Below are 223,162 nucleotides of genomic sequence, written 5' to 3' on the forward strand. Positions count from 1 at the left end.
CACCCTCGACGGCGGCGACGTGCTGAAGCACGACGGAACCGTCTGGGTCGGGCTCGGCGGACGCACGAACGCCTCCGGGCTGGAGCAGCTCGCCGCCCTGCTGGGACCGCTCGGCGGGCGCGTCGTCGGCGTACCCGTGGCGAAGGTGCTGCACCTGAAGTCGGCCGTCACGGCGCTGCCCGACGGCACGGTGATCGGCTACGAGCCGCTCGTCGACGAGCCGGCCACCTGGGACGCGTTCCTGCCGGTGCCCGAGGAGCCGGGCGCGCACGTCGTCCTGCTCGACGACCGGTCCGTGCTGATGTCCGCGAACGCGCCCCGCACCGCCCGGCTCTTCGAGGAGCGCGGCCTGCGGGTGGTCACCGTCGACATCTCCGAGTTCGAGAAGCTCGAGGGCTGCGTGACCTGTCTGTCGGTGCGGTTGCGGGGGTAGCCCTCGGCTGCTCGCGTCCACTGCCGGTGTGTCAGTCGACCGCGGCGGCCGCCCGAGCGACGACACTCGCGTACTCCTGACGATCGAACGTGAAGGGTCCGAACCCCTCGTAGTCCCAGCTCGGACGACGGTCCTGGCTGAAGTGGGACCAGGTGACGTCCGATCCGGCGACGGTGACGCGGGTGGTGAGCGGCCAGCAGCCGACCTCGCCGCAGTCGCAGCCGAGCACCCACGCGTGCCCGGGCCGGGGCCACTGGCGCTGCTCGCGGGCTTCGTAGTAGCGGCCCAGGTCCCCGAACCGGAAGTGCGCCGGGACGATCCCGCCGTAGCCACCCGACGGTTCGTAGCCGCGGCGAGCCTCGTAGGCGGCGATCAGGTCGACGAGTGATCGGCCGTCGATCACCGGCACGAGTGCCGTCGCCCCGTCCTCGACCGTCACCTCGAAGTCCAGCGCGTTGGCCATGCGCGGATCGTGTCACGCGGGAGGAGCTCCCCTGGTGGCGATCCAGCGGCCCGAGGGGATGGCCGCCGAGGAGGCGGGCCTCAGTCCCGCCACCAGGCGATGGCCGACCGCCCGGCCGGGGAGGCGAGGAACACCGCGAACGCCGCCACGGCCAGGAGCACGACCAGGTGCAGGCGCCGCGTCGTGTCGCCCAGGTCATCGCGGCGCCACAGCACGACCGCGCTCGCGAGTCCGGCCAGGCCGGCGGCGACCGGGGCCAGGACGAGAGTGAGCGACCCGCCGAGGCTCCACAGGGCGTCGGTGCCCGCGGGCGCGGTGAAGTCGGTGACGGCGGACGGGAGCACGACGAGGACCGCGAAGCCCACCAGGGCCACCGCGACGACGCCCACGGCCAGGCGCACGTCCGACCTGGCCGCGTGGTCGATGTCGTCGTGCTGCGGTCGCGCCGTCGTCATGGACGAATGATGACGCCCACCGACCGGTCCCACAACGGCCGCCGTCCGGCACGCACGGCGTCCGACCCCGGGATCACGAGTCGAAGTACTCCTGGAGCGACAACTGGGGGGCCCGACCGTGCCGGGCCGTGTAGGCCTCCACGATCTCGCTCTCCACGTCCTCGCCGGCCTGCAACCGGACCAGGTACGGCAGGAGCCAGGACAGGTCGCCCGCGGCGAACTCCTCCTCGAACGACGGGTTGAGGCCGGTGCCGTCGAGGACCCGGGAGAGCGGGATCTGTCCACCGACGTTCGCCGCGTGCGGGCCGATCGAGAAGGACATCCGGGACTTCGGACCGGCGGGGTGGACGGCCACCTCGACCGGATGCGGGTAGTCGCCCGGCCCGGTGCGCGCCACCACGAGGAACGTCAGCAACTCGCCATCACCGCTCAGCATGCTCATGCGCCCCTCTCAGCACGTCCCCGGCACCTAGCTCCGCAGCCCGTTCGCCCGGGTCGCCGCCGGCGCGTGCGGCGCGCGCAGCCAGGCCCGGAAGAACCGGCCGAGGTGCTCGCCGCTGACCTGCTCGGCCAGGTCGACGAACTCGCGGGTGCTGCCGGTGGTCCCCCGGTGCGTGCGCACCCAGCGCCGCAGCAGCCGGTCGAAGTCGCGCTGGCCGATGCGGGTGCGCAGGGCCTGGAGGGCCATCGCGCCTCGCTGGTAGACGGGCGTGTCGAAGATGTGCTCCGCGCCCGGGTCGTCGACCCGGATCTGCCAGAAGTACTCGTTGGCGCGCAGGTCGCGGTAGTTCTGCGCCAGCCACTCCCGGCCGCTGGGCCCGCCGTGCTTCTCGGTCCACAGCACCTCGAAGAAGGTGGCGGGGCCCTCGTTGAGCCAGATGTCGCGCCATCCGCGCACCGTGACCGAGTCGCCGAACCACTGGTGGGCGAGCTCGTGGACCACGGTGAGGGTCGCGTCGCTCGTCATCACCGGGTACGTCGGCCGGGTCTGGTTCTCGAGCGCGAACCCGACGGGCAGCGCGGTGGTCAGTCCCCCGGTGCTGGAGAACGGGTAGCGGCCCAGCCGCCGGCTCAGCCACGCCGTGATGGCGGGCGTACGACGCATCAGCCGCATCGAGCTCGCCTGCTGCGCGGGCGACAACCGCTCCGAGACCGCGACGTACCAGGGCAGGCCGCGGTAGGTGCCGGACGCGGTCCGGAACCGGCCCGCCGCGAAGAACGCGAGGTACGGCGCCATCTCCTCCGCGCTGCGCCAGTGGGTGGTGGCCAGCGCCCCGTCGACCGTGCGCCCGGCCAGGGTGCCGTTGCCGATGACGTCGAGGTCCCGCGGGACCGTCACCCGTACGTCGAGCCGCGCGCGGTCGCGCGGGTGGTCGTTGGCCGGGAACCACCACGGCGCCATGTGCGGCTGGTTCATCGCGACCACCTCGTGCCGGTCGGCGAGCCAGTTCTGCTCCCCGGCGTACTCGATCGGCTCGGGGAAGCCGTCGTACGCCACGTCGACGGCGACGGTCCGACCCCGCGGCACGGGCTGGGCAGGAGTGATCCGGAGCTCGTGCGGGTCCGGCTTGTCGAAGGAGGCTGGGACGCCGTCGACCCGCACCGACTGCACGGGCAGCAGCAGGTCGAGGTTGAACCGGGACAGGTCCTGGGTGGCGCGCAGGGTGACCCGGGTCTGGCCGCGCAGCCGCCCGGTGGCCAGGTCGTAGGCGACGCGGACGTCGTAGTGGCCGACGTCGATCCCGCCGTTGCCGTCGAGCGGGAAGTAGGGGTCCCCGATCCCGGCCGCTCCGGCGACGGGATCCGCCTGGACGGACACCGCGGGGGCGATCGGAGCGACGAGCGCGGCGGTGCACGCGAGGGCGACGAACGGCCCGAGGACCCGGAAGGAGCGCATCCGAGAAATCTAGACCACCGGGGGCCGTCGGGCTCGCGTTCCCGAGAGCCCAGGTGCTATAACTCTACTGAGTTTATAGACTTTAGATCGGTGGAGGTCCCGGATGCCCGTTCGGATGCACGTGGTCACCCTGGAGGTCCCCGAGCTCGGGAACCGCTGTCACCTGGTCCACGACGGCAGTCGTGCGCTCGTCGTGGACCCACCCCGCGACCTGGGGATCGTCGAGCGCGCGGCCGAGCAGGCGGGGGTCGAGATCACGACCGTGGCCGACACCCACATCCACAACGACTACGTCTCGGGCGCCCTCGGGCTGGCGCGCCGACACGGAGCCGACTACCTGCTCTCGTCCGACGAGCGGGTCGACTTCGAGCGGGTGGGCGTGCGGCACGGCGACGTCGTCCCCGTCGGGGGCCTCGACGTCCGCGTGCTCGCGACGCCGGGCCACACCCGGCACCACCAGTCGTTCCTGGCCTGCGCCCCCGGTCAGCCCGGCGCCCTGTTCAGCGGTGGCAGCCTGCTGCACGGCAGCGTCGGCCGGACCGACCTGATCGACCCGCGCCTGGCGCTCGACCTGGCCCGGGCCCAGTGGGCCAGCGCCCGACTCCTCGGCGACCTCGACCCCGCGACCGAACTGCACCCCACCCACGGCTTCGGCAGCTTCTGCGCCGGCAGCACCCTCACCGCCGGCACCGGCGAGGACGGAGACATCGTGACCATCGGCGACGAGAAGGACCGCAACCCGGCCTTCGGCAGCGACCGCGACGACTACGCCCGCGAGCTGGTCGCGGGCTACGGACCGATCCCGGCGCACTACCCGCACATGGACCCGCTGAACCGGGCCGGCGCCGGCCGCGCCGCTCCGCGACCGGCCCGACCGGCCACCGCCGAGGAGGTCTCCGACGCGATCCTGCGCGGGTCCTGGGTGGTCGACCTGCGCGGCCGCGACGAGTTCGCGGAGGGCCACCTCGCCGGCTCCGTGAGCGTCGAGTACTCCACGCAGTTCGCGACGTACGTCGGCTGGCTGGTGCCGTGGCAGGACGACATCGTGCTGCTCACCGACTCGCCGCGACTGCTGGCGCCCGCCCTGCGCGACCTGGCCCGGATCGGCATCGACGGCGTCGGCACCCACGTCCTGCCGCAGGAGGCGCCGCTCGAGGCGACCTACCGCCGCGCGACCTGGGCCGACTTCCGCACGCCGCCCACCGATCCTCGGGTCGTGGTCGACGTCCGCCAGCGCGACGAGTACGAGCAGGGTCACCTGCCGGGGGCCGTGCACGCGCCGGTCCAGGACGTCGAGCTGGTCGCCGCGACGCTGCCCGCCGGCGAGCTGTGGGTGCACTGCAAGTCCGGCTACCGCGCCGGCATCGCCGCCAGCCTGCTGCACCGCCTGGGCCGCTCGGTGGTCCACGTCGACGACGCCTGGGAGCACGTCGCCGAGCAGGGCATCCCCACGACCACCGGCGACCTGGCCGCCTGAGCGCGGCCGGCCCTCCGGACCTATCCGAACGAGGAGTGATACCTGTTCCACTTTTAGTCTAGTTTCTAGATGTTACTTATTGACTCTGCGCCTGCTGTTCGGCCTCACCAACCCGAGGCCGACCGACTCCGTCTGCTGATCGCCGAGTCGGCAGAAGTTGCGGGCCGAGTCAGCACCAGTGGTGCTGACTCGGCCCGCACTTTCTGCTGACTCGGCGCCTAATCCGGTTGCGCTGTGGAGAACCGGGGCCGGATGCTGGGGGTCTGCGTCGGCGTCCTGCCGGTGCCCGTCGAGAGGAGCGTGACATGTCCATGACTGTCGTTGGCCTGTCCGCAGACCACCCCCTCCTCTCCCGATGGAGCACCACCACCGATGACGCACGACTTCTCGCACGACCCGCAGCACCCTGAGCTCGACCCCCGTTTCGTCTTCGACTTCCAGACGTACGACGACGTCGCCGACGGCCAGCGCTGGACCACCTGGTACGACGTCGAGCCGCTCTCCCGCGGCCCCGAGCCGCGCCCCGACTGGGTCGTCACGTCCCGCGGGGCGATCGACACCGAGCTCGGCATCCTGAAGACCGGCAAGGAGGCCGATGTCTTCCTCGTCGAGCGGGCCGACCCGCACGAGCCCGACCGCGGGGTGGTGATGGCGGCCAAGCGCTACCGCGGCACCGACCACCGCACCTTCCACCGCGCCGCGTCGTACACGGAGGGGCGCAGCATGAAGCGCTCCCGCGACGAGCGGGCGATCAAGCGCAAGAGCACCTTCGGCAAGCTGGTCGCGGCCGGCGAGTGGGCGGTCTCGGAGTGGGACGCCCTGAGGCGCTGCTGGGAGCTGGGCCTGCCGGTGCCCTACCCGGTGCAGATCGACGGCACCGAGATCCAGATGGAGTGGATCACCGTCGAGACCGAGGACGGGGTGGACACGGCTCCGCGGCTGGCCCAGACCCGGCCGGAGCCGGCGCTGCTGCGGTCCTACTTCGACCAGCTCCGCGACACCCTGGCCACCCTCGTCCAGCACGGGATCGTGCACGGCGACCTGTCGCCGTACAACATCCTGGCCGCCGGCGAGCGGCTGGTGGTCATCGACCTCCCGCAGATCGTCGACCTGGTCGGCAATCTCAACGGGATGGACTTCCTGATGCGCGACTGCACCAACGTCTGCACCTGGTTCCGGGCGCGCGGGCTCGACGTGGACGAGAACGACCTCTTCGCGGAGCTGCTCGCGCACGCCTTCTAACCTTCAGGGCGTGAAGCGCACCCGCGGCCGCATCGTCCACGTCGAGTCGCTCGCAGACCTCGACCACCGGCTGGCCGCGGGGGCGCGGCGGCTCAGCGGCTGGCGGGTGCGGTCGGTCGACCTGACCGATCGCACCGCCGAGCTGCAGGCCTGCCGGGTGGCCGGCGCGTCGTTCCTTGGCTGCCGGTTCGCCCCCGGCGTCGCCGACGAGATGACGGCGGCCGGCGCGCTGGTGCTCCCGGCGATCCCGGACGTGCCGGTCGACGTGCACCGCGGCGGCCTCTACTCCCCCGCCGACCTCTACGACACCCCGTCCTACGACCGCTCCCTCGACGCCCGTGCCTATGCCTGGGCACAGAGGCCCGGCGACGCGGAGGCCGAGCTCGCCAAGACCCTGCACGACCACGCGATCGACCAGGCGCTGCAGGCCTGGACCGACGGCCGGCACCTGGTGGGCGTGATGGGTGGCCACGCGGCGCTCCGCGGCGAGCAAGGGTACGACGCCGCCGCGCGGCTCGGGCACCTGCTCGGCGCGACCCACGTGGTCGCCACCGGCGGCGGGCCCGGCGCCATGGAGGCCGCCAACCTGGGCGCGCGGCTGGCCGACCGTCCCGCCGCCTACCTCGACGACGCGCTGGCCGAGCTGGCCGCGACCCCGTCGTACCGACCCTCGGTGACGGCGTGGGCCGACTCCGCCCGGGCGGTGGCCGGGCGGTTCCCGACCGACCGCGAGACCCTCGGCATCCCCACCTGGCACTACGGCCACGAGCCGCCGAACCTGTTCGCGACGGCGATCGCGAAGTACTTCCGCAACGCGGTCCGCGAGTCGGTCCTCCTCGAAGTCTGTGACGCGGGCATCGTCTTCCTGCCCGGGGCCGCCGGGACCGTGCAGGAGGTGTTCCAGGACGCCTGCGAGAACTACTACGCCGACGAGGCGTCGGTGGCGCCGATGGTGCTGGTCGGGGTGGAGCACTGGACCCGCACGCTGCCGGCCTGGCCGCTGCTGCAGGCGCTGGCCCGCGGGCGGGCCATGGAGCCGCACGTCCACCTGGTCGACACCGTCGAGGAGGCGGCCGCGCTGGTCAGGGGCGGGTGACCCATCTCAGGGCGTCGCCGAGGGTGCGGCTCCAGGCGATCCACCCGTGGTCGCCGGCGGTCTCGCGGTAGGCGTGCTCGTAGCCCCGGTCGGCCAGCGCGTCGCGCAGCCGCCGGTTGGCCTCGACCATCATCGCGCCCTCCAGCAGGCCGACCTCGACGTGGAAGGTCACCGGCACCCGCGGGCTGCTGCGCACGAGCGCGGTGAGCCACTCCTCGCCGCTCGGCTCGCGCCAGTGCCAGTAGGACCCGGACTGGCTCACCACATGGCCGAAGACGTCCGGGTGCCGCAGCCCGAGGTACGCCGCGTTCAGCCCGCCGTAGCTCTGCCCAGCGACGACCGTGCGCGCCGGGTCGGCCGGCAGGCCCCAGGTCTCGCGCGCCCACGGCACGAGCTCGGTGGCCATCGCGTCCGCGAACCGCTCGTCGCCGACCAGCTCGACCCCGCGCCGGCCCTCCGGACACTCATGCATGATCACCACCGTCGACGGGAGCTCCTCGCGGGCCACCAGGTCGTCGAGGATCGTGGCGACTGGCGACGACGCTCGCCACTGCCAGCCGTCGTGCAGCAGGACCAGCCAGGCCGGCTGCCCCTCGTCGTACCCGGCGGGGGTGTAGGACCAGAGCCGGCGGGTGTCGCCGAGCAGCTCACTGGCGAAGGAGTGCTCGCGCACGGTGCCGGTCGCGGCGGGCGCCGGCGCCGGCCCGGCCTCGGGGCGCAGGTCCGTGACGGAGAAGGTGGGCGTCCACTCGCCGGGCAGCGGCGGTACGTCGAGCCGCGCGTCCGGCCCGGGGTGCTGCCGGCGGGCGTGCGGGTCGGGCCGCGGCGCCTCGTTCAGCGGCTGCCGGTCGGGACCCAGCTCGACGTACCCGTAGCCGTGCACGGTCCGCGCCGGCGCCCGGAACCTCGCCGTCCAGGTGTCGGTGTCGCCGACGCGGGTCAGCGGGTGGCGGGCGAAGGTCTCGTTGAGGACGGGGCTCGGGGTCCCGACCATCTCGACCCCGGTCACCGACGGGTCGCTGGCGCGCCAGGGATAGGTGAGCTCGACCTCGTCGGTCGTGTCCGGGACCGGGTCGACCAGGGGCGTGCCCCGGCGGGCCACCTCGGCCCAGAGCGCGTCGACGTCGTCCACGCCGCCTGATCCTAGGGAGGTCAGGCAGCGAGCCGGGTCACCCGCTCGGAGGCCACGGCCCGGTAGTGCTCCACCAGCCGGTCGTTGACCGAGCGCCACGACCGGCCGTTGACGCTGCGCCGCGCGGCCAGCCCCATCCGGCGCCGGTAGAGCTGGTCGTCGGCGAGCCGCCCGACGTACGACGCCAGCTCGGCCGCGTCACCGGGCGTGTAGAGGTGGCCGGCCACCCCGTCCCGGACGACGTCGACCGGCCCGCCGGCCCGTGGCGCGACGACCGGGACCCCGGAGGCCAGGGCCTCCTGGGCCGACTGGCAGTAGGTCTCGTGGCGGCCGGTGTGCACGAACACGTCGAGGCTCGCGTACGCCGCCCCCAGCGCGTCGCCGTGCAGCACGCCGAGGAAGGCGGCGCCGGGGAGCAGGGTGCGTAACCGCTGCTCCTCCGGGCCGCCTCCGACGAGGACCAGGCGGTAGCGCGGGTCCTCGGCCAGGTGGCTCAGCAGGTCGAGCTCCTTCTCGGGCGCCAGGCGGCCGACGTACCCGACGAGCAGCCGGCCGTCGGGCGCGAGCTCCTGGCGCAGCGCGGTGGAGCGTCGTACCGGGTGGAAGGCCTGCAGGTCGACGCCGCGCGGCCACAGCACCGTGCGCGGCACGCCCAGCTCGTCGAGCTGGCGCAGGCTCGCGCTGGACGGCGCGAGGGTGAGGTCGACGCGGTGGTGGATCCGGCGGGTCAGGCCGGCCATCGCCCGGCAGCCGCCGGCGATGCCGTAGCGCTCGGCGAAGCCGACCAGGTCGGTCTGGTAGATCGCCACGGTCGGGATGCCGAGCTCGGCCGCCGCCCGCGTGGCCTGGTAGCCCAGCGTCGCCGGCGACGCCACGTGCACGACGTCGGGGCGGAAGCGGAGCATCACCGCGCGCAGCCGGCGGCGGGTCTCGAGCCCGATCCGGAAGTCGCGGTAGAAGGGCAGGCTGGCGCCCCGCGCGTGGGTCACCGGGAACCCCGCGTACGACGGCGGACCGGTCGGCGCGACCAGCTCGGCCTCGTGGCCGGTGGCGGCGAGGTGCTCGAGGACCCGGCGCACGGAGTTCGTGACGCCGTTGACCTGCGGCAGGAAGGACTCGGAGACGATCAGGACCCGGAGGTTCTCCATGGCCCGGACGCTAGGAAGCGCACCTCAACAACGGCCGAGAGTGACGTGGACGACACGTGAACCTCAGCGTGCCAGCGGGTACGCCGCACGCCGCGCGAGCGTCGCACCCACCACGGCCAGGCACACCGCGGCCGCGACCAGGTCGCTGAGCAGCTCGCTCCCCGCGGAGACCTCGACGTCGTACGGCTCGTTGAGGAACGGGGCCACCGCCCCCACCAGGAAGGCGCCGATCGCCAGGGTGGTGGTGTGGCGGGAGGTCCACCGTGTGCTCCGCGACCAGGACCCGACGAGGAGCACGACCAGGGCGATAGCGACCGCGGCGACCACCAGGGCGCCCGCGCCCTCGCCCGGCAGGTAGAGCAGGTAGGCCACGAACCCGACGACAGCCAGCGCCCAGGGCGGGGGCACCCGGGACGGGCGTGCCGGTCGGGCGGGCCACCACCACGCGACTAGCGCGAGGACGAGCACCGCCCCGAGGGCCACCGCGGTCTGCAGGGGCGCCGCCTGGAAGCCGTCCCCCTCGTCCTCCTTCACGCCGACGTGGTTGACGACGGAGGCCAGGGCGTAGACCACCGCGACCACCCCCAGCGCCCGACGCGAGAGCCACGGCTCCGTGGGCCGCTGCGACCAGGCCTCGGCGACGACGATCGGTACGGCGATGCTGGCCACGACGTGGCCGGCGAGGAAGGCGACCAGGTAGTAGAGGCTGACGTCGATCCCGGGCACGTGCACGGGGTGCTGGAAGTCGTAGCGGCCGTACGCCGGGTTGAACAGCGACTGATCGACCACGCCGGCCTGCAGCACGCCGAAGGCGGCCGCGAGCAGGAGGATCGTCGGCCACCCGCGCCCGGTACGCCGGGCCAGCTCGCGGATCAGCAGAGCCGCGCCGCCGTACAACGGGGCCAGGAAGAGCAGGATCGGCACGATCAGGGTGACCGGGAAGCCGCCCCAGGCCATCTCGGCCGACCACGGAGCGAGCAGCACGAGCACCAGCACCGGGCCCCACCGCGTCCACCTCACCCCCGCGACGCTAGGGCCGGCGATGTCGCCGGGCATCGGTCGAAGGTCGCCCCTGTCGGTGTCCGAAGTCGCGCACCCGCGGTCCGTTCTGCGCAGGGGTGCACTCCCCTGGCCGTGACTGGATAGTCGGCCCCGTGCGTGCGTTCCGCCGCGCGGGACGAACTGATCAGTCAGATGGGCGAGTGGCGACGCCGGTGCCGCACGATCCGGGGACGCCCTCGGCTCGATAGTCTGCGCACATGCTGGCCGACGGAGAGAGCGGCTCGAAGCCGCTACTCCTGCTAGATGTGGACGGGCCACTGAACCCCTGGAAGGCGAAGCGCACACCCGCCGGGTACGAAGAGCATGTCATCGAGAACTTCGGAGTTCGCCTCAACCCAGCCCATGGCCCGATGCTCCTGAGCGTTGCGGAGATCTTCGAGATCACGTGGTGCACGACTTGGAACCAAGGCGCCAACGTCGACATCGGTCCGCGGATAGGCCTGCCCAGGCTGCCAGTACTCGAATTGGATCTGGAGGATCACGAGGCTGCGCAGTTCAAATGCCCCTCTCGTCGCCAGTTCTGGAAGGTCAGCCAGGTGATAGGAGCGGTCGGCACGCGGCCGTTCGCATGGCTAGACGACGAAGTCTCGCGCTACGACCGAGCCGCGGTCCGACACCGGAAGGCCTGCCTGAGATTCGTAGACCCCGGCAAGGGTCTACGACAGAAGGACATCGACTTCATCGTCCGCTGGGCCTTGACCATCGAGTAACTCCGCTTAGCTGCCTTGCGCCACGATGCGTCACTCCGCCTGGTACGCCGCGAGCCGAGGTTCGCAGACGATCCGATCCGCCGTCAGCTCCCGCGACGAGACGGGCGTCGCCTTCCGCATCGTGGTCGCCTCAGCGGCCCGACCACGCACTGCCGGTTCCTCTAGGCTTCGGGCATGGACGAAGACCCGAAGCCGGACGTGCTGACGCTCGTCCAGGCCGCGGGTGGCGCCCTCCTCGGAGTCTGGTGGATCTCCGATGGCGTGGTGGGGCTCGGCGTCGCCTGGTTGGGGTTCGCGATCTTGTCGCTCGCCTCGTGGTTCGTACGGCGTCGGCCAGGCCGGACTCCGTGGTGGGCGCGGACCGTCTCCTGGGCCGGTGTCCGCTCGCGGCTACGTCGTGCCTGATCCGACGGCGCGAGCGCGCGTCAGCGTGAGATCTCGCGTCCTCGGGTGGTGGCGGCGCAACCCGCTCTTCGTCGTCCTGTGGGCCGGCTTCGCCGTCACCTGGGCGCTGAGGATGCCCGCGTCGTACGGATCCCGGTGGGACTCGTTCCTCGCCGATGCCGCCTGGCTCCTGCTGATCGGCTGCGGCGTCGTCGGCCTCGTGGGTCGCCGGAGCAGCAACCGAACCCGGTGACCGGTCCACCCCTGGTCAGAGCGTGAGCCGGTAGTCCCGCTCCTGCCCGTACGACGTGAAGCCGGCCCGCCGCAGGATCGGCCCGGAGGTCTCGACCCGGCCCTTGACCAGGGCCATCGACGCGTCGTGCGCGACGGCGTACTGCAGGCGGGCGGTCAGCACCGAGCGGTAGACGCCCCGGCCGCGGGCGGGCGACACGACGCCGGCGCCCCAGAGCCGGGCCACGCCGTCGACGACCGTCAGCCCTCCGGAGCCGACCGCGGAGCCGTCGACGTACGCGACGGCCGTCGAGCCCCGACCCTCGCGGTGCGCCTCGGCGGTCTCCTCGGCCAGCTCGCGCAGCCGCTCCTCGTCGGGCAGGCCCCCCTCCTCGAACGCCGCGATGCTCACCTCCAGGTGGTCGCGCGTCGTCGGCCCGTCGAGCGCCCAGCGGATCTCGACGTCCTCGGGCGCCGAGACGTCGGGCACCCCGCCGTCGAGGTCGAGCGCGAACACGTCCACGGTCTCCACGACCTCGGCGTCGAGGTCCTCCAGCGTCTCCACCAGCGCGGCCGGGGCGTCGACCCCCACCCGGACCACCAGCTCGGCGAAGCCCCAGGCCTGGACCCGGCCGGCCGCCTCGGCCAGCAGCCGGTCGACGTCGTCCTCGACGTCGGAGCCGGTCGCGGCCAGGTGCATCAGCGTCGGGGGTACGGCGAAGTAGTCCGGCCACCGGACGAGCAGCAGCTCCTCGGTGGAGTACGACGTCGCGTCGTCCGGGAACCACAGCCAGGCGGCCGACGCGGCGGCGACGTCCTCGGGCGTCACCGGAGCTACTCGGTCGCGGCCAGCTGCCCGCAGGCGCCGTCGATCTCGCTGCCGCGGGTGTCGCGGACGGTCGTGGGGATGCCCTTGGCCTCCAGCCGGCGCACGAACTCGCGCTCGTCGGCGGGGTCGGAGGCGGTCCACTTCGAGCCGGGGGTGGGGTTGAGCGGGATCAGGTTGACGTGCACCCAGCCCCAGTCGCCGTACGACTGCAGGACGTCGCCGAGCAGGTCGGCGCGCCAGGCCTGGTCGTTGATGCCGCGCATCATGGCGTACTCGATCGAGACCCGGCGCTTGGTGAACCGGGCGTAGTCCCAGGCCGCCTCGACGGTTTCGGCGACGGAGAATCGGGTGTTGATCGGGACCAGCTCGTTGCGCAGCTCGTCGTCGGGGGCGTGCAGGCTCAGCGCGAGGGTGACCGGGATGCCCTCCTCGGTCAGCTGCCTGATCCGCGGGACCAGGCCGACCGTGGACACGGTGATGCCGCGCGCGGACATCCCGAGCCCGTCGGGCGAGGAGTCGGTCATCCGTCGTACGGCGCCGATGACGGCCTTGTAGTTGGCCAGCGGCTCGCCCATGCCCATGAACACCACGTTCGAGACCCGGCCCGGCCCGCCCGGGACCTCGCCGCGGGCCATGGTGCGGTGGGCGGCGACGACCTGCTCGACGATCTCGGCGGTCGACATGTTGCGCTGCAGGCCGCCCTGGCCGGTGGCGCAGAACGGGCAGGCCATCCCACAGCCGGCCTGGCTGGAGACGCAGACCGTGGCCCGGTCGGGGTAGCGCATCAGCACCGACTCGACGAGCGCGCCGTCGAAGAGCTTCCACAGCGTCTTGCGGGTGGTGCCCTTGTCGGCCTCGAGGGTGCGCAGCGGCGTCATCAGCGTCGGCAGCAGCGCCTCGACCAGCTCGGCTCGCTGGGTGGCGGGCAGGTCGGTCATCTCGGCCGGGTCGTCGACCAGCCGGGAGAAGTAGTGGGTGGAGAGCTGCTTGGCCCGGAAGCCCGGCAGCCCGTGCTCCTCGAGCAGCGCCTTGCGGCCGGCCGCGTCGAGGTCGGCGAGGTGCCGCGGGGGCTTCTTGCGCCCGCGGGGCTCGTCGAAGACCAGCGGCAGCGTCGTGGCGCCGGCGGGCTGGTCGGGGGTGGTGTCAGCCATAACGCCTCCAGTGTCCCACCCACGACCAGCCCCCGACGAAACCCCGACGCAACCCCGACGCGACCCGGCCCACCCGCTGGTTGAGGTGCGAGCGAAGCGAGCCCCGAAACCCGGTGAGCCGACTTGCGGCCTCGATCGAGGCCGCAGGTCGGCAAGACGGGTTTCGACACGGTTGCTGCGCAACCTGCTCAACCACCGGCGGTGGCACCTCAGCTCAGCGGTACGACGTCCGCCGCGCCCAGCCGGGCCGCGTCGGCGGTGGCGTCGTCCGGCATCTGCTGGCTCTCCAGCTCGGCCGCGACCCGCTTGCGGTAGTGCTCGACCTCCAGCCGCGTCTGGTCCTCGCTCCAGCCGAGCACCTCGGCCACCAGCGCCGCGACCTCGTCCACGACGCCCACCCCGCGGTCGAAGGTCTCGATCGAGATCCGGGTCCGGCGGGTCAGCACGTCGTCGAGGTGCCGGGCGCCCTCGTGGCTGGCGGCGTAGACGACCTCGGCCCGCAGGTAGTCCGGCGCCCCGGCCAGCGCGCCGCCCAGGTCGGGCCGCTCGTCGACCAGCGCCAGCACCTCGTGGACCAGCGAGCCGTAGCGCTTCAGCAGGTGCTCGATCCACACCTCGTGCAGGCCGTGGCGGCGGGCCAGCACGTGCCGGCCGTTCCACAGTGCCTGGTAGCCCTCGGCCCCGAGGAGCGGGACGTCCTCGGTCGCCGACTCCGGGATCCGGCGGTCGAAGTGGGCCGCGAGCCCGAAGACCGCCTCGTCGACGGCGTCCTTGGCCATCACCCGGTAGGTCGTGTACTTGCCGCCCGCGACCACCACCAGGCCGGGCGCCGGGTGGCCGACCGCGTGCTCGCGGGAGAGCTTCGAGGTGGCCTCGGACTCCCCCTCCAGCAGCGGGCGGAGGCCGGCGTACACGCCCTCGACGTCGGCGCGCGTCAGCGGCGTCTCGAGCACCTCGTTGACGTGGTGGAGCAGGTAGTCGATGTCGGCCTCGCTGGCGGCGGGGTGCGACTTGTCGAGGGTCCAGTCGGTGTCGGTGGTGCCGATGATCCAGTGCCGGCCCCACGGGATCACGAACAGCACCGACTTCTCGGTCCGCAGGATCAGCCCCGACTCCGAGCGGATCCGGTCCTTGGGCACCACCAGGTGGATGCCCTTCGACGCGCGCACGTGGAACTGCCCGCGCTGCCCGCCGAGCTCCTGCGTCTCGTCGGTCCAGACGCCGGTGGCGTTGAGGACCTGCCGGGCGCGGATGGTCAGCTCCTCCCCCGACTCCAGGTCTCGTACGACGGCGCCGGTCACCCGCTCGCCCTCGCGGACCAGCGCGGTGACCCGGGTCCGCGAGGCCACGTCGGCGCCGTACGCCGCGGCGGTGCGCGCCAGGAACATCGTGTGCCGGGCGTCGTCGACCTGGGCGTCGTAGTACTGCAGCGCGCCGACCAGGGCGTCCTTGCGCAGCGACGGCACCAGCTTGCGGGCACCGCGGCGGGTCAGGTGCCGGTGCAGCGGTACGCCGGTCGGGCCGGCCGCGCGCGCCATGGCGTCGTACAGGGCGACTCCGGAGCCGGCGTAGAGCCGCTCCCAGCCGCGGTGCTTCAGCGGGTAGATGAACGGCACCGGGTGGACCAGGTGCGGCGCGAGCTTCAGCAGCATCAGGCCCCGCTCCTTGAGCGCCTCGGCGACCAGCCGGAAGTCGAGCATCTCCAGGTAGCGCAGCCCGCCGTGCATCAGCTTGCTGGAGCGGCTGGAGGTGCCCGAGGCGAAGTCGCGGGCCTCGACCAGGCCGACCCGCAGGCCGCGGGTGGCGGCGTCGAGAGCGGAGCCGGCGCCGACCACGCCGCCGCCGATGACCAGGACGTCGAGCTCCTCCTCGCTCATCCGGCGCAGCGACTCCTGGCGGAACTCCGGGGACAGGGCGATGGATCGCATCAGTCGACGTCCACCCAGTCGAGGGTGCGCTCGACGGCCTTCTGCCAGCCGGCGTACCCCTCCGCACGCTGGTCGTCGTCCCATTGCGGGGACCAGCGCTTGCCCTCGTTCCAGTTCTTGCGCAGCTCGTCGGTGTCCTTCCAGAAGCCGACGGCGAGCCCGGCAGCGTACGCCGCGCCCAGGCAGGTGGTCTCGGCCAGCACCGGACGGCTGACCTCGACCCCGAGCACGTCGGCCTGGATCTGCATGCACAGCTCGTTGGCGGTCACGCCGCCGTCGACCTTCAGCACCTCCAGCTTCACGCCCGAGTCCTTCTCCATCGCGTCCGCGACGTCCTTGGACTGGTAGCAGATCGCCTCCAGGGTGGCGCGGGCGACGTGGGCGTTGGTGTTGTAGCGGGAGAGCCCGACGATCGCGCCCCGGGCGTCGGAGCGCCAGTACGGCGCGAACAGCCCCGAGAAGGCCGGCACGAAGTAGACGCCGCCGTTGTCCTCGACCTGCCGGGCCAGCGACTCGCTCTGCGAGGCGCCCGAGATGATGCCGAGCTGGTCACGCAGCCACTGCACGGCCGAGCCGGTGACGGCGATCGAGCCCTCGAGCGCGTAGACCGGCTTGTCGTCGCCGAAGCGGTAGCAGACCGTCGTCAGCAGACCGGCCTTCGAGCGGACCAGCTCGGTGCCGGTGTTGAGCAGCATGAAGTTGCCGGTGCCGTAGGTGTTCTTGGCCTCGCCGGGCTCGAAGCAGACCTGGCCGACGGTCGCAGCCTGCTGGTCGCCGAGGATGCCGGTCAGCGGCACCTCGCCGCGGAACGGCCCGTGCGCGTCGGTCTTCCCGTAGCCCTCCGGGTCGCTGGAGGAGCGGATCTCCGGCAGCATCGCCCGCGGGATGTCGAAGAGCGCGAGCAGCTCGTCGTCCCACTCGCAGGTCTCGAGGTCCATCAGCATGGTGCGGCTGGCGTTGGTCACGTCGGTGACGTGCGACCCGCCGTCGGTGCCGCCGGTGAGGTTCCAGATCAGCCAGGAGTCCGTCGTACCGAAGAGGGCGTCGCCCTTCTCGGCCGCCGCCCGCACCCCGTCGACGTTCTCCAGGATCCACTGGATCTTGCCGCCGGCGAAGTACGTCGCCGGCGGCAGCCCGGCCCGCTCGCGGATCAGGTCGCCGTGACCGTCGCGCTCCAGCTTGGAGGCGATCTTGTCGGTACGGGTGTCCTGCCACACGATCGCGTTGTAGTACGGCCGGCCGGTGTTCTTGTCCCACACCACGGTCGTCTCGCGCTGGTTGGTGATGCCGACCGCGGCCAGGTCCGCCGCGGTCAGCCCGGCCTTGCCGAGCGCGGTCTGGATGACCGAGCGGGTGCGCTCCCAGATCTCCACCGGGTTGTGCTCGACCCAGCCGGCCTTCGGGAGGATCTGCTCGTGCTCGAGCTGGTGGCGCGCCACCTCCTCCCCCGCGTGGTCGAAGATCATGAAGCGGGTGCTGGTGGTGCCCTGGTCGACGGCGCCTACGTAGGTCGTCACGGTTCCTCCTGTGCTGGTGGTGGGTCGCGGTGGACGGTGCTGCTCAGCTGCGGGCGGGGACGGGCTCGCTGACGGCCTCGTCCTCGTCCTCGTCGAGCGCGGGGTCGGTGAGGTGGTTCTCGATGAGGACCTTGAACAGGAACCCGCCGATCAGGCCGCCGATGATCGGGGCGACGATTGGCAACCAGAAGTAGAGATCCCCGTTCTGGTCGTTCATCGCGCCGCCGTACCCGGTGATCAGGGAGGCCAGGCGCGGGCCGAAGTCGCGCGCCGGGTTGATCGCGTAGCCGGCGTTGGCGCCCCAGGCCATGCCGATCGCCACGACCAGCAGGCCGACGACGACGGGGCCGAGGTTGGCCATGGGCGGGTTGTTCCACGCGGTGGTGACGGCGAAGATCACGAACACCAGGATCGCGGTGCCGATGACCTGGTCGAGGAACGCCGTCGAGATGCTCACGTCGGCGCCGCCGTTGCCGGGCAGCGTCGAGAAGATGCCCTGGGTGGCGATGGTGTGGTCGGGGTCGACCGCGCCGATGAGGTCGGCGTACGACGCCCGCACCAGGAGGGCGGCCACGAAGGCGCCCAGCGTCTGGGCGAGGACGTACGGCGCCACCTTGCGCCACTCGAAGCCCTTGAAGGCGGCGAGCGCGATGGTGACGGCCGGGTTGAGGTGGGCGCCGGAGATGCGGGCGGCGACGTAGACACCGAGCGTCACGCCGAGCCCCCAGGCCCAGGCGATCGAGTCGTGGTCGCCGAGGCTGCCGTCGCTGCTGGTGGTCACCTGGGCGACCACGCCGCAGCCGAAGAGGATCAGGATCATCGTCCCGGCGAACTCCGCGCACAGCTCCCCGAGGAGCGGCCGTTGCTTGGTCACGGTGTGGGTCCTTTCCCGAGGGGCGTCCGAGTGACGCCCACCACACAGTGCCCGCTGGCTGCGTCGATCACCACACGCGTCATTCGACATCGCCGAACGACTGATCGACGATGTCGAACGGTCTCGTAGGCTGGTGCCATGGCCGGCACCATCCAGTCGATCGAGCGCGCCGCCGCCGTCCTGCACCTCCTGGGCGCGGTCGGCGAGCCGGTGCCGCTCGGCGAGCTGGCCCGCACCCTCGACCTGCCCAAGCCCACCGTCCACGGGATCACCCGCACGCTGGTCGAGGTCGGCTTCGTCGTCCAGGACCCCGAGACCGGGCACTACGCGCTGGGCCGCGGCCTGCGCGACCTGGGGGCGCGTCTGGATCCCCACCTGCTCCGGGCGCGGGCGGTCAACTGGGCCGACGGCCTGGCGGCCCGCACCGGTCTGGAGGTGCAGCTCGGCATCCTCAGCGGCACCACGGTCGAGATCGTCCACCACGTCTTCCGCCCCGACGGCTCACCCCAGCGGCTGCGCACCGGCGAGATCCAGCCGCTGCACGCCAGCGCGCTCGGGCAGGTGCTGCTCGCCTTCTCCCCCACCAGCTCCCGGCTGCGCAACCTGGAGCTGCCCGTGCACACCCCCGCGACGCTGACCAGCCGGCTGGAGCTCACCCGCGTCGTGCAGTCCGTACGACGCCAGGGCTGGGCCCACGTGGACGGGGCGCTCCGACCGGGGGTGGCCGCCGTCGCCGCGCCGGTGCGCCACCACCTCGGCATCGGGGTGGGCGCCCTCGGCGTCGTCGGCCCCCGCGAGTGGGTCATCGGCCCGGACGGCGCCCCGCGGGCCGGCCTCGCCGAGCAGGTCACCGCCAGCGCCGAGGCCATCGCCGCCACCCTCCAGGAGCGCCTGTGACCGGTTCCCGCTCGTACGTCGCCGCCCTCGACCAGGGCACCACCTCGACCCGCTGCCTGGTCTTCGACCACGCCGGCCGGATGGTGGCGGCGGCCCAGCACGAGCACCGCCAGCACTACCCGCAGCCGGGCTGGGCGGAGCACGACGCCGCCGAGATCTGGCAGAACTGCCTGCGGGTGCTGCCCGAGGCCCTGGCCTCGGCCGGCCTGGTCCCCGGCGACCTGGCCGCTCTCGGCATCGCCAACCAGCGTGAGACCACGGTCGTGTGGGACCGCACCACCGGCCGTCCGGTGGCACCGGCCATCACCTGGCAGGACACCCGGGGCGCCGAGATCGCCGCCCAGCTCGCCGACGGGCCGACCGGAGACCTGTTCGAGGAGGTGTGCGGGATGCGCCCGGCCGGCTACTTCTCCGCGCCCCGGCTGCGCTGGCTCCTCGACCACGTTCCGGGCCTGCAGCGCCGCGCCCGCACCGGCGAGATCGCCTTCGGGACCATGGAGAGCTGGCTGATCTGGAACCTCACCGGTGGCCCCGACGGCGGCGTCCACGTCACCGACGTGACCAACGCCAGCCGCACCCTGCTGGCCGACGTGCGCACCCTGCAGTGGGACCAGCGGCTGCTCGACGTGCTCGACGTCCCCGTCGAGCTGCTCCCCGAGATCCGCCCCAACGCCCAGGTGTACGGCGAGTGCCGGGTCGGCCTGCCCGGCGTCCCGATCGGCGGCGCGTTCGGCGACCAGCAGGCGGCCCTGTTCGGCCAGACCTGCTTCGCCACCGGCGAGGCCAAGTGCACCTACGGCACCGGCGCGTTCCTGCTGATGAACACCGGCGACCAGATCACCCGGTCCGACCACGGGCTGCTCTCGACCGTCGCCTACCAGCTGGAGGGCCAGCCGACGGCGTACGCGACCGAGGGCTCGATCGCGGTCGCCGGCTCCCTGGTCCAGTGGTTCCGCGACTCGCTCGAGATGATCGGGTCCGCCCCCGAGATCGAGACCCTGGCCCGGCGGGTCGAGGACAACGGCGGCTGCTACATCGTCCCGGCCTTCGCGGGGCTGTTCGCACCGCGCTGGGACCCCGACGCCCGCGGAGTGGTGGTCGGGCTGACGTCGTACGTGACCAAGGCGCACCTGGCCCGGGCCGTCCTCGAGGCCACCGGCTGGCAGACGGCCGAGGTCGTCGAGGCGATGGCGGCCGACACCGGGATCGCCTTCACCCGGCTGCGCGTCGACGGCGGCATGACCTCGAACCACCTGCTCATGCAGTTCGTCTCCGACGTGCTCGGCGTCCCCGTGGAGCGCCCGCTGGTCTCGGAGTCGGTCTCCCTGGGGGCGGCGTACGCCGCCGGGCTGGCCGTCGGCTACTGGCCCGACCTCGAGGTCCTGCGCGGCAACTGGCACCGCGCCGCGACCTGGGAGCCCGCGATGAGCCCGGCCGTGCGCGAGCGGGAGCGGGCGGCCTGGGGCCGGGCGGTGGAGCGGACGCTCGGGTGGGAGCGTGGCGACGCCTAGGCGTCGGTGCTGTAGAGGATCCAGAGGACCAGGCCGGCGGAGGCGAGCACGACCACCGCGGTCGTGACGATGCCGACCAGCATGAACCGGCCGAACCGGCGGGTCCGTGGCGCGACCACCAGTCCGATCGGGATGCCCAGGGTGACCAGCACCAGCGGGAACAGCTCCTCGGCCGTGTCGGTGTCGACCAGCACGCTGAGCAGGGCGGCGTACACGCCGGGCACCAGGATGACGAAGAGCAGGCCGGTGAAGAAGCCCGACAGCGACGCGAAGGTCGGGTGGTCGCGGTGCCGCCAGCTGGGCTCGCGCTCCGCCGACGCGCCGGCCGACTCGTCCACGGTGCTCACCCGGCCGACCCTAGGGCATCCGGAAGCTCGATCACGCCCGGCGTGCCGAGCGGCTCGGCGACGGCTCCCGCGAGCGCGACCCAGGCGCTCCGGTGGCCGACGAGCACCAGGTCGCGGCCCGGGTTCTCGCGCTGTAGACCGGCCACGGTGCCGGCGACCCGCTCGCGCAGCGCGACCGCGGGCTCGTCGGGTCCGCTGTCCCGCAGGCCCGGCAGGATCCCGGCGTCGGCCTCGGTCAGCAGCTGGCAGGTCGCCACCGTGGCCGGCTCCGGCGCGCAGAACCAGGCCGCGCCCTGCGGGAGGCGGTCCCGCAGCGCCCAGACGTCGTCGAAGCCGGCCGGGTCGAGCTCGTCGCCGAGCAGCCGGCCGTGGCGGACCAGGAAGACGGTCACCGGTCCGGCTCAGAAGACCAGGTAGTGCAGCAGCAGCCAGATCGGGGCGACCGTCGCGAGCAGCGAGTCGAGCCGGTCCATCAGGCCGCCGTGGCCGGGGACCACCTGGCTCATGTCCTTGATGCCGAGGTCGCGCTTGATGACGGACTCGCACAGGTCGCCGAGGGTCGCCATCACGACCGTGATCAGGCCGAGCGCCAGCCCGACCCACCAGTCGCCGTCGAGCAGGTAGACCACCAGCGCCCACCCGGCGATCAGGCAGAAGACGACCGAGCCGCCGAAGCCCTCCCAGGACTTCTTGGGCGAGATGACCGGGGCCATCGGGTGCTTGCCGAACAGCACGCCGGCGACGTACCCGCCGGTGTCGGAGGCGACGGTGATCGCGATGAAGGTGATGATCCCCTGCACGCCCGGGTCGTCGAGCCCGCTGGCGTTGACGCCCCCGCCCTCGGAGAGGAGCAGCGCCACGAACGAGCCGAGGAACGGGACGTAGATCAGGGTGAAGACCGACGCGGTGGCGTTCTGGACGTAGCCGTCGATGCCGCGCTGGAGCAGCCACAGCATGGTCATCAGCGCGGCGACGGCCGTCGCCGTCACCAGGGCCGGCGCGCCCCAGAAGTAGGCGACCACGACCATCACGACGCCGCCGACCATCAGGGGCTGCTCGGGCAGGTCGATGCCCTTCGCGCCGAACCCGCGGTGCAGCTCCCAGATGGCGACGACCACGGCGATCGCCACGATCACCATGAACGCCGTCTTCCAGAACAGCAGCGACAGCAGGATCGCGCCGACGAGGACGAAGGCGGAGGTGAAGGCGGCGCGCAGGTCGCGCCCGGCGCGGCCGTGGTCCTTCGGCGGCGCGGGGGTGGGAACGGTCATCGGGTGAGCCGTGCGAGCGGGAGGTCGTCAGACCTCCAGCAGCTCGGCCTCCTTGTTCTTCAGCAGCTCGTCAATCACGTCGGTGTGCTTCTTGGTCACGCCGTCGAGCCGCTTCTCGGCACCGGTGACGTCGTCCTTGCCGACCTCGCCGTCCTTCTCGAGCTTCTCCAGGTTCTGCTTGGCGGTACGGCGCAGGTTGCGCACCGCGACCCGGCCGTCCTCGGCCTTGGCCCGCGCGACCTTGATGTACTCCTTGCGCCGCTCCTCGGTGAGCTCCGGGAAGTTGCAGCGCAGCATCTTGCCGTCGTTGGACGGGTTGACGCCGAGGTCGGAGTCACGGATCGCGCGCTCGATGTTGCCGATCGCCCCGATGTCGTAGGGCTGGATCAGGATGATTCGGGCCTCGGGCGCGGTGAAGGAGGCCAGCTGCTGCAGCGGCGTCGGCGAGCCGTAGTAGTCGACGACGATCTTGCTGAACATGCTCGGGTGGGCGCGGCCGGCGCGGATCGCCGCGAACTCCTCGCGGGTCGCCTCGACCGACTTGGACATCTTGCCGTCGGCCTCGTTGAGGATGTCGTTGATCACGGCTGCTCCTGTTGCTCGGTTCGTGCGCTCGTCGTGGTGGGGGCGGTGCGGGACGTCAGCCCGCGCTCACCAGCGTGCCGATCTTCTCACCCTGGACGACCCGGAGGATGTTTCCCTCGGGCTCCATGCCGAAGACGACCATGGGCAGCTTGTTCTCGCCGCACAGCGCGAACGCGGTCTGGTCCATGATCCGCAGGCCGCGGGTGATCGCCTCGGCGTAGGTGAGGTCGTCGAACTTGGTGGCCGTCGGGTCGAGCTTCGGGTCGGCCGTGTAGACGCCGTCGACGCCGCTCTTGGCGACCAGGACGACGTCGCACTTCGACTCCAGCGCCCGCTGGACGGCGACGGTGTCGGTGGAGAAGAAGGGCATGCCCATGCCGGCGCCGAAGATGACGACCCGGCCCTTCTCCATGTGCCGGATGGCCCGGCGCGGGATGTAGGGCTCCGCGACCTGGCCCATCGTGATGGCCGTCTGGACCCGGGTCTCGACGCCCATCTTCTCCAGGAAGTCCTGGAGGGCCAGGCAGTTCATGACGATGCCGAGCATGCCCATGTAGTCGGCCCGCACGCGATCCATGCCGCGCTGCTGGAGCTCGGCACCGCGGAAGAAGTTGCCGCCGCCCGTGACGACGGCGATCTGCACCCCGGCCCGGGCCACCTCCGCGATCTCCGCGGCGATCTTCTGCACGACGTCGGGGTCGACGCCGACGTTGCCGCCGCCGAACACCTCGCCCGAGAGCTTCAGGAGCACGCGCTTGTACCCGGTCACCGAGGACCTCCCTGGTCGACGTCGAAGGTCGGACCGGGCGCGCACGCGCGGCCCGGCCACCGGGAGCAACCTATCGGATGACCGGGCTACGGGCTGGAGGAGGTGCTGCCGGAGGTCGTCAGGACGATGGCGACGATCACACCAATCACCACCAGGGCGGCGAGCACGGCCGCGACGATCTTCGGCACGCTCCAGGGACGATCCCCGACGACCTCGCCGGTGTTGGCGTTGACCATCACCTGCCAGGTCTTGCCGCCGTAGAGGTAGGTGGCGATCCACAGGGGCATCAGCACCAGCTTGAACATGGCCTGCGAGTAGGTCACGTCCATGTCGGACACCCGCTGCTCGTCGCCGCCGATGTCGTGCTCGCAGTCGTCCTCGATGACCCGCTGCATCTGCTGGCGGGCGTTGTTCGAGCCCGCCTGCGGGTCGACGTCGTACCGGAGAGCGGAGTAGCCGGTGAGGTACTCCTGCTGGAAGGGCCGGGCGTCCTCCAGGCGCCAGGGGCCCATCTTGTCGAGCTTCTTGCGGTCGAGCCGCTCGGTGCCGGCCACCAGCACGTCGTCGAACGAGCGGGCGACGTGGCCGGACGCGTGGCTCCAGCGGGTACGCCGCTCCTGCCGCGTCTCGGTGCGGGTGCCGCCCTTGCCGTCGGAGACCTGGTGGCTGACCGTGACGTAGTAGTAGTCGCCGCGCTGGCCCTCGTAGTCGGTCTCGGTGTGGGCGTCGTAGGTCCAGTGCGGGACGTAGGTGCCCTGCAGCCCCTCGGTCGACCCGACCTTCTTCAGCGCGTTGGGCGCGAAGCGGCGCGAGCCGACCCACTTCTTGAACTCCTCGCGGGCAGCGCGCTGGTCGACGTGGAACGGCACGACCGCCTCGGGCGCCACCAGCCCCTCGGGGCGGTCCACCGCGATCAGCGCGCCCCCGCAGAACTGGCAGGTCCCGGCCAGGTCGGCGGTCTCGGTGCTGGCCCCGCAGCCCTGGCAGCGCAGCACGTGGGCGCCGAGCTGGGCGACCTGCACGTCGCCGTGCTTGCCCACCCACTCGTCGAACGAGTGCTCGCGGATGGTCGCCGTGGACGCGGCGATCTCCAGCTGGGTGCCGCACGAGCCGCACCTCAGCGTCGTCGTACCGGGCGCGTACGACGTCTGCGCGCCACAGCTCGGGCAGGTCGAGCTGAGCGGCGCGAGCGCCGCGGGGGTCTCCTCGGACATGGTGCTCTGGGTGCTCTCTGGGTCGGAGGGGTCAGGCCTGCGGCGGCAGCGGCGGCGGCGTGGCGGCGAACAGGCCCTGGAGCTCGGGCAGCTCGGACGCGGCGGTCCAGGCACCCATGCCCTGCTGCCAGACCAGGGTGGTCGGGGTGAGCTCGCCGGTGGCGACCTTCGCGGGCAGGTCGCCCACGGCCAGCGGACCGACCTGCGCTCCCCCGACGGCCAGGAACCACGGCTGCGCGGCACCGGGGACCGGCGGCGGCCCGGCGGCTGCCGGAGCGGCCGCCGCGGGCTGCTGGGGCGCCAGGGAGTCGGCCATCTGGCGGCCCAGCGCCATGCCGACGCCGAGGCCCAGGCCCTCGCCCGCACCACCCGGGTTGTTGGCCGCGTCGCCGATGGCCTCCGCCGCCTGGAACTTGGCGTACTGGTCGAGGTTGCCGAGCACGCCCATCTGGGTGCGCTTGTCGAGCGCCTCCTCCACCTCGGGCGGCAGGGAGATGTTCTCGATGATGAAGCGCGGGATGGCGATGCCGAAGTCGGCGAGGTTCGTGGTCAGCGTGCCGGCCAGGGTGGCGGCGATGGTCTGCTGGTTGGCAGCGAGGTCGAGCATCGGCAGGTTGGAGTTGGCGAGCGCCGTACCGACCTGGCTGACGATGTTCTGGCGGAGGAACTCGGAGACCTCGTCGGTGCGGAACTGCGGGTCGGTGCCGACCAGCTGGCGCAGCAGCTTGGCGGCGTCGGTGACCTGCAGCGAGTAGGTGCCGAAGGCCCGCAGGCGGACCATGCCGAACTCGGCGTCGCGGATGGTGACGGGGTTCTGGGTGCCCCACTTCATGTCGGTGTACTGGCGCATCCCGACGAAGTAGACCTCGGCCTTGAACGGGCTGTTGAAGCCGTACTTCCACCCCTTGAGGGTGGACAGGATCGGGAGGTTCTTCGTCTCCAGCGTGTAGGTGCCGGGCGTGAACACGTCGGCGATCTGACCCTCGTTCTCGAAGACCGCCACCTGCCCCTCGCGGACCACGAGCTGGGCGTTCATCTTGATCTCGTTGCCCTGGCGCGGGAAGCGCCACACGAGGGTGTCGCGACTGTCGTCGAGGAACTCGACGATGTCGATGAACTGGCCGCGCACCTTGTCGAACAGACCCATGGGTTCCCCTAGCGACGCCGATCTCCGCGACCCCGACGGCCGCACCGGGACACTACTCGACCGCGGCGCCCCCGAGATGACGAATGCACAGCTCGCCTCCTGGGGAGGTCCGGTCCAGCAACGCCGCGAGGCCGGGCCGGAGCTCTCGCTCCGGCCCGGCCTCGGGGGTGCTGCTGGGTGCTACGGGTGGTGCCTCGGATCAGGCGCCGACCTCGAAGCGGGCGAACCGCTTCAGGGTGGTGCCGGCCTCGTCGAGGACCGCCTTGACCGACTTCTTGTTCTCGGTCACCGACGGCTGCTCCAGGAGCACGACGTCCTTGAAGAAGCCGTTGAGCCGACCCTCGGTGATCTTGGCGATCGCCTGCTCGGGCTTGCCCTCCTCGCGCGAGGTGGCCTCGGCGATCTCGCGCTCCTTGGCGACGATGTCGGCGGGGACCTCGTCACGGGTGAGGTACTGCGGGCGCATCGCGGCGACCTGCATCGCGGCGGCGCGAGCAGCGTCGGCGTCGCCGTCGTACTCGACCAGGACGCCGACGGCGGGCGGCAGGTCGGCGGCACGCTTGTGCAGGTAGGCGACGACCGGGCCGTCGAAGTGGACGTACTGGCCCAGCTCGATCTTCTCGCCGATCGAGACCGCGAGGGCGTCGACGATGTTGCCGACGGTCTGGCCGTCGATCTCGATCGCCTTGAGGGCCTCGACGTCGGCGGCCTTGGACTCGGACGCGGCGTCGGCGATCTTCTGCGCGGTCGCGACGAAGTCGTCACCCTTGGCGACGAAGTCGGTCTCGCACTTCAGCTCGACCAGGACGCCGGCGGAGTGGGCGACCAGACCGGCCGACGCCTCACGCTCGGCGGCGCGCTCGGCCATCTTCTTGCCACCCTTGATCCGCAGGATCTCGACGGCCTTGTCGAAGTCGCCGTCGGCCTCGGTGAGGGCCTTCTTGCAGTCCATCATGCCGGCGCCGGTGAGCTCACGGAGCTTCTTGACGTCGGCGGCGGAGATGTTCGCCATGTGTCTCTTCCTCTGGGTCGTGTAGGAACTGCGTCGTGCACCAGCGCGGCGGGCCGACGTACGTCGTACGCCGGCCCGCCGCGATCAGGTGAACGTCAGGCCTTGGCCTCGTCGGCGGCCGGCTCCTCGGCAGCGGGCTCCTCGGTCGCGGCGGCCTCGGCGGCCGGCTCCTCGGTGGCCGCAGCCTCGGCGGCGGGCTCCTCGGTCGCGGTCTCGGCGACCTCGGCCGCCTCGGCGCCCTCGGTCGACGCGCCGGTGGCCTCGGAGGCGGCAGCCTCGTCGGCGGGCGCGCCGGTGGCGGCCTCGGCGGCCTGCTCGGCGTCACCGGTCAGGAGCTCGCGCTCCCACTCGGCCAGCGGCTCCTCGGCGCCCGGCGCCTTCTCGCCCTCGCCCGACTTGGCGCCGGAGCGGGCGATCAGGCCCTCGGCGACGGCGTCGGCGATGACGCGGGTGAGCAGGCCGACGGCGCGGATCGCGTCGTCGTTGCCCGGGATCGGGAAGTCGACCTCGTCGGGGTCGCAGTTGGTGTCCAGGATGCCGATGATCGGGATCCGGAGCTTGCGAGCCTCCTCGACGGCGAGGTGCTCCTTCTTGGTGTCGACGATCCAGACGGCGGACGGGGTGCGGCCCATCTCGCGGATGCCGCCGAGGGTCTTCTCCAGCTTGTCGCGCTCGCGACGCATCTGGAGGAGCTCCTTCTTGGTGCGGCCGGACGCGGCGACGTTGTCGAAGTCGAGCTCGTCGAGCTCCTTCAGACGGTTGATCCGCTGGTGCACGGTCTGGAAGTTGGTCAGCATGCCGCCGAGCCAGCGCTGGTTGACGTAGGGCATGCCCACGCGGGTCGCCTGCTCGGCGATCGCCTCCTGCGCCTGCTTCTTGGTGCCGACGAACATGATCGTCCCGCCCTTGGCGACCGTCTCCTTGATGAAGGCGTAGGACCGGTCGATGTAGGCCAGCGACTGCTGCAGGTCGATGATGTAGATGCCGTTGCGCTCGGTCATGATGAAGCGCTTCATCTTGGGGTTCCAGCGACGGGTCTGGTGCCCGAAGTGGACGCCGCTCTCAAGGAGCTGGCGCATGGTCACGACTGCCATGTGGGTTCTCTTCTCCTGGTGGTCCGGCACCCGTCTGCGAGCCCTTGAAGCAGGGCACGCCGGGAGGCCGGTCCGTTGTGTTTTCAGTTCCGTGCGACCGACGGGTGCCGGTCGCCCTGACGCCTGCGCGCGGCCCCACCCGCATCTCTGCGGGACCGAGGACCGTCGCCCGCGGGTGATCGGCCCCCCTCGTTGTCAGAGCGAGGGACCGTCGCGGTCTGCCGGCGTGCGAAGTCGATCTGGGTGCAGGCACCCGGATCGCGTCCGCCAGACTACGGGACCGCAGCGCTCAGGGGCCAATCGCGACCGGCGGGCCGCCGACCGTCCACAGCCACCCTCCACGCCCCGGTTGTCCACCGCTGCTCCGCCCACCCTCGCTGGCCGCCCCGAGGCGACCGAGGCTGGCCCCATGACCCGCCTCCTCGTCGTCCTGCTGGCCCTGCCGATCATGCTGCTCGCACCCGCTCGCGCGAGCGCCGGGACCGACCCCGTGGGGGTCTGGCCGCTCGCGCCCGAGCCCGAGGTGGTCGCGAGGTTCGACCCGCCCGAGGAGGAATGGGGCGCCGGCCACCGCGGCGTCGACCTCCTGGGTGCGCCCGGCCAGCAGGTCGTGGCGGCGCTCGCCGGCGAGGTCTCGTTCGCCGGGTCGCTCGCCGGGCGCGGCGTGGTCGTCGTCGACCACGGCCCGACCCGCACGACCTACGAGCCCGTCGCCGCCTCGGTCGCGGTCGGCGACGTGGTCGCGGCCGGCGCCCGCCTCGGCGCGCTGCAACCCGGCGGCTCTCACTGCCTGCCCCGGGCCTGCCTGCACTGGGGCTGGATCGAGGGCGCCGAGACCTACCTCGACCCGCTGAGGCTGGTCGGTGGCGGCCCGGTCCGGCTGCTCCCGCTGTGGCGGGACGAGCCGGTCGGAGCGGCTCCGCTCGCCCCGCGCTCGCCGTACGACGGCTGGCGGCCGCTGGTCGCGCTGGCCGATCTGTTCGCGTGACCAGCAGGGGCTCTCGACACGCGGGTCGCGACTTCGTCCCCGTCGATACGACGCTCGTCCCTCACGTCACTCAGGACATCGCCTCGGTCGCGCCGCTCGCTCGACCACCATCGGCGAGTCCGCTGACGCGTCCTCGTCATGCCCGGGGATGGGCCTGCTGGTAGGCGCGGCGGAGGCGGTCAGTGGTGACGTGGGTGTAGCGCTGCGTGGTGGCCAGCGAGGCGTGGCCGAGCAGCTCCTGGACCGAGCGCAGGTCGGCGCCACCCTCGAGGAGGTGGGTGGCGGCGGTGTGGCGCAGACCGTGCGGACCGATGTCCGGCGCACCGGGCACGTCGGCGATCCGGCGGTGCACCAGCGTCCGCACGGCCCGCTGGTCGATCCGGCCGCCACGCGCGCCCAGGAAGAGCGCCGCTGCCGAGCCCTCCCGCGCGAGGAGCGGGCGGCCCTGGCGCAGCCAGAACTGCAGAGCCCGGGCGGCCGGCCGGCCGTAGGGCACGGTGCGCTCCTTGCGCCCCTTGCCGAACACGCGGACGACGTTGCGGTCCGCGTCCAGGTCGTCGATGTCGAGCCCGGCCAGCTCGCCGACCCGGATCCCGGTGGCGTAGAGCAGCTCGAGCATCGCCACGTCGCGCAGGCCGACCGGGCTGCCGTCATCGGCGAGCTCCGTCGCCGCGGCGATCAGGTCCTCGGCCTGGTCGGCGCGCAGCACCGACGGGAGGGTCGAGTGCGCCTTCGGCGAGCCCAGGCTGGCGCCCGCGTCGGAGGGGCTCCGGCCAGTGCGGGCCAGCCAGGCGGTGAAGACCCGGGCGGCGGTGGCTCGGCGGGCCAGGGTGGTGCGGGAGCGGCCCATGGTCTGCTGCTTGGCCAACCAGCTGCGCAGAGTGCGGAGGTCGAGCTCGGTCACGTCCGTGTGGCCGAGCCGATGGGCGTGCTCGAGCAGTCCGGCCAGGTCGGTGAGGTAGGCCCGCACGGTGTGCGGCGCCAGGTCGCGCTCGGAGACCAGGTGCCGCTCGTACTCCCCCAGCACCCGCGCCATCGGCTCCGGGAGCCCGGCGTCCGGCTCCTCGCTCGGCTCCTCGCTCACCCGGCTGAGTCTAGGGAGGGACCGACGTCCTACTCGTGCGCCAGCGCGGCGAGCCGCCAGCCGTCCTCGACCCGCTCGACGAAGCCGCCGGCCCGCAGCCGGTCGAGGGCCGAGGCCACGGTCAGCATCGCCAGGCCCGCGGTGCGCGCGATCGAGTCGGTGCCGACCGATCGTTGGACGGGGACCGCGTCGAGGACCTGCTGGTCCTTGGTCGAGAGGCGGTCGCGCGACCGCTCGCGGCCACGCGGCTCCTCGACGACGTGCTCCCCCATCGGCGCGACGACCTCCAGGACCTCCGCCCCCGACGTCACCAGCGTCGCCGCGCCCGCGCGCAGCAGCTGGTGGACGCCCTGGGACGGAGCGCTGGTGATCGGGCCCGGAACGCCCATCAGCGGGCGCTGGAGGCGCGAGGCCCAGTTCGCGGTGTTGAGCGCGCCACTGCGCACGGCTGCCTCGACGAGCACCGTGCCGGAGGTCAGGGCGGCGATGATCCGGTTGCGACTCAGGAAGCGGATCCGCATCGGGGCGCCCCCAGGAGCGGTCTCCGACACGACCGCGCCCTCGCGGGCCAGGTGCTCCAGGAGGTCGCGGTGGGCCTGGGGATAGATGCGGTCGGCCCCGCAGGCCAGCACCGCCACGGTCTGACCACCGCCACCCAACGCCCCACGATGAGCGGCCTGGTCGATGCCGAAGGCGGCACCGGACACGACCGGGCACCCGGCTCGGGCCACCACGGCTGCGAGCTCGGCGGCCGCGTCGGCGCCGTAGGTGGTGGCCGACCGGGACCCGACCACCGCGACCGACCGGGCGAGGGCGTCGAGGCGGAGGGGGCCCTTGACCCACAGACCCAGCGGCGGGCCGCCGCGCTGCTGGAGCACCGGCACGTGGGCGAGGTCGTCGAGCTGGTCGGGCCACTCCGTGTCCCCCGGTACGACGAAGCGCAGCCCGGCCCGTGCCGCGTCGGCGAGCTCGCCGGCCGGGTCCTTGCCGCCGGTGCGGCTGGCCGCGTCGTCCCGGATCTCCCGGCTCGGCCGGTCGGCCCGCTGCTGCAGGACGTTGGCGTAGAGCGCCTGGGCGCCGACCTCACCCACGACGGCGGCGACGCGCGGGTCGCCGGGCTCGGTCAGCAGCGACAGTCCGACCCGGGCCAACCGCTCCGCCTCCGGAGCGCTCACGACGCCTGCCGCTGCAGCAGAGCCAGCGGCAGCGGGTCGCCCCGACGCAGGGCGAGCGCCACCTCGACCTCGGCCACTCCGGGCAGCCGCTCCGGGGCGTGCCGACCCCGCAGGTCGAGCACCGTCCAGGCCAGCCGGTGGACCCGGACGGCGCCCCGGGAGGTGATCTTGGCGTCGTAGACGTCGCCGTCGAGCCGGTCCCGGCCCGCGGGATCGAGCGGCCATCGGTCGCGCAGCGCCGCGCCGGGCACGTGGGCGTTGAGCCGCCACCCGACCTCGGCGTAGCGGTCGCGCTGGCGCTGCCGGGCCCGCTCCACCCGGGTCCGGACCGACGCGGAGTCCTCCGGGACCGTGAGCCGGTCGCGGCTCTCGTGGGGGCGCAGGGGCTCGACGTGACGCAGGATGTCGACCCGGTCGGCGACCGGGCCGGTGATCTTGTGCCGGTACTCCCGCCGCTTGACCTCCTTGCAGCCGCACCGGTTCGTCGCGGCGGCGGGCGTGTAGTCGCCGCACGGGCACGGGTTGCAGGCCAGCACGACCATCCCGCGAGCGGGCAGCCGCACCTGCTCGTCGGTCCGGGCGACCACCACGTCGCCGTTCTCGAGCGGCTGGCGCAACGCCTCGATCGCGTCGCTGCGGAACAGGGGGAACTCGTCCAGGAAGAGGACACCGGCGTGCGCGAGGCTCACGGCGCCCGGACGCACCTGCCCCGACCCGCCGCCGACCAGGCTGGCCTTGCTGGCGTCGTGGTGGGGAGCGAGGAAGGGCGGCCGGCGGATCATCCCGCTCTCGGCGTCGAGCACACCCGCCAACGAGTGCAAGGCGGTCAGTTCCAACGACTCCTCAGGTGTGAGGTCGGGCAGGACGGTCGGGATCCGCTCAGCGATGCTCGTCTTGCCGGCTCCCTTGGGCCCGGACAGCATCAGGTGGTGGCCGCCCGCGGCCGCCACCTCGATGGCGTAGCGAGCATCGGACATGCCGATCAGGTCGGCGAGGTCGACCTCCTCCATCCGCTCCTCGCCGCGCCACGAGAGCAGCCGGCTGCCCGAGGCGGCCGCCACCGGGGGCGCCTCGGGCACCTCGTCGCCGCGGAGCAGGGCGACCACCTGGGCCAGCGACCGAACCCCGAGGACGGACATGTCGGGCACCATCGCGGCCTCCTCGGCCTGAGGCTCGGGCACGAAGACCGCCCGAATCCCCCGGTCGGCGGCCGCCAGCACCATCGGCAGCACCCCCTCGACGGGCCGCAGGCCGCCGTCGAGCGTCAGCTCCCCGATCAGGGCCACCTGCTCCAGCGCCGAACGCGGGAGCCGTCCGTCGGCGGCCAGGACCGAGATCGCGATGGCCAAGTCGAAGTGGGTGCCACGCTTCGGCAGGTCGGCGGGCGAGAGCAGGATCGTGATCCGCTTGGTCGCCGGCCAGGTCAGTCCGGAGTTGATGATCGCCATCCGGCACCGGTCGCGGGCCTCGTTGAGGGAGGCGTCGGGGCGGCCGACCATGGTGGTGCCGACCTGCCCCGGAGAGACGTCGGACTGCACGTCGATGAGGTGGCCGAGCGCGCCCTGCAGGGAGACGGTCCGGGCCGTCGCGAATGGCATCAGCCGATCCCGGGCACGTGGTCGATCTGGGACGGTCCGCGCCGCGGTCGGATCACCGCGACCAGGTCGATGCGGATCTCGACGGGCCCGAGGCCGTGCGCCTCCCGCCAACGCACCGCGAGGCGGCGCAGCCGGGCGAGCTTCATCTCGGTGATCGCCTCGTGCGGCGTGCCGCACCGGTCGCTGCTGCGGGTCTTGACCTCGCAGACCACCAGCACGTCGCGCTCGCGCAGCACCAGGTCGATCTCGCCCGCGTCGCACCGCCAGTTGCGGTCCAGCAGGATCATCCCCTGGGCCGTCAGGTGGCGTGCGGCGAGTGACTCGCCGTAGGCCCCGAGGGCCTGCTTGGTCGTGGTTCCCGTCATCGCTGACCTCCTGCGGACAGCCTGTCCGCGGGCGGGGACGAGCAGCACGACGAGAGGGACGCCTGTGGAGAAGCCATGCCGGAGACCCGCCTGTGGACGACAGGTGGTCCGGGGCGGGCTAGTGGCGCAGCCGCGGGCCTCCGCAGACCGGCTCCCGCAGCGCCCAGACGTCGGCACCGGCGAGCTGCAGCCCGAGCAACCGGGCCAGCGGGGCCACCACCCCGGACTGCAGGGTGCTGAGCAGCGGGTTGACGACCGACGACAGGACCCGAGTCAGGATCGGGTTCAGCACGTCGCTCAGCACCGTCGCGAGCAGCGGCCCTGTCGTGTAGGTCGAGGTCGCGGGCGGGCCGAGGAGGCGGGGCACGGACAGACGTACCTCGGTTCCTCCGGCAACCTGGCCGGTCAGCCCGGTCAGGACCACCCCCGAGGCGCTCCCCACCGGCGTGGAGTACGACGCGGGCAGCGGCAGCACCACGTTGCGGTCGTACGGCACCGCCGAGGAGCCAGCCCCGAACGAGAGCGAGGCGGTCACCGAGAGCGTGGGCGGGCCGGCAGGGAGCACCGCTAGGCCCAGCACCTGCAGCACGGCGGTCAGCAGGTCCGACACCAGCGGCACGCCCACGCTGACCGCAACCCCGGTCGTCCCGGTGAGCGCCACCCGCCCGACCACCGACGAGGACAACGCCAGCTCCAGCGACTGCGCGCCCGTCGTCCCGCAACGGACGTCGCGCAGCTCGGCGACGGCCTGGCCCAGGTCGACCTCCGCCGTCAGCGACGTCGCGCCGAGGCTCACCGAGGTCGGGGCTCCCAGGATGTTCACGGTGAGGGTCCGGGCCGGAAGGGTGACCGGAACGCGGAGCCGGACCTGCGCGGTCCGGGCCTGCGTACCCGGTCCCCCGCACCCCACCTGGGGCGCCTCCGTGACCACCAGCGAGGCCCCGACCAGGCCCGGGACCCCGAGGTCCTGCACGACCAGGGTGTGCCCGGCCCAGGCGGCGTGCGCGGCTCCGGTCACCAGATCGAGCACGTCGAGCCCGACCGCCAGCGCGGCCTGGTCGGTCGCCGCGGCGGTGACCAGATCGGCGATCGCGATCGTCGGGGTGCCGGCGGCGACCTGGATCGACTGCAGCAGCCCGGCGGCAGCGAGCTCGCCCCGGTCGCTCAGGACCCGCGCCACGGCGAGGTAGAAGTCGGAGACCGAGAGCTGGTCGAGCTCCAGCAGCTCGTGCACGCTGCCCACCCCGAGCCCGCCGACCTCGACCAGCTCGAGGAGGGTCACGTCGGACGCGGCGAGTCCCTGGTAGTCGACGAGGCTGAGGGCGACGTCGGATCCCAGCAGCGTCCCGAGCAGGACGTCGAGCAGCGGCCCGGTCGTGCTGTCCAGCCGCGCGGTGTACGAGCCGACCCGGAAGCAGGCCCCCAGGTCGGCGACCCCGACCGCGGAGCGGACGGCCGGGCCCCGGTCGATCCCGGTCACGCCCGCGAAGGCGAAGTCGACGGCGGTCCGCGCGGTCACCCGGACCGCCGTCGGGACGCCGACGCCCGCCACCGGCACGAAGTCGCCCCGGTCGTCCAGCTCCCCCAGGTCGACGTCGAGGGCGGGGTCGTCCCCGACCGCGTCGGGGTTCCGGTCACGGCTCGCCGTGGCGAGGGCCGGCATGAGCGGCCCGAGGGTCGCCGCGTCGCGGCCGTCGAGCTCGCGGGCCAGGTCGAGCGCGACGGCGTCGGCGACGGCCTGCATGTCACCGCGGGCCACCCGCTGCAGGCCCAGGTCGACCGCCATCGCGGCACTCAGCAGCAGCACGACGACGACCACGGCGACGAACGGCAGGACGGTGCCCTCCTCGTCCCGCCGTCGGGCGGCGAGCATCAGCTCACCCTGACCGTGGCCGCGTAGGTCAGCTCGTCGGGCATCGCGGCCCCCACCCCGGGCAGCGAGGGGACGGCGGGGTTCGCGGCGTACCGGTAGGTGAGGGTGACCGTCACGCAGTTGTGGGCGGGCGCGCCTGCGCAGGCGGTGGCGGTCCCGACCGCGCAGGTCCCCGCGGCGGTCGCGTCGCGGAAGAGCACCCCGCTCGTGCACGTCACGCCGACCCCGGCCAGCGCGTCGGTGACGGCCGCGGTCGCGTCGGTCGTCCGCGCCGACGGGTCCAGCTGCACCGCGGCGGCCCGCGCGCCCTCGGTCGCCGCCTGGCTCAGCGACTGCCGGAAGCCGAGCATGAAGCCGAAGGAGATGATCCCGAAGACGAGCAGGAGCAGGAAGGGCACCACGAGCGCGAACTCCAGCGCCGCGGCACCCCGCTCCTCGCGCGCACGGCGCCGCCCGGGTCCCTCCACGCCCCGCACCGTAGGTCGCGCGGCGGAGTCCCGCCTACGGCTCCGGGCCGATATGGCCCGTTCGGGCTACGGCTTGGGCGGATCGATGTCCGAAGGGTTGAGCTCCTCGACGTTCACGTCCTTGAAGGTCAGCACCTTCACGTTCTTCGCGAACCGAGCCGGGCGGTACATGTCCCAGACCCAGGCGTCGCTCATCGAGACCTCGAAGAACACCTCGCCGGCCTCGGTCCGCGCCTTCACATCGACCTGGTTGCAGAGGTAGAACCGGCGGTCCGTCTCGACGACGTACTTGAAGATGCCGACGACGTCGCGGTACTCGCGGTAGAGCGTCAGCTCCATCTCGGTCTCGTACTTCTCGAGGTCCTCGGCGCTCACGCGCCGACTCTATCCCTGCGGTCGCGGACCGCTCCTGTCCGCGTCCCGCGTGCCCGCGAACACCCGGCTGTCATGGTGGAGAGGTGGACGAGGTCGACGTGGTCGTCGTGGGTGCGGGACTGGCCGGGCTGCAGTGCGCGCAGAGCCTGCGCGACCGGGGCCTGACGACGGTCGTCCTGGAAGCGGGCGACGCCCCAGGCGGCCGGGTCCGGACCGACGTCGTCGACGGGTTCCGCTGCGACCGCGGGTTCCAGCTCCTCAACCCCGCCTACCCGGCCCTGCGCCGGCACGTCGACCTCGGCGCACTGGACCTCGGGATCTTCGGCCGCGGCGTGGTGGTCGCGCAGGACGACGGCTCCTCGATCGTCGCCGACCCACTGCGTCACCCCTGGCTGCTCGGCCGGACGCTGCGCAGCGGCTACGTCCGACCGCTCGAGCTCGGTCGGCTCCTCGCCTGGCTCGCTCCGGCACTCGGTTCCGTGCCCCGACTGCTGGCAGGCCCCGATCGCAGCCGGGCGGAGTCGCTGGCCGCTGCCGGGGTCAGCGGGCGGCTCGGGCTCGAGGTGCTGGAGCCGTTCCTCACCGGCGTCCTCGCCGAGGACGACGGCTCGTCGTCGGCCACCTTCGTGCGCCTGCTGCTGCGCAGCTTCGTCCGCGCCACCCCCGGCGTGCCCGGGCTCGGGATGCAGGCGCTGCCCGACCAGCTCGCCCGGGGCCTCGACCTGCGCCTGCGGACGCGCGTCACCGAGATCCGCGGGCCGGGCGAGGTGCGCTCGGAGGTCGGCTCCCACCGGGCCGGCGCCGTCGTGGTCGCGACGGACCCGGTCTCCGCAGCCGAGCTGGCACCGATCGCCGCGACCCCGATGAAGGGCTTGCGGACCTGGTGGTTCACGACCGGCCAGGGCCTGACCGATCCGACCTTCCTGCGGGTCGACGGCCACCGCGCCGGACCGGTCGTGAACTCCGCGGTCCTCTCGGCCGTGGCACCGTCGTACGCGCCCGTCGGACGGCACCTGGTGCAGGCCACGACGCTGCTGCCGAGCGACAGCACCGAGGCCGACGTACGACGGCACCTGGAGCGGCTCTGGTCGGTCGCCACCGGCGACTGGGACCTGGTGACGGTCCACGACGTCGCCCACGCGCTGCCCCGCCAACCCGCGCCGGCCGAGGTACGACGGCCGGTGAACCTCGGCGGAGGGCTGTTCGTCGCCGGGGACCACCGGGACACCGGGTCCATCCAGGGGGCGCTGGTGTCCGGGGCCCGGGCGGCGCGGGCGGTCGCCGCCTCCCTCGGGAGCCGACGGTGAACCCGCAGGGTCCCCCGCTGCCCACCCGGCAGGTGATGAGCCAGTGGTGGCGTGACATCTCGTTCCTGCACTGGCGCGTCGACCCCGACCTGGTCGCCCCGCTGCTGCCCGCCGGCACGCGACCCGACGTGCACGACGGCAGCAGCTGGGTCGGGCTGATCCCGTTCCGGATGGTCGACGCCGCGCTGGGCCACGGCCGCCCGGTCCCCTGCCTGGGCACGTTCCTGGAGACGAACGTCCGGCTCTACTCCGTCGACGACGCCGGACGGCGCGGCGTCGTCTTCCGGTCCCTGGAGGCCGACCGACTCCCGGTCGTGGCGGCCGCCCGGCTCGGCTTCGGGGTGCCGTACCAATGGGCACGGCTCCAGGTGGATCCCGTCGGGCTGGGACCCGACCCCCAGGGCCGAACCATCGCGTACCGCTCCCGGCGGCGGGGCCGCGCGGGAGCAGGCGGCCGCATCGACGTCGAGGTCGGTGGACCCGTTGCCGAGCCGAGCCCGCTGGACCTGTTCCTCACCGCGCGCTTCGGGCTGCACACGAGGGTGGCCGGTCGGACCCTCTGGGTGCCGAACAGCCACGGCCCGTGGCCGCTGCGGTCCGCTCGCGCCGTCGTCGTCGAGGACACGCTCGTGGCCGCGGCCGGACTCCCCGGCCTGACCGACTCACCGCCCGACTCGGTCCTGTTCTCCAGCGGGGTGCGCACGGTCTTCGGGCTCCCGCAGCGGGTCTGACGGGTCCGACAGCGGCGGTTCGAGCCCGGCTGCGCGGCGCACGTTCACGAAGCGCATCCGGTGCACCGGCGAGGGGCCGTGCTCGCGCAGCGCGGCGGTGTGGACGTCGGTGATGTAGCCCTTGTGGGTCTTGAAGTCGTACGCCGGCCACTCGCGGTCGAGGTCGGTCATGATCCGGTCGCGGGTGACCTTGGCCAGCACCGACGCGGCGCTGATGCAGGCGGCCACCCGGTCGCCCTTCCAGACCGCCAGGCCCGGCACGCCGAGCCCGTCGACGGGGAACCCGTCGGTCAGCACGTACGCCGGCGGCAGGTCGAGCAGTGCCACCGCCCGGCGCAGCGCCTCGACGTTGGCGACGTGCATGCCCAGCCGGTCGCACTCCTCGTGCCCGACGACCACGACCGACCAGGCCACGGCCCGTCGTACGACCTGGTCGTAGCAGCGCTCGCGTGCGGCCGCCGTCAACAGCTTGGAGTCGGCCAGCCCGGGCACGATGCCGGCCTTGCCCTCGGGCAGGATCGCCGCGCCGGCGACCAGCGGTCCCGCGCAGGCTCCGCGCCCGGCCTCGTCGACACCGGCGATCGGCGCGATGCCGTGGCGGCGCAGGGCGCGCTCGTAGCCGTACAGTCCGGCGTCACGCCGGACCGTCGCACCGCGGGGCAGGACGCTCACGCCGGCGGGCTCAGGAGGGGTCGGGCACGTCGTCGAAGGCGTCGACGCCGCTGGTGAGGTCGAAACGCTTGGCCGGCCAGACCCGGGCCAGCAGGCGGCCCACGACGCTGTCGACGTCGACGTACGGCGCATCGCAGCCGGCGTCGTCCGGCTCGCACTGGTCCAGCTTGGCCGAGGAGTCGCCCGAGTGACGGCGGTTGTCGCCCATGACGAAGAGCTTGCCCTCCGGGATCGGGCCGACCTTCCAGTCCTCGCCGCACTGCGACGGCATCGGTCCGTAGCAGGCCGCGCCGTCGAGGACCGCATAGTCCGACTCGTCGACGGCGACCCCGTTGATCATCAGCCGGCCCTGCTCGTCGCAGCACTCGATGGTGTCCCCGGCGACGCCGACCACCCGCTTCACGAGGTGCCCGCCGGTCGGGTAGAGCCCGACCGCGGCGAGGGCCTTCGGGATCGTCCCGGTGGGACCGGCCGACGAGATCGGGTCCAGCCAGCCGCCCGGGTCCTCGAACACGATGACGTCGCCGCGCTGCGGCTCGCCGCCGAACCAGTACGACGGCTTCTGCACCAGGATCCGGTCGTTGATGACCAGGCCCGGCTCCATCGACTCCGACGGGATGTAGAAGGACTGGACGAAGAACGACTTGACCACCACGGCCAGGGCCACCGCCACGACCAGCAGCAGGATCGTCTCCTGCCACCCGGACAGCTTGCGCTTCGGCGTGGGCTGGTCGGCCGGAACGGACGAGGACCGCGGGTCCCCGGCGCCGTCGTCGTCGACGGGCGGGGTCCCACGGTCCTCGGAAGTCACGCGCAGATCCTAGGTGGCCCCCTGAAGGGCCGGGCCTCAGGCCTCGCGGCGCTCCTTGATCTTGGCGGCCTTGCCACGCAGGTTGCGCAGGTAGTAGAGCTTCGCGCGGCGCACGTCACCGCGGGTGACGATCTCGATCTGCTCGAAGATCGGGGAGTTGAGCGGGAAGGTCCGCTCGACACCGACGCCGAAGGAGACCTTGCGGACGGTGAAGGTGCGGCCGATGCCGGAGCCCTGCACGCGGATCACGACGCCCTGGAAGATCTGGACACGGGAGCGGCTGCCCTCGATGACCTTCACGTGGACCTTGATGGTGTCGCCCGCGCGGAAGGCGGGGACGTCGTCGCGCTTCGAGGCGGCGCCGAGCTCGGTGACGATGTTGCTCATGGTGTTCTCCTCGCGAGTGCCACAGGTCAGCCGCGGTGTCGGATGGTGGTGCGTGTTCAGGTGTCGGACCAGGCGAGGTGGCCGGCGGCGCGGGGCTCCCCCTGTGGCAGGGGCCCGACGCAGACCCTCCGTGTGTTCCTCGGAGCGGTCCTTCGGCCCGGCTGGACCAAGGGGTGAGTCTGCCACAGGCGACTCAGCGCCCGGTAATCCGCTTCGTCAGCACGACCGCCCCCGGAGGCGGCTCGACGTCGGGGCGCAGCCGGAAGCCGGCCTTCTTGTACATCCGCAGGTTGTCGGTGCTGCCCGCCCCCGTGAACAGCACGTACGACGCCGCCGCCGGCGGGGCGACCCGCTGGACGTGCTCGAGCAGCGCCCGGCCCAGGCCACGTCCCTGCTGGTCGGGCGCCACCATGACCCGGCCGATGTCCCAGGCGTCGCCCTCGAGGCGGCCGCGCACCGCCCCCACGAGCCGGCCGGCGGCGCGGACGACGTACCAGTCCCAGGTCTCGAAGGACTCCAGCAGCTGCTCGAGGGACTCGTGCAGCGCAGGGATGTCCAGCGACTCGTTGGCGATCGCCTCCTGCACCCAGCAGGCGCGCTGCAGCACCAGGAGCTCGGGCCCGTCGGCGCGGGTGGCCGGGACGATCTCCCACTCCCCCGCGGGCCCGGCCGCCGCGCTCGCGTGCAGCAGGTCGGGACGCCGCTCCGCCGTGCGGGCGAGCTGCTGCGCGTGCCGCCAGGCGGCGATCGCGCCGTGGTTGCCGCCGAGGAGCACCTCGGGCACGTCGTGGCCGCGCCACGAGGCGGGCTTGGTGTAGACGGGGTACTCCAGCAGTCCGTCCTCGTGCGACTCCTCGACCAGCGAGGCGGCGTTGCCCATGAACCCGGGCAGCAGCCGGACGACGGCCTCGGTCACCGCGAGCGCGGCCACCTCGCCACCGTTGAGGACGTAGTCGCCGATCGACACCTCGCGCACCTCGGCGCGGGTCGCGGCGTGGTCGAGCACCCGCTGGTCGATGCCCTCGTAGCGCCCGCAGGCGAAGACCAGCCGCTCCCGGGTGGCCAGCTCACGGGCCAGCGCCTGGGTGAGCGGCTCCCCCGACGGGCTCGGCACGATCACGGTCGCGCCGTCCACCTGCAGCTCGTCGAACGCCTCGCCCCACGGCTCCGGCTTGAGCACCATCCCGGCGCCCCCGCCGTACGGCGTGTCGTCGACGGTGCGGTGCCGGTCGCGCGTCCAGCCGCGCAGGTCGTGCACGTGCACCTCGATCAGCCCGGAGGCCACCGCCTTGCCCGGCAGCGACAGCTGCAGCGGCGCGAGGTAGTCCGGGAAGATCGTGAGGTAGTCGAGCCGCACGCCGATCAGTCGTCCTCGAGCGGGGTGACCAGGCCCGGCCGGTCGGCGACCACGAGGCGCCCGCCCCGCACGTCGACCTCCGGCACCAGCGCCTTGACGAACGGCACCAGGGTGTCGCGCCCCTCCGGGGTGCGGATCGTCAGCAGGTCCTGCGCGCCGTGCTGCAGCGAGGTCACCTCGCCGAGCAGCCGGCCGTCGACGTCGTACGCCGCCAGGCCGATCAGCTGGTGGTCGTAGTACTCGTCGGGGTCCTCCGGCGACTCGTCGGCCGGGACCTCGGCGTGGAGCAGCAGCCCGCGCACCGACTCGGCGGCGGTCCGGTCGGGGACCTCCTCGAAGACCACCAGCAGCCGCGAGGAGTGCCAGCGGGCGCGCTCGACGGTCAGGGTGCGCAGCGTGCTCGTCGAGCCACGCGGCGCCTCCACCCGGAGCACCGAGCCGGGCGCGAAGCGCCGGTCGGGCTCGTCGGTGCGGACGTCGACCGTGACGTCGCCGCGGATGCCGTGGGCCTTGCCGATCCGGCCGACCAGGACCTCGATGGTCTCCAACCCTGCGCTCCTCCAGATATGCCGACTGGGTGCCGCCCCGGAGGGCGACACCCAGTCGAGCGGTTCGTGCGTGACGCTGCTCAGCGGCGCCGGTCGACGTCCACGAAGTCGATCCGCGCGCCGCCCTTGCCGGCGAGCGCGGAGATGACGGTGCGGAACGCCGAGGCGGTCCGACCGCCCCGGCCGATCACCTTGCCGAGGTCGTCGGGGTGGACCCGGACCTCGAGGACGGAGCCGCGACGGAGCTGCTTGTCGCGGACCGAGACGTCGTCGGGGTTGTCGACGACACCCCGGACCAGGTGCTCGAGAGCGTCGGCGAGCATGGCGCTCAGGCCTCGCTCTTGGTCTCGGCCGCCTCGGCCTCGACAGTGGCGTCCTCAGGCGTCTGACCGGCGGCGACCTCGGGGGTCTCCTCGGTCTTCGGCTCCTCGGTCTTCTCCGCCTTGTCGGCCTTGTCGGCCTTCTTGGTGGTGGCCTTCTTGGTCACGGCGTCGGACGAGCCGGAGCCGTGGGCCTCGGCGAGGGCCTCGTTGAAGATGTCGAGCTTGGAGCGCTTGGGCTCCTTGACCTTCAGGGTGCCCTCGGTGCCCGGGAGACCCTTGTAGGTCTGCCAGTCGCCGGTGACCTTCAGGATCGCCTCGACGGCCTCGGTCGGCTGCGCGCCGACGCCCAGCCAGTACTGCGCCCGCTCGGAGACGACGTCGATGTACGACGGGTCCTCCTTGGGGTGGTACTTGCCGATCTCCTCGATGACCTTGCCGTCGCGCTTCTTGCGCGAGTCGACGACGACGATGCGGTACTGCGGCACCCGGACCTTGCCCAGGCGCTTCAAACGGATCTTGACGGCCACGGTTGTGGTGTCTCCTCAGGAATATGGTGTGGGTGGCGGCCCCGCAACCAGGTGGGGAACACCGGGGTGGGACCTCCGAAGGGCTCTGCCCGACCGGGTGAGAGGGACCGGACGCGCAGGACTCAGCGCACGATTCTGCCAGACGCGGGTGGGGCCCGGGAAATCGGGCACGATGCCCGCCATGACCGCTTCCCCGCCGCCCCCGATCACGCCGAAGGTGCGCCCCTCGTGGTGGTGGTTCGTGCTCGGTGGCGGCCTCCTCGTCGCGGCGGTGATCAGCGGCATCGGGCTGTTCGTCTGGACCCTGAGCGGCTTCATGTCCACCGACGTCACGCTCGACGCGGACGGCACGTCCCACGCCGTCGAGGTCGGAACCGACGGCGACCGGATGCTGTGGTTCGACGAGCGGTACGACGACCCGACCTGCCGGATCGTGGACACCGCCACCGGCGACCCGGTCGCGGGCCTGCGCAGCCCCACCGGCGACTTCCGGCGCTCGACCGGGGGCGAGGAGTGGGTCGGCGCGGCCCTGTTCGAGCCTGGCTCGGGCCGGCTCGACGTCACCTGCACCGGCTCCGGGACGGTCCCGGTGCAGGTGGAGATCGGGCCCGCGCCCAGCCTGGGCAGCTTCGGTCTGGGCCTGGTGCTGACCATCGCCGTACCCCTGGTGCTCGGCGGGCTCGGGCTGGTCGTGCTGCTCGTCACCGGCATCCTCTGGTCGACCCGCGCGACGACGCGCCGCTAACTCCTCACGATCCGGCGCGACCTGCCGAAGGTGCACGCATGTCCATCGCGCCCGCTCCGTCCACCGCCCCCGTGGCGCTGGTCATCGAGGACGACGAGGACACCACCGACCTGCTCGACCTGGTCCTGTCACAGGCCGGCTTCTCCGTCATCACCGCGGTCAACGGCGCCGAGGGCACCGAGCTGGCCCGGGTGCACCAGCCGGCCCTGACCACCATCGACGTGTCCATGCCCGGCATGGACGGCCTCGAGACGACCCGGCGGATCCGCGAGTTCAGCGGCACCTACATCGTCATCATCAGCACCCGCTCCGCGGAGCACGACATCCTGGCTGGCTTCGACGCCGGCGCCGACGACTACGTCCCGAAGCCGATCCGGCCCCGCGAGCTGCAGGCGCGGCTCGCCGCGGTGGCCCGCCGACCCGTCACGACCTTCGCAGCGCAACCGGTCGCCGCGATGTGGGCCGCGGCCGACGAGGACGCGGAGCGCTCGGCGTACCACCGCCAGGTCGTCGCCGGGGTGCGGCCGGCCGTCGTACCGCTCGAGGTGCTGCCGGCCCAGCCGGAGCCCGAGGAGCGCGACGCCGACGACGTGGGCGAGGACGGGCGCGACGGCATGCTGCAGCTCGGCATGCGGTTCGTCGGCAGCTGGATCGAGTTCTACGGCCTGCGGATCAACCCGGCCCGCAGCCTGGTCGTCGTCGACGACCGACTGGTCGACCTCAACCCGCGGCAGTTCGACCTGCTGCAGCTGATGCTCTACTCGGGCACCCGGACCCGCTCGGCGCGCTACCTGGCGCTGCGGCTGCGCGGCGAGACCGAGGAGACCACCCACACGCAGGCCTACCAGGACCGCGACTGGGTCGAGTCGCTGATGGAGAACCTGCTCAACCGGCTCGGCGAGCGGCACCTGACGCCGCGCTGGATCGAGGCCCGCCCGGGGTCGAAGTTCCGGCTGGTCCGCCCCGAGTAGCCACAACTTCCGGGACCACCGTCGCGTCCCAGCGGCATGACCGCGCTCTCCCGCCGCCACCCGTGGCTCCGGCCACTGGCCGTCGCGGTCCACCGTGCCCGCCGCCGGCTGGCGTGGTGCCGACCCGGGACCGACTGGGCGCGGGAGCGTCGTACCCGGGCGCTGGCGGTGCGCGCCTTCCGCCACCGCTCGCTGCTGCTGCGCGAGCTCCCGGGGGTCGCCCCGGCCCTCCAGCACGGCAAGGTGGTCAACCTCCGCCTCGCCGCGGCCCGCTTGGACGGCGTGGTCCTGCAGCCGGGCCAGACCCTCTCCTTCAACCGGACGATCGGCAACGCCACCCGTCGCAAGGGGTACGTCGACGGCCTGCGCCTCGCCGACGGCCGTCCCGCGGCCGGGGTCGGCGGCGGCCTCTGCCAGCTGGCCAACCTGGTGCACTGGCTGGTCCTGCACTCACCCCTGACCGTCGTGGAGCGCTCCGAGCACAGCGTCGACCCGTTCCCCGACCACGAGCGCGTCGTCCCCTGGGGCGTGGGCTGCACGATCGCCTACAACTACGTCGACCTGGTGGTCCGCAACGACACGACCACCACCTTCCAGCTGCGGGCCTGGGTCGGGCGGCGGCACCTCCACGGTGAGCTGCGCACCGACCGCCTGCTCCCTCACACCTACGTGGTCGAGGCGCGCGGCGAGGAGTTCGTCCGTCTCGACGGCGTGGTGCACCGGCGCAACGAGATCTGGCGGACGGTGCGCTCCCGAACGACCAACGGGCGGGTTCGCGACGAGCTGGTCCGTCGTACGTCGGCGCGGGTGCTCTACGACCCCGACCCCGCGCTGGTCCGCGAGGCCTAGGCCACGACCCGGCCGCGCAGCACGACCCGCGAGGGCGCGTAGAGCACGGAGGGGTCGGTGACGGGGTCACGGTCGAGGACCAGGAAGTCGGCCGGGGCGCCCTCGGCCAGGGTCGCGTCGAAGCCCAGCCACTCGCGGGCGCGCCAGGAGGCCGCGGCCACGACGTCGGCGGCGGGCAGACCGAGCTCGACCATGGCCAGCACCTCGCCGGCCAGGTGGCCGTGGCGGGCGGGACCGCCGCCGTCGCTGCCGACGTACAGCGCGACGCCGGCCTCCCAGGCGCTCATCAAGACCTCGCGCCGCTGCGCGTAGAGGTCCTCCATCGTCGAGGCGTACGCCGGGAACCGCTCACGCCCGGCCTCGGCGAAGCCCGGGAACTTCTGCGTCTGCATGACGGTCGGCACCAGCGCGACGCCGGCCGCGGCCATCTGCTCGACCTGGTCGAGGCCGAGGCCGGTGCCGTGCTCGATGCAGTCGATCCCCGCCTCCAGGAGCCCCGGCAGGACGTCGCGGCCGAAGCAGTGCGCGGTCACCCGGGCGCCCTCGGCGTGCGCGGCCGCGATCGCGGCCGCGAAGGTCTCGGCGGGGAACGACGGGGCCAGGTCGCCCTCGTCGCGGGAGATCCAGTCGCCGACCAGCTTGACCCAGCCGTCGCCCGCCCGTGCCTGCTCGGCGGCGTACGACGGCAGGTCGGCGGGCTCGACCTCGTGGCCGAAGCTCCGGATGTAGCGCTTGGTGCGCGCGAGGTGGCGCCCGGCCCGGACCAGCCGCGGCAGGTCGTCGCGCTCCTGCACCCAGCGGGTGTCGGCCGGCGACCCGCAGTCGCGCAGCAGCAGCGCCCCGGCGTCGCGGTCGGCAAGGGCCTGACGCTCGACCTCCGCGTCGTCGACCGCTCCCCCGTCGTCGAGACCGAGGTGGTTGTGCGCGTCGACCAGCCCCGGGAGCACCCAGCCCTGCGCCACCAGCTCGGCGCCGGGCGGCCGCTCGTAGGTGATGCGACCGTCGACGACGTACAGGTCCCGCACCTCCCCGTCGGGCAGGACCGGGCCGTGGACGCGCAGCGCGGGATCCGTCATGGATCGGACGCTACAGCTGGTCGAGGAGCCAGCCGGGGCCGAGGGCGAGCGCACCGAGACCCTGCACCTGGGCCTGGAGCATCCGGTCGGCGGTGACGACCGTGACCCGGTCGCCGCGCTCGGCGGCGGCGCGGGTCTCGGCGACGATGGTGGCGTCGCCGTCCTTCGGAGCGTGCACGGTGCGCGCGTGACCGTCCCGCCCCGCCCTCACGCCGCCCTTGGCCGCCCCCTCGAGGACCAGCACCACCACGTCGTACGGCGTGTCCGCGACCAGCAGCCCCTCGTGCAGCCGCCGCGCCGCCCCGGCCCGGTCCTTCCACCACCCGTCCGGGCGGCTGCCGACCACGTTGGCCCCGTCGACCACCAGCACCGTGCTCATCGGGGGCCGATCCGGGGGCCGGAGAGTTTCATCGGCTGGCCGACAAACCTCAAGCCTGGACGATGAACCTTCGTCGTCCCGGCGGGAGCTTCATCGGCCAGCCGATGAAACTCTCCCCGGCTCACTTCAGGAACTTCGAGAAGTCCTTCGGCAGGTTCAGCTCGGACGCGGCCTTCTCGTAGTCGATCGGCGCGGCCGGGTTGCCGAACGGGTTGCCGGCGGAGGCGGCCTTCTCCTTCTCGGCGGCGGCCTGCTGGGCGGCCTTGGCGGGGTTGCCGGAGCGCTTGGCGCCCTTGCCCTTCTTCGGCTGCGGCTTGGTCTTGCCGCGGCCACCACCGAGGCCGGGCATCCCCGGCATCCCAGGCATGCCGGGCATCCCGCCGCCCTTGGCCATCTGCATCATCATCTTGCGCGCCTCGAAGAAGCGGTCGACGAGCTGGTTGACGTCGGAGACCTGGCGGCCGGAGCCGCGGGCGATGCGGGCCCGGCGGGAGCCGTCGATCATCTTGGGGTTGTCACGCTCGGCCGGCGTCATCGAGCGGATGATCGCCTCGATCCGGTCGATCTCGCGCTCGTCGAAGTTCTCGAGCTGCTCGCGGAACTGCCCCATCCCGGGCAGCATCCCCATGATCTTCGACATCGAGCCGAGCTTGCGCACCTGCTGCATCTGCTGCAGGAAGTCGTCGAGGGTGAACTCGCCGCCCTGGCCGCTGAGCTTCTGGGCGGCCTTGAGCGCCTGCTCCTGGTCGAAGGTCTTCTCGGCCTGCTCGATCAGGGTGAGCATGTCGCCCATGTCGAGGATGCGCGAGGCCATCCGGTCGGGGTGGAAGAGGTCGAAGTCGGTCGCCTTCTCACCCGCCGAGGCGAACATGACCGGCTTGCCGGTGATCGAGGCGATCGACAGCGCGGCACCACCGCGGGCGTCGCCGTCGAGCTTGGTGAGGACGACCCCGTCGTACCCGACGCCGTCGAGGAAGGCCTGGGCCGTCGAGACGGCGTCCTGACCGATCATCGCGTCGACGACGAAGAGCACCTCGTCGGGCTGGACGGCGTCGCGGATGTCCGCGGCCTGCTTCATCAGCTCGGCGTCGACGCCGAGGCGACCGGCGGTGTCGATGATGACGACGTCATGGAGCTTGCGCTTGGCCTCCTCGATCGACGCGCGCGAGACGGCGACCGGGTCGCCGACGCCGTTGCCGGGCTCGGGCGCGAAGACGGGTACGCCGACCCGCTCGCCGTTGACCTGCAACTGGGTCACCGCGTTGGGGCGCTGCAGGTCGCAGGCGACCAGCATCGGGGTCTTGCCCTGCTCCTTGAGCCAGAGCGCGAGCTTGCCGGCCAGCGTCGTCTTGCCGGCGCCCTGGAGGCCGGCCAGCATGATGACGGTCGGGCCGGTCTTGGCGTAGCGCAGCCGGCGGGTCTCGCCGCCGAGGATCGCCACGAGCTCCTCGTGGACGATCTTCACGACCTGCTGGGCGGGGTTCAGCGCGCCGCTGACCTCCTCGCCGCGGGCCCGCTCCTTGACCGACGCCACGAACTCCTTGACGACGGGCAGGGCGACGTCGGCCTCGAGCAGCGCGATCCGGATCTCGCGCGCGGTGGCGTCGATGTCGGCCTCGGAGAGCCGACCCTTCCCCCGCAGGTTCTTGAAGGTGTCGGCGAGCCGGTCGGAGAGAGTGGCGAACAAGAGAGTCCTCGGCGATCGAGAGGGTCGTGGCGAACCCCCAGCCTAACCGTGGAGACCTATCCTGGCCGCATGGTGTGGGTCCTGCTGGCGGTGACGGGTGGCGTGCTCGCCCTCGGTCTCGTCGTGTGGGCCAGCCACCGGATGCTGATGGCCGGCGGGGACGGCTCCACGGGCGGCGACCCGTTCGGGGTGTTCGTCGAGGTCTTCGAGCCCGCCCGCGACCGGGCGAACCGCGACCTGGACTCCCGTGAGCACCAGGCGGAGGCCGTTCTCTCGCCCGGCGCGGACGACCGCCCGGTCCGGGTCGACCTGACCACCGGCCGGGCGACGGTCAGGCGCCCTCGCTCGTGAGCGCCGCGCGTACGGCGTGCGCGGCCTCGGCCGCGCGCTGGTCGCTGAGCGCCCCCGCCGACGCCTCCTGCAGGTAGAACACGTCCACGGCCTGCGGGCCGAGCGTGTCGACGTGCGCCGACCGCACCGCCACGTCCATCCGGGCCAGGGCCGCGCAGACGAGGTAGACGACGCCGGGCCGGTCCTCGGCGCGCACCTCCAGCACGGTGGCCTGGTCCGAGGCCTCGGGCCGGACGACGACCGTCGGGGCCAGGGAGCGCTCCGCGGTGGGGCGCAGCCGGATGGCCGGGTCGGTCCGGCCGTCGCGGACCGCCTCGTACGTCTGCCGGAGGACCGCCGGCTCGACCCGGCCCTCGCCGACCTCCCAGACCGACACGCCGTACTGGTCCTGCGCCCAGGCACGGGCGGCGCGCACCGGCACCCGGTGGAGCGCGAAGAGCGCGGCCAGGTCGGCGAGCAGCCCGACCCGGTCCTGGGCGATCGCGGTCACCCGGGCGCCGTCCTCGAGCGGCTCGACGCTCAGCGACAGCGCTCCCCCAGCGACCTCGCGCGGGATCGACACCTCGTCGGTCACGATCGTGGGGAGCGTCGAGCCCGCGTCGAGCGCCGCCCGGGTACGACGGGCCAGGTCCAGGATCAGCCCGGAGCGCCAGGTCGACCAGGCCTTCGGCGACGTGGCCCGCGCGTCGGCCTCGGTGAGCGCGGTGAGCAGCGTCATCGTCTCCGGGTCGCCGATCCGCGAGGCGACCAGGTCGACGGTGGCCGGGTCGTCGGGGTCGCGCGTGGTCGCGGTCTCGGCCAGCAGCAGGTGCCAGCGCACCAGGGTCGCGATCCGGTCGACCGCGGCGGCGTCGAAGCCGAGACGGGCAGCGATGCTCCGCGCGATCGGCTCGCCGGCGACGCTGTGCTCGGTGAGGCTGCCCTTGCCGATGTCGTGGAGCAGCGCGGCGACCATCAGCACGTCGGGCCGGCCGACCGTGCGGATCAGGGCCGAGGCCTCGATGCAGGTCTCGACGACGTGCCGGTCGACGGTGAACCGGTGGATGACCGAGGCGTGCGGCAGGAGCCGGATCCGCTCCCACTCGGGCAACACCTGCGCGAGGGCGCCGGTCTCCTCGAGGGTCTCCCACACGGCGAGGAGGCCGCGTCCGGACGCGAGCAGCCGCACCAGCAGCTGACGGGCCTCCGCGGGCCACGGGTCGGGAAGCGCCGCGCACTCGCGCGCCAGCCGGGCCGCGGTCGCGGGCGCGAGCAAGGCGTCGTTCTCGGCCGCCGCCGCTGCGGCACGCAGCAGCAGGGCGGGATCCTCGGCGGGCCGGGCGCGCCGGTCCAGCACGACCTCGCCGCCGGCCAGTGCGACCCCGGCCGCGAGCGGAGTGAGCGAGGGCTTGCGCGCACCGACGGCCGCGGGTCGCTTGAGCCGGTCGTCGACCCGGCGCCAGGTGAGCCGGGAGAGATGGGTGATCCGACGGCCGAGCTCGCGCACGTGCACCTGGGCGGCCCGGGCGTCGGCGACCCCGAGATCGTCGGCCAGCACGTCCCACGTCTCGGGCGCGATCCGGTCGGTCGCCCGGCCGGCGATGGCGTGCACCAGGTCGCGCACGTCGAGGAGCGCCTGCCGGCTCTGCTCGAGCTCGACGTGCGGGACGTCGACCAGCCAGGTCGCGACCAGCGCCTTGAGCACGGTCGCGTCACGCAGGCCGCCCTCGGACTCCTTCAGGTCCGGCACCGAGAGGTGCGCGAGCTCGCCCATCAGCCGGTGGCGGCCCCGGACCAGCTCCTGCAGCGCGGGCAGCCGCTCCAGGGCCTGCCGGCGCCACTGCGCGAGCATCGTGGTGCGCAGCCGCAGCGTGAGGTGCGGGTCCCCGGCGAGGTGCCGGATGTCGAGCAGCCCCAGCACGACCCGCAGGTCCCCGTCGGCCGCGGCGACCATCTCGGGGAAGGTGCGGACCGAGTGGTCGATGGTGGCGCCGGAGTCCCACAGCGGGTACCAGATCTTGGCGGCCAGCTCGCCGAGGTCGACGCCCTGGTCACTGACCAGGACCACGTCGAGGTCGGAGTGCGGGGCCAGCTCGCCGCGTCCGTAGCCGCCGACGGCGACCAGGGCGACACCACTGTCGGGTCCCCCGCAGTCGTCGTACGCCGTGGCGCAGAGCGCGTCGGCCTCAGAGGTACGACGGGCGCGATCAGCAGAGGTCACGCGGCTCGGGTCATGTCTCAGAGTGCCGCGTCGTCGCGGTCGCCGGTGCGCACGCGCAGCACCGAGTCGACGGGCGAGACCCACACCTTGCCGTCGCCGATCTTGCCGGTCTCGGCGCTCGTGCGGACCGCCTCGACGACGGCCTCGACGTCACCGTCGCTGACGACGATCTCGAGGCGGATCTTGGGGACCAGGGCGATGTCGTACTCGGCACCGCGGTAGACCTCGGTGTGGCCCTTCTGACGGCCGTAGCCGCTGACCTCGCTGACGGTCATGCCCGTCACGCCGACCGACTCCAGGGCGACGCGGACGTCCTCCCACTTGTGCGGCTTGATGACCGCGGTCACGAGCTTCATGTGTACCCCTTGTGCACAGGTGTGGGACGACGAGACGAATCATGCCCGAGTCCGGGCCGGAGAAGACGGCGGCCCGGCTCCCTGGACAGGGAGCCGGGCCGCCGGTGGATCACAGCGCCGCTTCGTCCCGGTCGCCGGTGCGGACGCGGACGACGGTCTCGATGGGGCTGACCCACACCTTCCCATCACCGATCCGGCCGGTCTGCGCCGTCTTGACGATGATCCCGACCACGTCGTCGGCGTCGTCGTTGTCGACGACGATCTCGATGCGGATCTTCGGGACCAGGGCGATGTCGTACTCGGCACCGCGGTAGACCTCGGTGTGGCCCTTCTGGCGGCCGTAGCCGCTGACCTCGCTGACGGTCATGCCCGTCACGCCGAAGGTCTCGAGGGCCTCGCGGACGTCCTCCCACTTGTGCGGCTTGATGACCGCGGTCACGAGCTTCATACGTGCGTCCCTTCCGACTTCGTGGCGGCGGCGATGACGCCGGTGCCGCTGCTGGAGAGGCTGGTGTGCAGGTCGTACGCCGTCTCGCCGTGCTGGTCGAAGTCGATGCCCTCGACCTCGGCCTCGTCGGTGATCCGCAGGCCCAGCGTGTACTTGATGGCCAGACCGATGATGGTGGTGATCACGGTGACGTAGACGATGGCCACCAGGACACCGAGGATCTGGTCGACCAGCGAGTCGATGCCGCCGCCGTAGAGGAGGCCGTCGACGCCGCCCGCACCGTCGGACGTCGAGAAGACGCCGATCAGGACGGTGCCGATGATGCCGCCGACCAGGTGGACGCCCACGACGTCGAGCGAGTCGTCGTACCCGAGCTTGAACTTCAGGCCGACGGCCCAGGCGCAGACCGCGCCGGCGATGGCACCGATGGCGACCGCACCGCTGAGGTTGACCGCACCGGCGGCCGGGGTGATGGCGACCAGGCCCGCGACGATGCCGGACGCGGCGCCGAGCGAGGTGGCCTTGCCGTGCAGGAACCGCTCGACCAGCAGCCAGCCCAGGATCGCGGCCATGGCGGCCAGGGTGGTGTTGCCGAAGGTGCGACCGGTCTCGGCGAAGAACTGGTCCATGTCGGCCTCGGGGCTCTCGCCACCGAAGACGATGGAGCCAACGTTGAAGCCGTACCAGCCGAACCAGAGCAGGCCGGCACCGAGCATGGTGAGGGTCAGGTTGTGCGGACGCATCGGCTCCTTGCCGAAGCCGATCCGCTTGCCGAGCAGGAGCACCAGCACGAGCGCGGCGATACCGGCGTTGATGTGGACGGCCGTGCCACCCGCGTAGTCCTGCGCGCCGATCTTGCCGCAGATGAGCGAGTCGTCGGTGCAGCTGAAGACCATGTGGGCCATCGGGAAGTAGCAGAGCAGCGCCCAGATCGGGGTGAAGACCACCCAGGCGGAGAACTTCATGCGGTCGGCGACCGCGCCGCTGATCAGCGCGACGGTGATGATCGCGAAGGTCATCTGGAACATCACGCCGATGTAGGCGTCGGTGGTGACACCGTCGAGCCAGAACAGCTCGAACGGGTTGGCGAAGAAGATGCCGTCACCGCCGAAGCCGATCGACCAGCCGACCGCGACGTACAGGATGCCGACGATCGCCGCGGCGACGTACGACATCATCATCATGTTCAGCACGGACTTCGACCGCGACATGCCGCCGTAGAAGAGGGCCAGGGCCGGCACCGTCATCATCAGGACCAGCGCTGTCGCGATCAGCATGAAGGCGTAATAGCCGTCCACAGAACCTCCAGGGAAACAAAACGGGAAGGCGGCGGGGACGACAACGCTGTCGACCCTGGCTCGCCCTGTTCGACCCACACCTTCTTGGCCCGAGGTTTCGCCACCACCCGGTTCATGTTTCGTCGTCGTAACAGACCTCGGGTCGGTGTTACTTCGACATTTCGGCACCACGTCGGTACGACGGATGCCGAAGCAGAGCTCGGGAGCCACGGTCGGCGGCACGTGACGGATCCGGCCGACGGGGGCGGCAGCGGCGAACGGCGTTGTGCGACCGAGCGCGCCGCTCGGGTACCCTCCAGCGCGTCAGAGGGATGAGGCGATAGGGCCTTGATGGACGGCTCGGAGGCGTGGGAGACGGTGGCAGCAGGCGTATCCAGGACCCGCGACCGGCGGAGCCGTCTGGTGGCGCTCGCCCGTCGCGACGTCCCCACCGAGGCGATCCGTTCGGTCGAGGAGCTCCAGGCCCTCGTCCGCGACCTGCCGGCGCACACCCCCGAGGTCCGCGTCGAGGTCGACTCGCTCGACCTCGTCCGCGTCCTGACCGTGGCGGGCCCGGAGCTCACCGTCGACCGACTCGTGGTCCGCGTGCGCGACTGGGAGCGTCCGACCGCCCGCTGGAACGGACAGCTCGGCCGCGTCGACCACCTGCTGTCCGCCACGACGTCGTACCCCGAGGAGGAGCCCGGCACCGCCGAGGTCGACGTGCGCCTCTCCGAGCCCACGCCGCTGGCCTCGGTCGCCCGGGCCGTCTACCCCGTGCTCGGCGTCGACCGCTCCCACCACGGCTACGGGTACGCCGAGCTCGCGACCGCCGACGTCGCGCCGGCGGCCCTCGCGCTGCTGCCGACGCGGACCGCGCCCGGCATCCCCGAGCTGCCCAGCCGCTACCTCGAGGGGGTCGGCCTCAGCCGGGCCGACCTCGGACTGGTCGGCAGCCCGCGCGTGCTGGAGGAGCTGCGTTCCACGGCCGACGACCCGCACCTGACCCTCGTGCAGCACCCCCTGCTCGTCGACGCGACCGGTCATCTCTCCCTCACCGAGCGACTCGACCGTCCGATCATCGACCTGAGCCTCCACCACCCGGTCGGCCGTCTGCACACCTTCGACCTCCCGCCCGGGTCCTTCGCGCTCACGGTCCGCGACGGCGACCTGACCTTCACCCCCCGCGACCTCGACCCCGATCCGGAGGTCGAGGACCTCGTCGGGTGGTCCCGACCCGTGACCGCGGCCCTGGGCGGCGCCGAGGTTCGGCGGCTACGTCCGGTCGAGTCGATCGATCTCTCCGGGTTGCGGCCCGGCAGCGCGACCGACGAGACCGTGCTCTGCCGCCGGCTGGCGGAGCTGGCCGCGACCGGCGTCGTCCTGCACTCGCTGCCGCTGAGCTTCGGCCGTGCCGACGACCTCCTCGGTGCGCGTCTCGCCGAGCTGCTGCGGTCGCCGTACCGTCCGACGAAGGGGTTGGTGCGCGAGCTGCGCTCGGTCCCGCAGCGTCGTGAGGCGATGCAGCGCTTCGGCGGCTTCTTCGAGCTCGCCGGGCACGCCGCCACCCTCGGCCACCGGCTGCTGCCGACCGTCAGCGCCATCCTCTCGAGCATGCGTCCCAGCCGGGTCTCCGAGGTCCTGCGCGCACTCGCCGCCCAGCACTACCCGCACCTGGAGATCGCCGTCGCCCTGCACGGCGTCAAGGGTCCGCTCGACCCCGAGTTTGAGGAGGCGGCCCGACTCTCCGGGGCCCAGGTGCTGCGCTACGACGCGTCGACGCCCTTCGGCTCGGTGCTGGCCGACACGGCCCGGCGGACCAGTGGCGACCTCGTCGTGAAGATCGACGACGACGACTTCTACGGGCCGCACGTCATCGGCGACCTGGTCCTGGCCTACCTCTACTCCGGCGCCGACGTGGTCGGGAAGACCACGGAGTACCTCTACTTCGAGGAGATCGACCACACCGCGCACCGGATGTTCCAGACCGAGCGCTACCACTACCAGGTCGCGGGCGGGGCCATGCTGCTCTCGCGCGCCGCGCTCAACGACATCGGCGGGTGGCGCCCGACGCCGCACTCGACCGACCGCTCCGTGCTGATCCGCGTCGGCAACGCCGGCGGGATCGGCTACCGCACCCAGAGCCTCGGCTACGTCTACGTCCGCCACTCCGACGGCCACACGTGGAAGCAGGCTGACTCCCTGTTGATGCGCAACGCCCCCGAGCAGTGGCCTCGGTTCATGCCCGAGATCGTCTCGTCCTGACGCCCAGCCTGACGCCACAGAGAGGCACCCGCTGACATGTCACCCAAGCCGCTGACGCAGAACCCCGCGCTGCGCGACGTCGTCTACAAGAACCAGTGGCGCGACGTCTTCGACGGCACCCTTCCCGACGGGTGGGAGCCCACGCTCAAGGTGTCGGTCGTGACCGCGGCCTTCAACAGCGCGACCCTGCCGCTGACGTTGGCCTCCCTCGCCGCCCAGGACTACCCCGAGGACCTGCTCGAGGTCGTCGTCATCGACGACGGCAGCGAGGTCCCGGTCGAGATCGGCGAGTTCGCCCCCAAGAACACCAAGCTGATCCGGGTCCCCGGCGACCAGGGGTGGGGCCGCTCCCACGCGCTGAAGGTCGGCATCGACGCCTCCGACGGCGACATCATCTACTGGGTCGACTCCGACATGATCCTGTTCTCGGACAACGTCCGCGAGCACGCGAAGTGGGCGCACTTCATCCCCGAGGCCGCGACCATCGGCCACAAGGGCTTCGTGGAGGAGTGGGACTTCACCCCCGAGCAGGTGTACGACGAGGTGCGGTCCGGCGAGATCCGTCGCCACCACGACCTGGACACGCTGCACCGGCACTGGTCGCTCGAGGTCTTCGAGAAGACCGACGAGCTCAACACCAGCTCGGGTCGCAACTACGCCACCCACATGGGCGCCTGCGCGACGGTGACGCGCGCCGTCTACGACCGGACGAATGGCCAGGACCCCGACCTCAAGCTCGGCGACGACACCGAGATCGCCTACCAGATGTGGCAGCGCGGGTCGGTCTTCATCCCGGTGCACTCCGCCCAGACCTACCACCTCGGTCGCGCGACGATCCAGGACAAGGCTGCCGAGGTCTCGCACTTCAACAACATCCACTTCGCCCAGCGGATGCCGATGCCGCGCTACCGCCGCCGTGCGGACAACCGGCAGTGGGAGGTCCCCTACATCACCGCCGTCGTGCGCACCGACGTCGAGACGGCGGCCCTGGCCCGCGAGTGCGTGGACCGGCTGCTCAACCAGTCCGAGTCGGACCTCCGCGTGCTGCTGGTCGGTCCGTGGTCGAGCCTGCAGGGCGGTCGGCGGCGAGTCCTCGCCGATCCGCTGCTGGAGCTCTACCTCACCGCCGAGTGGTACCGCGGCGAGGGGAGGGTGCAGTTGGTCGACGAGGACCCGGGCGACGTGTTCCCGAGCCCCTACCGGCTCGACCTGCCGGTCACCGTCGGCCTGGGCTCGCGGGCCGTCCAGAAGATGATGCGGGTCGCCTTCGGCGAGGACCTGGGCGTCGCCAACTTCTTCCCGCCGGCCGGGGCGGACGTCTCGGACTCGGTCTCCGTCACGTTCACTGCGGCGGCGAGCCGGGCAGCGACGTACGTCTCCGACGACGTCAGCCTGGTCGAGGCGCTCGATGCCGTGTGGGGGGTCGAGTGGAAGCCCAACCTCGACCTCGGCTTCGTCGATCTCCGTACCGCCGACCTCGACGAGAAGATCAAGCGGGCCGACCCCGAGCAGGTCGAGAACCTCAAGGCTCGGCTGGCCCGGCACAAGGAGCGCCTGCAGGAGACCCGGGAGGAGCTCGAGGAGCTCCGCGAGCGCACCGTCGTCTCGACGGTGCGGCGCGGCGTCGGACGGGCCGCCCGGTCCGCCCAGCGCCGGCTCCGCGCCTGAGCGACCGGGTCCGGGGTCAGGCGAGCAGCCTGACCCCGAGGTTCATGTGCCCGATGCTGATCCCCTCGTAGGAGAAGCCCGTGCGCTCGAGGAGCTCCAGGAACGCCTTGTGCTCGTGGTTCTGCCAGCCGTAGTAGCCGAAGTACTCGTCGAAGACGATCACGGTCCCCGGGACGAACCAGTCCAGGAGCGTGTCCATCACCGTCTTGGTCGAGCTGTAGAGGTCGGCGTCGAGGTGGACGAAGGCGAAGGGACCCTGATGGGCCGTGGCGAACTCCGGCACCGTCTTGTCGAAGAACCCGACGTGGAACTCGACGTTGGAGACGGGCAGCTCCGGCGGGACCCCACCCACGTCGAAGGCACCCTCGCCCTTCTCCGTGCCGCTCCAGGACTCCGGCAGCCCGACGAAGCTGTCGAAGCCGTGCACGGTCCGGTCGTCGAAGAACTGGGCGATCTGGGTGAGGGACGTGCCCTGGAAGACGCCGAACTCGGCGACCATCCCGTCGATCGTGACCGCCCTCAGGGCGGCGGCGATCGCGGCTGGCTTGGTGGCCGAGATCTGCGCGGTGTCGAGCCGGCGCTCGGCCTCGATGTAGTCGACGGACTGGGCAACGCCCCGCTCGCGCAGCTGCACCGGCACCGACGGCGGCGGGGTGCGCCGGCCGGCGACCAGCTCCCTGCGGATCGCGCGCAGCAGATTAACGACTTGCTTGTCCGGCTCGGGCACGTGCACTCCTCGGTCGGTGGTTCGGTCCGCCGACCCTACAAGCACCCGGCCCCCGGGGCACCCGACGTCACCCCCCTCCTGCCCTCCCCTATGATCGGGCCCAAACCGGCCACGAGGAGGCAGTTGTGAGTGTTCGAACGCGGCTCGGTCGCGGCCTGGAGGCGACGCTGGGGAAGGAGCGCACGGACAAGGTCCGCCGGGCGGAGCTCCACTACCGCCGGCAGCTGGCCGACCGGCTCGCGCCGCCCCCGCCTCCCAAGCCCGCGAAGCGCCGTCGTCCGGCCGCGAAGGCCTCGCCGGCCCCGTCGGCTCCGGTGGCCAAGCCCCGCCCGCTCGGCGAGCCCAACGACCGCCAGGGCGGCTGGATCGCCTCGGACCCGTTCGTGCCTCACCCCACCCCGGTGCTCTCGCGCCACGACCTCCTCCGTGGCCTGCACGAGCACCTGCAGCCGCGCACGTACTTCGAGATCGGCGTCAACGAGGGCTCGAGCCTGACGCTGTCACGCACCCGGTCGGTGGCCGTCGACCCCGAGTTCGTCGTCAGCAAGCCGCTGCACTGCGACCTCGACCTGGTCCAGGCCAAGAGCGACGAGTTCTTCACCCGGCCCGACGCGCTGGCGCACTTCGAGGGCACCCCGATCGACCTGGCGTTCATCGACGGCATGCACCTGTCCGAGTTCGCGCTGCGCGACTTCATGAACGTCGAGCGCCACCTCTCGCCGACCGGTGTGACCGTGCTCGACGACGTGCTGCCCCGCAACGGTCTGGAGGCTGCCCGCCGCCGGGTCACGGGCGCATGGGCGGGCGACGTCTACAAGGCGGTCGAGATCATCGCCCGCCACCGACCCGACCTGCTCGTCATCCTGGTCAACACCGGTCCGACCGGCACGGCCGTCGTCATCGGCGCGGACCCGGCCTCCGAGGTGCTCCCCTCGGCCTACGACTCCGAGGTCCCCTACCTGGAGGCCGATGACCCGCAGACGCCGCCGCAGGCCTACATGGCGCGCACCATCGCCGTGGACCCCGCGGACCTGCTGGCGTCGGAGGCGTGGCCGCTCATCGTCCAGGCTCGGGAGACCGGCGACGCCGCCGCCTTCGAGAAGGCGCGGGAGATCCTGCGCGCGATCCCGACGTTGGGCTGAGCGCGACGCCGTGAGCTCACTCGGCACGCGCCACGTCACGAACGGCGTCGTCTATCCCACGATCCGGGTGGCGTCCCACCCCGGCAAGCTCCTGATGGGGGTGTACGACGGGACCGGGGCCTACGTCGAGGACACCGTCCTCGACCGCCGTTCGGGTGAGCAGGGCTTCCCCGTTCCGCCGGGTCTGTTCCCGGACATCGCGGACGGCGAGGCCTCGGAGGCGATCTACGCGGGGCCGCTCTACTACCACTTCGGTCACTTCCTGCTGGAGAGCCTGGCTCGCGCCTGGTACGCCCGCGGGCGCCCCGACCTCCCGCTGGTGTGGGCCGGGGCCCACAGCTGGGAGGACCCGAAGCTGCGGCCCTGGCAGCACGAGATCCTCGAGCTGCTCGGCCTGGAGAACCCGACCCGGGTCCTGAACGGGCCCACCCGCTACGAGCGCCTGCACGTCCCCGACATCGGCTACCGCTACGACGACCGCTTCCACCCGGAGCACGCCGCCTTCATGGCCGGCTACGACGGTCCCCCGCAGGACCCGGGTCAGCGACTGTGGCTGTCGCGCAGCAAGCTCGCGAGCGACGCCCGCGACCTGTTCGCCGGTCCGACCGAGCAGCGTCTCGCCGCCGCCGGCTGGACGATCGTGCACCCCGAGTCGCTCGGCGTCCGCGACCAGCTCGACCACCTCGCCCGAGCCTCCGTCGTCGCCGGCGAGGAGGGCTCGGCCTTCCACACCCTGATGCTGCTCAAGGACGTGACCGGCAAACGGTTCCACATCCTGCGGCGTCACGGTGAGGAGCACCGGAACATGCACACCGTCGGTGACGCCCGGGGCGTCGACCAGACCTTCCACACCCTCGAGCACGAGCGCGTCCTGCGGGCCGAGGGACGGGTCGTCTCCAAGCTGAACCCGAGCTCCTCGGAGATCCTCGATCTCCTGCAGGTGTCGGTCCCGCCGGCACGGGCGACCAGACCGAGCCGGGCCGACGAGGCGGCCCTCCAGGCCCTCGAGCGGCTCGGGCCGAACAGCCTGCTCGACACCGGCTCCGCGTCCCCGACCGTCGTGCTCGGGTCGTCGGCCGCGGTGCGGGTCACCGTCAACCCGCACTTCGACGACGACCCCCGGGCCCACGTGGCCTCCGGCGTGGCGTTCTTCGAGCTCGACCTGGCCACCTACGTCGAGCACTTCCACGACCGCCCGCAGCGCTTCGACGTGGTCCGGCTGAGCGGCTCCTCGTTCGAGGACCTGATGAGGGCCTTCCGCGCCACCAAACGGCTCGGCCACCCCGAGACCACCTGGATGCTCGGCATCGGAGAGGTGGCCGCCCGCGCAGCCCTCGCGATCCAGTCCGGCCACCCCCATCACGTCGCCCGGCGGGTCCTCGTCGGTCGGACCCCGCTCTACATCGCCCGACGCAGGCCGGGCAAGCTCTGGCGCGAGGCCTCGGTCGCGGAGCTCTCGGGCAGTGAGGTCGCGCGGCAGACCCGCTGGCTGCCGCTGGGCCGGCTCCGGCGACTGCACCGCCAGGACCCGTCCTGAACGACGTGCCCGCGGTGGAGCCCGGTCCGCTCGAGGTGCAGTCGCTCCCCGGGGCGACGGCGTACCCCCGGCACCCCGCGCCCGAGCCCCGCACGGTCCGGGCCGGTGTCCTGCGGGCGGACGGGAGCGTGCTGGAGTCGACCCTCGACGACCGCCGCCACGGCGACCGCACCTACGTGGCGCCGGAGCCGGCTCAGCTCGGCGAGCCCGAGCACGTAGCGCGCGAGGCGATCTACGCCGGCGTCTTCCACGACGTGTACGGCCACTTCCTGCTGGAGGGTCTCCAACGCCTCTGGTGGGCTGCCGAGCACCCCGACCTGCCGATCGTGTGGGTGGCCGACGCCGGCCTTCCGGCCCCCACCCTGTCCGCCTGGCAGCGGGACATGCTGGAGGTCGTCGGCATCCGCAACGAGGTCCTCGTGCTGACCCGACCGACGACCTTCTCCGTCCTGCACGTTCCGGACGCCGGCTACAAGTACGCCGACTGGAGCCACCCGGACCACATCGACTTCCTGGCGTCGTACGACGGCCCTCCGCAGGAGGACGGCAGGCGTCTGTGGCTCTCCCGGGACGGCCGGACCGGCGTGGGGGTGATCAACCGCGAGATCATCGAGCGCCGACTCGAGGCCCAGGGGTGGACCATCGTCACCCCTGAGCTGATGCCGCTGCGCGACCAGCTCGACGCGCTGGCCCGGGCCGAGGTGGTGGCCGGCGAGGAAGGCTCGACGTTCCACACCCTGCTGCTGCTCCGCGACATCGAGCGCAAGCGCTTCCATGTCTTCCGCCGTCACGGCCCCGAGCACCTGTCGTTCACCACCATCGGGGACGCGCGCCGGGTCGACCAGCAGATCCACTCGTGCAGCCACGATGCCGTGCTGTCGGTCGAGGGGCGTGCGGTGGTGCGTCTCGCGCCGAACGCCGCGCAGTACCTCAGCCACCTCCGGATCCGGATCCCGCGCCCCCGGGCGCTGCCCGAGGGCTGGAAGCCGAGCGCGACCATCCGCCGGGTCAACGCCCTCGCCGAGGTCCTCGGGGCGCGGACCCTGCTGCAGGTCGGGTGGCGCGGGCAGGCGATCTTCACCCAGCTCGTCGTCCCCCACCGCGACGTCGTCGACGAGCACTTCCGCTTCGACGTGCGCAGCTACCGGGACCAGGGTGCGCACTTCTACGAGCTGAGCCTCGACCGGTTCCTGGACCGGTTCGCCGAAGGACGCCGCTACGACCTGGTCCTGGTCGACGATCCGCACGACTGGCGCACGGCGCTGGAGCAGATCCGCACGGTCTTCGCCACCGCCGCCCACGACGGCACGGTCCTGGTCCTCGACAACGTGCTCCCCGTCGACGCGGCCTCCACCGCCCCCGACCGCGAGACGGCCATGCGGCTGCGCCAGGAGGCGGGCAGTGAGCGCAAGGCCTGGCACGGTGACGTCTTCAAGACCGTGTTCGCCCTCCACGACCTGCACCCCGAGCTGAGCTACCGCACCATCACGACGGGCGGCAATCCGCAGACGGTCGTCTGGCGCGAGCCGCGCCGGGTGCGACCCCGGTTCAGCGGGGAGGCGGAGATCGGTCGGCTCTCGTACGCCGATGTCGACCGACACCGCGACCTCTACGCCGCGGGACCCGAGGCCGACGTCATCGCGGGCGCGGCTCGCGCCGTACAAGGCCGGACCCCACGGGACTGACCTCCCGGCCCGGCGACCGGGTCCGGCTCAGCCGAGCAGGGCGTCGACGAAGGCCTCGGGGCTGAACGGCGCCAGGTCGTCGGCGCCCTCGCCGAGCCCTACGAGCTTCACCGGGACGCCCAGCTCGCGCTGGACGGCGACGACGATGCCGCCCTTGGCCGAGCCGTCGAGCTTCGTCAGCACGATGCCCGTGACGTCGACGACCTCGCTGAACACCCGGGCCTGGATCATGCCGTTCTGACCGGTCGTGGCGTCGAGCACCAGCAGCACCTCGGTGACCGGGGCCTGCTTCTCGATCACCCGCTTGACCTTGCCGAGCTCGTCCATCAGGCCGGCCTTGTTCTGGAGCCGGCCCGCAGTGTCGACGATGACGGTGTCGACGCCGCGGTCGACGCCGTCCTTGACCGCCTCGAAGGCGACGCTCGCCGGGTCGGTGCCCTCGGCGCCCCGGACGACCTCGACCCCGACCCGCTCGCCCCAGGTGGCCAGCTGGTCGACGGCAGCGGCGCGGAAGGTGTCGGCCGCGCCGAGGACGACGCTGCGGTCCTCGGCGACCAGGATCCGCGCGATCTTGCCGACCGTCGTGGTCTTGCCGGCGCCGTTCACCCCGACCACGAGGACGACGCCCGGGCGCCCGTCCTCACCGCTGACCTGCAAGCGTCGGTCCATGGTCGGGTCGACCAGGGCGACGAGCTCCTCGCGCAGCACGGTCCGGGCGTCGACCGCGCCCCCCTCGACGCGCAGCCGGGTCCGCAGCCGGTCGACCAGCTCCTGCGTGGGCGCGACGCCGACATCGGCGGTGAGCAGCGTGTCCTCGATCGACTCCCAGGTGTCCTCGTCGAGCCGGTCGCGGCTGAGCAGCGCCAGCAGGCCGCGCCCGAGCCCGCCCTGCGAGCCGGCCAGCCGCTGCCGCAGACGGACCAGCCGGGACGCCGTACCCTCCGGGCGCTCCAGCGCGGGCGCCTCGGGCACCGGCTCCGGGGCGACCTCGGGCTCGATCGTCGCGGGCGGGCTGCTCAGCTCGACCGGCGCCTCCGGGTCCGCCGGCGGGACCCCGAGGACGTCGGTGTGCGTGTTCGGGAGCGGACCGGGCTTGCGCCGGCGGGTCACGACCAGGCCGGCGACCGTCGCCACGAGGGCGACGCCGACCAGGGCGACGAGCAGGATCAGGAGAGCGACGGCGTCCATGGGGACATCCAATCAGGAGGGCGCCGCGGTCCGGCTATCGGTGGAAGTCCATCGACCGCTCCTCGGTCTCCTCGGGCGCCACGGTCGGCAGGGCGTCGACGGTCCGCGTCATCGCGTCGCCGAGCCACGGGGCGGCCGGGATCTTCTCGCCGCGGTGCGGGTAGGCGGCGTAGAGGACCACGACTCCGGCGACGACGAGGATCACGGCCATGGTGATGACGAGGTAGAGCAAGGGACGTCCTCCCGAGACGAGGTGGTGGTGGGTCGCACGGTGCGATACCCCGACCTCCACCGTCGCACACGACCGGTGGGGGACAGCTCAGCCGCGCAGGAGCGGCTCGACTGCGGCCCGGATCACGTCGGGCAGCGGTGCGACAGGGCGGGCCGGGTCGGTGTTGTCGACGTACACGTGCACGAAGCGGCCCTCGGCGGCCGCCTCCTCGCCGTCGCCCTGGAACAGCCCGATCCGGTAGATGACGCTGGAGCGACCGACCCTGTCGACCACCAGGCCGGTCTCGATCGGTTCGGGGAACCCGATCTCGCGGAAGTAGCGGCACGAGGTCTCGGCGACCACCCCGATCTGCGGCAGGTGACGCACGTTGGTGCCGGTCGCCTCGAAGAGGAACGCGTTGACCGCCGTGTCGAAGAGCTCGTAGTAGGTCGCGTTGTTGAGGTGTCCGTAGGCGTCGTCGTCGCGCCAGCGGGTCGTGACGGTGCGCCAGGCGACGTAGTCGGCCCGGGTGGGGCGCTCCCCCGCCATCAGGCCGGCTCGACTTCGCGGAGCCGCTGGCTGATGACCGCGGAGACGCCGTCGCCGCGCATGGTCACGCCGTAGAGCGCGTCGCCGACCTCCATGGTCCGCTTCTGGTGGGTGATGACGAGCAGCTGGGAGTTCTCGCGCAGCTCCTCGTAGATCTCCAGCAGCCGACCCAGGTTGGTGTCGTCGAGTGCCGCCTCGACCTCGTCGAGGATGTAGAACGGCGAGGGCCGGGCCTTGAACAGCGCGACCAGGAAGCAGACAGCGACCAGGGACCGCTCACCACCCGACAGCAGCGAGAGGCGCTTGACCTTCTTGCCCGCGGGTCGGGCCTCGACCTCGATGCCGGTCGTGAGCATGTTGGCGGGGTCGGTCAGGACCAGGCGGCCCTCCCCGCCGGGGAAGAGCCGCGCGAAGGTCGCGTCGAACGCGCGCTCCACATCGGCGTACGCCTCGGTGAAGACCTGCTCGACCCGGCTGTCGACCTCCCGCACGATGTCGAGGAGGTCCTTGCGGGTGCGGCGGAGGTCCTCGAGCTGCTCGGTGAGGAACTTGTGGCGCTCCTCCATCGCGGAGAACTCCTCGAGCGCGAGCGGGTTGACCTTGCCGAGCATCGACAGCGCGCGCTCCGCGGACCGCAGGCGCTTTTGCTGCTCCTCGCGGACGTACGGCGTCGGCTGCGGCGGGTCCTCCCCCGCCTCGGCCTGCTCCGCCGTCTGCTCGGTGGCCGGCACCGGCTGGTCGGGCCCGTAGTCGGCCACCAGCCCGTCGGGGTCCATCCCGAGCTCGTCGAGCGCGCGCTCCTCGAGCTGCTCGATGCGCATCCGCTGCTGGGCCCGGGCCATCTCGTCGCGGTGCACCGAGCTGACCAGCTCGTCGTGCTCCTTGCCGAGCTCGCGGAGCCGGGTGCGGACGGCCAGCAGCTCCTGCTCACGACCCTGACGGGCCCGCTCGACCTCGGCCCGGGCGTCGGCCGCCCGGTCGACCGAGCCCTCCAACCGGTCCAGCACCACGGCGACGGCGGTCGCGACGGCCTCGGCCGCCCTGCCCTCGCGCAGCAGTCGCTCGCGGCGCTCACGGGCCCGAGCCCGGGACTCACGCTCGGCCTGGGCCGCCCGCCGCAGCGAGTCGGCCCGCCCGTGCAGGGCCCGCGCCCGCTCCTCCGCCGTGCGCAGGGCGAGCCGGGAGTCCATCTCGGTCTGCCGGGCGGTCCGGGCGGCCTCGACCAGGCGCTCCCGCTCGGCGGTGTCGGGCTCCTCCTCGGGAGCGTCCTCGGCGCTGGCGAGCCGGGCCTCCAGCTCGGCCAGACCGGCGACGGCCTGCTCGCGGGCCGCCTCGGCCTTCGCGATCGCCTGGGTGAGCCGGTCGGCCTCGCCCCGGGCGGCCCGAGCCTGCGAGCCGTACTGTCCGAGCTCCTCGGCGACCGCGGCCAGCGTGGCGTCCGACTCGTGCAGCTTGGCGAGCGCCACGTCGACGCGCTTCTGCGCCTCCAGCCGCTCCGCCTCCAACCGGCTGATCTCGAAGCCCAGGCGCTCCCCGGTGGCGACCGCCTCGGCGAGCGACGCGGACGCCTCGTCGACGGCAGCCTGGATCTCGATGAGGCTGGGCTGGTCGGAGGAGCCGCCGGACGCGAAGTGGGCGCCGATCACGTCGCCCTCGCGGGTCACGGCGATCAGGTCCGACGACTCGCGGACCAGGGCCTGGGCCGCGGTCAGGTCGTCGACGACGGCCACCTTGAAGAGCAGCCGAGCCAGCGCCGGCCGGAGCGCGTCGGGACAGTCCACCGCGTCGACGGCGTACGACGCGGTCGCGGGCAGGCCGGGCCAGTCCCGGTCGTCCAGCAGGCCGTCGGCCGGCCCCCCGCCCAGCAGCATCCCGGCGCGGCCGAGGGCGTCGCCCTTGAGGTGCTCGATGGCGACGAGTGCGGCGTCGGTGCCGGTGACCGCCACCGCGTCGGCCGCGGAGCCGAGCGCGGCCGCGACCGCGGTCTCGTAGCCGGTGCGCACGCTGAGCAGGGCGGCGACGGAGCCGAGCAGCCCCGAGACCTCGTCGGTGGCCGCCAGCAGCGCGCCGGCGCCGTCCTTGCGAGCCAGGCCCATCTCCAGCGCGTCCTTGCGGGCGGCGAGCGTCGAACGGTCCCGGTCGGCCTGACGGGCCTCGTCGTGGGCCTGGGCCAGGCGCTCCTCGAGGTCGTCGAGGGCCCCCACGGCGGCCTCGTGCTCGGCGTCGAGCCCCTCCTCGCCGGCGTCGAGGCCGGCCACCTTGGTCTCCAGCGAGGTGAAGTCGCGCTGGGCCCGGTCGGCGCGTGCGATGGCCTCCTCGCGGGCCAGGCCGAGTCGGCCGACCTCCTCGTCCGCCGCGGTGGCGCGCGAGCGGAGCGCGTTGACCTGGCCGTGCAGCCGGGCCAGGCCCTCGCGCCGGTCGGCGGCGGCGCGCTGCAGGCCGGCCACCCGGCGCTCTTCCTCGGCGGCGGCGTCCTCGGCGCCCTTGCGGGCCGTCACGGCCTGTTCGAGAGCGACCCGCTGGGCGTCGACCTCGGCCCCGATCCGCTGCTCCTGGGCCTGGACCTGCTCGGCCTGGGCATCGAGCTCGTCGGGGTCGCGGCCCGAGGTCACCTCGGTGTCGGTCGTGCCCGCGGCGTTGCGGACCCGCTCGGCGGCCAGCGACTGGGTGCCCCGGAGCCGCTCGCGCAGCCCGGACAGCGTGAACCAGGTGTCCTGCGCCTTCGACAGGGCCGGCAGGTCTTCACGCAGGGCCGCCTCGAGTGCGCTCTCACGCTCCCGGGCCTGGCCGGTCTCGTGCTCGACCTGCTCGCGCCGCTCGAGCAGCACCGACTCGTCGGCCATCTCCTGCTGCAGCGAGGTGCGCGCCGTGACCAGGTCGTCGGCGAGCAACCGGGCCCGGGCATCGCGGACGTCGGCCTGGACGGTCGCCGCGCGCCGGGCGACCTCGGCCTGCCGGCCGAGGGGCTTGAGCTGGCGCCGGATCTCCGTCAGCAGGTCGTTGAGCCGGGTCAGGTTGCCCTCGGTGGAGTCGAGCTTGCGGAGCGCCTTCTCCTTGCGCTTGCGGTGCTTCAGGACGCCTGCGGCCTCCTCGATGAAGCCGCGCCGGTCCTCGGGGGTGGCGTGCAGGATCGTGTCGAGCTGGCCCTGGCCGACGATGACGTGCATCTCGCGACCGATGCCGGAGTCGGAGAGCAGCTCCTGGACGTCGAGCAGCCGGCAGCCGTTGCCGTTGATGGCGTACTCGGACCCGCCGCTGCGGAACATCGTCCGCGTGATCGTGACCTCGGCGTACTCGATCGGCAGCGCGCCGTCGGAGTTGTCGATGGTCAGCACCACCTCCGCCCGACCCAGCGGGGGGCGGCCCGACGTACCGGCGAAGATGACGTCCTCCATCTTGCCGCCGCGCAGCGACTTGGCGCCCTGCTCGCCCATGACCCAGGCGAGGGCGTCGACGACGTTGGACTTGCCGGAGCCGTTGGGACCGACGATGCAGGTGATGCCCGGCTCGAGCTGGAGCGTCGTGGAGGAGGCGAAGGACTTGAACCCCTTCAGGGTCAGGCTCTTCAGGTACATCGTCGGGCTCCCTCACCGTGGGCGGTCGAGCGGACACGGAGGCTGCATCGTCGCAGCGCTGCGCGGGGGAAGCTCAGCGGGGCCACCCTATCCCGCGCTCTCCTCCACGACGGGCTGCGTCACGTCCTCGTGCGCGACGTGGCTCAGCTGCCGCCAGATCAGCACCACGAAGACCGCCGAGCCGGCGAAGGCGAACCAGAACGGGGCGGTCACGCCCCCGTGCTGGGCGAGCAGGCCGCCGAGGCCCGCACCGACCACCAGACCGCCGTACACCCCGACCAGGTTGACGCTGCCCACCCGACCCTGGAGTGCCGTGGGGACGGCGCGCTGGCGGATCGTGACCGAGGTGGTGCCCCAGACGAACGCGTGCGCGCCGAAGACGAAGAACACCGGCAGCGCGACGTACGGCGAGGTGGTCAGCGCCAGGGCGAGGTGGGTGAGCGTCTCGATCACCAGACCGATCCGCATCAGGTCACCGAGGCTGACGTGCCGGGTGAGCCAGCCGTAGACCGTGGTCCCGAGCAGCCCCCCGAGCGCGCCGACCGTCGTGACCAGGCCGAAGCCGACCTCGCCGAGCCCGAGTCGCTCGGGTGGCGTAGAGGACCAGCACCGACCAGGCCGCACCGAACGTGACGTTGAAGATCAGGATGGTCAGGACCAGGGTGCGCACGGCCGCGTGGTGCCGCACCCACCGGAACCCCTCGGCGATGTCGTGCCGGAGCCGGGTGTCGGGTGCGCCGTCCGACCGCGGGTGCGACACCGCCACCCGGGCCACCAGCACCGCGCCGAGGCCGACCAGGACCCCCTGGGCGACGAAGGGCGAGGCGCTTCCGGCTGCGAACAGGAACGCACCGAGCGGCGGACCGGCCAGCTGGTTGAGGGTGATGGTGCCGGTCGTGAGGCGCGCGTTGGCGATCGCCAGGTCGTCGCGGTCGACGAGCATCGGCAGCAGCGTCGAGGACGCGCTGTCGGCGAACACCTCGGCCGTCCCGAGCAGGAACAGCGCTCCGAGAACGACGGCGATCGACACCGCTCCCGTCGCGACCGCGAGGGCCAGGACGGCGAGCACCGCGCAGCGGGCCAGGTCGACCGCGACCACCAGCAGCCGGCGGTCGAGCCGGTCCGCGAGCGCCCCGGCGTACAGGCCGAGGAGCAGCGGGGGCAGCCACACCATGAGGGCCGCGAGCGCGACCAGTCCGGCCTCGTCGGTCTGCGACGCCACCAGGAGCGGACCGGCCGCGAGGCCGATCCCGTCGCCGAGGTTCGAGGTCCACGACGACGCCATCAGCCACCGGAAACCGGAGCCGAGGCGTTGCGGGGCGACCGTCTCGAGGATCCTGCTCACGAAGGCGGCACACTACGGCGCGGCCGAGAGCCGCGCACCGGGTTTACGCGGGCTGCATCTCCGGCAGCGCCGACGCGGTGTCGATCTCCAGCAGCTCGGCGGCGCGGGCCGCGACGAGCTTGTCGTTCTCCTCCGAGAGCTTGAGGACGAGTGCCTCGAGCTCACCCACACGCGCCCTCAGCCGGGCGTTGTCGGCAACCAGCCGGGTGGGGGTTCGCAGGTCGCTGTTCAGGTAGCCGATCAGCGCCTTGGCCATGGACAAGCCTTCCGATTCTTGGGGGGCGGCCCGCTCTGGCGGACCGTCTTCAAGAGTCCCACCACGAGCCGCTGGGGTCAATCTCGGAGCGCGGGGCCGGAGCCTGCGACGGCGCCGATCAGCGTCGAGGTCCTCAGTCCGCGACCGATGCCACCGCAGAGGTCGTCCGGCGACGCCGCGGGACCGGCTGGCAGACCGGGCAGAAGTACGACGACCGGTTCATGAACGCCACGCGGCGGATCGGCGCGCCGCACCGGTCGCAGGGCTCCTGCTCGCGGCCGTAGGCGTGCAGCGAGCGGTCGAAGTAGCCGGACTCGCCGTTGACGTTGACGTAGAGCGCGTCGAAGGAGGTGCCGCCCTGGCCGAGCGCGTCGGCCATCACCTCACGTGCGTGCCCGAGCAGCTCACGCACCTGGGCGGCGCTCAGCCGGTCACCCGACCGCTCGCCGTGGATCCGCGCGCGCCACAGGGCCTCGTCGGCGTAGATGTTTCCGACCCCGGAGATCAGGTTCTGGTCGAGCAGCTGGCGCTTCACGCCGGACCGGCGGCGGCGGACCCGGGCCACGAACTCGTCGTCGTCGAACTCGGGGTCCAGCGGGTCCCGCGCGATGTGCGCGATCTCCGGCGGCAGCTCCGCCCCGCCGGACGACACCGACAGGCCCCCGAACATCCGCTGGTCGACGAAGCGCAGCTCCCGACCCTCGGCGGCGCCGGCCAGGGCCAGCCGGACCCGAAGGTGCCGCTCGGCGGCCGCCTCGGGCGGCTGCACCAGCAGCTGTCCGCTCATGCCGAGGTGACCGAGGAGCGCGTCGCCGTTGTCGAGCGGGAGCCAGAGGTACTTCCCACGGCGCCGGGCGGCCTCGATACGCCGGCCTGCGAGCGCGGACGCGAAACCGGCCGGCCCCCGCGGATCGCGGCGGACCGGCCGTTGGTGAAGCACGTCGACGCGGGTGATCGTGGAGCCGAGGACGTGGCGCTCGAGGCCGGCCCGGACGACCTCGACCTCGGGGAGCTCGGGCACTACTCGTGCGGAGGGGACGCGGGCGCGGAGGCCGCGGCGTCCTCGGCCGCGCCCAGTGCCGGGTCGGTCACGCCCAGGGACGCGGCGATCTCGCCGTACGCCGTCTCGGCAGCGGCCTGCTCGGCCTCTTTCTTCGACCGACCCACGCCGTTGCCGTAGAGCCGGTCGGCGACCCGCACCTGAGCGGTGAAGGTCTTCATGTGGTCGGGGCCCTCGTCCTCGATGACGTACTCGGGCACCCCGAGGGAGTGCTCCGCCGCCAGCTCCTGGAGCGAGGTTTTCCAGTCGAGGCCCGCGCCCATGGCCGAGGCCGCGGTGATCAGCGGGTCGAAGAGCCGGTGCACCACGACCGCGGAGACCTCGAAGCCTCCACTCAGGTGGACCGCACCGATGACCGCCTCGACGGTGTCGGAGAGGATCGACGCCTTCATCCGGCCGCCGGTCGCCTCCTCGCCCCGCCCGAGCTTGACGTGCTCACCCAGCCCGATGGCCCGGCCGACGCCCGCCAGCGCGCGAGCGTTGACGACCGCCGCCCGCAGCTTCGCGAGCCGGCCCTCGGACAGGTCGGGGTGGGTGAGGTAGAGCGTCTCGGTGACGACGACCCCGAGGACCGAATCGCCCAGGAACTCCAGGCGCTCGTTCGTCGGCAGCCCGCCGTTCTCGTAGGCGTACGAGCGGTGGGTGAGGGCGCGCTCCAGCAGCTCGGGATCCAGAACGGGATCACCGAGCGCGCTGCGGAGCTCTGCGTAGGTGGTCAGCGGACCGGGCCGGACGCTCTGATGATGCTCAGAGGACCTGACGACGGTCGGCGCGAGCGCCGTACTGGCCGCAGGTGCCGCACGCGCGGTGCGGCAGGTGCTTGGCACCGCAGGCGGGGTTCGCGCAGGTCACCAGCGTCGGGGCGACGGCCTTCCAGGCCGAACGACGGTGACGCGTGTTGCTGCGCGACATCTTCCGCTTCGGGACAGCCACTGTTCTCTCCTCATCCGGGGCCGGAGGTCCGGCCCATTGGCACTACTCGTCGTCGTTCTTCAGCGCGGTCAGGCCCGCCCAACGCGGGTCGATCGGCGCCTCGTGCGTGTGATCGGGGTCGTCCGCGAGCCGGGCACCACACTCGGTGCACAGTCCGGGACAGTCCTCCTCGCACAGCGGCTGGAAGGGCAGTGCAAGCACCACCGCGTCCCGCAGCTGCGGCTCCAGGTCGACCAGGTCGTCCTGTAGCCGGCTCACATCGTCGTCCTCGTCGTGCGGGGTCTGGTGCTCGGGGTAGACGTACAGCTCCTGGAACGTGACCTCGACGTCGTCGGTGATCGGCTCCAGGCACCGTGCGCACTCGCCCTCGAGCCCGGCTCGCGCCGTGCCCGTGACCAGGACCCCCTCCATGACCGCCTCGAGGCGCAGGTCAAGCTCGACCGGCGCACCCTCAGGGACAAGGAGGACTTCGATGCCCAGATCTGCGGGTGCCGGAACCGTCAGCGTCACCTCACGCTGGGACCCCGGGCGGCGGCCGAGCTCGCGGGTGTCGAGCACGAGCGGCGCTCTCGGGTCCAGGCTGGTCAGGGGATCACTTCCGGGTCCGGGCACATACAGATCGTCGGGAATGCTATCCGCCCGACGGACCACCGACCAAACCAGCGCCTCGGGAGCCGAGGGGTCACGAGCCCTGGCGCTCGGCCAGCCGGGTCGTGAGCCGGGTGTGGACGAACCCGGGCACCAGCGACGAGACGTCGCCCCCGAAGGAGGCGACCTCCTTGACGAGGCTGGAGGCCAGGAAGGAGTACTCGGGACTGGTCGGCACGAACACCGTCTCGACGTCGGTCAGCGAGGCGTTCATCTGGGCCATCTGCAGCTCGTAGTCGAAGTCGGACACGGCGCGCAGACCCTTGACGATCGCGTGGATGCCCCGCTCCTCGCAGAAGGCCGTGAGCAGTCCGGTGAATCCCGCCACCGTGACGTTGGCGAAGCCCGCGCAGGCCTGCGACAGCATGTCCATCCGCTCGTCCGGGCTGAACAGCCGGTTCTTGGAGGCGTTGACCCCCACGGCGACCACGACCTCGTCGAAGAGCGTCGCGGCCCGCTCGATGATGTCGATGTGCCCGTTGGTGACCGGGTCGAAGGACCCGGGGCAGACGGCTCGGCGCACGTTGCTCACTCCTCTGCGGGCTCGTCGGGATCGGCGGCGTGACCGTACCAAAGCACGGTCTCGCCGTAGGGCCGCCGTCGGTCGAGCTCGATCCCCTCGGGCCAGTCCGGCTCAGGGCTGCGGACCGAGCGCTCCACGACGACCAGCGCGCCGGGCACCAGCCAGGCCTGGTCGACCAGGGCCCGCAGGTCGGCGGCGACGCTGGCGTCGTCGAGGGGGTACGGCGGGTCGAGGAACACCACGTCGTACGGCGCCGTCGGGGTCCGGCCCAGCGTGGCGGCGACCGTGGCGGCCACCACCTCGGCCCGGGCGAACCCCAGCGTGCGGGCGTTGGCCGCCACCAGGGCGGCCGTGCGGCGGTCGGACTCGACCAGGGTCACGACGCCGGCCCCGCGGGACCACGCCTCCAGGCCGACCGCCCCCGACCCGGCGTAGAGGTCGAGGACCCGGAGGCCGCTGAGCGTGCCGCACCAGGACTCGATCGACGAGAACAGGGCCTCGCGCACCCGGTCGCTGGTCGGACGGGTCGCGGCACCGCTGGGGGTCTGGAGGCGGCGCCCGCCCGCGCGGCCCCCGATGATCCGGGTCACGACTTGTCCAGGAACTCGGAGCGGGCCGAGGCCTCGAGCCGTGCCACCTCGGCAGCCAGCAGCGGCGCCTCGGCGAGCTCGGGGTCGGCGTCGAGCAGGGCGTTCGCCGCCTCGCGGGCGGCGACGATGGTCTTCTCGTCGCGCAGCACGCGCAGGCTCTGCAGGCTGGAGCGGAAGCCGGACTGGTTGGCGCCCAGGACGTCGCCCTCGCGACGCTGCTCGAGGTCGACGCGGCTGAGCTCGAACCCGTCGGTCGTCGCGGCCACGGCGTCGAGCCGCTCGCGGGCGGGGGTGCCGGCGTCGGCGCGGGTGACCAGCAGGCACAGACCGGGGTGGCCACCGCGACCGACCCGGCCCCGGAGCTGGTGGAGCTGGGAGACGCCGAACCGGTCGGCGTCGAGGAGAACCATCGCGGTCGCGTTGGCCACGTCGACGCCGACCTCGATCACGGTCGTCGAGACCAGCACGTCGATCTCGCCCGCGGCGAAGGAGCGCATCGTCTGGTCCTTGACGTCGGGCGCGAGCCGGCCGTGCAGGACGGCGACCCGCAGTCCCTGCAGGGCCCCGTCGGCCAGGCTGGTGGCCATCTCCTCGACCGCGGCCAGCGCACCGGCCGGCGCCCGCGCCTTGCCCTGCTCGTCGAGGTCGATCTGGTCCTGCTCCCCCGCCTCGGGCTCGTCGCCGCTGATCCGGGGGCACACGACGTAGGCCTGGTGGCCCTTGGCCACCTCCTCGCGCACCCGCTCCCACACCCGGTTGACCCACGAGGGGTGGTCGGCGAGCGGGACGACGGTCGACTGGATCGGCGCCCGTCCGGCCGGGAGCTCGGTGAGCACCGAGGTCTCCAGGTCACCGAACACGGTCATCGCCACGGTCCGCGGGATCGGGGTCGCGGTCATCACCAGCACGTGGGGCGGCGTCCCGGCCTTGTCCGTGAGGGCCGCGCGCTGCTCCACGCCGAAGCGGTGCTGCTCGTCGACGACGACCATCCCGAGGTCGGCGAACTGGACCTTGTCCTCCAGCAGTGCGTGGGTGCCGATGACCAGGCCCGCCTCGCCGCTGGCCAGCCGGCTCATCGGGGCCGTGCGCTGCGTCTTGGTCATCGACCCGGTGAGCAGCTCGACGGCCGTGGCGTCCGCCGATCCGCCGAGCATCCCGCCGGCCGCCAGATCACCGAGCATCGCGGTGATCGAGCGGTGGTGCTGCTGGGCCAGCACCTCCGTCGGCGCCAGCAGCGCGGCCTGGCCGCCGGAGTCGACCACCCGCAGCATCGCGCGCAGCGCGACCAGGGTCTTTCCGGAACCGACCTCGCCCTGGAGGAGCCGGTTCATCGGGTGGTCCTGCGCCAGGTCGGCCTCGATCTCGGCACCGACGGCGACCTGTCCGGCGGTCAGCTCGAACGGCAGTCTCCCGTCGAACGCGGCCAGCAGTCCCCCACCGCCGGTCCGGGCCCGAGCGCCCTGGGCCCGCAGGGCCCGACGCCGGCGGCCGAGCACCAGCTGGGTGACCAGGGCCTCCTCGAACCGGTAGCGCTTCTGCGCCGCTCCCACCTGGCCGTAGTCGTCGGGCGCGTGCACCCAGTTGAGGGCGGTGCGGGCCTCGACCAGGTCGTAGCGCTCGCGCAGCTCGAGCGGCAGCAGCTCCGGAGCGTCGTCGAGGACGGTGCGGGCGAACCTGATCGCCCGTACGAGGTCCCACGACTCCACGCCCTTGGTGAGCGGGTAGACCGGGAACAGGGCGGGGATGTCGGCCTCGGACTCGGCGCCACCGAGGCCGTCCTCCGGACCCTCGACGCCGTCCTCGTCGACCCCGAACAGCGTGAGCTGCGGGTTGGTGAGCTGCCAGCTGCCCTGGAACGAGCCGACCTGGCCCACGAAGAGGCCACGCCGTCCGACCGGGAGCCGCTTCGCGTGCCACGCCGCCACGCCCTTGTTCTTGGCGAAGAAGGACATCCGCAGGGACGGCCCGTCGGTGCCGAGCAGGGCGTCGAGGCGGTACGCCGTCTGGCCGGTGCGCCGGTCGCGGTAGGTGTTGATGTCGCTCTTGGTGATCTGGCCGACGACCGTCAGCACCTGCCCGACCTCGAGGTCGTCGACCTGGGTGAGCTCGCCCGTCTTGATGTAGCGGCGCGGCAGGTGGCGCAACAGGTCGCCGACCGTCTCGAGGCCGAGTCCCTTGATGACCAGGTCGCGCTTCTTGGTCTCGGTGCCGAAGACGGTCGCGATCGGCGAGTCGGGGCCGATCACTCGACCGACACCAGCAGCGGGTAGCGCTCCTGACCGCCGTCGTAGACCACGACGTCGACCGCCGGGTGGCGCTCCTCGACGTAGCCGGCCACGCGGGTGGCCAGGGAGCCCTCGGCGTCCTCCTCGCCGGCGACCAGGGTCACCAGCTCGCCGCCGCCCCCCAGCAGCCGGTCGACGACGTCGATCGCGACGGCGTACTGACCGGAGCCGACGACCGCGAAGTCGCCGGCGACGACGCCGAGCACGTCGCCGACCTCGCAGGGGCCGGCCATGGTCATCGCCTGGCGCGCCGCGACCGTCACCGCCCCGTGGCGGGCGTGGCGGGCGGTCGCCGTCATCTCGAGGACGTCCTGGTCGAAGCTGCGCCCGGGCTCGTGGACGGCCATCGCCGCCAGGCCCTGGACCTGGGCCTGGGTGGGGATCACCGCGACCCGGACCGCACCATCGGCGTCGGCCTCGGCCGTCGAGGCCGCGATCTGGGCGACCCGCACCGAGTCCTGGTCGTTGGGCAGCAGCACCACCTCGCTGGCCCCGCAGCCGGTCACCGCCTCCAGGATCTGGCCGGTGGAGGGGCGCCGTCCCGGCCCGCCGGACACCACCACCGCTCCGGCCTCCTCGAAGAGCCGGGTCAGGCCCGGCCCGGCCGCGACGGCGACGATCCGTCGACCCGACCGTGGCTCCGGACGGGTCCGCGCCGCGGCGACCTGCTCGGCGAAGTGGGTGACCCGGACGCGGTGCGGACGTCCGGCCTCGATGCCGGCCTCGATGGCCGCTCCGACGTCGTCGACGTGCACGTGCACGTTCCAGAGCCCGTCGCCACCGACCACGACCAGGGAGTCGCCGAGCGCGGCCAGGCGCTCGCGGAGCACCGGAACGTCGTCGTCGGCGGCGTCGAGGAGGTACATCACCTCGTAGGAGGGACCGTCCGGGCTCAGGTCGGGCTCCCCGCCGAGCGGTACGGGCACCGGGATCGTGTGTCGTCCGATCGGGCTGGTGACCGGCACCGGGCGTCGGCCGGTGAGCACGGTCTCGGCCGCGTCGAGGACGACGCTCAGGCCCCGCCCGCCCGCGTCGACGACGCCGGCGTCCGCCAGCACCGCGAGCTGCTCGGGGGTGCGGGCGAGCGCCTCGCGCGCCGCCTGCGCCGCCGCCGTGAACACGTCGCGGGCTCGGGCGCCGGGGTCCTTGGCGACCGCCAGCGCCGCGTCGGACGCAGCTCGCGAGACCGTCAGCATCGTGCCCTCCACCGGCGTGCCGACGGCGGCGTAGCTGGCGTCGGTCGACTGTTGGAGGGCCTCGGCCATCACCACCGCGTTCCGCTCGTCGGGCCGTGCGTGGGCGAGGCGGCGGGAGATCGCCCCCAGCATCTCGCTCAGGATGACCCCGGAGTTGCCGCGGGCGCCGAGCAGGGCACCGCGGCTGAGCCGAGCCAGAGCGGTCGCCACGTCGGTGCCCGGGTCGGCGTCGACGACCTCCCGGATCGCGTCGCGGGCAGCCGAGACCGTGAGGTACATGTTGGTGCCGGTGTCGCCGTCCGGCACCGGGTAGACGTTCAGAGCGTCGATCTCCTCACGCGCGCCCGCCAGGGCGTCCGTCGCGATGTCGACGAACCGCAGCACCACGGAGAGCTGCACACCACCGCTGCGGGGGACCTCCATCCGCCGTCCTCTCCTGCTCGCTCGGACTCCGACCGGGTGAAGGTTAGTCGCCGTCGCCGACAGGGCGCGTGGACCGCCTCGCCCGATTTTCTCATCCCCCTGACCGTCGGATACGCTGGTGCGGTTGCCCGCTCGCCGGGCCCCACAATCCACAACCTCGATCCATCAGGAGTTCACGGTGGCTGCCGTCTGCGACATCTGCGCCAAGAAGCCGGGCTTCGGCAACAACCGACCCTGGTCGCGCAAGATCACGAAGCGTCGCTTCGACCCCAACATCCAGCGCGTCCGGGCGACCGTCAACGGTACGCCCAAGCGTCTCAACGTGTGCACCGGCTGCCTGAAGGCCGGCAAGGTCACCCGCTGACCACAGCTTCATCCGGAGAGGCCCCGACCGTTCGCGGTCGGGGCCTCTCCGCGTTCGTGGAGTAGCGAGGGTCGCTGCCCCCTCGATCGTCTCGCGGGAGCCGTAGCCCCCTCGTGGGTCGAGTCGCGAGCGCCAGCGAGCGTATCGAGACCCAGGATCACGGCCTCGATACGCCCGCCGCGGCTTCGTTCCTCAGCCGCGGGGCTACTCGGACCTGGCGCGTGCCCCCTCGCCCTCGCGGGCTCGGGCGAGGCGCGCTCAGAAGTGCGTCCAGCCGGTGGGGCCGTCGTACGGCGCGCCGTCGACGGTGACGCCCTCCCCCTCGGCGACGGCGCCGATGACGCTCCACCCGTCGGGGACGGCGGAGGGGTGCGGGAACGTCGCCAGCAGGGCGTGGTCGTCGCCACCACCGAGGATGAAGCTCATCGGGTCCGCGCCGACCGCGGCGCCCACCGCGACCAGGGGCTCGGGCACCTCGAAGGCGCCCGTCGTCACGTTGATGGCCACGCCGGAGGCGTCGGCCAGGTGTCCGGCCTCGGCGAGCAGCCCGTCGGAGACGTCGATCATCGAGGTCGCCCCCGCCTCGGCACCGACCCGCCCCGCGGCGTACGGCGGCGCCGGACGCCGGTAGGCCTCGACGAGCGCGCGCGGCGAGCGGAAGCCCCGACCCAGCACCGCGAGACCGCCGGCCGCCCAGCCCTGACGGCCGGTGAGGGCGAGAACGTCGCCCGGGCGGGCCCCCGAGCGCAGCACCGGCGACTCGGTCACCGCGCCGAGCACGGTCACCGCGATCACCACCTGGTCGGCCCGGGTCAGGTCGCCGCCGACCACGCTGGCGCCGACCAGCGCGCACTCCTCGGCGAAGCCGGCCGCGAACTCCAGCACCCAGGCGACCGGCAGGTCGGCCGGGGCGGCCAGCCCGACGGTCAGGGAGGTCGCCTGCCCGCCCATCGCGTTGATGTCGGACAGGTTCTGGGCGGCGGCGCGGTGGCCGACGTCGGACGCGCTGGCCCAGTCCCGGCGGAAGTGCCGACCCTCGACCATCAGGTCCGTCGAGACCACCACGTGGCCGGTCCGCACCCGCAGCACGGCGGCGTCGTCGCCGGGACCGACGAGCACGTGCTCGCCCTGCGGGAAGTGCCGGACGATCTCGCTGATGAGCCCGAACTCGCCGGCGTCGGCCAGGGTCGCGTCGGAAGGGAGCGCCATGCCCCCATCCCACCAGAGGCGTCTATGACCACCAGCACCGGACGGGGTAGGTTGACCCTCGGTCACCAGCCCGTCACACACGGGCGCCCCCAGTCCGAACAGGGAGAACCACGATGGTCGTCCAGGCGTACATCCTGATCCAGACCGACGTCGGCAAGGCCGCCGAGGTCGCGACCGCGATCGCCCAGGTCAAGGGCGTCACGCTCGCCGAGGACGTCACCGGGCCGTACGACGTCATCGTGCGGGCCGAGGCGCGCAACGTCGACGAGCTCGGCAAGCTGGTCGTCGCGAAGGTGCAGACCCTCGACGGCATCACCCGAACGCTGACCTGCCCGGTCGTGCACATCTGAGTGCCCACCACCAGCAGTCGACGACGCCCCTGGTCCCGCGGGACCAGGGGCGTCGTCGCGTGCGCGGCCGTCGTCCTGTCCCTGCTGACCGGCTGCGGTCCGGTCGAGCTGGCCACCCCTGACCTCGACGCCGCCGACGCCGCGACCTGCGCGGCGCTGGTCGACGACCTGCCCGCCACCCTCGCCGGCGAGAAGCGGGTGGAGTCCGAGCCCGCCGACGCCCCCGGCGCGGCGTACGGCGACCCGGCGATCGTGGTCGCCTGCGGCGCCCCGGCGCCCGAGGACTTCCGGGTCACCGGCGACTGCATCCTGGTCAACGACGTCGGCTGGTTCGTGCCCCCCGAGCAGGACCAGGACAACGAGGCGGACCTGGTACTGACCACCGGCGGCTACGAACCCCGGCTGCAGGTCTCCGTACCCGCCGACTACCGACCCGAGGGCAGCGCCTCGGTGATGGCCGAGCTCGCCCCGCTGGTGGCCGCCCATCTCGACCTGGTCGAGCGCTGCGTCTGAGGCCTTGCCGTGTGGGAGCCTGAACCCATGACGACCGACGAGCTCGCCGGACCCGTGGCCGTGATCGCCGGCGGCCTGAGCCACGAGCGTGACGTGTCGCTGGCCAGCGGCCGCAACCTGGTCCGCGAGCTGCGGGCCCGCGGCGTCGAGGCGAGCGCCTACGACTTCGACCGTCAGCTGCTGCACAGCCTCCAGCGCGACAAGGTGGTGGCGGCCTTCCCGGCCCTGCACGGCCAGTTCGGCGAGGACGGCGAGATCCAGACGCTCCTCGAGTTGATCGACCTTCCCTACGTCGGCTCCAGCAGCCGCGCCTGCAAGGTGGCGTGGGACAAAGGCGCCGCCCGCGAGCTGCTGCACCGGGCGGGCATCCCCGTCCCGGACAGCGTCGGCCTCTCGGCGACGACCTTCCGCGACATCGGGGCGACCGCCCTGATGGAGCACGTCATGCACCGCCTCGGCCACCGGGTCGTGGTCAAGCCGGCCCGGGGCGGGAGCGCCCTCGGCGTCACGGGCGTAGACGGGCTGGGCGCGTTGCCGTCGGCCCTGGTCGAGACCTACGCCTACTGCGAGGATGCCCTCGTCGAGCGGTTCTACGACGGCGTCGACGTCAGCGTGGTCTGCCACGAGACCCCCGACGGCCTCACCTCCCTCCTCCCCGTCGCGGTCGAGTACGAGCGGGGCCACGAGTTCGACTTCAGCGCCCGCTACACCGCGGAGTACGTGTCGCTGCTGACGCCCGACCTGCCTGACGAGCTGACGACCCGGCTCGGCGAGGTGGCCCGCGAGGCCCACCGCGTGCTCGGCCTCGACGACCTGTCACGCTCCGACTTCCTCGTCTCCCCCGACGGCACCTTCGTACTGCTCGAGACGGCCATCACGCCCGGCACCACCGAGACGTCGGTGCTGCCGTTCGCCTGCACCGCCAGCGGGACCTCGCTCGGCGAGGTCGCCCACGGCCTGGTCCGCCGGGCGGTCGACCGCGGCTGAGCGCCCCTGATCTGCGGAACCCCAGCGGGGAGCGTTCCGGTGTCCTAGGGTTCTTGACCGTGACGTCCTCAGCCCGGGCCACGCGCGATCGCGGGCACGCCCGCCGCAAGCGCACCGACGAGACCGACTCCCCCACCGTCGAGGCGGCCGCCCCGTCGTCACCGGTGCCCATGCCGCTCAACAGGATCTCCCGGACCCCGCTCGAGGGCGCGCACGACCACCAGGAGTCGACCGGCACGGCCTTCGAGGTACGCCGTGCCCCGGAGCCGACCATCCACCGGTTCTTCGGCCTGTTCGGCAGCACCGCCGTCGGCAACCTGCGCGAGGGAGAGATCGGCTCGGACGACGAGGCCGTCCCGCTGGAGTTCATCGACCTGGCCGACACCCTCCAGGCCGTCCCCCAGCTCAAGGACGCCGAGGGGCTGAAGTTCGACGGCAAGGCCTTCGACAAGGCCGAGACCTTCGCGGGCACCGAGGCCATGAAGGGCTTCGGCGGCACGATGAGCGTGCTCGGCGGCGCCAAGGAGATGCTCGGCGGCGCGCTGGAGGCCAAGGACTCCGTCGAGAACCTGTGGCACGCCTACCAGAAGTACGACTTCGGGCTCGGGGACGGCGCCCGCGGTGACTCGATCGGGAAGAACCTCGGAGCCGTCCAGATGGAGTCGGCGGCGACCTCGCTGCTGACCGGTGGCCTGGGCGTCACCTCCGGCGGCAGCTCCTTGGCGGGCATGTCGGACCTGGCCGGCGAGCAGATCCCGTTCCTCGACGTCGCCGTCAACGGCGTCCAGGGCACGATCAAGGCCAAGAAGGCCATCGAGGACAGCGTCGCCTCGGGCAAGCTCGGACGCCAGCGCACCCACATCAAGCGCGAGCAGGACACGTTCCTGCCCGAGGACGTGCGTGGTGAGCGCTTCGGCGAGTTCGTCACCGCGCTGAAGACCGGCGGCAAGGTCAAGGGCAGCGACCGGAAGCGGTGGCACGAGTTCCACGTCGCCTGGGTGGCGCACGCCAGCGGCCTGACCGGCGGAACGTACGACGTGTCGGCCCCGGACCCCGACGCCGCCAAGGCCAAGAAGAAGCCCGTCGCCACGCCCCCGGGCGGCGGGGGGACCGGCGCCCCGGCCATCGAGTTCAACCCCCTCACGACCACGTGGTCCGACGCCACGCAGCACGCGGCCGAGAAGAAGGCCTTCCTGGAGTTCCTCCGGACCACCGGCAAGAAGGACTTCGGCTACGGCACCAAGCTCCGCACCAAGTACGAGGACGGCCTCAAGTCCGGCGGCACGCGCGCGGAGGGCTCGCAGGACTACGAGCAGATGCGCGACCTCGGCAAGGTGGCCAGCTTCGGCCAGCGGCGCAAGGCGGAGACCGCGACCATCAACTCCGTCGAGGCGGTCGGGCACTTCGCCGACGCCGCCGGGACCTTCACCGCCGGCGGCGACATGGGCGCGACCAAGGCCACCGGCAAGGCCATCAAGGCGACCTCTGCGCTCTACAAGAGCCTGAAGACGCTGGTCAAGCGCGGACGTCGCGTGCACAAGCTGCGCGAGGCCAAGAACGAGATGGAGTACGGCGGGAAGGGCGACCGCGGCGTGCTGTGGGGCGCCAAGCAGTTCTTCTTCGGCAACGTCGACAGCCAGCAGAAGAAGGCGCGCGGGGCGCTCAACGCCGCGGTGAGCGCGCCCGAGCGGGCCGAGAAGGCGCACCAGGACGCCCTCGTCGCGTGGCAGACGCGGAAGGACGCCTACGACGCCTACGTCGAGGAGCTCGCGGACTACGACGAGGGCAAGCGGCTCATCATGGACCTGATGAGCATCGACGAGACGGAGTTCGAGCGCCGTTTCCCGCCCGGCCCCGTCAAGGTGGACGACCCCGGCACGGCCCCGGTGAAGGGAGCCGCTCCGACCACCGGCAGGAAGGAGGGCGTCGCCAACGCCAAGACTGCGAAGGTGATGACCGCGGAGCAGGCCAAGCCGCTGATCAAGAAGCTCACCATCCAGTGCAAGCGCAAGGTCGACGACCTGATCACCTGCCTGCTCAGCGACAACGAGACGGTTCGGCTCCGGGCCCGTGAGATCCTGCACATCGTCGCGGAGAACAACCTCGCGGGAGCGATCGCGAAGATCGACGACCAGGACCTGGAGATCCTCTACAAGGTGGCCAAGCAGATGCGGACCGATCCGTCGTACAAGAGCAACGCCCAGCACGTTGCGGAGTTCAAGCGCCGCAAGTCGGCCATCAAGGAGATCGTCACCGGTCAGCTCTCGGGCGTGGGTGGCTGAGGTGGCGCTCCTGGAGCGGGTCGTCGCCATCCTCGAGGGCCTGGAGTGGGTCGTCGAGCTGGACGACGAGCACCCCGGCGGCATGCTGCTCGAGCCCTCGGACGGCGAGGCGCCGTGGCCCTTCGTGGCCGAGGTCGACCCGGACGAGCCGCAGGTCGCGTTCTACAGCCTGCTGCCCGACGAGGTGCCCGAGGACCGGCGCGAGGCCGTCGCGGCCGTGCTGACCGAAGCCAACTACGGGCTCGTGGTCGGCTCGTTCGAGATCGACCTGAGCGACGGCGACGTCCGGTTCCGGACCTCGCTCGACCTCGGCCGCGCCGAGGTCGACGACGCCGTCCTCGCGGCCCTGGTGTCGCCGCTGGTCGCCCGCAACCTGGCCGCCATGGACCAGTGGATCGACGGTCTGCAGGCCGTCGCCGGAGGCGCGGACCCGGCGGACGTGCTGGGCTGACGGCGCGCTCAGCGCAGGCCGGTCGGGCGCTCCAGCGCGAGCTGGATCAGCTCGTCGATCAGCTCGGGGTAGGACAGCCCGGTCGCCTCCCACATCTGGGGGTACATCGAGATCGGCGTGAAGCCGGGCATCGTGTTGATCTCGTTGAGGACGACCTCGCCGTCGGGCGTCACGAAGACGTCGACCCGGGAGAGCCCCTCGCCGTCGATCGCCTCGAAGGCCCGTACGGCGATCTCGCGCACCCGCTCGCTGACGTCGGCGGGCAGGTCGGCCGGGGCCTCGGTGCGCGCCTGGGAGTCGCTGAGGTACTTGGCCTCGAAGTCGTAGAAGGTCGCCGCGTCGTGGTCCACGACGATCTCGCCGGGCACCGAGGCCCGGGGGGCGCCCCCGTCGCGCCCGCCGAGGACGGCGCACTCGATCTCACGGCCCTCGAGGCCCTGCTCCACGAGCACCTTCGGGTCGTGGTAGCGGGCCGCCTCGATCGCCTCCGCCAGCCCGGTCAGGTCGTCGACGCGGGTCACGCCGAGCGAGGAGCCGGCACGGGCCGGCTTCACGAACACCGGGAACCGCAGCCGCTCCTGGACCTCCCGGACCACCTCGGCCTGGCGCTGCTCCCAGTCACGGGGGCGGACGACGACGTACGGGCCGACGGGCAGGCCGTGGCCGGCGAAGACCAGCTTCATGTAGTGCTTGTCCATCCCGACCGCAGAGGCCAGCACGCCCGCGCCGACGTAGCGGACGCCGGCCAGCTCGAGCAGGCCCTGGATGGTGCCGTCCTCGCCGTACGGGCCGTGCAGGAGGGGGAAGACGACGTCGACCTCGCCGACCTCGGCCAGCCCGGCCACCTCCCGCCCGGACTCGCGGGTGACCTCCGGGAGCCGCCCGGACGCCAGCTCGTAGCGGGACGCGTCGCCCGACGCGATCACCCACGCACCCTCGCGGGTGATGCCGACGGGCAGGACGTCGTACTTCTCCGGGTCGATGGCCCGCATCACGCCCGCGGCGGTGGCCGCGGAGATGGCGTGCTCCCCCGAGCGGCCGCCGAAGACCAGGGCCACCCGGACCCTGCGGGTCGGCTCGGCGGGGCTGTCGTGGTTCGGCTCGGACATGTCCGGGGACCTTACTGGAGCGCGGCCGCGACCTCGTCCAGGCGCGCGCCGCGCGACGCCTTGACGAGAACAACGTCACCCTCGCCGACGTGGGCGCGCAGCCAGGCGACCGCAGCCTCGTTGTCCGGAACGAACGTGCTGCGGTCCCCCGCGCCGTCCGCCGTGGCCCGCGCCGCCTCGCCGACGACCAGGACGACGTCGACGCCACGGTCGACGGCGTACGCGCCGATCACCGCGTGCTCGGCGTCGCTGGTCGGGCCCATCTCGCGCATCTCGCCCAGCACCGCGACGGTCCGGCGGACCTCGGGGTCGGCGCCGATCGTGGCGAGCGCGTCGAGTGCCGCCCGCATCGACTCGGGGTTGGCGTTGTAGGAGTCGTTCAGGACGACGATCCCCGACGGCAGCTCGTGCAGCTCCATGCGCCACTGCGAGAGAGTCGTGACGGCGTCGAGCGCCGCGCCGACCTGCGGCAGGCTGAGCCCGACGGCCAGGGCGGCGGCTGCGGCGGCTGCGGCGTTGAGGGCCTGGTGTCCACCGACCACCTGGAGCGTCACCGGGACCCGGTCCTGGGCGCTCGCGAGCACGAACGACGGGCGCCCGAGCCGGTCGAGGACCAGCTCCTCGACCCGGACGTCCGCGGCCCGCTCCTGCCCGAACGTCGTCACCGCGGCCCGGGTGCGTGCGGTCATCGCGAGGACCCGGTCGTCGTCGGCGTTGAGCACCGCCGTGCCGTCCTCGGGCAGGCACTCGACCAGCTCCCCCTTCGCCTCGGCGATGGCCTCCCGCGACCCGAACTCCCCCAGGTGGGCATGGCCGACGTTGAGGACGACCCCGACGTCCGGGGTCACCAGGGCGGTCAGCTCGGCGATGTGGCCGGTGCCGCGGGCGCCCAGCTCCAGGACCAGGAAGCGGGTCGACGGCTCGACCCGCAGCGCCGTGAGCGGCATCCCCAGCTCGTTGTTGAACGAGCCCCGGGTCGCCACGGTCGGCGCGACCTGGTCGAGCACGGCCCCGAGGAGGTCCTTGGTCGACGTCTTGCCCTGCGAGCCCGTGAGGCCGACGACCGTCAGGCCGCCGGCGCGCCGTACCCGGGCGACGACGTGGGCCGCGAGTCGCTGCAGCGCCTGCTGGGTGTCGGCGACGACCACCGTCGGGAGATCGGTACGACGGCTGCCGAGCACGGCGACCGCCCCCGCCGCGGCGGCCTGGGCGGCGTGCTCGTGGCCGTCCACCCGCTCGCCGACGAACGCGACGAAGAGGCTGCCGGGACCCGCCTCGCGGCCGTCGATGACCACCGGACCGTCGACCACGACCCCGGTGTCCCCGCCCACCACCTCACCGTCGACGACGGCGGCGATCTCGGCCAGGGTCAGGGCGATCATGGCGGCGACCATAGTCTGTCGCCCATGGTCGACTCCCCCTCACCCGCCACCGTCGCCGTACACGCGGGGCGCCCGCCCCACGAGGCCGACGAGCCCCTGAACACCCCCATCACGATGGCCTCGACGTTCGTCGGCGGCGGCGAGCGGGAGTACGGCCGCTGGGGCAACCCGACGTGGCAGGCCTTCGAGGCCGCCCTCGGTGCTCTCGAGGGTGGCCGGACGCTGGCGTTCTCGTCGGGCCTGGCCGCCGTCTCGGTCGTCCTCGACCTGGTCGGGCAGGGTGCCAAGGTCATCGCGCCGGCACACTCCTACAACGGCACCATCGCGCAGCTGGCCGACCTCGAGGCCCGCGGCCGGATCATCACCGAGCTGGTCGACATCACCGACACCGCCGCGTTCGTGGCGGCCTGCGACGACGCCGCCCTGGTCTGGCTGGAGTCGCCGACCAACCCCGCGCTCGAGGTCGGCGACATCGAGACCATCGCCGCCGCGGCGCACGAGGCCGGAGCGTACGTCGTCGTCGACAACACCTTCGCCACGCCGCTGCTGCAGAAGCCGCTCGAGCTCGGCGCCGACATCGTCGTGCACTCCGCGACCAAGTACCTCGCCGGTCACAGCGACGTGCTCATGGGCGCGCTGGTCACCGACGACGACGCGCTGTACGGCGTACTGAAGGGCCGTCGCGACCTGCTCGGCGCCGTACCCGGCACCTTGGAGGCCTTCCTCGCCCTGCGCGGGATGCGCACGCTGCACCTGCGGGTCGAGCGCGCCCAGGCCAACGCGACGGAGCTGGCCGCTCGGCTGGGCGCGCACCCCGCCGTGTCGGACGTCCGCTACCCGGGCTTCGGCGGCATCGTGTCGATCGTCCTCGCCGGCGGCGCCCTGGCCGCCGACCTGCTCACCCACTCCACCGACCTCTGGGTCTACACGACCAGCCTCGGGGGTGTGGAGTCGACCTTCGAGCGCCGCCGACGCTGGAAGTCCGAGCCCGCGACCATCCCCGACGCCCTGGTCCGACTCTCCGTCGGCATCGAGGACGTCGAGGACCTGTGGTCCGACCTGCAGCAGGCTCTCGACCGCCTCCCCTGACCGCTCCGGCGCGCTCCAGGTCGGCGATCGGCCCACCGGATTTCGGCACGCTCCGTCGCGGCTCAACCACCGTGAGACTGACTGATCTCGTCCCTCGATCAGTCGGTCTCCGCCTTGGTGTCGCGGGCGAGGAGGGCGTCCATCAGGTCGGCGGCGGTGAGCCGGCCGGCGACGACGTCGTCGACGTGCTGGGCGATCGGGGCGTCCACGCCGGCCTGCTCGGCGAGGGCCCGCAGCGAGGCGCAGGACTTGGCCCCCTCGGCCACCTGGCGGGTGGAGGCGTAGATGTCCTCCGAGGTCATGCCCTGCCCGAGCTTCTCGCCGAACGTCCGGTTGCGCGACAGCGGCGAGGAGCAGGTGGCGACCAGGTCGCCCAGCCCGGCGAGCCCCATCAGGGTCAGCGGGTTGGCCCCGAGGCGCATCGCCAGCCGGGCCGTCTCGGCCAGGCCCCGGGTGATCACCGACGCGGTCGTGTTGTCGCCGAAGCCGAGGCCGACGGCCATGCCGACGGCCAGGCCCACGACGTTCTTGTAGGCCCCGCCGAGTTCGCAGCCGAGCACGTCGACGGAGGTGTAGGGACGGAAGGCCGGCGAGTGGCAGCGGGCCTGCAGCATCCGTGCGACGTCCTCGTCCTCGCAGGCCACCACGGACGCGGCGGGCTCGCGGCGAGCGATCTCCTTGGCGAGGTTGGGCCCGCTGATGACCGCGATCCGCTCCGGACCCGCGCCCGTGACCTCGGCGATCACCTCGCTCATCCGCTTCAGGGTGCCGAGCTCGACGCCCTTCATCAGCGAGACCATCACCGCGTCGTCGGAGAGGTACGGCGCCCACTCGGTCAGGTTGACCCGCAGCGACTGCGACGGCACCGCGAGGACGACCACGTCCGCGCCGGCGAGCGCCTTCTCGGCGTCGTGGGTCGCGGTGACGGTCGGCGGGAGCTGGACGCCGGGGAGGTACTCGACGTTCTCGTGCTCGTCGTTGATCGTCGCGCATACCTCCTCGCGACGCCCCCACATCGTGACCTCGTTGCCGCCGTCGGCGAGGACGACGGAGAACGCGGTCCCCCACGATCCCGCGCCGAGGACGGCGACCTTGCCGGTGGTGGAGATCGGGCTCATGCAGGGGCCTCCCCCGGGTCGTGGCGGTGCGGGTTGCCGGTCTCTCGTACGCCGGCCCGCCGCATGTCGAAGCGCTCGGCCGGGGCCGTCTCGCCGCGGATCTGCTCCACCAGCGTGACGATGGCGGCCATGATCCGGTCGGTCGCCTGCTGCACGACCGGCGGGGTCGCCTCGACGGCCAGCAGGTCGTCGAGGTCGACCGGGTCCCCGACCAGCATCCGGATCCGCTTGCGCGGGAACAGGTCGGGCCTCGTCGCGTACGGCGCCAGCAGCTCCTGGGCGCCCCACTGACCGATCGGGATGACCGGGCACCCGGTCGCGAGCGCGATCCGGGCGGCGCCGGACTTGCCGGTCATCGGCCACCCGCCCGGGTCGCGGGTGATCGTGCCCTCGGGGTAGACCACGACGCACTCGCCGGCCCGGACGGCGGCCACGGCGGCGTCGTACGCCCCGATGGCGTTGACGCTGAGCCGCTCCACGGGGATCTGGCCGGCCGCCCGCAGGAAGAAGCCGAGGGCCCGGTTGCGGAAGAGCCCCGACTTCGCGAGGTAGCGCGGCACCCGGCCGTGGTCCCAGACGATGTGCGCGGCGGTCAGCGGGTCCACGTGGGAGATGTGGTTGAGAACGAGGATGCAGCCGCCGGTCGCGGGGATCCTCTCGCCACCGGTCCACTCGTGCGTGGTGGTGGCCAGCAGCGCGGGTTTCACGATGGGGACGGCGAGGTGCCACGCCCAGCCACGTTTCTGCTGCAGCTTGCGAACCTTCAACGCGCTCCCTCGTCTGATTCGTGACCTGTCCCACGTCCGAACGCAGGCTACTCGGTCAGCGGGGCGACGATCGCGCGCCCGACCTGACAGGATCGTCCCGATGTCCGTCCCGTCCCCCGAGCCCCGGCGCTTCGCGCTGCTCGTGCCCGTGAAGCCCCCGGCCCTCGGCAAGTCGCGGTTGGTGGGCCTGCCCGACGACGTACGACGCGAGCTCGCCGCCGCGTTCGCCCTCGACACCGTCGCCGCGTGCCTCGCCGCCGACCTCGTCGGGGCGGTCCTGGTGGCGACCGACGACGCCTCGTTCTCGGCGCGGCTCTCGGACCTCGGGTGCCCGTCGATCCCGGACGGCGTCACCGGCGACCTGAACGGCAGCCTGCGCCAGGCGGCCGCCGAGGCCCGACGCCGCTGGCCCGCCCTGCAGCCGGTCGCACTGTGCGCCGACCTGCCCGCCCTCCTGCCCGCCGACCTGGACGCCGCGCTCGCGCAGGTGGGCGACGAGCCCGCCTACGTGCCCGACGCGGCCGGCCTGGGCACCACGCTCTACACGGCGTCCTGGGACCGGTTCGACCCGCGCTTCGGCGAGGGCTCGAGGGACGCGCACGACCTGCAGGCGTTCGCGATCGCGCTGGACGCCGCGACCCTGCGGCGCGACGTCGACGACCTCGACGACCTGCGCGACGCCGTGGCGCTGGGCGTCGGTCCCCGCACCGACATGCTCACCCGCGAGCTCTGACCGACCGCTCGGACGGCGACGGGGCCGCCCCCGTCACCGGAGGCGGCCCCGTCATCCGCGCGAGGGAGCTCAGGCCTTCTTGGCGGGCGCCTTCTTCGCCGGTGCCTTCTTGGCCGCCGCCGGAGCCTTCTTGGCGGTCGTCGTCTTCGTGGCAGTGGTCGACTTCGCCGCGGTCTTCTTCGCCGGAGCCGACTTCTTCACCGCCGGCGCGGCCTTCTTCGCCGGAGCCGACTTCTTCGCGGCCGGAGCAGCCTTCTTGGTAGCCGTCGTCGCCTTCTTCGCAGGCGCAGCCTTCTTCGCAGCCGGCGTGGCCTTCTTCGCAGCCGGCGCCGCCTTCTTGGCGGGCGTGGCCGCCTTCACAGCAGCGGCCGGCGCGGCCTTGGCGACGGCCAGGGTCAGCTTGGGCAGCTTCTTGGCGCCGGAGACGACGTTCTTCAGGTCCGCGCCGGGGGTGAACTTGGGCACCGACTTCTTCTTGGCCTTGATCCGTTCGCCCGTCTGCGGGTTGCGCACCCACCGCGCGTCGCGCACCCGCTTCTCGAAGGAACCGAACCCGGTGATGGCGACCTTCTCGCCCTTCGCCACCTCGCGGGTGATCGTGTCCAGGACGGACTCGAGCGCGTGGGCCGCGGCCTTCTTGTTCCCCTCGTAACGCGCCGCCAGCGCGTCGATGAGCTGTGACTTGTTCACGATCTTCCCTTCGGAGGAGCTGCTCGGACCGAGCCCGTGCCCGATCTTCTCCTGGCACGCTAGGTAGTCGTGGCGACCGTCACAATCACCACGCCGCGTCCGGAGCGACTTTTTTGCGCCGTCGTACGGGGTCTCAGGACCCCAGGAAGCGCAGCAGCTCGGCGTTGAAACGGTCCGCGTGGCTGACGTTGAAGCCGTGCGGGGCGCCCTCGACGACGACCAGGGTGCTCCCCTCGATCGCCTCCGCGCTCCGCTTGCCGGAGACCTCGAACGGGACGATCGCGTCGGAGTCGCCGTGGATCACCAGCGTCGGTACGTCGACCCGCGCGACGTCCTCGCGGAAGTCGGTCGTGCCGAACGCCTCGATGCAGCCGACCACGGCCTCGTCACGCGCGGCGCTCGCGAGCCGGAGCGCCTCCTGGCGCTGCTCCTCGGTCACCTTCAGCTCGCCGTCGACGGAGAAGAAGCCGGTCGTGAAGCCGTCGAGGAAGCCCTCGCGGTCGCCCGCCGCGCCGTCCTTCATCTCGTCGACGTCCGCGCGACCCAGCCCGCCGTCGGGGTTGTCCTCGGTCTTCAGCAGGTACGGCGGCACCGCGCCCGCGAGCACCGCGCCGGTGACCCGGCCGGCCGCGTTGTGCTGCGCGGCGTACCGCACGACCTCGCCGCCCCCCATCGAGAACCCGACGAGTACGGCGTCGCGCAGGTCGAGGCCGTCCACCAGACCGGCCAGGTCGGCCGTGAACGTGTCGTAGTCGTAGCCGGACTCGGGCTTGTCGGACTCGCCGAACCCGCGCCGGTCGTAGGTGACGACGCGGTAGCCCGCGTCGCTCAGCGCCGGCACCTGCTCCGACCACGACGCGCCGCTCAGCGGCCAGCCGTGGACCAGGACGACGGGACGGCCGATGCCGCCGGTGTCGGTGTAGTGGAGGGTGATGCCGTTCGACGCGATGGTCGTCACGTGTGGGTCCTTCCGTCCGGATGTTGAGTACCTCGACTAGTTCGGTACCCAACTCCGGACGGATGGCTCAGGCGTGCTGCGAGACCGGCTTCCAGCGCGGCCGCTCGGCCTCGAACGACGAGATGTCGGCCTCGTGCCCGAGGGTGATCCCGATGTCGTCGAGCCCCTCCAGGAGCCGCCACCGGGTGTAGTCGTCGATGTCGAAGGAGTCCTCGATCGCGTCGACGCCCTCGCCCGCCCGGACGGTCCGCGACTCGAGGTCGACGGTGATCACGCCCCCGGGGTTGTCCGCGAGGAAGTCCCAGAGCTTCTGGACGACCTTCTCGTCGACCTGGGCGGCCAGCAGGCCGGCCTTGCCGGAGTTGCCGCGGAAGATGTCGGCGAACCGGGCGGAGATGACGACCTTGAAGCCGTAGTTCTGCAGCGCCCAGACGGCGTGCTCGCGCGACGAGCCGGTGCCGAAGTCCGGTCCGGCGACGAGCACCGAGCCGGCGGCGTAGACCGGGTTGTTGAGCACGAAGGCCGGGTCGTTGCGCCAGGCCGAGAACAGGCCGTCCTCGAAGCCGGTGCGGGTGACCCGCTTGAGGTAGACGGCCGGGATGATCTGGTCGGTGTCGACGTTGCTCCGCTTGAGCGGGACGCCGACGCCGGTGTGGGTCGTGAACTTGTCCATGTCAGCTCCCGTTCAGTTCGTCGCCGCGGCGGGCACCAGGTCCGCCGGCGAGGAGAGGGTGCCGCGTACGGCGGTGGCCGCGGCGACCGGGATCGACACCAGGTGCGTGCGACCGCCCTTGCCCTGCCGACCCTCGAAGTTGCGGTTGGAGGTCGACGCGCTGCGCTCGCCCGGCGCCAGGGTGTCGGGGTTCATGCCCAGGCACATCGAGCAGCCGGCGCCGCGCCACTCGGCGCCCGCCTCCTTGAAGATCACGTCCAGACCCTCGCCCTCGGCCTGCAGGCGCACCCGCGCCGAGCCGGGGACGACGAGCAGGCGGGTGCCGTCGGCGACCTTGTGCCCCTCGATCACCTGGGCGGCGAGCCGCAGGTCCTCGATCCGCCCGTTGGTGCAGGAGCCGATGAAGACGGTGTCGACCGCGACCTCGCGCATCGGCATGCCGGCCTCGAGGCCCATGTACTCGAGGGCTCGCTCGGCGGCGATCCGGTCCTGCTCGTCCTCGAACTCCGAGGGGATCGGCACGGTGGCGCCCAGCGGGACGCCCTGGCCGGGGTTGGTGCCCCAGGTGACGAACGGCGTCATGGTCGAGGCGTCGAGCACGATCTCCTTGTCGAAGACGGCGTCCTCGTCGGTGACCAGCGTCTTCCAGTGCGCGACCGCGGCGTCCCAGTCGGCGCCCTTCGGCGCGTGCGGCCGGCCCTCGATGTAGTCGAAGGTCTTCTGGTCGGGCGCGACCATGCCGGCCTTCGCACCCCACTCGATGCTCAGGTTGCACAGGGTCATCCGGCCCTCCATCGAGAGCTCCTCGACGGCCTGGCCGCGGTACTCCACGATGTAGCCCTGACCGCCACCGGTGCCGGTGTGGGCGATCAGGGTGAGCGCCATGTCCTTGGCGGTGACGCCGGCGGGCAGGCTGCCGGTGATGGTGACGGCCATGGTCTTGGGCTTGGCCTGCATCAGGGTCTGGGTCGCCAGGACGTGCTCGACCTCGGAGGTGCCGATGCCGTGCGCGATGGCCCCGAACGCGCCGTGGGTGCTGGTGTGGCTGTCGCCGCAGACGATGGTCATGCCCGGCTGGGTGAGGCCCAGCTGGGGACCGATGATGTGCACGATGCCCTGGTCGGCGTCGCCGAGCTTGTGGATCGGGACGCCGAACTCCTCGGCGTTCCTGCGCAGCGTCTCGACCTGCGTGCGCGAGACCGGGTCCGCGATCGGCTTGTCCCAGTCCAGCGTGGGGACGTTGTGGTCCTCGGTCGCCAGGGTGAGCTCGGGGTGGCGCACCGGCCGCCCGGCCAGTCGCAGGCCGTCGAAGGCCTGCGGCGAGGTCACCTCGTGCACGAGGTGGAGGTCGATGTAGAGCAGGTCCGGCTCCCCAGGGGTCGATCGCACGACGTGCTCGTCCCACACCTTCTCCGACAGGGTCCTACCCATGATCACTCCCTCGTGACGTACCGCTCCTGACTCTCGAAGAGTACGCCGTCATCCCATGATCTGAGACGTCAATCTCGACATGCAAGACAGTCGGACGACGCCCCGGCCGCGGGTGCGGCGCGCGTCACACCCCTTGCATCCCATGATCCGAGACGGGAGTATTGGCATATGGACAACTCCAGCGGCGTGGGCGTGCTCGACAAGGCGGCTCTCGTGCTCACCGCTCTCGAGTCCGGGCCGGCCACGCTCGCCGGTCTGGTCGCGGCCACCGGCCTGGCCCGCCCGACCGCGCACCGGCTCGCTGTCGCGCTCGAGCACCACCGGCTCGTCGCCCGCGACATGCAGGGCCGTTTCGTCCTGGGCCCGCGTCTGGCCGAGCTCTCCGCCGCCGCCGGCGAGGACCGCCTGCTGGCCACGGCCGGCCCGGTCCTGGCCCGGCTGCGCGACATCACCGGCGAGTCCGCCCAGCTGTGGCGCCGCCAGGGCGAGCACCGCGTCTGCGTGGCCGCCGCCGAGCGACCCAGCGGGCTGCGGGACACGATCCCGGTCGGCTCCCAGCTGACCATGCGCGCCGGCTCGGCCGCCCAGGTGCTGCTGGCGTGGGAGGACCCGGAGCGGATGCACCGCGGGCTGCAGAACGCCGCCTTCTCCGCGGCCGCCCTCTCCGGCATCCGCCGGCGCGGGTGGGCCCAGTCGGTCGGCGAGCGCGAGCAGGGTGTGGCGTCGGTCTCGGCGCCGGTGCGCTCCCCCAGCGGCAAGATCATCGCGGCAGTCTCGGTCTCCGGTCCGCTGGAGCGGCTGTCCCGCCAGCCCGGCCGGATGCACGCGCCCGCCGTGCTGGCCGCGGCCGAGCGGCTCTCCGAGTCGTTGCGCCGCGCTGCGGCGGAGTAGCCGGCTCAGCCGATCCGGCCGAGCGCCAGACCGGCGAGCATCAGGCAGGAGATGGTCTCACTGTCGTGGATCTCGCCGGCGCGCACCAGGTCCAGCACCTCGGCCCAGGGCACCTCGAGCACCTCGGAGATGCCCTCCTCCTCCAGGCTCCCGCCCCCCACGTCCTCGAGACCCTGGGCGAGGAACACCTCGGCACGCGCGTCCGCGACCCCGTTGAGCGCGTAGACCTGACCCAGGTGGGTCCACGTGCTCGCCGTACGGCCGGTCTCCTCCCGCAGCTCCCGGCCCGCCGCGACCAGCGGGGCCTGGCCGTCGGAGCCACCGGCGGGGACCTCCAGGGACTCGCGACCGATCGTGTAGCGGAAGAGCCGGACGAGCAGGACCGCACCGTCCTCCGTCACGGGTACGACGAACGCCGCCGGGTGCCGGACCTCCGTGACGCCGTAGATGCCGGTGCTGCCGTCCGGCCGCGTGACGTCGTCCTCGCGCACCCGGATCCACGGGTTCTCGTAGACGGTCCGGGTCCCGTGCGTCTGCCAACCGCTCATGTCCCGAGCATCGCAGGGACCGATCGGCTCAGAACAGCGCGTCCTGCTCGAGCTCCAGCAGCAGCTGCTTGCGCTCCAGCCCGCCGGCGTAGCCGGTGAGGGTGCCGTTGGCGCCGATCACCCGGTGGCACGGGATCACGACCGGGATCGGGTTGCGCCCGTTGGCCAGCCCGACCGCGCGGGACGCGGCGTTGGTCATGCCGAGCCGGTGCGCGACCTGCCCGTACGACGCGGTCTCGCCGTACCCGATCGCGCAGAGCTCGGTCCAGACCCGCTGCTGGAAGTCGCTGCCCTCCGGGGCGAGGGGCAGGTCGAACTCCTTCAGGTCGCGGGCGAAGTAGGCGGTCAGCTGACGCGCGGCCTCGACGAGCACCGGGTGGGCGTCGTCGCGCGCCCCGCGGACGCGCCCGTCGCCCTCGCGGAACGGGGAGAACTCGATCGCGGTGATCGCGTCGTGGCGCTCGACGAGCCGGAGCTCGCCGATGGGTGAGTCGAGGACGGTCCACATGGGTCAGCTCTCCTGACGGTCGGGGTCGGTGGCGGACGGCATGAGCGTGTTCCAGAGGTGCATGAGGGCGTAGGAGCGCCAGGGCCGCCAGCGCTCGCTCCCCGCGATCACCGACGCCGGGTCGTGCCCGAGCCCGGCGAGGGCGTTGCGCACGCCCACGTCGGTGGGCAGGAACAGGTCGGGGTGGGCCAGGGCACGCATGGCGACGTAGTCGGCGGTCCACGGGCCGATGCCGGGCAGCTCGAGCAGGCGGCGTCGTACGTCGTCGCGGTCGGGGCCACGGTCGAGCGCGACCTCGCCGGAGGCCAGCGCCGCGCAGAGCCCGACCAGCGCCCGGCCGCGGGCCCGCGGCATCGGCAGCATCTCCGGGTCGACCCCGGCCAGGGTCGCCGCGTCGGGGAAGAGGTGGGTGAGACCGGGGATGTCGGTCTCGACCGGAACGCCGTGGGCCGCGACCAGCCGGCCGGTCACCGTGCAGGCGCCGACGACGCTGACCTGCTGGCCGATCACCGTCCGGACGGCGACCTCGTCCCCGTCGACCTGCCCGGGCACCCGGAGCCCGGGGGTGGCGCGGGCGAGCGGACCGATGACCGGGTCGCCGGCGAAGTGGTCGCCGACCGCCAACGGGTCGCAGTCCGCGTCGACCAGCCGCCGGGCGCGCTCGACAGCCGCCGCGGTGTCGCGCAGGTCGGTGAGCGCGAACGTCGCGGTGACGAAGGCGGTCTCGCCCGCAGCGGTGGTGTCGTCGGCGTCGAGGCGGACGGTGCCGGGACCGTGCGGAAGCGTCAGGGTGCGGGCGTACCAGCCGGGTCCGGCGACCTCGACCCCCGGGATCAGGTGGTAGGCGAGGAAGTCGATCAGCGCCCGCCCCGCGAACGGGGTGCGTACGGCGAGCCGCATCGAGACGGTGCCGGTGGCCGGCCGGCTGTTCGTCCGGCGCCCGCGCAGCTGGGTGGGGCTGGCGGCGTACACCTCGCGGATCGTGTCGTTGAACTGCCGGACGCTGGAGAAGCCCGCGGCGAAGGCCACGTGGGTGTGCGGCAGGGCCGTGGTCTCGATGAGCACCCGCGCGGTCTGGGCCCGCCGCGCCCGGGCCAGCGCCAGCGGGCCGGCGCCCAGCTCGGCGGTGAGGATCCGGCTGAGGTGGCGTGAGGTGTAGCCGACCCGCCGGGCCAGTCCGTCGACGCCCTCGCGGTCGACCACCCCGTCCGCGATGAGGCGCATCGCGCGGCCGGCCGCTGACGCCGAGACGTCCCAGTCCGGGCTGCCGGGGGTCGCGTCGGGCAGGCAGCGCTTGCAGGCGCGGTAGCCGGCCGCCTGGGCCGCCGCCGCACTGACGTGGAAGGTGACGTTGGCGGATGCGGGGGTCCGCGCCGGGCAGCTGGGCCTGCAGTAGATGCCGGTGGTGCGCACCGCGGTGTAGAAGACGCCGTCGAAGCGCCGGTCGCGCGACTTCACCGCGCGGTAGCAGGACTCGGCGTCGAGCTGGCTCGACGTGGTCGTCGTCATGGCCCCATTCTCCCCCATCCCCCTGACCACGGCTGGCGGGAATCGGACACGGCGACGCCGGCCCGTGGAGCCTGAGAGATTGTCAAGAATGTGTGACAGGTGAGCTCATCCGGCCGATATCCGAGCACCGGACTGTCACCATGTCCCCGTGGCCGACGACGAGCAGCCGCCGGCCGCGCCGGCACCCGCGCAGCAACCGCGCCGGAAGGGCCGCCGTCGGCGGCGCCTCTCCCCCGTGCTCACGGTCATCCTCGTCACCCAGCTCGTCGTGGCGATGCTGACCGCGACCACCGTCTACGCGTTCGTGCGCCAGCTCGACGACGCACTGCCGCCGGGGGTGGAGATCCCGCACGTCGAGGGTGAGAAGCCCGAGGTGGAGGGGCCGAAGGAGCCGCTCAACATCCTGGTGATGGGCTCGGACACCCGGACCGGGGAAGGCAACCAGATCGACGGTGAGTCGGGCAGCGACGGCTCGGACACCACCATGCTCCTGCACGTCTCCGCCGACCGGAAGGAGGCGTACGGCGTCAGCCTGCCCCGCGACGCCATCGTCGACCGGCCCGACTGCGTGGACGAGGACGGCCGGGACGTGCCGGGCGCGGACGACGTCATGTTCAACACCGCCTTCTCCGTCGGCGGGCCGCTGTGCACGATCCAGATGGTCGAGACGCTGACCGGGGTGTACGTCGACCACTTCATCGTCCTCGACTTCCACGGGTTCAAGGCCATGGTCGACGCCGTCGACGGCGTTCAGGTCTGCCTGCCCAAGGAGGTCGACGACCCCGAGCACGGGATCTACCTGCCGGCCGGCACCCACGAGCTGACCGGCCAGCAGGCCCTCAACTACGTCCGCGAGCGCTACACGCTCTCGGTGACCGGCGACATCGGCCGGATGAAGCGCCAGCAGGCCTTCGTCGCCTCGATGATCAACAAGGTGCTGTCGGCCAACACGCTGAGCCAGCCCACCAAGGTGCGCAACTTCCTCAAGGCCGTCGTCGGCTCGATCCAGGTGGACGACGAGCTCGACCGCGTCAAGGATCTCGCCGACCTGGCGATGCAGTTCCGGGAGACCGGCCTGAGCAACATCAAGTTCATCACGGTGCCGATCGAGGAGTACCCCCTCGACCCGAACCGCCTCCAGTGGACGACCGACGCCGACCGGCTGTGGAAGCGGATCATCGCCGACGCCCCGCTTGGCCGGACCTTCAGCGGCGGCAGCATCAGCGCCGCGAAGCCGCCGACCAGCGAGTCACCGAGCACCTCCCCCGACGCGTCCCCCGACACCGGCGCCAGCGCTACTCCCGAGCAGGAGGAGCAGGCCGAGACCGCGCGGGCCGAGGCCCTCGCCAACGGCCTCTGCGCCTAGCGCGGCCGCGCCCCCGCAGGCGCTCTCCCCGGATCGGCGCAATGGCGCTGGTCACGGGCCAGTAGCAGGCCTACCGGCCCGTCACCGGCGCCATTGCGCTGTTCGTGGAGCAGCGGTCGGGCGGGTACGCAGAAGGGCCCGGATCCTGGTGGATCCGGGCCCTTCTCGGTCTGTACCCCCGACCGGATTCGAACCGGCGCTACCGCCTTGAGAGGGCGGCGTGCTAGGCCGCTACACAACGGGGGCTTTGCTCTCGCGAGCAACCTGCGAAACCCTAGCAAGGCTGTTGTTTCGCACAAAATCGCGGTCATTCCGGTGTCGGAACCACCGCGATCTCGCTGGGATACTAGGACTCGAACCTAGAATAACTGGACCAGAACCAGTCGTGTTGCCAATTACACCATATCCCACTGCAGGGCCAGTTCGGCCCCGCTGAGCTCGTCTCCGAGCCGAGAAGAAACCTTACACGCGAGGCCCGGAGGCCTCCAATTCGGCCGGCTCCGAGCGTGTCCTCAGACCAGTCGCCCGGGCGACCAGGAGGGTCAGGGCGAGGAACGACAGCGACTGGGTGAGGGTCACCGGGAGGTTCCACCAGCTCGCCGCCGTCGGATTGAGGACGGTGGCCATCTCGCCGAAGGCCAGCGCGACGCCGAAGGCCAGGAAGTTGTTGAGCACGTGCATGGCGATGCCCGCCTCGAGGCCCCCGGTCAGGACGACGAGCAGCCCGGCCACGATGCCGAAGGCCAGCCGGTCCACGAAGATCGGCGGGTCCTGGGCACCGTGGGCGAGGGCGAAGAGCACGGCCGGGCCGAGCACCGCGAGCCAGGGCGAGCGCACCAGACCCCCGAAGGCCTGGGTGAGGTAGCCGCGGAAGACGTACTCCTCCCCCGCCGCCTGCAGCGGGGTCAGCAGCACGATGATCAGCAGGAAGTCGCGGGTCGTGCGGGTGAAGTCGTTGACGCTGCCACTGATCTGGGTGCCCTCGGCCTGGGCCGGCACCAGGGCGCTGACCACGACGGTCATCAGCAGGGACACGATCGCCAGGCCGAAGCAGGCCGCCAGCCAGCCCCACCGGATCCGCGGGGCGACCGAGGCCAGCCAGCGCGGCTTCAGCCCGTGCAGCGCCCGCATCAGCAGCCAGGTCACCGGGATCAGGCCGGCGATCGCCACGTTGAGGTAGGCCAGGGCCAGCGGGGTCACCCGGTCGGTGTCGAGCATCCGCTCGACCGTCGAGCTCACATCGGCGCCGGAGACCGCGATGCCGACGGTGAAGACCACCAGGACCACCACCGGCACCACGAGGACGAATGCGCCGAGCAGGCAGACCACGCCGACCAGCGGCCGCCACCAGGCCCACGGGCCGAGCCGGTGCAGCCGGTGGTACTCCATCCCCCGCGCCCCGGTCAGCCGAGCGCGGAGCGCAGCCGCGCGAGACTGCGCTCGCGGCCCAGCAGCTCCATCGACTCGAACAGCGGCGGCGAGACCCGCTTGCCGGTCACCGCCACCCGTACCGGGCCGAACGCGTTGCGCGGCTTGATCCCGAGCTCGTCCACCAGCTTGGCCTGGAGGGCGTCCTGGATCGCGGCCGTCGACCACTCCGCGAGCGGCTCGACCGCGTCGTACGCCGCCTGCACGACCTGACGGCCGTCGTCGGTGAGGACCTTCTCGACGTCGGTCTCGTCGCGCGTGAAGTCGGCCTCGTCGACGAAGAGGAAGCCGAGCATGTCGACGGCCTCGGTGAGCTTGTTGATCCGCTCGGCGATCAGGGGCATCGCCTGCTCGAGGAGCTGGGCGTCGGCGTCCGAGACCGGGTCGCCGACGACACCGGCGTCCTTCAGGTAGGGCAGCACCCGGTGCGTGATCTCCTCGAGCGGGAGCAGCCGCATCTGGGAGACGTTGATCGCCTCGGCCTTCTTCAGGTCGAAGCGGGCCGGGTTGGGGTTGACGTCCTTGATGTCGAACGCCCCGACCATCTCCTCCAGCGAGAAGATGTCGCGGTCGCCGGAGATCGACCAGCCCAGCAGCGCGAGGTAGTTGAGCAGGCCCTCGGGCAGGAACCCCTGGTCGCGGTAGGCCAGCGCGTGCGCCTCGGGGTCGCGCTTGGAGAGCTTCTTGTTGCCCTGGCCCATCACGTAGGGCAGGTGACCAAACTGCGGGGTCTGCTTCGCGATCCCGAGCTCGGTCAGGGCGGCGTACAGGGCGAGCTGGCGGGGCGTGCTGGAGAGCAGGTCCTCGCCGCGCAGCACGTGGGTGATCTCCATCAGCGCGTCGTCGACCGGGTTGACGAGGGTGTAGAGCGGGTCGCCGTTGGCGCGGGAGAGCGCGTAGTCGGGGACGTTCTCGGTCTCGAAGGTGATGTCGCCGCGGACCAGGTCGGTCCAGGTGATCGAGCCGTCGGGCATCCGGAAGCGCACGACCGGCCGCCGGCCGTCGGCCACGAACGCGGCGACCTGCTCCTCGGTCAGGTCGCGGCAGAAGCCGTCGTACCCCATCACCTTGGAGCCGGAGGCCTTGCGGCGCGCGTCGACCTCCTCGTTCGTGCAGTAGCAGTCGTAGGTGTACGACGACCCGCGCAGCCGGGTCAGGGCGTCGGCGTACAGCTCGCCCCGCTCGCTCTGGAAGTACGGCGCGTGCGGGCCGCCGACCTCGGGCCCCTCATCCCAGTCGAGGCCGAGCCAGCGCATCAGGTCGACGAGGGCGTCGTACGACTCCTGGGTCGAGCGGGCCTTGTCGGTGTCCTCGATGCGGAAGACGAAGGTGCCGCCGTGGTGGCGGGCGAAGGCCCAGTTGAAGAGGGCGGTGCGGACGAGTCCGACGTGGGGGCTGCCCGTGGGGGACGGGGCCATGCGGACGCGGACGGTCATCGGGGAGGTCACCTTGCCTTGACGGTGTTCGTGAGGGATCCGAGCCCGGCGATCGAGATCTCGACCTCGTCGCCGACGCTCATGGGCCCGACACCCTCGGGGGTGCCGGTGAGGATGACGTCGCCCGGGAGCAGCGTCATGATGCTGGAGACGTGCGCGATCAGCGCGGGGATGTCGAAGACCATGTCGGCGGTGCTGCCGTCCTGGACCGTCTCCCCGTTGAGGTGGGTCTGGACCCGGACGCCGTCCTTGAAGGTCTGCGGGTCGAGATCGGTCTCGATCCACGGGCCCAGCGGGCAGAACGAGTCGAAGCCCTTGGCCCGGGTGAAGTGGCCGTCCCGGCGCTGCAGGTCGCGCGCGGTGACGTCGTTGGCGATCGTGTAGCCGTGGATGACGTCGGTGGCCTTCTCGACCGGGACGTCGCGGCAGATCCGGCCGATCACCACCGCCAGCTCGCCCTCGTAGTGCACCTCGCTGCTCTGCGGCGGGTAGAAGATCGGATCGCCGGGGCCGACCACGCTGGTGTTCGGCTTCAGGAACATGATCGGCTCGGTCGGGACCTCGTTGCCGAGCTCGGCGGCGTGGGCCGCGTAGTTGCGGCCGATCCCGACCACCTTGCTGCGCGGCAGCACCGGCGCGAGCAGGCGCACGTCCTCGAGCCGGTGCTCCTGGTCGAGCAGCTTGACGCCGACGTACAGCGGGTCGCCGGCGAGGGCCACGACGACACTGTCCTCGGACGGCTGGCCGAACTGGTCGATCTCCCCCGTCACGACGCCGTACTGGGGATCCTCGCCCGTGGTGAACCTCGCGATACGCACCATCCGACCCTAGCGGCCTAGGCTCGAGCCTCGTGGAGGTGCTGGAGAGAGCGACCTGGCGCGCGTGCGCCAACGCACACGCGAGCCGCGTCGATGCCTTCGTCGCCCCGCACCTCGCCCGGCGCGAGTCGGGGGTCAAGCACCCGGTCCACGACTTCCTGTTCACCTACTACTCCCAGCGCCCGGCCCAGCTGCGCCGCTGGCACCCGGGGTACGGCGTCCGGCTGCTCGACGCCCCGGAGTACGACGGCCTGAAGGGGTACGACGACGGCGCCGTGACCGCGTCGTACGTCGTCGCGCAGCGGCCGCTGCTGGAGTCGGTGCACCGACTCTTGGCCGCGACCGCCGCCCGCCCGGCGAACTTCGGCTGCTTCGGCCTGCACGAGTGGGCGATGGTGCACCGGCTGGCGGACGACGAGACCCGGCACGCCGACTGGCCGCTGCGGCTCGGCGGGGCCGGCACCGACGCGGTCGTCGAGTCGCACCGGATCGCCTGCTCGCACTTCGACGCCTACCGGTTCTTCACACCCACGGCCCGACCGCTGAACACCCTCGCCCCCACCGCCGCCGACCGGCCGGACTTCGAGCAGCCGGCCTGCCTGCACGCCGGCATGGACCTCTACAAGCACGCCTTCCGGCTCACCCCGATGGTCAGCTCGGACCTGGTCGCGGACTGCTTCGAGCTGGCCCGCGACATCCGGGTCCTCGACATGCGGGCCTCGCCGTACGACCTGGTGGACCTGGGCTTCGAGCCCCTCGCGATCGAGACCGCCGCCGGCAAGGCCGCGTACGCCGAGGCGCAGCGCGGGTTCGCCGATCGCGGCGCTCCCCTGCGCGCCCGGCTGGTGGCCGAGTGCGAGCGGCTGCTGGCGGTGACGCCCGTCGATCACGCGCGCAAAGGTTCATCGGCTGGCCGATGAAACTCTCGCCGGGACGATGAACCTTCGTCGTCCCGGCGGGAGACCTGTCGGCCAGCCGATGAAACTCTCCGGCGGCACGCGGGCCGAGGACCTGCGGCCCTACCGGCCGTGACCGGGCCGGCGCACGATGGCGCCATGGGGAGACCCGTTCCGCAGTGCCCGATCAGGCTGGGCGAGCCGTGCTCGCTCTGCGAGCCCGGCGCGACCGGGCCGCAGGACTGCGGACTGGTCTGGCTGGTGATGACCGACCCGGAGCTGCGGGAGCGGTTGGCCGAGCTCCGTCGCGAGCGCGGGACGGTGTGACGATCGTCCCAGATGACGGGTCACGGGTTGAACTCGCTCAGACGGGTACCCCTAAGGTGAGGCTTACCTAACTCCTTGCTCGGAAGGACAACTCGGTGTCCATCTCCCCTGCCCAGAACCGTCGGGACGACCCCCCTCCCCCGGACCTGCACCACCTCTTCCACCCCGACCACCTCGACTCGTACGTCGACACGATGCGCCTCGGCGTGGACCACCTCGCCGACACCCTGCGCCGCCTCGGCGGCCCCGCGACGGGCGTGCAGCCGGAGCAGGCCGCCAAGCCGGTCGCCGACGTCGATCTCGACGTCCCGCTCGGCGACCCCGCGTCCGCGCTGGCCGAGATGAGCCGGGTCTACCTCGACGACGCGATCTGGTTCCACGACCCGGCCTACGCCGCGCACCTCAACTGCCCGGTCGTGGTCCCGGCCCTGCTGGCCGAGGTCTTCGTCAGCGCGGTCAACTCCAGCCTCGACACCTTCGACCAGAGCGTCGGCGGCACCTTCGTCGAGCGGCACCTCATCGACTGGACCAACGGCCGGATCGGCTTCGGCCGCGGCGCCGACGGCATCTTCACCAGCGGCGGCACCCAGTCCAACCTGCAGGGCCTGCTCCTGGCCCGCGACCACGCGCTCGCGAGGACCGTCCACGGCGATCCCAGCCGACTGCGCATCCTGGCCAGCGCCGACGCGCACTTCTCGGTGCAGAAGGCCGCCCGGCTGCTCGGCCTCGGCGACGAGGCCGTCGTCGCGGTGCCGGTCGGTCGCGACCGCCGGATGAGCGTCGACGCCCTGGCGGGCGCGCTCGACGACCTGACGACGTACGGCCTCTCCCCCATGGCCGTCGTCGCCACGGCGGGCACGACCGACTTCGGCGCCATCGACCCGCTGGGCGCGATCGCCGCGCTGGTCCGCCGGCACCGCACCTGGCTGCACGTGGACGCGGCGTACGGCGGCGGGCTGCTCGTCTCCCCCACCCGGCGGCACCTGCTGGCCGGGATCGAGCAGGCCGACTCGGTGACCGTGGACTACCACAAGACCTGGTTCCAGCCGGTCTCCGCCAGCGCGCTGCTGGTGCGCGACGGCCGCCACCTCGGCCACGTCACCTGGCACGCCGACTACCTCAACCCGAAGGACCCGGAGGGGATCCGGCACCCCAACCAGGTCGACAAGAGCCTGCAGACCACCCGCCGCTTCGATGCGCTGAAGCTCTGGATGACCCTGCGGACCATGGGCCCCGACACCATCGGCGGGTACGTCGACACGGTCGTCGACCTGGCCCGCCGGGCGTACGACGCCCTCGCCGACGACCCGGCGATCGAGCGGTGCGCCGAGCCCGGGCTGAGCACTCTCGTGCTCCGCTTCCGCCCGGAGGGAATGACCGAGGACGCGGCCGACCGGCTGCAGCCGCGGATCCGGCAGACGGTCTACCAGCGCGGGACCGCGATGGTCGCCGCCACCAAGGTCGACGGCCGCTGCTGGCTCAAGCTCACCCTGCTCAACCCGCTCGCGACCCTCGACGACGTGCTGGCCGTGACCGGCAGCCTAGGCGCCGTGGGCCGCGAGCTGATGAGGGAGGCGGCATGACCCCCAACGGCACGTACGACTTCGTGGGCATCGGCCTCGGCCCGTTCAACCTCGGCCTGGCCTGCCTGACCGACCCGGTCGACGAGCTGGACGGCGTCTTCCTCGAGGCCCGCGACGAGCTTGCCTGGCACCCCGGGATGATGCTTCCGGAGGCCACCCTGCAGGTGCCGTTCCTGGCTGACCTGGTGACCATGGCCGACCCGACCTCGCGCTGGTCGTTCCTGAGCTACCTGAAGGAGACCGGCAGCCTCTACCCCTTCTACATCCGCGAGTCGTTCTACCCGCTGCGCAGCGAGTACGACGACTACTGCCGCTGGGCCGCCGAGCGGCTCGACTCGGTCCGCTTCGGCCAGGCCGTCACGCGGGTCGAGTGGGACGGGGCGGCGTACGTCGTCTCGACCGCCGCCGGCGACACCTTCCGCGGGCGCCGGCTGGTGCTGGGCGTCGGGACGAGGCCGCGGATCCTCGACTGCGTCCGCGAGGCGGGCGGTCCGGCGATCCACTCCGCGCAGTACCTCGACCACAAGGCCGAGCTGCAGCAGCACGACTCCATCACCATCGTCGGCAGCGGCCAGAGCGCGGCCGAGATCTACCAGGACCTGCTGGCCGAGTCGGCCGACCACGACTACCGGCTGACCTGGCTGACCCGCAGCCCGCGGTTCTTCTCGATGGAGTACACCAAGCTCACCCTCGAGCTGACCTCGCCCGAGTACACGTCGTACTTCCAGGGGCTGCCGGAGCTGACCCGGGCCCGGCTGCTGCGCGACCAGCGCTCGCTCTACAAGGGCATCAGCGGCGACCTGGTCGACGACATCCACGACCTGCACTACCGGCTGCGCGTGCAGGGCGAGGGGCCACGCACGACCCTGGTCACCAACACCGCGGTCACGGGTGCCCGCTGGGACGGGTCGTCGTACGAGCTCGACCTGCACCACGAGGAGACCGACGAGGACTTCGGGCTGCGCACCGACGGGCTGGTCCTCGCGACCGGCTACGCGGCGCAGGTGCCGGAGTTCCTGGAGCCGGTGCGCGACCGGATCCGCTGGGACGAGCAGGGGCGGTTCGCGGCGTCGTCGACGTACAGCGTCGACCACGGCGACCGCGAGATCTACGTCCAGAACGCCGAGGAGCACACGCACGGCTTCGTGGCGCCCGACCTCGGCATGGGGGCCTACCGCAACTCGGTGCTGGTCGCCGCGCTGACCGGCCGCGAGGTCTACCCGATCGAGAAGCGGATCGCCGTGCAGAGCTTCGGCGTCCCCGACCACCTGAGGAGGAGCCACCACTCATGACACCGAAGGCAACGCTCGAACCCCTGGACCTCGACCGCGACCTGGCCCTGCTGCACGCCTGGGTCACCCACCCCCGTTCGGTCTACTGGGAGATGCAGGGCGCGTCGCGCGAGGACGTGACGACCGAGTACGCACGGATCGTGGCCGACCCCCACCACCACGCCTGGCTGGGCCGGGTCGACGGGGAGCCGGCGTTCCTCGCCGAGACCTACGACCCCGCGCACTCGCCGCTGGCCGAGCTGCCCGAGGTCCGGCCCGGCGACCTCGGCATGCACGTCCTCGTCGCCCCGACCGACACCCCCGTCGCCGGGTTCACCCGGCTGGTGTTCCGGGCCGTGCTCGACCACTGCTTCGCGGACCCCGCCGTACGACGGGTCGTGGTCGAGCCGGACGTCCGCAACGCGAAGATCGCCGCCCTGAACGCCGCCTTCGGCTTCGTGGTCGCGCGCGCCGTGGAGCTCCCGTCCAAGACCGCCGCGCTCTCCTTCTGCACCCGCGCGGCCTACGACGGTCCGGCCGCCCACCTGTCCCCCGAGCGGCTGGCGACCGCCCAGCGGCACCTGGTCGCGAAGGCGATCAGCGAGTACGCCCACGAGCGGATCGTCACGCCGGTGCCCGACGCCGACCAGTGGCGGCTGAGCGCGCCCGACGGCGGCTCGTCGTACACCTTCGCCGCGCAGCGGCTGGCCCTCGAGCACTGGGCGGTCGACGAGGCCTCGCTCACCCGGTGGGTCGACGGCGCGCCGGCCGACCTCGACGCGCAGCGGTTCGTCACCGAGTTCGCCGGTCTGCTCGGCATCCCGGACGCGCTGCTGCCGACGTACCTGGAGGAGATCGCCAGCACCCTGGCCAGCTCCTGCTGGAAGCTCGCGCACTCCACCGCGACCGTCGCCGAGCTGCTGGACGCCGACTACCAGGCGCTCGAGGCCGCGATGACCGAGGGCCACCCGGGCTTCGTCGCCAACAACGGCCGGATCGGCTACGACCTCGACGACTACGCGGCCTACGCGCCCGAGACGGGCAGCGCGGTCCGGCTGGAGTGGCTGGCCGCCCGGCGCTCGAAGGCCCGGCTCTCGATCGGCGAGGGCCTCTCCGAGGCCCGCCTGTACGACGGGGAGCTGGACGCGACCACCCGGGCGGGCTTCGCCGCGACCCTGCGCGGGCTCGGGCTGGAACCCGACGACTACCTCTACGTGCCGGTCCACCCGTGGCAGTGGCGCCACCAGCTGGCGATCACCTTCGCGCCGGACCTGGCCCGCCGCGACCTGGTCCACCTCGGGACCGGGCCCGACGACTACCGCGCGCAGCAGTCGATCCGCACCTTCTTCAACACCTCGCGCCCGGACCGGCACTACGTGAAGACGGCGCTGTCGATCCAGAACATGGGCTTCAAGCGCGGGCTGTCGCCGCGCTACATGGGCGCCACGCCCGCCATCAACGACTGGGTGCACCGGCTGGTCGAGGACGACCCGACCCTGAAGGGCTGCGGCTTCGCGGTGCTGCGCGAGCGGGCCGCGATCGGCTACACCGGGGACGCGTTCCACGCCCTGGAGGTGCGCTCGCCGTACCAGAAGATGGTGGCGGCGCTGTGGCGCGAGAGCCCGGTCCCGCTGCTGTCCCAGGGCGAGCGGCTGGCCTCGATGACCTCGCTGCTGCACCGCGACGCGCGCGGCGGATCCCTGGCGGGCGCGCTGATCGAGGCCTCTCCGATGGACGCGACCGCGTGGGTGCGCAGCTACCTGCACGCCTACGTCCGGCCGGTCGTGCACTGCCTGCTCGCCCACGAGCTCGCGTTCATGCCCCACGGCGAGAACCTGGTGCTGGTGCTGCGCGACCACGTGCCGGTCCGGGCGCTGATGAAGGACGTCGGCGAGGAGGTCTGCGTGATGGACGCCTCGATCCCGGTCCCGGAGGAGGTCGAGCGGATCCGCGCCGACGTGCCCCAGGACATCCGGGCGCTGGCCCTGCACACCGACGTCTTCGACGGGTTCCTGCGCCACCTCGCCGCGATCCTCGGCACCGACGGCGTGCTGCCCGAGGCCGACTTCTGGGCCGAGGTACGACGCTGCGTGGAGCAGCACGCCGAGGAGCACCCGGAGCTGGCCGACCGGATCGCCGCCTACGACCTGCAGCGGGCCGAGTTCAAGCACAGCTGCCTGAACCGCCTGCAGCTGCTCAACACCCTGGAGATGGTCGACATCGCCGACCAGGCCTCCTCGCTGCAGTACGCCGGCACGCTGGTCAACCCGATCGCCCGGGAGTAGCCGGCGCGCGGCCGTCGTACGCTGTCGGACGTGGGGGACGCGGGCCACTCCGTGCTGCAGATCCCGGTGCCGGAGCTGGAGGAGTTCGTGCGCGGACGGCACGCGCACTACGACCCCGGCTTCGTCTCGGCCGATCCCGCCTTCGTGCACGCCCACGTGACCGCGCTCGGGCCGTTCCTGCCGTCGCTCGACGGGCACGCGCGGGAACGCCTGACGGCGGTCGTGGCCCGGACGACGCCGTTCGAGGTGGTGCTGGAGCGGGTCGCGACCTTCCCGGACGGGATCATCCACCTGGTCCCCGAGCCGGCCCGGCCGTTCCAGGAGCTCACGATGCGGCTCTTCGCGGCCTTCCCCGAGTGCCCGCCGTACGCCGGGGCGTACGACGAGGTGCTGCCGCACCTCACCCTCGACCTGCGCTCGTCGGAGGTCAGCGAGGCCTCGACCCGCGCCGCTCTCGCCGACCTGCTGCCCGTGCGCGTCCACGCCGAGCGGCTCGACCTGGCCTGGTGGGCGGACGGGGACTGCCGGCTGCTGGAGTCGTGGCAGCTGGGTGCTGTGTGACAGTGGGGTCGTGCGCCTGCTCGCGACCGTGCTCTCGACCCTGCTCCTGCTGGTCCTCCTGCCGGCGACCCCGGCCGCGGCCGACGCCGATCCGCGCTGGGTCTTCTACACCGCCGACAAGACCCGCTACACGTCGCCGTGGTTCCGGGGCGCGCACCGGATCATGATCCCGTTCGGCTGCACGCGGGCGCCGTACTACTCCCCCGACCCCCGCTGCCGGGACGGCCGTGGGTTCCACCACGGGCTGGACGTCGCGATGCCGTGCGGCACCCGGCTGTTCGCGCGCACTCGGCTGCGGGTGGTCGACAACAGCTCGCTGGGTCCGGCGTACGGCGCCAACCCGCTGCTGCTGCGCAGCCGGTCCCAGGGCTTCGACGTGGTCATCGGCCACACCCGGCAGGTGTACGTCGAGCGCGGCGACCTCGTGCGCCGCGGCCAGCTGATCGCCCGGGCGTCCGACGACGGAGCGCCCGACGGCTGCCACCTGCACTTCGAGCGGCGGGCGGTCGGCGGCGGGCTGTCGACGGCCGTCGCGCCGCGGAAGCTGCTCAGGCTGGAGCGGCGCCGCTGACCCGCGCCCGGATCCCGTCGACGATGATCGCCAGGCCCAGCGCGAAGTCGGACGACTCCCGCGGGGCGTCGGCGATGGCGCCGGCGCTGCCGGCCTGCAGGTGGGTCTGCTCGTCGGAGACGTGGCCGAGCACGAAGTGCAGCAGGGTGCGGGCGGCGACCGGGACCAGATCGTCGGGGAGGCCGTCGGGGAGGTCGCCGGCGGCCAGGGCCTCGACCAGCGCGTCGTACGGCGCCCGCGCGCCGAGCCCGAACGCGTGCACGGTGGCCACCAGCTCGGCGCCGTCGCGGTAAGCCAGCACGGCGTCGCGCAGCGTGCTGCAGACGGCGACCACCTGCTCGTCCCAGGGGCCGTCGACCGGCGGTCGCGCGCCGCGGGCGAGCACCTCGTCGGCCACGGCCGCGAGCAGCAGCTGCTTGTTGGCGAAGTGGTGGTAGAGCGCGCTGGGCTGCACGCCGAGCTCGGCACCGAGCCGGCGCATCGACAGGTCGGCCAGGCCGTAGGAGTCGAGCACCTCGATCGCCCGATCCACCACGTCGCCGCGGTTGTTGCGCATCCCACAGCCTCCTTCCCAGCATTGACGGTGTCCGGCCCGAACCCTAACCTGAACGCCGTTCACCTGACCACCGTTCAGGTCCGTGCCGAGAAGGATCCCCGATGACCATGACCGACGACAGCACCGCGCCGGCGACCACCCGCCGTCCGCGCCTCTCCGCGACCGACCTGGCCCTGGTGGCCGCGTTCGCCGCGCTGATCGCCGCCTGCACCGTCGTCGGCGGCATCCCCGTGGGCGGCGCAGGGGTGGAGATCACCCTGCAGACCTTCGGGATCGCCCTCACCGGTGCGCTGCTCGGCGCGGTCCGGGGCACCCTGGCCGTCGCGGTCTACCTCGCACTGGGCGCCGCCGGCCTGCCGATCTTCTCCGGCCACTCCTCCGGCCTCGGCGTATTCACCGGGCTCACCGCCGGCTACCTGTGGTCGTTCCTCGCGGTCGCCTTCGTCACCGGTCTCCTGGTCCGGTACGCCGCGCGCGGCCGTCGTACGTCCGCTTTCGTGGTGTTCCTCTGCTGCCTGCCCGGCGTCGGCCTGAACCACCTGCTCGGCATCCTCGGCATGGCCGCGTTCTCCGACGTCCCGTTCAGCACGGCGGCCGGCTGGGACGCCCCGTTCTGGCTGGGCGACATCGTCAAGGCGCTCGTGGTGGCCCTGGTCGCCGCCGAGGTGCACCGCGCCTTCCCGCAGCTGCTCGGCCGCCGCACCCGCTGACGCCGGAGTGCCCACGATCCAGCTCGACGGTGCCGGGGTCACGGTCCCGACCGTCTCCGGCGACCGCGTCGTCCTCGCCCCGACGACCCTCACCCTGACCGAGCGCCGGATCGGCATCGTCGGCGCCAACGGGTCCGGCAAGTCCACCCTGGCCCGGCTCCTCAACGGGCTCGTCACGCCGACCGTCGGGCGGGTGCTGGTCGACGGTCTCGACGTCGCCCGCCAGGGCGCGGAGGTACGACGGCGCGTGGGGTTCTCCTTCACCGACCCGGCCGCCCAGCTGGTGATGCCGACCTGCGTCGAGGACGTCGAGCTGTCGCTGCGCCGCCGCGAACGGAACGGCGACCGCCGGCGCGAGCTGGCGCTCGCGGTGCTGGACCGCTACGGCCTGGCCGACCACGCGCACGACAGCGTGCACAGCCTGTCCGGCGGACAGAAGCAGCTGCTCGCCCTGGCCGGCGTGCTGGCCACGGAGCCCGCCGTGCTCGTCGCCGACGAGCCGACCACCCTGCTCGACCTGGCCAACACCCGGCGGGTCGGCGACCTGCTGCTCGGGCTCGACCAGCAGCTGGTGCTCGTCACCCACGACCTCGACCTGGCCCGCCGCTGCGACCGGGTGCTGGTGGTCGCCGACGGCGAGATCCGGTACGACGGCGCGCCCGACGCGGCCGTCGACGACTACGTGGCGTCGGCCCTCGGATGAGCAACCTGCTGCTGATCGGCGTCCACCAGCCGGGGACCACCGTGCTGCACCGGCTGCCGGTCGGCGTGAAGATGGCGGGCCTGGCGGCGTACAGCCTGAGCGTCGTGCTGGTGCGCAGCGCGACCTGGTCGTGGGTCTTCCTCGCCCTCGCGCTGCTCGCGGCCCTGGTCGGTCGGGTCCGGCTCCGGACCCTGGCCCGCGCGGCCCGGTCGGTGCTGCTCGTCGCCCTCGTCGTCTCCGCCCTGCAGTGGTGGCTCTACGGCCTGCCCAAGGCGGTCGAGACGTTCGTCGACCTGCTCGCCCTGGCCCTCGCGGCGGTCGTGCTGACCGCCACGACGGCCGTCAACGCCATCCTCGACGCGATCGTCCGCTGGCTCGGTCCGCTCCGCCGCTTCGGCGCCCAGCCCGAGCGGGTCGCGCTGACCTTCAGCCTCGCGCTGCAGGCCATCCCCGGCACCCTCGCCCTCGCCCTCGAGACCCGTGACGCCGCCCGCGCCCGCGGCCTCGGCCGGCACCCGCGCGCCTTCCTGACCCCGTTCGTGGTCCGGGTCGTCGCACGCGCCCACGAGACCGGCGACGCGCTCCAGGCTCGGGGGCTTGGCGACTGACCGCGGCGGGTAGGACCCGTGCATGTCTCGGGTCCTCACCATCCTCGCCTCAGCCCTCGCCGCCGTGCTGGTCGCGGCACTCGTGCCGCTCGGCGCCGCCGTGCCCGCCGGGGCGACCGCCGCGACCGCCGCCCCGGCCGCGGCCGACGACTTCCAGTGCGCGCCGGGGCCGTACGTCCTCCGACCGGAGGCGTTCTTCGGCGATCCCGGCTCGAGGTACGGCGACATCTCCTGCGTCATCCTCCGCGCCATCAACGGCGCCCCGAAGGGGTCGCTCATCCAGGGCGTCACCTGGAGCTTCGACTCGGTGACCATCGCCCGGGCCCTCGCTGCTGCCGACAACCGCGGCGTGCGGGTCAAGATGCTCGTCGCCAAGCAGGCCGAGCCGGGGATCCGGAAGTACCTCCGCGCGCAGCTGAACGGCAAGGGCTCCAAGCTCGTCGTCAGCAACGGCGCCGCCCGGGGCAACCCCGCCCTCGGCAAGGGAGCGATGCACCAGAAGTCCTGGACGTTCTCGTCGACCTACGGCAAGCGGTTCGTCTCGATCTTCACCTCGGCCAACGCGACCACGGCCGCCTCCGACTGGCAGTACAACGACGGCTACCAGTTCGTCGGCTACCGGCCGGTGCACCGCACGCTGAAGCGGGTCTTCGCCCAGCAGGTGAAGCGGCGCGACCAGCGGGCGCCGTTCATCCAGGAGAACCTCACGCCCAACACCGCACTGACCTTCAACCCCTGGAACTCGCCGAGCATGGCCGATCCCGTCGTGGGCCGGATCAACGGCCTCCCGCAGGACCGCCTGGTGATCCGGATCGCCAACGCGTCGTGGAGCGGGGACCGCGGCCTGGCCATCGCCCGGGCCCTGGTCGCCAAGAAGCGGGCGGGCGCGAAGGTCCGCGTCGTCGTGGGCGGGATCGGGCCGCAGGTCAAGGGCGTGCTGGTGCGCGGCGGGATCCCGGTGAAGCTGCTGAAGAGAAGCGACCAGGACTACCTGCACAGCAAGTCCATGATCGCCCGCTACGGCACCGGCAGCACGAAGAAGGCCCGGCTCTGGACCGGCTCGGAGAACTGGGGCGACGCGCCGCGGGCCGCGGACGAGGTCGTCGTGAAGGTCAGCAACGCGGCGGCCGTCACGGCCTGGCAGGGCTACTTCGACCACCTCTGGTCCCTCGGCACCCGGCTGCGCTGAGCAGAGGCTGGCCGGACCGGTCCGGTCGCGGCACACTGACCGGATGATCGACGTCGTCGTCCTGTCGGGCCTGGCCGGGGCCGCGCTGCTGGGGCTGGTCTCGCTCGCCGTCCTGACGGCGTCCGGGGCGCGGCGCCGGGGACGCAGCGTCCCGCGAGCGGTCCTGGCGGGGCTGTTCTTCCCCCTGACCTGGATCGCCTGGCACGTCGCCGACCGCGACCGCTACCAGACGTCGCCGTCCCGGTGATCGCAGGCGATCGGCAGGTCCCGGTCGACGTCCTGACCGCCGAGGACCAGGACCAGGACCGATCCGTCGTCGTCGGGCGTCGGCTCCGGACCCGTGGGGCCGAGCACGGACGTCGGGCCGCGCCACGGCTGCCAGCCCCGTGCCTCGTAGAGCGGCAGCCCCGCGTCCGACGCGCTGAGGGCGAGCAGGTCGTACGCCGGCGCCAGCGCCTCCAGGGCCGCCATCACCGTGGAGGCGTGGCCGAGCCGGCGCCGATCGGGGTGCACCGCGACCGCCTCGACATACCCGACCCGCAGGGAGCGACCGCCCACGAGCATCCGCCGCTGCACGAGCGAGCCGTGCGCGACCAGCAGGCCGTCCTCGCGGACGACGGCGTGCTGGCCGCCGAGCCCGTGCTCCCAGTCGTGGTCGTCGAAGTCGTCGAAGGCGGCGTCGAGCAGGTCGCGGATCTCGTCCAGCTCGGCGGCACCCAGCGCCGCGGTGTGCCGGGTCGTCACCACTGAGGGTTCACCACCGGGGCGGCCTGCGGTCGGCCCACGGTGCGGCCGACTCCACCTGGGCGGCGAGCGCCAGCAGCAGCGGGTCCTCGGCCGGCCGGGCCGCGAGCATGACGCCCACCGGGAGCCCGTCCGGCGTCTGGTGCAGCGGCAGCGAGACCGCCGGCATGCCGGTCACGTTCCACGCCGAGGTGTACGGCGTGAACCGCTTCTGCGCCTCGAAGTCCGCAGCCGGGTCGGCGTCGTCGCGGATCGCGCCGACGGGCAGCGGCGGGGTGGCCAGGGTGGGCGTGAGCACGGCGTCGTACGGCGCGAGCGCGGTGAGCGCATCTGCGGCGTACCGGCGCATCGCGCCGATCGCCAGCCCGAAGTCGGGCCCGCTGACCGCCCGGCCCCGCTCGCCCAGCCAGCGGGTGAGCGGGCGGAGCAGGTGCTCGCGCTCCGGCGGGACGACCGACAGCGCGGTCAGCACGGCCCAGCAGGTCTCGAAGACCGGCACCGCCTCGCGCGGCAGCGGGACGGCGACGTCGACGACCTCGTGGCCGAGCGACTCCAGCAGCAGCGACGCGTCCTCCCAGGCCCGACGGCACTCGGGGTCCAGCGCGGCGTCGGTGATGACCGGCTCGCTGAAGCGAGCGATCCGGAGTCGACCCGGGTCGCGGTCGCAGGAGGCCAGGAAGCTCTCGGACGGGGGCGGCGCCCAGGCCGGGTCCCCCACGCGACGCCCGGCGATCGCGTCCAGCATCGCCGCCGCGTCGCGCACGGTCCGGGCGATCGACCCGGCCGTCGCCAGGCCGGTGGGCTCGCCGTACATCGGGAAGCCCGAGACCCGCCCCCGGCTCGGCTTCAGGCCGACCAGCCCGCAGCAGGACGCGGGGATCCGGATCGAGCCGCCCCCGTCGGATCCCTGGGCGACCGGCACCAGTCCCGCGGCGACGGCCGCGGCCGCCCCACCGGAGGAGCCACCGGCCATCCGGGTGCGGTCCCAGGGCGTCACCGCCGGCGGCCGGCCCTCGGGCTCGGTGTAGCAGGGCGAGCCGAACTCGGGCGTGCTCGTCTTGCCGAGGCTGATCATCCCGGCCGCCTCGAGCCCGAGGGTGACGGCGTCGCTGACGTCGGGCACGAAGTCGGCGAAGGCCGCCGAGCCGAGGGACGTCGGCACCCCCGCCGTCAGGTTGAGGTCCTTGATCGCGGTGGGGACGCCGTGCAACGGACCCGCGTCCGGTGCGTCGCGCAGGGCCGCGGCCCGCTCGCGGGCCAGGTCGGGCGTCAGCGTGACGAACGCGCCGACCGAGTCGAGTCGGCCGGCGCGTTCGAGGTAGTGGTCGACGAGCTCGGCGGGCGACACCTCGCGGCGGCGCACCAGCTCGCCCTGCTCCAGCGCGGTCAGGTCGTGGAGGTCGGTCACGACCCCCACGCTAGAGGGGGTGGCCTCAGGCGGCGGAGGACGGCGCCGGGTCGTAGTCGACCAGCGAGCGCAGCGCGGCCTGGAGCTTGGCCTGGACCTCGCCGTCGGCGAGCACGTCGACCTCGATGCCGGGCTGGGAGACGGTGACGTCCTCGAGGACGACGGCGCCGGCGATGTTGGCCGAGCGGTTGGCGTCGGCGTGCGCCCAGCGGCCGCCGTACGGCGTGGGGGTGGTGCCGACGACGGCGAACGGCTTCGCGACGATCGCGCCGGCGCCGTAGGGGCGGGAGAGCCAGTCGATGGCGTTGTTGAGGACGGCCGGCATGGTGCCGTTGTACTCCGGGGTGACGACGAGGACGCGGTCGGCGTGCGCCACCTGGCCGCGGATCCGGGCGGCGGCCTCGGGGACCTGCTCGCCGTCGATCTCCTCGTTGTAGAAGGGCAGCTGCTCGAGGCCCTCGACGATCTCGAGGGTCACGCCGTCGGGCGCCTCGTCCCGCAGCTTCTCGGCGAGCTTGCGGTTGAGGGAGTCGGCACGGAGGCTGCCGACGAGGACGGCGACGCGGGTCTCGGACATGGGTGCTCCTGGATCTGAGGTGGAACGGTCGACCGACTAAACGGACTGCGGTCCGCTTTCATTCCCCGCCCAGGTCGAGGAATCCACCAGCGCTCCGCGAGCGCCGTCCCTACAGTGGGCGACGCCATGTCCGACCACCGCCCGCTGCCCCTGCTCGGCGCTCCCCAGACGGAGCGCCGCGACGCCGCGCGCAATCGCGAGGCGCTGATGTGCGCGGCCGCCGCGCTGGTCGCCGAGCACGGCGCCGCCGCAGTCACGATGGACGAGGTGGCCGCCCGCGCGGGCGTCGGGAAGGGCACCGTCTTCCGGCGCTTCGAGTCCCGTGAGGGACTGATGGGCGCGCTGCTCAACCAGTCCGAGACCGACTGGCAGGCCTCCGTCATCTCCGGCCCGCCGCCGCTCGGGCCCGGCGCCCCGCCGCTCGACCGGCTGCGCGCCTTCGGCCGCTCGCGCATCGAGGTCACCCTCCAGCACGCGGAGCTGATCCGCGAGGCCGGCCGGGTCGGACCGCGGTCCTACGCGGCGTACTCCTTCACGGCGATGCACGTGCGCTACCTGCTCGCCGAGATTGGCGTCACCGGCGACCTGCCGCTGCTCGCGACCGCGATCCTGGCGCCGCTGGAGGTGCCGATCCTCGACCAGCAGGTGCGGATCGAGGAGTTCCCGGTCGACCGGGTCTACGAGGCCTGGACCGACCTGGTCGGCCGCGTCGTCCAGCGCTGACCCGTCACTGGATGTCACCTTTCGGCGGCGTGTCGGTCCGCGAGTGACGGTTCGGTGAGCGGACGGCGTCGTACCGCTCACCGAACCGTCGATCCTGACCCGACACGCCGCCAGAAGCGGACATCGAGTGACGGGTCGGCGTCAGACGCCCTGGCGACGGAGGCCGAAGGTGAGGCCGTCGACGAGGGCGCCCCAGGACGCCTCGATGACGTTGTGGCCGACGCCGACCGTCACCCAGGTCGACTCGCCGTCAGTGGTCTCGATCAGCACCCGGGTGATGGCGTCGGTGCCGTGGCCCTGGTCGAGGATCCGGACCTTGTAGTCGATGAGCTCGAACTTGGCGACCTCCGGGTAGGCCTGGCCGATCGCCGTGCGCAGCGCCTGGTCGAGGGCGTTGACGGGACCGTTGCCCTCGCCGGTCACCACGAACCGCTCCCCCGCGGCCGTCAGCTTCACGGTGGCCTCGGAGACCGCCTCCTCCCCGGGCCGGGCGTGGCTCAGGGTCTCGGTGATCACCCGCCACGACTCGATCTCGAAGTACGACGGCCGCGCACCCTCGACCTCCTCGACGAGCAGCAGCTCGAAGGACGCGTCCGCGGCCTCGAAGGTGAACCCGCGCGACTCGAGCACCTTGACCCGGTCGGTGATCCGGCCGACCAGCTCCTTGTTGTCCGAGAGGTCGAAGCCGAGCTCGCGGCCCTTCAGCTCGATCGAGGCCCGCCCGGCCATGTCGGAGACCAGCAGCCGCATGTCGTTGCCGACCTGGACCGGGTCCAGGTGCTGGTAGAGGTTGGGGTCGACCTTGATCGCGCTCGCGTGCAGGCCGGCCTTGTGGGCGAAGGCGGAGGTGCCGACGTACGGCTGCCGGCTGGCGGGCGGCACGTTGGTGACCTCCGCGACCGCGTGGGCGATCCGGGTCGAGTCGCGCAGCAGGCCGGGCGGGAGCACCTGGCGGTCCAGCTTCAGCTCCAGGTTGGCGACCACGGTGACGAGGTCGGCGTTGCCGGTGCGCTCGCCGTAGCCGTTGATGCAGCCCTGGACGTGCGAGGCGCCCGCGTCGACCGCGGCCAGCGAGTTGGCGACGGCGCAGCCGCTGTCGTTGTGGGCGTGGATGCCCACCCGGCCGCCGGTCGTCCCCACCACGTCGTGCACCACGTCGGAGACCCAGGCCGGCAGCATGCCGCCGTTGGTGTCGCAGAGGGCGACGACCTCGGCGCCCGCGTCGTACGCCGTGCGCAGCACCTCCAGCGCGTAGGCCCGGTTGGCGCGGTAGCCGTCGAAGAAGTGCTCGGCGTCGAGGAAGACCTGCTGGCCCTCGGCCCGCAGGTGGGACACGGTGTCGTGGACCATCGCGAGGTTCTCCTCGAGCGTGGTCCGCAGCGCGAGCTCGACGTGCCGGTCGTGCGACTTCGCGACCAGGGTGACCACCCCGGCACCGCTGTCGCGCAGCGCGGCGACCTGCGGGTCGTCGGCCGCGCGTACGCCGGCGCGCCGGGTGGCGCCGAACGCGGCGAGCCGGGCGTGCTTCAGGTCGAGCTCGCGCGCCGCGCGCCGGAAGAACTCGGTGTCCTTGGGGTTCGCGCCCGGCCAGCCGCCCTCGATGTAGCCCACGCCCAGGCCGTCGAGCTGGCGGGCGATCGTCAGCTTGTCGGCCACGGAGAGGGTCAGCCCCTCCTGCTGCGCACCGTCGCGCAGGGTGGTGTCGTAGACGTGGAACGAGCCGTGCAGGTCCATCGGGGATTCCTTCTTGCTTCCGGGCACAAAAAAACCTCTCGGGGTGCGAGAGGTCGGCGCGTCGAGTGTCTCGACGCGCTAGGGAATGACGATGTGGCGGTGCTGCATGTGAGGCATCTTACCGCGTGCGGGTCACGGGAGCGGGTTGGTCCACCCGGCGGGATCTCCCGACGGACCCCACGTGGTGCCGTCGCCGGCGACCAGGCCGAGGCCGGCCGCGGCCACGCCCACGAGCACCGCGGCCACCGCCCACCGCCGGACGTCGGCCGAGAGCGGGTGCACCACGCGGGCCAGCGGTGAGCGCACCCGCGACCCGCCGGGCCCGGACCAGAGCGACACGGCGAGCGCGGTGCCGCACACGAAGAGGGTCACCGGGACGGTGGCGGCGACCGCGTAGCAGACCAGACCGGCGGCGACGGCCAGGCCGGCGCTCCACAGCACCAGCATCAGGGTGCCCGGGATCGAGCGCACCAGGTCCCACGGGGCACCGAGCAGGAACTGCGCGCCGTCGTACCACTTGCGACCGCGGAGGCGGCGCCGGTCGCCGGCCTTGCTGGCCGCCAGCGAGCCGCTGCGCAGCACCCACACGAGGACCAGCACCAGGCCCGTCGTCCACCAGGGGTACGCCGCCGTGCCCGCGCCGACCGCGAGCGCCCCGCCGACCATCAGCGTGGCCCGCCGGGCCCGCTCGCCGAACGAGGTGGTGGGCGGCTCGGGCTCGAACGGCGACTCCTCCCACGGCCCGGCCCACGGATCGGCGACGGGCGCCCCCGTCGGCCGGGCGGTCGGCTCGGCGGGGAACGCCCGGGTGACGTGCTCGGTCTCGAGCCGGGTGGGCGCCGGACGGTCGTCGGCCGGGTCCTCCCAGCGGTCGGTCGGGTCGTCGGCAGTCGCGGCGGTCGCGGCCAGCGCGAGCGGCAGGGTGAAGACGTCCTCGGCGACCGGCGCCGGGGGCACCGGCTCGCGGGAGCCCGCCCGGGTCGACTGCGGACGCAGCCAGGCCAGCAGCTGGCCGAGCCGGGGGCGCCGGGCGGGGTCCGGGTCGAGCGCGGCCTCGACCACGCCGCGCAGGCCGTCGGGCAGGCCGGTCAGGTCGTGCTGGCCGCGGCGTACCCGGTCCATGATGGCCATCGACGGCCCGCGGCCGAACGGCGCGCGGCCGGTGCCGGCGTAGGCGACCGTCGCGGCCCAGGAGTGGATGTCGGAGGCGGCGGAGGCGTCCTCGCCGTAGAGGATCTCGGGGGCGAGGTAGCCGGGCGTGCCCAGCAGCCAGCCGGTGTGGGTCAGCTTGGGGTCGTCGGCGACCCGGGCCAGGCCGAAGTCGATGAGGATCGGGGTGCGGCCCTCCATCAGCACGTTCGACGGCTTCACGTCGCGGTGCAGGACGCCGACCCGGTGCACCGAGAGCAGCCCCTCGGCGAGGCACCCGGCGAACCACAGCAGGTCGCGGCCCTCGATCGGCCCCTCCTCGACCACGTGGTCGTGCAGCGAGAGGCCCGGGACGTAGCGGGTAGCGACGTACGGCACCGGTGCCCATGGGTCGGCGTCGACGATCTCGGCCACCCAGCGGCTCTGGATCCGGCTCAGCGAGGAGACCTCGCGGGCCAGCCGGGCGCGCGCCTCGTCGTCGCCGACGATGTGGGGCCGGAGCACCTTCAGCGCGACCCGCTCGCCACCCGGCTTGCGGGCCAGGTGGACGACGCCCATGCCGCCCTCGCCGATCTTGGCCAGCAGCGTGTAGTCGCCCACCGACATCCGGGGGCCACCGGGGGCCTCCGGGCCGGAGGGGGTGCTCGGCACGCTCGTCACGCAGGCAGGCTACCCGCGCGACCCGTCCGCCCGGGGTACGACGAGCGGACGGCCGTGCGGGCATCTGCGGACTGTAAGGCTAGCCTTACCTCCCGTGACCAGCACCGCCTCACCGCCGACGACCCGCCCGTCGGTCCCGGACCACCGTCGTGGCTCCGTGGTCGGGCTGCTGGTGCTGGTCGCCCTGGTGGTCGTGGCCGCGCTGGTGAGCCTGGCCGTCGGCAGCCGCAGCATCCCGTTCGGGACGGTGGTGGACGTGCTGTTCCACGAGGACGGCTCAGACGCCTCGACCATCGTGCACGACCTGCGGCTCCCCCGGACCCTGCTCGGACTCGCGGTCGGCGCCTGCCTCGGCATCGCGGGTGCGCTGATGCAGGGCCACACGCGCAACCCGCTCGCCGAGCCCGGCCTGCTCGGCGTCAACGCCGGCGCGGCGTTCGCCGTGGTGCTGGGGATCTACGGGTTCTCCATCGGCGGGAGCGGCTACGTGTGGTTCGCGCTCGTCGGCGCCGGACTCGCGTCGTCAGCGGTGTTCGCGATCGGCAGCAGCAAGGGCGGACCGAACCCGGTGACCCTCGTGCTGGCCGGTGCCGCGGTGACCGCGCTGCTGGAGGCGGCCACCCAGTCCGTCGTGCTGAACGACCGGGCGACCCTGCTGGAGTACCGCTTCTGGGTGGTGGGCTCGGTCGCGGGGCGGCCGATGGACGTCTTGTGGGACGTCCTGCCGTTCATGGCGGCCGGACTGCTGCTCGCCGCGATCGGCGCCCCCGGCCTGAACATGCTCCAGCTCGGTGACGACGTCGCCCGCTCCCTCGGCATGACGCCCTGGGTGCACAAGACGATGGGGGTCGCCGCCGTTATGCTGCTGGCCGGCGCCGCGACCGCGGCCTGCGGGCCGATCGCCTTCCTCGGGCTGGTCGTCCCCCACATCGCCCGGGTGTTCTCGGGCGTCGACTACCGCTGGCTGCTCCCCTACTCCGGGCTGGTCGGCGCCGTCTTCCTGGTCGTCGCCGACGTCGTCGGGCGGGTCGTCGTCCGGCCCGGGGAGCTCCAGGTCGGCATCGTGATGGCCCTCGTCGGCGGCCCCGTCTTCATGCTCATCGTGCGACGGATGCGGCTGGTGCGCCTGTGACCACCCGGAGCCGCCTCACGCGGACCTCCACGCCGACCGCTACCCTGCGCGTCGGCCCGGCGTCGTGGCTGGTGCCGCTGCGCGCCGCTCTCATCACCGTGGTCGCCCTCGTGGCGCTCGCCTTCCTCGTGGTCCTCGACATCTCGCTCGGCGACTTCGAGATCCCCTTCGGGGACGTGATCTCCACCCTGCTCGGCGGCGGCGACCCCGGCCAGCAGTTCATCGTCAACGAGCTGCGTCTGCCCCAGACGCTGGTCGCCGTCCTGGTCGGCGCCGCGCTCGGCCTGTCGGGCGCGCTCACCCAGACCTTCGCCCGCAACCCGCTCGCCAGCCCCGACATCCTGGGCGTGACCCAGGGCGCGGCCCTCGGTGCGGTCGCGGTGATCGTGCTCTCCGGGGCCAGCGGGAACGGATCGAGCCTGGTCACCGGCACGCTTCAGCGCCTCGGCCTGCCCCTGGCCGCGTTCCTCGGCGGCCTGCTCACCGCCCTCGTCCTCTACCTGTTCTCCTGGCGGCGCGGTGTCGACGGCCAGCGCCTCGTCCTGGTCGGCATCGGCCTCAGCGCGGCCCTCGGCGCGATGACGTCGTGGCTGCTCGTCCGGGCGCGGGAGGCCGAGCTGGCCAGCGCCCAGGTCTGGCTCAACGGCTCGCTCAACGCCCGCGGGTGGGACCAGGCCTGGCCGATGATCTGGACGCTGGCGGTGCTGGTGCCGGTCTCGCTGCTGCTCGTGCTCAGCCTCAACACGATGATGCTCGGCGACGACAGCGCTCGCGGCCTCGGCGTACGCCTGCAGGTCACCCAGCTGCTGACCCTGCTCGCCGCCGTCGGCCTGGTGGCCGTGGCGGTCTCGGCGGTCGGGCCCCTCGAGTTCGTCGCCTTCGTCGTCCCCCAGATCGCGCTGCGGCTCACCGGCGGCAGCCGGCCGCCGATGCTGGCCTCGATGGTGCTCGGCGCCTGCCTGGTCGTCGGCGCCAACCTGCTGACCCGCGTCGTCATCCCCGTCCCCCTCCCCGCCGGCATCGTGACCGCGGCGATCGGCGCGCCGTACCTGATCTGGCTCCTCCTCCGCGCCAACCGAAAGGTGTCGGCATGACCTCCACCTCGCCCGCGTCCCGTCTCCGCGCCGACTCCGTCACCGTCGGGTACGGCGAGGTCCCGGTCGTCCGCGACCTGACCTTCGCGATCCCCGACGGCAAAGTGACGACGATCATCGGACCCAACGGCTGCGGCAAGTCGACGATGCTGCGCACCCTGGCCCGGCTGCTGAGGCCGTCCAGCGGCACCGTGCTGCTCGACGGCGAGCCGATCCAGTCGCTGCCCACGCGCGAGATCGCCCGCCGGATGGCCCTGCTCCCCCAGACCCCGGTCGCCCCCGAGGGCCTCCTCGTCCGCGACCTGGTCGGCCGGGGCCGGCACCCCCACCAGCGCTGGTTCAGCCAGTGGTCGCCCGAGGACGAGCAGGTCGTCGAGTCCGCGCTGGCCATGACCGACACCGCCGACCTCCGCGACCGGGCCCTGGACCAGCTCTCGGGCGGCCAGCGTCAGCGGGCCTGGATCGCGATGACCCTGGCCCAGGACACCGAGCTGCTTCTCCTCGACGAGCCGACCACCTACCTCGACCTCGCGCACCAGGTCGAGGTGCTCGACCTGGTCACCCGGCTCAACCGCGAGCGCGGCCGGACCGTCGCGATGGTCCTGCACGACCTCAACCTGGCCGCCCGCTACAGCGACCACATGGTCGTGATGAAGGACGGCGCGATCGTCACGCAGGGCACGCCCACCGACGTCGTCACCGCCGCGATGCTGCGGGAGGTCTTCGGCCTCGACGCCGACGTCCTGCCCGACCCCCGCACCGAGCTGCCGATCATCGTGCCGCGCTCCTCGGCCGAGGCCGTCGCCGCCGCCCCGCACCCCGAGTCGACGCCGCTGCTGCCCTGAGCACGCGCGAACGCCCCCGGCTCGGCGAGCCGGGGGCGTTCGTACGAGGGGGTCCTCAGATCTTGGAGGACGGCACCGTCGTGGCCGGGTCGCCGTCGACGGCCGCGGCCAGCTGCGGCACGTAGCGCTCCAGCACATAGGGGATGGCCAGCGGCGTCACGAAGCTGTGGCCCACGTAGTAGGAGCCGTCCTGCTTCTCGTTGATGTCCACGAAGCGCCCCTCCTTCGCCGAGGGCAGGCCCTCCCAGATGCCGGCGACGGTCTTGTCGGCGTTGAGGTCGTACCAGACGGCCACCCCGACGTCGCCCAGGTCGGCGGTGCGCTCCGCGGACAGCGAGATGCCGAACTCGCTGTCGTCGGCGGTGGTGATCACCGGGTGCAGCGTGAAGCCGAGGTCGGTCAGCATCCGCGACCGCGGGTCCTCGGGACCGTAGATGAACAGACCCTCGTACGGCGTGATGAGCGCTGCGGTCTGTCCCTCGAACTCCGGGTGCGCCTCGGCCGCGTCGGCGATCTGCTGCGTGACCCCGTCGATGATCTCCTGCATCTTCGCCTTCTGACCGACCGCGGTGCCGATCGTCAGGGCCATCTCGGTCCACGGCATGCTGTAGTCGGGGTAGTCGCCGGACTGGGCGACGACCGGGGCGATCTTCGAGAGCGTCTCGTAGTCCTGCTCGTTGAGGCCCGTGTACTGACCGATGATCAGATCGGGCGCCAGGCCGGCGATCTTCTCGACCTCGACCCCGTCGGCGTCCTTCAGCAGCAGCGGGAGCTCGGCGTCACCGAAGGCCTCCTCGGCCCACGGGTAGATGCCCTGCAGCTTCTCGTCGCCGAACCAGTAGGTGACACCGACCGGCACGATCCCCAGCGCGAGCAGCGAGTCCTGGTCCATCAGGCCGATGCAGACGACCCGCTCGGGCGCCTTCTCGACGGTGGTCTCGCCGTACTTGTGCTTGATGGTGACCGGGAAGGCCGACTCGTCAGCAGGGGCCTCGCTCGCGCTGCCGCCGGTGCTGCCACCGGAGGAGGAGTCCTCGCTGCCGCAGGCGGCCAGGACGGCCGGCGCCACGGCCATGAAGGACAGGCCGGTCAGGAAGCGGCGTCGGGTGGGGTTCATGGTGCTCCTTGCGATCAGGGGTGGATCAGGGCTGGAGGGTCGAGCGGGACGGTCAGGACGGGTACTCGCGCGGCGCCTCGCCGGTGGCGGCGGCCTCGAGCATCGGCGTCAGCCGGTCGATCAGATAGAGCTGGCTGAGCGGGGTGAGGAAGTAGATCGCCCCGGCCAGGACCTCGTCGGTGTAGACCGACCGGTTCTCGGCGACGGCCGGCAGCTTCGAGACCGTGCTGAAGGCCTGGAGCTCGTCGAACTGCTCGGGGTTCTCGGTCGCCCAGACGATCACGTCGGCGTCGATCAGGTTGACGTTCTCGGCGGAGATCTCGGCCTGCGAGCCCACCTCGGGCGCGTACTCCTCCAGGCCGGGCGTCATCACGAAGCCGAGCTCGGTGAGGAAGTCGGTGCTGAGGCCGTCGGGGTAGACGTAGAGCTGACCGTCGTACGGGCCACCCTGGGAGAAGGTCGCGCTCTTGCCCTGCCAGTCCGGGTGGGCGGCGGCGACGTCGGCGTACTTCTGCTCGACCTCGTCGACGAGCGCCTGGCCGTCAGCCTCGCGACCGAGCGCCCGGGCGACCTGGAGGGTCTGGTCCTGCCAGGAGGAGAAGTACTGGGTGGAGCCCTCGACACTGGTGATCGTGGGCGCGATCTTGGCCAGCAGCTCGTAGTCCTTCGCGGTCATCCCGGCGTTCGTGCCGACGATCAGGTCAGGCTTGAGCGCGGCGATCTTCTCGAACTCGAAGCCGTTCTGGAGGGAGAGGACCTCGGGCTCGGCGTCCCCGAGCAGCTCGGTGGCCCACGGCCAGGTGGCGAACGGCTGGTCGCCGTACCAGTCGGTCACGGCGACCGGCGTGACCCCGAGCTGGAGCAGGATGTCCTGCTCGGTGTAGCCGACACTGACGACGCGCTCGGGCTGCTCGGCGACCGTGGTCTCGCCGAACTGGTGGGGGACGGTCACCGGGAACTGGGCCCCCTCGACCGCGGGACCGGTGCTCGGGTCGTCCGTGGCCGACGACGAGTCGCCGTCGCCGCACGCGACGAGGCTGCCGGACAGCAGCAGTCCGAGCAGGGCGAGGGCGAGCGAGGGACGGCGACGCATGCAGGTCCTCCTGGATTAGGTAAGGCTGACCTTAATCCAGAGAGGTCGAGGGTGTCGCTCCGGGTCCCGGCGGCTCGAGAGGCCGAGCAGACTCAGACCAGCTGCTTCATCCAGCCGAAGCCGTCCTCGGCCCGGCCGAACTGGACGTCGACGAGCTCCTGGCGGATCCGCTTCCACAGCTCGTCCCCGCCCTCGGGGGTGCCCACCTCGCCGCCGTCCCACTTCAGGGAGCCGACGGGGGTCACGACGGCCGCGGTGCCGCAGGCGAAGATCTCCACGATCTCGCCGGAGGCGACGCCCTGCTTCCACTCCTCGATCGCGAACTTCCGCTCCTCGACCTGGTGGCCCATCTTCCCGGCCAGCTCGATGATCGAGGAGCGGGTGATGCCCTCCAGGATGGTGCCGGTCTCCGGGGTGACGATGCGGCCGTCGGCGTAGACGAAGTACATGTTCATGCCGCCGAGCTCCTCGACGTACGTGCCCTCCTGGGCGTCGAGGAAGACGACCTGGTCGCAGCCGTGCGACGACGCCTCCTGCTGGGCGACCAGCGAGCTGGCGTAGTTGCCGCCGGTCTTGGCCGCACCCATGCCGCCGCGGCCCGCGCGGGTGTACTCCTCGGTGAGCCAGAGGCTGACCGGCTTCACGCCGCCCTTGAAGTAGGAGCCGGCCGGGCTGGCGATCACCATGAAGGTGACGTGCTGGGACGGGCGGACCCCGAGGAACGCCTCGGAGGCGAACATGAACGGCCGCAGGTAGAGGCTCTTCTCCCCCGCCGCCTCCGGCACCCACCGCTGGTCGATCTCGACCAGCGCCTGCACGGCCTGGACGAAGTCCTCGACCGGCAGCACGGGCAGCGCGAGCCGGTGGCTCGAGCGCTCCATCCGGGCGGCGTTCTCCTCGGGGCGGAACGACCAGACCGACCCGTCCTCGTGCCGGTAGGCCTTCATGCCCTCGAAGGTCTCCTGCGCGTAGTGCAGGACGGCGGTCGCCGGGTCGAGCGACAGCGGGCCGTAGGGCTCGATGCGCGCGTCGTGCCAGCCCGCGTCGGGCGTCCACTCGACGGTGAACATGTGGTCGGTGAAGTGCACGCCGAACCCGGGATTGGCGAGGATCTCCGCGAGCCGCTCGTCGCTGACGGGGTTGCTCGAGCGGGTGGTGGTGATCTGCATGGACATCAAATTACCGTCTTTCGGACGCAGAAATGAGCGCGGGCCGAGGCGCCTGACGCGCCCCGGCCCCGCGGAGGTCGAGGTGACGCGTCAGCCCTGTACTCGGGCGGCGATCGCGTCGCCGACCTCGGAGGTACGACGAGTGCTGCCCGCCTCGCGCGCGGCGAGGTCGGCGATGGCCGCGTCCTCGATGACGGAGGCCGCCTCGGCGTGGCCGAGGTGGTCGAGCAGGAGCGCCGCGGAGAGGATGGCCGCGGTCGGGTCGGCCTTCTGCTGACCGGCGATGTCGGGGGCCGAGCCGTGCACCGGCTCGAACATGGAGGGCGCGGTCCGGTCGGGGTTCACGTTGCCGGACGCGGCCAGACCGATGCCACCGGTGATGGCGGCGGCGAGGTCGGTGATGATGTCGCCGAACAGGTTGTCGGTGACGATCACGTCGAAGCGCGACGGGTCGGTCGTCATGAAGATCATGGCCGCGTCGATGTGCATGTAGTCGGTCGTCACCTCGGGGTACTCGGCGGCGACCTCCTGGAACAGCCGCCACCACACGGAGCCGGCGTTCACGAGGACGTTGGTCTTGTGGACCAGGGTGAGCTTCTTGCGCGGGCGGCGCTGGGCCCGGGCGAAGGCGTCGCGGACGACGCGCTCGACACCGAAGGCGGTGTTGACCGAGACCTCGGTGGCCACCTCTGCCGGCGTACCGACGCGCAGGGCGCCGCCGTTGCCGGTGTAAGGGCCCTCGGTGCCCTCACGGACGACCACGAAGTCGACCTCGCCGGGGTTCGCGAGGGGGCTGGTCACGCCGGGGAAGATCCGCGACGGCCGCAGGTTGACGTAGTGGTCGAGCTCGAAGCGGAGCTTCAGCAGCAGACCGCGCTCGAGGATGCCCGGGGGCAGGTTCGGGTCGTTGGGCTTGCCGCCCACCGCTCCGAGGAGGATGGCGTCGTGCTCGCGGATCTCGCCGAGCACGGAGTCGGGCAGCACCTCACCGGTCGCGAGGTAGCGCTCCGCGCCGAGGTCGTAGCGGGTCGGCTCGAACTTCACGCCGGCCGGGGCGGCCACCTCGAGGACCTTCAGGGCCTCGGCGGTCACCTCCTGCCCGATGCCGTCGCCGGGGATGACGGCGAGCTTCAGGGTGCCGGTGCTGGGGTTCGAGTCGCTCATGGGGAGAACGCTAGTTGTCGTCCGGGCGCTCGCCGCCGCCGTCCCGCAGGTCGAGCGAGCGCTGGACCGCGGCGCTGATGTTCTCGTGGCTGTAGGGGTTCTCCGGGTGGTGCTGGGCCGGTCCCCAGTCGGGATACATGTCGTACATCGCAGGTGCTCCTTCTCGTGAGTGGTTGTCGTAGTTCTTCGGCCCGACAGGCCTGGAACGAAGACACTCCGGACGAGAAGTTCCGGCTCGTGGATCACACGAGGGAGATCGACCATGAGAGTGCGGATCGCGCGACGCTGCTGGCGTCCCGCCGCGGTGGTGTCTTCGATCGAGGCCTGTCGGAGATCCGACAGATGGTCGAGAGGCCCGCAACGCCGAACACCGCGGCGAGGTGGCCTCTCTTGTCAGGCCTCGCCGCGGCAGTCGATAAGTACGAAGACGCTCCGCATGGTGAATGAACCGTAACCGCCTCACCGGACGCCCGCCACCGGATTCCGGAATCTGTCCGCGATCCGGGACGGACGTCCCGGAATGGAAGACTCGCGGGCATGAGCGCACCGCCCGAGCTGCCCGACGTCGTGTCCCGCGCGTTCTCCGTGTCCCGCAAGGCGGGCTACGTGTCGTTCTGCCGCAACGAGACCGGACGGCTGCTTGCCACCCTCGCCGCGACCCGCGGCGGGACGATGGCCGAGTTCGGCACCGGCTGCGGCGTCGGGACCGCCTGGCTGCGCTCGGGCGTCCGCGGTGACGGGGCCCGGATCGTCACCGCCGAGCTGGACCGCCAGCTGGCCAAGGCGGCCACCCAGATCTTCGCCGACGACCCGCAGGTCGAGGTCCTCGCGGCCGACTGGTCGACCCTGCTCGACAAGGGCCCGTTCTCGCTGCTGTTCCTCGACTCGGGCGAGCCGACCGAGGTCGGCGTGGACGCGATCGCGGACCTGGTCGAGCCGGGCGGGATCGTCGTCCTCGACGACTTCACGCCGTGCGAGGTGTGGCCGCCCATCGCCTACGGCCGCGTCGACACCCTGCGCGAGCAGTGGCTCACCGATGAGCGCTTCACCGCCGTCGAGGTGATGGTCGCCTCGGACGCCTCCGCGATCATCGCCACCAAGCGCTGACCCGGCCAGATCGCCGAGTCAGCACCAGTTGCGGGCCGAGTCAGCACCAGTAGTGCTGACTCGGCCCGCAACTTCTGCTGACTCGGCGGGGAGGGTGGTCAGAACTCGCCGGGGGTCGCCCTCCGGACGACGATGCGGGTCCAGGCGCCGAGGTAGACGCGCTCGTCGGGCATCACCTCGTGCTTCTGGCCGGGCGGGACCGGGGACGTCGGGAGACCGCTGACGGTGCCGCCGACGTACGTGCCGTTGGAGGAGCCGAGGTCCTCGACGAACCAGCGGGTGCCGTCGGTCGTGAGCTGGGCGTGGCGGCGGCTGATGCCGTTGTCGGACGACAGGTCGATGTCCGGCGTGATGCCGCGGCTGCGGGAGGCCCGCCCGATGAGGATCGAGGTGGTCCGGAGCGGGACCACCAGCGGGATGCCCGGGGACGGGAGCGGGTCGGTCGACTTCTGGTCGGCGTACCAGTCGGGGTCGATCCAGACCTCGGCCACCCAGGGCTCGCCCAGGGGCGGGGCGGTGCTGGCGGGCCCCGCCGCCGGCACGTCCGGTACGACGGGCGCGGCGACCGTCGGCGTGGCCTCCTGCGCGGCCGGGGGCGTGACCGGGCGGGGCATGGACCCGGTCGTGAAGTCGTAGCCGCAGGCCTCGCAGAAGAGAGCGTTCGGCGGGTTGGCCGCCCCGCAGCTCGGGCAGGCGCCGTCGGCGGCCCCACCCGCCGCGTCCACGGCGTCGGGGGCGGGCGCCGCCGGGGCCGCGCCCATGGCCAGCCCGCAGACGTCGCAGTAGTCGGTGGCGGCCGACTCGTGGCCGGCGGGACAGGTCACTTCTTGATCCGGGTGGTCTTGGTCGACGCGGTGTCGAGGGCCATCTCGTCGGCCTTGTCGACCGCGCGCTTGAGCCGGACGGTGCCCTCCTTCTCGTCGTCGATGTCGACGACCTTGCGGAGCTTGGAGGTGGCCTCGTCGTTGCCGGTCTCGGCGGCCAGCTGGACGGCGCGGCCGAGCTTGGTGGTGGCCGTCGCCTCGTCGCCGCTCGCCTTGGCCTGCAGGCCCTCCTGGATCATCGCGGCCAGCTCGGTCTGCCCGGTGTAGTGGGCGACCTGCTGGTCGATGCGGGCGGTCAGCCCGGAGTCGCCGGACCAGGTGGCCTTGACCAGCCCCTGGGCCATCACCTGGTCACCGACGGCGAGCTGCACGCGGGCCGCGAGCTGCTCCTGCCCGATCGCCTTGGCGGCGACCCGGACGGCGACGTGGTAGTCGCGGGACTCGTCGGACCAGGCGCCGGTCGGGTAGGCGCCGGTCAGCGCGTTGACCTCGGTACGGCGGGCGGTGAGGTCCTCGACCGAGGGCGAGACCTGCCGCACGAAGAGCACCTGCGAGCCCTGCGGCGCCCAGATCCGCAGCTGCGCGTCCGCGACACCGCGAGACATCGACGCCCGCATGATCTCCTCGAACTGCGCCTGCATCTGGTCGGGCGTCGGGATGATGTCGACGGTGCCGAGCAGGGCCTGCGAGATCCGTCGTACCTCGTCGACCTGCCAGTCGGTGCCGGCGCCCCGGCAGTCGCACTGGAAGTAGCCGGTGGCCCGCTTGATCGCGGCGTCCAGGCTGCCGGGCTGCTCGCGGTTCTCGCCGTCGGTCAGCAGGATGGCGTGCCGCTGGGTGACCTCGGCGACCGAGGCGAAGAGGGTGCCGGCCAGGTCGAGCCAGGTGCTGATGGCGGTGCCGCCGGAGCCGTGGAAGTTGGCGATCGCCCGGCTGGCGGCCTCGCGGGAGGAGGCGTCCATCGGCACCATGCCGGGGCCGGAGGAGACCTGGGGGTAGGCCAGCATCGCGCGGTCGGAGCCGGCGATGACGGCGAAGTAGGTGCCGTCGACGATCTCGGCGAGCGCGGCCTGGGCGGCCTGCTTGGCGGCGGCCATCGTCTGCGGGCCCATCGAGCCGGACGTGTCGACGATGATGATCTCGCCGGCCGAGCCCGCGCCGGTCTGGCCGGCCGTGCCGGCTCCGGTGCAGCTGACGGTCACGATGGCGTTGACGTCGGTCCCGCCGTCGGGCAGGAACTCGTTCTGGTAGACGGCGGCGGTGAACTCAGCCATGGGACTCCTCCTGCGGCGTGGGGGTGGTGGCGGGGGCGGCTGGCTCGAAGCGGGCCAGCGCGACGGTGATGTTGTCCTGCCCGCCCTGGGCGTTGGCGAAGGCCACCAGGGCCAGCGCGAGCTCGGACGGTACGACGGTGCCGGCCGCGGTGACCTGCGCGGCCAGCGCCTCCGGGGTGGAGGCGTAGTTCCACAGCCCGTCGGAGCAGACGACGACCCAGCCCGGGGCGTCGAGCTCCAGGGCCCCGAGTCGAGGCTCGATCTCGGGAGCGTCGCGTCCCAGCCAGCGGGTGATGGCGTGCGCCTGCGGACCGCTCTCGGCCTCCTCGCGCGACATCCCGGCCTCGATCTGCATCTGGGCGGCGGAGTCGTCGACGCTGAGCTGGCGGCCGGGGGCGCCGTCGGGCAGCCAGTAGACCCTGGAGTCGCCGATGTTGGCGTGGGCCAGCGCGCTGCCCTCCAGCACCGCGACGGCGTACGTCGCCGACGCGGGGTTGCTCGACGCCGGGTCGGTAGTTTCGATGACCGCCTCGTTGGCGGCGACCGCCGCGTCGGTGAGCACCTTGGTGACCGCGGCCGAGCGGCCCTCGGGCGTGCCCATGCCGCGCGGCAGCGGGGTGCGCAGCGCCTCGCGCGCGGCCCGGGCGCCGGCCAGGGACCCGACGTCGGAGTCGATGGAGTTCGACACGCCGTCGAGGACGACGAGCACGGCCCGCTCCCCCGGCGTCGCCGAGGCCAGCAGCGCCATCGCGTCCTCGTTGCGGTGGTGCCGGATGCCGCGGTCGCAGACGCCGGCCACCCAGGGGGCCGGGTCCTCGCGGAAGTGGTCGCGCTCGCTCGGCGCCTTGGCCCCGCAGACCTCGCAGTAGCCGTCCTCGCCGACCGGCCCCTGGCAGGTCAGGCAGGTCCGCACCGGGGTCGGCGGCGGCGCCGCCGGGGTGCGGTACGTCGGCGCGCTGATCGGGGCCAGCTCGTCGATCTCGGCCGCGGTCGGCGCCGCGGGCGCGGCCCCGCCGAGCGCGGCCCCGCAGCTCTCGCAGAACCGGGCCTCCGGCGGGACCGCGGTCCCGCAGGCGGGGCAGGTGGTGGTGCTCACGTCAGCGTCCAGCTCCTCACGGCGTTCGCCTGGTTGACCAGGCTGACCCGGTCCTGGAGCAGCGGCGCCTCGCGCGCCAGTGCCCGGTACGCCGTCTCCAGGCCGGCCCGCAGGCCCGCCTCGGACGCGGCGTGCTCACCGATCTTGATCCCTGCCCGCGGGTCCTTGCCACCCGCGGTCACGACCTGCAGCGCCTCGGTGAGGATCCGCACGGTGTAGCGCTGCCGCGCGGTCGGGTCCATCGAGACCGACTCGATCGAGCGCATCGCCTGGTCGAGGACGGCCAGGTCGGACCCGCTGCCCGCGAGCAGCACCTCGGCCCGCAGCTGCCGGCTCTCCGGGTAGCCCCGGCTGGTCTTCGGCACCATGTCGAGCGCCGCGACCGCGCCGGCGGTGTCGCCGCGGCCGGCCCGGACGCGGGCCATGCCGAAGGCCGCGGGGGCGACGTACGTCGCGTCGGTGGCGGCGCACGTCGCATAGAGCCCCTCGGCCACCTCGGGCAGGCCGCCTCGCTCGCAGGCCACCGCGAGGGCCAGCTTGGGGGCCAGCTCGCCGGGGACCTGCTGGTAGACCGCGCTGAACGCGGACTGGGCCGCGGTCCAGTCCTCCTGCTGGAGGTAGGCCAGGCCGTCGAGCCAGAGCGCGCGCCAGTCCCACGGGTCGGCGGCCAGCAGCTCGGCCGCGTGCCCGTGGGCGCGACCGGCGTCCTGGAGGTCGAGGGCCGCGTGGCCGCGGGCCAGGAAGACCTCGGCGGAGTCCTCGGGCGCCTGGGACAGGTTGGCCAGCCGCTCGGCCGGATCGGTCGCGCCGATCGTCGCGAGGAACGCGTGCTGGGCGTCGGTGGTGTCGGGGCGCAGGTCGGGCAGGGCCGACCAGGAGAGCACCGACGTCGCCGTGGCCGGCGACTCGAAGAGCACCGAGGCGGCGCTCGTCAGAGCGGTGCCCCGGGTCCGGGCGGCGACCACCTCGCGGAGCACGCCGATGAGCTGCGCGCGCAGCTCGTCGGCGGACGCGAACCGGTCGGCCGGATCGGGAGCGCAGCACTTGGCGATCAGCCAGTAGAGCGAGTCGTGCTGCTGGAACAGCGGCGTGGTCTCCGGCGGCGGCAGGGTGTGCAGGTAGGTGCCCTGGTAGCCGCGGAACTCCATGCACAGCACGACCAGGGTCCGGCCGATCGTGTAGATGTCAGAGGCCACGCTCGGCCCGACCTCAGCCACCTCGGGTGCCTGGTAGCCGACGGTGCCGTAGATCGCGGAGTCCTCGTCGTCGATGCGGCGCACGCCACCGAGGTCGATCAGCTTCACCGCGTCGCCGACCTGGATCAGGTTGTCGGGCTTGAAGTCGCAGTAGACCAGGCCGAGGTCGTGGAGGTACTGGAAGGCGGGCAGCACCTCCAGCAGGTAGGCCAGCGCCTGGTCGACCGGCAGCGCGTCGTACAGGCCGTTGTTGGCGGTCATCCGCGCCTTGAGGATCTGCTTCAGCGACTTGCCGCCGACGTACTCCATGACGATGTAGCCGGCACCCTCGTGGGTGACGAAGTTGTAGATCTCGACGATCAGCGGGTGCTCGACCTGGGCCAGGAACTGCTGCTCGGCGATCGCGGCCGCGAGGGCGTCGGGGTCGCCGGAGTTGAGCAGGCCCTTCAGGACGACCCAGCGGTTCGAGACGTTGCGGTCCTTGGCCAGGTAGATCCAGCCGAGTCCGCCGTGGGCGATCGCGCCGACGACCTCGTACTGGCCGGCCACCAGGTCGCCCGGGTGCAGCTTGGGCGTGAACGAGAACTGCTGGCCGCACTGGGGGCAGAAGCCCTCGGTGCGCCCAGGGCGGCCGTCGACGCTGCGGCCGATCTTGTTGCCGCACTTGGAGCAGGAGCGCTTGTCCTCGGGCACCTGCGGGTTCGGCTGGATGGCCAAGCTGGCGTCCACCGCGGGTGCCGGAGGTACGACGGTGAGGCCCGCGCCCAGCCGGGCGGCCCGCATCCGCTGCGACCCACTGCGGGTACGACGGGTGCTGGACGAGCCGGTCGACTGCGCGAGCCGGGACCCGATCGCGGCCGAGCGGACGCTCGCGGCCGAGGTGGCCACCGAGACCTCGCCGACGCCCATCGGGGCGGACTCGCCGCCCACTGCCGGTGCGGCCGCGACCGAGGCGGCCGGGGAGCCGCAGACGTCGCAGTAGCCGTCCAGGATCTTGCCGGTGCAGCCGGGCTGGGTGCAGGGCGTGCCGTCGGCGCTCGCGGCGACCGAGGCGGCGGGGGCGGCGGGGGCGGCGGCCGCTGCCGGCGCGGGCGTCGCCGTCGAGGCTCCTCCGGGCGCCGCGGCCATGCCGCAGACGTCGCAGTAGCCGTCCTGGATGGTGCCGGTGCAGCCCGGCTGGGTGCACTGCTGGGTGCTCATGCGTTCTCCTTGGTGAGGAGCTGGTCGAGCCAGGTGGAGTAGGTGCCGACGAGGGAGCGGGCGACCGGGACGGGGACCGGCTCGCGGGCCAGCACGTCGCGGGCCTGCCGCTCGCTGGCGGCCAGGTCGGGCTGGTCGGCGATGGCGTGGGCGGCCGCCTTGGCCCGGAGGGCGTCGAGCAGGTCCACGAGCTGGGAGAGCTCGGCCAGCGCGCCGGCGTACTTCTCCTCGACGAGGGCGAAGGCCTGCTCGACGCGGTGCAGCTTGGCGACGTGGGCCTCGATCGCCTCGGCGGTGTTGGGGACGGCACCGAGGTTCGACACGTCGGGTACGGCGTAGCGCGGCGCGGGGTCGACCTTGGCCACGCAGCGCTCGGCGAGGGTGCGAAGCGCGGTCTCGCGGGTCTCCAGGTCGGCCTGCAGCTCGCGGGCGTCCTCGAGGAGCTCGCGGGCCTCGCGGCGCCGGGCGTTGCCGACGATCAGGTCGCGCTCGAAGGTGGCCGCCTCCTGCTCCAGGGGGCCGAGCAGGCCGCCGACGTCGGCCCCGCGCTGGGCGCGGGCGGTGACGTCCTGGAGCCGGGCCATCAGCCCGGCCAGCCGGTCGACCGCGGCGTCGCGGCCGAGAGCGGGCTCGAGTCCGACCTGGTCGCGCAGCCGCTCCAGCTGGGCGCGCAGCTCCTTGATCCGCGCGGCCGCCGCGTCGGCGCCGGGAGCCAGCGAGAGGGCCGCGCGCAACTGGCTCACCAGGGCGTCGGAGAGCCGGCAGGCCTCCGGCAGCGAGGTGCCGCCCGTCCCGCCGCCGACGGTGGAGTCGAGCCGGCCCCAGATGAGCGCGGTGATCCGCTCCCGCTCCTGATGGCCGACCCGGCCGCCGTCCCAGGTGGCCCACATCAGCTGCCAGCGGTCCGAGACCGCCTTCCACATCGACAGCGCGAGCGCCATGTCCGAGGCCACCTCGGCCCCGCGCTGCGAGGCGAGCGCCGCCGCGTCGAGCTCGTCGAGCTCGGCCTTGCGGCCGCGCACCCACTCGTCGAGGGCGTGCAGGTAGGCCTGCAGCGCCGCCGGCTCCGGAGCGGAGCCGAGTGGGCCGGGTGGGGTGGGGGCGGTGCTCATGCGGTCATCGAGCCCACGGGTTCTGCCCGTACCGCGGTTCGGGCTGGACACCGGGCACGCCGAGAGGACCCTGCAGCCACTTCTTGTACGACCCCTGCCACCGACCGTCGCGCCGCATGTCCTCCAGCGTCTTGTTGATCAACCGGACCAGGTCCACGTCATCGCTGTTGGCCGCGATGCCGTAGGGCTCTGAGGTGAGGAACTCGGTCTTCAACACGGTCGCGTACGGATCCTGCGCCGCCAGACCGGCTAGCACGGTGTCATCGGTGCTGACGCCATCGGCCTCGCCGTTCTGGAAGAGGATCATGCACGCGGAGTTGTCGGTCGAGCTGACCGGGATCGCGTCCGGCTGGATCTTCCGGATGTTGTCGATGCTGGTCGTTCCGGCCGGCGCGCAGACGCGCTTGCCTGCGAGGTCCTCGATGCTCTCGATCCCAGTGTCCTTGCCGACCAGGACCTTCTGGCCGGCGTCGTAGTAGATCTGCGAGAAAGCGACGTCCTGCCACCGGTCGCAGTTGACGGTCATGTTGCGCGAGACGATGTCGATCGGGTGATCCCCGTCCTGCAACAACCGGATCCGATCAGCGGCGGTGATCACCTTCAGCTCGACGCGGTTGGCCACGATGCGCTCAGGGCTCTCGTCGGGCCAGATCGACTGAGCGATCGCGTTGACCATGTCGATGTCGAAGCCCTCGACGACACCGGTCCCGCCGCTGCGAGCACCCAGTAGGTAAGTGTCCGCGGCGACGCCCGCGATGAGTCGTCCCCGGTCGCGGATACGCCGGACGGCCGTACCGTCGAGCGTGCCGTCACCTGGGTCGTAGGAGATCAGCTCCCGGCCGTCGTTCTCGCACTCCTCGTTGTCGTCGGACGGGTTCGGCCCGGCGGCAGCAGCAGCAGACTCATCCGGTTCCGGGACCACGGTGGCGTCGTACCCGCCGCAGCCGGCGAGCAGGACTCCAGCCAGGGTCAGTGCCGCGAGGCGCCTCATGCGTACTCCCTTCGTCGGGTGCCGATACCTCGGCTGGCGGCGAAGGCCGCGAGCAGGGCACCGACCCCGGTCAGCACGATCAGCACGACCGAGAACGCACCGCCGGCCCGGAAGCCGTCAGCTGCGGCCTGACCGTCGGTCTCGGCTTCGAGGGCCGCGCTGCCGTCCACGGCGTCCAGCAGCTCGGTGGGCGCACCCGCGTCGGGCGACGTCGCGAGCGCGACAGCCGCGTTCCAGTCGCCCGCGTCGTCGGCCTCGCGGATCTTCTGGTGCTGGGCGGCGTAGACCTCCCACTGTTCGAGGGTCAGGCCGTCGGCGTTGTCCTCGACGATGGACGCCTGGTCCTCCCAGCCACCCTTGCGGGTCTCGTAGCTTGCGCCAGCGCCTCGGTTGACCAGCCCCAGGCTCTCGATCGCCTTGGCGTTGTTGGCCGCGGTCCGGGTCGTCGCCGCCTCGACGGCAGACCGGTAGCGCCCGGCCTGGATGCCCTCGTTGCCGTTGTGCTCGGCCTGGGCGTGCCAGGCGGTGGAGATGGTGACGCCGGCGACCAGGACGGCCGCGAGGACCAGGCCGACGTTGTAGCGGCGGTGGAAGCGCCGGGCGATCTGCTGGTTCACCGCGAGCAGCACCGCCAGCGCGACGATGCCGGCGAGCAGGATCCAGAGCGGGCTCTGGCCGTCCATCTCGTCGACGGCGCGCTCGGCGTTGGCGTCGACCAGCGCCTGGGTGATCGGGAGGGCGTCGGCGCGCAGCCCGTTGCCGGCGTCGTTGAGGTAGGCGATGCCGATCGGGAACTGCTGGCGGTTGTAGTCGCGGGCCTGCGCCACCGAGGTGGTGTACGACGAGACCGCCGCGTTCAGGTCGGCCAGCACCTCGCGGTCGGCGGGCTGGGCCTCGGCCGCGTCCGCGACGAGCCGCAGGACGGTGTCGATCGACTCGTCGTACTCGGCCCGCGCGTCGGCGGGCTCGAGGCCGCCGACGAGGTAGGAGTTGGTGGCGATCGCGTCGGCCCGCAGCAGCTCCGACTGGATCTGCTGGACCCGCACGACCTGCTCGGTGTTGTCGGCGGCGCGGCCGTTGGCCTGCCAGCCGAGGACCTGCAGCACGGCGGCGACGACGCCGAAGACCACCAGCACCGCGACCGCGATGACCTGGAGGCTGTTGAGGACGCTGGGGACGTCCTCGGCGAGGTCGCGACCGGCAGCCGCGGGCGCCGGGGCCGCGGGCGCCGCGGGCGTCGCCGGGACGACCGCCGTCGTCGGGGAAGGGGTCGGGGCGGGGGCTCCCGCGGTCTGGGTCACGCCGTCTCCTCCTGCTCGGGCGACCCGGTCTCTTCCCCGCCGTCGAACGGGTCAACCACGCCGGCGTCCGTGGGCTGGACCGGCGGGTCCAGCGGCTCGACCTCCAGGTCGTCGGCCACGAGGGTGCGCAGCTGCTCCAGGGTCGGCTGCTCGATCTCGCGCAGCCGCCACGCGTGCCGGCCGATCGCCGCCTCCAGCAGGTTGCGGACGTAGCGGGCGTTGCCGAAGGTCGGGCCCCGCTGGACCAGCGCGAGGATCTCGGCGAGCCGGGCCAGGACCGCGTCGTCGACGTCGTACTCGGCAGAGCGGGTCATCACCCCGAAGATGTCGGCGAGCTCGTCGTCGGTGTAGTCGGCGAAGTCGATGGTGGTGCGGAACCGGCTCGCGAGGCCGGGGTTCTGGGCGACGAAGACCTCCATCGGCTGGGGGTAGCCGGCGACGATGACCACCAGGTCGTCGCGCTTGTCCTCCATCTCCTTGACCAGGGTGTCGACGGCCTCCTGGCCGTACTGGTCGCCGGCGAGCGAGTAGGCCTCGTCGATGAACAGCACACCGCCCTCGGCCGACTTCACGACCTCGGCGGTCTTCATCGCGGTCTGGCCGAGGTAGCCCGCGACCAGCTCGGAGCGGTCGACCTCGACCAGCTGGCCCTTCGAGAGCAGGCCGAGCGCGCGGTAGATCCCGGCGACCAGCCGGGCCACCGTGGTCTTGCCGGTGCCGGGGTTGCCGTTGAAGATCATGTGCCGGGTGATGGTCGGTGCCTTCAGCCCGGCCTGCTGGCGCAGCCCCTCAACGCGCAGCACCGCCGCCTGCCGGTGGATCTCGGCCTTCACGTCGGCCAAGCCGACCAGCTCGTCGAGCTCGGCCAGCAGCTCCTCGACGGTCTTGGGGTCCTCCTCCGGCTCCGGCTCGGGCTCCTCGGCCGGCGGGGCCGGCTCCGCGGGCGCGGCCTGGACGGGGTCCGGCGTCGTCTGCGTCGGGACCTCCGGCGTCTGCAGGCCGGAGAGGTCGAGCGAGCCGGCGAGCTTCTGCTGGATGGTGCCGAGCTGGCTGAGCAGGCTGCGGGTGATCTCGTCGCCGACGTCGGGCACCGGCTGGCGCTCGATCACGGGGGCCGGGCCACCGCCGGACTCCCCCAGCTGGGCGGCGGCCGCGCCGGCGGCGTTGCCGACGGTGCGCGGGTTCTCCTCGCCGAGCGAGGTCGCGGCGAACGCGACGTCCGCCAACGCCTGGGCGTACGACGGCGCGTGCGCCGAGCGGGTCAGCTGGAGCTGGCCCATGGTCGGGGTGGGGGCCACCCGGTAGCGCCGGCCGCGGGAGGCCGCGTCCATGAACGCGTCCGCCGAGGCGGGCCGGCCGGTCTGGGCCGACCAGTCGACGAAGGCGCCCTTGGCGGCCTCGGCGACGGTGGCGGCCAGCGCCTCCCCCTCGGCCCGGGCGGTGTCGGCGTCGATCCCGGCGGTGGCGGCGGCCTCGGCCAGGGCGGCGAGGGCGTCGGACAGGGACTTCGTGGAGGACGTCATGTGGGTGATCCCAGCGTCATGTCGGTGCCGGTCGACGGCCCGAACTTGGCCTGCAGGAACATGCCGTGCGCGACGAGCGCCTGAGCGTCGGCGCGGTTGGCGGCGTCGAGGATCTTGTCCATCGTCGAGGCCAGCAGCTCCAGCTGGTCGACCAGGACCATCAGCGACGTCTTGTAGCCGTCGATCGGCCGGGTGTCGGCCCAGTCCCGGGGCAGCCGCAGGTAGCCGCCGACGGCCTCGGGCAGGTAGTCGGTCGCGGTCGCCACGACCGAGTAGCTGTCGGCCGAGCCGGCTCCGAGGTGGCGCAGGCGCGGCAGCGTGTCGTTGATGGTGCGCGCGATCCGTCGTACCCGAGAGGTGACGACGGGCGGGGCGTTGCCCTCGACGAGCATCGCGTTGACCCGGTTGAGCGAGGCCAGGATGTCCTGCTCCGTCGGCGGCGAGGGTACGACGTGCGCCGGCTCCTCCTTGCGGCGGCCGAACCACGACCGGATGCCCATCCGGTGCCTCAGCGGGTGGGCAGCGAGGAGAGGTCGAGCGAGCCCGCGGCGTTGCGGGCGTCGTGGGCCTGGACGCGGTCGAGGTAGGCCTTCGACTTGTCGACCTCGTTGCCGAGGACGCCGATCGTCTGGGCCATCGAGTCGAGCGCCTTCAGCTTGAACTCGTCGATGGAGTCCATCGTCGCGTAGATGTTCTGGAAGGCCGCCTGCAGCTGCTCGATGCCGATCGTCGAGGAGGCCGCCTGCTCTTGGATGGCCGCGGAGTTCTCGCGGAGCATCTCGGAGGTGCGCTGGATCATCCCGGAGGTGGTCGTGTTCAGCGCGCTGATCTGGTCGAGGACCAGCTTCTGGTTGCCGAGCGCCTGGGCCACGATCACGGCCGTGCGCAGCGCCGAAATGGTGGTCGTGGAGGCGCGGTCGACGCCCTTGATGAGCTCGATGTTGTTCTTGATGATGATGTCGATGGCCAGGTAGCTCTGGATCGACACCGCCAGCTGGGTCAGCAGGTCCTGGTGCTTCTGGCGGACGTAGAACAGCACGTCCTGGCTGAGCGCCTTGGCGGCCTCGGGGTCGGAGAGCTCGAGCTCGGCGATCCGCGCCGAGAGCTTCGCGTCGAGGCGCTCGGCGACGTAGACGTACTGGTTGAGCCGGCCCATGGTCGCCCACAGGTTGGCCTTCTCCAGGTTGAGCGCGACGTTGTCCTTGGTCAGCTCGTCCTGGCCGTTGCGCAGGCTGTGCAGGATGCCGTTGAGCTGGCTCTGTGCCGACTGGTACTTGCGGAAGTAGTCGGTGATCTTGTCGCCGAAGGGCAGGAAGCCGAGGAGCTTCTTGGAGCCGGTGGCCTCGGACGGGTCCAGGTCCTCGACCGTACGGCGCAGCTCCAGCAGCGTCTTGCCGACCTCGGAGCCCTGGGCGATGCCGCCCTCCTTCAGGGCGCGCACCGGCTGCTCGAGCATCCGGTTGGAGGTCTCGGCCGCCTTGCGGATGTCGGCGTCGCCCATGGTGCGGACGCTCTCGGCCTGGGCGGCGAACTCGGGGCTGCCGGCCTGGGCCGCGCCGAGCGCGGCGAGGAACGACTCGACCTTCGCGTCGAGCTCCGGGAGCGCCTCCGCGGAGACCTGCGGGGCCATCTTGGGCGCCGCGGTCGTGGTGACCGGGGCGGGCGCCTCGGGCGCGGTCAGGGTGAGCACCGGCTCCGGCGGTGCGAGCGGTGCGACGGCGGCCTCGCCCTGCTGTCCCTCAGACATGTCTTAGTCCCCTCCCGGATCGTGGTGCCGGAAGTCTGTCATGCCTCCGGGTGAGGCGGGAGGAGGGCAACCGTGCAGATCGGCAGCAGGGTCTGGGTGAGCGGGCCGATGGCGAGCGCGAACAGCACCGTGCCGAGGCCGAGCGAGCCACCGAGGGCGATCCCGAGCACGATCATCGTGACCTCGAGGCTGGTCCGGACCAGGCGGATCGAGCGGCCGGTACGACGGTGCAGCCCGGTCATCAGCCCGTCGCGCGGACCCCGCCCGAACTGCGCCCCGATGTAGAGCGCGGTCGCCAGCGCGCAGAGCAGGATCCCGCCGACCATCAGGCCGAGCCGGGCCGGCCACGAGGTCGCGTCCCCGAGGACCGCCAGCGTCGCGTCGGCCGAGAGCCCGACGATCAGCGCGTTCGAGATAGTGGCCAGCCCCGGCTTCTCACGCAGCGGGATCCACAGCAGCAGCACCACGAAGCTGACGCCGATGACGGCCTGACCCAGGGTGATCGGCAGGTGGCTCGCCAGCCCGGACTCCATCACGCTCCACGGGGCAAGGCCCAGGTCACTGCGGACCATCATCGCGAGGCTGACGCCGTAGAGGACCAGACCGACGTAGAGCTGCGGGAGGCGACGGGCCAGCCGGCCGGCACGCAGCTGCGTGACGGGGCCGAGGTCGACGAGCGTGGACATGGCTCCAGTCTGCGGCGGATTGGACTGGTTCTGAATAGCCAATTCTGGGACAGTGGTCTGTATGTCCGCCTCGATCTCCGCCGCCCGCGTGGCCACCCTCGTCGGCGAGTTCGACCGCAGCCCGGCGTACGCCGGTCTCGCCGACGCGCTCGTCCTGCTCGTGGGCGACGGGCGGATCGGCCTCGACGTACGGCTGCCGAGCGAGCGCGAGCTGACCGACGCGCTGGGCGTCTCGCGGACCACCGTGACCCGGGCCTACGCCGTGCTCCGCGACAGCGGGTACGCCGAGGCGCGCCAGGGCGCCGGCACCTTCACCCGGGTGCCGGGCGGGCGGCAGCGGGTGCACGACAAGGCGCTGATGCCGTGGCCGGACACCGACCGCGACACCGTCGACCTGACCTGCGCCTCGGCGACCGCTCCCCCGGGCCTGGCCGCGGCGTACGTCGACGCGGTGGCCGCGCTCCCGGCCCACCTCGGCGGGCACGGCTACTTCCCCACTGGCCTGCCCGAGCTGCAGGCCGCCATCGCCCGGCGGTACGACGAGCGCGGCCTCCCGACCGACCCCGGCCAGGTCATCGTCACCGCGGGCGCGCTCGCGGCGACCGCGATCGCGGTCCGTGCCCTGGCCGGCCCGGGTGACCGGGCCGTGGTCGACACCCCGGTCTATCCGAACGCCTCCGAGTCGGTCCGGCTCACCGGCGCCCGGCTCGTGGGCGCCGAGGTCGACCCGGACCGGTGGGACGTCTCGGCGCTGACCGCCGCCGTGCGGCAGGCCGCCCCGACCGTGGCCTACCTGATCCCCGACTTCCAGAACCCGACCGGGCACCTGATGAGCGACGAGCAGCGCGAGGAGTGCGCGGCCGCGCTGCGCCGGGCGCGGACCGTGGCGATCGTCGACGAGTCGCTGCAGGCGCTGGCCCTGGACGGGCAGCAGATGCCGCGGCCGTTCGCGTCGTACTCCACGGACGCGGTGACGATCGGCTCGGCCAGCAAGGCGTTCTGGGGCGGGCTCCGGCTCGGCTGGATCCGGGCGCCGCACGCCCTCATGGACCGGCTCACCCGGGCCCGGCTCGCCCTCGACCTGGGCGCGCCGGTCCTGGAGCAGCTGGTGCTGGCCCGCCTGCTCGAGCAGGCCCCGGCGCTGCCCGAGCACATCGTCCGGCTCCGCGAGCAGCGGGACGCGCTGATGGCCGCGGTCAGCGACGAGCTCCCCGACTGGCGCTTCCGCCGGCCCGGTGGCGGCCTGTCGCTGTGGTGCGAGCTGCCGACGCCGCGGGCGACCGCGCTGGCCGTCGAGGCCGAGACCCGCGGCGTCCCGCTCGCGCCCGGGCCGGTGTTCTCGCTCGACGGCGGGCTCGACCGTTACGTGCGGATCCCCTGGGGCCGTCCGCCCGCCGAGCTGCAGGACGCCGTACGACGGCTCGCCGCGGCGTGGGCGGTCGTCCAGGAACGACCGCACCCGCCCGGCCGCACGGCCGGGCGGGTGCTGGTGGCATAAGCGGACCGCGAGAGCAGATCAGGTCTCGACACGGCGGTCGCCTCGCTCGACCTCGATCAGCGGTTCCGCTGGTGCGTCCCCGCTATACGAGGTTGACGGCGCGCACCGAGGCGGCGTCGATGGCCGACTGGATCTCGCCGAGCACGTCGGCGGGGATCGCGGTGTCGACCGACAGGGCGACCAGCGCCTGGCCGCCCTTGGCGTCGCGGGCGACCTGCATGCCGGCGATGTTGACCTGGGCGTCGCCGAGGATCTGGCCGACGGTGCCGACCATGCCGGGCCGGTCGCTGTAGGTCAGGAAGGCGAGGTGGTCGGTCGGCTCCAGGTCGACGTCGAAGCCGTTGATCTCGACCAGCCGCTCGCGCTGGCCGATGCCGACGAGCGTGCCGCTGACGGAGACCTGCGAGCCGTCGGCGAGGGTGCCGCGGAGCGTGATCAGGTTGCGGTACTCGGGACTCTCCGCCTCGGTGACCAGGCGGACGGCGGTGCCGCGCTCGGCCGCGAGCAGCGGCGCGTTCACGTAGGAGACCTGCTCCTCGACGATGTCGCTGAACACGCCCTTCAGCGCGGCCAGCTCGAGCACCTTGACGTCGAAGTCGGTGATCTCTCCGCGCACCTCGACGTCGAGCTGCTGGGCGACCTCGCCGGCCAGGCCGGTGAAGACCCGGCCGAGCTTCTCCGTGAGCGGGATGCCGGGCCGCACGTCCTCGGCGATCACGCCGCCCTGGACGTTGACCGCGTCGGGGACCAGCTCGCCGGAGAGCGCGAGGCGCACCGACTTGGCGACGGCGATGCCGGCCTTCTCCTGGGCCTCGTCGGTGGAGGCGCCGAGGTGGGGCGTGGCGACGACGTTCTCGAGCTCGAAGAGCGGGCTGTCGGTGCAGGGCTCCTTGGCGAACACGTCGAGGCCGGCGGCGGCGATGCTGCCGGTCTTGAGCGCGTCGTACAGGGCCGCCTCGTCGACGATGCCGCCACGCGCGGCGTTGACCAGCACCAGGCTGGTCTTGGCCTTCGCGAGCTGCTCGGCACCGATCAGGCCGACCGTCTCGGGGGTCTTGGGGAGGTGGACCGACATGAAGTCGGACTCGGCCAGCAGGGTGTCGAGGTCGACGAGCCGGACGCCCATCTGGGCGGCGCGGCCGGCCTGGACGTAGGGGTCGTAGGCGATGACCTTCATGCCGAAGGCGGACAGCCGCTGGGCCACGAGGACGCCGATCCGGCCGAGCCCGACGATGCCGACGGTCTTCTCGTAGAGCTCGATGCCGGTGTACTTCGAGCGCTTCCACTCGCCGTTCTTCAGCGCAGCGTGGGCCGGCGAGACGTGGCGGGCGGCCGCGAGCATCAGCGCGACGGCGAGCTCGGCGGCGGAGACGATGTTGGAGGTCGGGGCGTTCACGACCATCACGCCGGACTGGGTCGCGGCCTTCACGTCGACGTTGTCGAGGCCCACGCCGGCACGGGCGACGACCTTCAGCTTCTTGGCGGCCGCCAGGGCCTCGGCGTCCACCTTGGTGGCGGAGCGGACCAGGATCGCGTCGACGTCGGCGATCGCCGGGATCAGCTCGGCACGGTCGGCGCCGTTGCAGTTCCGGATCTCGAAGTCCGGGCCGAGCGCCTCGACGGTGGCGGGGCTCAGCTCTTCGGCGATGAGTACGACGGGCTTGCTCACAGCGGATGTCCTCAACAGGTCGATCGTTCTGGGTGCGGTGGTGCACGACGCTGTGCCGATCGCCACAGTACCCGAGATATTCGGTGGCACCGGAATCGTCCACGGCCCTACCGTGGACGACGTCCCACCCCCTCCCGCCGGCAGGTCACGTTGCTCCTCTGAGGTCGTCCACCACCTTCGACACCTCTCAGGAGACCCCTGTGCCCAGCGCACCCATCGCCCTGTCCGCCGTCGGCTTCGCCTGGCCCGACGGCACCCCCCTCCTCTCCGACCTGGACCTCCTCGTCCCCGCCGGCCGCGCCGGCCTGGTGGGCGTCAACGGGTCCGGCAAGTCCACCCTGCTGAAGCTCGTCGCCGGGGCGCTCTCCCCCACGACCGGCCATGTGAAGGTCGCCGGCGAGGTCGGCTACCTGCCCCAGGACCTGACCCTCGACGTCGCCCAGCCGGTCGACGAGTTCCTCGGCGTCGCGGCCGTACGACGCGCTCTGCGGGCGATCGAGTCCGGCTCCGCCGACCCCGCTCTCTACGACACGGTCGGCGACGACTGGGACGTCGAGGAGCGGGTCGTCGCCGAGCTCGAGCGGCTCGGCCTACCCGGCGCCCTGCTGGACCGGCGGATCGGCGAGGTGTCCGGCGGCGAGGCCACCCGGCTCGGCCTGGCCCGGCTGCTGGTCCGCCGTCCCGACGTCCTGCTGCTCGACGAGCCGACCAACAACCTCGACCGCGAGGCCCGCGAGCGCCTGCACGACGTGGTCGCGTCCTGGCCGCGCACGCTGCTGGTGGTCAGCCACGACCGCGAACTGCTGGAGCGGGTCGACCGGATCGGCGACCTGCGCGCCGGGTCCGTGCGCTGGTACGGCGGCGGCTTCTCGTCGTACCTCGCCCAGGTGACGGCCGAGCAGGACGCCGCCGAGCAGGCGGTGAGCGCGGCCCGGAGCGACCTGCGCCGGCAGCGCTCGGACCGCGCCGAGGCGGAGCGGGTGCTCGCGCAGCGGCGACGCCAGGGCCGGCAGGCGCAGCTGGCCGGCGGACTGCCCAAGATCCTGGCCGGCAAGCGGAAGAACGCGGCCGAGCAGTCGGCGGCGAAGTACCGGCGCGTGCACGAGGAGCGCCTCGACGCCGCCCGCGAGCGCCTCGACGACGCCGAGTCCCGGCTGCGCGAGGACCGGGCGATCCGGGTCGACCTGCCCGGCACCGAGGTGCCGCGAGGGCGGGTCGTGCTGGCCGGCGGAGCACTCGAGGTCAGCGGCCCGGACCGGGTGGGCGTGGTCGGCCCGAACGGCTCCGGCAAGACCACCCTGCTGGAGGGGCTGGTCGCGCACGCGCAGGTGCCGGTCGCGCTGCTCGGCCAGCGGCTGGACCTGCTCGACGACGACCTGTCGGTCGCGGCGAACGTGTCGCTGCGCGCTCCCGGCGCCGATCGCACCGAGGTGCGCTCGCGGCTCGCGCGCTTCCTCTTCCGCGGTCGCGCCGCCGACAAGCCCGTGGGCGCGCTCTCCGGCGGCGAGCGGTTCCGCGCGACGCTGGCAGCCCTGCTGCTGGCCGACCCTGCACCGCAGCTGCTGCTCCTCGACGAGCCGACCAACAACCTCGACTTCGCGTCGTACGACGCCCTGGTCTCGGCGCTCGACTCCTACCGTGGAGCGCTGGTGGTGGTCAGCCACGACCCGGTGTTCCTGGAGGAGATCGGGGTGGAGCGGGTGCTCGACCTCGGTGAGGAGGTCAGTCCCGGGCGATGACCGAGAGGACGTTGCCGGACGGGTCGGTGAACCACGCGATCAGCGGTCCACCCCCGCGGAAGACGCCCTTCGCGTCGGTCTCGGTCGGGGTGCCCGCGTAGCGCTCGAACGCGATCCCCTGCGCGGTCAGCTCGTCGACCGTGGCCTCGACGTCCACGACCGGGAAGTTGAGGATCGTGTACGACGCCGGCACGTGGTCGGGCTTGGGGTAGACGATCGTCGGCGGGCCCTCACCGAGGTGCAGGCGGATGATCCCGCTCATCTCGGCGTCGGTCACCCGCACGCCGAGCACGTCGGCGTAGAAGGCCCGGGCGACCTCGGTGTCGTGGACGGCGAACCCGTGGAACGCCTCGGCTGGATCGAGCATGTCGTGCTCCCTTCGTCAGGGGTGCGGACTTAACCGGGTGACCGGATTCATCGGTCGCTGAGAAGGTGGGGCGGTGCACCTTGAGACCGACCGGCTGCTGATCCGCCCCTGGACCCACGACGACGCCGACGTCGAGCGGCTGCTCGACATCCAGAGCCGGCTCGAGGTGGTCAAGTGGCTCGGCGACGGCGAGCCGGTGCTGATGCAGGAGCTCGACGAGGCGCACGCGAAGGTCGACCGCTACACCGAGCGGTCGGCGAGCCCGCCGTACGGCTTCTGGGCGGTGGAGGTTCGCGCGACCGGGGTGGTCGCCGGGTCGGTCATCCTGCTGCCGCTGCCGAACAACGAGAACGGCGAGGTCGAGATCGGCTGGCACCTGCACCCCGACTCGTGGGGCCACGGCTACGCCAGCGAGGCCGCCCGCGCGGTCCTCGGCCACGGCTTCACTGCCGGGCTGCCCGAGATCCTCGCGGTGTCGCACACGGACAACTACCCCTCGCAGGCGGTGATGCGGCGGATCGGCATGACCGACCGCGGCGTCGTCGAGCAGTGGTACGAGGGGCCGTCCGCTCTCTTCGGCATCACCGCCGCGGAGTGGCGCGCGTGACCTCCTTCTGGCTCTTCGCCACCGGCGACCCAGCCGACCGGGTGGAGCCGATGGGCACCCCGGTCCGCGTCATCGCCCTCCCCGACGGCCGCCTCGGTTTCGCCACCCGCTGGTCCGGCGAGCTGTGCCGCCGCATCGGCGACGGCACCACCGTCACCCTCCAACCACCGACCGGCCCCGCCGACCTGGTCACCGGCACCGCCACCGTCGCCCGCTCCGGCCGCTGGTACGACGAGGTCCGCGGGCGGCTCCGCTCCACCGGCGGACCGCTCGACCGGTGGCGGCTGCGCCGTACGGACGCGGTGGTGCTGGTCGAGCCGGCTCAGCCCAGCATCGACAGGACGTGACGCGCCTGGTCCTCGGCGCTCCCGGCGGGGTTGCGGTCGAAGCCGCGGTTGCCGGGGAGCAGCATGACCAGCCAGAAGACGGCCAGGACGCGTCGATGCTCGTCGAGCCGCACCTGCTGGTCCTGGGTGAGGGGATAGCCCGCGAGCAGGCGTACGACGTCAAGGAGCCGGCTCAGCCGGGACGAGGCGTGCTCGACGAGGTCGGCGAGCTCGTCGGTCAGGTCGGAGACGCCGAAGTCCTCGAAGTCGACGAACCGGCAGCGACGTCCGTCCCACACGAGGTTGGCCAGGTTGCCGTAGCCCCGGGACAGGACCTCGTCGACGACCAGATCGTGCTCGCACTCACCCTCGACCCAGCCGCGAGCCTGGTGCAGCGCCCGCCCCACCAGGCCCTGGTCCTGGCGGGCGGCAAGGTCGTAGTGCTCGCGGGCCAACCCCCGGACGAGTCCACGCATCTCGGTCGGCCCGGCCGCACGTTCCGGGAGGCCGGTGCCGACCGGAACCGCGAACAGCCGCGGCAGCGAAGACGTCAGGGCGTCGACCTGCGCAGCGGACATCGGGGCCCCTCCCAGGGCTGAGCCCGGAAGCCGGGACATCACCACCACTGGCGCCCCGTCTTCCACCTCGCGCGTGACCGGCACCGGCGCGAGGTCGGGGACGACAGCGTCCAGGGCCACCAGGCCGGCCCATTCCCGTTCCGCCTCACCATCTGCCCAGGTCATGAAGCGCTTGCGCACCACGTCGCCCTCGATGACCAACCGATGGGTGTGCACCATCCCAGTGTGCGCGCCCATAGCCCTGAGCGGGCGGGCCGTCAGGGCTGCGGGGTGGTGGTGCCGGTGTGGTCGCGTCTGAACGTCAGTCCGTTCGGGCTTCGCCAGATGAAGGTGGTGTCGTCGATCTTGTCGTAGCGCCACCTGGTGTGGGTCTTGGCGCGGTGATGTCGCCGGCAGAGTGGGGCGATGTTGCAGTCACACGTGGCGCCGCCCCTGGATGCTGGGTCGCTGTGGTCGTGGTCGCACGTCCTGGCGCGCCGTCGGCACCAGGGGAAGACGCAGGAGTGCTGGAGCAGGGCTTGGCGTTCTTTGAGCCTGTCGGGGACCTCGTAGGCGTCTACGTGGACGTGTCCGGTGAGGTCGATGACGGGCTTGATGACGACCTGGCTGTCGCCGTCCTGGCACCAGCTCTTGACCTGCTCGACCGAGATCAGCGATCGGGTGTTCTCGACGCGGGCGATCGCGGCGTCGGCGAGGTGCACGTGGACCACGACCTGCCGGGGCCGCTTGCGGTCCGGGTCCGGTTCGGCGTTCAACTCCAGCGTCAGCTGGCGTCGGGCAAGGTCACCCACGGCAATCGAGCGGCGTACGTCGAGGGACAGCCCCTCGGCGATGGTGCCGAGGTGGGACGCACCCCGGGCGACCGCGTCCTCGAGGTCGAGCGCGTCGACGAGGTCGAGGGTGCCGCGGACCTCGACGTGGCCGTCGTAGGAGACCTGCTGGGTCTCGATGTCGAAGTGCCGCACCTCAGCCGCGCTGCGGGCGCGGGCGGCTGCTTCGTCGGGGTCGAAGCGGACCCGGGCTTCTTCGATGGTCCGGTCGAGTTGGGCAATCGAGATCTTGTGGGCGGTTGCGGCGACATGAATGTCGACGAACTCCGCGCCGTCCTCAGGCAGGTCGATGGTCTCGGCGGCGATGCGTCGGGCCTTCCACACCGGCAGGTCGAGGGACTGGACCCGCTCGTAGACCCTGGGGAGTCGGTGGGCGAGCTCGACGGCGTGGCCGAGGTAGATCCGCCCCGAGTCCGACGACAGGCCCAGTGCGGCGGAGAACTCCAGCACACTGAACTCCGCGATCAACGGTGCCCCAGGACCGGCGATGGCCATCTCGTCCTCACAACCGGGGATCCACACGGCTGCGGCGTCCTGCAGGGAGTCGGTGGAGTGCATCCCGGCCCAGGTGACCGCGGCAGCGAGCTGGTTCGCGGCCGCGCGCATCTCGTCTCGTCGTTCGGAGCGCACGTACGACAGCACCGCAGTAGCGGTGTCGCAGTCGTCGAGGTCCCGAGCCATGCCTCCATTCTACTCGAACATATTATCGAATGCGAGGGTTGTTCACAGCCTTGTTCGAACGGTCGACCCGAGGAGACCGAGAGCCAGAAGCAGCCTGGTGATGGCCCTTGATCACCGCGGACGCTGAGCCCCCTTGTCTCTGTAAAAGGTCTTTGAACCGGCCTGGTGCACCGAGCAGACGTCACGGCAGGGGCCGACCTACCGGAGGTTGCTTGCTGGCTGCGGGGGTCTCGACGGGCGCTCAGGACTTCGTCCTTCACTGCTCGACCACCGGGGCCGCGACCGGCTCGGACGAGGTCAGTGGCAGGGCTGCGGGGGTCTCGACGGGCGTTCAGGACTTCGTCCTTCACTGCTCGACCACCGGCGGCACGACCGGCCCGAATAAGGTCAATCGTTCAGGACTCCGTCCTTCACTGCTCGACCAGCTACGGGGATCGTCAGGCGTCGAAGAGGGACTGGCCGACGTACTCGCCGGGGGCGGTGCCGGGAGGGACGGCGAAGAGGGCGGAGCCGGTGAACTTCAGGTACTCCATGAGGGCGTCGGAGCGGGCCATGGCGTTCTGGATCGGGATGAAGTGGGTGCGGGGGTCGCGGACGTAGGCGATGAAGAAGAGGCCGGCGTTCAGGCCGCCGAGGGCGTCGGTGCCGTCGACGAAGTTGTAGCCGCGGCGCAGCATCCGGGCGCCGTCGTGGAGGTCGGGGTGGACGACGCGGACGTGGGCGTCGGTGGGGATCGCGGGGCCGTTCGAGCCGGGGAGGTCGAAGTCGGGCTCGGTGAACTCGGAGCCGCCGGAGAGCGGGGCGCCGGAGTCCTTGGTGCGGCCGACGAAGTTCTCCTGGTCGCCGAGCGGCTGGCGGTCCCAGACCTCGATGGTCATGTTGATCCGGCGGGCGACGAGGTAGGAGCCGCCGGCCAGCCAGTCGCCGGGCGAGTCGCCGGCGCCGACCCAGACGTGCTCGTCGAGGGCGGCGGCCTCCGACGACTTCACGTTGGCCGTGCCGTCCTTGAAGCCGAACAGGTTGCGCGGGGTGTCCTCCCCCACCGACGTGGTGGAGGTGCGGCCGAAGCCGAGCTGCGACCAGCGGACCGCGACGGTCCCGAAGCCGATCCTGGCCAGGTTGCGGATGGCGTGCACGGCGACCTGCGGGTCGTCGGCGCAGGCCTGGATGCACAGGTCCCCGTCGGAGCGGGCCGGGTCGAGGTTGTCGGCCGGGAAGTGCGGCAGCCGGGCCAGCGCCTCGGGCCGACGGTCGGCGATCCCGAACCGATCACGACCGGACGCGTCGCGGAACAGCGACGGCCCGAAGCCGAAGGTGATGGTCAGCCCGCTCGCCGGCAGACCGATCGCCTCGCCGGTGTCGTCGGGCGGGAGGTTCGACGCGCCCTCGACCGGCCCGACCGGACCGGCCGGTCCTCCCCCGGTCATCCGTTCGGCCGCCTCGGTCCACGCCTGGAGCAGCGCGACCAGCTCCTCGCGCGACTCCGTCCGTACGTCGAAGGCCGCGAAGTGCAGCCGGTCCTGGACCGGGGTGTCGATGCCGGCCTGGTGCTCGCCGCGGAACGGGTAGGTCTTCTCACGCGCCGGACCGGCGGACGACGGCGACGCCTCCGAGGCCCGGCCGGCCGCGAAGGCGCCGGCCACCCCGGCGGCGGCAGCGCCGCCACCGAGGAGGCCACGGCGGGAGAGTCGAGTCACGGGATCATCATGAGCCAGGACTCAGGAAAGAACCGCAGCGGTGAGACGCGAGAGCGGCTCGGAGAGGGCGTTGACCGCGTCCGAGAGTCCCTTGACCTGGTCGGCGCTCATCTCGTCGTAGAACACGAAGCCGTCGCCGGAGCGCTCGGCGTCGAGCAGCTCCTGGAGCTCGGCGAACCGGGCGTCGAGCTGCTCGGCGAGCGCGGCGTCCTTCTGCTCGACGAGCGGGCGGACGCCGTCGTAGCCGACCTTGGCGCCGTCGACGTTGGCCTGGAAGTCCCACAGGTCGGTCCGCGACCAGTACTCCTCCTCGCCGGTGACCTTGCCGGTCGCGACCTCTTCGAGCAGCCCGCGCGAGCCGTTGGCGATCTGGTCGACGGTGAAGTCGAGGTCCTGGATCCGGCCGTCGAGGGTCTCGGTGTTGGTCAGCAGGTCCTGCGCGTACGTCGTCCGCTCCTCGGGCGTCAGCACGGTGTAGCCCTTGGCGCGGGCCGGCCAGAGGTCCTTCTCGATGAGGTGCCAGCCGGTCCACTTCTGACCGGTCTCGAGGTCGGCCTCGCGGGCGTCCATCATCGGGTCGAGGTCGCCGAAGGACTCGGCCACGGTCTCGATCCGCTCCCAGTGGGTGCGGGCGACCGGGTAGAGCTCGCGGGCGGCGTCGTCGTCACCGGCCTCGTAGAGCTCGACGAACTCGCGGGTCTTCACCAGCAGCTGGTCGGACTGGTCCTGCACGTAGGCGGCGTAGTTGGTCTGCGCCGCGGTGACCAGCTCCTGCTCGTCGGTCGAGACCTTCACGTCCTCGTCGGACTCGGTGACCGTGAACGCGTCGCGGATGCCGTCGCCCTTCATGCCGGGCTTGCAGGCGGTGACGTACTCGCCCGCGGGGGCGTTGACGGTGAGCTTGCGGTCCAGGCTCGGACCGACGTTCTCGACCTCGGCGACGATCCGCAGACCGTCCTCGCCGAGCAGGTAGAACTCGGTGACCTCGTCGCCGGTGTTGGTGACGTCGAAGGTGAGGGTGCCCGCGGGGGCCTCGGTCGCCGAGAGCTCGCAGGCGTCGGCCGACGAGTTCACGGTCAGCGCCCGCGCATCGCCCGACTCGCCTCCCCCGCCGTTGTCGGTGTTCTCGGTGCAGGCCGCGAGGGCCGGGGCCGCGACCAGCAGCGCGGTCACGATGAGCGCTTTACGCATCGGCGTTTTCCTTCTGGATGGGAGTGGAACGGCGTCGGACGCCGAGGAGGAAGAGAGTCATGACGGGGACGGCGTACAGCACCCACGCCGCGGCCTCGAGCCAGGTCGTTGCGGGCGAGAAGTTGAAGACGCCCTTCAGCAGCGCGCCGTACCAGCTGTTCACGTCGACGGTGTCCGAGACGTCGAACGCGAGGTTGTTCAGCCCGGGGAGGAAGCGCGCCTCCTGCAGGTCGTGGACGCCGTACGCCAGGACGCCGGCGGCCACGATGATCAGGAAGCCACCGGTCCAGGTGAAGAACCGCGACAGGTTGATCGACACCGCACCGCGGTAGATCAGCGCCGCCAGGACGACGGCCGTCGCGATGCCGAGGGCCGCGCCGAGCAGCGGCTCCCAGGTCGGGGGCGCGACGCCCCCGGCGTCGCGGGTGCCGGCGCGGGTGGCGGACCAGAGGAAGAGTGCGGTCTCCAGTCCCTCGCGACCGACGGCCAGGACGGCGACCAGCACCAGCGACCAGCGACCACCCTCGGCGGCCTCGTCGATGCGGCCGCGCAGCTCGCCGGAGAGGCTGCGCGCGGCCTGGGCCATCCAGAAGATCATGTAGGTCACGAAGCCGACCGCGACGATCGACAGCGTGCCGCCGATCAGCTCCTGGGCCTCGAAGGTCAGGGTCTGCGGGCCGTAGGTCAGGGCGGCGCCGAAGGCCAGGCTGATCGCGACGGCGACCCCGACGCCCGCCCAGATCCGCGGGAGCAGGTGGCGGCGGTCGGTCTTGACCAGGTAGGCCACCAGGATGCTGACCACCAGGCCGGCTTCGAGGCCCTCGCGGAGACCGATCAGGTAGTTGGCAAGCACGAGCGACGAGCGTACGCCTGCCTACTTAGGTTCGCCTAAGTGATACGTGTCTCTCAGATCGCGCAGCCGTCGGGGCCGCACGCGTCGGCGTCGCCGCCGACCGACTGCAGCACGGGGTGGGCCTCGGTCCACGCCGTGTCCAGCACCTGCGCGAAGACCGCGGCCGGCTGGGCGCCGGAGACGCCGTACTTCTTGTCGACGACGAAGAAGGGCACGCCGGTGGCGCCGTACGCGCGGGCCTGGGCGATGTCGGCGGCGACCGCGTCGGCGTACTCGTCGGAGGCCAGGACCTCGGACACCCGCGCGGCGTCGAGGCCGGTCACGACGGCGACGGCGGTGAGCACGTCGTGGTCGCCGACGTCCTCGGCGCGCGTGAAGTACGACGTCAGCAGCGCCTCCTTCAGCTCGCGCTGCAGCGCCGGGCCGCCGGTCTCCAGGGCCAGGTGGAGCAGGCGGTGCGCGTCGATCGTGTTGGTGTGCACGTTCTCGAAGAGCCGCAGCTCCAGGCCGTCGGCCGCCGCGGTGTCGATGAGCTGCTGCTGCATGTCGCGCATCTCGTCCTCGCTGCGGCCGTACTTCCTCGCGATCACGCCGGTCGTCAGCTCGTGGCCGTGCCGGGGCGCGCTCGGGTCGAGCTCGAACGAGCGGTAGACCACCTCGACGTCGTCACGGTGCTCGAAGTCCGCCAGGGCCGACTCCAGCCGGCGCTTGCCGACGAAGCACCACGGACACACGACGTCGCTCCAGATCTCGATCTGCATGTCCGGTGCAACGCAGGCCGGGTCCGATTTACTCCGACTATGGTCACGGCCATGACGACGGAGCACACCGCCGACCGCCACGACCTGATCCGGGTGCACGGCGCCCGGGTCAACAACCTCAAGGACGTCAGCGTCGAGCTGCCGAAGCGCCGGCTGACGGTGTTCACCGGTGTCTCCGGGTCCGGCAAGAGCTCGCTGGTCTTCGGCACCATCGCCGCGGAGTCGCGACGGCTCATCGACGAGACCTACTCGACCTTCGTGCAGGGCTTCATGCCGAGCCTCCCGCGCCCGGAGGTCGACGTACTCGAGGGCCTGACGACCGCGATCCTGGTCGACCAGGAGCGGATGGGGGCCAACCCGCGCTCCACCCTCGGCACGGTGACCGACGCCAACGCCATGCTGCGCCAGCTCTTCAGCCGGCTCGGCGAGCCCCACATCGGCGGGCCGACGGCGTTCTCGTTCAACATCCCGACCACCAAGGTCGGCGGCGCCTCCGTCACGGAGTCGGGCAAGAAGAACGTCATCAAGCAGCAGACCTACCTCGGCGGCATGTGCCCGACCTGCGAGGGACGGGGCACCACCTCCGAGCTCGACCTGTCGGTGATCGTCGACGAGTCCAGGTCGCTGGAGGACGGCGCGATCCTGGTGCCGGGCTACACCGCCGACGGCTGGATGGTGGCGCCGTACAAGGAGGTCGTGCCCCCCGACGTCCCGGTCAGCACGTTCACGGCGGCCCAGCGCGAGGACCTCCTGTACGCCGAGCCGCGCAAGGTCAAGGTCGACAAGATCAACATCAGCTTCGAGGGTCTGATCCCCAAGATCCGCAAGTCGATGTTCAGCAAGGACCCGGAGTCCCTGCAGCCGCACGTCAAGGCGTTCGTCGAGCGGGCGGCGGTCTTCGGGACCTGCCCCTCCTGCGCCGGCAGCCGCCTGAACGACTCGGCCCGGTCGTCCACGATCGGCGGCCGCGACATCGGTCAGGTCAGCGCGATGCAGGTGACCGACCTCGCCGGCTGGCTGCGCGGGATCGACGCGCCCAGTGTCGCCCCGCTCGTCCAGGCCCTCCTGCACCTGCTCGACTCGTTAGTGGAGATCGGGCTGGGCTACCTCTCGCTCGACCGGCCGTCCTCCACCCTCTCCGGGGGCGAGGCGCAGCGCACCAAGATGGTGCGGCACCTCGGCTCGGCCCTCACCGACGTGACCTACGTCTTCGACGAGCCCACGATCGGGCTGCACCCCCACGACATCCAGCGGATGAACCAGCTGCTCCTCGAGCTGCGCGACAAGGGCAACACCGTCCTCGTCGTCGAGCACAAGCCCGAGAGCATCGCCATCGCCGACCACGTCGTCGACCTCGGCCCCGCGGCCGGCAGCGACGGGGGCGAGATCGTCTTCGAGGGCGATGTCGAGGGGCTGCGACGCAGCGGCACCCTCACCGGCCGGCACCTGGACGACCGGGCCTCCCTGAAGCCCACGGTGCGTGAGCGCATCGGCGTCCTCGAGGTGCGCGGCGCCGACCGGCACAACCTGCGCGACGTCGACGTGGACGTCCCGCTCGGGGTGCTCACGGTCGTGACCGGGGTCGCGGGCTCCGGCAAGAGCTCGTTGATCCACGGGTACGTCGCCGGACGCGACGGCGTGGTGAGCGTCGACCAGTCCGCGATCAAGGGCTCCCGGCGCAGCAACCCGGCGACGTACACGGGTCTGCTCGAGCCCGTCCGCAAGGCCTTCGCCAAGGCCAACGGCGTCAAGCCCGCCCTGTTCAGCGCCAACTCGGAGGGCGCCTGCCCGGCGTGCAAGGGCGCCGGGGTGATCATCACCGAGCTCGGGTTCATGGACACCGTCTCGACCCCGTGCGAGGAGTGCGACGGCAAGCGCTTCCAGGCCGCCGTGCTGGACCTGCGCCTGGGCGGCCTCAACATCGCCGAGGTGCTCGACCTGCCGGTCACGCAGGCGCACGCGTTCTTCGCCGACGGGGACGCGAGGACCCCGGCCGCCGCGTCGATCCTGGCCCGGCTCGAGGACGTCGGCCTGGGCTACCTCCGGCTCGGCCAGCCGCTGAACACCCTCTCCGGCGGCGAGCGCCAGCGGGTCCGGCTGGCGATGAACCTGGGCGACCAGGGAGGCATCTACGTCCTCGACGAACCGACCACGGGCCTGCACCTCGCCGACGTCGAGAACCTGCTCGGCATGCTCGACCGGATCGTCGACTCCGGCAAGACGGTCATCGTGATCGAGCACCACCAGGCCGTCATGGCGCACGCCGACTGGATCATCGACCTCGGTCCCGGTGCTGGCCACGACGGCGGCACGGTCGTCTTCGAGGGGACCCCCGCCGAGCTGGTCGCCGCCCGGTCGACGCTCACGGGTGAGCACCTGGCGGCGTACGTCGGGTGAGCGGTCACCCGGCCCAGTAGGCCAGGTGAGACCGGTGCAGCCAGGCGTCGACCCAAGCGTGGTCGGGGCGGGTGGGCACGTCGGCGCTGCTGGCCAGCTCGATCAGGCGGTGCTCGGCGCGGTCGACGGCCGCCATCACCTCGTCCAGGCCGACCTCGCCCCGCCGTACGGCGCGCAGGTAGCCGCGGTCGGGCTCAGGGACCGGCAGGGTGATCCGGCCGGTGGTGAGCAGCTCGACACCCTGGAAGCCGAGCCGCAGTGCGTGCATGGCGAACTTGGTGTCGTAGCCGTGCACCGCCACCAGCTCGGGACGGTTGGTGTGCGCCCCGGACTCGCCGACCATCGCCTGTCGCTGAGACCGCAGGTAGCCGAGGAACCGCTCGGCCGCCAGCCGCGAGACGAACCGGTGGGCGTTGGCGACCAGCTCGGCCCCCGCCTCGTCGCGGAAGACGACCTCCTCGTCCGGGACGAACAGGGCGAGCAGGACGGTCGGGTTGCCGGCGAGCGCCAGGCGGCACCACTTGCGCGCGGAGTAGACGACCACGTCCAGGTCGCCCGCCCCCGAGCGGTTGGCCAGCCCACCGGGTCGGTCCCACACGGTGTGGCGCTGGTACTGCTCGAACTCGACCTCGCGGTCGGGGTCGTCGATGCCGCGAGGCACCCGGGCCAGGCCGGTGACGAACCGGGCCGGCTCGAGGCAGATGCCCATCTCGTCGCGGTCGTCCTGCCCGCTGATCGAGGTGCCGTGCACGCCGGAGCCGACCTGGACCCGCAGGATCAGGCCGGCCTCCGCGACCGCCCGCGCCTCCTCCGAGGCGTGCGGGTGCGCGAACCCGGGCGGCAGGGTTCGGTCCCCCGCGACGGGGGTGACGGTCGACATGCGGCCGAGCCTAGGCACCGGCCCGTCCGCGGTGCCACGGGTTTCGGGCTCGCTCGCTGCGCGGAAGACTGCCGGGCATGGCTCGGTACGACGTCAACGACGCCGCGGTGGCGAAGGTGCGGTCGCTGATCGCGGCGCGGCAATACGTCCTCGACAGCGACTGGGGCGAGGTCCAGCCCGATGCGGAGGAGACCAACACCTTCCTCGACCGCCACACCTGGGACGAGTACGCCGCCTGGCACCTCGGCCTGACCGCGGGGGCCAACGACGAGACCAAGGCCCGCCACGCCTTCGGGTACGGCGACTTCCGCCGCGTGCACCGATCCGGCCTGATCGCCTGCGTCTACCGCGCCGCCGAGTGGCGCCACAAGCAGGTCGAGGTCGCCGCCCACGACCTGCTCCAGGAGCTGGACCGGGCCGCGGGCATCTCCTAGAACCCCAGCTTCGCGAACCGCTCCCCCATCAGGCGATGGGTGGCGGCGTCCGGGTGGAGCTGGTCGAGGAGCGGGAGCTCGTCGTGGTCGGCGGGGCCGTAGAGCTCGCGCCCGTCGAGGTAGCGCAGCTGCGGGTCGGCCGCGGCGCGCTGGGCGACGATCCGGGCCAGCTCGGTCCGGATCACGCCCAGCGTGAGCTTGCCGGCCGCCACCTCGGCGGGGTCGCCGGTGGCGCGGAAGGCCAGCCGGCCCTCGGCCATCGCGGCGGGGTCCATCGCGGCCGGCCCGGGGGTGTCCTCGTGGATCGGGCAGTGGATCGCCGAGATCACCAGCAGCGGCGTCGCCGGGTGGCCCTCGCGGATCGTGTCGAGGAACCCGTGCACCGCGGCCGTGAACGCGCGCAGCCGCATCAGGTCGGCGTTGACCAGGTTGATCCCGATCTTGACGCTGATCAGGTCGGCCGGGGCGTCCCGCATCGTGCGGGCCGTGAACGGGTCGAGCAGCGCGCTGCCGCCGAACCCGAGGTTGACCAGGTCGACGCCGGCGAGCCGCGCCGCCACGGCCGGCCAGGTGCCGGTCGGCGTCGTCGCGTTGGAGCCGTGGCTGATCGAGCTGCCGTGGTGCAGCCAGACCGGGCGGTCGGCCGGCACCGGAGCCACGGCCGCGTCGGCGCGGAGCGCGACCAGCTCGGTGGTCTCGTCGTGCGGGAGCCAGATCTCGACCACCTTGTCGCGGTCCGGCAGGCCGGCGAAGCGCGCCGTCCCGGGCTCACCGGGCTGGAGGTCGAACGAGCCGGCCGCCATGTCGATGACCAGCGTCCGGCCGCCCGGCACGGTGGCGCTGACGGGGGGCTCGCCGTCGACCAGCAGCTCGTAGACGCCGTCCGGCCGGGGGGGCACGCCCGCGTAGGCGCGCTTGGTGGGGATCGTGTCGAGCTCGACCACCGTGGCCGTCGTCCGGAGCACGAGGCGTACGCCGGAGGGCTGCGACTCAGCCATCGCGAGCTGGCCGTCGGCGACCTGGGCCCGCGCCCAGGCGGGCAGCCGGTGCGGCTGCAGGCCGGTGGCGGTCTCCTCGAGCTCGATCGCCCCGCGGACGAGGTCGGGGGTGATGGGCGTCCCCCTCAGGTGATCAGTCATGCGGTCCAGCTCCTCAGCATCGTGTCGACGGCATCGAGGACGCGGACCCAGCTCTCCTGCGCGTCGGGCGCACTGTGGTCGAACCCGCCCGCGAGCTCCAGGCTGGTGAAGCCGTGGAAGACGCTGCCGAGCAGCCGGACCGCGTGGGTCTGGTCGGTCTCGGTCAGGTCGTAGGCGCGCAGCACCGCGCGTGCGAGCGCCGCGTGCCGCGGACCGGCGCTGGTCGCCGCCGTGGCCGGGTCGAGCCGGTGTCGGGCGGCGTCGTACCGTCCCGGGTGCTCGCGGGCGTAGTCGCGGTAGACGTCGCCCAACGCGACCAGGGCGTCCCGGCCCGCGCGGCCGGCGAGCGCCGCGTCCCCGCGGTCGGCCAGCTCCTCGAGCGCGAGCAGGGCGATGCGGGTGCGCAGGTCGTCGGTGCCCCGGACGTGGGAGTACAGGCTCGCTACCTGGACCCCGACCCGGCGCGCGACGGCCGAGGCCGTGACGTGCGCAAAGCCGACCTCGTCGGCCAGCTCCGCCCCGGCCCGGGTCACCCGGTCCGGCGTCAGTCCCGCGCGAGCCATGCCCGCCTCCTCTGCCTAATGTGTTTAGGCAGCTTACATCAATGCTTAGGTCGGGACGACCTCGCCCCGCGGACGGCCCGTCACGGCGCGGACCCGCCGGCCGTGACCGGGGCCTGGGTGAGCGACCTCCTCGGTCTCCCCCAGGCCCCGGCGCAGCCCGGTCGGGCCGCGTGGCTCCCGCCCGCGGCGCGGCCGTCAGCAGCTGACGCGGCGCTCCGCGTTGCGGCAGACGTCGTTGCCGAGCCCGCCCTTGACCACGTCGCGGCCCGGACCGCCGTCGAGGATGTCGTTGCCGTCGCGACCGTTGATCGCGTCGTCGCCGCCGTTGCCCGAGATCCGGTTCGGGCCGTCGTCGCCGCGGATGATGTCGCGCACGCCGCTGCCGCGGACGTACTCGATCGAGGCCAGGTTGGAACGGCCGCCCGCGACCCGGACCCGGCCGGACTCACCCGACTGCAGGTCGACGATGCCCTGGCGCCGACCCACGAGGCTGAGGATGTCGTTCCCCTCGCCACCGTCGACGGTGCCGCGGACGAAGGCCTTCCCGGCCCCACTGGCGAAGACCGGCGAGAGGACGTCGTTGCCCGCGCCACCGTTCAGCACGGACGGGAGGGCCGTCACCGGGCCGCCCTCCTTGAGCGAGCTGGCCGCGGTCAGCACGTCGGCGCCGGAGCCGCCGTTCGCCGTACCGCCGTAGCGCTGGTCGATGGTGTCGCGCCCGGATCCGCCCTCGACGACCGCGGCGTACGCGAGGACCCGGTCGCTGCCCGACCCGGCGTCCACGGTCCCGCCGTACGCGGTCACCGTGTCGTTGCCACCGCCGGTCCTGATCGTGTCGCCGTCGGTCGCGTAGCTGGGCCCGATGCTGGACACGTAGACGTCCGCTGCCGCGGTGCCGGTGAAGGTGTCCGCGAAGGCGCTCCCACGGACCCGGTTGATCCCGGTCACGGTCTCGGTGTCGCCGCCGTCGGTCACCGTGCCGGCCGCCAGGTCGACGGTGACGCCGGCGGTGGCCTTCTCGAAGGTCAGCACCGTGCTCGCGACGCCGGTGAACTGGTCCTTCCCGGGACCGGCGAAGATCTTGGTGCCCCGGCCCGTGCCGGCACCGGTCGCGACGTCGACCAGGACGTCGTCGCCCTCCCCGCCGTCGAGATCGGCGCGCGTGCCGGCGATCGCGCAGATGATGTCGGCGCCGCCCCCGCCCTTGACCTTGACCCCGGTGAAGCCTCCGGTGTGGATCACGTCGGCGCCGTCGGTCCCCGTCAGCGTCTGGGCGTCAGCGGTCGCCACGATCGTGGCGTCCTGGCCCTGGCACTGCTCGCCAGCCGCCTGCGCCGCCGGGCCCGTCACCGCGAAGCCCACGCCTGCGACCACCAGCCCCGACGCCGCCAGCGTCGCCTGAACCGTGCTCCTGCGTCCCTGCTTGCTCATCTGTCCTCCGAGTCGGTCACGCGTTTCTTTACTTTCCGGAACTTTCCCCGTGGAGAGCGATCCACGCCTGGTCCGATGCACGGCATGCCCGATCGGTTCGCACCGGGCCCGCGGAAATGCCGCGAGCCGGCGCACCAGGGGTGCGCCGGCTCGGCGGGTGGAGCAGGTGGAGCGAGGGATCAGCGGGCGGAGGTGCCCTCGACGTAGTCGGAGTCGTGACTCTTGACCCAGGCCATCAGCTTGCGCAGCTCGCGGCCGGTCTTCTCGATCGGGTGCGACTCGCCCTGCTCGCGGAACTTGGTGAACTCCGGCGAGCCGTTGTCCATGTCGGTGATGAACCGCTCGGCGAACGCGCCGTTCTTGATGTCGGCGAGCACGTCCTCCATGTTCTTCTTCACGTCGGGCGTGATGACCCGCGGACCGGAGACGTAGTCACCGAACTCGGCGGTGTCGGAGACCGACCAGCGCTGCTTGGCGATGCCGCCCTCGTACATGAGGTCGACGATCAGCTTCAGCTCGTGCAGGCACTCGAAGTAGGCGACCTCGGGCTGGTAGCCGGCCTCGGTGAGGACCTCGAAGCCGTACATGACCAGCTGGGAGGCGCCACCGCACAGGACGGCCTGCTCGCCGAACAGGTCGGTCTCGGTCTCCTCGGTGAAGGTGGTCTTGATGCCGCCGGCGCGGAGGCCGCCAATGCCCTTGGCGTAGGACAGGGCGAGCGGCCAGGCGTTGCCCGACGCGTCCTTCTCGACGGCGACGAGCACCGGGACGCCGCGGCCGTCGACGTACTCGCGACGGACCAGGTGGCCGGGACCCTTCGGGGCGACCATGAAGACGTCGACGCCCTCGGGCGGGGTGATGTAGCCGAAGCGGATGTTGAAGCCGTGGCCGAAGACCAGGGTGTCGCCCTCGGTGAGGTGCGGGGCGATCTCCTCGGCGTACAGCTTCCGCTGGTGCTGGTCGGGCGCGAGGATGACGATGACGTCGGCCTCCTCCGCGGCCTCGGCCGGCGTCAGGACGCGCAGGCCCTCGGCCTCCGCCTTGGCGCGGCTCTTCGAGCCCGGCTGCAGCCCGATGCGGACGTCGACGCCCGAGTCGCGCAGCGACAGCGCGTGGGCGTGGCCCTGGCTGCCGTAGCCGATGACCGCCACGTTCTTGCCCTGGATCAGGGACAGGTCGGCGTCGTCGTCGTAGAACATCTCAGCCACGGTGGGCTTCTCCTTCGTTGTTATTTCGTTGGGTACGGCGAGCCGCGCGCGGTCGGGTCAGACCGCGGCGGGAGGTGCGGGGATGGCCACCGGGCGCAGGGAGCGCTCGGAGATCGACCGGGAACCGCGCCCGATCGCGACCATGCCGGACTGCACGAGCTCGCGGATCCCGAAGGGCTCCAGCACGCGCAGGAAGTCGGCCAGCTTGGCGGCGTTGCCGGTGATCTGGATGGTCACCGCGTCGGTGGCCACGTCGACCACCTTGGCCCGGAACAGCTGGACGGTGTCGAGCACCTGGCCGCGGGTCTCGGCGGTCGCCGCGACCTTGACCATGAGCAGCTCGCGGTTGACCGAGGCCGTCGGGTCGAGCTCGACGATCTTGATGACCTCGACCAGCTTGTTGAGCTGCTTGGTGACCTGCTCGAGCGGCGAGCCCTCGACGTTGACCACGATGGTCATCCGCGAGACCTCGGGGTGCTCGGTCGGGCCGACGGCCAGGGAGTCGATGTTGAAGCCGCGGCGGCTGAACAGGCCGGCGATCCGGGCCAGGACGCCGGGCTTGTCCTCCACGAGGACCGACAGGGTGTGGCGGGTCATCAGAGGTCGTCCTCGTCGAAGTCGGGCGCGAGGTCCCGCGCGTACTTGATCTCGTCGTTGCTGGTGCCGGCGGCGACCATCGGCCAGACCATCGCGTCGCGGTGCACGCGGAAGTCGACCACGACCGGGACGTCGTTGATCTCCATCGCCTTCTCGATCGTGGCGTCCACGTCGGTCGGGCTGTCGCAGGACAGGCCCACGCAGCCGTAGGCGTCGGCCAGCTTCACGAAGTCGGGGATCCGGACCGGGCCGCCGTGCCGCTGCAGGTTGGTGTTGGAGTAGCGCTCGTTGTAGAAGAGCGTCTGCCACTGCCGGACCATGCCGAGCGACTCGTTGTTGATGATCGCGACCTTGATCGGGATGCCCTCGATCGCGCAGGTCGCGAGCTCCTGGTTGGTCATCTGGAAGCAGCCGTCGCCGTCGATCGCCCAGACGGTCGTGTCGGGCATGCCGACCTTGGCGCCCATCGCGGCCGGCACGGAGTAGCCCATGGTGCCGAGGCCGCCCGAGTTGAGCCAGGTGTTGGGCTTCTCGTAGCCGATGAACTGCGCCGCCCACATCTGGTGCTGCCCGACGCCGGACGTGTAGATCGAGTCGGGGCCGGCGATCGCGCCGAGCCGCTCGATGACGTACTGCGGGGCGAGCGAGCCGTCCGCGGGAGTGTCGTAGCCGAGGGCGTACTTCTTCTTCACCCCGGCGAGGAACTCGACCCAGGCCTCGTAGTCGCCGGTGTGACCGGCGTCGGCCTCGGCCTTCAGCGCCACGATCAGGTCGCTGATCACCTCGCGACAGTCGCCGACGATCGGGACGTCGGTGTAGCGGTTCTTGCCGATCTCGGCCGGGTCGATGTCGGCGTGGATGACCTTGGCGCCGGGGGCGAACGAGTCGAGGTTGCCGGTCACCCGGTCGTCGAAGCGGGCGCCCAGGCTGATGATCAGGTCGCTCTTCTGCAGACCGGCGACCGCCGCGACGGTGCCGTGCATGCCGGGCATGCCGAGGTGCTGCGGGTGGCTGTCCGGGAACGCGCCCCGGGCCATCAGGGTGGTCACGACCGGCATGCCGGTGAGCTCGGCCAGCACCTTCAGCTCGCGGTGGGCGCGGGCCCGGATGGTGCCGCCGCCGACGTAGAGGACCGGACGCCGCGACTCGAGGATCAGCCGGGCCGCCTCGCGGATCTGCTTGGCGTGCGGGCGGGTCACCGGGCGGTAGCCGGGCAGGTTCAGCTCGGTCGGCCAGGCGAAGCTGGTCGTCGCCTGCAGCGCCGACTTGGCCACGTCGACCAGCACCGGGCCGGGGCGGCCGGTCGAGGCGATGTGGAACGCCTCCGCGATCTTCTGCGGGATCTCGGCCGGGTCGGTGACCAGGAAGTTGTGCTTGGTGATCGGCATCGTGATGCCGCGGATGTCCGCCTCCTGGAAGGCGTCGGTGCCGATCAGCGACGCGCCGACCTGTCCGGTCACGGCCACCAGCGGGACCGAGTCCATGTGGGCGTCGGCCAGCGGCGTGACCAGGTTGGTCGCGCCCGGCCCGGACGTCGCCATGCAGACGCCGACCTTGCCGGTGGCGGCGGCGTACCCCTGCGCCGCGTGGCCCGCGCCCTGCTCGTGGCGGACGAGGATGTGGCGGATCGTGGAGTCCATGAGGGGGTCGTACGCCGGGAGGATCGCGCCTCCCGGGATGCCGAAGACGTTCTCGGCGCCCGCTGCCTCCAGCGACTTGATCAGGCTCTGTGCGCCCGTGATCTCGCTCATTCCTTGCTTTCCTTACCCGTGGTCCCGAGGTGTATCTGTGGCAACAAAAAACCCCTCGGTTGCTGGGCAACGAGGGGTGACGCGCTGGCTGATCGGGTCAGCGGGCGCGTCGCGTGCGTACAAGAAGGTCCTGGCGCATGCGACCACGGTAGCCCGTCGGGTCTCGTCGCGTCACCAGTCTGACAGGGCGTCCCAGGATGCGGGACGGCGGTCCCAGGATGCGGTCAGACCTCGCGGCCCAGCCAGGTGGTGATGCAGGCCTGGTTGCCCTGTGCGTCCGCCAGCACCCAGTACGACGGCGCACGACCGTCGCTCACCAGCCGGCCGCCGGCGTCGACCGCTGCCCGGATCCGCTGCTCCGCGGTCTCCGGCGGCACCCGGACGTCGAGGTGGAAGCGCTGCTCGACGCCCTCGGGCGAGCGGTGGTCGGACTCCTGGAACCACAGCGTCGGGCGGCTGCCGTCGGGGTCGACCAGCTCGCGGTCGTCGCCCGCGGAAGTCTCGTAGCCCAGCACCGCCGCCCAGAACGGCATGATCTCGTGGCGGTCGTGGGTGTCGAGCGCGAGCTCGGTGACCGACACCCCCGCGGGGTCGGCGTCGGCCCCGAGCCGGCCGGCGGCGTCCGAGATCGCGCGGGCCAGGCGGACGTCGCGGGCGGTGATGCCGCCGACGTCGTGGCTGGCGAGCCGGACCGTCACCAGCGGGTAGGTCAGGTCGACGTCCGGGTGGTGGTTCGCGGCCTCGGCGGCCTCGCCGATCGCGTTGACCAGGGCCAGCCCGGTGGCGAAGTCACCGGTGCGGAAGCGGGCGTGCAGCGCGGAGAACATCACCCGCCAGTCCTCGAGCAGCTCGGCCTCGACGGCGTGGCCGTCCAGGCGCTCCTTGTCGGCCTCCGGGATGCTCATGCCGGGACGGTACCCCCGCCGTCGGCCCGCACGCGCGCGACGACCGCCCGGCAGGTGGGGACACCACGCCCTGCCGCTCGGGACACCGAGCGGACCACGCTGCCCCCATGACCACCACCCCCGGACGGACCTGGGCCGTCACCGGCACCGTCGCCGGCCTGGCCGGCATCGCCGGCATCCAGACCTCCGCGACCATCGACGCCGTCTACGACGAGGCGTACGTCGGCGACGCCGCCCGCATCACCGAGCGTCTCGACGACTTCGTCCCGGAGCTGCTGGTGCTGCACGGCACGATGATGACGGCCAGCCTGCTGCTGCTCGTCTTCGCCGCCGGCCTGCGCCGCCGCCTCCAGGGCCAGTCCCCGGCCGGCAGCCTGGCGCCGGACGTGGCCGCCGGCGGGCTGCTGCTGACGTCGGTCGCTGCCCTGATGGGGGTCGCCTTCACCACCGAGATCGTCTTCGGGCTGACCTCGGACGACCTCCCGCTCGACCCCGAGTTCGGTGCCGTCGTCGCCCACTGGACCGGCACCGTCCCCTGGCTCTGGGTCGGCGCCGGCGTGACCGGGCTGGCCGTCGCGGTGGCGGCGCTGCGGCACGCCGCGGCGCCGCGCTGGATCGGCTGGGCGGCGGCGCTGCTCGGCGGGGTGACCACCCTGGCCGGCGTGTCGCCCCTGCAGTACCTGGCAGGCTTCACCGGCCCCGTCCTCGTGCTCGTGCTCGGCGCCGGCTTCGCGCTCGGCGACCGGCCGGGCCGCTCCTAGACCGCCCGTGACGTCGGACGCGGTCGCCGCTGCCACGTCCCCCCGGCAGGCGACCGCGGGGCGCCGGCCCACGGACGGAGGTCGACCCCGGGCGGACCCGACTCACGACGGGTCCGCCCGGGGTCCCACCCTCGACCCCACCCTCCTCGAGGAGGTACGACGAGCCGTGCACGACGGGCTCGGTCCCGCGCTGGCCGGCATCCGGCTCGGCCTGCAGGGTGCGCGCAACCTGCTGGCCGACCATCCGGACGCCGGCCTGGAGCTCCTGGCTCACCTCCAGGGCGAGGTCGACCTCGCGGTCGAGGCGGTCCGGTCCCTCGACCACCAGCTGTCAGGGATCCGTTCCGGGTCCGCGCCCGGCACCGGACTGATAGGAACAGGCCCGTGAGCGAGATCCGCGTCGCCGTCGTCGACGACCACCCCGTGTTCCGGCTCGGCATGGCCGGGCTGCTCGACTCGCTCCCCGGCATCACCGTCGTCGCCCACGCCGCGTCGGCCGCGGAGGCGAGGGAGCGGGTCGACGACGGGGTCGACGTCGTGCTGATGGACCTGCACCTCGGCGACGACTCCGGCATCGAGACCACCCGCGACCTGGTCCGGCGTCTCCCCGACCTGGCCGTGCTGGTCGTGACCATGGACGAGGACGACGAGTCGGTGGTGGCGGCGATCCGGGCCGGCGCCCGCGGGTACCTGCTGAAGAGCTCCTCGCCCGAGCAGGTCGAGCGCGGCATCCGCGCGGTCGCCGACGGCGAGGCGATCCTCGGCCCGCAGGTCGCCGCCCGGGCGATGGCCAGCATGATGGCCGGGCGGACCGCCGTACGCCTGCCGTTCCCGGAGCTGTCGGACCGCGAGCGCGAGGTCCTCGACCTGCTGGCCCGCGGCTACGACAACGCGACGATCGCGCGGCGGATGGTGCTCAGCCCCAAGACCGTGCGCAACCACGTCTCGAACGTGCTGACCAAGCTGGCCGTGCCCGACCGGGCCACCGCGATGATCAGGGCGCGGGACGAGGGGCTGGGAGCGTGACGCGGAGGGGACTGAGCTGCTGCCCGGCCTCGTCGAAGTTCGCGGGGTCGAGCCACGCCTCGTGGGCGGCGCGCACGGCGGGCCACTCGGCGTCGGTGACCGAGAACCAGTCGGTGTCGCGGTTGCGGCCCTTGACCACCAGGTGGTGGCGGAACCGGCCCTCGTAGGTGAAGCCCAGGCGGGCCGCCGCGCGCCGCGACGGCTCGTTGAGGCTGTCGCACTTCCACTCGAAGCGCCGGTAGCCGAGCTCGTCGAGGGTGTGGGCCATCAGCAGGTGGATCGCCTCGGTCGCGGCCCGGGTGCGCTGGAGCGTGCCGGCGTAGAGCACCCCGCCGACCTCGACCTGGCCGTGAGCGGGATCGAGGCGCATCAGCGTCGCCAGCCCCTCGGCCTCGCGGCCCTCGGGGCGGATCGCGAAGGTCACCGTCTCCGGGTCGCCGGCGTGGGCCGCGACCAGCCGGGCCATCTCGGCGACGTCGGTGGGCGGCTCGGTCGGCCGGTAGGTCCAGCGCGCGTGGTCGTCGGGGCCGCAGAGGGCGTCGTACAGGGGCTCGGCGTGGGCGGCCGCCACCGGCTCGAGGGTGACGTAGCGGCCGGTCAGGGTCGTCGGCGCGGGGCGCTCGCGCGGGGTCCAGCCGGGCACCTCGTCGCCCACCGGTTGGTGGAACTCGTTGTCGGTCGGCATGCGGACACCCTAGGTTCCGGGGATGACGTCCCTCGCGGCTCGCCGCTGGCACCTGGTGACCGCCGTCGTGGTCGTGACCGCGCTGGTCCTGCAGCTGGCCCTGGTGGTGCAGGGCGGGCGGGTCCTCGACGACGCGAGCGAGCCGGGGCTGGCGGCGCGGCTCGGACGGCTGGTCTCCTACTTCACGATCCAGAGCAACCTGCTGGTCGCGATCGCGGCGGCGACGCTCGCGCGCGACCCGTCGTACGACGGCCGCTGGTGGCGGGTCGTCCGCCTGGCCGGCCTGGTCGGGATCACGGTGACCGGGCTGGTGCACTTCGTGCTGCTGCGGCCTCTGCTCGACCTCGACGGCTGGGACTGGACCGCCGACAAGCTGCTGCACATGGTGGTGCCGGTGCTGACCGTGGCCGGGTGGCTGCTGGTCGGTCCGCGGCCGCGGGTGACGCTGCTCGAGGTACGGCGGGCCATCGTCTGGCCGCTCGCCTGGCTGGCCTGGACGCTGGCCGTGGGCGCGATCAGCGGCTGGTACCCCTACCCCTTCCTCGACGTCGACGCCGAGGGCTGGCTCCGGGTGCTCGCGGCGTCGGGCATGGTGACCGTGCTGTTCCTGGCGCTGTTCGCGGCGGCGTACCGGATCGACACGCGCTGGCCACGCGCGCCGCACTAGCGTGTCGTCATGACCGACATCGATCCCACCGTCCCGCCCAGCGGCCCGGGCTGCGTCGAGTGCGACGCGGCGGGCGGCTGGTGGGTGCACCTGCGTCGCTGCGCCTCGTGCGGGCACGTCGGCTGCTGCGACTCCTCCCCCGCCCAGCACGCCACCGCGCACTTCCGGAGCACCGGGCACCCCGTGGTGCAGAGCTTCGAACCCGGCGAGGACTGGTTCTGGGACTACGTCCGGGAGGTCGGGATCCTCGGCCCCGAGCTCGCCGCGCCCACCTCGCACCCCGAGGACGAGCCCACCCCCGGGCCCGCCGGTCGGGTGCCGGCCAACTGGCCCGACCTCGTCAACTGAGCCGCTGGGTGATCTCCCGGCGCTCGCCGTCGAGCACCAGGTGGGCCAGCGCGCCGTTGACCAGCGGCAGGAACGGCTGGGCGTGGCCGCATTCGACGTCCAGCACGACGGGTACGCCGAGGCTGCCGAGCGCATCGGCGACCGCCTCGGCCTGCGTCATGCCGTCCGCGTCGGACGCCCGGGTCCGCCCGATCACCACCGCGCTCGCGTGCTCGAACCACCCGGCCAGCCGCAGGCCGTGCAGGGCGCGGCAGACGTCGTACGCGCCGTGCTCGGCGGCCTCCAGGTAGACCAGCAGCCCCTCGTCGGCGTGGGCGCGACCGTAGGCCGCGACGTCGCCGTACGGCGTGCCGGCGAGGTGGCACACGGTCTCCAGGCAGCCCCCGACCAGCCGCCCGCTCACGTCGACGGGCGCCCCGTCGAGGGACCACCAGCCGCCCTCCCGGTCGAGGGTCATCGTGGCCACCCCGGGGTCGCCGACGTAGTCGTCCCAGCCCTGGTCGCGATAGCGACCCGGGCTGCGCTGCGTGAACGGCTCGGTGGCGGAGGCGACGTCGAGCCAGTGCAGGAGACCGTCGGGGGCGTCGTACGCGGTGTCCATCAGGTTGCTGCCGTGCAGGGTGGCCCAGCCGGTGCGGAGGCTGAGCGGCAGCATCAGCGTGGAGAGGTCGCTGAACCCGACCAGCCAGGTCGGCTCGGCGGCCTCGAGCGCGAACCAGTCGATCTGGTCGAGCAGGTCGATCGCCGTCTCCCCGCCCCACGGGGGTACGACGGCGCGGACCGCCGGGTCCGTCAGCATCCGGGTCAGCTCGGCCGCCCGCCGCTCCTTCGGCGCGGAGACGACCCCGTCGCCCCCGAGGCACTCCCCCACCTCGACCTCGAAGCCGCGCTCGCGCAGCCGCCGGATCCCGGCGTCCAGTCGCGGCCGCAGCCGCTCGTCGACGCCGCTGGACGGCGCCGTGACGCCGATCGTGTCGCCCGGGCGGAGCGGTCGGGGGAAGCGCATGCGCCTCAGCGTGTCAGGGCGTCGAGCGTCTCGCGAACCGTTTCCAGGCCCCGTCGTACCTCGGCGAAGGAGGTGGACAGCGGCGACAGCCCGATCCGCAGGCCGTGCGGGTCGCGGTAGTCGGGGATGACGTCGCGTCGCCAGAGCGCGGCGGTCACCTCACGCATCAGCGGGTGGTTCAGCGTGACGTGGCCGCCCCGGCGGGCGCTGTCGGGCGGGCTGGCCAGCGCCACGTCGGGCAGCAGCTCCTCGGCGAGCTCGACCGCGTGGTCGGTGAGGGCCACCGACTTGGCGCGGACGGCGTCGATGCCGACCTGCTCCAGCAGGTCCAGCATGTCCTGCAGCGCGAGCATGCCGACCACCGGCGGGGTGCCGGAGAGCATCCGGCGGATGCCGGCCGCCGGGGCGTACGTCGGCCCCATCAGGAACGGGTCGGTCGCGCCGATCCAGCCCTGGATCGGCTGCGAGATCGAGTCGAGCAGCCCCGCGTTCACGTAGACGAAGGCGGGCGCGCCCGGCCCGCCGTTGAGGTACTTGTAGCTGCAGCCGACCGCCAGGTCGACGCCCCACGCGTCGAGCTCGGTCGGCACCGAGCCGGCGGAGTGGCAGAGGTCCCAGAGCACCAGCGCGCCGGCGTCGTGGGCGATCCGGGTCAGCTGCTCGACGTCGGCGAGGTACGCCGAGCGGTAGGCGACGTGGCTGAGCACCACGAGGGCCGTGCGCTCGCCGGTCGCCTCCGCCAGCTGCTCCGCCGTGACCCCGGCGCTGGTGTCGACGTCGATCCAGCGGATGCTCAGCCCGCACTCGTCGGCGACCCCCTGCGCGACGTACCGGTCGGTCGGGAAGTTGTCGCGGTCGACCACGATCTCGGTCCGCCCGGGCCGGGCCGCCACCGCCGCTCGCATCGTCTTGTAGAGGAGCACCGTCGTGGAGTCGCCGACGATCGTCTGCCCGGCTCCCGCGCCGAGGCAGATCCGGCCGAGGTCGTCGCCGATCGTGGCGGGGAGGTCCATCCAGCCCTCGTCCCACCCGCGGATCAGCCGCCCGCCCCACTCCTCGTCGACGAATGCCTTCAGCCGGTCGCCGGTCACCCTCAGGGGCCGGCCGAGGCTGTTGCCGTCGAAGTACACCAGTGGCGTCTCGGCCCCCACGAAGGCGTCCCGGTACGACGCCAGGGGGTCGGTCTGGTCGAGGTCGCTCGTCACCTGCGCAGGGTAGCCGCGCGGCGCACGGCCTCGCTCAGCCGGCGGCGTCGGTGCTCAGCCGCTCGACCCGCTGGGCGAACCGCTCCCACGCGGCCTGCCGGGAGGTGCCGAGCGACTGCCCGATGGCGGCCCACGACAGCTTGCGCGAGCGCGCCAGCTCGACCCACTCGACCAGGAAGTCGTCGACCTGGGTCGCGGTCTGGGCGATGAGGGGGATCTTGGCGAGCAGCTCGGCGTCGGTCATCGACTCCCACGGGGGTCGCGACACCGCCTCCGTGCGTTCCGGGGAGGAGAGGACCGCGTGGTACTCGTCGACGCACGAGTGGCACATCATCGCGCCCAGTCCGCCGGCGAACTTCATGCCCTTCTCACCCTGCACCCCGCAGAACGAACACGACTTGTTCTCGACTGAGAAGTCCACCGTCCGCTGCCTCCTTCCCCCCGACCATCCTGCCAGACCGTCCGGAAGTCGGACGTCACTGGAAGCTGACGAACCGGACCCGGGGCCGGAGCGCCTGCACCGCGCGAGCATCCATGCGATGGACGTCCTCGTCGTAGAACAGCTTGAAACCCATCGTGAACTGTCGGGGACGAGCCACCGCCCGGTACGTCGCGCGCTTCTGCTGGCGGGTTCCGAACCCGTCGACGTGCTGGACCGAGGCGAGTCCCGGACGGCCGACGATCCGCTCGACGTCGGGGAGCATCGAGGTCCGGAACTGGTGCAGCACGAACAGCTTCTCGGGCAACCGCTCGCGGGTGACCAGGCGCGAGAGCCAGGCCGAGGTCCGGTTCACCTCGCGGGCGTGGACCCGGCCGACGACCCGCCCGGGCACCTGGTGGCGCGACATCCGCCACTCGGGGTCGAGCGCCAGCCCGACGTGCGGGTCGCGCAGCGCCCACTCCCAGCGCTTGGCCACGGTCAGGAAGTCGGAGCGTCCCGGCTGGATGTCGAGCAGCAGCAGGAGCCCGTGCCGCCGGGCGGCCCGGACGTAGCGGCGTACGTCGGCGCGCGGGATGTCGTGGCTGAAGTCGCCGTCGCGGCCGGGGTGCCCGTCGGCGACGGTGACGATCAGCTCGAAGACGCCCTGCACCGGGCGGCCCGGACGGCGGAACGGCCGGGCGGCCCGTCGTACGGCGGCCGCAGCCTGGTCGGGCGACCGCTCCCCCAGCACGCCGAGCGAGCCGGTGCCGGCGGTGCCGTAGTGGGCCACCAGGAACCGGCCGCCCTCGAAGACCCGGGTGCGGCCGCCCGGCAGCGTGGCGACCGGCTCCCCCGTGACCGGCTCGGCGGGGACGACCGGCTCGGTCGGCTCCGCGGGTGCGGCCGGCTCCGCGTCAGAGGTCTGGGGCGCCGGCGGCTCGGACACCGCGGGCGCGGCCTCGGGCTCGGCGCGCGCCGAGTCGGCCGACTGGTAGCCCGCCTCCCAGGAGACCGCCAGCAGCGCGAGCAGCACCAGCAGCACGAGGACGAGGATCGGCCAGGTCGGCTCGGGGCGCCGGTCGCTCACGGGACCGGGTCCTGGTCGAACGCGGGCAGGCCGTCGATGCTGGTGCGGTTCTTCTGCACCCGGTAGGCGAGCACCCCGTCGGGTCCGCGCCGCTCCATGTTGGGGGTGAGCAGGTCCCGCTCCTCGTCGAGGCTGAGCAGCGGCAGCGCGTAGCCGCAGGAGTCGCTGACCCGCTCGACGTCGACCACGATCACCGCCCGGGCGGCCGGGTTGGCCGGGAAGCGGTTGGCCCAGGTGGCGAAGTCGTCGTCGTACACCGTGACGACGCGCCCGCGGCCGTGGAACCGGACCACGTTGGGGGTCCGCTCGAAGGAGCAGAACATCAGCGTGATCCGGCCGTTCTGGCGCAGGTGGGCGATCGTCTCGGCCCCGCTCGCGGTCAGGTCGAGATAGGCGACCGTGTGCTCGTCGACGACCGCGAAGGTGTCGGCGAGGCCCTTCGGCGAGACGTTGACGTGGCCGCCGTCGCCGGACGGTGCCGTCGCCACGAAGAAGACGGGTTGGCGCTCGACGAACGCCCGCAGGCGTCCGTCGATCGCGTCGTAGGTCTTCCCCATCCGGCGGCGACCGCCTCAGCTGGTGACGGCGCCGTGGGCCGCGGACTGCACGACCTTGGCGTACTTGCCGAGAACCCCGCGGGTGTACTTCGGCGGGCGCGGCGTCCAGCCCTCCTGGCGGGCGGCGTAGTCCTCCTCGGTGATCTCGACCTCCAGCGTGCGGTTCAGCACGTCGAGCACGATCGGGTCGCCGTCCTGCACGAACGCGATCGGTCCGCCGTCGACGGCCTCGGGCGCGATGTGGCCCACGCAGAGGCCCGTCGTACCGCCGGAGAAGCGGCCGTCGGTGACGAGCAGGACGTCCTTGCCGAGGCCGGCGCCCTTGATCGCGCCGGTGATGGCCAGCATCTCCCGCATGCCGGGACCGCCCTTGGGGCCCTCGTAGCGGATGACCACGACGTCGCGGGCCTGGATCTTCCCCTCCTCGAGGGCGTCCATCGCGGCGCGCTCGCCGTCGAAGACCCGGGCGGTGCCGCGGAAGACGGTGTCGTCGAAGCCGGCCGACTTCACGACCGCGCCCTCGGGGGCCAGCGTGCCCTTGAGGATGGTCAGGCCGCCGGTGGCGTGGATCGGCCGGTCCAGCTTGCGGATCACGTCGTCGTCGAGAGCCGGCGGGGCCAGCGCCTCGAGGTTCTCGGCCATGGTCTTGCCGGTGACGGTCAGGCAGTCGCCGTGCATGAGGCCCGCGTCGAGCAGCGCCTTCATCACGACGGGGATGCCGCCGATCTTGTCGACGTCGTTCATGACGTACTTGCCGAACGGCTTCAGGTCGCCGAGGTGCGGCACCTTCTCGCCGACCCGGTTGAAGTCGTCGATGGTCAGGTCGACGTCGGCCTCGCGGGCCATGGCCAGCAGGTGCAGCACGGCGTTCGTCGAGCCGCCGAGGGCCATGACGACGGTGATGGCGTTCTCGAACGCCTCCTTGGTCATGATCTGGCGGGCGGTGATGCCGTGCTTGAGAAGGTTCACGACGGCCTCGCCGGAACGGTGCGCGAACCCGTCGCGACGCCGGTCGACGGCCGGAGGGGCGGCCGAGCCGGGCAGGCTCATGCCGATCGCCTCGGCCACCGAGGCCATGGTGTTGGCGGTGTACATGCCGCCGCAGGCGCCCTCACCCGGACAGATGGCCCGCTCGATCCGGTCCACCTCGGCGCGGGTGATCTTGCCGGCCAGGCAGGCGCCGACCGCCTCGAAGGCGTCGATGATCGTCACGTCGTTGCCGTCGACCGAGCCCGGCATCGTGGAGCCGGCGTAGAGGAACACGCTGGACAGGTCGAGCCGCGCGGCGGCCATCAGCATGCCGGGCAGCGACTTGTCACAGCCGGCCAGGAGCACCGAGCCGTCGAGACGCTCGGCCATCATCACGGTCTCGACCGAGTCGGCGATGACCTCGCGCGAGACCAGCGAGAAGTGCATCCCCTCGTGGCCCATCGAGATGCCGTCGGAGACCGAGATGGTCCCGAACTCGAGCGGGTAGCCACCGGCCGCGTGCACGCCGTTCTTGACGGCCTTCGCCAGCCGGTCCAGCGAGAGGTTGCAGGGGGTGATCTCGTTCCAGCTGGAGGCCACGCCGATCTGGGGCTTCTCCCAGTCGTCGTCGCCCATGCCGACGGCGCGGAGCATGCCGCGCGCCGCGGCCCGCTCCAGTCCGTCGGTCACGTCCCGCGAACGGGGCTTGAGGTCGTGCGTGGTCGGGTCCTGCTCGCTCATGCCTCCGAGCCTAATCGGGGCCCGGCGCCGCCGTACGCCGGTCTCAGGGTCGGGCTCAGGGGGAGCCGGTCGGCGAGGGGTCGCCCTCGGCCACCTTCTTCAGCTTCGCCAGACCCCGCTCGAAGTCTCGGCCGACCAGTCGATCCATCGGGATGACCGGGCTCAGCCACGACATCAGGCCGCTCGTCGCGCCCCGCATCCGCCAGGTCACCACCGTCGAGCCGGCGACCGACAGCAGCTCGAACCACACCTCGTTGGTGGTCGAGAACGGCTTGAGGAAGCGCAGCACCAGCTCGATCCGCTCGGGCTGCGACGACGTGATCTGCATCGACCCGGCGCCCGCCTTGCGGTTCCCGTGCCACGCGTAGCAGGCGCCCACGCCGTACGGCGAGCCCGTGTGCACGCGCTCCATGCCGGGGTCGATGTCCTCCCAGGGCGACCAGGCGGTCCACAGGTGGAGGTCGTTGACGAGCGCGTGCACCACCCGGGCGTCCGCCCCGATGGTGGTGCTGCGGACGACCTCGAACGCTCCCATGGGCGGCAGTCTGGGCCCGGAGTGGCCGGAGTCTCAACACGTCCCGGGCGGGTTGTCTGGACGAGCGACCCCTCGGGCCCTCTAGCGTGTTCCCCGTGGCCGACTTCAGCTGGGACGACGTGGACGCTGCCCTGTTCGACCTCGACGGGGTGGTGACCCCGACCGCCGAGGTGCACATGCGCGCCTGGGCCGAGATGTTCAACGCCTTCCTCCAGGCGTACGACGGGGCCGGCGACCGGTCGCCGTACACCGACGCCGACTACTTCGCCCACGTCGACGGCAAGCCCCGGTACGACGGGGTGCGCGACTTCCTCGGCGCCCGCGGCATCGACCTGCCCGAGGGCACCAGCGACGACCCGGCGAGCGCCGAGACCGTGCGCGGTCTGGGCAACCGCAAGAACGACGCCTTCAACGCGGTGCTGGCCCGCGACGGCGTGACGGCCTACCCCGGCTCGGTCGCGCTCCTCGACCACCTGCGCAACCGGGGGCTGCCGCTCGCGGTCGTCTCCTCCTCGGTCAACGCGCCGGCCGTCCTCGAGGCCGCCGGCCTGGCCGACCGGTTCCGGACCGTGGTGAGCGGGGCGGTGGCCGAGGAGCTGGGCCTGCCCGGCAAGCCCGCGCCCGACACCTTCCAGCACGCCGCCGACGTGCTCGGGGTCCCGCACGCGAGAGCGGTGGTCCTCGAGGATGCCGTGTCGGGCGTGCGGGCCGGGGCGGCCGGAGGGTTCGCCGCCGTCATCGGGGTCGACCGGGGTGCCGGTCACGGCACGCTCAGCGACGCCGGGGCGACGGTCGTCGTCAGCGACCTCGCGGACCTGGTCCCGTGAACCCCCGCAAGGTGGGCCCGGACCCGATGGACCGCGGTCGGTTCCCGATCGACCCCTGGCGGCTGGTGGAGACCAGCTACCACCCCGACGACCTGGGCGTGACCGAGACGCTCTTCACCGTGGCCAACGGCTACCTCGGCATGCGCGGCAACCCCGAGGAGGGGCGGCCGTCGTACGCCCACGGGACGTTCGTCAACGGCTTCCACGAGACCTGGCCGATCCGGCACGCGGAGGCGGCGTTCGGCTTCGCCCGCACCGGCCAGACCATCGTCAACGTGCCCGACGCGAAGGTCGTCAAGATCTACGTCGACGACGAGCCGCTGACCTTCGGCACGTCCGACCTGGAGTTCTACGAGCGATCGCTCGACTTCCGCGACGGCCTGCTGCGCCGCAACCTGGTCTGGCGCACGCCGTCGGGCAAGCGGGTGCGGATCCACTCCACGCGGATGGTCTCGATGACCCAGCGGCACCTGTCGTTCCTGACGCTGGAGATCACCATGCTCAGCGGCGACGCGCCGGTGGTGGTCTCCTCGCAGATCATCAACCGCCAGGACGGCCGTGACGAGTACGTCGGGGCGGAGCAGCCCCAGGTCGCGATCGGGATGACCGACCCACGCAAGGCGGCGGCCTTCGCCGGGCGGGTCCTGGAGCCGCGACTGCACTACGCCCGCGACGACCGGATGCTGCTCGGCTACCGCTGCGCGACCTCGGGCATGACGATCGCGGTGGCCGCCGACCACGACCTGACCACCTCCGACGAGCACGAGATCGTCGTCCGCGGCGACGAGGACCTGGCCAAGACCGTCTTCCGGGTCGACGCCACCGAGGGCAACACGATCACCCTCTGCAAGACCGTCGCCTACCACTCCTCGCGGGGCGTCCCGGTGCGCGAGCTGTCGGACCGCTGCGACCGCACCCTCGACCGGGCCAAGCGACAGGGGCTGAAGCACTACCTGGAGGACCAGCGCGCCTGGTACGGCCGGTTCTGGGACGCCGCGGACGTCGAGGTCGGGCAGCTCGCGGACGACCCCGTCGGTACGGCGAGCCACGAACTCGCGGCCGTGCAGCAGGCGGTGCGGTTCAACCTGTTCTCCCTCGCCCAGGCCAGCGGCCGCACCGACGGGCTCGGCGTACCGGCCAAGGGGGTGACCGGCTCCGGCTACGAGGGTCACTACTTCTGGGACACCGAGGTCTACGTGATCCCGTTCCTCACCTACACGCTGCCCGAGGTGGCCCGCAACGCCCTGCACTTCCGGTCGCTCATGCTTCCGGCTGCCCGGAACCGGGCCCGCGAGATGGCCCAGAGCGGCGCCATGTTCCCGTGGCGCACGATCAACGGCGAGGAGGCGTCGGCGTACTACGCGGCCGGCTCGGCGCAGGTCCACATCGACGCCGACGTCGCCTACGCGCTCACCAAGTACGTCCGGGCCACCGGCGACCGGGGCTTCCTGGTCCGCGAGGGCATCGACATCCTCATCGAGACCGCGCGGATGTGGGCCGACCTCGGCTTCTGGCGCAGCAACGGCGACGAGAGCTTCCACATCCACGGAGTCACCGGGCCCGACGAGTACACGACCGTCGTCAACAACAACCTGTTCACCAACGTGATGGCCCGCTTCAACCTGGAGCAGGCCGTCGAGGCGGTGGAGTGGGTCCGGGAGGCCGACCCGGTCGAGTTCGACCGGCTGCGGGCCCGGCTCGACCTGAGCGGCGAGGAGGTCGACGAGTGGCGTCGCTGCGCCGCCGGCATGTCGATCCCGTTCGACGCCGGCCTGGGCATCCACCCGCAGGACGACTTCTTCCTGGACCGCGAGGTGTGGGACCTGTCGAAGACGCCGGCCGAGCTGCGGCCGCTGCTGCTGCACTACCACCCGCTGGTGATCTACCGGTTCCAGGTGCTGAAGCAGGCCGACGTCGTGCTCGCGCTGTTCCTGCAGGGCGACCGGTTCAGCGACGACGAGAAGCGCGCGGACTTCGAGTACTACGACCCGATCACCACCGGCGACTCGACGTTGTCGGCCTGCGTCCAGGCGATCATCGCCGCCGAGGTCGGCCACCACGACACCGCGCTGCGCTACTTCCACGAGGCGCTGTACGTCGACCTCAAGAACCTGCACGGCAACACCGTCGACGGCATGCACGTCGCGTCCTGCGGCGGCGTGTGGAGCGCCCTGGTCTCCGGCTTCGGCGGCATGCGCGACCACGGCGGCGAGCTGTCCTTCGACCCGCGGCTGCCCGTGGGCTGGCCGGTCCTGCGCTACCGGCTCGCCTGGCAGGGCGCCCGGCTGCTGGTCGAGGTCACCGAGCGGCAGCTGCGGATCAGCCTGGAGGTCCCGCCCGCCGAGGGCGACACGGTGACGGTCAGCGTGCGCGGCACGTCGTACGACGTGAGCGCGGCGGCGCCGCTCGAGGTCGTCCTCGACGACCAGGGCCCGCGGATGACCGGCGTCGTCGACGACCACCCGATCACCGGGGGCATCCGGGCCGACGGCAGCACGATCACCGCGGGCGTCCCCGACCCGATCGTGCACGAGCCCGAGACGGGCGAGCTGCCGGCCTACCAGGAGCAGACCCCGCCGATGGGTCCGCACGTGCCGCAGTCGTAGGACCGCCCCGGAGTGGGTAGAACGAGAACGGGTTGCAGAACTCCCGTCTCGTCCCGCCCTACCCCGGAGGCACCATGCGCACCGTCCGTCCTCGCCCGTCCCGGTCGATCCTGTACGCCGCCGCCGCGCTGGTGCTGGCGACCACCCTCGGGACCGCACCCGGAGGACCGGCCGCCGCCGGACCGGCCAGCCACGTGGTGGCGAGCGGCGAGCCGATCGACTACGTCGCCCTCGGCGACTCCTACAGCGCCGGCCCGCTCGTGCCGGCCCAGCGGCTCGACCCGCTCGGCTGTCTGCGCTCGACCAACAACTACCCGGCGTTCCTGGCCGGCTACCTGAAGGTGCGCAGCTACGTCGACGTCACCTGCTCGGGTGCCGAGACGGCCGATCTCGACCGGCGCGCCCAGACGACGATCATCCCCGGGCCCAAGCCGCCCCGGCAGATCGACGCCCTGAGCGCCGGGACCGACCTGGTGACCGTCGGCATCGGCGGCAATGACCGGAAGCTCTTCGGCTCGATGATCGAGGTCTGCCAGAAGGTCGCCGAGCTCGACCCGCAGGGCGACCCCTGTCGGCGCCACTTCACCAACCGTCGTGGGGTGGACACCAAGCTCCGCGACGCCACTCGGATCCAGCGGTACGTCGGCCGCACGCTGCGGGCGGTCGCCCGGCGGGCGCCGAACGCCGAGGTGTACGTCGTCGGCTACCCGCGGCTGCTCCCCGAGCGCGGGACCTGCAAGGCCGTGAAGTTCGCGGCCGGTGACTACCGCTGGGGCAACCGGATCGAGCGGCGGCTGAACCGCTCCCTGCGCCGGGCCGCGGTCAACAACGGCGCCACCTACCTGAACCTCTATCCCGCCTCCCGCGGCCACGACGCGTGCGCCGGCCAGGAGGCCTGGATCAACGGCAGCACCCTCAAGCCGCTGCGGGCGGCCGACTTCCACCCGTTCCTGCGGGGCATGCGCGGCTCCGCACAGGAGATCTACCGCCAGCTGACCGGCGGGCGGACCGCTCCCGGCCACGGGGTCGCGCAGCCGCCGATCGGCTCGATCGGACGGTCGTCCACCACGCCGCCTCCCGGCGTCGTCGCCGCCTGGCGGGGGCAGTCCGACTGATCCGCAGCTCCCCCCGGGGGGGCGCGCAGCACGCCACCGGCCCTAGCGAGCCAGTGCGGCCTGGATCCTACCGAGGACGGCTCGCTGGGTCGGGTTGAGCAGGTCCCGGCTATGGGCGTCCAGGAGCGCCTCACCCGCGTCGAGGTCGAGCTCCTCGTCGCCGAGGTCGGCGACCATCCGCCCCAGGAACGACGTGGTGTCGGCGACCAGGCGGTCGACCTCGGCCGTCGCGGTCTCCGAGGTGAGTCGCTCGAAGCGAGCCCCGAGCTCCAGGTACGCCGCCCGCTGCCCCGGATCCTCGACCTGGGCATAGAGGCGGGCGACCATCGAGACCGCCCGCGCACCTCCGAGCTGGACCAGGATCAGGATCTGGTCCCGGTCGAGTTCGGCCAGGCGACGGGGCTGCCCGGCCTCGACGAGCGCGTGCCACTGCCGCGCCAGCTCCGGAGGCAGGTCGGGGGACGCTCCGTCCCGGCGCAGCGCCGCGATCACCGCCCGCTGCTCCTCGAGCCGTGCCACCTGCGCGGCCAGCTCGGTGTCGAGCTGCTCCAGCACCACGGCGTGCCCGTCGCCGGTGTCGTCGAGCACGCCCGGAATCGCCTCGAGACCGAGACCGAGGTCGGCCAACCGCCTGATCCGCAGCACCCGGACCAGGTCGTGGACGTCGTACTCCCGGTAGCCGTTGGCCGCCCGCTCGGGCTCGTCGAGGATGCCCAGCTGGTGGTAGTGCCGCAGGGTGCGCACGGTGACTCCGGCGAGGGCGGCGAGCTCACCGCTGCGCATGCTGGTCCTCCTGCAGGGCCGGGGCGGGGGTGACCGGGAGCTCCAGCCATCGACCGGGAGCCGCGGCCAGGGCCGCCAGCACCCAGACCGCCGCGACCAGCATGGCAGCCTCGCGGAGGCCGACGTACTCGACGAGGACCGCCGCGACGACGATGGCCAGCGGGCCCACCGCCGTGACCAGCGCGTTCTGGGTGCCGGTGATCCGACCTCGCAGCGCGTCGGGGACGCGCTCGACCGTCAGGACGCCGAGGAGGCTGGAGAAGAGGCCGCTGAAGACGCCCACGACGAAGGCGCCGACCAGGACGAGCCACCACGACCCGAGGGCCGCCATCACCCCGAATCCGACGACGGAGCCCAGCAGCCCGGTGAGCAGCCAGGTCCGGCGCCGGACCCGCGGACCCGCGGCGACGTAGGCGCCGCTGCCCAGCAGCAGGCCGGCCGCGAGGGCGGTGAGCACCAGACCCAGGCGCCCGGGCTGGTCCTCGGCGGTGAAGTAGACGGGCAGGACCAGACCCTGGAAGGCACCGAGCACGAACACCGACACCAGCGTGAGCCCGGTCAGGACGACCAGGAAGCGACTGGCGAGCAGCGTGTGCCACCCCTCCCGGACCTGTGCCCAGGAGGAGGACACCGCGCTCCCCTTCTCCACGCGACCGACCGCGTGCGGCACCAGGAGGGTGGTGAGCGCCGCCAGCAGCGAGGTCACAGCCGTGATCCACAGGACCGTCGAGCCGTCGAGCAGCGCCATCAGCAGCCCTGCGGCCGCCGGGCCGACCAGCAGGGCGATCGCCCCGAGCGCCTCACGGGCCCCGACCAGCCGCTCGACGGAGAGGTCCCCGTGCCGCGCGATCGCCGGCAGCAGCGCCTCGCGCGCGGTCATGCCCGGGACGTCACCGAACGCCCCGATCGCTCCGAGCAGCACGAACCAGCCGAGGCTGAGGCCAGTGACGTGGTCGACGACCGGCAGGGCGGCGACCGCCCCGGCCGAGACCAGGTCGGTCACGACCGAGGAGGTACGGCGGTTCACCCGGTCGATCACCACGCCCATGAACAGCCCCGCCAGCACCGCGGGTACGGCGGTCGCCGCAGCCACGGCTCCGGCGGACAGGGCGCTGCCGGTCGTCTGCAGCACGATCAGGGGCAGCGCGACGGCGGCGACGGAGTTGCCGAGCACCGACATCAGGTAGGAGCCGAGGTAGGCGACGGGGATCAGGCGCATGCCCCCAGCACAGACCCTGACGTCGCGTCGGGGTCAAGCGGAGCTAGAGGTAGGGGGCGACGGTGAGCGCCAGCCACGCTCCGGCGGCGACCAGGCCCACGAGCTCCACCCGGCCCGGCAGCTCGTCGTAGCGGTGCCGCGCCCCGGCGAGCGCGAAGACGACCGTCATCGCCGCGGCCCTCCCCACGCCCAGCCACTCCTGCCGGGCGAGCGCGAGGACCAACCCCGACACCCCGACCAGGGTGGCCAGCACGAACAGCCAGCCGATCCACGCACCGCGCCGCCGGGTGGGGACGGTGGGGAGGACGATGCCCTGGTCGCTCACCCGGAGATCGTCCCAGAGCGGCCACTCGGTCGGGCGCGGATCGAAGCTCCGTGTTCCTGCCCGACTGGACCACCTGCTTTCTTGAACGAGTTCAAAACTATGGTGCGGGTCATGACCCTCGTCTCCCTCGACGTGTTCCTCCTGATCCAGGCGGGCCTGTCCCTCACGGTCGCGGGCGCGATGACGCGGACACGCCTCCTCCTGTTCCTCGGGGTGCTGACGATGATCGTGGCCCTGGGGCTCATCCTCGGGATCCGGTCCGCCTGCGGGGACGTGGACAGCGGCTGCTAGACCCGCGCCGCCCGCACCACCAGCACGTCCGGGAGGTTCGCGACGACCTGCGCCCAGGTCCCGCCGGCGTCGGCGGAGGCCCAGACCGCGCCGTTGCGGGCACCGACGTACAGGCCGGTGGTGTCGTGGTCGTCGGCGCACATGGCATCGCGCATGACGCCGACGTAGAAGTAGTCCGGGAGGCCGTCGCCGAGCTCCTCCCAGCTCTCCCCCGCGTCGCGGGAGCGCCAGACGCGGGCCTTCCCATCGGTCGGGTAGCGCCCCTCGCCGGCGTTCAGCGGGAAGACGAAGACGGTGTCGGGCTCGTGCGGGTGCACGACGACCGGGAACCCGAAGTCGGCGGGCAGGCCGTCGGCGATCGAGACCCAGGTCGCGGCGTGGTCGTCGGAGCGATAGACGCCGCCGTGGTTCTGCAGGTAGAGCCGCTCGGGACGCGACGGGTGCCGGGCGACCTTGTGGACGCACTGGCCGAAGCGCGGGTACTGCTCCCCCTCCGGCAGGAACTCCGCCCGGATGCCGGTGTTGCGCGGCTCCCAGGACGCGCCGCCGTCGGCGGTCTGGTAGACGCCGCCGGTGGAGATGGCCACCGTGACCGAGGCCGGGTCGGTCGGGTGCGGGAGGATCGTGTGGAAGGCCTGGCCGCCGAAGCCGGCGCCCCACTGCGGTCGGTCGGGGTGCTCCCAGAGCGCGCGCTCGAGGGCGAACGACGCGCCGCCGTCCGTCGAGCGCCAGACCGCTCCGGGCTCGGTGCCGGCGTACACGACGCCGTCCTCGGCGCCCGGCACCAGCTGCCACACCCGCTCCACGGAGGCGCCGTCGTCCTCGGCGAAGCGGATCGCGCCCGGCGTCTCGGTCCACGATCGACCGAGATCCTCGCTGCGACGCACCTGCGGCCCGAGCCAGCTGGACGAGGAGCCGGCCAGCAGCCGCGGCGACGCCCCGCGGGTGTCGACCAGGCAGGAGTAGACCTCCTCCATGTCGTGGTGCGGCCCCGTGAACTCCCAGTCGCCGCGTGCGTCGTCGGACGTCCCGATCCACAGTCCCTTGCGCGTGCCCACCATCAGCACCGTGCCCATCCCTGCCTCCTCGCTCGCCGGACCTCGTCGGTAGGTTGACCCGGTGACGGCGAGGAAGTCATCGGCGATCTCCCCGATCTGGTTGGTGCTGATCGGCATCCTGTCCGTCCAGTTCGGCGCCGGCATCGCCAAGAGCCTCTTCGACGAGGTCGACCCGACCACGATCGTGTGGTTGCGGCTCGCGGCCAGCGCGCTGGTCATGCTGGCCATCGCCCGTCCGGTGCTGCGCGGCAAGACCCGCGACGACTGGCTCGTCGTCCTCGCGTACGGCGCCAGCCTCGGCCTGATGAACTGGTCGATCTACCAGTCCTTCCAGCGGATCCCGCTGGGCCTCGCCGTGACGATCGAGTTCGCCGGACCGCTGACCCTCGCGGTGCTGGGCTCGCGGCGGGTCCGCGACCTGCTCTGGGTCGGCCTGGCCGGGCTGGGCGTGCTGCTGCTCGGGTTCGAGCGCAGTGACCTCGACCCGGTCGGGGTGCTCTACGCGCTGCTGGCCGGCGCCGCGTGGGCGACGTACATCCTGATGAGTGCGCAGACCGGCCGACGCTGGCCGGGCTTCGATGGCCTGGTGGTCGCCAGCGTGGTGGCGATGCTGCTGCTGACCCCGCTCGCCCTGGGCGCCCACGCCGACGAGCTCGGCGACGGACGGATCCTGCTCCTCGGCGCGCTCGTCGGGCTGCTCAGCTCGGTCATCCCCTACACCTGCGAGCTGGTCGCACTCCGGTCGATCCGACCCGCGGTGTTCAGCATCCTGATGAGCCTGGAGCCGGCGGCCGCGGCGCTGGCCGGCATCGTGGTGCTGGCCGAGTTCCTGAGCCCGGTGCAGTGGGCGGCGATGGCCTGCGTCGTGGTCGCCAGCGTCGGCGCGACCCGCTCCGGGCGGGTGCTGGCCGAGCCCGCACCCTGCTAGTTCACGACCTCGTCACACGCCGGTGACCGCGAGGACGCCCACACCCCCTAGCGTGGGTGCTCCCCACCCCCAGCACCTCCCTCTCGGAGCAGCCATGTCGGTCGCCGCGCTCACGCCTCTGTCCCTGCTGCGCCGCGCCGAGCGGCGGCTCGACCAGTGGTCGGTCGAGTCCCAGCTGCGCGCCCGACGCAACGCCATGGTCGCCTCGACCGCGCTCGCGCAGCGCCGGGCCGAGCGCGAGGAGGTCGAGGACTTCTTCGCCGCGCTCGCCGCTCCGCCGGCCCGGCCGGCGACCGAGGTGCGCGCCGCGCGCTGACGGAGCACCTAGTCTGCGGGTCATGCCGACCTCCGCCGCCCGCATCGACGATCGCGCCGTCCTGGCCTTCCACGACGTCCTCTCCGACGACGGCACCCGGCTCCGGGCCTGGACCAACGACCCCGACGGCAGCATCGACGGCCCGACGGTCGTGCTCTGCAACGGCCTCGGCACCAACCCCTGGACCTGGCCGGCCCTGCTCCGACCGGACTGCGGCGTCCGCGTGGTGTCGTGGAACCACCGCGGCACCGGCGGCTCGGACCGGCCCGTCGACGTCGACCGCGTCGGCATCGACGAGTTCGTCGAGGATGCCCTGTCGGTGATGGACCACTTCGGCGTCGACCGGGCCGTGCTGATGGGCTGGTCGATGGGCGTGAACACCATGTTCGAGCTGGCCGCCGACCACCCCGAGCGTGTGACCGGCCTCTTCGCCGTGGCCGGGGTCCCCGGCGACACGTTCTCCACGATGCTCGGTCCGCTGCTGCTCCCCCGCCCGGCCGCGCGCGCCCTCACCGTCGGCCTGGCCCACGGGCTGCGCCTCGGAGGCCGCGCGCTCACGCCGATCGCGTCGCGACTCCCGGTCGGGCGCCGGGCGATCGACCTGCTCTCCCACTCCGGCTTCATGTTCCCCGTCGCCGACCCCGAGCTCGCGGTCGAGGCCGTGCGCGAGTTCCTGACCACGCCGCTCGACTGGTACGCCCACCTCGCCCTGCGCTCGTCCGAGCACCCGCGCGTCCCGCTCAGCCGGATCCGGGTGCCGGTCGCCTTCGTCGCGGCGTCGTACGACGTGCTCGCGGGCTCGCGCCACATGCGGACGGCGGCCGCGCGCCTCGTCGACGCGACGTACGTCGAGCTGCGCGGCAGCCACTTCATCCAGATGGAGCAGCCCGAGCGCGTGCACGAGCTGCTGTTGGCCTTCCTCCGTAGGGTCGGCTGACATGAAGCGAGCACTCGCCCTGGTCCTGTCGGCCGGACTGCTGGCGGGCTGCTCGCAGGGCGGGTCCGAGGTGACCTACGAGATCGAGGGCACACCGACCCCGACGCCCACCCCGAGCGCCCCGACGAGCGCCGCCGCGCCGTCGTCGTCGCCGAGCGCGACCGAGTCGACCGAGGCCGTCACGACGAAGCCGCCGAAGGTGCTGGGGACGATCGCGACCGGCCTCGCCGCCCCCTGGGGCCTGGACTTCCTGCCCGACGGCGACGCGATCGTCACCGAGCGCGACACCCGGCGGGTGCTGCGGATCGGCGGCGAGCGGCCGCACCGGGTCACCGAGCTCGGCACGATCGACGCCGCCGCGCCCCAGGGCGAGGCCGGGCTGCTCGGCGTTGCCGTGTCGCCCACCTTCGACGAGGACCGCTTCGTCTTCCTCTACGTCAGCACCGCCGAGGACAACCGGGTGGTTCGCGCGACGCTGCGCGGCAACCGGCTCGGCACGCCCGAGCCGATCCTCACCGGCATCCCCAACGGCTTCCGCCACGACGGCGGCCGGCTGGAGTTCGGGCCGAACGGCTACCTCTACGTGACCACCGGCGAGATCGGCGAGCCCGACCGCGCCCAGGACCGCGAGGACCTGGCCGGCAAGATCCTGCGGATCACGCCCGACGGCGACCCCGCCCCCGGGAACCCGTTCGACAGCCCGGTGTGGTCGTGGGGCCACCGCAACGTCCAGGGCCTGGCCTTCGTCGACGACCAGCTCTGGGCCTCGGAGTTCGGCGACCAGACCTTCGACGAGCTCAACCGGATCCGGGCCGGTGACAACTACGGCTGGCCGGAGGTCGAGGGCGAGGGCGGCACCGACCAGGGGTTCACCGATCCGCAGGTCACCTGGGGCACCGACGAGGCCTCCCCCTCCGGGCTCGCGTACGCCGGCGGCCACCTGTGGCTGGCCGCGCTGAAGGGCGAGCGGCTGTGGCGGGTCGACCTCGAGGACGGCGAGGCGACGAATCCGACGCCGTACTTCGTCGGTGACTACGGGCGGATGCGCACCGTGGTCACCGCTCCCGACGGACGGTTGTGGCTGACGACGAGCAACCGGGACGGTCGGATCGACCCCCGCGAGGGCGACGACCGGATCCTGGTCATCCGGCCGTAGTCGGCTCCTCGACACGACCGGTCACCGTCGCCCGCCGCGCGGCCCGGCGCAGGGTCGTCAGCACCGCCGGTCCGAGGACGACCACGGCGACCGCCGTGGTGACCGCCCGTCCGGTGTCGAAGCTGCTGGTCGAGGTCAGCAGCGTGTAGACGAGGAAGGTCTGCAGGTTGTCCAGCAGCGGCGCCCCCGGCACGTAGGCCAGCGAGCCCTCGTGGCCCGGCACCTGCACGCCGAGCAGGAACGGCCAGCCGGAGAGGTTCATCAGCAGGCCGTAGGCGTACGCCGCGACCACGCCGTACGCCGCGAGCATCACGACCTCGGCGCGCCCGGTGACCCGGCGCGGCAACAGCCCGGCGCCCATGCCGATCCAGGCCGAGCAGATCATCTGGAACGGCAGCCACGGGCCGACGCCCGCGGTCATCAGGGCCGACGCGAAGAGGGACGTGCAGCCGAGGACGAAGCCGAACCCGGCGCCGAACACCCGGCCGGCCAGGATCAGCAGGAAGAAGACCAGCTCGACGCCCGCCGTACCGGCCGAGATGCCGCGCAGCACGGCGTTGATGGCGCTCAGCACGCCGAGGACGGCCAGCACCCGAGGGTCCAGCCCGCCCTCACTGACCTCGGCCAGCACCACCGCGATCACGACCGGCAGCAGGGCCAGGAACAGGAAGGGCGGATCGACCCGGGTGGTGCCGGCGTCGACCTGAACGAGCAGCGGCCAGCAGAGCATGCCGAGCCCGGCGACCGAGGCGACCAGGAGCACCGCGGCCGAGCGGCGCGAGAGGGCGACGGCGCCGCTCACCGGACGCCGTCCAGGGCGGCCACGACCTCGTCGACCCGCAGCCAGGGCGAGCCCAGCACCTTGGTGACCTGGGGCGCGAAGGCCGGGGACTCGGCGACGACGCGTCGGACCGGGCCCGACGAGACGACCTCGCCCTCGGCCAGCACCACCACGTCGTCGGCGGCCTGGGCCACGAACTCGACGTCGTGGGTGGCGACCAGGACGGCGTGCCCGTTCGCGGCGAGGTCGCGCAGGATGGTGGCCAGCACCCGCTTCGCGGCGTAGTCGAGGCCGCGGGTGGGCTCGTCGAGCAGCACCACGCGCGGCCGGGCGGCCAGCACCAGGGCGAGTGCGAGCGCCAGGCGCTGGCCCTCCGAGAGGTCGCGCGGGTGCCCGTCGTCGGGGATGCCGGGGACCAGTCGGTCCAGGATCCTGCGCGTGGCCGGGCCGCCCGCGGCGCACTCCTCGGCGACCGTCTCCAGGTAGAGCAGGTCGCCGGCGGTCTGGGGCAGGAGGCCGACCAGCGCGCGGCGGTCCGCCGCCTCCAGCCGGGCCGGGTCCAGCTCGCCGACCTGGACCGTGCCCGCCTGCCGGCGGCCGGTGCCCTGCAGGCTCCACAGCAGGGAGGACTTGCCCGAGCCGTTGCGCCCCATCAGCGCCGTCACCCGGCCCGCGGGGACTCGGACGTCGACCTCCCGCAGCGCCACGGTGCGGCCGTGCACGACGGTGACCCCGGTGGCCACCAGGCCGGGTGCCGCGGTCGGCTCGGTCGCCGGCTCGGGGAGAGCCAGGGCCGGCAGCTCTCGTGCCCGCCGGCGCGCGTCGCGCACGCTCAGCGGCAGCGGCGACCAGCCGGCCGCGCGGCCCAGCTCCACGATCGGAGGTACGACGGGGGACGTCGCCAGCAGCTGCGCCGGCTCCCCCACCGCGACCCGTCCGTCACCGGTCAGCAGGCACATCCGGTCGGCGAACGGGACCACCCGCTCCAGGCGGTGCTCGGCCAGCAGCACCGAGACGCCGAGGTCGTGGACGAGCCGGGTGAGGGTGGCGAGCACCTCCTCGGCCGCGGTGGGGTCGAGCGCCGAGGTGGGCTCGTCGAGCACCAGCAGCCGCGGGTGCATGGTCAGCACCGCCCCGATCGCCACCCGCTGCTGCTGGCCGCCGGAGAGGGTGCGCAGGTCGCGGTCGCGCAGCTCGGCGATCCCGAGCAGGTCGAGGGTCTCCTCGACCCGGCGGCGCATCGTCTCGGCGGGCAGGCCGAGCTGCTCCATCCCGTAGGCGAGCTCGTCCTCCACGGTGTCGGTCACGAAGCCGGCGGCCGGGTCCTGGCCGACGTAACCGATCGCGTGGGCGCGCTCGCGTGGCGGCGTACGGACGATGCTGACGCCGTCGAGCAGCACGTCGCCGCCGAGAACCCCACCGGAGAAGCGCGGCACCAGGCCGGTCACCACGCCCAGGAGGGTGGACTTCCCGACACCGGTCGGGCCGGAGACCAGGACCAGCTCGCCCTCGTCGAGGTCGAGGTCGACGCCGTCGAGGATGCGGTGGTCGTCGTAGGCGAAGGTGATGCCGCGCAGCTCGATCACGCCAGCACCACCCGGGGCGGTGGCGCCAGGGCGGCCGCCGCGAGCCCGATGAGGGCGCCGGCCAGGGCGACCGCGCTGACCTGCGGGACGGAGGCCAGTCCCGGGTAGGCCAGCAGCGGCGTCTCGTGGGCGACCCACCAGCCGCTCACCCCGGCGGCCAGTCCGCAGAGCGCGACGCCGGTCTCGGGCCAGCGCCACGGGTCGGGACGGTACGTCGTCCGCTCGGCCCGCCGCCCCGCGCTGCGCAGCCCGGCAGCCGCGAGCACCAGGCCGAGGACGACCATCGGCAGCGCCAGCCAGCGCGGAGCGGTGGCGTCGAGGACGGCGTACGAGCCGACGCACAGCCCGCACAGCCCGAGCAGGAGCAGCGCGCCCGTGGTCCGCCGCTCGCCGCGCGACGCCCCGGAGCTGCGGCCGTAGCCGCGGGCGTCCATCCCGGCGGCCAGCGCCAGCGACCGCTCGAGGGCGTCCTCCAGCACCGGCACGAGGGTACGGCGGAGCCGGCCGACCCGACGCTCGTCACCGGCCCGCAGCCGCTGGGCGGCTCGGACCCGGCGGACGCTGTCGGCCAGCTGCGGCAGCACCGTGACCGCCACGACCAGTGCGGTGCCGATCTCGTAGAGCGCCGACGGCATCGAGCGCAGCAGCCGCTTCGGGTTGGCCAGGGCGTTGGCGGCGCCGAGGCAGATCACCACGGCGGCCAGCCGCATCCCGTCGTACAGCCCGGCGAGGAGGGCCTCCTGCGTGACGGGGCCGAGCAGGGTGATGCCGAGGACCCAGTCCGGGAGCGGGATCTCCGGCAGATCCAGCAGGACGGTCCCCTCGTAGGACCCCCCGAAGATCAGGCGGAAGACGACCCGGATCACGACGATCGCCAACCCCAGCCAGAGGTAGAGGCGGAACGAGCGGGCCCAGGGCTGCTCGGAGCGGCGGGCGGTCACGACCAGGGCTGCGACGCCCACCAGGAGCAGCAGCACGAACGGGTTGGTGGTCGCCGAGGCCGTCGCCGCGAGGCCGATCGCCCACGCCCACCAGGCCAGCGGGTGCAGGTCGCGCGGCAGCCGACCCGCGCGGACGGCGGTGGCCGCGGTCACGGTCCCGACGAGCGAGCGGACCGGCGTCGGAGGACGACGGCGCCGGCCGTCCCGCCACCGATCGCGACGAGCAGGGTCAGCACCAGCCAGGTCGGGACGCCCTCGTCGGTCGTCGTGTCGCTCGACGCCGGCGCGACCGGGTCGACGACGTCCGCGCTGGGCGGCGGCGCCGAGACGCCGCTGCTCGGCACGCCGGACGGCGAGCCGGCCGCGGTCGTCGACGCCGAGAGCGACCCGGACGGGGACGGTTCGACGGAGGTGGACGGGGTGTCGGTGGCCGCCGACGACGGAGCCGATGACGGTACGGCCGAGGGACTCGGCGTCGCCGCAGAAGAGGCGGGCCGCGCAGGCTTCGACGACGGCTTCGACGACGGCTTCTTCGTAGGCTTCGCGGACGGCGAGGAGGTGGGCGTCGGTGCTGCGGTCGGAGGGACGGGGGCGCGCACCCCCGGCGGGGTGGCGGAGGCTGAGCCCTGCTTCCAGGCGAAGGCGACTGAGCCACCGGCCGGGACCTTCAGCGAGCCGACCCCGTAGTTGGAGAAGCTCCAGGTTCCGCTGCGGCCGTCGGTCCACCACAGGCCCCAGAACGCGTCGTTCGGCGGGGTGTCCGCACACGCCTGGTTGTCGGGCTTCAGCGCGACGCGGCAGACGAACCCGGGCTCGCTCTGGACGTACTCCAGTCCGAAGCCCGCCGCCGGGAAGAGTGCGGAGGCCTTCTGCCCGGCGCCGTCGACGCAGGTCCCCTGCACCCCTCCGCCCAACTGCTTGAAGTCGACGATGACGCTGACGCCGTCTGCGTCGGAGCACGTCGACGCGGACGCCTGCGGAGCGGTGGCGACGACACCCAGACTCGTCGCCGCGACCACGAGGGCCGCGACGACGAGCCGGCGGAACGGACGAGAGGTCATCGGGTGACGGTGACGACCTTCGTGCCCCTGCGGTTGGCGAACTCGCCACGGACGACGAGCTTGGCCCGGCCGAGCTTGGTCGCTCGGAAGCGCACCGTCTTGCGACCGCTCGCGTTCGCCTTGGTCGTGACGACCTTCTTGCCGCGGAAGGCAACCGTGATGGACTCGCCGGCGGCGAGGCCCCTGACCTTCACGACGACCCGCTTGCCCTTGCGGACCTTGGTCGCCGTGGCGAAGCGGACCTTCAGGCCGGCGAGCCCTCGGATCGTCACCGACGCGGTCTGACCGCCGGCGTCGACGACCGAGACGGCGGTACGCGCGGTCCTGGCCGGCAGCGTCACCGTCGACCGGGCGGTGCCGGTCGCCGGGAGCGTCACGAGCGTACGAGCACCCGCTGCGCTCACGCACAGGGTGTCGCCGGGGGCGCCCGTCAGCGTCACCGGCTGCTGGGAGCCGGCGCGGACCAGCTTGGCGGTCGCGTCCACGCTCGGCTTGCCCATCGCGTTCCCGCCGTCCGCCCACAGGAGGGCCGGCACGGCCTGGGTGGACGCACGGGTCGCGACGCTGTTGTCGACGGCGTCGAGCGCACCGGCCTTGGCGTTGGCGAAGCCCAGGTCGTCGAGGGTGACGGCGCCGGAATCCTTCGTGGCGAACGGCACGCACGCACCGGCGTTGGCCAGCTGGTGGGCACGCAGCCAGGAGGCCGCGTCGGCGGCGTAGTCGGTCGCACCCGCCACGCCCATCGCCCAACCCGCGAGACCGGTGGAGTTGGCATTGCCGCCGAACGAGCCGTTGTCGGCCTGCTGGGAGATCAGCCAGGCGACGGCCGACTCGATGGCCGCAGCGACGACCGGCTCGTCCTTCTGGCTCTGCAGCATCAGCACAGCCAGGCCGGTGGAGTCGACGCTCGGGGTCGTCGTCGCGGCACCGTCGCACGTCTGGTCGGCGGCGTCCTTGGCGGAGAAGTCCTGCCGGAAGAATCCCTCGTCGCACTGCTGCGCGAGCAGGAAGGTACGGGCGGCGGCTGCCTCGTCGGAACCAGCCAGGTCGAGGGCGGACGCGGCGTACGCCTGGGTGAGCGGAGAGTTGTAGTCGTTGGGGTCGGCGTCGACCAGGCGCCCGACGATCCCTGCCTCCTCGGAGACGTTGCCTTCCAACGCGGTCACCAGCTCAGTGATGGATGCGCCCGTGCGGCCCTGCGCCACGAGGAACGACGCCAGCTTGGCCCGCGCACCACCGCTGAAGGCGTAGTTGCCGATGTTGGCCACCAGCGCGTCCGTCACCGCCGTGAGCTTGGCGCCCTGGCTGCCGACCGCGTCCAGGGCGAACCCGAGGTCGACGGTCAGGCCGTAGTCGGTGTAGCTCTGAGGCGGGTTGCCCTCGGGGTAGACGTAGAAGGTCTTGACCAGGCTGTCGGCGCCGGGCTGGGCGGCGAGGTAGCGGGCTCCGGCAGCGGCGGGCGCCGGGTCCGAGCCGGCCGGAGCCGGGATGGGCGCAGCCTGCGCGCCGGGGGCCGACAGCCCGAGACCGAGCGCCAGGACGGCACCGGTCACGGCGGCGGTGCCGCGTGCGGTGGTGCGATTCATGGGTTCCTTCCCGCTGCGACAGCGGGCGGGAACCGGCGGAACCGGCTCGGCCACCCGCTGCGTTCCTCGACAGCGATGTGATCAGGACGCGTCACGGCAGGTGCTCCGGCTCGCCGCGGAGTACGTCGTACTCCGCGGCACACGGTTGCGGGTCAGCGCCGGGCTCGCACCGGCTTCCCCTGCTGCGGGCGTTGGTGAATGTGTCCCGGCACCATAACCCCGCTCCCGACGCAGGACGTCATGCGGACCGAGCCCCCGAGGGCTCCCTCCGCATGACGTCCGTCACGCAGGGCTCAGGCCAGCTTCTCCAGGATCAGCTCGCGCACGCGGGCGGCGTCGGCCTGGCCGCGCATCTCCTTCATCACCGCGCCGATGAGGGCGCCGGCGGCCGCAACCTTGCCGTCGCGGATCTTGTCGGCGACGTCGGGGTTGGCGGCGATCGCGGCGTCGACCGCGGCACCGAGCGCGCCGTCGTCGGAGACGACCGCGAGCCCGCGGGCCGCGACGATCTCCTCCGGCGTGCCCTCGCCGGCCAGCAGTCCGTCGAACACCTGGCGGGCCAGCTTGTCGTTGATCGTGCCGGCGTCGACCAGGGCCTGGACGGCGGCCACCTGGGCCGGGCTCACGCCGAGGTCGACGACGTCGACGCCCGCGTCGTTGGCCCGGCGGGTCAGCTCGGCGATCCACCACTTGCGGGCCGCCTGGGCGGACGCACCGGCGGCGACGGTCTCCTCGATCGGGCCGAGCAGGCCCGAGGCGACCACGTCGCGCATCTCCAGGTCGGTGTAGCCCCACTCGGCCTGCAGCCGGGCCCGGCGCTCGACCGGGTTCTCGGGCAGCGTGCCGCGCAGCTCCTCGACCCACTCCCGGCTCGGCGCCACCGGCACCAGGTCGGGCTCCGGGAAGTAGCGGTAGTCGTCGGCGTCGGACTTGGGACGGCCGCTCGTGGTGACGCCGGTGTCCTCGTGCCAGTGCCGGGTCTCCTGGAAGATCGCCCCGCCGCTGTCGAGGATCGCGGCGTGCCGCTGCATCTCGTAGCGGACCGCGCGCTCCACCGAGCGGAACGAGTTGACGTTCTTGGTCTCGGTGCGGGTGCCGAGCGTGCCGGAGTCCTTCGGGGCGAGCGACAGGTTGACGTCGGCGCGCAGGTTGCCCTGGTCCATCCGGGCCTCGGAGACCCCCAGCGCGACGATCAGGTCGCGCAGCTGGCTGACGTAGGCCCGAGCCACGGCCGGCGCCTTGGCCCCGGCGCCGCGGATCGGCTTGGTGACGATCTCGATCAGGGGGATGCCGGCGCGGTTGTAGTCGACCAGCGAGTAGTCGGCGCCGTGGATGCGCCCGGTGGCGCCCCCGACGTGCAGCGACTTGCCGGTGTCCTCCTCCATGTGGGCGCGCTCGATCTCGACGCGGAAGGTCTCGCCGTCCACGTCGACGTCCATCCAGCCCTCGAAGCAGATCGGCTCGTCGTACTGGGAGGTCTGGAAGTTCTTCGGCATGTCCGGGTAGAAGTAGTTCTTCCGCGCGAACCGGCACCACTCCGCGATCTCGCAGTTGAGCGCCAGCCCGATCCGGATCGCCGACTCGACGGCCTTGCCGTTGACGACCGGCATCGCGCCGGGCAGGCCCAGGCAGGTCGGGCAGACCTGGGTGTTCGGCTCGCCGCCGAAGACCGCCGGGCAGCCGCAGAACATCTTGGTCGCGGTGTTCAGCTCGACGTGGACCTCGAGCCCGAGGGCCGGGTCGTACGACGCGAGCACGTCGTCGAAGGCGACGAGGGTGTCACTCATGCCGAATCTCCGTCCAGGGAAGGGGCCTTGTCCAGCAGCGGGGCGCCCCACTGCGCCTCGAGGGCGGCCTCGAGCGCCGCGCCGACGCGGTAGAGCCGGTCGTCGGCGAGCGCGGGGGCCAGGATCTGGAAACCGGCCGGCAGGCCGTCCTCGTCGGCGAGCCCGCTGGGCAGCGAGATGCCGGGAACGCCCGCGAGGTTGGCGGGGATGGTCGCGAGGTCGTTGAGGTACATCGCGATCGGGTCGTCCAGCTTCTCCCCCAGCTCGAACGCCGTGGTCGGCGCGGTGGGCGAGACCAGCACGTCGACCTGCTCGAAGGCGGCGTCGAAGTCGCGCGTGATGAGCGTGCGCACCTTCTGAGCGGTGCCGTAGTAGGCGTCGTAGTAGCCGCTCGACAGGGCGTAGGTGCCGAGGATGATCCGGCGCTTGACCTCGTCGCCGAAGCCGGCGTCGCGCGAGGCCCGCATGACGTCCTCGGCGCTGGGGTTGTCGATGCCCTCGGGCAGCACCCGCAGGCCGTAGCGCATGGCGTCGAACTTGGCGAGGTTGGAGGACGCCTCGCACGGCATGATCAGGTAGTACGTCGCCAGCGCGTGCACGAAGTTCGGGCAGGACACCTCGACGACCTCGGCACCGGCCTTGACCAGCAGGTCGACCGACTCCTGGAAGCGGGCCAGCACGCCGGCCTGGTAGCCGTCGCCGGACAGCTCGGTGATCACGCCGACCTTCAGGCCGCTCAGGTCGCCGGCCGCACCCTCGCGGGCCGCTGCGACCAGGTCGGGCAGCGGCTGGTCGATGCTGGTGGAGTCGAGCGGGTCGTGGCCGCCGATCAGGTCGTGCAGCAGCGCGGCGTCGAGGACCGTGCGGGTCACCGGGCCCACCTGGTCGAGGCTGTTGGCCATCGCGACCAGGCCGTAGCGCGAGACCCCGCCGTACGTCGGCTTCACGCCGACCGTGCCGGTCACCGCGCCGGGCTGGCGGATGGAGCCGCCGGTGTCGGTGCCGAGGGCCAGCGGCGCCTCGAAGGCGGCGACCGCGGCCGCGGACCCGCCGCCGGAGCCGCCCGGGATCCGGGTCAGGTCCCAGGGGTTGTAGGTCGGGCCGTACGCCGAGTGCTCCGTCGAGGAGCCCATCGCGAACTCGTCCATGTTGGTCTTGCCGAGGATCGGCAGACCGGCCGCCTTCAGCTTCGCGACCACCGTGGCGTCGTACGGCGGGACCCAGCCCTCGAGGATCTTCGACCCGCAGGTCGTGGGCAGCCCGTCGGTCGCCAGCACGTCCTTGACCGCGATCGGCACGCCGTCGAGCGCGTGCAGCGGCTCGCCGGCCGCGCGTCGGGCGTCGGAGGCCGCGGCCTGCTCGAGCGCGCCCGCGGCGTCGACGTGAAGGAAGGCGTGCACGGCGCCCTCGACCGCGGCGATGCGGTCGAGCGCGGCCTGGGTCAGCGCCACCGAGGTGGTCTCGCCCGCGGCCAGCGCGTCGGCGGCCTGGGCGGCGGTCAGGCGGGTCAGGTCGCTCACTGCTCGTCCCCCAGGATCCGCGGGACGGCGAAGCGCTGCTGCTCCGAGGCCGGGGCCCCGGAGAGCGCCTGCTCGGGCGTCAGCGAAGGCCGGACGACGTCCTCTCGGAAGACGTTCGTCAGCGGCACGGGGTGGGACGTCGGGGGCACGTCGTCGCCGGCGACGCCGCTGATCGAGGCGACCGACTCCAGGATCACCGACAGCTGCGGGGCCAGGTGGTCGAGCTCGGCGTCGTCCAGGTCGATCCGGGCGAGCGTCGCCAGGTGCGCGACCTCGTCTCTGGTGATCTCAGGCATGGTCTCCATCCTAGGAGAGGGAGTCGTTTGTCCCGTCGGCGGTCGGTTACCGGTCTGGTTGAAGGCTCAACCGACCTGCGGATGGAGATCCACCTGATGCCCACCAAGATCGCGATCGTCTACTACTCCTCGTACGGCACGACCCACGCCATGGCGCAGCGGATCGCCGAGACCGCGGAGAAGCACGGCGCCGAGGTCCGGCTGCGGCACGTGCGCGAGACCGCGCCGGCCTCGGCGTACGAGGGGCAGGACGCCTGGAAGGCGCACGTCGAGGAGATCGCCGACGGCCCGTTCGCCGAGCCCGACGACTTGGCCTGGGCTGACGTCGTCGTGATGGGCTCGCCGACCCGCTACGGCCACGTGACCAGCCAGCTGCAGTCGTTCATCGACACCCTCGGCCCGCTGTGGTCGGAGGGCAAGCTGGCCGACAAGGTCTACACCGCGTTCACCTCGTCGCAGACGCTGCACGGCGGCCAGGAGTCGACGCTGCTCGCGCTGCACACAACCTTCGCCCACCTCGGCGGGATCATCGTGCCGCCCGGCTACACCGACGCCCTGAAGTTCAACGACGGCAACCCGTACGGCGTCGGCAAGGTCACCGGGTCCTCCCCCGAGCTCGACGACACCGACCTCGCCGCCCTCGACCACCTGGTCACCCGGGCCCTCGACATCGGCGCGAAGCTCGCCGTCTGACTCCTTCTTCCCCCACGAAGGAAGCGCCGCCACCCGAGTCCGGGTGGCGGCGCTTCGTCGTACGACGGCGATCAGCAGCGGCGGATCTTCTTCAGCTTGATCGGGCCGCCGTCGCCCATCTGACCCTGGAACTGGAACGCCTCCAGGACGAGCCGCTCGTCGTTCTTGCGGATCCGCACGGCCACCGGCTTCGAGGTGACGCCCTGGTCGACGATCGGGGTCGCGGCGCGAGCGATCTCCTTCTCGCCCTTCCGGACGATCAGGCCGACGCCGACCTCCGCCTCGCGGCCGTTGACGACCCGGGTGACGACCTTCCAGCTCTTCCCGTTCGGCGTCGACTTCTTGCAGGCCTGCTGCTTCGCGCCCGACCAGGTCTCGATCGTGGCGAACTTCGTCGTCGCGCGCTCGGCCGGAGCCGCCTGGGCCTGGGCGAGCGAGGGCACCGCGACGAGCACGGTGGTGGACAGGGTGAGGGCGATGAAACGCCCGATCTTCTTCATGCAACGACAGTTCCACCGATCCGCGGTTCCCGTGGTCGAAGCACGGAACCGAAAGGGTGAATCTCGGTCCGCCCAACCGAACACCGGGTGCGCCGCATCTGTGAGGGTGACCCACCGAGGGAGGCGCCGATGCCCAGACCCCCGTCCGACGCGGAGTTCACCGACTTGGTCCATGCCAGCTGGCCGCGCCTCTACCGCACCGCCTACCTCCTGGTCGGCGAGCACGCGCTCGCCGAGGACCTGGTGCAGACGGCGCTGGCCAAGACCTACGGGTCCTGGTCCCAGGTGCGTTCACTGGACGCCGCGCCGGCGTACGCCCGCACCGTGCTGGTCAACACCGCGACCTCCTGGTTCCGCCGCCGCTCCTGGCGCAACGAGCACCCGACCGAGCAGTTGCCCGACCGGGGGTACGACGCCGACCCGGCCGAGCGCCCCGCGATGGTGGCGGCACTCGCCCAGCTGCCGCCGCGGCAGCGTGCCGTGATCGTGCTCCGCTACTACGACGACCTCGGCGTCGCCGAGACCGCCGCCGCCCTCGGCTGCTCCGTCGGCACCGTCAAGAGCCAGACCTCCGACGCCCTCGCCAAGCTTCGCCTGCTGCTCGGCGACGCGGTCGTCCCGCACCCCCTGGGAGCCCCGCATGACTGACCGGCTCAGCACCCTCCTGCACGACGAGGCGGCCGCGCTCGACGTGCCCCCGCCCTCCCCCGCTGCCGTCCTCCGCCGCGGCCGGGCCGTCCGGCGCCGTCGCAGCACGACCCGGATCACGGGCGCCGGGGTCGTCGCGGGTCTCGCCCTCGCGGCCGCCCTGGTGGCCGTCTCCCGTGGCGACACGCCCCGCACGGTCGAGCCGGCCGAGCCCGAGCCGGGCGCCGTCGCCGACACCGGCGTCACCTTCACCCTCGGCACCACCCTCTGGTACGACGACGCCACCCGCAGCGTGCAGGTCCCGGACGCTGCCGTGAAGTCGCTCTACTACACCTCGGCCGGGGTGCTGGTCCGGCACGGCGACAACGGCTACAGCGACGGAGGTGGCGAGCAGCGCTTCTCGCTGGTCACCCCCGACGGCGAGATCCGACCCGTCGGAGTGGTCACCGAGGAGGTGGCCCACACGACCGATCCCGCGCAGCCCTACCTGGCCTGGACCCAGTCGGTGGACGGGGTGGCCGAGCTGGTCGTGCACGACGTCTCGACCGACCAGGAGGTCGCTCGGGTCGCGCTGCCCGACCTCGACACCGATGGCTTCCAGCAGACCGTGCTCACCGGCGACACCGCTTACGTGAGCTCCGGGGACGAGTCGGTCCGGGTGAGCTGGCGCAGCGGCGAGACCGAGTCGCTGGACGAGGTGATCACCGAGGTCGGCGGGGAGCATGCCCTCGTCGACGGCTCGGTGATCGACCTGGACAGCGGCCTCACGGTCTACCGTCCGAGGCAGCGTGACGTCTGGCTGGACCTCTCCCCCGACGGCCGCTACCTGCTGCTTGGTCGGGAGGTATCGACCGGGACGTCCTTCAGCGTGGTCGACCTGGACGAGCAGCGGGGTGCCGTTCGCCTGGCCGGCCCGACGCCGTACACCTGGACCGCCGGCAGCGAGCTGGCCAGCGTCTCCGTCGGCGAGGTCGCGGTCTGCGCCCCCGACACCGGCGTGTGCGCGGCGTCGCTGAAGGACTTCGGGATGGACGAGCAGGAGTTCCGGGCCGGCCTCCGCCTGGGCGGCGCGACCTACGAGTCCTGAAGCTCCTCCGTCGGCGGCGGGCCGTTCTCGAGCAGCACGGTGAAGCCGTCCTCGTCGAGCACGGGGACACCGAGCTGCTCGGCCTTGTCGGCCTTGGAGCCGGCGTTCTCGCCGACCACGACGAAGTCGGTCTTCTTCGACACCGAGCCGGACGCCTTGCCGCCGCGGGACAGGATCGCCTCCTTGGCGGAGTCGCGGCTGTAGCCCTCCAGGGAGCCGGTGACCACGATGGTCAGGCCCTCCAGGGTGCGCGGCGTCGACTCATCACGCTCGTCCTCCATGGAGACGCCGGCGGCGGTCCACTTCTCGACGATCGCGACGTGCCAGTCGACCTCGAACCACTCGATGACGGCCCGCGCGATCGTCGGCCCGACGCCCTCGGCGGCGGCCAGCTCCTCCTCGGTCGCGGCGCGGATCGCGGTCATCGAGCCGAACTCCTGCGCGAGCGCGCGGGAGGCGCTCGGCCCGGTGTGCCGGATCGACAGCGCGACGAGCACCCGCCAGAGCGGGACGTCCTTGCGGGAACCGAGGTTGTCGAGGAGGCGCTGACCGTTGGCGCTCAGCACCCGCTCGCCGTCCTCGCCCTTCTTGGCGGCGCGGGTGAACAGCTCGGTCGCGAGCAGCTTGTCCGCGTCGAGGTCGAAGACGTCGCCCTCGTTGGCGATCACGCCCGCGTCGAGGAGCGCCGTCGCCGCCTCGTAGCCGAGGCCCTCGATGTCGAAGGCGCTGCGGCCGGCCACGAAGTAGACCCGCTCGCGCACCTGGCCCGGGCAGCGCTCGTGGTTGGGGCAGCGCCGGTCCTTGTCGCCCTCCTTCTGCTCGACCAGGCCGGTCCCGCAGGCGGGACAGGTGGTCGGCGGCACCCACGGCTGGAGCCCCTCGGGGCGCAGCGCGAGCACCGGGCCCACGATCTCGGGGATCACGTCGCCGGCCTTGCGCAGGATCACCGTGTCGCCCGGGCGGACGTCCTTGCGCTCGACCTCGTAGAAGTTGTGGAGGGTGGCGTTCTCGACGGTCGAGCCCGCGACCCGCGTCGGCTCCATGACGCCGTACGGCGTGACGCGGCCGGTGCGGCCCACGTTGACCTCGATGGACCGCAGCTCGGCGTTGACCTCCTCGGGCGGGTACTTGAACGCGATCGCCCAGCGCGGCGCCCGGCTGGTCGAGCCCAGCCGGCGCTGCAGCCCGACGTCGTCGACCTTCACCACGACGCCGTCGATCTCGTAGGGGACGATCGTGTGGCGCCGCTCGCCGGCGTCGGCGATGAACGCCTCGACCTCCGCGAGGGTCGGCACCACGCGGACCGCCTCGCTGGTGGGCAGGCCCCAGGCGGCCAGCGCCTCGTAGGCGTGCGACTGCGCCTGCGGCTCGAAGCCGCGGCGCTCGCCGATGCCGTGGCAGACCATCCCGAGCGCGCGGGTGGCCGTGACCCGCGGGTCCTTCTGTCGCAGGGAACCGGCGGCCGCATTGCGGGGGTTGGCGAAGACCGGCCGGCCCGCCTCGGTCATCGACTCGTTGAGCCGCTCGAAGGCCGCGACCGGCAGGAACACCTCGCCGCGGACCTCGATCAGCTCGGGCACCGGGAACTCGTCGGTGCCGCTCAGCCGCCGCGGGACCGAGTCGATGGTGCGCACGTTGGGCGTGACGTCCTCGCCGGTCGTGCCGTCGCCGCGGGTCAGCGCCCGGACCAGCAGGCCGTCCTCGTAGAGGAGGTTGATCGCCAGGCCGTCGACCTTCAGCTCGCACAGCAGCGCCGGCGCCTCGATGCCGTCGCGGCCGAGGCGGGCGTACCAGCTCTCCAGCTCCTCGGTGGAGAACGCGTTGTCGAGGCTCTCCATCCGCCGCAGGTGGTCGACCGCGGTGAACTCGGTCGACACCGCGCCGCCCACGGTCTGGGTCGGCGAGCCGGGGGTGCGCAGCTCGGGGAACTCCTCCTCCAGCGCCTCCAGCCGCCGCAGCCGCTGGTCGAAGTCGGCGTCCGACAGCGTCGGGCTGTCCAGCACGTAGTAGCGCCAGCGGGCGTCCTCGATCTCCTCGCTCAGCCGGCGGTGCTCCTCGCGGGCGTCGTCGGTGGCGGGCGTCGGGTCGGTCATGGGGCTATCTTGCCGGTCCGCACCGACAGCCGGTCCGACCCCCATCCACCCGGCCGGCCGCACCGAACACCGGAGGTGCCCGACCTCCACCTGACCCGCCTCGACCCGCCCGGGGCGAGCGGCGTCGTCCTGCTCCTGCACGGCGGCAAGCCGACCTCCACCCGCCCGGTCGACGGCCGCAGCGCCTCCTGGCGCCGGATGGCGGCCCTGCAGCGCGACCTCGCGCCGGGGTACGCCGGGCACGGCCTCGCGACCTGGCTGCTGCGCTACTCACACCGCGGCTGGAACGGCGACGGCGGGGGCCCGGTCGCCGACGCCCGCGCCGCCCTCGACGAGGTACGGCGGGCGCACGGCACCGTCCCGGTGGTGCTCCTGGGCCACTCGATGGGCGCGCGCACCGGCTCCCGCGTGGCCGACGACCCGTCCGTGCGGGGCCTGGTCGCGCTGGCCCCCTGGTTCGAGCGGGGCGACCCGGTCGCCGCGCTGGCCGGCCGGCACCTGCGGGCGGCGCACGGGCGCGCGGACCGGATCACCTCGGCCCGTCGTACCCGGGAGTTCGTGGGGCGGGCGGAACGCCTCGCCGCCTCCGTGGCGTTCACCGACATGGGACCGGTGGGCCACTACCTGCTGCGCCGGGTCGACGCCTGGCGGGCCTTCGCCCTCGACGCCGTGGTCGACATCGCCGGACGATCGGCCGGTCTAGACCGGAAATGAGCTGGCGGGAACATCTCGGCCGCCCTACGCTGTTGCCGATGAAACGAAACGGTTTCGTTTCATTGTGTCCATCGTCACAGGAGTGCAGATGACCCCGTCCGAGGCAGCCGCTGTCGTGCGGCCGCGCGTCGAGGGCGACCGTGAGCTGGAGATCCTCACGGCCACGCTCGAGGTGCTCGCCGACGTCGGCTACGACCGGTTGACCATGGACGCCGTCGCCACCCGGGCCAAGGCTTCCAAGGCCACGCTCTATCGGCGCTGGACCAACAAGGTGAGCCTCGTCATCGACGCCGTGGCGCACTCCAAGGGCCCCCACGAGCTGCCCGACACCGGCAGCCTCGACGGCGACCTGAAGGCCATGTTCTGCGGGATGGGCGGCCTGGCCGACCAGGAGACGGTCGCGACGTTCGCCGCGGTCGTCACCGCCCTCACCCGGGACCCGGCCTTCGCCGAGGCTTTCCGCCGCGACGTCATCGGCCCCAAGATCGCGGCCTCCCGACTCGTCTGGGAGCGCGCCGCCGCTCGCGGCGAGCTCAAGGACGGCCTCGACCTCGACCTGTTCGAGCCGGCCCTCGCCGGCATCGTCATGCACCGCCTGTTCGTGATGGGCGAGATGCCCGACCCCGACCTGATCACCCGCGTGATCGACCAGATCATCCTGCCCTCGGCGACCCGCTGAGCGTGCGAGCAAACCCTCCGGCCACCACCCCGGAAGACCCAGAGAAGGAAATTCCTCCCATGACCGACACCGCGACTCCCCCGGTGCACGCCACCACGGGCAAGGCGCTCCACCTCGGATGGGCCCTCGTGCTTATCTCGATGGCGCAGCTGATGGTGGTGCTCGACGCCTCCATCGCGAACATCGCGCTGCCCTTCATCGGCAACGACCTGAACATCAACGACGCCAACCTGACCTGGATCGTCACCGGCTACGCCCTCGCCTTCGGCGGCCTGCTGCTGCTCGGCGGCCGGCTCGGTGACCTCTACGGCCGGCGCCGCGTCTTCATGATCGGCCTCGCGGTCTTCGCGATCGCCTCGCTGCTCGGCGGCTTCGCCCAGAACGAGGCGCTGCTGCTCGCCTCCCGCGGCCTTCAGGGCCTCGGCGCGGCCCTGGCCTCCCCCGCCGCCCTGGCGCTGATCACCACGACGTTCCCGGCCGGCCCGGCGCGCAACCGCGCGTTCGCGGTCTACGCCGCCATGTCGGGTGCCGGCGCGGCCGTCGGCCTGATCCTCGGTGGCTGGCTCACCGGGCTCGACCCGGTCCTCGGCCTCGAGGGCTGGCGCTGGACCTTCCTGATCAACGTCCCGATCGGCCTCGTGGCGGCCTTCCTCGCCCCGCGCTTCCTCAACGAGTCCGAGTCGCACCCGGGCCAGCTCGACATCCCCGGCGCCATCACCGGCACCTTCGGCCTGCTCGGCCTGGTCTACGGATTCAGCCGGGCCGGCGAGGAGGCGCACGGCTGGGGCGACACCTGGACCATCGCGTCCCTGGCGGCCGGCGCCGTCCTGCTCGCCGTCTTCGCCGTCGTCGAGTCCCGGGTCGCGCACCCGCTGCTCCCCGTCCGGGTCTTCGCCAACCGCACCCGCGCCACCAGCTTCCTGGTGATGGCGCTCGTGCCGGCCGCGATGTTCGCGATGTTCTACTTCCTCAGCCTGTTCATCCAGCTGGTCGTGGGCTACAGCCCGCTGCACACCGGCTTCGCGTTCCTGCCGTTCTCGGTCGGCATCGTGATCGGCGCGGGCCTCTCGTCGAACCTGGTCAACCGGATCGACCCCCGCTTCATCGCCGGCATCGGCACGCTGATGGCCGCGGTCGCGCTGTTCGGGTTCTCGCGCCTCGAGGTGCCCACCGGCGCAGCGGACCTGCTGGCCGTCACCCAGGACAACTTCCTCGGCGACGGCGTGAACTACTGGAGCTCCATCTTCCCGTTCATCGTCCTGATGTCGGTCGGCATGGGCATGGTCTTCGTGCCGCTCACCCTGACCGCGGTGCACCACCTCCGCGCCGAGGACTCCGGCATCGGCTCGGGCGTGCTGAACACGATGCAGCAGGTCGGCGGCGCGCTCGGCCTGGCCATCCTCAGCACCGTCTCGCTGCAGGCCGCGGACGGCACCAAGACCGACCTGTTCCGCGACCTGGTCGCCCAGGGCGCGACGCCCGACCAGGCCGGCTCGCTCGCCTTCCTCGGCTCGTTCACCGAGGGCGCGACCGCCGCGTTCCTGGTGGGCGCGGGCCTGATCGCCGTGGGCTCGCTCGCCACCTGGCTGTTCCTCAACGTCAAGCACGAGGAGCTCGCGACCGACGGTCCCGAGGGTGGGGTCCACGTGGGCTGACCGCCCACCACGCTCCACGTCGTACGACGGCCCGCCCGGTGATCCCGGGCGGGCCGTCGCCATTTGCTTGGCAGGGAGAACCGGTTCCACCTACGCTGATCGTCGACAGAACGGAACCGTTTCGTTCCATCTGCGGCCGTGACCGCCGAGGAGTGCCGATGACCCCGACCGAGGCCGCCGTCCAGCGCCCCCGGGTCGAGGGCGACCGCGAGCTGGAGATCCTCGCGGCCACCCTCGCCGTGCTCGCCGACGTCGGCTACGACCGGCTCACCATGGACGCCGTCGCCACCCGGGCCAAGGCCTCCAAGGCGACGCTCTACCGGCGCTGGACCAACAAGGTCAGCCTGGTCATCGACGCGCTCGTGCACTCGAAGGGGCCCCACGAGGTCCCCGACACCGGCAGCCTGCAGGGCGACCTCGAAGCCGTCTTCTGCGGCATGGGCGGCCTGGTCGATCCCGAGACGGTGGCCACCTTCGGCGCCGTCGTCACCGCCCTGACCCGCGACCCCGCCTTCGCCGAAGCGTTCCGGCGCGACGTCCTCGGACCCAAGATCGAGGCCTCCCGTCTGATCTGGCAGCGCGCGGCCGAGCGCGGCGAGCTCCGCGACGGCCTCGACCTCGACCTCTTCGAGCCGGCGCTCGCCGGCATCGTGCTGCACCGCGTCTTCATCATGGGCGAGACCCCGGACCCGGGGCTGATCACCCGGGTCATCGAGCAGATCATCGTGCCGTCCGCCTCGCGCCCGGCCCCCTCCCAGCAGGCAGGAACCCCGTCATGACCGACACCACCCCCGACACCGAGTCGAGCTCCCCCGGAGCGGGCCAGCACCTCGGCTGGGCCCTGGTCCTCATCTGCGTGGCCCAGCTGATGGTCGTGCTGGACGGCACGATCGCCAACATCGCCATCCCGTTCATCTCCACCGACCTCGAGATCGACGAGGCCAACCGGACCTGGATCGTCACCGGCTACGCGCTGGCCTTCGGCGGCCTGCTGCTGCTCGGTGGCCGGCTCGGCGACCTCTACGGCCGCCGCCGGCTGTTCATGACCGGCCTCATCCTGTTCGCGGTCGCGTCGGGCCTCGGCGGCCTGGCGACCAACGAGGCGATGCTCATCGGCTCCCGCGCGCTGCAGGGCGCCGGAGCGGCGATGGCGGCGCCCGCGGCCCTCGCCCTGATCACCACCACGTTCCCGGCCGGCCCCTCGCGCAACCGGGCCTTCGCCGTGTACGCCGCCATGTCCGGTGTCGGCGCCGCCGTCGGGTTGATCCTCGGTGGCTGGCTGACCGGCCTCGACCCCGAGCTCGGCTGGCGCCTCACCTTCCTGATCAACACTCCGATCGGTCTGGCCGCGGCCCTGCTGGCGCCCCGGTTCCTCGCCGAGTCGGAGCCGCACCCAGGCGAGATGGACGTGCCCGGCGCCATCACGGCCACCCTCGGTCTGCTCGGCGTCGTCTACGGCATCACCCGTGCCGGCGAGGACGGCTGGGGCGACACCTGGACCATCGCGAGCCTGGGCTCCGGCCTCGTGCTGCTCGTGGCCTTCGGCGTCATCGAGAGCCGGGTGGCCCACCCGCTGCTGCCGTTCCGGGTGTTCCTGAACCGCACCCGGGCGTCCAGCTTCGTGGCGATGTTCCTCGCCCCGGCGGCGATGTTCGCGATGTTCTACTTCCTCAGCCAGTACATCCAGCTGGTCATGGGCTACAGCCCGTTGCACGCCGGCGTCGCGTTCCTGCCGTTCTGCTTCGGCATCATGGCCGCGGCCGCGATCGGCTCCAACCTCATCAACCACGTCGATCCGCGCTTCCTCGCCGGGGTCGGCACGCTGATGGCCGCCGGCGGCCTGTTCGGCTTCTCGCGGCTCCCGTACGACGACACGTTCCCGCTCGGCCACACCGAGGCCAGCTACTGGACCGACCTGCTGCCGTTCATCCTGGTGATGTCGTTCGGCATGGGCATGACCTTCATCCCGCTGACCCTCACCGCGGTGCACCACCTGCGCACCGAGGACTCCGGCATCGGCTCGGGCGTCCTCAACACCATGCAGCAGGTCGGCGGCGCGCTCGGCCTCTCGATCCTGGCGACCGTCTTCACCACGGTCCTCAACAACCGCCAGGACGACGTCGCGGCGGCCGGGGCCAGCGGCACCAACCCCGGCGATCCCGCGGCGATCGCGTCCCAGCTCTTCACCGAGGGTGCGACCCACGCCTTCCTGGTGGGCGCGCTCATGATGCTCGCCGCCTCGGTCATCGTGTGGGTCTTCCTCGACGTCAAGCACGCCGAGCTGGCCACCGACGGGCCCGAGGGCGTGCACGTCGGCTGATCGTCAGGCGAGCGCGTTCTGCAGCGCCTTCTCCAGGGCGGCGATGAAGGCGGGCAGGTCGTCGGGGTCGCGGCTGGTGATCAGGCTGCCGTCCACGACGACCTCCTCGTCGACCCAGGTGCCGCCCGCGTTGCGGACGTCGTCGGCCAGCGACGCGTAGCTGGTCAGCCGACGGCCCTCGGCGAGCCCGGCGGACACGAGCAGCCACGGCCCGTGGCAGATCACCGCGGTCGGCTTTCCGGCGGCCAGGGCCTGCCGGACGATCTCCTGCGCGCGCGGCTCGGTGCGGATCCGGTCGGCGTTCACCGTCCCGCCCGGGACCACGACCGCGTCGACCGAGGCGACGTCGAGGTCGTCGAGGGTGCCGTCGACCTCGACCTTCTGCGTCGGGGAGGTGTCGCCCTCGACGGCCTGGATCGGGTCGGTCCCCGTCGAGTGGACCACGACCGTCGCGCCGGCCTCGCGCAGCGCGTCCCGCGGCCGCACGAGCTCGGCCTCCTCGAAGAAGTCGGTGGCGATGATGGCGACGGTCTTGCCGGTCAGGTCGGTCATGGCGGACCCGTACCCGACCGCGGTCGCCACTTCCCTCACCCGGTCAGGTGACCGGCGGCCTTTCCGAGCAGCGCCAGCGCCGCCCGCGGGTACGCCGGACCGGCACCGGCCAGCCCGCACGCCGGCGTCAGCACCAGCCGCTCCCCGACCTCCTCGGGATCCAGCCCGAGCATGTCGAGCCAGCGCAGCACCGACTCGGTGACCTGGGTGTCGGTCGGCAGGCTCACGGGGTCGGTGCCCGGCAGGACGCCGAGCGCGACCGTGTCCCCCGCCTCCAGCGCCTCGGCCAGCGGGTCGTGGTCGGCCGCGGTGAGCATCGCCAGGTCGACCGAGAGCCCACGGGCGCCGGCCTTACGAAGCAGCTCCCACGGCGCCCCGGGGGCACAGGAGTGCACCCACGGCTCGGCCCCCTCGCCGCTGATCGCGTCGAGCACCCAGCCGAGGGTCTCGGACACCTCCGGGGGGTGGACGGTCCGGTGCCGGCCGAAGCCGGACGCGGTGCGCACCTGGCCGCCGAGGACGGCCGCGACCGACGGCTCGTCGACCTGGACGACCAGCCGCTCGGCCCGCGGCAGGCGGCGTCGTACGTCGCGGACGTGGTCGCGCAGCCCCTCGGCCAGGGCCTGGGCCAGCTCGCGACGGGCGCCGTGGTCGGAGAGCACCTTGTCACCGCGCGGCTTCTCCACGCTGCTGGCCAAGGTCCAGGGCCCGGCGACCTGGACCTTGAAGGCCCCTGCGTACTCCTGCGCCTGCTCCTCCAGCCCGTCGAGGTCCTGCGCCAGCAGGCTCCGGGCGCGACGGTGGTCGACCCCGGACGCGCCCCCGCTGCCGGTCAGCCGCCAGCCCGCGGGCTGCAGGTCGACCCCGAGCTCGGCGACGAGGCCGAGCGCGCGGCCGACCATGCCCGCGGTGACGCCGCGCCCGGGCAGCTCCACGAGGTGGGGCAGGTCGCCCAGCTCGCCCAGGACGACGCGCTGGGACTCGACGAAGTCCTCCCCCGGCATCGACCCGACCCCGGTCGCGGTGCTCATCGGACGCTCATCGGACGGTGCTCACGATCGTCGCCGAGCCCACGACGCGGGTCCCGTCGTACACGACGGCGGCCTGGCCGGGGGCGATCCCGTACGCCGGGGCGTGCAGCTCGACGTCGACCTGCTCGCCCGCGACCGTGACCGTCGCCGGCAGCTCCTCGCCGTGCGCGCGCAGCTGCACGCTGCCGTGCAGCACCGACGGGACGGTGCCGCACCAGCGCGGCTTGGTGCCGCTCAGCCGGTGCACCGCCAGCCGCTCGCGCGGGCCCACGGTGACCGTGCCCGAGACCGGCTCGATGTCGAGTACGAAGCGCGGCTTGCCGTCGGGCGCCGGCCGGCCGATCCGCAGGCCCTTGCGCTGGCCGATGGTGAAACCGTAGGTGCCGTCGTGGCGGCCGACCTCCTGGCCGGTCGCCTCGTCGACGATGGCCCCGCCGTGGTTGGGCGCGCGGTCGCCGAGCTTCTCGCGCAGCCAGCCGGCGTTGTCGCCGTCGGCGACGAAGCAGATGTCGTGGCTGTCCGGCTTGTCGGCCACCAGCAGCCCCCGCCGGGCGGCCTCCTCGCGGACCTCGCTCTTGGGCGTGTCGCCGAGCGGGAACAGCGAGTGCGCGAGCTGCTGCTGGTCGAGCACGCCCAGCACGTAGGACTGGTCCTTGCCGTGGTCGACCGCCCGGTGCATCTCAATCAGCCCGTCGGCGCCGGTGCGGAGCTGGGCGTAGTGGCCGGTCGCGACCGCGTCGAAGCCGAGGGCCAGGGCCCGGTCCAGCACCGCGGCGAACTTGATCTTCTCGTTGCACCGCAGGCACGGGTTGGGCGTGCGGCCGGCGGCGTACTCGTCCATGAAGTCCTCGACCACGTCCTCGTGGAACCGCTCGGAGAGGTCCCAGACGTAGAACGGGATGCCGATGACGTCGGCCGCCCGACGGGCGTCGTTGCTGTCCTCGATGGTGCAGCAGCCCCGCGCCCCCGAGCGGTACGACGCGGGGTTGCGCGAGAGCGCGAGGTGGATGCCGGTGACGTCGTGGCCGGCCTCCGCGGCGCGCGCGGCCGCGACGGCGGAGTCGACGCCTCCGGACATGGCGGCGAGGACCTTCATCAGATCCGGGCCGCCCGGGCTCGTTCGACGCACGGGCCGATCGCCTCGACCAGCGCGGCGACGTCGGCCGCGGTGGAGGTGTGGCCGAGCGAGAACCGGAGCGAGCTGCGGGCGTCGGCCTCGGACCGGCCCATGGCCAGCAAGACGTGCGAGGCCTGCGGGACCCCGGCCGAGCAGGCCGACCCGGTCGAGCACTCGATGCCGCGGGCGTCGAGGAGCATCAGCAGCGAGTCGCCCTCGCAGCCCGGGAATGAGAAATGGGCGTTGCCGGGCAGCCGGCGCTCCGGGTCGCCGTTGAGCACGGCGTCCGGCACCACCGCGCGCACACCGCGCACCAGGTCGTCGCGCAGCGTCGCGACCCGGGTCGCGTGCTCGGCCTGTTGCTTGACCGCCAGCTCCACCGCGGCCGCGAAGCCGGCGATGGCGGGGGTGTCGAGGGTGCCGCTGCGGATGTCGCGCTCCTGACCGCCGCCGTGGACGAGCGGGGTGAGCTGCAGCTCACGTCGTACGACGAGCGCACCGACGCCGTACGGGCCGCCGACCTTGTGGCCGGTCAGGGTGAGCGCGTCGACGCCGGAGCGGGCGAAGTCGACCGGCACCGCGCCAACGGCCTGGACGGCGTCGGTGTGCACCGGGACGCCGTGCCGGGCGGCGAGGGCGACGACCTCCTCGATCGGCTGGAGGGTGCCGACCTCGTTGTTGGCCCACATCACCGAGACCATCGAGACGGCGCGCTCGGCGAGCAGCGCGGCCAGCTCGCCGAGGTCGACCCGGCCATCGCCGTCGACCCCGAGCAACCGGACCTCGGCCTCTTCGCCCTCGGAGAGCCAGTGCAGCGGGTCGAGGACCGCGTGGTGCTCGACGCTGCTGGAGACCAGCCGCGGGGCCGGGCCGAGCTCGGCGGCACGGGACCAGTGCAGGCCCTTGATCGCCAGGTTGTCGGCCTCGGTGCCGCCGGAGGTGAACACCACCTCGCCGGGGCGACAGTTGAGCGCCTGTGCGATGGTCTCGCGCGACTCCTCGACCACCCGGCGGGCGTGCCGCCCGGAAGCGTGCAGGGAGCTGGGGTTGCCGACCTCGAGGAGGTGCTTTGTCAGTGCCTCGACCGCCGCGGGCACCATCGGGGTGGTGGCGGCGTGGTCGAGATAGACGGGACGGGCCATGACGGCTCCAGCGTACGGCGCGGCGCCCGCGCCGTACGCATCCGCTCAGCTGGCGACCGCGGAGGCCAGGTTGCCGAGGGAGTCCTCCAGCTGGTCCTCGGTGACCAGCGGGAAGCCGACCTGCTGCAGCAGGGCCTGGTCGGTGACCTTGGACCAGTCGTAGGTGAGGCGCACCTCGGTGCTCTCGCTGCCCTGCGCCTCCAGCTCCCAGACCCACTCCCAGCCGGGAGGCTCGGTGTCGGCGGGCGCGGTCTGCCAGGCCAGCAGGTGGTTGTGGTCGTAGCCGGTGACGGTGTTGTCGGTCTGGTAGTCGCCACCCATGTGGTCGCCGGTCATGTTCATCCGGAACACCTGGCCGCTGCCGGTGATCCGGTCGGACTTCTCGTCGCTGACGACGAAGCCGGAGCCGTCCAGGTCGACGTGACGCTCGGGGTTCGAGAGCACGTCGAACACGACGCTCGTCGGCGCGTCGATGGTGCGGCTGACGGTGATGCTCGTGTCGGAGGTCATGCCTCGACCGTTGCTCGCTCGACCGCCCCGTTCAAGCAAGTCACCCCGACGGGTGGGTCAGGTGCGGGCGACCTCGGCGACAAGCGCGCGGTGGTCGGAGCCCTCGATGCCCACGGTCCAGGTGCGGGTGGCGGTCCAGCCGTCGTCGACGAGCACGTGGTCGATCTGGACGACGGGGGGCAACAGGCCGCGGATCCCGGACCCGTCGGCGGGCCAGGTCGGCTGGAAGCCGCCTCCGGACAGCTCGGTGGCGTCCCGGTAGCCCGCCGCGAGCAGCCGCCGCACCGGCGCGTGGTCGAGGGTCGCGTTGAGGTCACCCACGATCAGGTCGGGCGCCTGCTCCTCGGCCGCGGCCAGCAGGGCGGCGTGCTCGTCGCGCCAGGCCTCGATGTGCAGCGGGTACGCCGGGTGCACCACGAACACGTCCGTCTCGCCGCCGATCCGCACCGACCACGACCCCATCACCGTCGGGAGCTGCTCGACATCGGTGATCGGCTCGCGCGCGAAGACCATGGTCCCGGGCACCCCTCCCGGGTCGGGGGCACCCGCCCGGTAGGGGAACAGCTCGCCGAGACCGGCCGCCTCCATGTCCGCGAGCGCTCCCGTGCTCAGCTCCTCGACCGCGAGGACGTCCGCGTCGGCATCGGCCGCGGCGGCCACCAGCCCCGGGCCGTCGCCGGCGTCGCCGAGCAGGTTGGAGGTCATCACCCGCAACGGCTCCCCGTCGGCCGCGGCCGCGCCGTCGACGTACCAGGGCGCGACCCAGGCCAGGTGCAGCACCAGGCCGGCCAGCGCGAGCACCGCCGTCAGCCCGGGCAGTCGCCGCGCGCCCCGTCGTACGACGAGCGCGAGCAGCAGGACGAGCACGCCGGCGTACAGCAGGACGCCGGCCGGCGTGAACGACACCAGCTTCACCACCGGGGACGCGTCGCTGCCGGAGAGCCGGGCCGCGGTCAGGAGCACGGCGGGCACCAGCAGCAGTCCGGTGAGGAACCAGAGGACCGCCCGCGCGCGCACGCCCAGAACCTAGCGAGCCGTCACTAACGCACGGACTCCCGCACCCGACTGGCCTCGCGGACCGCGGCCGCGTTGCGGACGCCGACCCGGGACCCGGCCAGCTTGGCGCGCACGTGCTCGTCGACGGTGACCGGCTCGTAGAGCGCCGGGTGCTCGTCGTCGATGCAGGAGGCGAGCGGTCCGACGACGGCGTCGGCGTTCCCGTCGTGGAAGAACGCGGCCGAGCGGCGCCGCTGGATGGTGCCGTCGACGACCGGCGGCTTGACCCGGTGCAGGGTGGAGAGCCAGCGCTCGTTGGTGAGCCGGGCGGTGAGGTCGCCGAGGTTGACCAGCAGCGCGCCGTCTTCGGGGCTGACGTCGTGCCACCGGCCCTCGCGCCCGAGCACTTGCAGCCCCTTCACCTGGTCGGCCCAGAGCACGGTGACGATGCCGTAGTCGGTGTGCTCCCCCATCCCCGTCAGGTCGCCGTCGAGGGTCACGTCGGTGCCCTCGGGCAGCGCGTAGTTGTTCATCCGCAGTACATCGATCGAGTGGTCGGCGAGCGCGTCGAAGAACCCGGCCGGCAGCCCCAGCGCGTCGGCGAAGACCTCGGTCAGGGTGACCGCCACGCGCGCGGCCTCCTCGAAGTACGCCGAGACCTGCGCCTCGAACCCGGCCACCTCGGGCCAGGTGTTGACCGCGTAGTGGCCGGCGATCGCGTCCGGGAGCCCGGGATAGTCGGCCACCGAGCGACCGACGTTGTAGGCCTCGAAGAAGTCGTTCATCCGGGTCGCCGACTCGACGCCCAGACTGAGGCTCAGCGACTCCGACTTCGGCGGGGTGTAGCCCCGGTTCTCGGCCGGCGGCCGGACCCAGTCCCTCTTGGTGTCCAGGGGCTGCGCGAAGAACGCGTCCATGGCCGCCCCGAGGCCGCTCAGCACCTCGGTGGGGACGCCGTGGCCGTGGACCTGGATGAAGCCGACCTCGCGGCAGGCCGAGTCGACGGCTGCGGCCACGGCCGCCCGCTCGTCGGGGGTGCCGTCGGCGACGTAGGCCGTGAGGTCGACGGCGGGGACGGTGAACTCGATGCTCATGGGCGCTCCTGCGAGACGGTGAACGGGACGTGCCCGGAGGTGTCCGTATCCCGACCCGGAGGGTCGCGTCTCTCGTTGAACTCGGGCGGCCGCCAGCGTACGGCGACCGCGTTTCGCCCGTGTGAACGCCGGCAGCCCGGTGCCGAAGCACCGGGCCGCCGGGTCGTGCTGAGGATCAGGTCAGCGGACCTTGATCTTGCCGATCTTCGCGTTCTCGCCCGGGTTCAGCGAGCAGCTCGCGTTGCTGATCAGCGCGTTGCCGTTCTGGTCCTGGGCACTGAACTTGAACTTCGTCGGCGCCTTGACGACCTGCGTGCCGCGCTTGCGGAGCTTGAAGGCGGCGGTCTTCCCGGAGGCCTTGATGGTCATCGCGCCGCTGGCCGGGACGGCCTGGTTCTTGAAGGCGACGTTCTTCAGGGCGACCTTGGTCTTGCCGACCGTGGCCTTGGCGCCCGCCGCGTTGCCGGACAGGCTGGTGATGCCGAACCCGCGCAGCGCGGTCGCGAGCTCCGGCGACAGCACGACCTTGAGCACGACCGTCTTGGCCGGAACCTTCTTGCCCTTCTTCACCTTCTTGGGGAGCGGCGCCTTGGTCGTCACCGTCACCACCTGCGGACCGAAGCTGGTCTGGCAGGTGTAGTCAGCCTTGCCGGAGACGGCGGCCTGCGCCGACGGCGAGACAGCGACGAGGGCGGCGGAGCCGACGGCGAGAGCCGCGCCGAGCGCGGCGATCCTGGACGTGATCCGAGTGGTCAAGATGTTCCTCCTGGTCGTGGCGCGCCCTCCCGGCACGCCGCTCCCCCGACCGTAACGCGCGTCACAAAGTGCCCGACAGTGGGGTCAGAGCAGCACGAGGTCGTCGCGGTGCACGACCTCCCTCTCGTACGCCGCCCCGAGCTCGCGCTTGAGGTCCTGGCTGGACCGGCCCACCAGGCTCGGCACCTCGCTCGCGTCGAAGTTGACCAGCCCGCGGGCCACCGGGACGCCGTCCGGCCCGACCAGGTCGACCGGGTCACCCGCGTGGAACTCGCCGGTGCACCCCGTGACCCCGGCCGCCAGGAGCGAGGCCCGGCGCTCCACCACGGCGCGCACGGCCCCGGGGTCGAGCTGCAGGGTCCCGTGCGGCTCGGTGGCGTGCGCCAGCCAGAGCAGCCGGGTGGGCCGACGCTTGCCGGTCGCGTGGAAGAGGGTTCCGACCGGCTCGCCGGCCACCGCGGGACCGGCCTGGTCGGCCGAGGTCAGGACGACGGGGATGCCGGCCCCGGTGGCGATCCGGGCGGCCTCGACCTTCGTCTCCATCCCCCCGGTGCCCACCCCGGCGGCCCCGGTCCTGCCGATGCTGACCGCGGCCAGGTCCTCGACCCCGTGCACGTCGGTGACCCGCGAGGCGCCCGGCGTCCGCGGGTCCGCGTCGTACAGGCCGTCGACGTCGGAGAGCAGGACCAGCAGGTCGGCGTGGACCAGGTGGGCGACCAGCGCGGCGAGCCGGTCGTTGTCGCCGAACCGGATCTCGGTGGTGGCCACCGTGTCGTTCTCGTTGACGATCGGGAGCACGCCGAGCTCCAGCAGCTTGGCGAAGGTCTGGTAGGCGTTGCGATAGTGGGAGCGGCGGGTGACGTCGTCGACGGTCAGCAGCACCTGGCCGGCCGTCAGCTCGTGACGGCGCAGCTCCTCGGTGTAGCGGTGCACCAGCAGCCCCTGGCCCACCGAGGCCGCGGCCTGCTGGGCGGGCAGTCCCTTCGGACGGCGCTTCAGCCCGAGCGGGGCGAGGCCGGCCGCGATCGCACCGGAGGAGACGAGCACGACCTCGGCCCCGCGGCTCCGGGCCGCGGCGAGGACGTCGACCAGCCGCTCGACCCGGGCGGGGTCGATGCCGCCGGCCGCCGTCGTCAGCGAGGAGGAGCCGACCTTCACGACGATCCGTCGCGCGTCGAGCACCTCCCGGCGCAGGCTCACCCAGCCGTCCCGGGGTCGTCCTCGGCCCAGTCCGGGTCGTCGGCGGAGCCGATCTCGTAGGACATCGGGCCGACGCCGGAGCTGCGGGCGCTCTTGTCGATGCGCCGGGCCACGTCGGCCCGGGTCTCGCCCTCGGCGCGCTCCCCCAGCGCCTCCTGGATCTCGCGACGGCGGCCGTGGGCGGGCCGCTTCTCGTCGAAGCGCTGGTCCTCGCCGCGCCGGCCGAGCATCTCCGCACCGGCCTCGATGCCGGGCTTGAAGTCGAAGACCACCGCGTTGTCGGGGTCGCCGATCAGGACCGTGTCACCCTCGACCGCACCCAGCTTGACCAGCCGGGTCTCGACCCCGAGCCGGTTGAGCCGGTCCGCGAGGAAGCCCACGGCCTCGTCGTTGCTGAAGTCGGTCTGGCGCACCCAGCGCTCGGGCTTGGTGCCGCGCACCCGCCAGCCGTCGCCGTCCTGGGTGACGGTGAAGTCGTCGCCGCCGTCGGCGCTCGGGGGACGCAGCACGATCCGGGTCGCCTCGACGACCTCCTGCTCGGCGCGGGCCCGGGCGACCAGCTCGGCCATCGCGAAGGTCAGCTCGCGGATGCCCTCGCCCGACGCGGCCGAGATCGGGAACACGCGGTAGCCGCGCTCGCGCAGGTCGTCGGCGGTCATCTCGGCGATGTCGCGACCGTCGGGTACGTCGATCTTGTTCAGCGCGACCAGCCGCTCGCGGCCCTCGAGCCCGCCGTACTGCGCGAGCTCGTGCTCCATGGCGTCGAGGTCGTCGGCGGGGTTGCGGCCCGGCTCGATGGTCGCGGTGTCCACGACGTGGAGCAGGGCGGCGCAGCGCTCGATGTGGCGCAGGAAGTCGTGGCCCAGGCCGCGGCCCTCGCTGGCCCCCTCGATGAGGCCCGGGACGTCGGCGACCGTGAACGTCGTGTCGCCGGCCTTCACCACGCCGAGGTTGGGGACCAGGGTGGTGAACGGGTAGTCGGCGATCTTGGGCCGGGCCCGCGAGATCGCGGCGATCAGGCTGGACTTGCCGGCGCTCGGGTAGCCGACCAGGCCGATGTCGGCGACCACCTTCAGCTCGAGGACGACCTCGATCTCGTCGCCGGGCTCGCCGAGCAGCGCGAAGCCGGGGGCCTTGCGCTTCGACGAGGCCAGCGCGGCGTTGCCGAGCCCGCCGCGACCGCCCTGGGCGATGACCATCTCGGTGCCGGGTCCGACCAGGTCGGCCAGCACCTCGCCGCCGCGGGTCTTGACGACCGTGCCGTCCGGGACCGGCAGCACCAGGTCGGCACCGTGCCCGCCGTTGCGGTGGGCGCCGGCGCCGTGGCCGCCGTTCTCGGCGGAGCGCTTCTTGCTGTGGTGGTAGTCGATCAGCGTGGTGACGTCGGGATCGACCCGCAGCACCACCGACCCGCCCGGGCCACCGTTGCCGCCGTCAGGCCCCCCGAGCGGCTTGAACTTCTCACGGTGGACCGAGGCCACGCCGTGGCCGCCCCGACCGGCGCTGATGTGCAGCGTCACCTCGTCGACGAAGGTGGGGACGGCCATGGTTGGTTCCTTGCTCTCAACTGCTCATGAAATGGACGAAGGACGCCCCGGAACGGGACGCCCTTCGGTGCTGCAGGTGGGGGTGAGCGTCAGCTCACGCGCCCGGGACGATGTTGACGACCCGGCGCCCCCGACGGGTGCCGAACTCGACCGCACCGGCGGCCAGCGCGAACAGCGTGTCGTCGCCGCCACGGCCCACGTTGGCGCCCGGGTGGAAGTGGGTGCCCCGCTGGCGCACGATGATCTCGCCCGCGTTGACGAGCTGACCGCCGTACCGCTTCACGCCGAGGCGCTGCGAGTTGGAGTCGCGACCGTTCTTGGTGGACGCGGCGCCCTTCTTGTGTGCCATGAGTTCAGTCCTTTTGGGTTGCTGCCCGAGCGGTCGCTCAGAGGGAGATGTCGGTGACCTTGACCTGGGTGTACTTCTGGCGGTGGCCCTGGCGCTTCTTGTAGCCGGTCTTGTTCTTGTACTTCTGGATGATGATCTTCGGGCCCTTGGTGGCGCCGAGGACCTCGACGGTCACCGAGGCCTTGTCGAGGGCCGACGCGTCGGAGGTGACGGTCTCGCCGTCGACGGCGAGGACGACGGGCAGCGTCAGCGTCTCGCCGACCCCGGTCGTCACCTTGTCGATCTCGATGACGTCGCCCACGGCAACCTTCTGCTGCTTGGCGCCAGCGCGCACGATCGCGTACACCGCGGTCTCCTTCGTCGAATCTCGTCTAGCTTCGGGTGGTTCGTTCAGCCTGCAGCATGCTCCGGGGCGCCGACCGTCCGCTTGGATCAGCGGTGGGCCACGCAGAGCGGCACGCATGAACGCACCGAGGGTCAATAGTACGGATGGGGACCGGCCACAGCAATTCGGCGGCCGGCCCCGCACCGGCTACCGCTTGCGGGTGCCCTTCTTCTTCACGGGCACGTGCTCGATCACCGGGGTGTCCTCGCCGTCCTCGGCCTCGGACTCCCCGGTCCCAGGCTCGATCGCCGCCTGCTCGTCGACGGGCGGGCCCGCCGGCCGGTTGGCCGCGCGCCCACGGGTCCGGGTGACGACCTTGGGGGGCTCGGGCGCCGTCGCCGGGGCGGCGGGCTCGGCCTGCTTCTCGGGCTCGGGCACCGGCGCCGTCTCGACGACGATCGGCTCCACCGGCGCGGTCGCCGCCTCGGGCTGGCCGGCGGGGCGGTTGGCGCTGCGCCGGCGCGTCCGGGTGACGACCTTCGGGGCCTCGGGCTCGGCCGGGGTCTCCGCGACCGCCTCCAGGACCGGCTCAGCGACCTGCTCGGGGGTGGCCTCGACCGGCTCGGGCGTCGGCTCGGCCTCGACCGCCTCGGGGGCGGACTCGGTCCGACCACCGCCGCGACCGCCACGACGGCTCCGGGTCCGGGTGACGACCTTCGGGGCCTCGGGCTCGGCCGGGGGCTCCACGACCGGCTCCACGACCGGCTCAGCGACCTGCTCGGGGGTGGCCTCCACCGGCTCGGGCGTCGGCTCGGCCTCGACCGCCTCGGGGGCGGACTCGGTCCGACCACCGCCGCGACCGCCACGACGGCCCCGGGTCCGAGTCACGACCTGGGGGGCCTCGGGCTCGGGCGCAGCCTCCACGGCCGCGTCGGCGACAGGCTCGACGGCGGGCTCGACGGCGGAGTCCTCCGCGGCCGCGGCGTCCTGACGGGCCATCGCGGCCACGTCGGCCGGCGTCGGGGGCTTGGGCGGCTGCGGGGCGGGAGCAGCGGAGCCCTCGTCACCACCGCGACCACGTCCGCGCCGGCGACCACCACGGCCACCGCCTGCGGAGCCGGCGCCCGAGCCGGAGCCACCGTCGTCGCCGCGGCCGCCGGACTCGACCGGGTGGTCGTGCACGACGACGCCCCGGCCGTGGCAGTGCTCGCAGTTCTCGCCGAACGCCTCCAGGAGGCCGGTGCCGATCCGCTTGCGGGTCATCTGCACGAGGCCCAGCGAGGTGACCTCGGCGACCTGGTGACGGGTCCGGTCGCGGCCCAGGCACTCGACCAGGCGGCGCAGCACCAGGTCGCGGTTGGACTCCAGGACCATGTCGATGAAGTCGACGACGATGATGCCGCCGATGTCGCGCAGCCGGAGCTGGCGCACGACCTCCTCGGCGGCCTCGAGGTTGTTCTTGGTCACCGTCTCCTCGAGGTTGCCCCCGGAGCCGGTGAACTTGCCGGTGTTGACGTCGACGACCGTCATGGCCTCGGTGCGGTCGATGACCAGCGAGCCGCCGGAGGGCAGCCAGACCTTGCGGTCCAGCGCCTTGGCGATCTGCTCGTCGATCCGGTGAACCGCGAACACGTCCTTGCCGTTCTCGCCCGGCGTGAACCGCTCCAGGCGGTCCTGCAGGTCGGGGGCGACGTGGGCGACGTAGCCGCTCACGGTCTCCCAGGCGTCGTCGCCCTCGATGACCAGCTTGCCGAAGTCCTCGGTGAACAGGTCGCGGACGACCTTGAGCGTCAGGTCGGGCTCGCCGTACAGGAGCTGGGGCGCGCCGCCCTTGGCCTTCTTCTCGATGTCCTCCCAGCGGGCCTTGAGGACCTCGACGTCGCGGGTGAGCTCCTCCTCGGAGGCACCCTCGGCCGCGGTGCGCACGATGACGCCCGCGCTGTCCGGGACGATCTCCTTCAGGAGGGTCTTCAGCCGGGTCCGCTCGGTGTCGGGCAGCTTGCGCGAGATGCCGCTGGTGGTGCCGTCGGGCACGTAGACCAGGAAGCGGCCGGCCAGGCTGACCTGGCTCGTGAGCCGGGCCCCCTTGTGGCCGATCGGGTCCTTGCTGACCTGCACCAGGACCGACTGGCCCGAGGAGAGGACCGACTCGATCTTGCGCGGCTGGCCGTCCTTGTGGCCGAGGGCCGACCAGTTGACCTCGCCGGCGTAGAGGACCGCGTTGCGGCCCTTGCCGATGTCGATGAAGGCCGCCTCCATGGAGGGCAGCACGTTCTGCACGCGGCCGAGGTAGACGTTGCCGATCAGCGAGGTCTGCGACTCGCGAGCGACGTAGTGCTCGACGAGGACCTTGTCCTCGAGGACGCCGATCTGGGTCAGCTCGTCGCGCTGGCGGATCACCATGACCCGGTCGACCGCCTCGCGGCGGGCCAGGAACTCGGCCTCGCTGACGATCGGCGCCCGGCGCCGGCCGGCCTCACGGCCCTCCCGGCGACGCTGCTTCTTGGCCTCCAGGCGGGTCGAGCCCTGGAGGGAGGTGATCTCGTCCTCGGCGTTGCGGGTACGGCGAACCCGGGTCACGGTGTTCTCGGGGTCGTCACCGCCCTCGCCGCTGTCGTCGCCCTGCCGGCGACGGCGGCGACGCCGACGCGAGCTGCCCTCCCCGGAGGACTCCTCCTGCTCGTCGGCCGGACCGGATCCGCTGTCGTCCCCGGACTCCTCGGAGGGGTCGGCGGCCTTGTCGCTGGCCTTGTCCTCGCCACCGGAGTCGCCGCTCTTGCGGCGGCGGCGGCCGCCACGACGGCGCCGGCGACGGCCGCCACCGGAGCCCTCGCCCTGCTCGTCGTCGCTGTCGTCGTCGCTGTCGTCGTCACCGTCGTCGGCGTCCGTCTCGGCGTCCGTCTCGGCGGCCTGCTCGTCGTCCTGCTCGTCGGGGTCCGCCGGCGTCTCCGTGGCGGGCTGCTCCTCGGAGAGGAGGTCGTCGAAGGTCACCTCGTCCGTGGACGCGGCGGCCACCTCGGCCGCGGCCTCCTCGGTCTCCTCCTCGGGGGCGGGCTCCGGCGCGGGAGCGGCAGCCTTCTTGGCGGCCGTCTTGCGGGTACGGCGGGTCCGGGTCGTCGTGACCACCGGCGCCTGGAACAGCGGGGCCACGCCGGGGGCGACGGGAGCGTCCGAGGCGGCCTCGGGCGCGGGCTCGACCACCGGCGTCGCCTCGACCACGGGGTCCGGCTCGGCCTCGGCGGCCGGCGCGGCCGCGGTCTTCTTGGCCGCGCGCTTGGCCGGGGCCTTCTTCGCGGCGGCCTTGCGGGCGGTCTTCTTGGCCGGCGCGGCGGGTGCCTCGTCCGGCGCCGGCGCGTCGGTGGCCGCCTCGGGAGCGGCCTCGACCGGAGCGGGCTCGACCGGGACGTCGAGCGGGAGCTCGGCCGGGGCGTCGGCAGGGGCGGCCGCGGTCTTCTTCGCGGCCCGCTTGGCCGGGGCCTTCTTGGCGGCGGCCTTCTTGGCGGGCGCCTTCTTCGCCGCGGCCTTCTTGGCGGGCGCCTTCTTGGCCGCGACCTTCTTGGCGGGCGCCTCGGCCTGGGTCTCGGCCGGCGTCTCGGCCGCGGACTCGGTGGGGGTGATGTCGTCGGGCATGTGCTGCTCCTCGGGCCCGTCCCGGGACGGGGCGGGTGTCGTGCACCGCGACCCGCGAGCTCAGGGCCGTCGGCGCAAAGCCTGGCGGTGGCGGCGACCCCCTCCGCGTGTGCGCCGCCGGGAGCCGATACGTCACCTGCCGCGGTCGCTGGGCCCCGTCCCCTGTCCGGGACGGTGTGGCCGACCCGCTGTCACCGAGCCTGCCGAGCCGCGTCGCGGTCTGGCGACGACCTGCACCCGCCGTGCCGCCCCTTCTCTGGGACCGGCGAGAACGTCGTCGGATCGGTTCCGGCGGAGGCTTCCGCGCGTCATCGACCGTGGCGAGTATCGCACACGGGTCGTGAATGTCCGCTAACTCGACCCGCCGAGCGGGTCGCCGACCGTGCCGTCCGCCCCGAGCGGACCCTGCGCGACCCGGGTCAGCAGCGGGGCCTGCCCGGCCTCCAGCCCGGCCACGGACCGGAGCCCGGTCAGCACGTCGTCGGGTCGGACCGAGGGGACCCCGTGCCGCAGCACCAGGTCGAGCCGGGCACCGCCGTCCCGCGGGCCGGCCGTCAGGCTGACCACCGCGCCCCGACAGTCGAACTCGCGCAGTCCCTTCTTGGTCATCCGCTCGACGCTCACCGACTCCTCGGCCAGGAACGCCTCGACCGCCGCCGCAGCGGCCTCGGGGTCGGCCGCGACATCGAGGGTCCAGTTGCTGGCCTCCAGCAGGTCGCTCAGCGACCCGCCCGGGGACTCGGCGATCGCGACCACGTCCAGCCCGTCCGGGAGCGCCTCCTCGAGGGCGACCCGGACCTCGACGAGGTCGACGACCTGGGCAAGCCCGATCTCGAGGTACTCCGCCTCGCTCGCCGACCCGGTCGGCGCGGCGCCGGCGTACGAGATCCGCGGGTGGGGGTTGAAGCCCGACGAGTAGGCCATCGGCAGCCGGGCCCGGAAGACCGCCCGCTCGAAGGCCCGGCTGAAGTCACGGTGGCTGGTGAACCGGAGACGGCCGCGCTTGGCGTACCGGATCCGGAGTCGCTGGACCGGTGGGGCCTGCTGCTCGGGTTGCTGACGCACCGGCCAAGGCTACGCGCGGTCGCGAGCCCGCATCGCCACCGAGGGGTACACCGTGCTGATCCGGTGGCCGTCCAGCCACCGGGTGAGGCGGACCGCCTCCTCATCGAGGGCGGCCCGCCCCGCGGCCGGCAGATCCTCGAGCAGCCGGACCTCCACGACTCCGTCGGGGTCCTGGACCCAGCAGCCCACGATCCGTCCGTCCCACCACGCGGTGGTGCCGGCGTTGCCCGCGCTGTCGAAGAGGGACGGCGCGTGCCCGCCGAGGTAGAAGCCGCGCTCCTTCCAGCCCATCACCGTCGGGTCCAGCACCGGCAGCAGCGCGGCCCACGGCGCCACCGCAGGCTCGGGGTCGACATCCTCGGGGAGCAGCCAGCCGGTCCTCCCGCCGTCGAGCGAGACCGCGACGGCGTCGATCTCTGCCAGCGCGAGCCGGACGGCGGACTTCGTGGCCCCCAGCCACCAGACGAGGTCGGCCTCGGTCCCGGGCCCGAAGGTCCGCAGCCAGCGCCGGACCAGCTCGACGTACCCCTCGGCCTCGGGAAGTGGGTCGGGCCGCTCCCCCAGCCATGCCTCCATCGCCGTCCACAGCGGCCGGGACGTGCGCCAGTGGACCGCGTTGCGGCCGCGCACCACCGCCCCTTCGAGGCCGAGCTGGGTCAGCACGCGCGGGGTGACCTGAACCTCCTGGGCCCACTTCCCGCTGCCCAGGACCACCTTGCCCGCGGCGAGGGGCGTCTGCTCGCGGACCTGCTGGGCGGACAGCTCGCGGCCGTCGGCCAGCAGCTCGAGGATCGCGGCGCGGGCCTCGGCGAGCCACGCGGGACCGTCGGCCGCGAGCCCCCCGAGCGCGACGTCCTTCTCGAGCCGTACGCCGTGCGCGCGAGCGACCCGGGCGGAGGCGCTCCCCCACGCGGCCGGCAGCAGTTCCCGCGGGAAGACGAAGAGGGTACGGCGCATCGCGAGCTGCTTGACCAGCGTGCGGTCGTCGTACAGGGCGCGGTCGACGTCGGCGACGGAAACTCCGGGGACCCGGGCCCACAGAGCCAGGTGGACGCTGGGTGCCTCGGTCGCGTGCAGGACGGTCA

The 223,162-nt window shown here is 72.7% G+C and carries 223 protein-coding genes, 2 tRNA genes, 1 pseudogene and 1 riboswitch (2 of these 227 running past the window's edge); of the genes and pseudogenes, 75 read left to right on the forward strand and 151 right to left on the reverse strand.

From position 1 onward, the window contains the following. A protein-coding gene (gene ddaH, locus BLT76_RS06695) for a dimethylargininase (RefSeq protein ID WP_090852702.1) crosses the window boundary here: on the forward strand, positions 1-433 show its 3' portion. It extends 326 nt beyond the left edge of the window; the window shows 433 of its 759 coding nt (coding positions 327-759); its start codon lies off the left edge, out of view; its stop codon occupies positions 431-433. A gap of 31 nt (positions 434-464) precedes the next feature. Here ddaH and BLT76_RS06700 read toward each other — a convergent pair whose 3' ends face one another. The 4 genes from BLT76_RS06700 to BLT76_RS06715 form a co-directional block, all read right to left on the reverse strand. Beyond that, positions 465-896, reverse strand: coding sequence for a hypothetical protein (locus tag BLT76_RS06700; protein WP_090852705.1), 432 nt, complete (start codon positions 894-896; stop codon positions 465-467). 80 nt (positions 897-976) lie between these two features. Next, complete coding sequence (locus BLT76_RS06705) at positions 977-1,351, reverse strand: hypothetical protein (RefSeq protein ID WP_090852708.1); 375 nt, start codon at positions 1,349-1,351, stop codon at positions 977-979. Between the two features lie 73 nt (positions 1,352-1,424). Beyond that, complete coding sequence (locus tag BLT76_RS06710; protein ID WP_139175436.1) at positions 1,425-1,793, reverse strand: hypothetical protein; 369 nt, start codon at positions 1,791-1,793, stop codon at positions 1,425-1,427. A 27-nt stretch (positions 1,794-1,820) separates the two neighbouring features. Next, positions 1,821-3,248 (reverse strand): M1 family metallopeptidase, encoded by a 1,428-nt coding sequence (locus BLT76_RS06715; protein WP_090852714.1) that lies wholly within the window; start codon positions 3,246-3,248, stop codon positions 1,821-1,823. A 103-nt stretch (positions 3,249-3,351) separates the two neighbouring features. On the opposite strand from BLT76_RS06715, the gene BLT76_RS06720 reads away from it, so the two are divergent. The 3 genes from BLT76_RS06720 (at position 3,352) to BLT76_RS06730 (ending at position 7,063) form a co-directional block, all read left to right on the forward strand. Then, positions 3,352-4,725 (forward strand): rhodanese-like domain-containing protein, encoded by a 1,374-nt coding sequence (locus BLT76_RS06720; protein WP_211752764.1) that lies wholly within the window; start codon positions 3,352-3,354, stop codon positions 4,723-4,725. Between the two features lie 372 nt (positions 4,726-5,097). Next, positions 5,098-5,967 (forward strand): serine protein kinase RIO, encoded by an 870-nt coding sequence (locus BLT76_RS06725; protein WP_090852720.1) that lies wholly within the window; start codon positions 5,098-5,100, stop codon positions 5,965-5,967. A gap of 10 nt (positions 5,968-5,977) precedes the next feature. Next, positions 5,978-7,063 carry an LOG family protein gene (locus BLT76_RS06730; RefSeq protein ID WP_090852723.1) on the forward strand — a complete coding sequence of 362 codons (1,086 nt, stop codon included), beginning with the start codon at positions 5,978-5,980 and terminating at the stop codon, positions 7,061-7,063. Here the strand turns inward: BLT76_RS06730 and BLT76_RS06735 are convergent. From BLT76_RS06735 to BLT76_RS06745, 3 genes are all read right to left on the reverse strand, one after another. Then, positions 7,050-8,195 carry an alpha/beta hydrolase gene (locus tag BLT76_RS06735; protein WP_090852726.1) on the reverse strand — a complete coding sequence of 382 codons (1,146 nt, stop codon included), beginning with the start codon at positions 8,193-8,195 and terminating at the stop codon, positions 7,050-7,052. The two genes, BLT76_RS06730 and BLT76_RS06735, sit on opposite strands and share 14 nt — an antisense overlap. Before the next feature lie 20 nt (positions 8,196-8,215). Next, the gene (locus BLT76_RS06740) at positions 8,216-9,343 is read right to left on the reverse strand and encodes a glycosyltransferase family 4 protein (RefSeq protein WP_090852729.1); all 1,128 of its coding nucleotides are present in this window, start codon (positions 9,341-9,343) and stop codon (positions 8,216-8,218) included. A gap of 63 nt (positions 9,344-9,406) precedes the next feature. Then, positions 9,407-10,363 (reverse strand): hypothetical protein, encoded by a 957-nt coding sequence (locus BLT76_RS06745; protein WP_139175437.1) that lies wholly within the window; start codon positions 10,361-10,363, stop codon positions 9,407-9,409. Between the two features lie 239 nt (positions 10,364-10,602). Between BLT76_RS06745 and BLT76_RS06750 the strand changes: the two genes are divergently transcribed. The 3 genes from BLT76_RS06750 (at position 10,603) to BLT76_RS06760 (ending at position 11,752) form a co-directional block, all read left to right on the forward strand. Next, positions 10,603-11,115 (forward strand): hypothetical protein, encoded by a 513-nt coding sequence (locus BLT76_RS06750; RefSeq protein WP_090852734.1) that lies wholly within the window; start codon positions 10,603-10,605, stop codon positions 11,113-11,115. 174 nt (positions 11,116-11,289) lie between these two features. After that, positions 11,290-11,520 (forward strand): hypothetical protein, encoded by a 231-nt coding sequence (locus BLT76_RS06755; protein ID WP_090852737.1) that lies wholly within the window; start codon positions 11,290-11,292, stop codon positions 11,518-11,520. A 25-nt stretch (positions 11,521-11,545) separates the two neighbouring features. Further along, on the forward strand, positions 11,546-11,752 hold the full coding sequence (locus tag BLT76_RS06760; protein WP_090852740.1) for a hypothetical protein: 207 nt from the start codon (positions 11,546-11,548) through the stop codon (positions 11,750-11,752). Positions 11,753-11,767: 15 nt separating this feature from the next. On the opposite strand, the gene BLT76_RS25615 is transcribed toward BLT76_RS06760, so the two are convergent. The 5 genes from BLT76_RS25615 to BLT76_RS06785 all read right to left on the reverse strand — a co-directional run bounded on the left by BLT76_RS25615 (position 11,768) and on the right by BLT76_RS06785 (position 18,029). Then, entirely contained in the window at positions 11,768-12,559 is a 792-nt protein-coding gene (locus BLT76_RS25615; RefSeq protein WP_170866961.1) for a GNAT family N-acetyltransferase, read from the reverse strand. 5 nt (positions 12,560-12,564) lie between these two features. Then, on the reverse strand, positions 12,565-13,710 hold the full coding sequence (rlmN, locus tag BLT76_RS06770) for a dual-specificity RNA methyltransferase RlmN (RefSeq protein ID WP_090852743.1): 1,146 nt from the start codon (positions 13,708-13,710) through the stop codon (positions 12,565-12,567). Positions 13,711-13,919: 209 nt separating this feature from the next. After that, positions 13,920-15,638, reverse strand: coding sequence for a glycerol-3-phosphate dehydrogenase/oxidase (locus BLT76_RS06775; RefSeq protein ID WP_090852745.1), 1,719 nt, complete (start codon positions 15,636-15,638; stop codon positions 13,920-13,922). Continuing rightward, positions 15,638-17,155, reverse strand: a complete 1,518-nt coding sequence (glpK, locus tag BLT76_RS06780; protein ID WP_090852746.1) for a glycerol kinase GlpK — start codon at positions 17,153-17,155, stop codon at positions 15,638-15,640. Before glpK (BLT76_RS06780) ends, BLT76_RS06775 begins: the two co-directional genes overlap by 1 nt. Before the next feature lie 43 nt (positions 17,156-17,198). Beyond that, a complete protein-coding gene (locus BLT76_RS06785; RefSeq protein WP_244509294.1) occupies positions 17,199-18,029 on the reverse strand; it encodes an MIP/aquaporin family protein in 831 nt (276 codons plus the stop codon). A gap of 138 nt (positions 18,030-18,167) precedes the next feature. Here BLT76_RS06785 and BLT76_RS06790 point away from each other — a divergent pair, with 138 nt between their 5' ends. Together BLT76_RS06790 and glpK (BLT76_RS06795) are read left to right on the forward strand one after the other, a co-directional pair. Then, the gene (locus BLT76_RS06790; protein ID WP_090852748.1) at positions 18,168-18,926 is read left to right on the forward strand and encodes an IclR family transcriptional regulator; all 759 of its coding nucleotides are present in this window, start codon (positions 18,168-18,170) and stop codon (positions 18,924-18,926) included. After that, a complete protein-coding gene (glpK, locus tag BLT76_RS06795; RefSeq protein WP_090852751.1) occupies positions 18,923-20,437 on the forward strand; it encodes a glycerol kinase GlpK in 1,515 nt (504 codons plus the stop codon). Before BLT76_RS06790 ends, glpK (BLT76_RS06795) begins: the two co-directional genes overlap by 4 nt. Here the strand turns inward: glpK (BLT76_RS06795) and BLT76_RS06800 are convergent. The 9 genes from BLT76_RS06800 to rpsB all read right to left on the reverse strand — a co-directional run bounded on the left by BLT76_RS06800 (position 20,434) and on the right by rpsB (position 27,876). After that, the gene (locus tag BLT76_RS06800; RefSeq protein WP_090852754.1) at positions 20,434-20,784 is read right to left on the reverse strand and encodes a hypothetical protein; all 351 of its coding nucleotides are present in this window, start codon (positions 20,782-20,784) and stop codon (positions 20,434-20,436) included. The genes glpK (BLT76_RS06795) and BLT76_RS06800 overlap by 4 nt on opposite strands. After that, positions 20,781-21,176, reverse strand: a complete 396-nt coding sequence (locus tag BLT76_RS06805) for a histidine phosphatase family protein (RefSeq protein ID WP_090852759.1) — start codon at positions 21,174-21,176, stop codon at positions 20,781-20,783. The genes BLT76_RS06800 and BLT76_RS06805 overlap by 4 nt, the downstream gene beginning before the upstream one ends. Before the next feature lie 9 nt (positions 21,177-21,185). Beyond that, positions 21,186-22,055, reverse strand: coding sequence for a phosphatidate cytidylyltransferase (locus tag BLT76_RS06810; RefSeq protein WP_090852762.1), 870 nt, complete (start codon positions 22,053-22,055; stop codon positions 21,186-21,188). Between the two features lie 27 nt (positions 22,056-22,082). After that, positions 22,083-22,637 (reverse strand): ribosome recycling factor, encoded by a 555-nt coding sequence (gene frr / locus BLT76_RS06815; RefSeq protein WP_211752795.1) that lies wholly within the window; start codon positions 22,635-22,637, stop codon positions 22,083-22,085. Between the two features lie 58 nt (positions 22,638-22,695). Next, the gene (gene pyrH, locus BLT76_RS06820; protein ID WP_170866962.1) at positions 22,696-23,409 is read right to left on the reverse strand and encodes a UMP kinase; all 714 of its coding nucleotides are present in this window, start codon (positions 23,407-23,409) and stop codon (positions 22,696-22,698) included. 86 nt (positions 23,410-23,495) lie between these two features. Beyond that, positions 23,496-24,623 (reverse strand): TFIIB-type zinc ribbon-containing protein, encoded by a 1,128-nt coding sequence (locus BLT76_RS06825; protein ID WP_090852770.1) that lies wholly within the window; start codon positions 24,621-24,623, stop codon positions 23,496-23,498. A gap of 31 nt (positions 24,624-24,654) precedes the next feature. Next, complete coding sequence (locus tag BLT76_RS06830; RefSeq protein WP_090852773.1) at positions 24,655-25,770, reverse strand: SPFH domain-containing protein; 1,116 nt, start codon at positions 25,768-25,770, stop codon at positions 24,655-24,657. 199 nt (positions 25,771-25,969) lie between these two features. Next, positions 25,970-26,782, reverse strand: coding sequence for a translation elongation factor Ts (tsf, locus tag BLT76_RS06835; protein WP_090852777.1), 813 nt, complete (start codon positions 26,780-26,782; stop codon positions 25,970-25,972). Positions 26,783-26,877: 95 nt separating this feature from the next. Beyond that, the gene (gene rpsB / locus BLT76_RS06840; RefSeq protein ID WP_090852779.1) at positions 26,878-27,876 is read right to left on the reverse strand and encodes a 30S ribosomal protein S2; all 999 of its coding nucleotides are present in this window, start codon (positions 27,874-27,876) and stop codon (positions 26,878-26,880) included. A 409-nt stretch (positions 27,877-28,285) separates the two neighbouring features. Here rpsB and BLT76_RS06845 point away from each other — a divergent pair, with 409 nt between their 5' ends. Then, on the forward strand, positions 28,286-28,864 hold the full coding sequence (locus BLT76_RS06845; protein ID WP_090852782.1) for a murein hydrolase activator EnvC family protein: 579 nt from the start codon (positions 28,286-28,288) through the stop codon (positions 28,862-28,864). A gap of 136 nt (positions 28,865-29,000) precedes the next feature. Here the strand turns inward: BLT76_RS06845 and BLT76_RS06850 are convergent, their stop codons facing one another. From BLT76_RS06850 to BLT76_RS06880, 7 genes are all read right to left on the reverse strand, one after another. Further along, the gene (locus BLT76_RS06850) at positions 29,001-29,900 is read right to left on the reverse strand and encodes a tyrosine recombinase XerC (RefSeq protein WP_090853418.1); all 900 of its coding nucleotides are present in this window, start codon (positions 29,898-29,900) and stop codon (positions 29,001-29,003) included. Positions 29,901-29,977: 77 nt separating this feature from the next. Then, entirely contained in the window at positions 29,978-31,123 is a 1,146-nt protein-coding gene (dprA, locus tag BLT76_RS06855) for a DNA-processing protein DprA (protein WP_090852784.1), read from the reverse strand. Then, positions 31,120-32,721 (reverse strand): YifB family Mg chelatase-like AAA ATPase, encoded by a 1,602-nt coding sequence (locus BLT76_RS06860; RefSeq protein WP_090852787.1) that lies wholly within the window; start codon positions 32,719-32,721, stop codon positions 31,120-31,122. The genes dprA and BLT76_RS06860 overlap by 4 nt, the downstream gene beginning before the upstream one ends. Beyond that, entirely contained in the window at positions 32,721-33,086 is a 366-nt protein-coding gene (locus BLT76_RS06865) for a YraN family protein (protein ID WP_090852791.1), read from the reverse strand. Before BLT76_RS06865 ends, BLT76_RS06860 begins: the two co-directional genes overlap by 1 nt. 118 nt (positions 33,087-33,204) lie before the next feature. Beyond that, positions 33,205-34,959 (reverse strand): Tad domain-containing protein, encoded by a 1,755-nt coding sequence (locus BLT76_RS25620; RefSeq protein WP_090852793.1) that lies wholly within the window; start codon positions 34,957-34,959, stop codon positions 33,205-33,207. Next, complete coding sequence (locus BLT76_RS06875; protein ID WP_170866963.1) at positions 34,959-35,426, reverse strand: TadE/TadG family type IV pilus assembly protein; 468 nt, start codon at positions 35,424-35,426, stop codon at positions 34,959-34,961. Before BLT76_RS06875 ends, BLT76_RS25620 begins: the two co-directional genes overlap by 1 nt. A 66-nt stretch (positions 35,427-35,492) precedes the next feature. Then, positions 35,493-35,801 (reverse strand): DUF2469 domain-containing protein, encoded by a 309-nt coding sequence (locus BLT76_RS06880; protein ID WP_090852798.1) that lies wholly within the window; start codon positions 35,799-35,801, stop codon positions 35,493-35,495. Positions 35,802-35,884: 83 nt separating this feature from the next. On the opposite strand from BLT76_RS06880, the gene BLT76_RS06885 reads away from it, so the two are divergent. Both BLT76_RS06885 and BLT76_RS06890 read left to right on the forward strand, forming a co-directional pair. Further along, positions 35,885-37,108: an NAD(P)/FAD-dependent oxidoreductase gene (locus BLT76_RS06885; protein ID WP_090852802.1), complete on the forward strand. Its 1,224-nt coding sequence runs from the start codon at positions 35,885-35,887 to the stop codon at positions 37,106-37,108. Beyond that, positions 37,105-37,839, forward strand: coding sequence for a YqjF family protein (locus BLT76_RS06890; protein ID WP_244509295.1), 735 nt, complete (start codon positions 37,105-37,107; stop codon positions 37,837-37,839). The genes BLT76_RS06885 and BLT76_RS06890 overlap by 4 nt, the downstream gene beginning before the upstream one ends. Here BLT76_RS06890 and BLT76_RS06895 read toward each other — a convergent pair. From BLT76_RS06895 to rpsP, 8 genes and pseudogenes are all read right to left on the reverse strand, one after another. After that, positions 37,771-38,511, reverse strand: a complete 741-nt coding sequence (locus tag BLT76_RS06895; protein ID WP_244509296.1) for a ribonuclease HII — start codon at positions 38,509-38,511, stop codon at positions 37,771-37,773. The genes BLT76_RS06890 and BLT76_RS06895 overlap by 69 nt on opposite strands. Before the next feature lie 10 nt (positions 38,512-38,521). Further along, complete coding sequence (lepB, locus tag BLT76_RS06900; protein WP_090852805.1) at positions 38,522-39,322, reverse strand: signal peptidase I; 801 nt, start codon at positions 39,320-39,322, stop codon at positions 38,522-38,524. Between the two features lie 36 nt (positions 39,323-39,358). After that, positions 39,359-39,709 carry a 50S ribosomal protein L19 gene (rplS, locus tag BLT76_RS06905; RefSeq protein ID WP_090852808.1) on the reverse strand — a complete coding sequence of 117 codons (351 nt, stop codon included), beginning with the start codon at positions 39,707-39,709 and terminating at the stop codon, positions 39,359-39,361. Positions 39,710-39,902: 193 nt separating this feature from the next. Then, positions 39,903-40,316, reverse strand: a complete 414-nt coding sequence (locus tag BLT76_RS26550) for a GNAT family N-acetyltransferase (protein WP_280139630.1) — start codon at positions 40,314-40,316, stop codon at positions 39,903-39,905. Positions 40,317-40,397: 81 nt separating this feature from the next. Next, positions 40,398-41,066 (reverse strand): annotated as a pseudogene (gene trmD, locus BLT76_RS26555) (tRNA (guanosine(37)-N1)-methyltransferase TrmD); the annotation flags it as partial. A gap of 5 nt (positions 41,067-41,071) precedes the next feature. Further along, on the reverse strand, positions 41,072-41,614 hold the full coding sequence (rimM, locus tag BLT76_RS06915) for a ribosome maturation factor RimM (protein ID WP_211752766.1): 543 nt from the start codon (positions 41,612-41,614) through the stop codon (positions 41,072-41,074). Between the two features lie 80 nt (positions 41,615-41,694). After that, a complete protein-coding gene (locus tag BLT76_RS06920) occupies positions 41,695-41,937 on the reverse strand; it encodes an RNA-binding protein (protein WP_090852813.1) in 243 nt (80 codons plus the stop codon). 5 nt (positions 41,938-41,942) lie between these two features. Beyond that, on the reverse strand, positions 41,943-42,464 hold the full coding sequence (gene rpsP, locus BLT76_RS06925) for a 30S ribosomal protein S16 (protein ID WP_090852816.1): 522 nt from the start codon (positions 42,462-42,464) through the stop codon (positions 41,943-41,945). Between the two features lie 181 nt (positions 42,465-42,645). On the opposite strand from rpsP, the gene BLT76_RS06930 reads away from it, so the two are divergent. From BLT76_RS06930 to BLT76_RS06940, 3 genes are read left to right on the forward strand one after another with little or no spacing between them, the layout of a single operon-like run. Then, entirely contained in the window at positions 42,646-43,209 is a 564-nt protein-coding gene (locus BLT76_RS06930; protein ID WP_090852819.1) for a hypothetical protein, read from the forward strand. 38 nt (positions 43,210-43,247) lie between these two features. Then, positions 43,248-44,180 carry a response regulator gene (locus BLT76_RS26125; protein ID WP_090852824.1) on the forward strand — a complete coding sequence of 311 codons (933 nt, stop codon included), beginning with the start codon at positions 43,248-43,250 and terminating at the stop codon, positions 44,178-44,180. 36 nt (positions 44,181-44,216) lie between these two features. Beyond that, on the forward strand, positions 44,217-45,029 hold the full coding sequence (locus BLT76_RS06940) for a VanW family protein (RefSeq protein ID WP_090852827.1): 813 nt from the start codon (positions 44,217-44,219) through the stop codon (positions 45,027-45,029). On the opposite strand, the gene BLT76_RS06945 is transcribed toward BLT76_RS06940, so the two are convergent. From BLT76_RS06945 to ffh, 3 genes are all read right to left on the reverse strand, one after another. Continuing rightward, positions 45,026-46,105 (reverse strand): amidohydrolase family protein, encoded by a 1,080-nt coding sequence (locus BLT76_RS06945; RefSeq protein ID WP_090852830.1) that lies wholly within the window; start codon positions 46,103-46,105, stop codon positions 45,026-45,028. The two genes, BLT76_RS06940 and BLT76_RS06945, sit on opposite strands and share 4 nt — an antisense overlap. A gap of 10 nt (positions 46,106-46,115) precedes the next feature. Then, positions 46,116-46,484, reverse strand: a complete 369-nt coding sequence (locus BLT76_RS06950; RefSeq protein WP_090852833.1) for a PIN domain-containing protein — start codon at positions 46,482-46,484, stop codon at positions 46,116-46,118. Between the two features lie 121 nt (positions 46,485-46,605). Continuing rightward, a complete protein-coding gene (ffh, locus tag BLT76_RS06955; RefSeq protein ID WP_090852836.1) occupies positions 46,606-48,171 on the reverse strand; it encodes a signal recognition particle protein in 1,566 nt (521 codons plus the stop codon). Positions 48,172-48,240: 69 nt separating this feature from the next. On the opposite strand from ffh, the gene BLT76_RS06960 reads away from it, so the two are divergent. Next, positions 48,241-48,522, forward strand: coding sequence for a hypothetical protein (locus BLT76_RS06960; protein WP_090852839.1), 282 nt, complete (start codon positions 48,241-48,243; stop codon positions 48,520-48,522). On the opposite strand, the gene BLT76_RS06965 is transcribed toward BLT76_RS06960, so the two are convergent. From BLT76_RS06965 to BLT76_RS06980, 4 genes are all read right to left on the reverse strand, one after another. Continuing rightward, on the reverse strand, positions 48,503-50,722 hold the full coding sequence (locus BLT76_RS06965; RefSeq protein WP_170866964.1) for a [protein-PII] uridylyltransferase: 2,220 nt from the start codon (positions 50,720-50,722) through the stop codon (positions 48,503-48,505). The two genes, BLT76_RS06960 and BLT76_RS06965, sit on opposite strands and share 20 nt — an antisense overlap. Positions 50,723-50,739: 17 nt before the next feature. Continuing rightward, positions 50,740-51,078, reverse strand: a complete 339-nt coding sequence (locus BLT76_RS06970; RefSeq protein ID WP_090852845.1) for a P-II family nitrogen regulator — start codon at positions 51,076-51,078, stop codon at positions 50,740-50,742. Between the two features lie 109 nt (positions 51,079-51,187). Continuing rightward, positions 51,188-51,526 carry a P-II family nitrogen regulator gene (locus BLT76_RS06975; protein WP_090852848.1) on the reverse strand — a complete coding sequence of 113 codons (339 nt, stop codon included), beginning with the start codon at positions 51,524-51,526 and terminating at the stop codon, positions 51,188-51,190. Further along, the gene (locus tag BLT76_RS06980) at positions 51,523-52,803 is read right to left on the reverse strand and encodes an ammonium transporter (protein WP_090853427.1); all 1,281 of its coding nucleotides are present in this window, start codon (positions 52,801-52,803) and stop codon (positions 51,523-51,525) included. Before BLT76_RS06980 ends, BLT76_RS06975 begins: the two co-directional genes overlap by 4 nt. Before the next feature lie 423 nt (positions 52,804-53,226). Here BLT76_RS06980 and BLT76_RS06985 point away from each other — a divergent pair, with 423 nt between their 5' ends. Further along, positions 53,227-55,068, forward strand: a complete 1,842-nt coding sequence (locus BLT76_RS06985) for a glycosyltransferase (protein WP_090852851.1) — start codon at positions 53,227-53,229, stop codon at positions 55,066-55,068. A 36-nt stretch (positions 55,069-55,104) separates the two neighbouring features. Further along, positions 55,105-56,736: a glycosyltransferase family 2 protein gene (locus BLT76_RS06990; protein ID WP_090852854.1), complete on the forward strand. Its 1,632-nt coding sequence runs from the start codon at positions 55,105-55,107 to the stop codon at positions 56,734-56,736. A gap of 16 nt (positions 56,737-56,752) precedes the next feature. Here BLT76_RS06990 and BLT76_RS06995 read toward each other — a convergent pair whose 3' ends face one another. After that, the gene (locus BLT76_RS06995; RefSeq protein WP_090852858.1) at positions 56,753-57,463 is read right to left on the reverse strand and encodes a class I SAM-dependent methyltransferase; all 711 of its coding nucleotides are present in this window, start codon (positions 57,461-57,463) and stop codon (positions 56,753-56,755) included. A gap of 125 nt (positions 57,464-57,588) precedes the next feature. Between BLT76_RS06995 and BLT76_RS07000 the strand changes: the two genes are divergently transcribed. Genes BLT76_RS07000 through BLT76_RS07010 form a run of 3 tightly spaced genes read left to right on the forward strand, consistent with a single transcriptional unit; the run spans position 57,589 to position 61,827 of the window. Then, a complete protein-coding gene (locus BLT76_RS07000; RefSeq protein ID WP_090852861.1) occupies positions 57,589-58,605 on the forward strand; it encodes a class I SAM-dependent methyltransferase in 1,017 nt (338 codons plus the stop codon). Positions 58,606-58,615: 10 nt separating this feature from the next. Continuing rightward, positions 58,616-60,142 carry a glycosyltransferase 61 family protein gene (locus tag BLT76_RS07005; protein ID WP_170866965.1) on the forward strand — a complete coding sequence of 509 codons (1,527 nt, stop codon included), beginning with the start codon at positions 58,616-58,618 and terminating at the stop codon, positions 60,140-60,142. 5 nt (positions 60,143-60,147) lie between these two features. Next, entirely contained in the window at positions 60,148-61,827 is a 1,680-nt protein-coding gene (locus BLT76_RS07010) for a glycosyltransferase family 61 protein (RefSeq protein ID WP_179714433.1), read from the forward strand. A gap of 27 nt (positions 61,828-61,854) precedes the next feature. Here the strand turns inward: BLT76_RS07010 and ftsY are convergent, their stop codons facing one another. From ftsY to BLT76_RS07080, 15 genes are all read right to left on the reverse strand, one after another. After that, on the reverse strand, positions 61,855-63,015 hold the full coding sequence (gene ftsY, locus BLT76_RS07015) for a signal recognition particle-docking protein FtsY (RefSeq protein ID WP_090852870.1): 1,161 nt from the start codon (positions 63,013-63,015) through the stop codon (positions 61,855-61,857). Between the two features lie 34 nt (positions 63,016-63,049). Continuing rightward, complete coding sequence (locus BLT76_RS07020) at positions 63,050-63,247, reverse strand: hypothetical protein (protein WP_090852873.1); 198 nt, start codon at positions 63,245-63,247, stop codon at positions 63,050-63,052. An 87-nt stretch (positions 63,248-63,334) separates the two neighbouring features. Then, positions 63,335-63,775, reverse strand: coding sequence for an acyl-CoA thioesterase (locus tag BLT76_RS07025; protein WP_090852876.1), 441 nt, complete (start codon positions 63,773-63,775; stop codon positions 63,335-63,337). Next, complete coding sequence (smc, locus tag BLT76_RS07030) at positions 63,775-67,350, reverse strand: chromosome segregation protein SMC (RefSeq protein ID WP_090852879.1); 3,576 nt, start codon at positions 67,348-67,350, stop codon at positions 63,775-63,777. Before smc ends, BLT76_RS07025 begins: the two co-directional genes overlap by 1 nt. A gap of 87 nt (positions 67,351-67,437) precedes the next feature. Further along, positions 67,438-67,905: an MFS transporter gene (locus BLT76_RS26560; protein ID WP_280139631.1), complete on the reverse strand. Its 468-nt coding sequence runs from the start codon at positions 67,903-67,905 to the stop codon at positions 67,438-67,440. Next, positions 67,823-68,695, reverse strand: coding sequence for an MFS transporter (locus BLT76_RS26565; protein WP_280139628.1), 873 nt, complete (start codon positions 68,693-68,695; stop codon positions 67,823-67,825). Before BLT76_RS26565 ends, BLT76_RS26560 begins: the two co-directional genes overlap by 83 nt. Positions 68,696-68,738: 43 nt before the next feature. Beyond that, positions 68,739-68,951: a hypothetical protein gene (locus BLT76_RS07040; protein ID WP_090852883.1), complete on the reverse strand. Its 213-nt coding sequence runs from the start codon at positions 68,949-68,951 to the stop codon at positions 68,739-68,741. Positions 68,952-69,084: 133 nt separating this feature from the next. Then, entirely contained in the window at positions 69,085-69,972 is an 888-nt protein-coding gene (gene mutM, locus BLT76_RS07045) for a bifunctional DNA-formamidopyrimidine glycosylase/DNA-(apurinic or apyrimidinic site) lyase (RefSeq protein WP_090852886.1), read from the reverse strand. Next, positions 69,972-70,838, reverse strand: coding sequence for a ribonuclease III (gene rnc / locus BLT76_RS07050; RefSeq protein WP_211752770.1), 867 nt, complete (start codon positions 70,836-70,838; stop codon positions 69,972-69,974). Before rnc ends, mutM begins: the two co-directional genes overlap by 1 nt. Then, complete coding sequence (rpmF, locus tag BLT76_RS07055) at positions 70,759-70,944, reverse strand: 50S ribosomal protein L32 (RefSeq protein WP_085871165.1); 186 nt, start codon at positions 70,942-70,944, stop codon at positions 70,759-70,761. Before rpmF ends, rnc begins: the two co-directional genes overlap by 80 nt. Before the next feature lie 42 nt (positions 70,945-70,986). Beyond that, positions 70,987-71,532, reverse strand: coding sequence for a YceD family protein (locus BLT76_RS07060; RefSeq protein ID WP_090853432.1), 546 nt, complete (start codon positions 71,530-71,532; stop codon positions 70,987-70,989). 94 nt (positions 71,533-71,626) lie between these two features. Then, a complete protein-coding gene (gene coaD, locus BLT76_RS07065; protein ID WP_090853435.1) occupies positions 71,627-72,115 on the reverse strand; it encodes a pantetheine-phosphate adenylyltransferase in 489 nt (162 codons plus the stop codon). Positions 72,116-72,120: 5 nt separating this feature from the next. Beyond that, positions 72,121-72,705 (reverse strand): 16S rRNA (guanine(966)-N(2))-methyltransferase RsmD, encoded by a 585-nt coding sequence (gene rsmD, locus BLT76_RS07070; RefSeq protein ID WP_090852889.1) that lies wholly within the window; start codon positions 72,703-72,705, stop codon positions 72,121-72,123. Next, a complete protein-coding gene (locus BLT76_RS07075) occupies positions 72,702-74,951 on the reverse strand; it encodes an ATP-dependent DNA helicase RecG (protein ID WP_090852892.1) in 2,250 nt (749 codons plus the stop codon). Before BLT76_RS07075 ends, rsmD begins: the two co-directional genes overlap by 4 nt. Further along, the gene (locus tag BLT76_RS07080) at positions 74,948-76,609 is read right to left on the reverse strand and encodes a DAK2 domain-containing protein (protein ID WP_090852895.1); all 1,662 of its coding nucleotides are present in this window, start codon (positions 76,607-76,609) and stop codon (positions 74,948-74,950) included. Before BLT76_RS07080 ends, BLT76_RS07075 begins: the two co-directional genes overlap by 4 nt. Positions 76,610-76,787: 178 nt before the next feature. Between BLT76_RS07080 and rpmB the strand changes: the two genes are divergently transcribed. Further along, positions 76,788-76,973 carry a 50S ribosomal protein L28 gene (gene rpmB, locus BLT76_RS07085; RefSeq protein ID WP_011756723.1) on the forward strand — a complete coding sequence of 62 codons (186 nt, stop codon included), beginning with the start codon at positions 76,788-76,790 and terminating at the stop codon, positions 76,971-76,973. 258 nt (positions 76,974-77,231) lie between these two features. Here the strand turns inward: rpmB and BLT76_RS07090 are convergent, their stop codons facing one another. After that, the gene (locus BLT76_RS07090; RefSeq protein WP_090852898.1) at positions 77,232-78,182 is read right to left on the reverse strand and encodes a thiamine-phosphate kinase; all 951 of its coding nucleotides are present in this window, start codon (positions 78,180-78,182) and stop codon (positions 77,232-77,234) included. 113 nt (positions 78,183-78,295) lie between these two features. On the opposite strand from BLT76_RS07090, the gene BLT76_RS07095 reads away from it, so the two are divergent. From BLT76_RS07095 to BLT76_RS07110, 5 genes are read left to right on the forward strand one after another with little or no spacing between them, the layout of a single operon-like run. Next, positions 78,296-78,532, forward strand: a complete 237-nt coding sequence (locus tag BLT76_RS07095) for an Lrp/AsnC family transcriptional regulator (RefSeq protein WP_090852901.1) — start codon at positions 78,296-78,298, stop codon at positions 78,530-78,532. Further along, a complete protein-coding gene (locus BLT76_RS07100) occupies positions 78,533-79,045 on the forward strand; it encodes a DUF3515 family protein (RefSeq protein ID WP_090852904.1) in 513 nt (170 codons plus the stop codon). Between the two features lie 27 nt (positions 79,046-79,072). Then, positions 79,073-80,032, forward strand: coding sequence for a D-alanine--D-alanine ligase family protein (locus tag BLT76_RS07105; RefSeq protein ID WP_090852907.1), 960 nt, complete (start codon positions 79,073-79,075; stop codon positions 80,030-80,032). Between the two features lie 59 nt (positions 80,033-80,091). Continuing rightward, on the forward strand, positions 80,092-82,314 hold the full coding sequence (locus BLT76_RS25625; protein ID WP_170866967.1) for a hypothetical protein: 2,223 nt from the start codon (positions 80,092-80,094) through the stop codon (positions 82,312-82,314). A gap of 1 nt (position 82,315) precedes the next feature. Then, entirely contained in the window at positions 82,316-82,765 is a 450-nt protein-coding gene (locus BLT76_RS07110; protein WP_170866968.1) for a YbjN domain-containing protein, read from the forward strand. An 8-nt stretch (positions 82,766-82,773) separates the two neighbouring features. On the opposite strand, the gene BLT76_RS07115 is transcribed toward BLT76_RS07110, so the two are convergent. Next, a complete protein-coding gene (locus tag BLT76_RS07115; protein WP_090852913.1) occupies positions 82,774-83,874 on the reverse strand; it encodes a D-alanine--D-alanine ligase family protein in 1,101 nt (366 codons plus the stop codon). A gap of 11 nt (positions 83,875-83,885) precedes the next feature. Continuing rightward, positions 83,886-85,256 carry a UDP-N-acetylmuramoyl-tripeptide--D-alanyl-D-alanine ligase gene (locus BLT76_RS07120; RefSeq protein WP_090853439.1) on the reverse strand — a complete coding sequence of 457 codons (1,371 nt, stop codon included), beginning with the start codon at positions 85,254-85,256 and terminating at the stop codon, positions 83,886-83,888. Between the two features lie 24 nt (positions 85,257-85,280). Here BLT76_RS07120 and BLT76_RS07125 point away from each other — a divergent pair, with 24 nt between their 5' ends. After that, positions 85,281-86,345, forward strand: coding sequence for a trans-sulfuration enzyme family protein (locus tag BLT76_RS07125; protein WP_090852916.1), 1,065 nt, complete (start codon positions 85,281-85,283; stop codon positions 86,343-86,345). Positions 86,346-86,443: 98 nt separating this feature from the next. Here the strand turns inward: BLT76_RS07125 and BLT76_RS07130 are convergent, their stop codons facing one another. Together BLT76_RS07130 and BLT76_RS07135 are read right to left on the reverse strand one after the other, a co-directional pair. After that, positions 86,444-87,463 carry an NAD(P)H-dependent glycerol-3-phosphate dehydrogenase gene (locus BLT76_RS07130; protein WP_211752772.1) on the reverse strand — a complete coding sequence of 340 codons (1,020 nt, stop codon included), beginning with the start codon at positions 87,461-87,463 and terminating at the stop codon, positions 86,444-86,446. Beyond that, positions 87,460-88,230: a lysophospholipid acyltransferase family protein gene (locus BLT76_RS07135; protein WP_090852919.1), complete on the reverse strand. Its 771-nt coding sequence runs from the start codon at positions 88,228-88,230 to the stop codon at positions 87,460-87,462. Before BLT76_RS07135 ends, BLT76_RS07130 begins: the two co-directional genes overlap by 4 nt. A gap of 100 nt (positions 88,231-88,330) precedes the next feature. Between BLT76_RS07135 and cofC the strand changes: the two genes are divergently transcribed. Next, complete coding sequence (cofC, locus tag BLT76_RS07140; RefSeq protein ID WP_090852922.1) at positions 88,331-88,963, forward strand: 2-phospho-L-lactate guanylyltransferase; 633 nt, start codon at positions 88,331-88,333, stop codon at positions 88,961-88,963. A gap of 69 nt (positions 88,964-89,032) precedes the next feature. Here cofC and BLT76_RS07145 read toward each other — a convergent pair whose 3' ends face one another. The 4 genes from BLT76_RS07145 to leuC form a co-directional block, all read right to left on the reverse strand. Continuing rightward, a complete protein-coding gene (locus tag BLT76_RS07145; protein WP_090852925.1) occupies positions 89,033-89,653 on the reverse strand; it encodes an HU family DNA-binding protein in 621 nt (206 codons plus the stop codon). Positions 89,654-89,786: 133 nt separating this feature from the next. Next, positions 89,787-90,611, reverse strand: coding sequence for an alpha/beta fold hydrolase (locus BLT76_RS07150; RefSeq protein ID WP_211752774.1), 825 nt, complete (start codon positions 90,609-90,611; stop codon positions 89,787-89,789). A 67-nt stretch (positions 90,612-90,678) separates the two neighbouring features. Next, on the reverse strand, positions 90,679-91,284 hold the full coding sequence (gene leuD / locus BLT76_RS07155) for a 3-isopropylmalate dehydratase small subunit (protein ID WP_090852928.1): 606 nt from the start codon (positions 91,282-91,284) through the stop codon (positions 90,679-90,681). Between the two features lie 12 nt (positions 91,285-91,296). Next, positions 91,297-92,715 carry a 3-isopropylmalate dehydratase large subunit gene (leuC, locus tag BLT76_RS07160; RefSeq protein WP_090852931.1) on the reverse strand — a complete coding sequence of 473 codons (1,419 nt, stop codon included), beginning with the start codon at positions 92,713-92,715 and terminating at the stop codon, positions 91,297-91,299. Positions 92,716-92,883: 168 nt separating this feature from the next. Here leuC and BLT76_RS07165 point away from each other — a divergent pair, with 168 nt between their 5' ends. After that, positions 92,884-93,606 (forward strand): IclR family transcriptional regulator, encoded by a 723-nt coding sequence (locus tag BLT76_RS07165; protein WP_090852934.1) that lies wholly within the window; start codon positions 92,884-92,886, stop codon positions 93,604-93,606. 5 nt (positions 93,607-93,611) lie between these two features. Here the strand turns inward: BLT76_RS07165 and BLT76_RS07170 are convergent, their stop codons facing one another. The 3 genes from BLT76_RS07170 to BLT76_RS07180 are packed head-to-tail and all read right to left on the reverse strand — an operon-like array spanning position 93,612 to position 96,171. Beyond that, positions 93,612-94,154, reverse strand: coding sequence for an NUDIX domain-containing protein (locus tag BLT76_RS07170; RefSeq protein WP_090852937.1), 543 nt, complete (start codon positions 94,152-94,154; stop codon positions 93,612-93,614). 28 nt (positions 94,155-94,182) lie between these two features. Next, entirely contained in the window at positions 94,183-94,662 is a 480-nt protein-coding gene (locus BLT76_RS07175; RefSeq protein WP_090852938.1) for a methylated-DNA--[protein]-cysteine S-methyltransferase, read from the reverse strand. A gap of 3 nt (positions 94,663-94,665) precedes the next feature. Continuing rightward, complete coding sequence (locus BLT76_RS07180; RefSeq protein WP_090852941.1) at positions 94,666-96,171, reverse strand: DNA-3-methyladenine glycosylase 2; 1,506 nt, start codon at positions 96,169-96,171, stop codon at positions 94,666-94,668. A 148-nt stretch (positions 96,172-96,319) separates the two neighbouring features. Here BLT76_RS07180 and BLT76_RS07185 point away from each other — a divergent pair, with 148 nt between their 5' ends. Beyond that, positions 96,320-97,537 carry an LCP family protein gene (locus BLT76_RS07185; RefSeq protein ID WP_244509297.1) on the forward strand — a complete coding sequence of 406 codons (1,218 nt, stop codon included), beginning with the start codon at positions 96,320-96,322 and terminating at the stop codon, positions 97,535-97,537. A 173-nt stretch (positions 97,538-97,710) separates the two neighbouring features. Here the strand turns inward: BLT76_RS07185 and BLT76_RS07190 are convergent. The 5 genes from BLT76_RS07190 to BLT76_RS07210 form a co-directional block, all read right to left on the reverse strand. Continuing rightward, positions 97,711-97,783 (reverse strand) — tRNA-Glu (locus tag BLT76_RS07190). A gap of 92 nt (positions 97,784-97,875) precedes the next feature. Further along, positions 97,876-97,947 (reverse strand) — tRNA-Gln (locus BLT76_RS07195). 52 nt (positions 97,948-97,999) lie between these two features. Further along, complete coding sequence (locus BLT76_RS07200) at positions 98,000-98,926, reverse strand: CPBP family intramembrane glutamic endopeptidase (protein ID WP_090852944.1); 927 nt, start codon at positions 98,924-98,926, stop codon at positions 98,000-98,002. A gap of 14 nt (positions 98,927-98,940) precedes the next feature. After that, a complete protein-coding gene (gene gltX / locus BLT76_RS07205; protein WP_090853452.1) occupies positions 98,941-100,401 on the reverse strand; it encodes a glutamate--tRNA ligase in 1,461 nt (486 codons plus the stop codon). An 8-nt stretch (positions 100,402-100,409) separates the two neighbouring features. Then, entirely contained in the window at positions 100,410-101,219 is an 810-nt protein-coding gene (locus BLT76_RS07210) for a fumarylacetoacetate hydrolase family protein (RefSeq protein WP_090853456.1), read from the reverse strand. A gap of 38 nt (positions 101,220-101,257) precedes the next feature. Here BLT76_RS07210 and BLT76_RS07215 point away from each other — a divergent pair, with 38 nt between their 5' ends. The 7 genes from BLT76_RS07215 to BLT76_RS07240 all read left to right on the forward strand — a co-directional run bounded on the left by BLT76_RS07215 (position 101,258) and on the right by BLT76_RS07240 (position 108,713). Further along, entirely contained in the window at positions 101,258-102,139 is an 882-nt protein-coding gene (locus tag BLT76_RS07215; protein ID WP_308632303.1) for a 3-methyladenine DNA glycosylase, read from the forward strand. A 135-nt stretch (positions 102,140-102,274) separates the two neighbouring features. Then, positions 102,275-102,442: a DUF6767 domain-containing protein gene (locus BLT76_RS25630; protein ID WP_170866969.1), complete on the forward strand. Its 168-nt coding sequence runs from the start codon at positions 102,275-102,277 to the stop codon at positions 102,440-102,442. Between the two features lie 95 nt (positions 102,443-102,537). Further along, positions 102,538-104,025 carry a pyridoxal phosphate-dependent decarboxylase family protein gene (locus BLT76_RS07220; protein ID WP_244509298.1) on the forward strand — a complete coding sequence of 496 codons (1,488 nt, stop codon included), beginning with the start codon at positions 102,538-102,540 and terminating at the stop codon, positions 104,023-104,025. After that, positions 104,022-105,317 (forward strand): lysine N(6)-hydroxylase/L-ornithine N(5)-oxygenase family protein, encoded by a 1,296-nt coding sequence (locus BLT76_RS07225; protein ID WP_090852950.1) that lies wholly within the window; start codon positions 104,022-104,024, stop codon positions 105,315-105,317. The genes BLT76_RS07220 and BLT76_RS07225 overlap by 4 nt, the downstream gene beginning before the upstream one ends. Further along, the gene (locus BLT76_RS07230; RefSeq protein ID WP_090852953.1) at positions 105,314-107,581 is read left to right on the forward strand and encodes a GNAT family N-acetyltransferase; all 2,268 of its coding nucleotides are present in this window, start codon (positions 105,314-105,316) and stop codon (positions 107,579-107,581) included. Before BLT76_RS07225 ends, BLT76_RS07230 begins: the two co-directional genes overlap by 4 nt. 30 nt (positions 107,582-107,611) lie before the next feature. Further along, positions 107,612-108,142 (forward strand): 2'-5' RNA ligase family protein, encoded by a 531-nt coding sequence (locus BLT76_RS07235; protein ID WP_090852956.1) that lies wholly within the window; start codon positions 107,612-107,614, stop codon positions 108,140-108,142. A 10-nt stretch (positions 108,143-108,152) separates the two neighbouring features. Beyond that, entirely contained in the window at positions 108,153-108,713 is a 561-nt protein-coding gene (locus BLT76_RS07240) for a M23 family metallopeptidase (protein WP_090852959.1), read from the forward strand. On the opposite strand, the gene BLT76_RS07245 is transcribed toward BLT76_RS07240, so the two are convergent. Next, complete coding sequence (locus tag BLT76_RS07245) at positions 108,691-109,269, reverse strand: TetR/AcrR family transcriptional regulator C-terminal domain-containing protein (protein ID WP_090852962.1); 579 nt, start codon at positions 109,267-109,269, stop codon at positions 108,691-108,693. The two genes, BLT76_RS07240 and BLT76_RS07245, sit on opposite strands and share 23 nt — an antisense overlap. 101 nt (positions 109,270-109,370) lie before the next feature. Here BLT76_RS07245 and BLT76_RS07250 point away from each other — a divergent pair, with 101 nt between their 5' ends. The 5 genes from BLT76_RS07250 to BLT76_RS07270 are packed head-to-tail and all read left to right on the forward strand — an operon-like array spanning position 109,371 to position 112,726. Continuing rightward, the gene (locus BLT76_RS07250; RefSeq protein WP_244509299.1) at positions 109,371-109,979 is read left to right on the forward strand and encodes a biotin transporter BioY; all 609 of its coding nucleotides are present in this window, start codon (positions 109,371-109,373) and stop codon (positions 109,977-109,979) included. A gap of 7 nt (positions 109,980-109,986) precedes the next feature. Then, positions 109,987-110,682, forward strand: a complete 696-nt coding sequence (locus BLT76_RS07255; protein WP_090852966.1) for an energy-coupling factor ABC transporter ATP-binding protein — start codon at positions 109,987-109,989, stop codon at positions 110,680-110,682. Continuing rightward, the gene (locus BLT76_RS07260) at positions 110,679-111,290 is read left to right on the forward strand and encodes a CbiQ family ECF transporter T component (protein ID WP_090852969.1); all 612 of its coding nucleotides are present in this window, start codon (positions 110,679-110,681) and stop codon (positions 111,288-111,290) included. The genes BLT76_RS07255 and BLT76_RS07260 overlap by 4 nt, the downstream gene beginning before the upstream one ends. Positions 111,291-111,312: 22 nt before the next feature. Then, positions 111,313-112,479 (forward strand): phospholipase D-like domain-containing protein, encoded by a 1,167-nt coding sequence (locus BLT76_RS07265; RefSeq protein ID WP_090852972.1) that lies wholly within the window; start codon positions 111,313-111,315, stop codon positions 112,477-112,479. Positions 112,480-112,522: 43 nt separating this feature from the next. Continuing rightward, on the forward strand, positions 112,523-112,726 hold the full coding sequence (locus BLT76_RS07270) for a hypothetical protein (RefSeq protein ID WP_090852975.1): 204 nt from the start codon (positions 112,523-112,525) through the stop codon (positions 112,724-112,726). Here BLT76_RS07270 and BLT76_RS07275 read toward each other — a convergent pair. Genes BLT76_RS07275 through BLT76_RS07285 form a run of 3 tightly spaced genes read right to left on the reverse strand, consistent with a single transcriptional unit; the run spans position 112,702 to position 115,208 of the window. Next, positions 112,702-113,223: a GNAT family N-acetyltransferase gene (locus tag BLT76_RS07275; RefSeq protein WP_244509300.1), complete on the reverse strand. Its 522-nt coding sequence runs from the start codon at positions 113,221-113,223 to the stop codon at positions 112,702-112,704. The two genes, BLT76_RS07270 and BLT76_RS07275, sit on opposite strands and share 25 nt — an antisense overlap. A gap of 10 nt (positions 113,224-113,233) precedes the next feature. Further along, positions 113,234-114,631, reverse strand: coding sequence for an amidase (locus BLT76_RS07280; protein ID WP_090853466.1), 1,398 nt, complete (start codon positions 114,629-114,631; stop codon positions 113,234-113,236). A gap of 25 nt (positions 114,632-114,656) precedes the next feature. After that, complete coding sequence (locus BLT76_RS07285; RefSeq protein WP_090852981.1) at positions 114,657-115,208, reverse strand: NADPH-dependent FMN reductase; 552 nt, start codon at positions 115,206-115,208, stop codon at positions 114,657-114,659. Between the two features lie 126 nt (positions 115,209-115,334). Between BLT76_RS07285 and BLT76_RS07290 the strand changes: the two genes are divergently transcribed. After that, positions 115,335-115,931 carry a TetR/AcrR family transcriptional regulator gene (locus BLT76_RS07290; protein WP_090853469.1) on the forward strand — a complete coding sequence of 199 codons (597 nt, stop codon included), beginning with the start codon at positions 115,335-115,337 and terminating at the stop codon, positions 115,929-115,931. 141 nt (positions 115,932-116,072) lie between these two features. Here BLT76_RS07290 and cimA read toward each other — a convergent pair whose 3' ends face one another. Together cimA and BLT76_RS07300 are read right to left on the reverse strand one after the other, a co-directional pair. Next, entirely contained in the window at positions 116,073-117,665 is a 1,593-nt protein-coding gene (gene cimA, locus BLT76_RS07295; protein ID WP_090852984.1) for a citramalate synthase, read from the reverse strand. 132 nt (positions 117,666-117,797) lie between these two features. Then, positions 117,798-119,474, reverse strand: a complete 1,677-nt coding sequence (locus tag BLT76_RS07300) for a serine/threonine-protein kinase (RefSeq protein WP_139175438.1) — start codon at positions 119,472-119,474, stop codon at positions 117,798-117,800. Between the two features lie 94 nt (positions 119,475-119,568). Between BLT76_RS07300 and BLT76_RS07305 the strand changes: the two genes are divergently transcribed. From BLT76_RS07305 to BLT76_RS07315, 3 genes are read left to right on the forward strand one after another with little or no spacing between them, the layout of a single operon-like run. Continuing rightward, complete coding sequence (locus BLT76_RS07305; protein ID WP_244509301.1) at positions 119,569-120,606, forward strand: FecCD family ABC transporter permease; 1,038 nt, start codon at positions 119,569-119,571, stop codon at positions 120,604-120,606. After that, positions 120,603-121,700, forward strand: coding sequence for a FecCD family ABC transporter permease (locus tag BLT76_RS07310; protein ID WP_090852992.1), 1,098 nt, complete (start codon positions 120,603-120,605; stop codon positions 121,698-121,700). The genes BLT76_RS07305 and BLT76_RS07310 overlap by 4 nt, the downstream gene beginning before the upstream one ends. Beyond that, on the forward strand, positions 121,697-122,545 hold the full coding sequence (locus BLT76_RS07315) for an ABC transporter ATP-binding protein (protein WP_090852994.1): 849 nt from the start codon (positions 121,697-121,699) through the stop codon (positions 122,543-122,545). Before BLT76_RS07310 ends, BLT76_RS07315 begins: the two co-directional genes overlap by 4 nt. A 55-nt stretch (positions 122,546-122,600) precedes the next feature. Here the strand turns inward: BLT76_RS07315 and BLT76_RS07320 are convergent, their stop codons facing one another. From BLT76_RS07320 to BLT76_RS25635, 5 genes are all read right to left on the reverse strand, one after another. Further along, positions 122,601-123,662 carry an iron-siderophore ABC transporter substrate-binding protein gene (locus BLT76_RS07320; RefSeq protein ID WP_090852996.1) on the reverse strand — a complete coding sequence of 354 codons (1,062 nt, stop codon included), beginning with the start codon at positions 123,660-123,662 and terminating at the stop codon, positions 122,601-122,603. A 52-nt stretch (positions 123,663-123,714) separates the two neighbouring features. Then, positions 123,715-124,755: an iron-siderophore ABC transporter substrate-binding protein gene (locus BLT76_RS07325; protein ID WP_090852998.1), complete on the reverse strand. Its 1,041-nt coding sequence runs from the start codon at positions 124,753-124,755 to the stop codon at positions 123,715-123,717. Positions 124,756-124,847: 92 nt separating this feature from the next. Continuing rightward, positions 124,848-125,924, reverse strand: coding sequence for a branched-chain amino acid aminotransferase (locus BLT76_RS07330; protein WP_211752776.1), 1,077 nt, complete (start codon positions 125,922-125,924; stop codon positions 124,848-124,850). A gap of 90 nt (positions 125,925-126,014) precedes the next feature. Beyond that, positions 126,015-127,088, reverse strand: a complete 1,074-nt coding sequence (locus tag BLT76_RS07335) for a 3-isopropylmalate dehydrogenase (protein ID WP_090853004.1) — start codon at positions 127,086-127,088, stop codon at positions 126,015-126,017. Positions 127,089-127,098: 10 nt separating this feature from the next. Beyond that, complete coding sequence (locus tag BLT76_RS25635; RefSeq protein WP_170866970.1) at positions 127,099-127,236, reverse strand: hypothetical protein; 138 nt, start codon at positions 127,234-127,236, stop codon at positions 127,099-127,101. 389 nt (positions 127,237-127,625) lie between these two features. Here BLT76_RS25635 and BLT76_RS07340 point away from each other — a divergent pair, with 389 nt between their 5' ends. Continuing rightward, a complete protein-coding gene (locus BLT76_RS07340; RefSeq protein ID WP_090853008.1) occupies positions 127,626-128,195 on the forward strand; it encodes an O-methyltransferase in 570 nt (189 codons plus the stop codon). Between the two features lie 98 nt (positions 128,196-128,293). On the opposite strand, the gene BLT76_RS07345 is transcribed toward BLT76_RS07340, so the two are convergent. From BLT76_RS07345 to yczE, 11 genes are read right to left on the reverse strand one after another with little or no spacing between them, the layout of a single operon-like run. Beyond that, positions 128,294-129,019, reverse strand: a complete 726-nt coding sequence (locus BLT76_RS07345) for an FHA domain-containing protein (protein ID WP_244509302.1) — start codon at positions 129,017-129,019, stop codon at positions 128,294-128,296. Next, the gene (locus BLT76_RS07350) at positions 129,016-130,293 is read right to left on the reverse strand and encodes a vWA domain-containing protein (protein ID WP_090853011.1); all 1,278 of its coding nucleotides are present in this window, start codon (positions 130,291-130,293) and stop codon (positions 129,016-129,018) included. The genes BLT76_RS07345 and BLT76_RS07350 overlap by 4 nt, the downstream gene beginning before the upstream one ends. Next, positions 130,286-131,389: a protein phosphatase 2C domain-containing protein gene (locus BLT76_RS07355; RefSeq protein WP_244509303.1), complete on the reverse strand. Its 1,104-nt coding sequence runs from the start codon at positions 131,387-131,389 to the stop codon at positions 130,286-130,288. The genes BLT76_RS07350 and BLT76_RS07355 overlap by 8 nt, the downstream gene beginning before the upstream one ends. Continuing rightward, positions 131,386-133,785, reverse strand: coding sequence for a serine/threonine-protein kinase (locus BLT76_RS07360; RefSeq protein WP_090853016.1), 2,400 nt, complete (start codon positions 133,783-133,785; stop codon positions 131,386-131,388). Before BLT76_RS07360 ends, BLT76_RS07355 begins: the two co-directional genes overlap by 4 nt. Continuing rightward, positions 133,782-134,897, reverse strand: a complete 1,116-nt coding sequence (locus BLT76_RS07365; RefSeq protein ID WP_090853019.1) for a hypothetical protein — start codon at positions 134,895-134,897, stop codon at positions 133,782-133,784. The genes BLT76_RS07360 and BLT76_RS07365 overlap by 4 nt, the downstream gene beginning before the upstream one ends. A 4-nt stretch (positions 134,898-134,901) precedes the next feature. Then, positions 134,902-135,888, reverse strand: coding sequence for a glutamate ABC transporter substrate-binding protein (locus tag BLT76_RS07370; protein WP_090853022.1), 987 nt, complete (start codon positions 135,886-135,888; stop codon positions 134,902-134,904). Continuing rightward, a complete protein-coding gene (locus BLT76_RS07375) occupies positions 135,885-137,189 on the reverse strand; it encodes a hypothetical protein (protein WP_090853025.1) in 1,305 nt (434 codons plus the stop codon). Before BLT76_RS07375 ends, BLT76_RS07370 begins: the two co-directional genes overlap by 4 nt. Continuing rightward, positions 137,186-138,712 (reverse strand): AAA family ATPase, encoded by a 1,527-nt coding sequence (locus BLT76_RS07380; protein ID WP_090853028.1) that lies wholly within the window; start codon positions 138,710-138,712, stop codon positions 137,186-137,188. The genes BLT76_RS07375 and BLT76_RS07380 overlap by 4 nt, the downstream gene beginning before the upstream one ends. Next, positions 138,709-139,212 carry a hypothetical protein gene (locus BLT76_RS07385; RefSeq protein ID WP_179714434.1) on the reverse strand — a complete coding sequence of 168 codons (504 nt, stop codon included), beginning with the start codon at positions 139,210-139,212 and terminating at the stop codon, positions 138,709-138,711. The genes BLT76_RS07380 and BLT76_RS07385 overlap by 4 nt, the downstream gene beginning before the upstream one ends. A gap of 8 nt (positions 139,213-139,220) precedes the next feature. Beyond that, complete coding sequence (locus BLT76_RS07390) at positions 139,221-140,459, reverse strand: toxic anion resistance protein (protein ID WP_090853031.1); 1,239 nt, start codon at positions 140,457-140,459, stop codon at positions 139,221-139,223. A gap of 38 nt (positions 140,460-140,497) precedes the next feature. Continuing rightward, positions 140,498-141,145 (reverse strand): membrane protein YczE, encoded by a 648-nt coding sequence (gene yczE / locus BLT76_RS07395; protein WP_090853034.1) that lies wholly within the window; start codon positions 141,143-141,145, stop codon positions 140,498-140,500. A gap of 61 nt (positions 141,146-141,206) precedes the next feature. Here yczE and yczR point away from each other — a divergent pair, with 61 nt between their 5' ends. Next, positions 141,207-142,643, forward strand: a complete 1,437-nt coding sequence (gene yczR / locus BLT76_RS07400) for a MocR-like transcription factor YczR (RefSeq protein ID WP_090853037.1) — start codon at positions 141,207-141,209, stop codon at positions 142,641-142,643. 82 nt (positions 142,644-142,725) lie between these two features. On the opposite strand, the gene serA is transcribed toward yczR, so the two are convergent. Further along, on the reverse strand, positions 142,726-144,312 hold the full coding sequence (gene serA, locus BLT76_RS07405; protein ID WP_090853040.1) for a phosphoglycerate dehydrogenase: 1,587 nt from the start codon (positions 144,310-144,312) through the stop codon (positions 142,726-142,728). A gap of 200 nt (positions 144,313-144,512) precedes the next feature. Here serA and BLT76_RS07410 point away from each other — a divergent pair, with 200 nt between their 5' ends. Beyond that, a complete protein-coding gene (locus BLT76_RS07410) occupies positions 144,513-146,051 on the forward strand; it encodes an ABC-F family ATP-binding cassette domain-containing protein (RefSeq protein ID WP_280139629.1) in 1,539 nt (512 codons plus the stop codon). On the opposite strand, the gene BLT76_RS07415 is transcribed toward BLT76_RS07410, so the two are convergent. Continuing rightward, the gene (locus BLT76_RS07415; protein WP_090853045.1) at positions 146,035-146,418 is read right to left on the reverse strand and encodes a VOC family protein; all 384 of its coding nucleotides are present in this window, start codon (positions 146,416-146,418) and stop codon (positions 146,035-146,037) included. The two genes, BLT76_RS07410 and BLT76_RS07415, sit on opposite strands and share 17 nt — an antisense overlap. Before the next feature lie 73 nt (positions 146,419-146,491). On the opposite strand from BLT76_RS07415, the gene BLT76_RS07420 reads away from it, so the two are divergent. Together BLT76_RS07420 and BLT76_RS07425 are read left to right on the forward strand one after the other, a co-directional pair. Further along, positions 146,492-147,025 (forward strand): GNAT family N-acetyltransferase, encoded by a 534-nt coding sequence (locus BLT76_RS07420; RefSeq protein ID WP_090853047.1) that lies wholly within the window; start codon positions 146,492-146,494, stop codon positions 147,023-147,025. Next, on the forward strand, positions 147,022-147,372 hold the full coding sequence (locus BLT76_RS07425) for a hypothetical protein (protein WP_090853050.1): 351 nt from the start codon (positions 147,022-147,024) through the stop codon (positions 147,370-147,372). The genes BLT76_RS07420 and BLT76_RS07425 overlap by 4 nt, the downstream gene beginning before the upstream one ends. Here the strand turns inward: BLT76_RS07425 and BLT76_RS07430 are convergent. The 6 genes from BLT76_RS07430 to BLT76_RS07455 all read right to left on the reverse strand — a co-directional run bounded on the left by BLT76_RS07430 (position 147,348) and on the right by BLT76_RS07455 (position 153,942). Beyond that, positions 147,348-147,929: a hypothetical protein gene (locus tag BLT76_RS07430; RefSeq protein WP_090853053.1), complete on the reverse strand. Its 582-nt coding sequence runs from the start codon at positions 147,927-147,929 to the stop codon at positions 147,348-147,350. The genes BLT76_RS07425 and BLT76_RS07430 overlap by 25 nt on opposite strands. Positions 147,930-148,186: 257 nt before the next feature. Next, positions 148,187-149,440 (reverse strand): HNH endonuclease, encoded by a 1,254-nt coding sequence (locus BLT76_RS07435; protein ID WP_090853056.1) that lies wholly within the window; start codon positions 149,438-149,440, stop codon positions 148,187-148,189. A 437-nt stretch (positions 149,441-149,877) separates the two neighbouring features. Then, positions 149,878-151,137: an iron uptake transporter deferrochelatase/peroxidase subunit gene (efeB, locus tag BLT76_RS07440; RefSeq protein WP_090853059.1), complete on the reverse strand. Its 1,260-nt coding sequence runs from the start codon at positions 151,135-151,137 to the stop codon at positions 149,878-149,880. Between the two features lie 21 nt (positions 151,138-151,158). Then, the gene (efeO, locus tag BLT76_RS07445; protein ID WP_090853062.1) at positions 151,159-152,328 is read right to left on the reverse strand and encodes an iron uptake system protein EfeO; all 1,170 of its coding nucleotides are present in this window, start codon (positions 152,326-152,328) and stop codon (positions 151,159-151,161) included. Further along, the gene (efeU, locus tag BLT76_RS07450) at positions 152,321-153,181 is read right to left on the reverse strand and encodes an iron uptake transporter permease EfeU (protein ID WP_090853066.1); all 861 of its coding nucleotides are present in this window, start codon (positions 153,179-153,181) and stop codon (positions 152,321-152,323) included. The genes efeO and efeU overlap by 8 nt, the downstream gene beginning before the upstream one ends. Before the next feature lie 53 nt (positions 153,182-153,234). Then, complete coding sequence (locus tag BLT76_RS07455) at positions 153,235-153,942, reverse strand: DsbA family oxidoreductase (RefSeq protein WP_090853069.1); 708 nt, start codon at positions 153,940-153,942, stop codon at positions 153,235-153,237. 51 nt (positions 153,943-153,993) lie between these two features. Between BLT76_RS07455 and BLT76_RS07460 the strand changes: the two genes are divergently transcribed. Next, complete coding sequence (locus BLT76_RS07460) at positions 153,994-156,339, forward strand: ATP-binding cassette domain-containing protein (protein WP_090853475.1); 2,346 nt, start codon at positions 153,994-153,996, stop codon at positions 156,337-156,339. 4 nt (positions 156,340-156,343) lie between these two features. On the opposite strand, the gene BLT76_RS07465 is transcribed toward BLT76_RS07460, so the two are convergent. Further along, complete coding sequence (locus tag BLT76_RS07465) at positions 156,344-157,219, reverse strand: nucleotidyltransferase domain-containing protein (protein WP_090853072.1); 876 nt, start codon at positions 157,217-157,219, stop codon at positions 156,344-156,346. Positions 157,220-157,296: 77 nt separating this feature from the next. Between BLT76_RS07465 and BLT76_RS07470 the strand changes: the two genes are divergently transcribed. Next, positions 157,297-157,653: a hypothetical protein gene (locus BLT76_RS07470; RefSeq protein ID WP_090853075.1), complete on the forward strand. Its 357-nt coding sequence runs from the start codon at positions 157,297-157,299 to the stop codon at positions 157,651-157,653. Here the strand turns inward: BLT76_RS07470 and BLT76_RS07475 are convergent. The 7 genes from BLT76_RS07475 to BLT76_RS07505 all read right to left on the reverse strand — a co-directional run bounded on the left by BLT76_RS07475 (position 157,650) and on the right by BLT76_RS07505 (position 165,247). Then, positions 157,650-158,792: an SGNH/GDSL hydrolase family protein gene (locus BLT76_RS07475; RefSeq protein ID WP_090853078.1), complete on the reverse strand. Its 1,143-nt coding sequence runs from the start codon at positions 158,790-158,792 to the stop codon at positions 157,650-157,652. The two genes, BLT76_RS07470 and BLT76_RS07475, sit on opposite strands and share 4 nt — an antisense overlap. After that, positions 158,789-159,355, reverse strand: coding sequence for a TetR/AcrR family transcriptional regulator (locus tag BLT76_RS07480; protein WP_090853081.1), 567 nt, complete (start codon positions 159,353-159,355; stop codon positions 158,789-158,791). Before BLT76_RS07480 ends, BLT76_RS07475 begins: the two co-directional genes overlap by 4 nt. Before the next feature lie 195 nt (positions 159,356-159,550). Then, positions 159,551-160,786, reverse strand: coding sequence for a calcium-binding protein (locus tag BLT76_RS07485; RefSeq protein ID WP_090853087.1), 1,236 nt, complete (start codon positions 160,784-160,786; stop codon positions 159,551-159,553). Between the two features lie 179 nt (positions 160,787-160,965). After that, positions 160,966-161,994 (reverse strand): ketol-acid reductoisomerase, encoded by a 1,029-nt coding sequence (gene ilvC, locus BLT76_RS07490; RefSeq protein WP_090853090.1) that lies wholly within the window; start codon positions 161,992-161,994, stop codon positions 160,966-160,968. Between the two features lie 57 nt (positions 161,995-162,051). Next, entirely contained in the window at positions 162,052-162,591 is a 540-nt protein-coding gene (gene ilvN / locus BLT76_RS07495) for an acetolactate synthase small subunit (protein ID WP_090853093.1), read from the reverse strand. Beyond that, positions 162,591-164,342: an acetolactate synthase large subunit gene (locus BLT76_RS07500; protein ID WP_090853096.1), complete on the reverse strand. Its 1,752-nt coding sequence runs from the start codon at positions 164,340-164,342 to the stop codon at positions 162,591-162,593. Before BLT76_RS07500 ends, ilvN begins: the two co-directional genes overlap by 1 nt. 224 nt (positions 164,343-164,566) lie before the next feature. Further along, entirely contained in the window at positions 164,567-165,247 is a 681-nt protein-coding gene (locus BLT76_RS07505; protein WP_090853099.1) for a 4a-hydroxytetrahydrobiopterin dehydratase, read from the reverse strand. Between the two features lie 107 nt (positions 165,248-165,354). On the opposite strand from BLT76_RS07505, the gene BLT76_RS25640 reads away from it, so the two are divergent. From BLT76_RS25640 to BLT76_RS07520, 3 genes are all read left to right on the forward strand, one after another. After that, positions 165,355-166,008 (forward strand): hypothetical protein, encoded by a 654-nt coding sequence (locus tag BLT76_RS25640; protein WP_090853102.1) that lies wholly within the window; start codon positions 165,355-165,357, stop codon positions 166,006-166,008. Positions 166,009-166,174: 166 nt separating this feature from the next. Next, the gene (locus tag BLT76_RS26130) at positions 166,175-166,396 is read left to right on the forward strand and encodes a histidine kinase (RefSeq protein WP_211752778.1); all 222 of its coding nucleotides are present in this window, start codon (positions 166,175-166,177) and stop codon (positions 166,394-166,396) included. Then, positions 166,393-167,034 (forward strand): response regulator transcription factor, encoded by a 642-nt coding sequence (locus tag BLT76_RS07520; RefSeq protein WP_211752780.1) that lies wholly within the window; start codon positions 166,393-166,395, stop codon positions 167,032-167,034. The genes BLT76_RS26130 and BLT76_RS07520 overlap by 4 nt, the downstream gene beginning before the upstream one ends. On the opposite strand, the gene BLT76_RS07525 is transcribed toward BLT76_RS07520, so the two are convergent. Next, positions 167,003-167,719 carry a GNAT family N-acetyltransferase gene (locus BLT76_RS07525; protein WP_090853108.1) on the reverse strand — a complete coding sequence of 239 codons (717 nt, stop codon included), beginning with the start codon at positions 167,717-167,719 and terminating at the stop codon, positions 167,003-167,005. The two genes, BLT76_RS07520 and BLT76_RS07525, sit on opposite strands and share 32 nt — an antisense overlap. 22 nt (positions 167,720-167,741) lie before the next feature. On the opposite strand from BLT76_RS07525, the gene BLT76_RS07530 reads away from it, so the two are divergent. Next, entirely contained in the window at positions 167,742-168,386 is a 645-nt protein-coding gene (locus BLT76_RS07530; protein ID WP_090853111.1) for a Pr6Pr family membrane protein, read from the forward strand. A gap of 9 nt (positions 168,387-168,395) precedes the next feature. Further along, positions 168,396-168,734, forward strand: coding sequence for a UBP-type zinc finger domain-containing protein (locus tag BLT76_RS07535; RefSeq protein WP_090853113.1), 339 nt, complete (start codon positions 168,396-168,398; stop codon positions 168,732-168,734). On the opposite strand, the gene BLT76_RS07540 is transcribed toward BLT76_RS07535, so the two are convergent. Genes BLT76_RS07540 through BLT76_RS07570 form a run of 7 tightly spaced genes read right to left on the reverse strand, consistent with a single transcriptional unit; the run spans position 168,727 to position 175,255 of the window. Next, on the reverse strand, positions 168,727-169,740 hold the full coding sequence (locus BLT76_RS07540) for a S66 family peptidase (RefSeq protein WP_090853117.1): 1,014 nt from the start codon (positions 169,738-169,740) through the stop codon (positions 168,727-168,729). The two genes, BLT76_RS07535 and BLT76_RS07540, sit on opposite strands and share 8 nt — an antisense overlap. 5 nt (positions 169,741-169,745) lie before the next feature. Beyond that, positions 169,746-170,945, reverse strand: a complete 1,200-nt coding sequence (locus BLT76_RS07545) for a kynureninase (RefSeq protein WP_090853120.1) — start codon at positions 170,943-170,945, stop codon at positions 169,746-169,748. A gap of 34 nt (positions 170,946-170,979) precedes the next feature. Then, complete coding sequence (locus tag BLT76_RS07550) at positions 170,980-171,366, reverse strand: hypothetical protein (RefSeq protein WP_090853123.1); 387 nt, start codon at positions 171,364-171,366, stop codon at positions 170,980-170,982. A 55-nt stretch (positions 171,367-171,421) separates the two neighbouring features. Continuing rightward, positions 171,422-172,453: a hypothetical protein gene (locus BLT76_RS07555; RefSeq protein WP_090853127.1), complete on the reverse strand. Its 1,032-nt coding sequence runs from the start codon at positions 172,451-172,453 to the stop codon at positions 171,422-171,424. Continuing rightward, positions 172,450-173,010: a pyridoxamine 5'-phosphate oxidase family protein gene (locus BLT76_RS07560; RefSeq protein ID WP_090853130.1), complete on the reverse strand. Its 561-nt coding sequence runs from the start codon at positions 173,008-173,010 to the stop codon at positions 172,450-172,452. Before BLT76_RS07560 ends, BLT76_RS07555 begins: the two co-directional genes overlap by 4 nt. 15 nt (positions 173,011-173,025) lie before the next feature. Continuing rightward, positions 173,026-174,720, reverse strand: a complete 1,695-nt coding sequence (gene ilvD, locus BLT76_RS07565; RefSeq protein WP_090853133.1) for a dihydroxy-acid dehydratase — start codon at positions 174,718-174,720, stop codon at positions 173,026-173,028. Between the two features lie 55 nt (positions 174,721-174,775). Continuing rightward, on the reverse strand, positions 174,776-175,255 hold the full coding sequence (locus tag BLT76_RS07570; RefSeq protein ID WP_090853136.1) for an SRPBCC family protein: 480 nt from the start codon (positions 175,253-175,255) through the stop codon (positions 174,776-174,778). Positions 175,256-175,350: 95 nt separating this feature from the next. On the opposite strand from BLT76_RS07570, the gene BLT76_RS07575 reads away from it, so the two are divergent. From BLT76_RS07575 to BLT76_RS07585, 3 genes are read left to right on the forward strand one after another with little or no spacing between them, the layout of a single operon-like run. Beyond that, positions 175,351-176,082, forward strand: coding sequence for an HAD family hydrolase (locus BLT76_RS07575; RefSeq protein WP_090853139.1), 732 nt, complete (start codon positions 175,351-175,353; stop codon positions 176,080-176,082). A 26-nt stretch (positions 176,083-176,108) separates the two neighbouring features. Next, positions 176,109-178,688 (forward strand): glycoside hydrolase family 65 protein, encoded by a 2,580-nt coding sequence (locus tag BLT76_RS07580; protein WP_090853481.1) that lies wholly within the window; start codon positions 176,109-176,111, stop codon positions 178,686-178,688. 32 nt (positions 178,689-178,720) lie between these two features. Then, positions 178,721-179,803 carry an SGNH/GDSL hydrolase family protein gene (locus BLT76_RS07585; RefSeq protein ID WP_211752782.1) on the forward strand — a complete coding sequence of 361 codons (1,083 nt, stop codon included), beginning with the start codon at positions 178,721-178,723 and terminating at the stop codon, positions 179,801-179,803. Between the two features lie 42 nt (positions 179,804-179,845). Here BLT76_RS07585 and BLT76_RS25350 read toward each other — a convergent pair whose 3' ends face one another. From BLT76_RS25350 to BLT76_RS07600, 3 genes are read right to left on the reverse strand one after another with little or no spacing between them, the layout of a single operon-like run. Next, positions 179,846-180,586 carry a MerR family transcriptional regulator gene (locus BLT76_RS25350; RefSeq protein WP_139175439.1) on the reverse strand — a complete coding sequence of 247 codons (741 nt, stop codon included), beginning with the start codon at positions 180,584-180,586 and terminating at the stop codon, positions 179,846-179,848. Continuing rightward, positions 180,573-181,805: an MFS transporter gene (locus BLT76_RS07595; protein ID WP_090853146.1), complete on the reverse strand. Its 1,233-nt coding sequence runs from the start codon at positions 181,803-181,805 to the stop codon at positions 180,573-180,575. The genes BLT76_RS25350 and BLT76_RS07595 overlap by 14 nt, the downstream gene beginning before the upstream one ends. A 43-nt stretch (positions 181,806-181,848) precedes the next feature. Then, positions 181,849-182,130, reverse strand: a complete 282-nt coding sequence (locus tag BLT76_RS07600) for a hypothetical protein (RefSeq protein WP_090853148.1) — start codon at positions 182,128-182,130, stop codon at positions 181,849-181,851. A 111-nt stretch (positions 182,131-182,241) separates the two neighbouring features. Between BLT76_RS07600 and BLT76_RS07605 the strand changes: the two genes are divergently transcribed. Next, the gene (locus BLT76_RS07605; protein WP_139175440.1) at positions 182,242-182,421 is read left to right on the forward strand and encodes a hypothetical protein; all 180 of its coding nucleotides are present in this window, start codon (positions 182,242-182,244) and stop codon (positions 182,419-182,421) included. Here BLT76_RS07605 and BLT76_RS07610 read toward each other — a convergent pair. Next, entirely contained in the window at positions 182,418-183,497 is a 1,080-nt protein-coding gene (locus BLT76_RS07610; RefSeq protein ID WP_090853484.1) for a WD40/YVTN/BNR-like repeat-containing protein, read from the reverse strand. The two genes, BLT76_RS07605 and BLT76_RS07610, sit on opposite strands and share 4 nt — an antisense overlap. A 43-nt stretch (positions 183,498-183,540) precedes the next feature. Here BLT76_RS07610 and BLT76_RS07615 point away from each other — a divergent pair, with 43 nt between their 5' ends. From BLT76_RS07615 to BLT76_RS07630, 4 genes are all read left to right on the forward strand, one after another. Beyond that, on the forward strand, positions 183,541-184,407 hold the full coding sequence (locus tag BLT76_RS07615; protein ID WP_244509304.1) for an EamA family transporter: 867 nt from the start codon (positions 183,541-183,543) through the stop codon (positions 184,405-184,407). A gap of 94 nt (positions 184,408-184,501) precedes the next feature. Continuing rightward, a complete protein-coding gene (locus BLT76_RS07620; protein ID WP_090853154.1) occupies positions 184,502-184,723 on the forward strand; it encodes a hypothetical protein in 222 nt (73 codons plus the stop codon). Positions 184,724-184,745: 22 nt separating this feature from the next. Further along, entirely contained in the window at positions 184,746-185,660 is a 915-nt protein-coding gene (locus tag BLT76_RS07625; protein WP_090853157.1) for an alpha/beta fold hydrolase, read from the forward strand. A 1-nt stretch (position 185,661) separates the two neighbouring features. Further along, positions 185,662-186,816 carry a PQQ-dependent sugar dehydrogenase gene (locus BLT76_RS07630; protein WP_090853163.1) on the forward strand — a complete coding sequence of 385 codons (1,155 nt, stop codon included), beginning with the start codon at positions 185,662-185,664 and terminating at the stop codon, positions 186,814-186,816. Here BLT76_RS07630 and BLT76_RS07635 read toward each other — a convergent pair. The 8 genes from BLT76_RS07635 to gatC all read right to left on the reverse strand — a co-directional run bounded on the left by BLT76_RS07635 (position 186,803) and on the right by gatC (position 196,374). Further along, positions 186,803-187,618, reverse strand: coding sequence for an ECF transporter S component (locus BLT76_RS07635; RefSeq protein ID WP_211752784.1), 816 nt, complete (start codon positions 187,616-187,618; stop codon positions 186,803-186,805). The two genes, BLT76_RS07630 and BLT76_RS07635, sit on opposite strands and share 14 nt — an antisense overlap. After that, on the reverse strand, positions 187,615-189,183 hold the full coding sequence (locus BLT76_RS07640) for an ABC transporter ATP-binding protein (RefSeq protein ID WP_090853166.1): 1,569 nt from the start codon (positions 189,181-189,183) through the stop codon (positions 187,615-187,617). The genes BLT76_RS07635 and BLT76_RS07640 overlap by 4 nt, the downstream gene beginning before the upstream one ends. Next, positions 189,180-190,277 (reverse strand): CbiQ family ECF transporter T component, encoded by a 1,098-nt coding sequence (locus tag BLT76_RS07645; protein ID WP_090853169.1) that lies wholly within the window; start codon positions 190,275-190,277, stop codon positions 189,180-189,182. The genes BLT76_RS07640 and BLT76_RS07645 overlap by 4 nt, the downstream gene beginning before the upstream one ends. Continuing rightward, entirely contained in the window at positions 190,274-191,185 is a 912-nt protein-coding gene (locus tag BLT76_RS07650; protein ID WP_090853171.1) for a hypothetical protein, read from the reverse strand. Before BLT76_RS07650 ends, BLT76_RS07645 begins: the two co-directional genes overlap by 4 nt. After that, a complete protein-coding gene (locus BLT76_RS07655) occupies positions 191,182-192,771 on the reverse strand; it encodes a prenyltransferase/squalene oxidase repeat-containing protein (RefSeq protein ID WP_090853174.1) in 1,590 nt (529 codons plus the stop codon). Before BLT76_RS07655 ends, BLT76_RS07650 begins: the two co-directional genes overlap by 4 nt. A 78-nt stretch (positions 192,772-192,849) precedes the next feature. Continuing rightward, positions 192,850-193,002, reverse strand: a riboswitch (cobalamin riboswitch). 62 nt (positions 193,003-193,064) lie between these two features. After that, positions 193,065-194,558, reverse strand: a complete 1,494-nt coding sequence (gene gatB, locus BLT76_RS07660; RefSeq protein ID WP_090853178.1) for an Asp-tRNA(Asn)/Glu-tRNA(Gln) amidotransferase subunit GatB — start codon at positions 194,556-194,558, stop codon at positions 193,065-193,067. Next, the gene (gatA, locus tag BLT76_RS07665) at positions 194,555-196,078 is read right to left on the reverse strand and encodes an Asp-tRNA(Asn)/Glu-tRNA(Gln) amidotransferase subunit GatA (protein ID WP_090853181.1); all 1,524 of its coding nucleotides are present in this window, start codon (positions 196,076-196,078) and stop codon (positions 194,555-194,557) included. The genes gatB and gatA overlap by 4 nt, the downstream gene beginning before the upstream one ends. Continuing rightward, on the reverse strand, positions 196,075-196,374 hold the full coding sequence (gene gatC / locus BLT76_RS07670; RefSeq protein ID WP_090853493.1) for an Asp-tRNA(Asn)/Glu-tRNA(Gln) amidotransferase subunit GatC: 300 nt from the start codon (positions 196,372-196,374) through the stop codon (positions 196,075-196,077). Before gatC ends, gatA begins: the two co-directional genes overlap by 4 nt. An 81-nt stretch (positions 196,375-196,455) precedes the next feature. Here gatC and wrbA point away from each other — a divergent pair, with 81 nt between their 5' ends. After that, positions 196,456-197,067, forward strand: coding sequence for an NAD(P)H:quinone oxidoreductase (gene wrbA, locus BLT76_RS07675; RefSeq protein ID WP_090853184.1), 612 nt, complete (start codon positions 196,456-196,458; stop codon positions 197,065-197,067). Positions 197,068-197,138: 71 nt separating this feature from the next. Here wrbA and BLT76_RS07680 read toward each other — a convergent pair whose 3' ends face one another. Continuing rightward, the gene (locus tag BLT76_RS07680) at positions 197,139-197,567 is read right to left on the reverse strand and encodes a hypothetical protein (RefSeq protein WP_090853187.1); all 429 of its coding nucleotides are present in this window, start codon (positions 197,565-197,567) and stop codon (positions 197,139-197,141) included. Positions 197,568-197,696: 129 nt separating this feature from the next. Here BLT76_RS07680 and BLT76_RS07685 point away from each other — a divergent pair, with 129 nt between their 5' ends. Continuing rightward, the gene (locus BLT76_RS07685) at positions 197,697-198,215 is read left to right on the forward strand and encodes a SigE family RNA polymerase sigma factor (protein WP_090853190.1); all 519 of its coding nucleotides are present in this window, start codon (positions 197,697-197,699) and stop codon (positions 198,213-198,215) included. Further along, positions 198,208-199,302 (forward strand): hypothetical protein, encoded by a 1,095-nt coding sequence (locus BLT76_RS07690; RefSeq protein ID WP_090853193.1) that lies wholly within the window; start codon positions 198,208-198,210, stop codon positions 199,300-199,302. The genes BLT76_RS07685 and BLT76_RS07690 overlap by 8 nt, the downstream gene beginning before the upstream one ends. Here the strand turns inward: BLT76_RS07690 and ligA are convergent. Continuing rightward, positions 199,290-201,395, reverse strand: a complete 2,106-nt coding sequence (gene ligA, locus BLT76_RS07695) for an NAD-dependent DNA ligase LigA (protein WP_170866971.1) — start codon at positions 201,393-201,395, stop codon at positions 199,290-199,292. The genes BLT76_RS07690 and ligA overlap by 13 nt on opposite strands. Positions 201,396-201,470: 75 nt before the next feature. Between ligA and BLT76_RS07700 the strand changes: the two genes are divergently transcribed. The 5 genes from BLT76_RS07700 (at position 201,471) to BLT76_RS07720 (ending at position 206,763) form a co-directional block, all read left to right on the forward strand. Continuing rightward, positions 201,471-202,109 carry an alpha/beta hydrolase gene (locus BLT76_RS07700; RefSeq protein ID WP_211752786.1) on the forward strand — a complete coding sequence of 213 codons (639 nt, stop codon included), beginning with the start codon at positions 201,471-201,473 and terminating at the stop codon, positions 202,107-202,109. A gap of 88 nt (positions 202,110-202,197) precedes the next feature. After that, complete coding sequence (locus BLT76_RS07705) at positions 202,198-202,788, forward strand: TetR/AcrR family transcriptional regulator (RefSeq protein WP_090853196.1); 591 nt, start codon at positions 202,198-202,200, stop codon at positions 202,786-202,788. 59 nt (positions 202,789-202,847) lie between these two features. Continuing rightward, positions 202,848-204,443 (forward strand): MFS transporter, encoded by a 1,596-nt coding sequence (locus tag BLT76_RS07710; RefSeq protein WP_090853199.1) that lies wholly within the window; start codon positions 202,848-202,850, stop codon positions 204,441-204,443. A 158-nt stretch (positions 204,444-204,601) separates the two neighbouring features. After that, positions 204,602-205,222 (forward strand): TetR/AcrR family transcriptional regulator, encoded by a 621-nt coding sequence (locus tag BLT76_RS07715; RefSeq protein WP_090853202.1) that lies wholly within the window; start codon positions 204,602-204,604, stop codon positions 205,220-205,222. Continuing rightward, positions 205,219-206,763 (forward strand): MFS transporter, encoded by a 1,545-nt coding sequence (locus BLT76_RS07720; protein ID WP_090853205.1) that lies wholly within the window; start codon positions 205,219-205,221, stop codon positions 206,761-206,763. The genes BLT76_RS07715 and BLT76_RS07720 overlap by 4 nt, the downstream gene beginning before the upstream one ends. 3 nt (positions 206,764-206,766) lie before the next feature. On the opposite strand, the gene BLT76_RS07725 is transcribed toward BLT76_RS07720, so the two are convergent. From BLT76_RS07725 to BLT76_RS07795, 15 genes are all read right to left on the reverse strand, one after another. Continuing rightward, positions 206,767-207,315 (reverse strand): type 1 glutamine amidotransferase domain-containing protein, encoded by a 549-nt coding sequence (locus BLT76_RS07725; RefSeq protein WP_090853503.1) that lies wholly within the window; start codon positions 207,313-207,315, stop codon positions 206,767-206,769. A gap of 35 nt (positions 207,316-207,350) precedes the next feature. Further along, positions 207,351-208,346: a uroporphyrinogen decarboxylase/cobalamine-independent methonine synthase family protein gene (locus tag BLT76_RS07730; protein ID WP_090853208.1), complete on the reverse strand. Its 996-nt coding sequence runs from the start codon at positions 208,344-208,346 to the stop codon at positions 207,351-207,353. Between the two features lie 7 nt (positions 208,347-208,353). Then, complete coding sequence (gene mnmA / locus BLT76_RS07735) at positions 208,354-209,442, reverse strand: tRNA 2-thiouridine(34) synthase MnmA (protein ID WP_090853211.1); 1,089 nt, start codon at positions 209,440-209,442, stop codon at positions 208,354-208,356. Further along, positions 209,442-210,605: a cysteine desulfurase family protein gene (locus BLT76_RS07740; RefSeq protein ID WP_090853214.1), complete on the reverse strand. Its 1,164-nt coding sequence runs from the start codon at positions 210,603-210,605 to the stop codon at positions 209,442-209,444. Before BLT76_RS07740 ends, mnmA begins: the two co-directional genes overlap by 1 nt. 45 nt (positions 210,606-210,650) lie before the next feature. Beyond that, on the reverse strand, positions 210,651-211,115 hold the full coding sequence (locus tag BLT76_RS07745) for an SRPBCC family protein (RefSeq protein ID WP_090853217.1): 465 nt from the start codon (positions 211,113-211,115) through the stop codon (positions 210,651-210,653). Between the two features lie 57 nt (positions 211,116-211,172). Then, the gene (locus tag BLT76_RS07750) at positions 211,173-212,132 is read right to left on the reverse strand and encodes an endonuclease/exonuclease/phosphatase family protein (RefSeq protein ID WP_090853220.1); all 960 of its coding nucleotides are present in this window, start codon (positions 212,130-212,132) and stop codon (positions 211,173-211,175) included. A 23-nt stretch (positions 212,133-212,155) separates the two neighbouring features. Beyond that, positions 212,156-213,205: an isopenicillin N synthase family dioxygenase gene (locus BLT76_RS07755; RefSeq protein ID WP_090853223.1), complete on the reverse strand. Its 1,050-nt coding sequence runs from the start codon at positions 213,203-213,205 to the stop codon at positions 212,156-212,158. Positions 213,206-213,385: 180 nt separating this feature from the next. Further along, positions 213,386-213,961 (reverse strand): DUF6801 domain-containing protein, encoded by a 576-nt coding sequence (locus BLT76_RS07760; RefSeq protein ID WP_090853226.1) that lies wholly within the window; start codon positions 213,959-213,961, stop codon positions 213,386-213,388. Between the two features lie 84 nt (positions 213,962-214,045). Further along, positions 214,046-215,161 (reverse strand): glutamate 5-kinase, encoded by a 1,116-nt coding sequence (proB, locus tag BLT76_RS07765; protein WP_090853229.1) that lies wholly within the window; start codon positions 215,159-215,161, stop codon positions 214,046-214,048. Then, entirely contained in the window at positions 215,158-216,708 is a 1,551-nt protein-coding gene (obgE, locus tag BLT76_RS07770; RefSeq protein ID WP_090853232.1) for a GTPase ObgE, read from the reverse strand. The genes proB and obgE overlap by 4 nt, the downstream gene beginning before the upstream one ends. A gap of 94 nt (positions 216,709-216,802) precedes the next feature. Further along, positions 216,803-217,057, reverse strand: coding sequence for a 50S ribosomal protein L27 (rpmA, locus tag BLT76_RS07775; protein ID WP_090853235.1), 255 nt, complete (start codon positions 217,055-217,057; stop codon positions 216,803-216,805). A 37-nt stretch (positions 217,058-217,094) separates the two neighbouring features. Then, positions 217,095-217,403 carry a 50S ribosomal protein L21 gene (rplU, locus tag BLT76_RS07780; RefSeq protein ID WP_090853238.1) on the reverse strand — a complete coding sequence of 103 codons (309 nt, stop codon included), beginning with the start codon at positions 217,401-217,403 and terminating at the stop codon, positions 217,095-217,097. Positions 217,404-217,589: 186 nt separating this feature from the next. Next, positions 217,590-221,012: an Rne/Rng family ribonuclease gene (locus BLT76_RS07785; RefSeq protein WP_090853241.1), complete on the reverse strand. Its 3,423-nt coding sequence runs from the start codon at positions 221,010-221,012 to the stop codon at positions 217,590-217,592. Between the two features lie 351 nt (positions 221,013-221,363). After that, positions 221,364-222,077 (reverse strand): TIGR03936 family radical SAM-associated protein, encoded by a 714-nt coding sequence (locus BLT76_RS07790; protein ID WP_090853244.1) that lies wholly within the window; start codon positions 222,075-222,077, stop codon positions 221,364-221,366. 9 nt (positions 222,078-222,086) lie between these two features. Next, positions 222,087-223,162, reverse strand: partial view of a winged helix DNA-binding domain-containing protein gene (locus BLT76_RS07795; protein ID WP_090853248.1) — the 3' portion only. It continues 103 nt past the right edge of the window; the window shows 1,076 of its 1,179 coding nt (coding positions 104-1,179); its start codon lies beyond the right edge, outside the window; the stop codon is at positions 222,087-222,089.

Origin of the sequence: Nocardioides lianchengensis, from assembly GCF_900101465.1 — a bacterium.
GTDB classification, from domain to species: domain Bacteria; phylum Actinomycetota; class Actinomycetes; order Propionibacteriales; family Nocardioidaceae; genus Nocardioides; species Nocardioides lianchengensis.

What these genes read in the sequence shown, in the direction of transcription:
- BLT76_RS06700 (WP_090852705.1), bottom strand. Translation starts at nt 896, where the DNA reads ATGGCCAACGCGCTGGACTTCGAGGTGACGGTCGAGGACGGGGCGACG.
- BLT76_RS06705 (WP_090852708.1), bottom strand. Translation starts at nt 1,351, where the DNA reads ATGACGACGGCGCGACCGCAGCACGACGACATCGACCACGCGGCCAGG.
- BLT76_RS06710 (WP_139175436.1), bottom strand. Translation starts at nt 1,793, where the DNA reads ATGAGCATGCTGAGCGGTGATGGCGAGTTGCTGACGTTCCTCGTGGTG.
- BLT76_RS06715 (WP_090852714.1), bottom strand. Translation starts at nt 3,248, where the DNA reads ATGCGCTCCTTCCGGGTCCTCGGGCCGTTCGTCGCCCTCGCGTGCACC.
- BLT76_RS06720 (WP_211752764.1), top strand. Translation starts at nt 3,352, where the DNA reads ATGCCCGTTCGGATGCACGTGGTCACCCTGGAGGTCCCCGAGCTCGGG.
- BLT76_RS06725 (WP_090852720.1), top strand. Translation starts at nt 5,098, where the DNA reads ATGACGCACGACTTCTCGCACGACCCGCAGCACCCTGAGCTCGACCCC.
- BLT76_RS06740 (WP_090852729.1), bottom strand. Translation starts at nt 9,343, where the DNA reads ATGGAGAACCTCCGGGTCCTGATCGTCTCCGAGTCCTTCCTGCCGCAG.
- BLT76_RS06750 (WP_090852734.1), top strand. Translation starts at nt 10,603, where the DNA reads ATGCTGGCCGACGGAGAGAGCGGCTCGAAGCCGCTACTCCTGCTAGAT.
- BLT76_RS06755 (WP_090852737.1), top strand. Translation starts at nt 11,290, where the DNA reads ATGGACGAAGACCCGAAGCCGGACGTGCTGACGCTCGTCCAGGCCGCG.
- rlmN (WP_090852743.1), bottom strand. Translation starts at nt 13,710, where the DNA reads ATGGCTGACACCACCCCCGACCAGCCCGCCGGCGCCACGACGCTGCCG.
- BLT76_RS06775 (WP_090852745.1), bottom strand. Translation starts at nt 15,638, where the DNA reads ATGCGATCCATCGCCCTGTCCCCGGAGTTCCGCCAGGAGTCGCTGCGC.
- BLT76_RS06790 (WP_090852748.1), top strand. Translation starts at nt 18,168, where the DNA reads ATGGCCGGCACCATCCAGTCGATCGAGCGCGCCGCCGCCGTCCTGCAC.
- BLT76_RS06810 (WP_090852762.1), bottom strand. Translation starts at nt 22,055, where the DNA reads ATGACCGTTCCCACCCCCGCGCCGCCGAAGGACCACGGCCGCGCCGGG.
- BLT76_RS06825 (WP_090852770.1), bottom strand. Translation starts at nt 24,623, where the DNA reads ATGTCCGAGGAGACCCCCGCGGCGCTCGCGCCGCTCAGCTCGACCTGC.
- BLT76_RS06830 (WP_090852773.1), bottom strand. Translation starts at nt 25,770, where the DNA reads ATGGGTCTGTTCGACAAGGTGCGCGGCCAGTTCATCGACATCGTCGAG.
- tsf (WP_090852777.1), bottom strand. Translation starts at nt 26,782, where the DNA reads ATGGCGAACATCTCCGCCGCCGACGTCAAGAAGCTCCGTGAGCTCACC.
- rpsB (WP_090852779.1), bottom strand. Translation starts at nt 27,876, where the DNA reads ATGGCAGTCGTGACCATGCGCCAGCTCCTTGAGAGCGGCGTCCACTTC.
- BLT76_RS06845 (WP_090852782.1), top strand. Translation starts at nt 28,286, where the DNA reads ATGACCCGCCTCCTCGTCGTCCTGCTGGCCCTGCCGATCATGCTGCTC.
- BLT76_RS06850 (WP_090853418.1), bottom strand. Translation starts at nt 29,900, where the DNA reads ATGGCGCGGGTGCTGGGGGAGTACGAGCGGCACCTGGTCTCCGAGCGC.
- BLT76_RS06860 (WP_090852787.1), bottom strand. Translation starts at nt 32,721, where the DNA reads ATGCCATTCGCGACGGCCCGGACCGTCTCCCTGCAGGGCGCGCTCGGC.
- BLT76_RS06865 (WP_090852791.1), bottom strand. Translation starts at nt 33,086, where the DNA reads ATGACGGGAACCACGACCAAGCAGGCCCTCGGGGCCTACGGCGAGTCA.
- BLT76_RS25620 (WP_090852793.1), bottom strand. Translation starts at nt 34,959, where the DNA reads ATGCTCGCCGCCCGACGGCGGGACGAGGAGGGCACCGTCCTGCCGTTC.
- rplS (WP_090852808.1), bottom strand. Translation starts at nt 39,709, where the DNA reads ATGAGCAACATCGTCACCGAGCTCGGCGCCGCCTCGAAGCGCGACGAC.
- BLT76_RS06920 (WP_090852813.1), bottom strand. Translation starts at nt 41,937, where the DNA reads ATGCTCGCCGACGCTCTCGAGCACCTGGTCCGGGGTGTCGTCGACAAC.
- BLT76_RS06930 (WP_090852819.1), top strand. Translation starts at nt 42,646, where the DNA reads ATGACCGCTTCCCCGCCGCCCCCGATCACGCCGAAGGTGCGCCCCTCG.
- BLT76_RS26125 (WP_090852824.1), top strand. Translation starts at nt 43,248, where the DNA reads ATGTCCATCGCGCCCGCTCCGTCCACCGCCCCCGTGGCGCTGGTCATC.
- BLT76_RS06940 (WP_090852827.1), top strand. Translation starts at nt 44,217, where the DNA reads ATGACCGCGCTCTCCCGCCGCCACCCGTGGCTCCGGCCACTGGCCGTC.
- BLT76_RS06945 (WP_090852830.1), bottom strand. Translation starts at nt 46,105, where the DNA reads ATGACGGATCCCGCGCTGCGCGTCCACGGCCCGGTCCTGCCCGACGGG.
- BLT76_RS06950 (WP_090852833.1), bottom strand. Translation starts at nt 46,484, where the DNA reads ATGAGCACGGTGCTGGTGGTCGACGGGGCCAACGTGGTCGGCAGCCGC.
- BLT76_RS06960 (WP_090852839.1), top strand. Translation starts at nt 48,241, where the DNA reads ATGGTGTGGGTCCTGCTGGCGGTGACGGGTGGCGTGCTCGCCCTCGGT.
- BLT76_RS06970 (WP_090852845.1), bottom strand. Translation starts at nt 51,078, where the DNA reads ATGAAGCTCGTGACCGCGGTCATCAAGCCGCACAAGTGGGAGGACGTC.
- BLT76_RS06975 (WP_090852848.1), bottom strand. Translation starts at nt 51,526, where the DNA reads ATGAAGCTCGTGACCGCGGTCATCAAGCCGCACAAGTGGGAGGACGTC.
- BLT76_RS06980 (WP_090853427.1), bottom strand. Translation starts at nt 52,803, where the DNA reads ATGCTGATCGCGACAGCGCTGGTCCTGATGATGACGGTGCCGGCCCTG.
- BLT76_RS06990 (WP_090852854.1), top strand. Translation starts at nt 55,105, where the DNA reads ATGTCACCCAAGCCGCTGACGCAGAACCCCGCGCTGCGCGACGTCGTC.
- ftsY (WP_090852870.1), bottom strand. Translation starts at nt 63,015, where the DNA reads ATGGACGCCGTCGCTCTCCTGATCCTGCTCGTCGCCCTGGTCGGCGTC.
- BLT76_RS07025 (WP_090852876.1), bottom strand. Translation starts at nt 63,775, where the DNA reads ATGGCGGGGGAGCGCCCCACCCGGGCCGACTACGTCGCCTGGCGCACC.
- smc (WP_090852879.1), bottom strand. Translation starts at nt 67,350, where the DNA reads ATGTACCTGAAGAGCCTGACCCTGAAGGGGTTCAAGTCCTTCGCCTCC.
- BLT76_RS07040 (WP_090852883.1), bottom strand. Translation starts at nt 68,951, where the DNA reads ATGGCCAAGGCGCTGATCGGCTACCTGAACAGCGACCTGCGAACCCCC.
- BLT76_RS07080 (WP_090852895.1), bottom strand. Translation starts at nt 76,609, where the DNA reads ATGGAGGTCCCCCGCAGCGGTGGTGTGCAGCTCTCCGTGGTGCTGCGG.
- BLT76_RS07090 (WP_090852898.1), bottom strand. Translation starts at nt 78,182, where the DNA reads ATGGCGCTCCCTTCCGACGCGACCCTGGCCGACGCCGGCGAGTTCGGG.
- BLT76_RS07095 (WP_090852901.1), top strand. Translation starts at nt 78,296, where the DNA reads ATGGTCGTCCAGGCGTACATCCTGATCCAGACCGACGTCGGCAAGGCC.
- BLT76_RS07105 (WP_090852907.1), top strand. Translation starts at nt 79,073, where the DNA reads ATGACGACCGACGAGCTCGCCGGACCCGTGGCCGTGATCGCCGGCGGC.
- BLT76_RS07115 (WP_090852913.1), bottom strand. Translation starts at nt 83,874, where the DNA reads ATGTCCGAGCCGAACCACGACAGCCCCGCCGAGCCGACCCGCAGGGTC.
- BLT76_RS07120 (WP_090853439.1), bottom strand. Translation starts at nt 85,256, where the DNA reads ATGATCGCCCTGACCCTGGCCGAGATCGCCGCCGTCGTCGACGGTGAG.
- BLT76_RS07125 (WP_090852916.1), top strand. Translation starts at nt 85,281, where the DNA reads ATGGTCGACTCCCCCTCACCCGCCACCGTCGCCGTACACGCGGGGCGC.
- BLT76_RS07130 (WP_211752772.1), bottom strand. Translation starts at nt 87,463, where the DNA reads ATGAGCCCGATCTCCACCACCGGCAAGGTCGCCGTCCTCGGCGCGGGA.
- cofC (WP_090852922.1), top strand. Translation starts at nt 88,331, where the DNA reads ATGTCCGTCCCGTCCCCCGAGCCCCGGCGCTTCGCGCTGCTCGTGCCC.
- leuD (WP_090852928.1), bottom strand. Translation starts at nt 91,284, where the DNA reads ATGGACAAGTTCACGACCCACACCGGCGTCGGCGTCCCGCTCAAGCGG.
- leuC (WP_090852931.1), bottom strand. Translation starts at nt 92,715, where the DNA reads ATGGGTAGGACCCTGTCGGAGAAGGTGTGGGACGAGCACGTCGTGCGA.
- BLT76_RS07165 (WP_090852934.1), top strand. Translation starts at nt 92,884, where the DNA reads ATGGACAACTCCAGCGGCGTGGGCGTGCTCGACAAGGCGGCTCTCGTG.
- BLT76_RS07170 (WP_090852937.1), bottom strand. Translation starts at nt 94,154, where the DNA reads ATGAGCGGTTGGCAGACGCACGGGACCCGGACCGTCTACGAGAACCCG.
- BLT76_RS07175 (WP_090852938.1), bottom strand. Translation starts at nt 94,662, where the DNA reads ATGTGGACCGTCCTCGACTCACCCATCGGCGAGCTCCGGCTCGTCGAG.
- BLT76_RS07180 (WP_090852941.1), bottom strand. Translation starts at nt 96,171, where the DNA reads ATGACGACGACCACGTCGAGCCAGCTCGACGCCGAGTCCTGCTACCGC.
- BLT76_RS07200 (WP_090852944.1), bottom strand. Translation starts at nt 98,926, where the DNA reads ATGGAGTACCACCGGCTGCACCGGCTCGGCCCGTGGGCCTGGTGGCGG.
- gltX (WP_090853452.1), bottom strand. Translation starts at nt 100,401, where the DNA reads ATGACCGTCCGCGTCCGCATGGCCCCGTCCCCCACGGGCAGCCCCCAC.
- BLT76_RS25630 (WP_170866969.1), top strand. Translation starts at nt 102,275, where the DNA reads ATGGGGAGACCCGTTCCGCAGTGCCCGATCAGGCTGGGCGAGCCGTGC.
- BLT76_RS07225 (WP_090852950.1), top strand. Translation starts at nt 104,022, where the DNA reads ATGACCCCCAACGGCACGTACGACTTCGTGGGCATCGGCCTCGGCCCG.
- BLT76_RS07230 (WP_090852953.1), top strand. Translation starts at nt 105,314, where the DNA reads ATGACACCGAAGGCAACGCTCGAACCCCTGGACCTCGACCGCGACCTG.
- BLT76_RS07245 (WP_090852962.1), bottom strand. Translation starts at nt 109,269, where the DNA reads ATGCGCAACAACCGCGGCGACGTGGTGGATCGGGCGATCGAGGTGCTC.
- BLT76_RS07250 (WP_244509299.1), top strand. Translation starts at nt 109,371, where the DNA reads ATGACCATGACCGACGACAGCACCGCGCCGGCGACCACCCGCCGTCCG.
- BLT76_RS07260 (WP_090852969.1), top strand. Translation starts at nt 110,679, where the DNA reads ATGAGCAACCTGCTGCTGATCGGCGTCCACCAGCCGGGGACCACCGTG.
- BLT76_RS07265 (WP_090852972.1), top strand. Translation starts at nt 111,313, where the DNA reads ATGTCTCGGGTCCTCACCATCCTCGCCTCAGCCCTCGCCGCCGTGCTG.
- BLT76_RS07270 (WP_090852975.1), top strand. Translation starts at nt 112,523, where the DNA reads ATGATCGACGTCGTCGTCCTGTCGGGCCTGGCCGGGGCCGCGCTGCTG.
- BLT76_RS07285 (WP_090852981.1), bottom strand. Translation starts at nt 115,208, where the DNA reads ATGTCCGAGACCCGCGTCGCCGTCCTCGTCGGCAGCCTCCGTGCCGAC.
- BLT76_RS07290 (WP_090853469.1), top strand. Translation starts at nt 115,335, where the DNA reads ATGTCCGACCACCGCCCGCTGCCCCTGCTCGGCGCTCCCCAGACGGAG.
- cimA (WP_090852984.1), bottom strand. Translation starts at nt 117,665, where the DNA reads ATGGACCTGCACGGCTCGTTCCACGTCTACGACACCACCCTGCGCGAC.
- BLT76_RS07315 (WP_090852994.1), top strand. Translation starts at nt 121,697, where the DNA reads ATGACCTCCACCTCGCCCGCGTCCCGTCTCCGCGCCGACTCCGTCACC.
- BLT76_RS07320 (WP_090852996.1), bottom strand. Translation starts at nt 123,662, where the DNA reads ATGAACCCCACCCGACGCCGCTTCCTGACCGGCCTGTCCTTCATGGCC.
- BLT76_RS07325 (WP_090852998.1), bottom strand. Translation starts at nt 124,755, where the DNA reads ATGCGTCGCCGTCCCTCGCTCGCCCTCGCCCTGCTCGGACTGCTGCTG.
- BLT76_RS07330 (WP_211752776.1), bottom strand. Translation starts at nt 125,924, where the DNA reads ATGCAGATCACCACCACCCGCTCGAGCAACCCCGTCAGCGACGAGCGG.
- BLT76_RS07335 (WP_090853004.1), bottom strand. Translation starts at nt 127,088, where the DNA reads ATGAGCGACTCGAACCCCAGCACCGGCACCCTGAAGCTCGCCGTCATC.
- BLT76_RS25635 (WP_170866970.1), bottom strand. Translation starts at nt 127,236, where the DNA reads ATGTACGACATGTATCCCGACTGGGGACCGGCCCAGCACCACCCGGAG.
- BLT76_RS07340 (WP_090853008.1), top strand. Translation starts at nt 127,626, where the DNA reads ATGAGCGCACCGCCCGAGCTGCCCGACGTCGTGTCCCGCGCGTTCTCC.
- BLT76_RS07350 (WP_090853011.1), bottom strand. Translation starts at nt 130,293, where the DNA reads ATGGCTGAGTTCACCGCCGCCGTCTACCAGAACGAGTTCCTGCCCGAC.
- BLT76_RS07360 (WP_090853016.1), bottom strand. Translation starts at nt 133,785, where the DNA reads ATGAGCACCCAGCAGTGCACCCAGCCGGGCTGCACCGGCACCATCCAG.
- BLT76_RS07365 (WP_090853019.1), bottom strand. Translation starts at nt 134,897, where the DNA reads ATGAGCACCGCCCCCACCCCACCCGGCCCACTCGGCTCCGCTCCGGAG.
- BLT76_RS07370 (WP_090853022.1), bottom strand. Translation starts at nt 135,888, where the DNA reads ATGAGGCGCCTCGCGGCACTGACCCTGGCTGGAGTCCTGCTCGCCGGC.
- BLT76_RS07380 (WP_090853028.1), bottom strand. Translation starts at nt 138,712, where the DNA reads ATGACGTCCTCCACGAAGTCCCTGTCCGACGCCCTCGCCGCCCTGGCC.
- BLT76_RS07385 (WP_179714434.1), bottom strand. Translation starts at nt 139,212, where the DNA reads ATGGGCATCCGGTCGTGGTTCGGCCGCCGCAAGGAGGAGCCGGCGCAC.
- BLT76_RS07390 (WP_090853031.1), bottom strand. Translation starts at nt 140,459, where the DNA reads ATGTCTGAGGGACAGCAGGGCGAGGCCGCCGTCGCACCGCTCGCACCG.
- yczE (WP_090853034.1), bottom strand. Translation starts at nt 141,145, where the DNA reads ATGTCCACGCTCGTCGACCTCGGCCCCGTCACGCAGCTGCGTGCCGGC.
- yczR (WP_090853037.1), top strand. Translation starts at nt 141,207, where the DNA reads ATGTCCGCCTCGATCTCCGCCGCCCGCGTGGCCACCCTCGTCGGCGAG.
- BLT76_RS07415 (WP_090853045.1), bottom strand. Translation starts at nt 146,418, where the DNA reads ATGCTCGATCCAGCCGAGGCGTTCCACGGGTTCGCCGTCCACGACACC.
- BLT76_RS07430 (WP_090853053.1), bottom strand. Translation starts at nt 147,929, where the DNA reads ATGTCCGCTGCGCAGGTCGACGCCCTGACGTCTTCGCTGCCGCGGCTG.
- BLT76_RS07435 (WP_090853056.1), bottom strand. Translation starts at nt 149,440, where the DNA reads ATGGCTCGGGACCTCGACGACTGCGACACCGCTACTGCGGTGCTGTCG.
- efeO (WP_090853062.1), bottom strand. Translation starts at nt 152,328, where the DNA reads ATGCGTAAAGCGCTCATCGTGACCGCGCTGCTGGTCGCGGCCCCGGCC.
- BLT76_RS07455 (WP_090853069.1), bottom strand. Translation starts at nt 153,942, where the DNA reads ATGCAGATCGAGATCTGGAGCGACGTCGTGTGTCCGTGGTGCTTCGTC.
- BLT76_RS07460 (WP_090853475.1), top strand. Translation starts at nt 153,994, where the DNA reads ATGACGACGGAGCACACCGCCGACCGCCACGACCTGATCCGGGTGCAC.
- BLT76_RS07465 (WP_090853072.1), bottom strand. Translation starts at nt 157,219, where the DNA reads ATGTCGACCGTCACCCCCGTCGCGGGGGACCGAACCCTGCCGCCCGGG.
- BLT76_RS07470 (WP_090853075.1), top strand. Translation starts at nt 157,297, where the DNA reads ATGGCTCGGTACGACGTCAACGACGCCGCGGTGGCGAAGGTGCGGTCG.
- BLT76_RS07475 (WP_090853078.1), bottom strand. Translation starts at nt 158,792, where the DNA reads ATGACTGATCACCTGAGGGGGACGCCCATCACCCCCGACCTCGTCCGC.
- BLT76_RS07480 (WP_090853081.1), bottom strand. Translation starts at nt 159,355, where the DNA reads ATGGCTCGCGCGGGACTGACGCCGGACCGGGTGACCCGGGCCGGGGCG.
- BLT76_RS07485 (WP_090853087.1), bottom strand. Translation starts at nt 160,786, where the DNA reads ATGAGCAAGCAGGGACGCAGGAGCACGGTTCAGGCGACGCTGGCGGCG.
- ilvN (WP_090853093.1), bottom strand. Translation starts at nt 162,591, where the DNA reads ATGACCCGCCACACCCTGTCGGTCCTCGTGGAGGACAAGCCCGGCGTC.
- BLT76_RS07500 (WP_090853096.1), bottom strand. Translation starts at nt 164,342, where the DNA reads ATGAGCGAGATCACGGGCGCACAGAGCCTGATCAAGTCGCTGGAGGCA.
- BLT76_RS07505 (WP_090853099.1), bottom strand. Translation starts at nt 165,247, where the DNA reads ATGAGCATCCCGGAGGCCGACAAGGAGCGCCTGGACGGCCACGCCGTC.
- BLT76_RS25640 (WP_090853102.1), top strand. Translation starts at nt 165,355, where the DNA reads ATGACCACCACCCCCGGACGGACCTGGGCCGTCACCGGCACCGTCGCC.
- BLT76_RS07525 (WP_090853108.1), bottom strand. Translation starts at nt 167,719, where the DNA reads ATGCCGACCGACAACGAGTTCCACCAACCGGTGGGCGACGAGGTGCCC.
- BLT76_RS07530 (WP_090853111.1), top strand. Translation starts at nt 167,742, where the DNA reads ATGACGTCCCTCGCGGCTCGCCGCTGGCACCTGGTGACCGCCGTCGTG.
- BLT76_RS07535 (WP_090853113.1), top strand. Translation starts at nt 168,396, where the DNA reads ATGACCGACATCGATCCCACCGTCCCGCCCAGCGGCCCGGGCTGCGTC.
- BLT76_RS07540 (WP_090853117.1), bottom strand. Translation starts at nt 169,740, where the DNA reads ATGCGCTTCCCCCGACCGCTCCGCCCGGGCGACACGATCGGCGTCACG.
- BLT76_RS07560 (WP_090853130.1), bottom strand. Translation starts at nt 173,010, where the DNA reads ATGGGGAAGACCTACGACGCGATCGACGGACGCCTGCGGGCGTTCGTC.
- ilvD (WP_090853133.1), bottom strand. Translation starts at nt 174,720, where the DNA reads ATGAGCGAGCAGGACCCGACCACGCACGACCTCAAGCCCCGTTCGCGG.
- BLT76_RS07570 (WP_090853136.1), bottom strand. Translation starts at nt 175,255, where the DNA reads ATGGGAGCGTTCGAGGTCGTCCGCAGCACCACCATCGGGGCGGACGCC.
- BLT76_RS07580 (WP_090853481.1), top strand. Translation starts at nt 176,109, where the DNA reads ATGGACCGCGGTCGGTTCCCGATCGACCCCTGGCGGCTGGTGGAGACC.
- BLT76_RS25350 (WP_139175439.1), bottom strand. Translation starts at nt 180,586, where the DNA reads ATGCGCAGCGGTGAGCTCGCCGCCCTCGCCGGAGTCACCGTGCGCACC.
- BLT76_RS07595 (WP_090853146.1), bottom strand. Translation starts at nt 181,805, where the DNA reads ATGCGCCTGATCCCCGTCGCCTACCTCGGCTCCTACCTGATGTCGGTG.
- BLT76_RS07605 (WP_139175440.1), top strand. Translation starts at nt 182,242, where the DNA reads ATGACCCTCGTCTCCCTCGACGTGTTCCTCCTGATCCAGGCGGGCCTG.
- BLT76_RS07610 (WP_090853484.1), bottom strand. Translation starts at nt 183,497, where the DNA reads ATGGGCACGGTGCTGATGGTGGGCACGCGCAAGGGACTGTGGATCGGG.
- BLT76_RS07620 (WP_090853154.1), top strand. Translation starts at nt 184,502, where the DNA reads ATGTCGGTCGCCGCGCTCACGCCTCTGTCCCTGCTGCGCCGCGCCGAG.
- BLT76_RS07625 (WP_090853157.1), top strand. Translation starts at nt 184,746, where the DNA reads ATGCCGACCTCCGCCGCCCGCATCGACGATCGCGCCGTCCTGGCCTTC.
- BLT76_RS07630 (WP_090853163.1), top strand. Translation starts at nt 185,662, where the DNA reads ATGAAGCGAGCACTCGCCCTGGTCCTGTCGGCCGGACTGCTGGCGGGC.
- BLT76_RS07650 (WP_090853171.1), bottom strand. Translation starts at nt 191,185, where the DNA reads ATGACCTCTCGTCCGTTCCGCCGGCTCGTCGTCGCGGCCCTCGTGGTC.
- BLT76_RS07655 (WP_090853174.1), bottom strand. Translation starts at nt 192,771, where the DNA reads ATGAATCGCACCACCGCACGCGGCACCGCCGCCGTGACCGGTGCCGTC.
- gatB (WP_090853178.1), bottom strand. Translation starts at nt 194,558, where the DNA reads ATGAGTGACACCCTCGTCGCCTTCGACGACGTGCTCGCGTCGTACGAC.
- gatC (WP_090853493.1), bottom strand. Translation starts at nt 196,374, where the DNA reads ATGCCTGAGATCACCAGAGACGAGGTCGCGCACCTGGCGACGCTCGCC.
- wrbA (WP_090853184.1), top strand. Translation starts at nt 196,456, where the DNA reads ATGGAGATCCACCTGATGCCCACCAAGATCGCGATCGTCTACTACTCC.
- BLT76_RS07680 (WP_090853187.1), bottom strand. Translation starts at nt 197,567, where the DNA reads ATGAAGAAGATCGGGCGTTTCATCGCCCTCACCCTGTCCACCACCGTG.
- BLT76_RS07685 (WP_090853190.1), top strand. Translation starts at nt 197,697, where the DNA reads ATGCCCAGACCCCCGTCCGACGCGGAGTTCACCGACTTGGTCCATGCC.
- BLT76_RS07690 (WP_090853193.1), top strand. Translation starts at nt 198,208, where the DNA reads ATGACTGACCGGCTCAGCACCCTCCTGCACGACGAGGCGGCCGCGCTC.
- ligA (WP_170866971.1), bottom strand. Translation starts at nt 201,395, where the DNA reads ATGACCGACCCGACGCCCGCCACCGACGACGCCCGCGAGGAGCACCGC.
- BLT76_RS07705 (WP_090853196.1), top strand. Translation starts at nt 202,198, where the DNA reads ATGACCCCGTCCGAGGCAGCCGCTGTCGTGCGGCCGCGCGTCGAGGGC.
- BLT76_RS07710 (WP_090853199.1), top strand. Translation starts at nt 202,848, where the DNA reads ATGACCGACACCGCGACTCCCCCGGTGCACGCCACCACGGGCAAGGCG.
- BLT76_RS07715 (WP_090853202.1), top strand. Translation starts at nt 204,602, where the DNA reads ATGACCCCGACCGAGGCCGCCGTCCAGCGCCCCCGGGTCGAGGGCGAC.
- BLT76_RS07720 (WP_090853205.1), top strand. Translation starts at nt 205,219, where the DNA reads ATGACCGACACCACCCCCGACACCGAGTCGAGCTCCCCCGGAGCGGGC.
- BLT76_RS07725 (WP_090853503.1), bottom strand. Translation starts at nt 207,315, where the DNA reads ATGACCGACCTGACCGGCAAGACCGTCGCCATCATCGCCACCGACTTC.
- BLT76_RS07730 (WP_090853208.1), bottom strand. Translation starts at nt 208,346, where the DNA reads ATGAGCACCGCGACCGGGGTCGGGTCGATGCCGGGGGAGGACTTCGTC.
- mnmA (WP_090853211.1), bottom strand. Translation starts at nt 209,442, where the DNA reads ATGAAGGTCCTCGCCGCCATGTCCGGAGGCGTCGACTCCGCCGTCGCG.
- BLT76_RS07740 (WP_090853214.1), bottom strand. Translation starts at nt 210,605, where the DNA reads ATGGCCCGTCCCGTCTATCTCGACCACGCCGCCACCACCCCGATGGTG.
- BLT76_RS07745 (WP_090853217.1), bottom strand. Translation starts at nt 211,115, where the DNA reads ATGACCTCCGACACGAGCATCACCGTCAGCCGCACCATCGACGCGCCG.
- BLT76_RS07755 (WP_090853223.1), bottom strand. Translation starts at nt 213,205, where the DNA reads ATGAGCATCGAGTTCACCGTCCCCGCCGTCGACCTCACGGCCTACGTC.
- obgE (WP_090853232.1), bottom strand. Translation starts at nt 216,708, where the DNA reads ATGGCCGTCCCCACCTTCGTCGACGAGGTGACGCTGCACATCAGCGCC.
- rpmA (WP_090853235.1), bottom strand. Translation starts at nt 217,057, where the DNA reads ATGGCACACAAGAAGGGCGCCGCGTCCACCAAGAACGGTCGCGACTCC.
- BLT76_RS07785 (WP_090853241.1), bottom strand. Translation starts at nt 221,012, where the DNA reads ATGCCCGACGACATCACCCCCACCGAGTCCGCGGCCGAGACGCCGGCC.